A 198,889-nucleotide genomic window follows, 5' to 3' on the forward strand; every position below is an offset into this window, starting at 1 on the left:
AGCGCACGCGGCGGATTTATGCTCTCAAGCAGGTGCGAATATCATCAGCATGAGCTTAGGTGGCGGTGGTTCAAATAGCACCGAATCTAACGCGTTTTCTAATTTCACAAATGCTGGCGGCTTAGTTGTTGCTGCTGCTGGTAACGATGGCAATAGTGTCCGTTCATACCCTGCAGGCTACCCTTCAGTAATGATGGTTGGTGCCAATGATGCAAACAATCAAATTGCCGACTTTTCACAGTTCCCTAGCTGCACTTCAGGTCGCGGTAAACGCGCAACAACAGACGAAACTATCTGTGTAGAAGTAACAGCAGGTGGTGTTGATACACTTTCTACTTACCCTGCAGGTATGGCTACATCAGCTAGCTTAGCAGCTGATGGCGCAGGCTTTGCTACTTCATCAATGGAAAACTCAGGGAATGCATCAGGCACCGCTTATTACATGGGTACTGCTGAAAGTATTGATACTGGCGCAGCGGGCAAAATTTGTATGATTGACCGCGGTAATATCTCGTTCTATGACAAGGTAAGTAACTGCGAGAACTCAGGTGGTATCGGTGCTGTTATCATCAATAACGAAGCGGGTATGTTATACGCTACATTAGGCGATACAAATGATACAACGATTCCAGCTGTAGGTGCTGCACTTGAAGACCGTTCAGCGCTTCTTTCAAGTACCACAATTGATATTGCAATTGGTACCAGTGATTATGGTTTCATGAGCGGTACATCAATGGCAACACCTGCTGTTTCAGGTATTGCAGCACTAGTTTGGTCTAATCACACTGAATGTACGGGTACAGAAATCCGTGATGCCCTCAAAGCAACAGCAGAAGATCAAGGTGCTGCAGGTCACGACGTGTACTTTGGACACGGTATCGTTAAAGCGGCTGCAGCAGATGCATATCTCACAGCAAATGGTTGTGCAGGCGGCAATGATGGTGGCGGCACAACACCTGGCAGCGATGCTATCAACCTTTCAACATCAGGTTATAAATCAAAAGGCACGGCCTATGTTGATTTAAGCTGGAATGGTGCAGCAACAAGTACTGTTGATATCTATCGTAATGGCAGCAAACTGGGCTCTATGGCAAACACCAATAGCTACACAGATACCATTACAACTAAAGGCGGTGGCTCTTACACTTACCAAGTATGTGAAGCGCAAAGTACAACTATTTGTTCAAATAACAGCACTGCTAATTTCTAATCTCCTACCCTACGAGATAAGCGGGCCATGATGCCCGCTTTTTCTTTTTCTGTAAGCTTGTTAGAATCAGCTATCCATCTTTTTTATCTTATGCCAATGATTAATCCCGAATTTTTGTTCTCGTTTCTCGGCGCCAGTTTTTTGATTGCCGTAGCTCCTGGGCCTTCTAACGCATTTTTAATGGCACAAACCTTTGCCAATGGCAGAGCTGCGGGCCTGCAAAGCGCATTCGGATTTGCACTTGGCGGCGTTGTGCACACCTTTTTTGCCGTCATTGGGTTAACAGCCATATTAAAGGCATCTGCAGTCGCTTATACCACGGTACAATACTTAGGTGCTGCATACCTTTGCTATTTAGGGTTAATGACCTTAAAAAGTACTTTTAACCAGCCTGAACCACACTGCGACGAAAAACCTCATGTCAGCACCAGTAAAAAGCAAAATGTGATGTTTCAAGCCATGATGACCGAAGTACTCAACCCTAAAGTGGCTTTGTTTTTCATTGCCTTTATTCCACAGTTCGTCGATCCGAGCTTATCATCAACGACATTTCAACTCGCATTTTTTGGCCTACTCTACCCACTTTTTGCTTTTCCAATCGACTGCACGTATATTTATTTCGGCGATAAAATTGCCAGTTACTTTCGTGAGCACCCACAAACCCAAATTTGGATTGATAGAATCACGGGGCTGGTCTTTATAGCCTTAGCAATTAACCTACTAATTTAAGAGCACTTATGGAACAAAAACAACAAGCCCTACCTGCCAAGAAAAATATCGCCCTTGTTGCCCACGATGGCAAAAAAGCGGCACTGCAAGCGTGGTGTGAAAAGCATCAAGGTATTTTAAGCAAGCACACACTTTATGGTACAGGTACAACAGGCCATTTGATCGAGCGCACAACAGGGCTTGAAGTCATTAAATTATTAAGTGGTCCAATGGGTGGCGATCAGCAGTTAGGTGCTAAAATTGCTGAGCATGAAGTGCATATGTTGGTCTTTTTCTGGGATCCACTCGCATCACAGCCGCATGATCCAGATGTAAAAGCACTCCTACGTTTAGCCGCCGTGTGGAATATTCCTGTAGCCTGTAATGAGGTCAGTGCCGATATGCTTTTAAGCTCACCCATGATGGAGAGCGAGCTTAATCGAACACTACCTGATTACGAGAAATACTTAGCAACACGCCAAGTTACGTTGTAGTCTTTATAAATGAGCACATTTAGCGATAAAGCTTATGTGCCCATTTAGTTAAGCCAGCAGTTACACTGCCAAAGTGGTCCCCATTGAGCATCTCAATTCCACCTAAATGAGCTTTTAACGCCGCTTTAATTAATGGCGACTGAGCACTGCCTCCGGTTAAATAAATAACGTCAGGTGTTGTACCGGCATCCGCTATGGCTTGTTTAGCTAGCCTTACTATCTGGCTTATAGAGTCATCTACCGCTAAAGATAGATCATTTAACGTCAAGCACTGACTTAACTCTGGGTCTAAAAACCCTAAATCAGCGGTAAATTCGTTACTTGACGATAGTGCAATTTTTGCCGCTTCCCCCTGCTGTACTAATTGGTGACCTTGCTTATTTTGCTGTAAATGAATTAAGCGCTTAAATAACTCAGGCTGTTGCACTTCACGTAGTTGTGTAACAAGCTCTCGATGGTGTGCATCACTGTAAAACAAGCTCTGTAGATTAACATCATTGATTTTACAGGCTTGCCAAAACGGTTGATTAGGCAGCACAAGACCCGATTTAAACTCAGTGCCTAAACCAAGCAACGGCATTAAACCATGAAAGCTCAGCGCGATATCTAAGTCATTACCGCCAACACGCTTTCCGCTGTGAGCTAAAAAATCGTTATCACGACACTCACTTTGTCGAAAGCTCGGCCCCATTTGTACAAATGAACAATCGCTAGTGCCTCCGCCAATATCTACAACCAATACTTTTTGGTCTTCCTGCAATGAAGTTTCATAATCAATCCCTGCCGCTAGCGGCTCATATAAAAACGACACCTCCTTGAATCCAGCACGCTTTGCTGCTCGCTCCAAAATGCCTAGTGCTTGTTGATTAGATTCTTCACCACCGACTGATTGAAAGTTTACCGGTCGTCCAATGACCGTTTCTGTTAGTGACTCTTGCAGTGATTGCTCGGCGCGCTGTTTAATTTTTAAAATCATCGCCGTTGCAATGTCTTCAAAAAAGTTAATTTGTCCTTGTTTCAAGCCCACAGCACCAAAGAATGATTTAGGTGACTTTACAAAGTAACCTTCTTCAGGAAATTGCACATACTCGCTAATTGCTTCACGACCTATAAATAAGGTCTCATCGCCTGCTTGAATATCTAAGTCGGATTTAACGCGAGGTAAAGTATTAAGGAGCGCTTGACGCTGAGTTTTAAAGTCGTGCTCAAATTGGCTACCAGCTAAATGCTTTGCTACAAAATCAACAACCAACGCGCTGTGATGAGTATAAAGTGTTGAAGGTAAATAGTGTTTGCCTTGCTCAAGTGGCACTAAAGAGACTTGTTGCTCATTATTCATTACACCGATTGCGCAATTAGAGCTACCATAATCAAAGCCTGCAAACATCGTATTACCTATACATCAATAAAAAGGCCGCGAAATTTACCATAATTACAGCTGTTTTTGAATGTCTAAAGTTTATAAGGCATTTCGCTCACGTAAAAAGCTGGCGAAACGTGGTAGCCCATGTTTGGTAAAACCATGGTATTTGTAGGTAACGGTACTGCCTATTGCCGGAGGAAATTGCCGCTGATGGTCTGAAAACCCCGAGCCAATTTTAAACTCTACGCCTTCAGCGCTGCGCACCTTAAGTGCACCTAACATATTCTTATACTTACCTTTTCCCGGCAAATGCGCAATAACAATCGCCTCGGCATCAAGATAGGGTTTAAGTTTTAATAAAGCGTCACTGCGTCCAGAGCGATGCACCGCAGACGCTAAATGTAGCATGACTCCTTCAGCACCATTTGCTATTAAATCATCCATGTACAAACTAAGTTGATGATTACTTTCGAAGCGTTTTTGTTCTACTGCTACTATGTGTTTAGCGTTTAACTGCGCTACCAATCCTAGATAATTTTTATAACGCTCGCTAAAAGGGATGCTAGAGTCTGGCATATCAAAAACCATATAACTTACATTCTGCCAGTCGTTATCAACGGGAAGCTGTGTTCGAATAATGCCGCTCAGGTTAGCGAAGTCTTGACGTTTGCTCCAAAGTTCGCCGTCTAGCCAAACCTTAGGTAAAGGAGCAGTAAACCAAGCAGGCGCATTAATCGTATTTCCTGCTCGGGTTAGAAACTGAGTGCCAGTCCAGATTGCACGTACACCATCGTACTTTTCACTCACGAGGTAATCACTGACAATAACACTATCAGCGTCATATACTTTAGCGAGTTGAACTTTTGGTGTTGCCACAGCGATTGCTGTAAATAGGCTACAGCACAATAAAGTAACGAGTCTGCGAAATAGAAAGATCATAAATGCATCCCTGCAAAAAATCATTTTCTAAACTATAGCTTACTTTGTACCCATTTTAGAAGATCTTTTAGATTCTCGAACTTTCCTGCCGCTTTACTAAAGTCATGCTCTAATGTGAAGTGATTTGGTACAGCAAACACAGGCACGTTTGCGTTACTTGCAGCGCTTACACCAGTGAATGTATCTTCAACTGCAATTGCTTCATCTGCCTTAATCTGTAAAGTATCAAGAGCGAGTTGATATGGATCGCCTGCAGGCTTGGGGTTTATCACATCATCTTTCGTGACCACACAATCAAACCAATCAAAAATGCCATAGCCTTTTAAAATAGGATACGCTTCATCTTTAGCACTACCCGTTACTAACGCCATTTTTAAACCGCTCGCTTTAATTTCTTCTAAGACTTCTTTTGCGTAAGGCATAAACGCTGGCAAATTCGAGCTCACGAAGCGACCAAATGCAGCATACTTATCATTTGTTAATTGTTCAGGGCTAATCGTAAGCTGATATTTTTCAACCACTTCTTTTGCGGCTTCAAGAGTCGGTCTGCCTGAAAAGCGTTGGCAAAATGTAGCCTCATCATATTGCACGCCAAAAGGCGCGAGTAAATCATTCCAAATATTAAAATGCACACTTTCAGAATCAACCAGCGTGCCATCCATATCAAATAATACTGCTTTTAAAGTCATCCTCATTCCTTCAAAGTTAAAGTAAAAAGGTGCCATTGGCACCTTTAATTAATTCAGCGTGATTATTCAGTTAAGCCCGCAGGTGGCTCAGCAAAGGCGTCTTCGCCTGTTTCTACGTCGACTAACTCGTAGCCACGTTGCTTTCTAACCACTTTTAAAACTGGCTTAGAAAACGCCGTTTTTAAACGATCAGCGTCAGCTTCTAGCTCTTCAACTGTATTGCCAAAAGGCGCTGCTCCAGTTTCTGACCAGTTAGTCACTTTACCATTTAAGTTATATTCAACTTCATGAATTTGATATTGTGCCGCTTCATCTTTTGTTGCTTCACAAAAAATCACACGGTAGTTCCAAAATCCAGCCATAGGTATTCTCTTTCTCTTAAATTAATCCTGCCACTTTAGCAGTTACCAACGCGATTATAAACGAAAAAACCCGCTATACAGCGGGTTTTAATAGGACTTATTATTTCAGCTTAGAAGAAGCTTACTTTGAACTCAGCACCGATGTAACGCTCTTCGTTCACCATTGCTGTGTTGTTATTGAAGTCGATAGCACCAATTGATTGTTGCTCGTCAAACATGTTACGAACGAATGCTGATACTTCATATTCGTTGTCGCCTTCAGCCCAAGCATAACCTGCACGTAAACCAACTTCTGTTAATGGCTTGCCTTCAAACTCAACTGACTCGTATAAGAAGTAGTTGATTTCGCTACGGTAAGACACGTCAGCGTAAGTGAAGAATTCACCGTCAGCAACTTCACGGCTATAACGTAATGTGACGTTAGATATCCACTCAGGTGCGTGTGGTAGGCTGTTACCATCTAAGATAGCACGGTCTTCAGGACCAAATGCACCAGGTACTTGGAATGTTGGATCTGTCACAGTACATTGTGCACAAACAGCAACGGCTAAATCTTTATCTTTAAGCTCAGTGTTGTTGTAGCTTAAGTTAAACGTCGCATTTAGGTTATCAGTTAATACCCACTCAGTGTCTAACTCAAAACCATAACCAGTTGTCTTATCAGCGTTAACTAGACGGTTAAAGTTTGCACCACCACCTACTGCTGTTAATTGTTGGTCATCCATTGTGTAGTAGAACACAGTCGCATTTACACGACCACGGCCATCAAGTACGTCTGATTTAATACCTGTTTCGAAAGATGTTACAGTTTCAGACTCTGCAACAGTTACTTCATCACCGAATAAGATACGACCTTGAATACTTGGAGCACGGAAGCTATTAGCAACACGCGCGTACCAGTTTACGTCGTCGTTGATCTTGTAGTTAGCAGATAAATCCCAGCTAACGTGATCGTCACTTGGGTTTTCTGTTAAGAATAACGCACCGCCACCAGCAGGGCTTAAAGTACGGTTTGCTGAGAATTCTTTTTCGTCATCAGAGTAACGAAGACCCGCTGTTACTTTTAAGTCATCAGTGATTGTGTAATCTAATGAACCGAATACCGCCCATGCTTTGGTATCTTGCTGCTGGATAACATAACCGTTTAACTCACCAGGTGTTGCACCATATGTGTCGTAGCTGAAGTTTTCGATTGTTAGCGCTTCGTCAAAGTAGAACACACCTACTTGGAAGTTTACGTCGCCAGCATAGTTGCTTGATAAACGAAGTTCTTGCGTGTATTGATCTTGATCTGGAATACCGTCAGCACTTTCAGAAGTGAACGGAATAAAACCTGGGCCCATAGGTGCTGTTGGGTCGTCTGCATTAAAGAAACCGTAACCACCGTCGATGTCAGCGCGTGAATAGATTTCAGCACTTTCCCATGCAGAGATTGACGTCAGTGTTAAATCGTTGATGTCCCACTCAAGCTTTAAGCTTGCGCCTTGTGATTCAACTTGCTGTGTAGCACGAGAAGCTGCATCGTGGAAAACCACATCGTGTTCAAAGCCGTCTACTAAATCGTTTGTACCTGCTTTGATTGCGTTACCACGGAATGCAATTGGCTTACCGTCCATATCACGCGTGTGGTAGTTGAATAAACCTGTGAAATCATCACCTTCATATAAGAATTGAACACGAGCCGCTTTCTCAGTGTAACCACCTAATACGTCGTCTTGCTCAAACCCTGGTGCGCGATTATCAATATAATCGTCTTTTTCTTGCCAAAGTACAGAAACACGTGTTGATAAACGGTCTGTTAGGCCACCGCCAACAGCACCTTCGAAATCAACTGCGCCACGGCTACCGTAAGATACTGAACCATAGCCTTCAAATTCTTGTGATGGTTTAACTGTATCAAATTTAACAAGGCCAGCCGGCGTGTTACGACCGAATAATGTACCCTGTGGGCCACGTAAAACTTCTACGCGTGCAACGTCAAATACAGGGAAACCTTTTAAGATTGCGTTTTCTTGAACGACTTCATCAACCACTAAAGAAACAGGTTGAGAAGCATTCAAATCAAAGTCTGTGTTACCTAGACCACGAACATAAAAGCGTGGGAATGAACGACCAAACGAAGATTCGATTGATAAACTTGGGATTTTCGCATTCATAAAGCGAATATCCATACCAGCTGAGCTGTAAGCATCTAAGTTATCACCTTGCAGCGCAGATACTGCAACAGGTACTTCCTGAGCATTTTCTACACGCTTACGAGCAGTGATTTGGATAACTTCTAGTTGGTTGTTTTTTGCTGCTGGTGCTTCGTCTGCAGCAAGAGTTGAAAATGAAGTACCTGCTACGGCAGAGAACAACGTTGCATTGATTAGGGTTGCTAACGTAGATCTTTTCATTGCTTTCATGTCGGGTTTTAACCTTTTTTATGCACTCTTATTCAACGGTGATGATGTTGCGTCAAATCATTTGACGGGCTCGGCCAATTTTTCGCGCCTTATAATAAGCTGCGCGGACCTCTAAATCGAGAGTGCAAAACGAGGTAAAGAGGCTGAACGAACGCTGACGATTATAACACTTTATGACACTTTTACTGCATTAAAAATTATAAATATACAATTTTTTTACAACAATTAGCGGCAACATCAAAGCATTTAGAAGAAATTATGCAACTATTTTACACTTTAGCGGACATATGTCCTGTTCAATATACAGCAACAATGTATAGAGAATATGTACAACTGAGAACTACTTTCATTTGCGACAGTTTTCATTACGACCCCACTACACGAGCAAATTCTGGCTTGGCTAATTCACAATTATGTTCGTTCAGCAAGCCTAAAATCGCCATATTTAACTCTTCAATTATTTCCATATAAAACGCAAAATCGACTGTCTCTACATAGCTTAGTACATCGATTTGTAAAGCCCAAGGCGTAAAACCTTTAAATCGCACTCGACAAGGCTCATCGGCAATATGTTCATGCTCTTTCAGTAGTACACGAACAGACGCCATAAAAGCATGTAAGTTTTGCTGCTCTGTTTTCGCGCTGAGCATTAACTTAGGTCGATATGAAATGCGTTCTCGCTCAGAAATATTTTCAAGCTGCATATCCACAAACTTAGCATTCGCTACATAAATTACCGAGCGGTCAAGTGTGCGTATACGTGTTGCCCTTAAACCTATCTCTTCAATTGTTCCGAGGTGATTGTCAAACTTACACAAATTACCAATTCGTACAGGTGCTGATGTATAAAGCGTGATTGCTGCAATGATATTTTCAACCGTTTTTTGTGCAGCAAGTGCGATAGCAAGCCCACCGATACCCAGACCAGCAAGTAAGGTCGTCGCGTTAAAGCCCAAATTCTCAAACCAGACAAATAACATAATAATAACGATACTGGTTTTTATGACGTTACTCACAGGCCTTAGCAAGAAAACAGCATGAGGTTTATCTTGGCGGATAAAGCGCTGGCTCAAGCGATGTTTCGCAATATCAACAATACGTATAAACACCCAAGTCCATGCTAAAAGCAACACCGTGGCGCCATGAATTACGGCCAAAAAAGCAATGGTTACATTAGACTCATCACTTAACGAACGCGACATTATTACTGCTATTAATAAACAGATTGGTCCATTGATAAAATCAACAATGTCTTGCTGTATGGGAAACTTTAAATGTACTAAAACAAAAGAAACAAGCCGTGTTAACACAATTGCGACAAGTACAAAGAAAACAAAAGAACATGCAAAGTAGACCCATTGCCACAACATTACACCTAAAAACTCAAAACTTGGTAAAGACTGATATAGCCACTCTCCTATGCGGTTATACCCATACTCTTCAATTAATAAGGGTATTTTGCTCACTGTCGCATTGGAAATTTTCCAAATCGTTTGCGTTCCTTCTTTATTAGGAACACGCTGTAATAAGATTTGCACTTTTCCTTGAGAAGTGGAAATTTCACCGACAAGATCGCGATAACTTGGTACCGCCTCATTTTTTTTGCCGTCAGGATTATTACTCAGGTTATCAATATCAACCCATAAAGTTCTATCTAAAATTAAAGATAGATTTTCAGCCAGTTTCATCTGACCAATGGCAGCAACCTCTTGCGGTAAGTTACGATAATCGAGGTAGTGACTAGCTAATTCAAAGTCGCGTGCCCGTGCAGCTGTTAAAAAGCCATACATTGTATTTCGCGGAGTAATTCGATTAAATTCATCGAAAAATGAAGTCTCATCAATTTGCAGACTAGTAAGTGAGCTCCCTACCTCTGCACTGGTCACTTCTTTTTTTTCATCAGCCTTTTCTTTATCATCTTTATCAATAAGTGACTTTATAGTGACCTCTGGCGAACTCATAGCGTATGCCTTCCCCCCTACTCCAGCCAAACAGATAACCAATAGGTAACACGTGACGCACAAAAAAGTTGTGGCTAAATTTTTCACTCTCTCATCCTTGTAGCAAGATAATAAATGGACTCAAATTCATAATATTAGATTAGAGCATGCTTTTTTAACTGTACAAATATTAATTAAATTCCTTTGCTTTAAGTAGCTTAAATGTTAGATCTATTAAAACGTGTTAGCCCCTCTAACCTAGGCAAAGGAACTTTTTATGCATATTTCAAATTCGTTGATTCCACATTGGTCATCACTATTTATTCATGGCGTGATTGCGATAATATTCGGGCTTTGTGGCTGGCTTGCACCCGAGGCATCACTTGCTGTTTTGATGTTTATTTTTGCTGCTTATTTCTTTGTAGATGGCGCAATTCGCGCATGGCTAGCTTTTGCTTCTAAAAAAGACAACCCATTATGGTGGATGCTACTTATTGGCGGCCTTATCTCGATTGCTGCGGCATTAGTCACTTTGTTTGCGCCCAATGTCACTGCTATTTTAATGTTATATTTTATTGCTGCATGGGCTATCGCAATGGGGGTAATTGAAATCATTATCGCCAGTAAGCTTCGCAAAGAAATCAGTAATGAGTGGATTTTAATTGCCAGTGGTGTCATATCCATCATTTTTGGTGCTTACTTAATGTTTAACCCTGGAGCAGGTATCCTAACCTTACTTTGGTTAGTAGCTACTTACGCCATTGTGTTTGGCACTATGATGGTACTGCTCGCATTTAAGCTTAAAAAACTAAATGAACAAGCGTAAAAAAAGCGGCTAAGCCGCTTTTTTATTTTTACTTTTGTGCACTTCGACGTTTTAAGGCAATTTCGCCATCGATATGAATATCGCGCTGCGGGAATGCGATGGTAACATCGTGCTCAGCAAACACTTTATATATACTGAAACGTAACTCACTTCGTACCTGTCGAAGAGGTGCTTCTGACTCCGCACATACCCAAAAGATAGCACTAAACGTTAATGAACTATCTGCAAAGTCATCAAATAAGACTGATGAGGCGGGTGTTTTTAAAATAGCCGGATGCTCATCTAAAATTTGCTTAATCAACTTTTCAACCAATACCACATCTGAACCATAAGCAACACCAACATTAACGGATGAGCGCGCATTACGATCAATCAGAGTCCAGTTAGTTACGGTATTTTCAAGCAGTTGGCTATTAGGTACTAACATATGCACACCATCATTACGACGAATGCGTGTAGAGCGTGTGTTAATTGTTTCAACAACCCCTTTTGCCGTCCCTACTTCTAGAAAATCACCAATACGTATTGGTCGCTCCCACATGAGTATCCAACCACTAATAAAGTTATTAATAATGTTTTGTGCACCAAAACCGACGCCGATAGCAATTGCACCAGAGACAAAAGCAAACGCTGTTAATGGAATATTGAGTACCTCAAGTGAGGTAAACACAAGCACCGCTATCGTAACGACAAGATATATACGGGTGAATAAATGAACAGCATCAGGACCTAGATTTTTTGCAAGTAATGCTTTTTTAATTAATCGACCAATCCACGTAACCACAAACCACATTAAAAAAAGCACCAAAGGCACTTGAATAATTTTTAGCACAGTAATTTGCACATCGTTATAAGTAAACAATACAAACGATAATGCAGATTGCAGATCAGCAAGGGTCATAAATTAACATTCCTAGTAAAAAAATGAATTTGGTTCAGTTGTGACTAAGTTTAACACGGCATAATAAGTGAAAACTTGGTAAATACTAAGTTCTTTATGCACGAAAAGCGCTAATTATTAACTATTATTGAACATAGATGCTATATAAATAGTGAGAACTATGAATAGCAAGAGGAGAGCACAATGTCACAAATGACACTTACACAGAAGCTAGCAACACTTCAGCCAATGGTTGATTTAAACTTATTTGAGTCGAGCCTAGATTACAGAAATCGTATTTTAAACTTACTTGCAGAACAAGAAAACACGTTAGCACTGATCAACAAAGAATTCGGAAATACGATGCCTGGAAATTTTGGCTCTGAGAAAAAGTTTGTACTGGGTTATAATTGATTCATGCATAACCATCGATGTATAAATCACACCAATTTATCTCATTATTACTTTACTAAATATTAAAGCCGTCCCATTTATAGTAAGACGGCTTTTTTGTGCACTTTTACCACGTTACTTCCTTTTTTGCGCTCAACCATCCTAATAAACCGATAGATTTAATTGTTTCTGGTCTAAAATTTGGTAACTTAAAAAAGCTCTCATCATTGGTGTAATCCCTCATATTTGGAAAATACCAAGCACATTTTTATATTGGAGTTCTCATGCATAAGACCCTAATAGCAACAACGATTGCTAGTGCACTTTTACTTTCAGCTTGTAGTTCACAGCAAGCTGACACACAAACTCAAGTTGACACTGCTGCTGAAACACAAACAGCTAATGTTACCAACGTTCTTTTCAAGCCAAGCCCTTTACAATACATGGCTCCTGAGTTTGATAAAATTTCAACCAAAGACTACGAGCCAGCATTTGAAGCGGGTATTGCACAGCAAAAAGCTGAAATTGCAAAGATCGCAAACAACCCTGAGCCTGCAACATTTGAAAATACCCTTGTTGCAATGGAACTATCTGGTGAGCTACTAGACCGCACTTCTGCGGCATTTTTTAATTTATCAGGTTTGATCTCTGACAGTGAGTATCAACGAATCGCCGCTAAAATGGCGCCTATTATGTCTGCTCATACTGATGATATTTACCTAAACAAAGCCTTATTCGCTCGTGTGCAAAGTATCTACGACGACAAATCATCTTTAAATGCTGAAGATCAACGCCTTGTCGATTTTTACTATAAAAAGTTTGTTAACGCGGGTGCAAAACTTAACGAAACTGAAAAAGCAAAAATGCGTGAAATCAACGCAGAACTTGCCAAACTTTCAACAGAGTTTTCACAAAATATCTTAAAATCATTCAAAGAAGATGTGATTTTAGTAAAAGATAAAAGCGAGCTGGCTGGTTTGTCTGAAGGTGAAATAGCAAGCCTTGCAGCTGCGGCACAAAAAGCTGGTAAAGAAGGTTACATGATCACGCTTGTCAACACGACTCGCCAGCCTATCTTACAAAGCCTTGAAAACCGTAAGCTACGTGAAAAAGTATGGACCACTTCTGCAACTCGCGCACAAACAACTAATGGCCCAATCATCATTAAAGAGACTAAACTACGCGCAGAAAAAGCAGCATTACTGGGTTACAAAGACTGGGCTTCGTATGTGATGACAACACGTATGGCGCAAACAACAGAAAACGTTTACGGCATTCTTGATGACTTAGCACCAAAAGCGGTTGCCAAAGCAGAAGCTGAAGCAGAACAAATCCAGCAAGTAATTAAAAAGTCTGGCAAAAACTTTGCTCTGCAACCGTGGGATTGGGCATTCTATGCTGAAAAAGTACGTCAGGAAAAATACGACTTAGACCCAGCATTAGTTAAGCCTTACTTTGAAATGCAATCAGTGATCCACGACGGCCTATTCTTTGCGATGAATAAACTGTACGGCATTACCTTTAAAGAGCGTACAGACTTACCTGTTTATCATGAAGACGTAATGGTATTTGAAGTATTTAACGAAGATGGCAGCGCTATCGGCCTATTCTACATGGACCCTTACGCACGTGAAGGCAAACGCGGCGGTGCATGGATGAGCTCTTATGTCAGCCAAAGCGGTCTAAAAGACACCATGCCGGTAATCTACAATGCACAAAACATTCCTAAACCAGCTGACGGCCAACCTACACTCATGACCTTCTCTGAAGTAACAACGATGTTCCATGAGTTTGGTCACGCTGTACATGGTTTATTCTCTGACGTTAAATACCCAAGTTTAGCAGGTACAGCAACTGCTCGTGACTTTGTTGAATTCCCTTCACAAGCAAATGAAGACTGGAACATCGAACCGACCGTACTGGCAAACTATGCCAAGCATTACAAAACAGGTGAGCCAATTCCAAAAGCATTACTTGCAAAAGTACTTGAATCACAAAAGTTCAACCAAGGTTTTGATACAACAGAGTATTTAGCCGCGGCACTGCTTGATATGGAATGGCATTCATTTGGTGTTGATGCTGATATTACAGATGTGCAAAAGTTTGAACATGATGCGTTAGACAAGCACGGTATTGCCTACTACCCAGTACCACCTCGTTATAAGTCTTGCTACTTCAGCCACACATTCGCCGGTGGTTACTCAGCAGGTTATTATGCGTACCTTTGGACTGAAGTATTCGCAGCAGATGCGTTTGCACACATGACAGAAGAAGGTGGCTTAACCCGTGAAAATGGTGATAACTTCCGTAAAGAAGTTTTATCAAAAGGTAACAGCCGCGACTTAATGCAAAGCTACATTGAATTCCGTGGTCAAAAACCAACAACAGACGCACTATTAAAGCGCCGTGGTTTAGTTGAGTAATCACAATGTTGTTTAAAGTATGAGGGGTAATCCTCATACTTTTTAACCACCAATCAAACTTTCACCCTGCTTTTATTCCTATTCATCTCAAAGCAATTGTCAGTTAACTCGTTTTTGCTAATCTCAAAGAAAAACACGAGTTCACACATGAAAAACGCTTTACTTTTAGGACTTTGCTCAGCTTTAGTTGCATGTTCATCAACCTCGGATGAGCGCGCTGACATCGTAATAGAAAACGCCCAAATTATTGATATGCAAACTGGCACTATCACAGCAAAGCAATCTCTTGCCATTCGCGATGGAATCATCATTAAACGTAGCGATAAACCTTTAAGCAGCCAATATCAAAGCTCTACATTTATTGATGCAAAAGATCAGTATGTAATGCCAGGCCTTTGGGATATGCATGTACACTTTGGCGGTGGTGAGGAGCTTATTGAAGAGAATAAACAGCTATTGCCACTGTATTTAGCCTACGGCATAACAACCGTCCGTGATGCTGCGGCTGATCTGAGTGAGTCTGTGCTCAGCTGGCGTGAACAAGTAAAACAAGGTCAGTTAGTTGGTCCAACTATTTTTACTTCAGGCCCGAAATTAGAAGGTAAAGGATCTATTTGGCCCGGTGATTTAGAGGTAGAAACAATTGAAGAAATGCATGCTGCAATGGATCAGTTAGACAGCATGGACGTTGATTTTATCAAAATTACTGACAGCGCTTTAACGCCTGAGCTATACCTAAAAGCCGTGCATGAGGTAAAAAAACGGGGTTATCAAATTTCAGGCCATATTCCATTTTCGCTGTCTGTGACTGATGTCTCTAAGGCAGGTCTTGATGCTATTGAGCATATGACTTATATGCTTAAAGCAGCGGCTAAAAACGAAGCGGATATTTCTGCAAAGGTTGCCTCAAAAGAGCTGAATTATCGCACTGCGCTGCCCATTATCACCGCGCAGTTTGATGAACCAACAGCCATTGAGAAGTTTACAGTTCTTGCTAACAACGACACCGCAGTGGTGCCCACCTTGATTGGTGGCAAAATAACAGCTTACATTGATGAAGACAATCATCAAGACGATGCCTTTTTAGATTATTTAGGTAAAGGATTAAAAGCAACTTACCAGTGGCGAGTCGATAGAGCTAACAAAGACACGCCTGCACAAATCAAACAGAGAAAAGAGCGTTTTGTTAAAACCGCACAGTTACTCCCTATCGCACAACAAACAGGTGTTAGCATTATTGCAGGCACAGATGCGGGCTTTTTAAATTCGTATATTTATCCGGGGCTTTCTTTACACCAAGAACTGAGTATTTTTACTGAATATGGCCTAACACCACTGCAAACGCTGCAAGCTGCGACACTTGCTGGGCCTAAGTTTTTAAATAAACAACAGCAATACGGTGCGCTTAGTGAAGGGAAAGTAGCCGATCTCATTTTGCTTTCAGAAAACCCGCTTATTGATATTCGTAATACACAAACGCTAAAGGGTGTTGTCTCTCATAGCACGTTTTATGATAGCAACGCACTTGAACTATTAAAGCAACAAGCAAAAGCCTTTGTTGCCAACCAGCCCTAACCCCCCCCCTATTGCCCATGACCGCGTATTATCCGTCATGGGCAATTTTAATTTTCAGCCATCTCATATACACTGCCCTTTTTTGAATATAACTCGAATAATATGACCTACTTATTTGCTGTTACCCTGCTTTGGGCCTTTTCGTTTAGTCTTATTGGTGTTTATTTAGCAGGACAAGTCGATGCATGGTTCAGTGTGTTGATGCGTATTGGCTTAGCCACCTGCGTATTTTTACCTTTTCTGCACTGGCGTAAAACCCCTAAAGCTTTAGCACTTAAACTGATGGCAATAGGTGCGGTGCAGCTGGGTGTAATGTACAGTTTTTATTACCATTCGTTTTTGTACCTCAGTGTGCCTGAAGTGCTGTTATTCACGGTTATGACACCGCTTTACATCACCTTATTAAACGATATTCTTGAAAAACGCTTCAATGCTAAATTCTTGCTTGCCGCCATGCTGGCTATCGTGGGAGCAGTCGCTATTCGTTACGAAGGCATTGATGAAAACTACCTGTTTGGAATGCTACTTGTGCAGGCTGCCAATATTTGCTTTGCAACAGGACAAGTGACCTATAAACGATTAATGCAACACGAACACATTGCGCATTCTCGTGTGTTCGCATGGTTTTTCATTGGTGCACTCATCGTCGCATTAGTTTGCTATGGTTTATTTGGTGATACCAGTAAGCTCCCTACCACAGCCACACAATGGGGTGTCCTGATTTACCTTGGAACAATTGCCTCTGGACTTGGTTATTTTGCATGGAATAAAGGCGCGACTATTGTCAATGTGGGTGCGCTGGCAGTCATGAATAACCTACTGATCCCTGCGGGGATTATTGTCAATATTGTTATTTGGAACCGTGATGCCGACATTCTCAGATTAAGTATTGGCGCAGCCGTTATACTGTTAGCTTTAATTGTGAACCAAGCCATTGTGAAAAAATAAATTAAGCTTACTGTCGTTTTATTGTCATTAATGATGATTAAGGTGATGCACTCATTTATTTTAAAAGGATACGAAAATAGTGAAATACATACCCTTACTGACTAGTTGCTTATTTATAAGCGTTCTTGCTGGTTGTGATGATGATGTAGAAGTTGTCGAAAAAGAAGTTGTTGTCACAAATACTGATGTTCAAGTTGTTGAAGTTCCAACCCCCATTGTCGTAGAAGTGGCGCAAGGCACCAATATTCAGCTTGGCACTCGCCCAGACTACCTCATTGATGACATGGCAGACAGTACACTAAAAACAAAACTAGAATCGTGTAAAGAAGGCCCCTTTTACCGTACTGATTTTTCAATCGGTCATCGAGGAGCGCCTATGCAATACCCTGAGCACACTAAGGAGTCTTATATCGCTGCGGCTCGCATGGGGGCTGGCATTGTCGAGTGTGATGTCACGTTTACAAACGATAAAGAATTAGTATGTCGCCATTCGCAGTGTGACTTACATACCACCACAAATATTTTAGCTATTCCAGAATTAGCTGCAAAATGCAGTGAACCTTTTACTCCAGCAGATCCTAACAGTGGTACGCCTGCTTCTGCTAAATGTTGTACTAGCGATATTAGCCTCGCAGAGTTTTTAACCCTTGAAGGCAAAATGGATGGTGCAAACCCCAACGCAACTAATGTAGCTGACTATATGAAAGGAACGCCTAGTTGGCGAACTGATTTATATGCAAATACAGGCACCCTAATGACACATAAACAAAGTATCGCCTTGTTTAAAGAGTTAGGCGTAAAAATGACTCCTGAACTTAAGTCGCCAGCTGTTAGCATGCCTTTTGATGGTATGAGCCAAGAGCAGTACGCACAAAAAATGCTCGATGAGTACATACAAATGGATGTGCCCGCGAATCATGTTTTTCCACAGTCATTTAACTTAGATGATGTAAAATATTGGATAAATAACAATCCTGACTTTGCAGCTCAAAGTGTTTACTTGGATGGCCGTGATAGTGATGCAGGCTTTGACCCTAATAATCCTGACACTTGGCAACCCAGTATGGCTGCACTTTACAGTGACGGTGTTAAGATTATTGCACCACCAATCTGGATGCTATTAACCATCGATAACGACAGTAACATAGTGCCTTCACAATACGCAGTCGATGCCAAAGCGGCGGGCCTTAAAATCATAGCGTGGAGCTTTGAACGCTCAGGCCCGTTAAATAATGGTGGCGGCTATTATTATCAATCGGTTGCCGATGTTATTGATAATGATGGCGATATGATGACTGTGCTTGATGTATTAGCCAAAGATGTTGGTGTTATAGGTATCTTCTCTGATTGGCCTGCAACGGTTAGTTATTACGCAAGTTGTAATAACATGCCTGCCAGTATTTAAAAGTTTTACGGCTACAGTCGTTTATTTAATCGTGCTCGGTTAACATAGAGTTTTATTTAGCCGAGCATTTTATGATCATTCAACACCATAGCCACGATATAGCCACCCCAACAGGGCCAATGCGCACCAGTGTTTATCGCCCAGTAGATGAAGGGAAGTTCCCTTGCATTGTTTTCTATTCAGAGATTTTTCAAGAAACTGCGCCAATCGCACGCTCTGCTGCAATACTGGCAGGTCATGGTTTTGTGGTATTAGTGCCCGAAGTGTTTCATGAGTTAAACCCTATCGGTACTGTACTTGCCTACGATGATGCGGGTAAGGATAAAGGCAATGCCGACAAGTGGGCAAAACCACTTGAGAGCCACGACAGTGATACTGAAGCCTTAATTGCATTTGCACGCACTCAAGATTACTGCACAGGCCACATCGGTGCGATGGGTGTCTGTATTGGTGGTCACCTTGCATATCGCGCAGCATTAAACTCTAACATTAAAGCTGCATTTTGTTTATATGCAACAGATATACACAGCGATACCTTAATGGCGCAAGCAGGTAATAACTCATTTGAGCGCATGGCTGATATCAAAGGTGAGATTCACTTTGTCTGGGGTAAGCAAGACCCACATGTACCAAAAGAAGGCCGCCTTAAAATTTACCAACAAGCGGTGGCAACAGGAATTAATTACCAGTGGCAAGAAGTTAATGCCCAACACGCCTTTATGCGCGATGAAGGCGACCGTTACGACCCTGCCCTTGCAATCAGCATTTATCAACAAGCCGTTGCTTTATTTAATCGAACGCTTGTTTAAATCGCTAGCGTTGCCACTTGATTAGCGAAATAGTCCTTTAGGTAATCAAGTAAAACACGCAATTTTTTGCTTCCCGCCGCCCCTGGCGGGAACACACCATAAAGCTCAATATCCGCGGTTTTGTAATCTTCTAATACTGTTCGCAACAAACCGGCCTTAATCTTAGGAAGCGCATCATAAACAGGGATTTTAGCTAAACCATGTCCCGCTTCAACAAAAGCTGTACGTGCTGCGGCATTGTTAGTACTAATGCCACCACTAACAGCTATATCAAAGCGGCGTTTGTCTTTTTCAAGAGTTACAGTCGCACTGCTTGGCTGGTACACGACCCAAGTATGCACTGCTAAATCAGCAATGCTCTTTGGTATAGGATGTTTTGTAAAGTAATCAACTGAACCGCATAAACATGTAGCCATACTTGCCAGCTTAGTCGCTTGCAAGTTTGAACTCTCAAGCGCAATCCCTCGAATAGCCAAATCATAGCCTTCTTTGATAATATCAACCACATCATCACTCAGTTGTAAGTCTATATCGATTTTAGGATACAAACGTTTAAACTGAGCCAGCGCAGGCACCACAAGTTGCAAGCCGACATTCACCGGACAACTCAGTTTAATTACCCCTACGGGTTCACTTTTTAAGCTTTCAAGATGCAGGTTAGCTGCCTCAGCGTGCTCTGTAATGGCCTGACAGCGTTCGTAATAAGCCATACCCGCTTCTGTTAGCGTCATAGTGCGAGTTGAACGGTTTAATAAAGTGAGCTGCAATTGCTGCTCTAGCTTTTTTAAGTGATAACTCACCACAGCTCGCGACAAGCCTAGTTGTTGAGCCGCTTTGGTTAAACTACCTTGCTGCACAATATGGGCAAACACCACCATGCTTTTTAATTGCTCGAACGATACTTTCATATGGATTCCTAATATGACCTGAATAATTGTATCAATTATTAAACCAATGAAGTCAAGTTTATCTGCGTTGTTTAACTAAGTTTTCACCCCTATAGTGTTATCAACGATGTTTAATACACAAAAAAGGATTCACTATGTCAGCTAAGAAAATTTTAATGGTACTTACTTCACACGATGAATTAGGTGATACCGGTCATAAAACAGGTTTTTGGGTAGAAGAGTTTGCAGCCCCCTACTACGCCTTTGTTGATGCTGGTGCAGATGTAACCCTTGCATCAGTAAAAGGCGGCCAACCTCCAGTCGATCCAAATAGCGCGGCACCTGACGCTGCCACAGATGCAACCAAACGCTTTGAAGAAGACAGCGCAGCAAAAACCTTAATGGCAAACACTAAACCATTGAGCGAGATTAATGCAGAGGAATTTGACGCAGTATTTTACCCAGGCGGCCATGGTCCATTATGGGACTTAGTTGATAACCAGGATTCTATTAGTTTGATTGAACAATTTTTAAATTCAAACAAGCCTGTTGGCGCGGTATGTCATGCAAGTGCTGTCTTACTCAATGCGAAAAATGCAGCAGGTAAATCAGTCGTATTTGATAAAAAAGTTACTGGCTTTAGTAACTCTGAAGAAGATGCCGTACAGCTTACCAATGTGGTACCGCTGCTCGTAGAAGATGAGCTAATCAAACAAGGCGGTCACTATCAAAAAACCGATGACTGGGGCGTACTTGCCATTGAAGACGGTTTATTAATCACAGGGCAAAACCCTGCAAGTTCAGAACTTGCAGCGAAAAAACTACTGACCAAATTAGGTTAAAAATCACAATTCATTACTCAGTAAACACCTTGTGCATCAAGGTGTTTACCTTCACTATTAATAAGTTATACTGATTCGGTCGAATTGATTTAAGAGCCTTCAACCATGACTGAAAAATCAGCTGCTAAACTTCCCCCTATCAGTAGCAAACGGTTTGCTATTTTGGGCATCATGTTACTTTGTGTGGTGCTGCAAATTGCCAACTCACTCCCCGGTGTAAACCTTAACGGTTTTGGCATATTACCTCGTCAAATATCTGGTGTGTCAGGCGTGTTCTTTGCCCCATTTTTACATGGCGGCTGGGCGCATTTGGTCAGTAATTTAGTGCCTTTTGCTATTCTTGCGTGGCTGGTATGCCAATACAGCGTAAAACGTTTTTGGCTAGTGTTTACTGGCACTGCACTGCTTGGTGGACTACTCGTTTGGTTATTCGGCCGCAGTAATATTCATGTAGGTTTGAGTGGCGTAATTTATGGTTTATGGGGTTATCTAATCTGCTATGGCATCATACACCGCTCATTCAAAGCAATTTTAATCAGCATTGCCGTCGTTGTACTTTACAGCGGCTTAATTTGGGGTGTATTTCCGCAGCGTATTCATATCTCTTTCGAGAGCCATTTATTTGGTGCCATAAGTGGTGCTTTTATGGGTTACCTGATGGCAAAGCGTGATAAAAAATACAATAACCTATGATTAAAAAGCGCTTTCGCTTTGAAAAAGGTCGGCAACTTTCGGCTTAACATTGTGCTCAAAAAAGCGCGAACTGGTGGCGGGTTTATTTGTGCACAACCAATTTACGAAAGTGCTCGCATCAAATTATTTCGGCCCGATATCTGTGAACATCAAGTCACTAAAGTCATTTCTGGTAACCGATATCTACTTAGTATTGGCTGGATCAAAAACAATTAACTCCTAAGTGCCATGGTGATCATCACAACACCATGGTCGGTACTTTGATCATCATAAGCAAACTGTGGGTTGATCAAGTGCTGATCATAGGTGTGATAATCAACAACTTCAAAAAAACTGCTTTGAAACCCTGCATCAAATTCCCTGGAAAGCAAAATATAGTCAAACACTGAACTACTACTGCCAAAGTAATGGGTTGCTTCTCTGTCGCTTTCGGTCACTACATGACGCTGATAAAGCTGCCAACTATCCTGTAAGGTAAAATGTGAGCGATACACACTGTTTTGTCGATTTCCTGTGAGGTGTAAATGCTCGGTAATTAAATGATTGAGTACACCGTCATGCAACTCATTATTAAAATCCCCCATGACAATAACAGGGTTATTAGTTTGCGCTCTGCGATTGATGACTTCTATCAATAATAGTGCAGCTTCACTGCCACGCTGTATGCTTGATGCCCAGCGCCCTGCTATCTGCTCTTTTAACTGCTTAAGTAAGTTTTGTTGCTCAGTGCTGGTGTCATCGTATTCGTTATCAATCATGCTACGCTTTGATTTAAAGTGCAGTACATAGCAATCAACAACGCCAATATGTGGCACATCTATCGTAGCGCGAATAATATCGCGACTAAAACGAAACCCTTTAAGCCCCATTTGCGCTGCGTAATCTGTATCATACTCCACCTTGGCAACAGCCACTATTTTAAAGCGTGAAGCAATCGCAACAACAGGATCACGATAAATAAACTCATCAATAACAGTGGGTTCATCAACGACAGCAAAGTAAGGATAACCTTGTTCGTTTACTTGCTGTTTTAGAGCATCAATACTAAACACTTCTTGGAAACCAATGATATCAGGCTGTTGGTTTTCAAGATAATCAGCTAACCAGCGCTGTTTTTTTGCCCATTGCTGTGCACTATAAATACGCTGGAAATCATAAAATGCATTCGGTGGCGCTAAATAATTATAAAGGTTAAATGTCGCCACCTTTATTTGGTTATGCTTTATCACAGGCCACCTTATTCATGTAACCATTCACGTGCAATGTTCGCATCCTCAAAATACTTCACTTCACCACTGGTAAACCAATTACCCACCTTGCTAGCCACTTGTTGCCATTTCGCATTTCCTAATAAAGCAATGCGGCAAAACTCCTTGTTATGCTTAAGCCCCAACTTTAAGTCATCCCAAGCTGCTTGAAGCTCCCATCCCTCTAACTCTGTAATATCAACATAGGCTCTGATTTTTGCGTGAGGGACTGACGCTAGCGCATTTTCAATTAAGGGAGTGAGTTTTGTATAGTCATCATGAGTGAGTTTTCCAACGACTTTAAAAGTTAAATAAAATGTACTACCAACGCGCTCTAAGCCAATCGTTAAACCATGTTTTTTCATACTATCCTCCTTAATATTTATAATTTGATTACTCTACTTCCCTTGCTCACGTTGATCAACTAGGATGGTAGTCTCGTAGTGACATTCACAAAAGCACAAATAAAGGAGTTTCAATGAGTAATAACGACAGTTATACGCCGCCTAAAGTGTGGCAGTGGGATGCCGAAAATGGTGGCGAATGGGCTAAGACAAATCGCCCAATTTCAGGTGCTACCCACCAGCAAGATCTACCTGTGGGTGAGCATGCATTACAACTCTATTCACTTGCTACACCAAACGGTCAAAAAGTCACTATTATGCTTGAAGAGCTACTTGAGCTTGGCATCGATGACGCTGACTATGATGCGTTTTTGATCAAAATTGCTGATGGTGACCAATTCTCGTCGGGTTTTGTTAGCGTAAACCCTAACTCAAAGATCCCCGCATTGATGGATCACAGCACCAAGCCTGTTACCCGTGTTTTTGAATCGGGTGCGATTTTACAGTACTTGGCCGAAAAATTTGATGCACTTATTCCAAGCGACCACACAAGTAAAACCGAGTGTCGCAACTGGCTATTTTGGCAAATGGGTTCTGCGCCCTATTTAGGTGGTGGTTTTGGCCACTTTTATAGTTATGCACCGTTTAAAATGCAGTATCCAATAGACCGCTTTACTATGGAAGTTAAACGCCAACTCGACGTACTCAACCGCCATTTAAGCGATCATGACTACATGGCAGGCAGTGAGTATTCAATTGCTGACATTGCGATTTGGCCTTGGTACGGAAGCCTTGTACTTGGCTATTTATATGACGCAGCAGAGTTTTTAGATGTTGAGTCTTATACCCATGTTGTACGCTGGGCAAAACAAGTTGAACGCCGCCCTGCAGTGCAACGTGGTCGCCGTGTTAACCGTACATGGGGTGATGAAGCAGAGCAACTTGCCGAGCGACACAGCAAAAACGACTTTTAACTATCGGGCTGCCATGCAGCCCATTGCGACAACCAACCCCCTCATTAACTTTGAAACATGAAAAAGCTCAGTAAAGAAGAGATTTACCAACGCCTTAGTAACACCGAGGATGCGCGCGCATGTAAAGCCATAGATGAAGCGGCCTGCAAAGTCGTGCCAGGTAACTTTATCACCCTTTTAGTGAGTCAGTTATTTAGCAAGTTTGCCGATGCCCTTTTAAATCCTAAAGTGACGCTTCCTTGGTTATTACAAAGTATTAATGTGCCTAGTAGCTTTATAGCGTGGCTTGTGCCAATACGTGAGTCGGGTTCTATGCTACCGCAGCTTGCTATTGCTCACTTAATTCGCCAGCTTGCGGTTAGAAAATGGGTGTGGGTGGTTGGGGCTATCATTCAGGCAGTGTGTATTATCGCTATGCTTAGTTGCGCCCTCACTCTACAAGGCACGAGTGCAGGCTTTGCGATTATAGGTATTTTGATTATCTTTAGCCTTGCCCGCGGTTTTAATTCAATTGCAGCAAAAGATGTGTTGGGTAAGGTTATTCCAAAACAGCAAAGAGGGAGCATTAGTGGTCTTGCAGCCAGTTTTGCAGGCTTTGCGACTCTTACCTTTGGCCTTGGGTTATGGTATTTACAACATTTAGGTTATGACAATGGGGTTTATGTTGCTCTCATATTGGCTGCGCTCATGTGGCTTTTTGCAGCACTGAGTTACAGCCAAATAAAGGAATATAAAGGTGCAACCGAAGGCGCTGAAAACGGCTTGTTGCATGCTCTAAAAAAGTTAAAACTTCTCTATCAAGATAAACAATTTGCCCACTTTATTATTACCCGTGCATTGTTACTTTGCTCAGCTTTAAGCGCTCCCTTTTATATTGTACTTGCCAGTGAACAAGCCTTTGATTTTTCACTACTAGCCACGTTTATGGCTCTTTCTGGCCTTGCCAGTCTGGTTTCAGCACCAATTTGGGGTAGATTAAGCGACTTATCGAGTCGCCGAGTGCTAGTTTTCGCAGCCGTACTTGTCACACTTAATGGCTTAGCCGTGTATTTAGTTGCGTATTTTAGCCCCACAACACTCAATGAATTTTGGTTACTACCACTGTGTTATTTTTTACTCACAGTTGCCCATCAAGGCGTTCGCCTCGGCCGAAAAACCTACTTAGTTGATATGGCTGAAGGGAATAAACGTACTGATTATGTGTCAGTCAGTAATACTGTGATAGGGCTAATACTGCTGCTATTGGGTAGCGTAGGCTTGCTAAATAGCTATTTAAGCACCGCTGAGCTGATCTTATTTTATAGTGTGCTTGGATTTGCTGGTGCAGTAAGTGCTTGGTTTTTAAAAGATACCTAGACCAAATTATTAAAAAAGCGCATAATCACGCTGATTTAATTCCAAAAAGGACTTACCATGAAAAAGATAGTATTTGCACTTTTTACACTGCTGACTTTGTCCGCATGTAGCACGAGTGTACCTATTCGTAACTTTGACTCTAACCCTATACCTACAGTTGCCAATAAAAGCCATGACCTTAAAAGTATCGAGAACGATATACTCAAGGCATGTATGAAGCTTGGATGGACATGTCGTGCAAATCAAGAAGGTAAGGTTTTAGGCACGTTAGATATTCGTAAACATCAATTACGAGTTGAAATTAGCTTTAATGAAAAAGAATATTCTATTGATTACAAAGACTCTATCAACCTAGATTACGATGGTAAGAAGATTCACCGTCAATACATCAACTGGGTAACAAACTTGATGCGTAATATTGATGCTGAATTAGCATATCAATAAAAAAGGCGGCTTAGGTCGCCCTTTCTTTATCGTATGTACCGTCTTAAATAACAATGCTGCTTCCCTTCCCCGCAGACAAACATTCGCTTAAAACGAACAAATTGCTCGATTAATAGCATTATTATTTTGTTTTGTACTTTTTTATACTTAGAACAACTTCCTAATTCGCAGGTGTCACAATGAAAAAAGTACTTGTTTTAAATTCTTCACTCAATGGTGAAAACGGTAACTCAACTAAATTAACAAACACATTTGTAAGTCAACTGACAGAAAAAGACCAAGTAACGATCACCCAGCGCGACTTAAGCAGCAACGCAATTGCTCACCTAACGCAAACAGAAATGGCTGCGTGGATGACTGATGCAAACGAGCGTAGCGATGAGCAAAAAGCACTTGCAGCCATCTCTGACGAGTTAATTGGCGAACTTAACGACAACGATCTGATCGTTATCGGTATGCCAATGTATAACTTTGGTATTCCATCAACGTTTAAAGCATGGATTGACCGTATAGCACGTGCTGGTATTACGTTTAAATACACAGAACAAGGCGCAGTTGGTTTAGTTGAAAACAAAAAAGTCGTGGTACTGGCTGCCCGTGGTGGTGTATACCAAGGTAGTGATATCGACACTCAAACTAAATACTTAAAAGATGTGCTTGGTTTTGTTGGTATGACTGATGTTGATTTTATCTACGCAGAAGGGTTAGCAATGCCTGGGGCTGAACAAAGCTTAGAAGCTGCACAAGAGAATATTAAAAAATTCGTTGCGGCATTATAAAACGCAACGATTAGAGCGGTCATTCTGGCCGCTTCTTTTTACATAAAACACCTCAGATATAAAGTAATCTAAACCTCTACTCTCTTCGTATTGCTGCATACATAATTAACACAGACCGATAGCAATGCCTAACGCAGTAAAACAAGCAATCAATATTGTTTGGTTCAAACGAGATTTGCGACTTTCAGATCATCAACCTCTGGCAGAAGCTGCTGCTTCATCTATTCCGTGTCTGCTATTATTTAATTTCGAACCTTTATTACTAAATGATCCTCATTACAGTCATCGTCATTGGCGATTTGTTTATCAATCGCTGTGTGACTTAAATGCGCAGTTAAAAAAACAAGATGCTGAAATTGCGATTTATAATCAAGATATGCTCTCTGTGTTTGAATCGCTAGAAAAAGAGTTTAATATTAGAGCCGTTTTTAGCCACCAAGAAATCGGCCTTAAAAATACCTTCGAGCGTGATAAAGCAATAAAAAATTGGCTTTTCACTAAATCTATTCCATGGCATGAAACCCCGCTTGGTGCTGTTATAAGAGCGCGACCAAAACAATTTGATTGGCAAGCTCATTGGCACAGCGTGATGAACCAACCGCTTGTAACGCCAGATTGGCACAACTTTAAAACCGTTTTACCTAAAAATTATCAAGTTGCTAAATACACTGAGCGCTTTTCAGAACAAGATGAAAAGTTTCAACATGGCGGCCCTCATGCTGCCAGAGCCTGTTTACAAAGCTTTATTGAACAACGTGCTAGGGGCTATCAAAGCGGTATCTCAAGCCCATCAAAAAGTAGAGAATCTTGCTCTCGCCTTTCACCCTATTTAGCTTGGGGGAACCTAAGCCTTCGGCAAGTTTATCAGACCCTAAAGTACTATTTAGCAAAGCAGCCTCTAAGCTGGCGTCGCTCATTACATGCATTTGAATCAAGGCTGCATTGGCATTGCCACTTTATGCAAAAGTTTGAAAGCCAGTGCAGTATGGAGTTTTCACCTCAAAACCCTGCTTACCTGCATTATCCTTACCGAGATGATGAACTTGTTACAGAGCACTTAAAACGCTTTGAACAAGGTCAAACTGGTATCCCTATTATCGATGCATGTATGCGTTGCTTGGCAGCAACAGGCTATATAAACTTTCGAATGCGTGCCATGTTAGTGAGTTTTATGACACATCATATGAACATTCATTGGCACCCTGTCAGTTTAATTCTATCGCGTTATTTTTTAGATTTTGAACCTGGAATTCATTACCCACAAATCCAAATGCAAGCGTCAGTTACAGGGACCAACACCATTCGCTTGTATAACCCAATAAAACAATCTGAAGACAAAGACGCAGAGGGTATGTTTATTAAAACCTGGTGTCCTGAACTTAAAAGTTTACCCATAGAAGATCTTCATCAGCCATGGCTACAGCCACCGATAGAAGCCCTCTTTAATGACCTTAAACTCGGCGAAGACTACCCAGAGCCCATGGTCGATTTAGAGCAAGCAGCAAAACAAGCTCGGGACCGATTATGGTCTTTTAGAGAACGCGATGATGTGAAACAGGGTGCAAAAGTTGTGCTTCAAAAACATGTTAAAAGTCTTAAAAGGCAACGCCATGGCTCATAAAAAGCTTAACTTACCGAGCAAAATTTGCCCTATCTGCAAGCGGCCTTTTATGTGGCGTAAAAAATGGCAGCGAGATTGGGAAAATGTAAAATATTGTTCAGAGCGCTGCAAGCGTGAAGCTAAGCGAAAAATTGGCGTTTAAGTTGCAACTTCTTTACTGAATCATACTTTTCGGCCTAATACTCTGAAATCATTTCACACTAGCCGAAATTATTTACAAAGGAGATGACGATGACGATTAAAAAAACGGCTCATACAAGCTGGTCTGGCGATATCAAATCAGGCAAGGGTAAAATCAGTACACAAAGTGGCGCATTAGATAACCAACCTTTTGGTTTCAACACCCGCTTTGAAGACAAGCCAGGCACCAATCCAGAAGAACTCATTGCTGCGGCACATAGCAGCTGCTTTAGCATGGCATTATCACTGGCGTTAACCGACGCTGATTTTGTAGCTGATGATATTACAACCAAAGCAATCGTTAGCCTTGACGAAGTAGATGATGGCTTTGAAGTAAGCCACATTACACTTGATGTTAGTGCCAAAATTGAAGGCATCTCAGAGGAAAAATTTAACCAGTTGTGCCAGCAAACCAAGCAAGGTTGCCCTATTTCTAAATTAATGAATGCAGAAATATCGCTAACAACTCAGCTTAACTAAAATAAAATAGCCACCTTCTAACCAAGGTGGCTTTTGTTAATAAATAACGCGACATAAAGTCGCGACTACGATTTGTTTTGAGCCTTTTTATATCTACTTCGAAATTAACTCTACTCGTGTACTTTTAACACTTTATTACAATACATTAACCAACTTGTTGTACTATGTACCTGAAAGTCAAAGTACTTGAAAATCAAAATACAACAAGGATCTGTATGTTTAAACAACTAGCCCCCATTGCACTTGCAACACTCGCCTATTCAAGCTGCTCATTAGCAACAGAGCAACAAGTGAGTAAGCAGTGGTTCAACAGTATTGATTACACTTACCTCGAGCATGACGATTATAACTCTGATGGCTACCAATTAGTAAGCCATTACTACTTTGAAGAGCAGCAAAGCTCTGGAGTACTCGATGATTATGGCTACCTCGATACAGACTCAAACATACGAGTAAATTACTTTAATGCTGATAACAATGATTACCTGGGTATGTTTGGTGAAGGGTTTTACAAAAACTGGTTTGTTACAGGTGAAATTTACGATGTTGATGATGCAGATAACTATACAGTCGGTGTAGGCTACTTATTTGCAGATGCATTAAAAGTCTCTGTAAATAAAAATGAGCGTGAGTATGGTGATGATTATTGGCGTCTAAAAGCCCAGTATAACCACCAAATCAATGAGAAAGATTACCTAGGCTTTACAGCTGAAACAGATGATGAACTCGACTATTGGAACATCTCTGCCAGATACTTTAATCATTTAAGCGGTAGTCAATATATTACTGTTGATGTCGGTCACCAAGACAGTGTTTATGACTCTGCAAGCAATGCCATGTTAAGCTACTATTTTGGTAATCACTATGCCATAGGTGCAGGTATTGATGATTCTGAGTTAGTTTTACAAGGTAAGTACTTTTTTAACGACCAATACTATGTAACTGCTAATTACACTGAAAGAGGCTCTGGAGAGCTTTATAACATTAGGTTTGTTGCTCAGTTCTAGTCAAAAACTCTAAATGTAAAACGCCACTTTAAAAGTGGCGTTTTACATTTTAAACATTGCTATTACATATTACCAAGCTGCATCATCATCGCTGTATACATTTTTAAGTTAAGCGCAAGCTGCTCTTCGGTAATAAACTCATGCTCTGAATGGCCAGTGTATTTTTTACCTGGCATTGATGGACCAAACGAAACCGCATTATCAAATAGCTTTGCATTTGTGCCGCCACCGATTGACACAAACCCTGCGTCTTGGTCACCACTAAAGTGCTTGAAGATATCAAGTAGTGCTTGTGCATGCGGAGCGCCATCTAACAACATTGGTGTGCCAATCACGATATCCGTGTCTTTTAAAGTCACATTATTACGTGACTGCCATTTACTCAATGCTTCATTAATTTGCTGCTTGAGCACAGCTTCTTCTTTACCTACAGGGCGGCGCATATTAACAGACAATTTAATATCATTACCTTGGCGAGTAAGCACTGTTGGCGATACAGTCATTGGGCCCATAAAATCATGCTCGTAACCAATATCACCAAATTGTGCGCCATATAAATCAAGGCCAATTAACTGGTTAATAAACTCAATTGCTTGACCATCACTGTTGTTTTCAAGATCAACCCCTTTAAACACCTCAGCTAAGTGGGCAATGGCATTTTCACCTGACTCAGGCTCAGAGGAATGTGCTGAAGTACCCTTAACTTGCACTAATAAACCGCTTGCTTGCTCTTTAATCGCTACTTTTACGTTTTTAAGTTTCGCTACATTGTCGTGTAATTTAGCCACTGTTGCCGCGTCTGCATTATGTACGAGCACACTCGCATCTTCAGGGATTTGACTAACAAAAGCTCCCCCTTTTAAATCACTCACATATAAACCTGTTTGCGCTGACGTTGCAGAAAAAGTCGGCGCAATTAAGCTCCAGCCTTTTTCTGCCACAACCACTGGGTATGACGCATCAATGGTTACAGCATATTTTGGTTGCTGGTAAGTTTTCATAAACTCTTGTAATGGTGCCCAATCAGACTCTTCCGCAAGGTAAACCATAAGCTCAATACGGTTATTTAAAGTAATACCGTTATCTTTAATCGCCTTCATCGCATGAAGCGCAGTCGCAATCGCTCCTTTGTCGTCTTCAGTACCGCGAGCGATAAGCTTGCCAGGCTCTGAGGTTTTATCCATTTTAAATGGGCTTTGTTGCCATTTACTGGCATCAGCAGGTTGTACATCTCCATGAGTGACAATCGTTACTTTGTCTTTTTGATCACCCATACCTATCAGGACGGTGTAACCTAAATCTTGATAGTCAAAGCCAAACTGCGCCGCTTTCATTTTTAAAAACGACTTAAAACCAATAAAGTCTGGGTTATCTGGTGTTGCAAGGCCTTCTTTGTTTACCGTAGGATAAGAGACTAAATTTCCAAGGGTATGTATTTGCGCTTGTTGATACTGTTCTACCGCATAATTAGCCAGTTTTTCACTTTGCTCAGACACGGCTGCCTGACTAGAAAATGCACTTAATAAAAGTGCTGCAAGTAATGAATGTTTCAAGATAAGCTCCAGAGTTTTAAAGGTTTTTAGAGAGTACGTTTTAATTGTAACGGTTATAGCCCTGACATGAAATCTCTTATTTATGCAAAATGTGTCGGCTTAAAATTAATTACAAGGTACAATGTCTACTCACCCCATTTTATTGTTTGTTGACCCCATGAATCGTAGAAAAAAGATCTTCACTAAACTTAAACAAAAAGATAAACGCGCCAATGAGAAACTGCATAAAAGCAATAAACCTGCTTATATCTCAAAAGCAGAGCGCGAAAAGCGAGCACAGCAAGAAGCTGAACAAGAAAGTTAAAAAGTTATCGTAGGCGCGATTTTACATCGCGCAATATACGAAATAAATTTCCCCATATCATACGTAGGCGTCACGCTTGCTTGGCGCGTTTTAAAGATCACACAAAACATGAACCTTCGCGCGAAATAAATTTCACGCCTACATCACCCGTAGGCGTCACGCTTGCTTGGCGCGTTTTAAAAGCCAAACAAAATATAAACCTTCGTGCGAAATAAATTTCACGCCTACATCACCCGTAGGCGTCACGCTTGCTTGGCGCGTTTTAAAGATCACACAAAACATGAACCTTCGCGCGAAATAAATTTCACGCCTACAATTGGTGAATGTTAAACAAAATGCGCAATTTCAATCAGGTAGGTACTTTTAAGTGATGGCACACTGGCCTCACTTCTGAAAAGCATTAAAGAATAACCATGAAAACGAAGCAACAACAACGTATTGAGCTGGCCTGTGATTATATAAGCCAACATCTCGATGAGCCCCTATCACTGGAAAAGTTAAGTGAGGTGGCGTGTTGCTCAAAATATCATTTTCATCGTTTATTTGTTGCTGGTGTAGGCATAAGCATCACAAAGTACACGCAACTTGCTCGCTTAAAACGCGCCTCATTTCGGCTCGCGTTTGAGCAGCAAATAAAAATTATCGACATCGCTCTAGAGGCACAATTCGATAGCCCTGAAGCATTTAGCCGTGCTTTTAAGCGCACTTTTACGCAGTCGCCCAGCGAGTTCAGAAGCAAACCAAACTGGCCTAATTGGCACACACAGTTTGAATTTTCATTACCTGACAAAAAGGTTTGCCCTATGAATGTAAACATTGTTGATTTTAAAGCACAACCGGTGGCGTTACTTACTCACCAAGGTTCTGCGAATACACTTATGAATACCGCCGCAAAATTTATTGAGTGGCGTAAAGAATCTGGTTTTTCACCCGTTAAAACCAGTCGCACTTACGGGATCCCGTATAGCGACCCTGCCACGACTGAAGATCATGCATTTCGTTTTGACTTTGCCGGCAGTATCACACACCCTATAACAGAAAACCCGCAAGGTGTGCGAAATGGTGAAATTCCAGCAGGTCGCTGCGCAGTAGTGCGCCACAAGGGTTCTCACGATACTATTAGCGATACGGTTTACTACTTGTATCGTGAGTGGCTAGTGCAAAGTGGTGAAGAAGTCCGTGATTTCCCGTGTTTCTTTCATTACCTCAACCTCATCCATGAAGTTGATGAATGCGACTTGCAAACAGATATTTATTTGCCGATTAAGTAACACGAGGCGTGTAAGCAAGTTGTAGGCGCGATTTTACATCGCGCAACACGCGCAATAAATTTCACACCTACAAATACAAAGCCTCTTCCCTAAAACCGATAACTAATGCTGGCATTATACGAACGGCCTTGCCCTGCAAGCTGTTCAAAACCTGCGCTCATATCTTGCTTATAATTAGCAATACTCACCCCACCGAGTGGCTGTTGGTAGTATTCATTAAGTAAGTTAGTAATTGCCAACTTAAAGGTTAAATTTTGCCATGTTTTCTGGCTTGAGATAGCCAATAATTGATAGCTGTCGGTTTTATTTTCTAAACGACGCTCATCAACATTGGTTTTACTATCAACCCACTGCCAGCTCAATGCGTTTTGCCAACCTTTGTATTCGTGCTCCAAACTCAGCTTAGTGTTTAGTGGCATGATTTGGTATAAGTCTTCATTACTATCATCACGTTCGCCATGACTACTGGTTAATGAGCCCTTTAATTGCCACTTTCCTGCTTGCTTTGAATTATGAAGCTCAACTAATCCAGCAAGTTTAGCGCCATAAAGTGTGGCATCTAGATTCGTAAACGTCAGAATATTGCGTTTTGTATGCGCCATGTCAGTGCGGTTAAAGCTTTTAGTCACCTCAGCATCAATGTAATCACTTACTTGTGTGTACCAGATATTTGCTGTTATTTGCCAGCTATCGTCTTTAGCGAGCTTAGTGTAGCTAGCGCTCAAAGTATGAGCCGTTTCGGCTTCTAAATCTGGGTTACCAATATAGCCGTTACCATCACCAAACCAACCGATCATGGTGGTTGCCATCGTACCAACACCCCAGCTATAACGCTCATATAAATTGGGCGCACGGTTTTTGCGTGCAAGGCCAAATTGCAGCTCATCGTTGTTAGTTAATTGGTAGCGCGCAAGTAGGCTCATATCAACTAAGGTGTCGTCACGTTTACGGTCTAATTGGTTAAATTCCATCGCCGCTTGCGCATCCGTTTTCGACATATTCATCATCGAGCCCATATGACCCATGCCGCCTTCGTTATAAGCTTGTACTTCGCCAGTATCTGTAGTTACTTGCTCAACACGCACACCTGCCGATAACCACCAAGCTTGATTTACTTGATTTTGATACTCAGCAAATGCCCCTAGGCGATCGCGTTTTCCTTCATTGATATTAATGTATTCGTTCGGGCCCATCATCATTGACCCTGCAACCGCAGGCCACCAATCATCAATACGGTAATTATAATATTCGTGCCCTAGCATTAATGATGATTGCTTTGATAAGTCAGTGCGCCAATGTACTTGATAACTGTAGTCTTTGGCATCTGTATTCATTGGCATCATGCCTGTTTTTTCTGCACTAAAAAAACCCATTTCGTGCTTCACATCATGATAGTTCACTTGCACATGTAAATGACTGTCTGCGAGTTCGCGCTGATACTGAGCAACTAATCCGTAACTGGTGTTATCGGTCATATCCATGTATTGATTGGGAAAGCCTTGGTAGGGAATTTTTTGATGACTTAATTTAACGACAAGTTGCTGTTTATTGTCACGAATAGCACCCGTTAAGGCATGATTTTGCACACGGTATAAAGTATCGAGTACGCGATCACCATGACCATCATCATAGCTATTGGCATCTTCAAAGCTGCCTTGATAAGACAAGCTAAACTGTTTACTTGCAAGGCTTGCACCTAGGCCATACGCTTGGCTGTCGTTAACACTTTTGTACTGAGCGGTAACATAACCTGTACGCCAATTGAGTGAATCTGTATCACTAAACTCGGGGGCAATCGTATTTACCCTAATAACACCAGCAATATTATCGCCACCACTGCTCACCGGCGACACACCAGCAACCACGCTGTAAGACGAAATTTGATTCGCCGACACATAAGATAATGGCGGGTTCATTTGATTAGCACACGCCGCAGTGACATCAGCACCATCAACGAGTACTTTAACTCTATCGCCCATCATGCCATTCATAACAGGTAAGTTAGATACCCCACCTGCCGCTGAAAAATCAACGCCTAAATCAGATAACAATGAATCGGCAGAGCCAACGAGTTGATGATTATTTTGGGCATGACCTTGTACTTCGATTACTTCAATCGAATCATCAGCAAAAACAGAGATACTTAAAACACAGCTAAGTGCTGCTGCAATTTTAGAAAATGAAAAACCTGGACGAGAGAATTGCGTGTTCATAACTCTTTAAAAATAAGATAGTTAATTAATGAGTGGATTATAAAACTCATTAATTAGTCTGAACACGCGACATATTGTCGCACCCAGTGCGCTGGGGTCAAATATTAGCGCAGCACCACCAAAGGGATCCGGCTATCTTCAAGCATTTTTAGTGTCGTGCTGCCTAAAAAGAATTGTCGCCATTTAGAGTGCCCAAATGCGCCCATCACCATTAAGTCAACGGCGTGATCACTTTTATAACGCCATAACGCCTCGTATACATCACCATCAAGCATACGGGTTCTAACATTAAAACCATGCTCAACCAGCCTTGCCGAGGCTGTATCTAGCTTGTCTTGGCATTGACCGTCTTGTTTATCAACCATCACTAAATGACAATCTAAACCTGTTAAAATCCTCCCGTTAATAATCTGTGTTATTGCTTTGTCTGTATGTTCGCTACCATCATAAGCAAGCATAAAATTAGTTGGCTCATGGAAGTGTGGCGGCACTATCGCAACGGGTGTATGCACTTGGCGAATTAAAGTTTCGATATGTGAGCCTAATACTTTAAAGTCATCATAGTGGCCCTTGCCAGAACGGCCAATAATCATCACCCTTGCATCGTCTTCATTATCAAGTAAAGCGTCCACTAAACTCATAGAAAACTGCTGATGCTCAACCGCAGTCATTCCTGCATGTTGTGCTTTTTTTACCGCTTCTTCAAGCAGCAACTTGCCATGCTCAGAAGCCATTTTGTTGCGTTCAACTTCCAGTTTTGTCAATTGCTTAAGTAAGGACGTTTGCGACCCTAAGCCAATAATCGCGGTTAGATCATCACGGCCTTGTGGCAAAGGGGGCTCTAAAGCATGTAAAAAGTTAACTGGGTAATCAGTACGCTTGGCTATCCAAATAGCAGCTTCTGTCACTGCATTGGTCATACATGAACCATCGATACAAGCAAATATCTTTTTCATTATGCTCTCCTTCAAAACCAAGCCAGTAAAACCAAGTATAGTCGGCTTTTTATATGTATTTATTTTGAACAGCAAAGACTTAAGAAGTTCAGCTTAATTTCTTATAACAAACAAATGTAGAACGTTCCAAAAAATACTATATCAGTGTGGTTGATTTGTATTACAATAGCAATGGGCACACATCTCATACCAGAACAGCCTGCCTGTTTCTGGCATTTTCAAAATCAATTTTTAAAGGATCTCCATGACTACCGTAGCCAATAATCAAGGCAACGTAAGCACGTTTACCATTCTGATAGTACTGGCTTTGGGCACGTTTATTTTAGGCTTGTCTGAATTTTCTATGATGCCAATGCTGCCCCTTATCAGCGAAACATTTTCATCAACGCCCGCACAAAGCGGGTATGCCATTAGTGCCTATGCAATTGGTGTCGTTGTGGGTGCACCGCTTTTTATGATCACCACAGCAAATATGCGTAAACGTAATGCGCTCTTGATGTTTGTCAGTATGATGTTTTTATTTAATGGCTTAAGCGCTTTTGCAAACTCACTCGAACAGTTGATTTTATTTCGTTTTTTGAGTGGCTTACCACATGGTGCATACTTTGCCGCGGCTATTTTACTCGCCGCCGACATTGCCCCTGCCGACAAACGCGCAAGCTTTATGTCAAAAGTATTTATGGGCTTAACCATTGCAACAATTGTCGGTGTGCCTATGGTTACCCTGGTTGGGCAAAACTTTAGTTGGCGTTATTGCCTAGCAGGTACTGCGGTACTCGCTTTAGTGGCTTTGGTACTTATAGTTAAGTACGTACCTAACGTAAAAAATACGACACCCACGTCGATTTTAGATGAACTCAGTGTGCTTAAAAACAAGCTGGTGTGGACGATTCTGGGTATCATTATTATTGGTTTTGGTGGCGTATTTTGTGTTTACACCTACATAGCCGACACTATTTTAGTGGTGACTCACACACCAGCTTACACGATTTCTATTGCCATGATTATGTTTGGAATTGGCTGTACTTTAGGGAACTATATACTGGGTAAAGCCGCCGACCGCTCGCCATTAAAAACCACCGGGGCAGCGCTAATTGGTGCTGTTGTATTTGCAGCCAGTTATGTAAGCGCCAGCCACAATATTTGGCTGTTATATGCGGTTATTTTCTTTATTGGCTTTAGCGTTGGTTTAGGTACTGTGATCCAATCACTGTTAATGGATGTATCACCACAAGGCCATGCAATGATAGGCGCACTTGTGCAATGTGCGTTTAATACAGCCAATGCCATTGGTCCTTGGCTTGGTGGTATGGCGATTGCCGAAGGCGCACTGCCAAGCCAAACAGGCTATGTATCTGCAGCACTCTTTTTGGGTGGCTTTTTAATGTGGTCATTAAGCGCGATACAAATGAAAAAGCTACGAGTCGAAAGTTAGCAAAAATGTAGCTGCGATTTTATATCGCCCAGAGAAATGGCGTTTAACAAGAATGCTTTAACATTCGCTGTTAAACGCCACCTACTGCTTGCAACACCTTTATTCATCCTGAAATATTTCTTCGATACTCAAGTTAAACAAACGTGCGGCTTTAAATGCCAGTGGCAAACTTGGGTCAAATTTACCTTTTTCGATGGCATTCACTGTTTGCCTTGATACATCAAGTAACTCAGCTAATTTTGCTTGGGTGTAGTTATGCTCAGCACGCAGCACTTTCAAGCGGTTTTTCATGCTTCATCCTCGTCATTCAACTGCTTATTCATAACTAAAATGCACACTAAATAGGTCATGCCCATAAACAAAACTAAATGTGAGATATCTTCGTTAAAATGCACTAATCCGCTCGATTGTAACAACGAATAGGCTAACCCAAATACCAAGCTTGCACCTAGTGTGATCCCCATGGCATTGAGTTGTACCCGTTGCTGTAATTCATCCATGCCCTGAAGCTGTCGCTTGTTGGCTAAAATCATCATCACGCCAACAAGTATATTTATAACGATTGCGGCAACAGTTATCACCGTTTGATCTTGCCATAAAAAGTGCGGCCCAAACGAAGCAATAGCAAGCGTTAGCAACCACACTACCGTCCACTTAGCAAGGTTTAAGGTATTTTGCTTATTGCGCTGTTTAAATGTTAATCCTGTTTGATTCATTATTCTCACCTTAAAAGTAAAGTTAACTTGACTAAAGATTAAACTACAAAAACAAAAAGTCAAACAAACTTTACAAAAAGTTTTATAAACACGACATATAAAGAATTTTTTAGTTTCAAAAAAGACAACAGACTTGCTGTTAAACTCATAATATTGTATTAATCTAGAATTACCTGAACAGAATCTGAATCTGTCCATCCGATAATAATAAAAAGAAGATAAACTATGAGTACGGCGCTGTTTTTTGTTGGCGAATGGCAAGTTACCCCAAGCACAAATTCAATACGACGTGGTGAACAAGTCAAACATCTTGAACCAAAAGCGATGGATGTATTATTGCTGTTGTGCGAAAAACAGGGTGAACTGTTAGCCAGCGAAGAAATTATCAGCCACTGCTGGCCAAATGTAGCGCTTGGCGATAACCCGCTACACAAGGTAATAACGCAGCTTCGTAAAGCATTTGACGATAAAGCCAGTAGCCCGCAGTACATCGAAACCATTCGTAAGCGTGGTTACCGCGTAATTGCCAATATAAACTTCCCCCTTGATGAAGAGCAAAAAGCCAGCCAAACAGCTTGGCAAGGTGACTCGCCTTTTGTCGGGTTAAGTGCTTTTTCGCCTGATCAAGCAGGAGTATTTTTTGGTCGCAACAAGCAAATAGAAACCTTATTACAGCGAGTATCTGCACAGATTCAATTTGGCCGTGCCTTTTGTTTAATTTTAGGTTCGAGTGGTTCAGGAAAGTCATCCCTTGTAAACGCGGGTGTATTACCTGCCTTAATGAATACCAGTGGCTATGATGGCATACGTGTTCATAGTTACTGCCAACTAGACTTTGCCGACGTAAATAAAGACCGCTTATTGCTCGATTTAGCCTCTACCCTACTCGATTTAGAAATAAACGATGCCCCCGTGCTCAGTGATATGAGTGCTGAAACACTCTGCGAGTTATTAACCTCACAGCCAGAGCATATTATTAGTCGCTGCAAAGCTGCACTGGCTGAGCTTAATAATGAACACACCAAACCCTACTTATTTTTATTTATTGACCGCTTAGAAGTCTTATTATCGTCACCTTTATTCACAAATGACGAACGCAGTCAGTTTTTAAAACTCATAGAATGCTTAGCAACCAGTGACTGTATAATCATTTTTAGCGCTTGTCGTAATGATTTTTACCCGCAAGTGGTGAGTCAACCAAGTTTAATGGCAGGTAAAGCCAATGGCGCACATTTTGATTTATTAGCGCCCACACGCTCAGAGCTAAAGCAAATGATCCGCTTGCCTGCGCTTGCAGCGGGTTTAAGTTGGCAAACACACCCAGAACATCACACCCCCCTTGATGAGCAGCTGTGTAACGACACCGCCAATAACCCTGATGCACTGCCTATGCTGCAATACACTTTACAGCAGCTGTATTTGCAGCGCAGCCCAGACAATGAACTGCTATTTTCAGAATACCAAGCCCTAGGCACTATTGAAGGAGCGATTGGCCAAAAAGCCGAGCAAGTATTTTGCCAATTACCCAATGAGCAACAAGCAGAACTTGCCGTTGTGCTTTCAAGGCTGATCACGCTAAACCCAGACGGCGAAACACTCACCAGCCGCGCTGCACGTTGGAACGAGCTTACAAACCCCGCACAAACTAAGCTTGTGCAAGCCATGGTCGACAGCCGTTTGTTTGTATCGCACCTTAAAAATGAACAAGCCTGTTTTAGCCTTGCCCACGAAGCGCTGCTGCGCCACTGGCAGCGCGCTATCGATTGGGTAGCTGTGCATCAACAAAGCTTAGCGATAAAAAGCCGCGTACAACTTGCCACCGAGCGATGGCTGCTTGAGCACAAACACACCGACTTTCTACTAGCGCAAGGTAAACCCTTACAAGAAGCACATAGCCTTGTTAATAACCCTATGTTTAGCTTGTCGAACGATGAACTTGCTTTAATAAAAGCCTCGAATAAAAAAGCAAAACGTAAAAAACGTGTATTACAAATCACGGCAGCAACACTTGTGTGCTTAACCTTTATTGCCACATTTATGAGCGTGCGCAGCTACCATGCAGAACAAGTAGCAAAACAAAAACGCCAAGAAGCTGAGAGTTTACTGGGTTTTATGGTCGGTGAATTTGCCGACAAACTCAGAAGCGTTAAGCGCATGGATTTACTGGATGGTATTAGCAATAAGGCTCTTGAGTATTTTTCCAATCAAGACGAAGAAGCAGCGTCATTGTTTGATTTTAGTGATAAACAAGCTCAGTTTAATAACCGCTTTCAGTACGCTCAAACCTTAGAGGCCATGGGCGAAGTGGCCTACTCGCGCGGCAAAACCGACGAAGCCTTCACCGCCTTTGAAAATGCCCGTGTTCGACTAGAGTCTTTACTAAAAATTCAACCCAATAACCTTGATTTACTAATGCTCGCAGGGGCCAATGCTTTTTGGCTGGGGCAATTGCACTATGACAACAGCGACTATAAAGCCGCTGAACCTTGGCTAAAACGATACCAAGAATACAGCGAGCAAATGTACAAATTAGCACCCAACGATTTTAACTCAATTATGGAGCTATCTTATTCTTATAACTCGTTAGGTTCATTGTATTTGAAACAATTTAACTACATGCAAGCAAAACAGAGTTTTACCCAATCCCTTGAACTTAAAAACAGAGCACTAGAGCTTAAGCCTAATAATAAAAATTTATTAAGAGACAAGGCTGATACTATTAGTTGGATTGCAAGCACAGAAGAAAGACTTGGTAACTTTAAGGAAGCACTCACTCTGCTTAATCAGGCTGTTGTACAACACCAAAGTATGCTCAAAGAAACACCTGATGACGCGAGCTTGCAAAGTAACTTATCATATCTCTATATGCAGCAGAGTTATCTATTGAGTTATTTCCCAGTCAAAACCGACGCTTATTTAAAAGCTAAAAAAGCTGCTGAGATAATGGATCAATCTAGAAGTCAAGATCCTAAAAACAAAGCATTTCAGAAACAATATTATCGTTCATACGCATATCAATTAATGCTGTCAAATAAAGAAGCAGCTAACAACGACTTAAAAGAAGTAATAGATTTCGTCAATCAGCAAGACCTCACTGATGCGACCATCATAAAAATAAAAATAACTCTAATACAATATTTAATAAATTTTAAAAAGTTGAAAGGTGCTGAAGAACTATTAAAAAAGCTTGAAGACGACACAAATTTAAAGGAAAAACTTTCTGAAACTGATAAAGTTGAAAATAACTCGATCTTTATTAAGTTACATTTAATAAAAGCAAAACTAGCTAAAAATGAGATGGTTAGGATAGAAGCTTGCCAAACGGTAATCAATAGTATAGAGAGGAATAATATAGGCAGCAAAAGTATTAAAATCACCTACCCACTTGTACAAGCTTATACCTGCTTAAATAAATCAAGAGATGTCAGCACAATAAAAAATGAACTAATGAAGTTAGGTATCACTAACTTTGAACTATAAAAAAACAACTAGAAGGTAATAACATGAGCGAAAATAAAACCTACAACTTTACTGTCAATATTGCACTCAATAGTAATAATGAGGCGATATTTACATATTTCCAAAACGGTCAAGAAGTTTCTGGAGGTGGTACTGTTAAAGAAAGAAACAGCCTTGGAATTTACACACTAAATGAAGCAACTGCTGCGAAAGGCTTTAAATTTACTGGCGCTAAATTTACAAACCTTGAGGGCAATTGCGCGCAAGATTTTACTCCTACAGTTATTGACAACGGTCTGGCCATTCATATAACAGACTCGGATGAGAATAAAGGTATAGTTTGTATGGTTTTCACCGTACATTACAATGGTAATAACTATGAAAGTGCTGATCCACAAATAATTAATAAAGAAGAAGACTAAAGCACTTTTTGAAGGTTCCATCAAGGAGCCTTTTACCAAGCCCCACAACCTATAAAACTTTCAGCTAAATACATACAAAAGATTGTCACCAGAACAGAAAAGTGACACTATTGTATTATTAAAATAACTTTAATAATCATAACACTACATATTAAAAGGATTGTGTAATAAATGTATGTAAAACACGCGCTATTAAGTTTTTGCCTCCTCGGTACTTTTAGTACGATTGCGGTTGAAAATCTTAACAACAATGACCCACTGACTTCTCACCAATGGCATTTAAATGCCAACGATTCTGCTAGTACAGGTCTTAACCTCGTAGGCTCTGATTTAGTGGGTATAAAAGGTCAAGGTGTAACCGTTACAATTATCGACGGTGGTGTAGAGTTAACCCACCCTGATTTGTGGTCAAATGTGACCTATGGATCAATAAACTTACGTGATAGCAATCAGCCCCTTACTGATAGCGAAGGCCATGGCACAGCTGTTGCTGGCATTATTGCAGCGACTGAAAACAACAACTTAGGTGGCCGAGGCGTTGCTCCTTCAGCAAAAATTATTGGTTTTAACTACTTAGAATCGCAATCAATCAGTAACTGGCTGCTTTCTCATGGCTTTTCAGGTGATGAGCTTGCCAGCTCGCGCGTGTTTAATCAAAGCTATAGCAGCAAACCAACATTGTTCACTAATGTCGACGCATCACTAGCCATGAGCTTAAAAGAACACGCAATGAAGCAAGTTGTTTTAGACAGCAATGACGGTTTAGGTGCATTGTTTATAAAATCCGCTGGTAATGCTTATCAACAATACAATACATTTATTGGCGATACTGAATTCCAAGTTATGCCTTATGAGAACCAAGAGCATTTTAACAATTTTGGCCTTCCATTTCACAATGCCAATATTAGCGCTGACAATGCGAGCTTTTGGAACTTAGTGGTTTCTGCATACAATGCAGAAGGAAAATTAGCATCTTATTCTTCTGTTGGTGCGAATGTCTTTTTAACTGCACCAGGCGGAGAATATAGCCAAGATGGTGTGGGTATCACAACCACAGATTTAACAGGTTGTGACTTAGGGTATAACAGAGGCCATGACAATACACTAAATAACTTAGGTATTGATCCTTCTTGTGATGCGACCACAACAATGTATGGTACATCGGCCGCAGCGGCTAACACCTCGGGTGCTGTTGCACTGGTAATGTCTGCAAATCCACAACTGGATGCGCGCACCGTCAAACATGTGTTAGCAAAGACAGCTCGTAAAATTGATCAATCAAACCAAGGAGTCGCCCTTACTTTTACCAATAACAGCGATAATATTGTGAGCTATTCAGCTATTGATGGCTGGCAACAAAACAATGCAGGCTACCACTATCATTATTTTTACGGTTTAGGTGCGATTGATGTAGATGCAGCGGTTACCTTAGCGAAAGAAACAACCAGCAACTTACCCCCTTTAAAAACAACTGCATGGCAAACGCATAATAATCACACCATCATTCCTGATGCGAGCTTAAATGGCGCGCAAGATAATATGTCTAGCAATGAGGCGTTAACGATTGAAGCTGTACAGTTAAAAGTGTCGATTGATCATGCTCGTTTTAGAGATCTCGCTATTGAATTAATTTCTCCAGCAGGTACGCGTAGCGTTTTATTAAGCCCTCGTACTGGCCTTATTAACATTAATAACGATAGCATCGAGAATGCTGTTTTATTAAGTCAGCATTTTTATGGCGAATCATCTTTTGGTGATTGGAAAATTCGTTTAATCGATACTGACAAAGGTAATAGCCAAACGCTTTTACATAATGAAAAAACAGGTTTATTAAGTATGAATGACGAAAATAATAGCCTTGATGGAGTATTAAAATCATGGTCGCTGCGTTTCTATGGTCATTAATAAAGGAATTATGATGAAAACTAACAACTATTTTGTTTCTGCTATATTAATTTTTTCTATTCTTTTTTCTGTCAATGTAAGTGCGGCAGATATTACCTCAGGCAAAGCTCTTTTGACTCAATTAGCAAGTTCTAATAATACTAATTTAGCGGTGGGTGACATTATCACTGACCAACAAAATGGAGCAGGTTTACAGCTAACGGGCGATTTAGTGTTAAAACTTACAGAGTCAGTTTATTTTGCTGACATTGCAACTCGCCATCAGTTAACACTCAAACATCAGCTCAGTGATTTTTTTGTTGTGAGCGCCGATTCAGCTAACCTCAGCCAATTATTAGCTCAATTAGCGAATGAACAAGCGATAATTCAAGTACAAATGGATACGCGAAAACTGGATCAAAGTGCTGATCCACAAATAAAGAATGATAGAGAAAACTAAAATCATGTTGTTAAAGGCTCTTTAGAATGAGCCTTTTATTATTTTAAAACAATAACTTAAAACCAGAAGGTTACCAGAAGGTTTATTTGCACTTTTTTAAGTAACTTTATAGACACCAAAAACGTTTGCATTGGCAAAAAGGAACGAGAGTGTCTATTTCCAACAACAAAAATAAACAAACAAGCAAAATCACAAACCACGCTGAGGGTACGTTACCTAACTCTATAAACTCAGATCAGCTCGCGTTAATTGCACAGATGTTTCAGCACATGGCTGAGGGTGTTTTTATCATCAATGGTCAAGGCACGTTTGAATTTGCCAACCCGATGGCTGCGCAACTTTTTGGTGATAACCAAGAGGCCTTAATTGGTCAAAACCTATTACATTATCTGCACGATACCGACCGCGATAAATACATGTATACACTACTCAGTTGGTTAGATCATAAAGACTCACCAATTAGTTTAGGGCCGAATGAGGTTAAAATTAATCGTGCCGACAATAAAACCCTTGATGCTGATTTATGTATATCAAGCTTACCTAAAAATATCGCTATTGCAGATAACTTATTTATTTGCGTTTTACATGATTTGTCATCACATAAAGAGCAGTATAATCGCTTAATAAAACAAGCCACAACCGATCACTTAACAGGCCTTGCAAACCGCCTTACTTTGGAAGAGTCATTAAAAAAACATTGGCAAGAAAGTGTGCAAACAAATCAAGCTATTAGCACTATATTAATTGATATTGATTATTTTAAACTATTTAACGATCGGTTCGGCCATGTTAAAGGTGATAAGTGCTTACAAAAAGTAGCGAGTATAATTGCAGAGTCACTGCCCTCTCATGACTGTTTAGCAGCGCGTTATGGTGGTGAAGAATTTGCCGTTATATTACCAAGGTGTCAAAAAGACACAGCCGCAGCAATTGCAAAACATATTCAAATTAAAATCAATACAATGTCATTTACAGATATAGGTTTGCCCAGTGATTTCAGAATAAGTGTAAGCCAAGGCATTGCGTGTGAATTTAATAACCAATACCGTACATCAGAGGCGTTAATTTGCGCAGCCGATACCGCGTTGTACCGTGCCAAAACAGAGGGGCGCAACAAGATCAGCATTAGCGCGTAAACACATAATTAACAACATAAAAAACTAATTAACAAGTCGCGTTAGTTACACATATACTATACTTTTATGTTATTTGTTTGTTCCCATTATGCGTTTTACACTGCGCTAAAATAGATAAGTCAGATGGGAATCAATAATGGCATTATTCAACAAATTACCTTTGCAACTTGCAATCGCAAGTACGCTTGCTGCATCAGTGACTGCAATCGCTGCTGAGCAACCTGCTGAAAATACAGCAAAAGATATTGAAGTTATTTCAGTGACGGGCACACGTCGTAGTTTACGTAGCTTGTCAGAAAGTACTGTTCCGGTTGATTTATTAACAAGCCGCGACTTAGCAAGCACAGGTCAGCTTGAAATTAGCCAAGTACTTGCCTCTCAGTTACCTAGTTTTAACTACCCAAGTGCAACCCTTGCCGATGGCACTGACCACGCAAAACCTGCTGTATTACGTGGCCTTGCACCGGATCACACACTGGTATTAGTCAACGGTAAACGCCGCCATGCGGGTGCCCTATTAAATTTAGGTGGTACCGTAGGTCGTGGTTCAACGGCGGTTGATTTAAATAATATTCCTACCTCAGCAATTAAACGCGTAGAAGTACTGCGTGATGGCGCTGCCGCGCAATATGGTTCAGACGCCATTGCTGGTGTAATTAACATTGTACTAAAAGATGCCGACGAAGGCGGTAGTGTAAGCTACACCTATGGTGAGTACGACACACAAATGGCAGGCTCGCCACAATTATTAGGCACAAGCGCAGATAGCGAAGGCAACTTAAGCTTTGCAAAAGGTGCTGACCGCAAATTAAACGACGGTATTTCGCGCACCGCAAGCGCTAATGCGGGTTTCTCATTTGCAGATAATGGCTTTATTAATATTTCAATTGAATCGCGTAATAACGAGCCAACTAACCGCTCAGGTATTGACCAGCGTGAACAATATAGCCGCGATGCAAACGGTAACCTAGACCCACGTGAATTCGACTTTGACCGCTATAATCACCGTTTTGGTAAAGCCGATATTGAAGATATCGCCCTATTCTATAACCTAGGTTATGAGTTTAACGACACGTTATCGCTGTATTCATTTGCTAGTTACTCAAACCGTAAAGGTAATTCAGCTGGTTTTTATCGCCGTGCAAAAGACTCTCGTAACTTACCTGAAGTATATCCTGACGGTTTCTTACCACAAATTGATACCGACGTAGATGACTACTCATTTGCTATTGGCCTGAACGGCGAAACCAATGAGTGGACATGGGATCTAAGCAGCAACTATGGTCGTAATGACTTTGGTTTAGGTGTTAGCAACAGTTTAAACACGTCAATGGGCGTAAATAGCCCAACTGAGTTTGATAACGGTGCGCTTGTGTACGAGCAATACTTAGTTAACATGGATGCCAGCAACACGCTTGATTTAGGCTTACCTGACGATGTTTTTGTTACCATTGGTGCTGAGTATCGCCACGAAAACTACCAAATTAAAGCAGGTGAAACAGCCTCTTATATCACGGTACTTGATGATGCAGGCAACCCTGTTGCTGCCGGTGGTGCACAAGTTTTAGCAGGCTTTTCACCTGACAGTGCAACTGATGAAAGCCGCCATAATGTCGCTGTATTTGCTGAGTTTGATACCTACCTCACAAGCGACTGGAATGTGGTTCTTGCTGGCCGCTTTGAAGATTACAGTGACTTTGGTAGTACTTTTACATCAAAACTGGCTTCTCGTTACAGCGTAAGTGAATCATTGTCTCTGCGTGGTGCAATTAGTACTGGGTTTAGAGCACCATCACTTGCACAAACGTCTTACAAATCGGTAAGCACGGTATTTGAAAATGGTATTCCAAGTGAAGTTGGTTTGTTCCCTGTTGATGAACCTGCGGCGCGCGCACTGGGTGCTCGTGACCTTGATGCAGAAGAATCAGTCAACATGACTGCGGGCTTTATTTTTACGCAAGGTAACTTTAGCTTAACGCTTGATGCATATCGCATCGACATTGATGACCGTATTGTGTTGTCTGAAAACTTAAGTGGCCCTGCCGTAGAAGCTATTTTAGCCGGGGCCGGTGAGCAAAATACTCAAAGCGTTCGCTACTTTACCAATGCCATTGATTCACGTACGCAAGGTGTTGATATTGTTGCAACCTATTCATTAGGGCTTGAGAACTACGGTGACTTACGCTTAAGTGCAGCCGTTAACTTTAATGACACCGAAGTCACTCATGTTAAAGAAAATCCTGCTGAGCTTGAAGCCCTTGGTGATAGCTACGAATACTTTGCGCGTCGTGAAATTACTCGCTTCGAAGAAGGCACGCCAGCAAATAAGTGGAACTTATCTGCAACATGGGACGTTGAAAACTTCCAAACAACACTTCGCGCCACGCGTTACGGCGAAGTGGTGGATACATCAAGCACACCAGAAGGTGATGAAGTCATTGATGCAAAATGGATCACTGATTTAGAGGTGGCATACCGCCCATCTGCACAATGGAAATTTGCTGTTGGCGCAAACAACTTATTTGATCAGTACCCACAAGATACTGTAAGCAACATAGGTTACAGCGACTTTAATCAAATTTTCACTTATAGTGCGTTTACACCTTATAGTTTAGATGGCCGTTTCATCTACGGTAACATCACTTATAACTTCTAAAAATAATCGGTGCTGGCTTAGGCTAGCACCGCTTCCTTATAAAAATATAACTCATTTAACCAACTTTTTTCACACTTGCTGCGACTAACTTAATAACGCAACCCATTAAGGACAGCATTATGAATTTAGTACGCATCACAGCATCAGCTCTATTAGCCGCAGCCACCACTGCCTGTATTGGTCTTTCTAACGCAAGCACGACTATTGACGATAACAACTACCGTGTTATCACCTTTAAGGACTGTAAAAAAGTGCATGAAGGCACGTTAAACAACGAGCAAATCGCCGCCTATCAACAATTAAAGCGTGAGCAAGAAAAGCTTGAATCACTGGAGCTGCCCCTCACTGATATGGAGCAGCAAGTCACAGAATATTCACAGCAAATAGAAGCAATTACAGAAAAGGCCGTGGTAGAAGATGAAAACCACCTAAGAATCAACAAAGATTTATTAAAAGAGCAAGATGCATTAACTCATAAACTTGATTCGCTCATTGCTTCTCATGATGCCGACTTTAAAGCGTTAAATGAGCAAGCTAAACAGATGGAAAAAGCGGCTAAGTTATTTGATGAGGCTATGAAACCTATGATGCAGCAGGGTGAATCGACTCATTTGCAAATTTTAGCGCCAGGCGAAGCTGAAAAATCAGGCTGCTTTTACTCTATCTAAAGCGCACTTTTAAGCTGTGTATAAAGAGCGGTATGCGTTTGACGAATATCGTCTTTATGCACTTGCTTAAACCACTTAACAGCTTGCTCATGATTACCTGCTTGCCAGTTTAGCTCAGCTAAACGTAACTTATAGATAGCGAGAATAAGTTGATCAGTCGATTCACTCATATGCTCAAGTGCTTGTTGATAATAATGCGCCGCTTTTGAGTAATGCTCTAATAATTGATGAGTACGTGCCAAGTTCCCTAGTGCAAGGGTTATTTTACGAGCATGACTGGTCTTTAAAATCCAGTCAACTGCGGCCTCTCTACTGATCAAAGCACTCTCTAAATCACCCAAAGAATGAAATACATGGGCTTTGTTTGATGACAACTCAAAATGAAAAATAGGGTCTTTGCTCTTACCAAATCGACGCTCGGCTTTATCAAGAATTTGTAAAGCCGTTTCTTTATTACCAAATACATGCTGTAAATTTGCCAATTCAACCATGCGCATTGGATTACCAAACGAGTCAAAAATAGCCTGTAGCTTTTCAAACGCTTTAGTTGCGTACTTTTGAGCGACATCATGCTCCCCGAGGTAGTGCATTGATTTAGCATAATAAAAGTACACCTGAACTTGAAATACTTGAGGCAGTTCAGTTAGTTGAATGAAAGGTTCGGTATGTTCTTTTAAGGTAAGAAAGTCCATTTGATCATAATAATAATCAAACTGATACGACTTAATTTCATACCAACGGTCTGAATGATGTTCACTGTTTTTGAGTTGTAGGCTGATATAGTCTAGGCAACTTAATTGCTTTTGCTGCGCGCAATAAACCTCATGGTCACTGAAGTTTTCAGAAGCACAGCTCTGAAAAGGCAACAAACCGAGTAATAACAGCATTAATCTATTTTTCATTCACTACTTTCTCAGTGATCACACACATAAAAAGTAACAAAAAAGAATTAATTTTGACAGTGGTTTTTTAATTTATTGTTACAAATGTAATTAAACAAGAAGCCTTTATAAAGGCTTCTTGTTTATTTTTGACGCTAAAGTAGCAGTAAGCTACCCAAACCAAGGAAAGTGACAAAGCCGACAATATCAGTAACTGTAGTCAAAATAACTGAGCCCGAAAGTGCGGGATCTATTTTAAGTTTATCCAAAATAGACGGGATCACTACACCTGATAGTGATGCAGCAACTAAGTTTAATAGTATGGCAATCGTAATTGTTAAACTCAGCATGCCGTCGTTAAACCAGAAGTAAGTGAGCACACCAATTACAAACGCCCATACACACCCATTTAATGCCCCCACTCTAAGTTCTTTTTTCAATAGTGCTCTGCGGTTAGAGTCTGTCACCTGACCTAGTGCTAAACCGCGCACAATAACCGTTAACGTTTGGCTTCCTGCAATTCCGCCCATCGACGCAACCACAGGCATCAATACCGCAAGTGCTACAACCTGCTCAATGGTCGCGCCAAATAAGCCGATAAACCAAGAGGCTAAAAACGCAGTAGCCAAGTTAATACCCAACCAAATACCGCGGTTTTTTGCAGACTTTGTTACACTTGAGAACAGATCTTCGTCTTCACGAAGACCACCGGCTTTAGCAGCGGCTTCGTCGGTTACTTCTTGGCGCAATTCATACGCCGATGACACTGATAAGCGGCCTAGCAGTTTGTTGTCGGCATTCACCACCGGCATGGCCATTTTTTCGCTATGAATAACCACTTCAGCAGCTTCGTATAGGTCATCATCCGCATGCAAAGCCGACACATCAAGGTTCGCGTAATCAAGTAAGCTGTCGTTATCGTTGGCTTTAAATAGAGTATTGATTGCCACTTCACCGATCAATGTCCCCTTGCGGCTCACTAAATAAATAACTTCGGTATATTGCGGTAATCCTTTTTGAAAAATCTTACGGGCACCTGCTACGGTGAGCTTTTCCGACACTTTTAAGGCATCAAAATCTAACCAGTGACCTAATTGTTCTGGATTATATTGTTGTGCTAACTCATATTGTTTTGTTTGAACTTCGTCGAGTTGGCGACGGGCATAATCAACAAACCGCTCAGGAATGATTTCTTCAAGTTCAAGTAACTCTTCAACACTGACTTCATCAAGTAACTTGAAACCCTCAGCTTCATCTAAGCTTTGTAATAGCCAACGACAACTATCGCCACCTAAATTAATAAAAATTTCGTGTTGTGTATCTTCATCAAGTAGCTGCCATATCTCTAAACGTTGCTCTTTAGGTAAGGCTTCAAATAAAAGCGAAAGATGCTCTGTAGAGAGTTTTTCTTTGGCATCAGCAAGTAACTTGTTTTTACGCGTGGTGGTATCACACTGTAATAGCTCATCAATGAGCTGCGGAAGTTGGTCAACAGGGTATTCAATCATCTGCAAACTCGGTTAAATACATCAATAACAACAGTCTAACCTAGCTTTATAAAAATAACTGCTACTCAATAAATTTATTTTTAAACTAAATTTTTAATTGGCTTGGGGTGATCCCCGTCCAGCGTTTAAACGCACGCCTAAAGTTTGCTATATCGTAAAACGATAAGCGCATAGCCACTTGCTCATTGCATTGCTTACGCATGGCAAGTAGGTAAATCGCTTTGCGCTTACTTTGCTCATCATACAATGCTGAAAAACGCACATTATGCGCTTTGAGTTTGCGTTTGAAGGTTGCTGAACTCATGGCAAAAACATGAGCCACTTGATCTAAGTTAAGAGCTGGAGTTTGATAAATTAATCGCCCTACAGCCTCGACAAACGTTGTATTGGCATAATTGTATGCTGCAAGCTGTGAGTTAATTTGCGAAAAACGAAAACTACTAAAAGCAGGGTTTTCCATTCGCAATACTTCTTTATTAAATATCCATTGTGTTATTGGCTTTTCAAACGCGACTTTTAATCCTAGATGTTGCTCGTATTCTTGGCTATGTCTGGCACGTTTATAAGCAAAATCAAAGTGGCAATGAATGCGCTCGCCCGCTACTTTTTTAAGGGTTTGATAAAACGCTGCACTGTAAATTTCCATAACATATTGACTCATTTCATCATCAAGGCCGACAGCGTTTTGCAGCACAATATGATATTGCTCATTGTGTAGATAACTATAACTAAACAATAACGGAGCCAATTGCATACGCAGCGCGTGCAATTGCTTAAGTGCCTGACCAATACTTGGGCTTTGCAGTACGCCTTGGGCGGCAACGGAGGTATCGTTAGCAAGCTGGCTGCCCAGCAAAAACCCACTGTCCGCGGATTTCATCAAGACCTTAAATTGAGCCAGCAAACGTACTTGCTGTGAAATACTAAACTGATGTTGCACACTCATTAAATCTTGCTCAAACACCCCTGTGCCTCTAAGTAATTTATGAAGCTCCACTCCACGACTCAAAGCAAGCTCTACTAGCGTGGTAATAAGCCCCTGTGCAGTTAGGTATTTGTCATCTTGATTAAGATACGGCTTCACTATGACTCACTCTTTGTTGTTTTTGTTGTTGTAGCTGGGTATGCAAGCGAGCGCTCAAACTGTGCGCTGAATCATCTTGTTTTCGGCTCACCAAAGCAGACGAAACATGTTGAAACTTAGCCTGTTTAGCGCCTTCAACTTTAAAAGCACAATGTGTCAGCGCGGCGACTATTTGCGTTACCAGCTCTTTGCCTTGTTGCTCAGTTGTATTTGGCATCAACACCATAAAACAGTCGCCTGCATAGCGGCATACAACATCACTCAAGCGACAGTTCATTAACACCAGTTCACTTACCTCGCTCAATAAGCGATCGCCTTCCATAAAGCCAAATTCAGCATTAAAGTTTGAAAAGTCTCGGATATCAATTGCCGCCAACTGCAAAGGTTGTGGCACAGTTAATTGGTCTTTCAGTACGTTTTGCAAATAATTGGCTTTGTAAAGTCCTGTGATCGAGCACACTAATTCATGCTCGCGATGCATTGCTTCACGACGCTTTAGTTGGCGATTTAATACATATTGCTCCTTGTGCCATTGATATAGCCCAATGCTTGTAAAAATCATCCCTATGGGGGCAGGTAAAGATTCAATCCATGTTAGCCAAGTGTTAGTTGGTTGATGTAACCACTCATCAAATAAATCCAAAGAGGCTGAAAACATAAAAAGCCCAAGCCCTAAAACTAAAAAAGTGGTGACTTTACTGGGAGGCCTTGAAATAAGCAGTGCTGCAATCCATGTCAGTGTCATCAACACAATGCCACCTTCACCTAAAATATCTAACCATGCAATATCGGCAAGTGGTTTTAACTCCCCTGCTTGTGCGCTTAGCAAAAATGCAATTACAAACAGAGCAATCACAACATTGGTTAACAATCGATGATGAGTAAAAGGGTTAAATCGCATTCTCTATACCTAACAATAAATCACACTGCCATGCTAACCCGTTAGCATTTAAAGCAGCAGGGTCATATTAGCTCAATGATGTGACAGCAAAACGACAATACTCCCTTTTTAAACCCTTTAAGCGTTGTATTTACTTTAATTGAATGGGGTGATTGCAGCTCAAAATGCTTTTAAAACACCTCTAATTGCTTGTTTTTACTGGTTGTTAGCGGTTTTTTGTCACATTTGCGTCATTTAAGCTGGGTAGTTTGCTCTCAAAACCAAGGACAATCAGGAGTAACCCATGAAACAATTTAAAACGAAGGCGTTAGTCAGCGCCCTCGCCTTATGTCAATTCGGTGCCTATGCACAAGATGCACAAACGACAGATGAGAAAAAAGTAAAAGTCTCTGAAGAGCTTGTTGTGTATGGTGAAATTGGTTATCGCAACCGTTCACAAGAACTTGCCCCCACACTTGAGTATTCGCAAGAATACTTCCAGCGCTTTGAACCACTTACCGCAGGGGATGCATTGAAGCGTGTACCGAGTGTGACGTTTTTGTCTGACGTTTTAGAGTCAGACGGAGCACGTATGCGAGGCCTGAGCCCTGCTTATACGAAGGTGCTTATTAATGGCGAAGAAGTGCCAGGCGCAGGTGCAGACCGCTCATTTTTTGTTGACCGCATTCCTGCTGAGCTAATTGAGCGTGTAGAAATTATTCGTGCATCAAGTGCAAACCGCTCAGCCGATGCGATTGCAGGTACACTTAACATCGTTCTTCGTGATGGCTACAGTTTAGATGGCGGTTATTTGCGTGCGGGTGGCCTACGTTATGACGATGGCGAATTAAAAGAAAGCTTTGCAGGCGTTTACGGTACTGAGTTTGCAGGTGGCCGCTTATTACTTGGTGCAAACTTACAAGGCCGTTATAACCCAAAACAAAAATCAAGCCGACGCTATGGCGACAGCCCTGAAAATAACGCCAATTATCAAATGGAAGAGTTTGATAACCGCGAAGATCAAACCGACACCCGCGACGGTGACGATACATCACTCAATGCCAGCTACGAAATCGCCTTTGATAATGGTAGTAAATTCGATATAAGCGCTATTTGGGTTGATACAGACCGAACAGAAGATGAACGTTCATTTGAATACGATGACCCAACTGCCACCAGCAATTCGATTGTTGAAGGGGGCAATCTTGAAACCGACAATGCCAATGTGTCTTATATTGATCAAACCAACTACAACATCAACTCAGGCTATGAGCTACCACTCTTTGGTGGCACCAGTAAATTCAAGTTAGGCTTTGCACGCTTTGAAGAGTCTGTATACGAGCAAGAAGTAGAAATTGATACCTCTGAACTTCCTATGGTATTCGAAGAAGAGGAAGAAACCGTTGATATTGACGATAAAGAGTGGTCATTGCAATGGCAACACAGCCTATTTGCAGGTGAAAATAAAACCATTCAATTTGGTGCATTTTTACAAGGTAAAGAGCGTGATACGGCGGTTTATCAAGCCGAAGGGGAAAGCGAACAAAACTTTGCAAGCTGGGATCAGTTCAGCAAAACACCACTGTCACTGGCAGGCTTTAACAACGAGTTTGAAGCAGCGGCTGGCGGTGTAAATACACTAAAAGAAGACCGCTTAGATGTGTTTGCACTGATAAAACACGAAGATCAAGATTTCTCGTGGGAAATGGGTGTGCGTTATGAGTCAACCGACTCAAACATTACCGATAAAACTGAAGGTGTAACAGCAGACAATGACTACGACTTTTTCTTACCGTCGGCCCATTTACGCTACAACGTTTCTGAAAACGGCCGTATAAGTGCGTCTGTTGCACGCAGCTTACGCCGCCCAGACTTTGATTACATCACCCCTGCTCTACTTGAAAAAGAATTAGGCGATAACGACTTTTTAGGTAACCCAGACCTTCAGCCAGAATCATCGTGGGGTATGGACCTAGGATATGAGTATCGCTTAGGCAAAAGCGGCGTAGTGGGTATCAATGTTTTCTACCGTGATGTTTCTGACCTTATTGAAATTGCGAATACTGGCGTAGAAGGTTCAGAAGGCGAAGGCACCTATATATTACAACCACGTAACACAGGTGATGGTACTGTGAAAGGGGTTGAACTTGACTTATCAACGCCTCTTTCGGCCCTTAGCATGCCAAACACTGGGGTGTTTTTTAACTACTCATGGCTTGATTCAGAAGTAGATGACGCCTTTGGTAGCCGTAAATTTAACGACCAATCTGACTACGTATTTAACGTTGGCTTTATTCAAGACCTACCTGATTTAGGCGCTTCATTCGGTGCAACTTACCGTAAACAAGGTGATGCTTATGGTCGTATCGTGGGTGAAGAAGTGACTACACACTACGGCGCAGACCTTGAAGTATTCGTAGAAAAACGCTGGCAAGACGTCACGCTTCGTTTAGTGGGTTCAAACCTACTAGATGCAAGCAAAGACGAGAGCTTTAACAAGTTCGACACCGTTGATGACCAAATCAACCGCGACTTTGACGAGTATGAACTGGAATCTGAAGAAGCAGGCCCAGTCATTCAGTTAATGCTGCGCTACGCGTTTTAATACACAAAGAGTTATTAAGGCAGCTCACTGCTGCCTTGTTTTATAATTGGGGATCCCATGAATTTTACAAAACCACTAAACCTTGCTGCCAGTGCAATATTGCTAAGCACCCTCGCAGCCTGTAGCCAAACAACGGCAACCGAGGCACCAGTTAAAAACCAATTAACTGCCTTTGGCACAACTGAAAATATGCAAGGCTCACAAGCAGCAGCCATTGCTGATGACGCTTGGCTATTAAGTTCACAAAGCCAAGGTTTACAACTGATAGATGCGAAAGGCGCTACGCATATTCTTAAAAAAGGGAATTTTGAAGCCTTATCTGTTAAATCAATCAATAATAATAACTACCTCGTTGCAAGTATTGATAACGAAGCCGACCAAGCGGTTATTTTTAGCTTACAAAAAACACCGAAATGGCAGTTAACTGAAATTAGCCGTATTACACCACCAAAAGCAAAACCAGAGGCAGTGTGCTTATTTGCAAACCCAACGACTCAAGCTGTGTCGGCGTTTGTAGCAGACGCTCGTGGTCTTATTCGTGAAACCTTAGTATTTGATATTGAAAATAAGCGCTCATTAAATATTGAATTGCGCGAATTTGCAGGGGTTAGTGAAACATCAGGCTGTGCGGTTGATGATAACAGTAAAACCCTTTATGTAAGTGAAGGCGAAGTAGGCATTTGGCAAATTAACGCTGATGCCGAATCTCGTGCCGATAAAAAACCCCTTGCTATGATGGCACCATTCGGCACTTTAGCCCCTGAGGTCGGCGGTTTAACAACAACAAGTGACGGTAGCTTATGGTTCACGACCTCAGAAAATAACCAATTGCACCGCCTTGAGAGCAAAACAACGCGCTTTAACAACTGGCAATTTGCAGATGAACTTGCAATTGAATCTGCTGCAATACGCTTTAACAGCAATCAAGCCGATATCGTGCTTTACGATGATGAATCAGGTCATTATCTTAAGGGGCAAATCGACGCCCTGCCAGAGCAGCAAAACAAGGCTAAAACAACGGCTATTACTTATATCCATGCACAAGCACAAACCGATGCAGTGCGTGCTTTTGGTGATGCCGCCGATGATCCTGCTATTTGGGTTAACCCTAATAATGCAGCTAACAGCTTAATTCTGGGTACTGATAAACGTCGTGGCTTGATGGTGTACGATCTTGCAGGAAAAGAATTACAAGCATTGGAAACAGGCCGATTAAATAATGTAGATGTACGCCAACATTCAAGCATTGATAACTCTACAAATACGTGGATCACAGGCAGTAATCGTACTTATAACAGCATTAGTGTGTATACCGTTGATAAACGAAATAAAGTACAACACTTAGCTGAGCTGCCAACTACTCTAAAAGAAATTTACGGTATGTGTATGTATTCATCAAACACAGGCAACTATGTGTTTATGAATGATAAATCGGGGCTTTTTCAACAATATAAACTAACTGGTAATAATGAGGGTGTATCAGCACAACTAGTACGTGAATTTAGTGTTCCAAGCCAACCTGAGGGGTGTAGTGCTGATGATACAACCGCAGAGCTATTCTTAGGCGAAGAAGATGAAGGTATTTGGTTTATAGGTGCTGAGCCAAACGCTGGTAGTGAACCTGTTATGCTACAAACCGTAAACGATATACTGGTGGATGATATCGAAGGCATGGAAATCTACCACGCTAAAGATGCCCGTTATTTAGTGGTTTCTAGCCAAGGTGACTATACATATGTGCTCTATAAAATAATTGATGGTAGTACACCTAGCCTTGAATTTTCGGGTAAATTTGCAATAAGCAATAACCTTGAACAAACCATTGACGGTGTATCAGAAACTGATGGCTTAACCGTTACACCTGCATCTTTACCTGGTTACCCTGAAGGTGTACTCATAGTGCAAGATGGGTATAACCGAATGCCACAAGCGCCACAAAACTTTAAAATTATTGACTGGCGTGAAGTAAAAAAAGCGCTTAAATAATGAAGTTGCTGAACTTAGTGATGGTGCTGAGGTAACTCAGCACCTTTTTTATTTCTATAACCCATAGCAAATCAGGCGCTAAGGATTAAATCAGTGTACTTAACCACCAAAGCAGCAAGACCAGAATAGAGATACCTACAAGCGCCTTGGTTTTATGCTTTTGAATAATACGTTCAGCTTGATTACCCGCATAATATACTACGGCAGCTAAAGCAAAATACCGTATTGATCGGGCAATAACCGTCGCTAATAAAAACAATACAATGGAGTATTTCGTGGCTCCAGCAGCGAGCATCGCAATCTGAAACGGAATGGGCACAATACCTAACGTTAAAACAAACCAAAAACCTTGTGACTGCATTTTTTGCTTCACTTGTTCGAACTGCTCTGGATTCGAAAAGGTATTTATGACCCAATCGCCAACAATATCAAACAAATAATAACCCAAGGCATAGCCAAATACTGCACCAATAATACAACCAACAGTCGCCATTAGCGCAATAAGCCAGAGTTTTTCACGGCGCGCTTGCATTAAAGGAACAAGCACCGCTTCTAACGGGATGGGCACTATGGTTGACTCTAAAAAGGATGCCACCGTAATCGATTTAAGCATATGTTTAGAATCAACAAACTGCCGTGTTTTTTGCTTAAGCTTTTTTCCTATTGCCATCATCTATCCTTAAGAGTCGTATTCATTTTAGCGTACAGCAAAAATCCTTAACCGTCCCTTACGGAGTGTGGTTATAGCGTCCTCGCCCTTCATTTTTAGCCTTATATAACGCTTGGTCGGCACGCTTCATCGTACAGCCAAAAGTCTCTGCATGACGCTTGATTGCGGAGCCTACACTTACACTTAATGCTTTATTAGGTGTAACCATCACATTACTTGCTAAGCACAGCAATTGTTCACATATTTTCCTTAGCTGTAGCACATCATCTGTTGGTATATAGAGGGCAAACTCCTCACCACCGATACGAGCAAACAGAATCGCAGGATCCAGCTTCTGCTGGCATCTATCAACAAAATCAATTAACACTTGATCGCCCACATCATGCCCGTATTGATCGTTAATTGCTTTAAAGTGGTCAATATCCACTATTGCTAGACTATGCTTTTTTATTTGATTTTGCTGCATAAAATGGTAGAAATAGCGGCGGTTATAAGCCTTGGTTAGTACATCTGTTTTTAGTTCATCAGCTAACTTTTTATGTGCTTTAGATAAATCTGATAGCGCCAAAAAAAGCCCTGCTCCCGTAATAAGCATGCCGATTGTTCTAAACATGTCTTCAACGTAAATACCTATCCACTTAGGCTGATAAACAAACTCATCTAAAAAATCAAACGTTAACCCGATACTCCATAGAAATATACCACTGCTTAAAAATAGATAGCTGACTTTGACAACTGCCGAGGTTTGCACAAAAGAAAAGATAAAAATCAGGATGAATAAATTGATGACATCAGACAGTACGCCATTTATGTAAATATCTGCCTCTAGATGATTGTAAATCGACAAATAACCAACAACAATACCCAACAGAGTAATAATGAATAGGCTAATAAAGCATTGTTTTAATCGTTTTGAAGCCGGTGGTGAATTAACACCGCCCTCTACAGGTATCATTGTTTTTTTCATCAAGCACAACCACCATGACGGCAAGTGAGTAAAACAGTAACAAAGAGCCAAAATAAGTACAGAAAATTGCAATAATCTTCAGAGAAAAACAGTATTTGGAATGGAGTAATTAATCTAAAAGCAATCCTTCAGGATGATTTAAATTACCTAAAGCAGAACCAATGAACTTAAAGGGATGTGCTTAGCTCTTATAGGATATTGCTTATGGCACAGCTGTCTTGCATGCTCGATTTCTAACGAACATAATCTCATTGTTATTGATAAACAATGCTGCTAATTTGTTTAAGTGAGTGCTAATACTTGCTGTTTTAAATACTCATCTCGGTGTATCGACGTGTGCAAGATTTAGCAAAATTACAAAACAAGCAAAAACTAGATCTATAACGAGCACACCGAGAACGTTTGTCAACTAACAAAATCGATAGGACACATAAAAGTACAGCAGTTTTAAGGCTAGTCATCAATCATTAAAAAAGGGAAGAAAATGACCAATATTAGATTGGATGTTCAGGGAAAAAGAGATGCGCAAATATTTGTTGAGAATCTACAAAAGGCTGACCCAAAAGAGGTTGAGAGATTAATTAACTCGTACAAGTATGGAAATGAGCCAGCTTGGCATAGATTTATCAAAGGTGCCTATAATCACCCAATCACTTGGTGGATTGGGTTGTTACAAATCCAAATGCAATTGGGTATATTGGGCCATTCTAGAAAAGTGCAAGCACAAATAGCGGCAAATCAACTAGCTCAAATACTAAACCTAGCAAAAGATAGTGTGAGCAAAGACATTCTTTATGACGTATTGGTTTATAACCTGAAAAATCGCAAAGCGGATATATTAGGTCGTTTTGCTGGCGGTACTTTTACTAACTATGCAAGTACAGGAGGGCGAATTGGTAATAAAAAGTTACCTAAAAATGCAAACCGAGTAATCAGCTTATCGAATTTTACATTAGCGAGTTATGGAGCTGCTATAAAGTCAGTGGTCACGGGTCACAAAAAAATAGAGCACGTAATCCAGTCAATTCTCACTGGGCGACCGAATGGACCAACACCATATCCAAGTATATCAGGCTATAAACTATCAAAGGAGGAGTTGGAGCTACTAAAAAAAGCAGAAAATTCACTAATCGAAATGAATGCTTTAACAGATCTTTCCCCCGCACCAGTGCCTGTATCAGAGTTTTGTCTTCGTCCTGAAAACATTGATCTAAAGGGGCTTTGTAAATGAAAGTTTTTTTTCAAAATACATTAAAAGTGTTTTACGCATTTGTAGAGCAATTTGTATTTTATATTGCGGCTATAATTGCACTCCTATGTTGGGTATATTTTGAAAATATATACTTAGCAATTTCACTTTTTATTTTAATTTGTATACTTTTTTGGGCAATCCCGTCTGTTGTGAAGCGAAATAAGTAGAGCTTAAATGTTTATCATCAGGACATTTTTCGCTTTACTCTGGTTTGCGGTTAGTTCACCACTTTACCGCAAACGTCACTAAGTGAAAAACACCTGTAAAAACAATTTTAAGCATTTTTTTTAACATAATTATAGATAGTCTATAGTTATTTTAACTCACAGCAGATACCTAGCTATCAGACTCCGACAACCCAAATTAAGCCCTATTCAGTTTAAAATATCGCATTTACGTGATTATTTTTTTATGATGCCAAGCATATTTAATAACACGCTATTTAGTAATGACGAACGCTCGCTTTATTCCTTTTCGTAAATACGACATCATCACCCTGTGCCAAGCCTATCTAAATGAAGAGGATCATCAGTCATTCGCTGAATTTTCGACTATTTTGCAAAGTGTTATTCATTACCAATACCATGACTTATTAGAGTCATTAAAAAATAACTATGCCCCGTTTGATCCCAATGCAGACACACGTTTGTTAAACCCGATTGACGATAAAACACGTAAAACGCACCAAGCTAAATTCGCGCAACAGTTTGCCACTGTGCTTAATGCAGCAAATTATGAAACCATCACCAATCAGGACTTACAAGAAGCACTTAATGAAGAATCGCTTTTTAAAGTACGTTTAGCTGTGGAGTTTGATGACTTTGCCGAAGTGGTGTTTTATCGCCGTGGAGAATCTCAAAAAACAGAAACGCTACGTACTTGGTGGGGCTTAAGAAAAAAGCAAGTTCAATTTACTAATTACGATCGTGTTGCCATATTCATTCGCTTTAAAGATGAACAGTATTTTTTAGAGAAGGGCAAAAAGCCTATGGGTTTTGAGCCTAGCTCAACCATTGTTAAGCTATTTCAGAATGTTCCTAAAGCTGACTTGGAAATGCTATTTCCAAATAGCGAAGTGAAAATGCGCCCTATCGATAAACTTATTATTGGCTCTTCAGCTTTGGTAGGCGGAACTGTGGTATTGGTTACTAAATTAGGTGCATCTATTTTACTGTTAATTGCCATGATTGCTTTTTGGGGAGGCTGGCGCAGCGAAGAAGTCCACATGAGCCAACAGCACTTTATTACTTTTGCCATTGGTATGGGTGTATTTGGCAGCTTTATTTTTAAAGAATGGAGCAAGTTTAAAAACCGTAAAATTCGCTTTATGAAAGCCTTGGCAGATAACTTATATTTTAAAAATCTCGATAATAATGCGGGCGTCTTTCATACCTTAGTAGATGCAGCCGAAGAGGAAGATGTAAAAGAAGCCCTGCTCGCTTATACGTTTTTACTCAAAGCAGATGAAGCAATTAGCTCAGCCCAATTAGATCAGCGCATTGAAGCATGGTTTTACAGCACTCAGCAATGCCAACTCGACTTTGAAATTGACGATGCACTTAGCAAACTCGTCAAGCTCAACCTTGTTGAAGAAACTCAAGGTTTATATCAAGCGGTTGATTTAAAAACAGCAAAGCAACGTTTAGATGCGCGCTGGGATGGATTTTTCACCTTTGGTTAATGCTACTTTATCTCATTGAGCTTGCGTGAATAAAGGTCTACTTCTAGGATGAAATTTTCCAAATAAAAAAGACCATACCATGCAATTTAAAAAAACAATGATAATCGGGGTCAGCTTGCTATGTGCTGCGAATACGGCCCATGTTTATGCAAATGACAAGTTTGTTTCTGAGGATATCTTTCAATTAGAGTACGCTGGCGACCCACAAATTAGTCCTGACGGGAAGAAAATTGTCTACGTACGCAGCGGCTACGACATCATGAAAGATGGTAATAAACGTAGCTTTTGGCTATACGATCTAAAATCAGGTCAGCACACACCTCTTTTCGCCGATGAACACAGTTACAGCCAACCGACTTGGTCACCGGATAGCAAAAAAATTGCTTTTACCAGCAATGTAAGTGGTTCTAATCAATTACATGTTTATTGGTTAGCGCAAGACAAACAAGCCCTCTTAACTCAGCTTCCAAAATCAGTTGGCAATTTAACTTGGTCTCATGACTCAGAGCAAATCGCCTTTACGATGAACATCCCCGAAGGCAAAACAGCCTTTGCTAAATCGGTCAAACTCCCTAAAAAACCAAAAGGCGCAGACTGGTCAAAACCTGTAAAAGTAATCGAGAAAGCACGTTATCAAGCGGATGGTGCAGGTATGCTTGAGCCTGCCTACCGTCATGTATTTGTTATCCCTGTATCGGGCGGCACACCTCGTCAATTAACCTCTGGCGACTATCAACATCGAGGTCCACTCGCATGGAGCCCTGATAATACAAAACTCGCGTTTTCTGCAGATCGAAATAGTGAATGGGAATACCGCACCACCGAGTCTGATCTTTACGAAATTAATATCAAAACAGCTGAATTAACTCAGCTAACCGACCAACCAGGGCGAGAAACCAATCCTCATTATAGTGAAGATGGCGACGAGCTTGCATTTATCGCTCGCGACAATGCCCCTGTGCCTTACATTAACTCAACCCTTGCAATGCTTGATTTAGACGATAAGTCTGTTAATCATATTACCAAAGAGCTAGACCGCTCAGTTGCAGACTATAAGTGGTCTGGAAATGGCGATTTTGTCATTCAGTATGATGACTTTGGTAAGCGTAAATTGGCTAAGGTTTCTACTCGCGGCAAAGTCACTGACTTAACAGACACGCTCTCGGGTACATCAATTGGCCGCCCATATATTAGTGGTAGTTTTAGCATGGCAAATAATGGGGCCGTTGCTTTTACAACAGGCAGTGAATACCGCCCTGCTGATCTAGGTTACCTTTACAAAGGTAAAAGCAAAACTCTTACGTCATTAAATGAAGATGTATTAGGCCATAAAAAGCTCGGTAAAGTACACGAGTTGAATGTTAAGTCTCAGTTCGATGGCCAAGCAATCCAAGGTTGGTATATCACCCCTCCTGATTTTGATGAAAACAAACAATACCCACTAATGGTTGAAATTCACGGCGGCCCACACCTTGCGTATGGCCCAAGTTTTACTGCTGAGTTACAACGCTATGCCGCAGAAGGTTACGTAGTTGTGTATGTAAACTACCGTGGCTCAACAAGTTATGGTAAAGACTTTGCGCTATTACTTGATGGTAAATACAGCTCAGAGGAAGACTTTGCCGATCATAACTCAGCGGTTGATGCGATGATTGAAAAGGGCTTTATTGATAAAAATAACCTGTTTATTGCTGGTGGTTCAGCGGGTGGTATTGCAACGGCTTATGCAGTTGGTTTAACAAACCGCTTTAATGCTGCGGCGATTACTAAACCGGTGATCAACTGGTTAAGTAAAACCCTGACTGCCGACAGCTATATTGGCCAAATTCGCAACCAATTTCCGGGTATGCCTTGGGACAATGTTGAGCACTATTGGAAACGTTCACCGCTTTCATTAGTGGGTAACGTGACCACGCCATCACTTATCATGACAGGTGAAGAAGACCGCCGCACACCTATTTCAGAATCAGAGCAATTCTATCAAGCACTAAAACTACAAAAAGTAGATACCGTGCTTATTCGTGTACCAGGTTCTCCTCACGGTATTGCAGGTCGCCCTTCACGTATGATTTCAAAAATTGAATACACGCTTGCGTGGTTCAAGCAATATCATAAGTAATCATTTAAGCAGGCGCGTTGCTCTCGCGCCTGCTTAAAAATAATCACGGCTAAGCGCAAGTTGAGCACTGCCAATTGACTGCGCTTTTTCACCACATGCTCCTAAACTCACTTCACACGGCCTCAAGCCACGACTATCAAGCCTTGCAAATGCTTCTACTGATAATCGCTTAAGCAGATGCAATGCGTCAGTTGGTAATGGTGAATCAATAATAACAGCCTGCATATCTAATAAGCTTAAACTATTATGCATTGCCATACTTATAGCCTTTGCAGCTTGTTCAAGCCAAGGCAGCACAAGCGATTTATGAGCAATAAACTGGCTGTTTGTCAGTTCGTACACTGATAGCTCAAGTTGTTGTTGATCAAATATTGTTTGCAGTGTGAGTAATGAGCACTTGCTAAGTAACTGCTCGCGCTCAGTATTAAGCATTGAGCCTATCGCACCTGCATTACCACTTTTACCTTCAAGAAGCTGATTATTAATCACTACTGCTCCCCCTAAAAAAGCCCCCAAATAAACATATAAAAAATCTCGGTAATTATTTGGGTTGCCAAGACTTAATTCAGCGCAACAGGCTGCATTATTATCGTTACTGATATAAACAGCTAAATTAAACTGTTTTTCTAAATAACTTTTTAAATCGAAACCTTGCCATTGGCTTAATGAGCTCTCTAATGAACCCGAGACAGCTTGCCACTGCCAAATATCAAATGGCATCGCGACACCTAAACCACACACACGCGTGCGAAGTTCTGGCTCTAATCGATTGATTAGTTTTGTAATATGAGTGTCTAAAAATGATTTCAGTTCATCAACCGACGGTTCACTTACCTCAACTGACACTGAAGCTCTCTGCTCACTTTGTAAGTCAATCAAAATGAGGTCAAAACGACGTCGTCCAACTTTTAACCCTAAGCTAAACGCCCCATTTGGGTTAAGTCTAAATGGGATACTTGGCTGCCCCACCCGCCCTTTAACGGGTGCATCACGAAGCAAAAGTTTATCTTCTTCTAGTTTATTAATATTCACCGTTGCAGCTTGAGCAGACAAAGATAACGCCTTGGCTATTTGCGCTTTAGGCATGCTTTCGTGCAGCCTGATTAAGCTCAAGATAGCTCGTTCGTTATTGCTTCTTGGTAAACGCGATAAACTGCTCTTCATAACATCCTTCTTGATATAACTTTCATAAGCGGCTATTAGACCTGTTTGGCGTACTATCTACTAGTCAAAATAATAAATCAACTAGGTTGATTTATTATTTATAGTCGTGAATACTGTCGGCCACAACAATTTGAACACATTAATCTGGTGAATTATGCAAACACAGTCTGCTATTGTATCGCGCCAAATGCTTTGGCCATTTATTTTGCTTATAGTTTGCTTTGCTGCTTGGGGTGCTGCGGCCAATATGACAGACCCATTAGTTAAAGTTTTCAGTAAAACCTTTTCGATGAGTGCGTTGCAATCGGCATTAGTGCAGTTTAGTTATTATGGTGCTTATTTTTGCTTAGCTTTGCCTGCGGCAATGATCAATAGACGCTTTAATTATAAAGCCGGTCTATTGGTTGGTTTAGCAATGGCAGCCTGTGGAGCCCTACTGTTTTATCCTGCAAGCCAAACCATGATCTATAGTCACTTTTTATTGGCCTTGTTTATTCTTGCAGGTGGTTTATCTATTTTAGAGACCTCTGCAAACCCTTATGTAATGCAGTTAGGATGTGAAAAAACAGCCACACGACGCCTTAATTTAGCACAAGCATTTAATCCTGTGGGTACCAATATTGGTGTATTTTTAGCCGCCACTTTAATTTTACCAAATTTAAATCAGGCCGACAGTGCAAGCCGCGCCCTAATGACTGAAACACAATTAAAAACGGTTGTAAGTAGCGAGCTAAACGCAGTCATGGTGCCGTACGTTGGCATGGCATGCTGTTTAATCTTTTTGTGGTTATGTATCTTCTTTAGTCGCTCACCTATTGCTGTTACAAAAGCGACGACACAACCTCGTAAACTTAAAATTACCTTCAAGAATTTATATCAAAATAAGCACTATCGACTTGGTGTACTTGCACAATTTTTTAATGTTGGTGCGCAAACCTGTGTCTGGACTTACACTATTGGCTATACCATGGAAGCGCTGGGTAGTAATGAAGTGACTGGCGGACAAGTACTACAATACTCAATGCTTGTATTTTTAGTATCAAGGTTTCTAATGACATGGTTAATGCGCTTTATAAGTGGTACTAAATTACTTTATATGATGGCGTTAGCCGCTGCGATTTTATGTGCGTTTGTTATCACCCAAGTCAATTTATTCGGGGTACTTGCCTTGATTGCTATTTCAAGCTGTTTATCTTTAATGTTTCCAACTATTTATGGCACAGCGCTCGATGGGTTAGGTGATGACGCTAAAGTAGGTGCTGCGGGGCTGGTCATGGCTATTTTAGGGGGCGCATTTTTACCACTCATACAGGCATCAATCATTGATCTTTCAAATACGGCAAGCTCATTCATTGTCCCGCTATGCTGCTTTCTAGTTGTTGCTTTATATGCTCGCATTTGCAGAAAATCTGCACGTTAGCTTCACCTTAAATTAACTCTGAGTATATGAAGTAACAAAACAGTATGTAATAAAAGGCTTCAGCGGCAGTTTTGAAGCCTTTTCACATTGTACTTTATGAGTATAAAATGTGAAAATTAACGCCTTTGTAACTACCTAAAAGTAAGTATGAAACCGCTCAAGCCGCACTTTCGACAATCCTCTAAACTTTATATTCATACCTTGTCCTCTCATTTTAGTTTTTTTTTAGTTAAGTATGTTTGTTTCTTTTGTGGCTGCTTTTTAAGCTTTATATTGCACGACAAGTTTAACGTGCCGATTGTTGTTGCAGCGGCAGGGGCTGGTTTACTGGGTACCTTTATTCCTTTTCCAAGGTATTTTAAATCCCACCCTTACTCAGCTATTTATGCGGGTAGTTTCGCGGGTATGTGCTCTTCAAGCTTAATTGCGAATTATTGGGAGCTTGGGCTTATTTCATTTTTAGGTGCATGCTTATACATTTTAACCATGAACCTATTTGCTGGCTTTGGTGGGCGATTAGGTAGTATAGCGTTTGCCAGTGTTGCGCTTTACATGTTAGCTAAAGGAGTTGTTGCATGAACTTAGTCATTATATTACTTGTTGTGCTGGCGGCATTTGCAACCTACTTGTTAGCTCATCATAATCGCTTTGACGGTATTAGAGCGTCTGCATCATTATCAATTATTGCATATTGTGTACTGTACTTTATTACACCAGATGTTGAGCTGTATAGCATTGCTTTTTTTGGCGGTACGTTTATTGGTATGAGTGCCCCAAAACGCTTTGGAATTTTTACACTCGCTATCTCAGCATTGCTTTTTTCAATATTATTTGAGTATTTAGTGCCACTATTAGATGGCTATGGTGGAGCATTAGGGTTAAGTGCGTTTTTGTCCGTATGTATTTGTCACATCGGGATTTTACTTGGCGCACCACGCAGTAAAGCCTCAGCGAAAGAGTAGTATTTAATACTCTGCGTTGAATTACTGCCGACCAAGGTCGCATATTATTTAATCAAAAACCGCCCTATATTTTTAACATGTTGTAAACATCTCTCACTAAAAATATAGGAGCCTCATCATGGCGGGCGAATATAAACAACACTATACACAATTTCAGCGCGACCCTGGCCAATTTTGGCTTGAGCAAAGTAAACGGATCCCATGGTTTAATGCACCCACTGAACCGTATCAATATGACAAAAACGATTTTTATCATTGGTTTGCCGACGGCAAGCTGAATACCTGTTACTTAGCCCTTGACCAGCACGTCGAGGCTGGATTTGCAGAGCAAACTGCGCTTATTTACGACTCCCCTGTTACCAACACTAAACAACAATACAGTTATGGCGAGTTACAAACTCAAGTAGCTCAATTTGCGGGTCTCATGCAATCTCTTGGCGTGACAAAAGGCGATCGAGTCGTTATTTATATGCCCATGATCCCGCAGGCAGTGATTGGTATGCTAGCTTGTGCACGACTTGGTGCAATACATTCTGTGGTATTTGGCGGCTTTGCTCCGCATGAACTTGCTGTACGTATTGACGACGCGAAGCCAAAGCTGGTGCTTACAGCCTCTTGCGGCGTTGAAATTAATCACATTATTGAATACAAACCTCTGCTCGATGAAGCATTAGACAATGCAAAACACCCAGTCGAACACTGCATTGTGTTTCAACGTGAACAAGCTATTGCGACAATGCAAGATGGCCGTGATATTGATTGGCAATCGGCAAGTGAAAATGCACCACAAGCTCAACCTGTTGCAGTGAATGGGGACGATCCCCTTTATATTCTTTATACCTCTGGCACAACAGGTACACCAAAAGGCGTTGTTAGAGAAAATGGCGGTCATGCGGTAGCTATGCATTACAGCATGGAAACTGTGTATGGCATGAAGCCTGGTGAGGTTTTTTGGGCTGCATCAGATATCGGCTGGGTAGTCGGTCATTCATATATAGTCTATGCCCCATTAATTTATCGCTGTACAACCGTGTTGTACGAAGGTAAACCCATTAGAACACCTGACGCCAGTGCCTTTTGGCGAGTTGTTGCCGAATATAATGTCACAGCACTTTTTAGTGCCCCAACAGCATTTAGAGCAATAAAAAAAGAAGATCCTAACGCAGAAGGCTTTAAAAAGTACGACACGTCGTCATTGAAGCGTTTATTTCTAGCGGGTGAACGGCTCGATCCACCCACCTACGAATGGCTTCAAGAACACACCAGATTACCGGTACTTGATCACTGGTGGCAAACTGAAACGGGCTGGGCTATTGCTTGTAACCCTATTGGTATAGAACAGCTTGCTACAAAGCCTGGAAGCTCGACGGTGCCTACCCTGGGCTTTGATGTACAAATTTTAGATATGAATGGCGAGCGTTGTGCGCCGAACGAAAATGGGGCTGTAGTGATAAAGCTGCCTTTACCCCCTGGCTGCTTACCCACTATTTGGCAAAATAATGAGCGCTTTAAAGCGGGTTATTTAAGTGAGTACCCAGGCTATTACTTATCTGGTGATGGCGGCTACATTGATGATGACGGTTACTTATTCATTATGGGGCGCACGGACGATGTTATTAACGTGGCAGGGCATCGTTTATCAACCGGAGAAATGGAAGAGATTGTTGCAGCCCATCCAGCTGTAGCCGAGTGTGCCGTTTTTGGCGTTAACGATACATTAAAAGGCCAACTGCCAATGGCAATGATTGTGCTAAAAGATGACTATTTGGGCGACAGCAAAGAGGTGGAACAAGCGCTTATTCATTCGGTTAGGCATCAAATAGGAGCCATTGCTTGTTTAAAGAATATTTTGCACGTTGAACGCCTGCCGAAAACCCGCTCTGGAAAAATACTCAGAAAGAACTTGCGCCAATTGGTCGATGGTGAAGAGCTGCAAATTCCCTCAACCATTGATGATGCGAGCATTTTTGATGAAATCAACCAACAACTACGCAATCGCTGATTTGCTTTTGTAATGTTACCCAAAGGCCTTGTAGTGAAAGGCCTTTCTTCCTTGTGCTATTCTAAACATATTATACTTTATGTTGCTGTTTCATTTTATACATCATTTCATCCGCATGCTGAAGCAAAGTTTTAATACTATTACCATTAATTGGATATAGCGAAATACCATAACTTACACTCACAGGGTAAGGCGTGTGATATTTTTTAGCTGCCCGCTTAACAGCTTCTGTACAGCGCATTGCGACTTCATTACATAGCTTCAAAGAAGAGAGTGATGGCAGTATAACCACAAATTCATCTCCGCCAATACGGGCTAAAGTATCTTGTTCTCGCAGCTGAAGTAATAGCTGTTCACTAATCGTAATAAGTAAGTTGTCTCCTTGCTCGTGACCAAATGTATCATTAACGAGTTTAAAGTTATCCAAATCAATATAGATAATCGCAAAGGGCTGTGTGCCTTGCTTATCTTGCATAAAAGCATGTAACTGAATATCTAAGCCTCGCCGGTTCAACAATTTTGTCAGTGGATCCTGATTTACAAGTTCTGTCAAAAACTGACGTTTTTCGACGATCGAAGAAATATCATCAAACGCACCAATATAATGACTAACACAGCCCGCTTCATCGTAAAGTGCATCAATCGACAACATTTCAGGAAACACCTCGCCCGATTTACGCTTGTTCCATACTTCTCCTTGCCAGCGACCTGACAACAGCAACTCTTTCCACATAGCTGCATAAAACTCTGCGGGTTGTTGTTTTGCTGAAAGAATTGCGGGACTTTTACCAACAACATCTTCTTTTTTATAACCCGTTATACGCTCAAATGCAGGGTTTACATCAACAATTTTAGGCTCGGGAGTGGTAATTAAAATACCCCGACTTGTGGTCGAGAAAACCGCCGTAAGTAATTTTATTTTTTCATTACACTTAACCTCATCTGTCACATCCTCTAAATAGCCATTCCACTCAATACTGCCATCACTTTGAGCAATTGGTGATGACTTTCCTTCAACCCAAATAACCCCTTTTATTGGATGATTTATACGATACACTTGATGCCATTGAGTGAGGTTTGTTTTTGAATCTGCAATACTTTGCTCAACGCGTTGCAGATCATCAGGATGGACAGCTTGCATGGCCAACTCAGCGCTTTGAAGAATTTGCTCAGCAGAGCAGCCGTAAATGTCCTTCACTTTAGAAGAGGCAAAAGGAAATGATTCGTTATCATGTTTATCTATAACGTGCTGATACACAAAGCCAGGTAAGTTATCTGTAAACCTTTGTAATTTATTATGTAAGGATTCTACTTCACACTCTTTTTGCCATTGCTCGGTTATATCAATGTGTACACCAAACATCCACTCAGGTTTGCCATGTTCATCCCAGCTTTTTACTTGACCTTTATCGAGAACTTTTACCCAATGCCCGTTTTTATGTTTCATCCTAGCTTCGCAGATATAGCGTTCTGAAAGGCCGTTAAAATGCGCTTCTAATAATGCTTGTGAACGGGGTAAATCATCAGGATGAGCGTGGTTTAACCACGTTTCAATTGAAACAGGTTGTAAATCAGCTAAACAAAAACCAATAATTTTTGCCCATTTTTCATTAAAAACGGTTTCACCTGTTTGTACGTTCCACAGCCAAATGCCTGCGTCACCACACTCTAATATTGACTCTGCTATATCAAAGCCTAATTGGGACTTTATTTTTTCATAACCATCACTGAATGTCATAGCATGCCTTGTTATCTGGCTAGCACGAAAAAGCAAGCCTTATTTATTATTTTAGATAACAAAGGTTAAAAACTCTAAAAATGAAAATTGAATGTTTGATTTAGCGCAAATCAAGGATTAAATGGGCCAATCAACCACATCGGTATTATCAATACTCGGTGTAATTTGCCTTTCTCCGTCCCATTTCCGAATGTAACATCCCGTAGGGTCATATAAGGCTGTTTGCTTATTTATATGGAAATGGCGACCGCCCCGAGGGTCAACACCCACACCTGCGATATATTGCCAATTCCCCCAATTCGCAGCTACGTCGTAATCAATAAGTTGTTGCTCAAAATAAGCTGCCCCATATCGCCAATCCACTGCAAATTCGTTGACTAAACAACTTGCAGCTATTTGCCGTGCACGATTAGAAATATAGCCTGTCGAATTGAGTTCGTTCATGATTGCATTCACTAGTGGAAATGGCGTCCTGCCTTGGCACCAGGCTAAAAATCGATGACTGTTAAATGTATGTAAGGGAGGTGACTCTTTTTGCCCTTTAAAACGAAACAGCTTTGCACCAAACAACTTCGCATGCCATTTAAAATACTCACGCCAAAGTAGCTCAAACTTAATCCAATAGGTTGACTCATTCGCACCATTTTCTTGTTCGTATTTGGCAACCTCGTGGTAAAGTTGCTTAACACTTATTGTACCGCTGGCAAGCCAAACACTGAATTTTGTACTATTGCTAAAGCCGTCTAACTCGTTACGTGTTTCTTTATAACTACTGGGTGCTTTAGATGAGAAGTAGTCATTACAATGCTGCTGGGCTGCAATTAAACCACCACAAAAACTCCCAGACTGAGCTGAACTTTCAGGGATCACGTTTTCTGGACATAGCTGTACAGGATGTGGCAGTTGAGATACCGCCTCAAGCGAAGCTGCAACGAATGTTGGCTCAGACTCTACTTTTTTGCGAAAGGCAGTAAAGTTTTTAGGCAAATTATGAAGCTGAAATGGTAAGTCTCGTTCTGTAAACAAGGTATCTTGCTGGTAGGTTTTTATAATAACATCAGGGCATAACTCGCTGATTTTACTTAGCTGCTTTTGCTCGTAATAACCCACTTGCTCTGTGCAAACTAATTTACTGATAGCGTATTGTTTTAACCGCTGACTAATAACAGTTTCAGGCTCACCGGTAATCACATGTAAGGTTTGCCCAATTGCTTCAAGCGCATCAGCGAGAGCATGCAGACTCTCAATTAAAAACCGATACTTTTGCTCGCCATAGGGTTTTAATTGATAATTACTCTGCTTGAACCAACGCGGCTCGACAACAAACACTAAATCAAGTTCACCTTGAAACGTCGCTAAGTCAGACAAGATGACATTATCAATCAGCCTTAAATCATTTTGTAGCCAGTATAAAACACGCTTTTTCATGGTTTCGCTCACATCATTTTAATAATGATACGCATAAATGAGCTATTTAGTTTTATCTACCAAGAAATTTAAGCATCTTGCTCTTTACTCATCAACTCACTCATACGCTGCATAAGCTCTTGCTCAGTAAGATCTTCTTTGTGTGTGCCGATAGTCCAAATATGACCAAACGGGTCTTCTAACGTCCCTGATCTGTCGCCATAGAATTGATCGTGCACTGGGCGCAGCTCTTTTGCCCCTAGCGATAAGGCTTTTGCGAATACCGCATCAACATCTTCAACATACAGCATAAGACTCACTGGAGAGCCCCCTAATTGCTGTGGAGACTTAAATTCTATATCAGGGCAATTATCAGATAGCATGATATGAGAGTCGGCAATTTTTATTTCGCCGTGAGCGACACCGCCATCAGGCAAGGGCATTTGCATTATAAGTTCGGCATCAAATGCTTGTTTGTAAAACTCTATCGCCTTAGTGGCACCGTCTATAACCAAATACGGGGTTACCGCATGGAAACCTTTAGGAATTGCAGAAACAGCCATGTTACACCTCAACGTTAAATGTGTGATTTATAAAGGTAGCAGCTGTTGTGCAATTTCACGTTATAAATTTACTTTGCTAATGGCTTTGCAAAGTTGGGCCTAGGTAGCTTTTCGAGTATGGCGTATAAATATAGGCTAAACACCGCCGTTATTTATAACGCATTACCTGTAATCATTTAATATTTCATTTGATTTTAAACTCATACAAACGAATTAACTATTATTAAAAAGCGTTAATTTAAATCATAACTACTCCAAAAAAGACTAATCTAAATAGAAATTATTATTGATTGTATTCGCCATTTCTGTACTATACGCACGTCCAATAAATGGATAACTTATAAAAAGAACTGGAACCTACAATGAAATCAATCAAACCAAGCTTACTAACACTGGCTATTGCAGCTCAGTTTTCAGCGTTTGCTGACGATGCTAAGCCTAAGCAAGATATGGAACGCTTAGTAATCACTGCAACGGGCTTCGAACAGAAAGTAACTGAAGCGCCCGCAAGTATCTCTATCATTACTAACGAAGATATAAAATCTCACTCATTTACATCAGTGCTAGATGCTGTGCAGTATTTAGAAGGTATCGACATTGGCACGACACGAGATAAAACGGGCCAAGGCAGTGTGAGTATGCGTGGTTTAACAGGCGAGTACACCCTGTTATTGATTGATGGTAAACGCCAAAATAACCATGGCGATATTTACCCAAACAATTTTGGTGGCAACGCGTTTAACCACGTACCACCGGTCGATGCCATTGAACGTGTTGAAGTTATTCGCGGTCCTGCATCAACGCTTTATGGTGCTGATGCACTTGGCGGTGTAATTAATATCATCACTAAAAAGCACACTGATAGCTGGAGCGGTGCTGTTTCATTTAGCCGTTCATTACAGCAAAACGATGATTTTGGTGATGACATTACCACTGACTTTAGTGTGATGGGTCCGCTTATCAAAGACGTATTAAGTTTAGGTGTACGCGGCAGTGTATACGAACAACAAGCATCATCGCCAACATTCGAACCTGCAACTGATCCTAATGGTGTTGTACATAACCGCTCACTCGGCTTTGGTAGTGGTGGTCGTACGGTTGATAACACAAACGAGCAGTATGGTTTTACTTTAACTTATACCCCGTTTGAGTCTCATCATTTACGTTTTGATTATGATAACTCAAGCCAAGTGTATGACAACACGCCAAGCTACGACATTGAATCGGGCACGATTACCTACCCGCTTGGCACAAAAGACAATATTGAATCAATTTGGCAAGACCGCCGTGGTCAAGTTAACCCGCGCGCAGGTTATGCAGCTGATCAAGAGTTTGATCGTGAATGGTGGTCACTCAGTTACGATGGTGAGCTTGAATGGGCAACTGTTAAGGCCTCTGTTTCTTATGTTGATACACAAAATAACGGCCGTACTTTACCACTTAGTGTAAGCGAGCGTTTAGAGCTGCAAGCTATGTACGATGGCACTGGCGAATACGAAGGGTTGGATGAGCAAGCACGTAAAGACTTAGCAGAAGAAACCTTCTTACCACGCCCTGCTCGTCCACTTGAAAGCAGCCAATACACCTATGACTTACGTTTTGATATTCCAATTACAGGGCGTTTTGGTAGCCATAACCTAGCAATTGGTGGCCAACTTATCGACGGCGAGTTAAAAGACGGTGTATTCGGCCTTGAAAGCGATCAAGCAGGTCAAGTACAAGAGCAAAACATGTACTCAGTATTTGCCGAAGATAACTGGATGGCAACTGACAACTTTACCTTCACATTAGGTGCTCGTTACGATGACCATGATGTATTTGGCAGCCAAGTATCACCACGCGTTTACGGTGTGTACAACTTATCAGATACTTGGACGTTAAAAGGGGGTGTGAGTACAGGTTATAAAACACCACAAACAACCGATCTTTACGACGGTATCACAGGGTTTGGTGGTCAGGGCACAAGCCCATTTGCAGGTAACCCAGACCTAGAGCCAGAAACCAGTGTGAATTCAGAAATCGCACTTTACTGGAACTCTTTAGACGGCGATCACAATATCAATGTGACTTACTACAACACCAAGTTTGAAGACAAAATTGCCCGCGGCGATACTATTTTAAGCTGTGAGCAAACGAACAATGTTCGCCCTTGTGTAAACTTAGGTCAGTACGATCAACTTGGCTACGATAGCTACAGCCAAAAAATCAATATCGATGAAGTAGATCTACAAGGTGTTGAAATTGCAGGTCAATACACTATCACTAAAACGGTATCGATTAACGGTAACTACACGTGGACTGATAGCGAACAAAAGAGCGGTCCTGAAGAAGGTCAGCCATTAACTAACTCAGCTGAGCACATGGCAAACCTTACCCTAAACTGGGAAGCCACTGATTTTATGAATCTGTACCTTCAAGGTGTGTATCGTTCTGACCGTTACCGCGGCTGGGATAACGTGCACGACAAAGCGCTTTACTATAAAAACTACAACCTACTTAATTTAGGTGCGCAGTTTTATGTAAATGAGTACGTGCAAATCAATGCCCGTGTAAACAACCTATTAGACGAAGATTTCACATCTTATAGCACAAGCTATACCGACTTAAATGGTGATGGTGAATATGAGTACCTAACAGGTCGCGGTGTAGTTAGCGAAGTAACATTCACAGACGACTACAACGTGAAAGATAAAGGTCGTAACTTCTGGATTGGTGTTACCGCTTACTTCTAAGTTTTAACTCCCTGAAAATAGACAGCATGCAGTCATGTGCTGTCTATTTTTCTTACTGACTCTATTCTTATTACTGTCACTAAACTGCCAACTTCACACACTAAGCTAATGATACCTGCGTAAGCTTATTTGTCAGTCTATGGAACATATCCTTACAGCCAGCGGCATATCTATTAGTTATCAAGATGAAGGCGATAAACATGCGCCTGTTATTATCTTGATCATTGGTTTAGGGGCGCAATACACGGTGTGGCCAGATAGCCTTTATTATGGACTCGTTGAAAAAGGTTTTAGGGTCATCCGTTTTGATAATCGTGATGCGGGTTTGTCATCAAAACTAGATGAGTTTGGCAAACCGAGCTTGCTAAAACATTGGCTAAGTCGACGCTTTCCTATTCGCACTAATTTACCTTACTCGTTAGATGACATGGCTCGTGATGTAAAGCAATTCATGAACGCTTTAGACATAAAAAAAGCCCATTTAGTGGGGGCTTCTATGGGCGGCATGATTGCGCAAATTGCCGCCGCGAAGTATAAAAAACGTATACTGAGCTTAACCTCTATTATGTCGAGCAGCTCGCCTTTGTCGTTTTCAAGTTCAAATATTAACCTGCTGGTAAAGCTTGCTAAAATAAGACCTCGCAGCAGCAATAAAGAAGCCGCTATTGAATATAATGTTCGGCTAAACCAACTCATTGGCAGCCCTGCTTACCCGCAAGATGAACACACTTTATATGCCAACGCCGAACGCTATATTACACGCGCTCACAATAACCAAAGGGGTTTTAAACGTCAGCTTGCGGCCATTGCCGCAACGCCATATCGTGAGCAACTTTTAAAGAAAATTAAAGCCCCTACTTTAGTGATCCATGGCAGTGCAGATCCTGTTATGCCATTATCTGGTGGGATTCATACGGCGCAACTTATAAAGCGTAGCAAGCTCAAAGTTATACCAGGGATGGGTCACGATTTTCCGCCAGCCTTAATGAAAAAGATAACCAAATGGATTAGCAAACACGCCCATAAAGCGTCACAAAAAAGTATACCTAAAACAAAGCATGCCCATAGCCACTTTAAAAAATGACTATGAGAGCGAATAACTTAAGCACTAAATTGATGCCAAGGACCTCTAATAGCCAATGTTTTAGCTGGAGAGTAAACATTCACAAACAAAGTACTACCATCTGGTGAAAAACAGGCTCCCGCCAGCTCGGTTTGCGCAACTAAACGAGCAAAATTATAAACTTGGCCCTGTGGTGTTACACCACGCAAGTGATTATCAACTACATCGGTATATTGGTCTTCACACACAATTAAATGACCATTAGGTGACACGGTTAGGTTATCGCCAAAGTTATAAAGGGTTTTGCTGCTACTTTCGACAAACAAGGAGATTTTACCAGGTTGCTCAGCTTCTTTATCCGTGCCTTCAAACGCTGATGGCTGATATTTCATAACCTGACCCAGTTGTTTTTTACCGCCGTTGGTACAACAAAAATACAGTTCTTTATCACCCCAATGAATACCTTCACCACGGGCAAATAATGCTGCTCCTTGTTTATATCCACGCAGGCGTAAGTCGTCTTTTGGGCTTTCAGGGTTATCTAGATTTACCCACTCAACCTCAAATTCTTGATGTAACCCCATGGTTTTTTTATTCCAGTTACGGCTATCGAATTGTGGCTTACCTTTTACCACCATAGCTTGTAATTGCCCGCCTTTATGCAGCTTACCATATTCATTAGGAATAAAACGATAAAAGACACTGTCGCCTTTGTCTTCCGTTAAATAAACAATGCCCGTACGCGGGTCAACCGCTGCAGCTTCATGGTTGAATCGCCCCATTGCTGTTAATGGCTCTGGTTTAATTAGGCCTTTACTATTTGCTGGCACTTCAAAAATATAACCATGATCTTGATTGAATCCATCGGCTTTTGTATCGGTAGTTTCTTCACAAGTTAGCCATGTTCCCCAAGGGGTAATCCCCCCTGAACAATTACGAATAGTCCCTACTAACGACAAATACTCTTGCTCTTTTTGATGTGTTTTTAAGTTATAAATGATGTGGCTAGTTCCACCTGGTAACGCAACACCGTCACTGTTAGTATCGAATGCGAGAGGGGTTTTATGGTTTGCAATACTCGCTTCAGCTTTTGCTAAATCTTTTGGCTTGAGTTCATGGTTACGCACTAAAGCAACGTGATCATTACCAAGTGCGATACAGCCCATACCATCGGCTTTATCAGGGACCGTAAATCCATCAGACATTTTTTCACCAAGCCTAGAAATAACTTGATAACTAAACCCAGCTGGTAGATCTAACAATTTATTAGGATCTGAAAGTAATGGGCCAAAACCACTTATTGATGTTTTAAGATCACTTAATGAAACATTTCCCATGGCACTTTTAGACAATCCTAAAAAAGCTAAAGTACCCGCCCCGACTAAAAATTCTCGACGTGAAACCATGCTAACTCCAAGCTGAAAGCAGCTTTATCATACAAATAAAAAAGCATTATAAAGCAATAAACCACCAAAAAGTTACATTATCACAATATTCACGAAAATGTCATAAATCACTGTTGTAGCTACTCTTTAGTTGTGATCAAGATTCATTTTCTTTCTTACTTCTCAAAACGATAATTTACAAAAACGGCCAACTGCTGCTTAACACTGTCTCCCACTAACGGGCTTTTTTTGATTGTTGAGTCTAACGTTTCAATACGGTAAGTCGCTTGGATGGACCAATGTTCGTTAAAAATATAAGCAAGATTCAACGCAGTAAATGGATTAATAGCAGAGCGAGTTTGATAAGCATATCGACCGTATTCTGGGGCAATGTTCTTCTTAGAGATGCCATAGAGATATTGGGTGTACTTTTCATCTTGCCAGTAGAGACCAAGATCAGCACTGAGCTGTAAACCCAAACCTTTACCATAAATAGGTAGGTGATACCTCGCAAGTAAAGTAAGTCCTTCTGAGTGGTTAGAAATATCTTGCGCTAAACGTAAAAACAACTGTTTATACTGTAACTGAGTTCTAAAAGTAAGCTCCCCTTTACCATCTTTATAATTTGTAAATACCTCGTCGTCTGACAACTCATCACTAAAAATTAAGCTACTATCGTAGGTCTCATCACGAAAACTTAGCCCCATGGTGGCTTCAAATTCTGCACCATACAAAAAAGCATATTGCACTAGGCCGTATTTAGGACCAATACGCCACGCACCTTTACGCGCATTAAAATATGGAAGCGACATCGTTTGTATATCGTAACCATGCCAAGGAGTATCGATTGCAAGCTGCCCTGCCCCCACATCCATTTGCCATTTATCTGTTTGCTCTTTTGCTTGAGCACCGTTGATAAATAATGATGCAAAGCAATAAGCAAGGATGAACGGATAAGAAAATAAACTATTTCGCAGAATTTCATGTTTGGTCATGATAATGTCCCTATATTGATGTTTAATAACAATATAACGCTCATCTGATGGGCAAACATGCTGCAAATGTCACAAGTTTAAACGTGACATTTGTCATATACATAAACAGATAAATGCGGATTAAAATAAAGACATGAACAAATTTTTACGTCTTTTTGTACAGCGCAGCGACTTTCTGCTTTCAGCAGTCACTTGGCTATTTGTATTTATTTACACCTCGCATGCATGGTCACTCAACACACAAACACTGGCACTCGATTACACACCAATGCATGTTGCAATAGTCAGCTGTTTATTTATTAGCTTTTTCGCATTTTTAATTTACTTTGAGTTTTTTAGGCGTCGTTTGAAAAGTTATCAAACAGTTATTTTAAACGTCACTATCATCAATGTATTACTACTAATGTGGCTATTTAATATTGGCTTTGTGGCAATTTTATTGATCATCTTCTTAGTCAAATTCAGTGATTACGAACCAAGAAAATCAGTACTTTACCTCCTTATATGCTTGCCCTTTTTTATGGCGTTGGTTCTTCATTATGGTTTCGAAAAAGAGTTTGTTTTGTTAAATGGTCTGGCATTTACCTTGTACAATAGCTTTGCATATCGTTTTGCAACACGGCTTATTTCTGAACGTAAAGCGAAAGAGCAAGCTGCGCATTTGTTACGCGAATTAAGAGCAACTCAATCACTTTTAAACGACACTGCAACTCGCGATGAGCGTATTCGTATAGCCCGTGATTTACATGACACGCTTGGCCATCATTTAACAGGGCTGAGCATTCATTTAGAAGTAGCCAGTCACTGCGCAAGTGCTCAAGCACCTAAGCATGTTGCTAAAGCCCAGCAGATAACACGCTTATTACTCAGTGACGTGCGTGATTCAGTGTCATCAATGCGTGAAAACCAAACTATCGACTTATACGCATCATTGAACTCTTTATGCAGTGATGTCGCAGGCTTAAATGTCACACTTGAGTATGATCCGGCAATCAAAATCAGTGATGCACTCTTAGCGCAAACCTTATTTCATGCAATTCAAGAAGCAATAACAAATACAATAAAGCACAGTGATGCCGATGAGCTTAACATTACTTTACGGCTCGAAAATCAAACGGTGCAATTGCATATAAAAGATAATGGCAATAAAAGCGCTGAACTTAATTTAGGTAATGGTTTAAAAGGCATGCAAGAGCGATTGGCTTTAGTGAAAGGAGCCATTGAGTTCAAGCACAGTGATAACGGCTTTGCGATTAATGCAACCCTACCCCATAAACTTAATCCACATACATTGGCGTAACATTATGATTAATGTGCTATTGGTTGATGACCAAACTTTACTAAGAGAAGGGCTCAAAAGCTTATTAGCGTTAAAAGACAACATTCATGTTGTCGCTGAAGCAGATAATGGTCGTTCCGCTTTGGCTGTACTTAATCAATGCGCTGTGGACGTTGTGCTTTTAGATATTCGTATGCCTATTTTAGATGGTATTGGCGTGCTCAAAACAATGCAGAAACAGGGATTAACTCAACCCGTATTAGTGCTTACAACTTTCGATGATAGTGAGCAAGTACTTGAATGTATTCGCTATGGTGCAAAAGGTTATGCATTAAAGGATATTAATTTAGAACGACTAGTGTCTGCCATCGAAACACTGGCTAGTGGCGGCTCTGCACTTTCACCGGCAATTACGCAGAGAATACTTAACAACCCAATTAAGTCTCACAGTGAGCCAACCTTATTACCTGATAAGTTAAGTAAAAGTGAGCTTAGGGTACTTAATTTAATTGCTGCGGGCTACTCAAATTCAGAAATAGCCCAAGCATTATATAAATCAGAAGGTACAATTCGTAATCAAGTATCGTTTATTTTACGAAAGCTAGATGTGCGCGATAGAACACGAGCCGCTCTGAAGGCTATTGATTTAGGCTTAATTTAGACCAAGCTAGTGCTAAGCTTCGGCTAAATCACCATAACTAGTGACTAAATTACGTCCATCATGTTTAGAGCGATAAAGGGCATCATCCGCACGTTTTAAAACATCTTCCCAAGAGGTTTCTTGATTTTTTGATATTGCAACACCCGCACTAATGGTTAAATGCACTGCTTCACCTTCAATATACAAGGGTGTTCTCGCGACTTTTTTACGAATACGCTGTGCAAGTAATTCGACATCTTGAGGCTTTAAGTGACTGACTAAAACAGCAAACTCTTCACCGCCTAAACGAAAATTATGGTCATATCCTCTTAACTGCTGCTTTGCAATCTTAGTTACATGTTTCAAGGCTTTATCACCTTGTATATGACCAAACCTATCATTCACTGATTTAAAGTAATCAATATCAAACACGATAAATGCAAGGCGAAAATTATTTCTAGAACAGCGTTTAATTTCATTGCTAGCGACCTTTTCAAGTGCTTTTCGGTTATACCACCCCGTTAAATGGTCAGTAAAAGAATACTCTCGAAGGGCTAGCTCTTTTCGCCATGTTACGACCACTGAAAAGGAAATGGTTAATAAAAATACAAATGCGATAACAGCTAAACTGCCAACATCTAATAAAAGGCCTTTATCTAACCACGGATAATTCTCTACACCTGCTAATAAAAAATAACCACGTATTAAAAGTTGCGCAGCGAATATAAATAAAATGCCTATTAATAAATAATACCCTCTGCCAACTTCTTCTTTACGGTGTTTCCAAAGTGCCATAGTTGCTGAAATATCAAGTGCTGCAACCACCGGATACAAGGCTACAATTCTTAACTCAACAGACTCAACCATCGGAGGAAGCAGATTAATCAAGTAAGTACTCACAAATACTATAGCGACTAATAGCCAAGTAGAGCGGTCATACAAACAACGTGATACACCACTAAATAAGGCGGCATGCGCGCCAAGGTAACAAGCATTAGCAAACGAGGGATGAAAAATCCAAGAAAGGGAAACTTGCGTCGCTACAATTCCGACTAAGTTAGAGACAAAAAATAGGACTCCACATACAAGCCAATCAAGCAAGTATTTTTCATTACGACTAACGATGAAAAGCGCAGCCATTGTAAGCATCATAATAAAGCTAACCAAGGCTGTGCAAATGAGCAATGTGTGAAGATCCATTCTTATTATTGTCCCTGCATGTGAAATTTTAGGCGTGGATAATAAACCAACAGAAATTATTAGTCCAACAGCCTGCATCAGAACATAAGCACTATAAATATTATTATATTTAACGGTATACGTCTTTTATCGGGACATTCTGTCAACACAAGAATTAACTTTGGCTTAACAGAGGTAATGTTATTATTTGTATTTTTGTTATTTATATTAATTTGAGATTCATTTTTTATTAATAAGATATTAAGTAGTATAAAACTACTTAATATCTTTATTGAGTAACTATTTTATCCTATCAGGCTCGCTCATCCTTTGGGGAGTCCATAACGACATGTGAAGTAATTGTCCTTACCTGAGGTATTGAGCCCAATACATCAGCGTGAAATGATTTATACGCTTTAAGATCGACTGTTTCGACTCTTAGCAAGTATTCGTACGAGCCTGTCACATTATGGCACTCTTTAACCTCAGCTATAAACTCAAGGGCTTGCTCAAATGCTAGCTGTGATCGTGTTGAGTGTTCATTCAAACCAACCCCCACATAGGCTATAAACCCTAGACCCACTGCTTGGTTATTAATAATGGCCCGATAACCAGAAATAACACCAGAACGCTCAAGTTCCTGTACTCTGCGCAGGCAGGCTGATGGTGATAATCCAACTTTCTCTGCAAGTTCAGCATTAGCAATTCGGCCATTGCGCCTTAGCTCATGCAATATTCTCTCATTTATACTATCTCTTTTCATTTATTGTTGCTCTATGTCATCCATATAAACAATATTAAGCGGTAAAATTGCATCAACCTCAAGCTATAATTGCATTTCTAAAAATATGGAGAAGTGATAATGACTTTTGAGATCCTTACTGCACTAGCGCTATTTGCCTTAGTTTCATCAATTACACCAGGTCCTAATAATTTGATGTTAATGAGCTCTGGCGCGAATTTTGGTTTTCGTAGAACAATGCCACACTTACTTGGCGTAACACTTGGATTCATGTTAATGCTAATACTTGTTGGACTAGGTGTTATGCAAGTGTTTGACTTATTTCCATCAAGCTACCTCATTCTCAAAGTATTTTGTGTTGCTTACCTGTTCTATCTTGCGTTTAAGATTGCCACCAGCAATGGGCAACAAGCCTCTAACCACAACAGTGATCCTTTTACTTTTACCCAAGCTGCATTATTTCAATGGGTTAATCCAAAAGCATGGGCAATGGCACTAAGTGCTATTGGTCTTTACGCACCTGATAAAAATCTACTCTCTGTTTTTATTGTTAGTATCGTTTTTGGCGTCGTTAACTTACCATGCGTGTGCTCTTGGACTTTGCTCGGACAAAAACTTCAGCACTATCTTGGGAACCCGATACGCTTAAAAGTATTTAATTATATTATGGCAGGGCTATTAATCGTTTCTGTATTGTTTAGCTTATTTTGAACTTGTCGCAGCACAAAAGGCTAGCGTCACAACAGAGTAGATTTTAGTGTAAAAATCTTTCTATGCTAAGCTTTTAACTATTGCTCGTTTTTCTATGTGAGTTATGGCTATTAACCTTGACAGTTATTTTTATCACGGCTTCTTTGTTTTTTTGCTGATCACTGTAATAACCTGTTCGGTCATTGCTACTCGGCTCATGATTAGCCGTTTTAAAAGTAAGTCAATTGTCTTCTTTAACTTCTTTTTCTATCTAGGCGTTATTGGCTTTGCTTGGCTGTGGATACAAAATATTTTCGGACTTCCCAGTGATTTTCGGCCCAGTGTTATTATTTATATCCTATCAATGGTACTACTTCAGCTCTCGATTTATAACCACGATGAAAAGTGCCGCTTTAATAGGTTAATGATTGGTCACGGCGCTATTTTTTCAGTTTTCGTATTATTTACAAACGATATTAACCAACTTGCTTTAGTTGAGGCATGCTTTACGCTAACTGTGTTACCTGCCCTTATTTACTTTACTTTTACCCGAGCACTACACAAGAGCAATATAGGCAATACAGTACTTTTGGCAGCGCAATGTATTTTACTTTTAGTGCCTATTACTCAGTTAACTATTATCACTCATTCACATAACCTACTGACACTTTACTCATTAACAGTGATTGCTCATGCCACAGTGTTTGTCATGACAGGGCTTGGCCTTATCACTACTCTGCTAATCGATGAAAAACGACGCTATGCTGAACTATCACTCAAAGATCCTCTAACCAATTTATACAATCGTCGAGGTCTTCAGTATATTTTGGAAAAACGGCAGTTATTGACTAATCAGCATGCAGCTTTTCTTTATGCAAGCGCTTTAGACATCGACTTTTTTAAAAGCATAAATGATAACTACGGGCATGAAGCAGGAGACTTAGTACTAGAAGTATTTGCCGAACTTTTGCAACACCATCTACACCACGAAGATCTTTGCTGCCGCTTAGGGGGCGAGGAGTTTCTCATTCTCAGTGTTGAAAAATCCCCAGAGCAAGCCTACCAAAAGCTTGAAGAGCTCCGCCAAATTATCGAATCAAGTCAAATTGAATATAAGGGACAAATCATTGCATTCACAGCCAGTTTTGGCCTAACTCATTGGCAACAGGCAGATACATTTGACGACTTAATTAACCGAGCAGATAAAGCCCTCTATTCGGCTAAAAACAATGGCCGTAACCGAATTGAAACCATACTTTAATCATTTGCACAGTTTAACTTTAATTCCTTTTCATTAAAAAATTTAAGTAATTAATCATAAACTTTGATCTAGGTGAAGTGCACTCAATCATATTCAGACTACACTGATACCAACGTGATTAAATTACTAGGACTTTACCATGACACACCTTGTTTCAGACCTGATGACGCCCGATCCGCTGGCTATCACCGCAGAAAACTCATTGCATGATGCTCATAACTTAATGAAAGAAAAAAACATTCGGCACATTCCTGTTATTAATGAGCATGGTGGTTTAGTTGGCATGCTGACACAAAAGATCATGATCGCTCAAGTCATGAGTATTATGGCGAACTTCAGTGCCAGTGCACTTGAACGCAAAGAAAAGCAAACTAAAGTGCAAGATATTATGGCCACTGATTTCACAAGTATTTCACCTAATCAACCACTACACGAAGTAGCTAAGTTTTTCGTTGAAAATCGTCACGGCTGTATGCCCGTTGTCGATGATGATAATAACTTAGTTGGCATTTTAACCTCTTCTGACTTTGTTCGTTTAGCAGCGGCCCTGCTCTCTTAGCGATTTCTGTTCCTCGCTTCTGCACACTGAATTTTTTACATAGAGTGTGCAGACTTTTCATATTCATTCAGTATCATGTTGGGCGCCATCAAAACAAAAACAAAAATAAACCATTTAAAAACAAAAACTTAAAATCATTTCAGATATCGGCATAACGATTGCTTCTACTCTAATAACTTCGCTTTTTAAGTAACGACTAAGTAACTTAAAAGCTTTATGGAAATACAATTTTAGAGAATCTCGGAGGAGTAATGAGTAATACATCATCAAAAGTCGCTGAATTCACGGCACCAGGCGTTAATAACGAATCAGCAGCCGATACAATTGCTATTTTAGACAAGCGCATGGTCGCTTTAATCGATTTACACCTTACTCTTAAGCATATCCACTGGAATGTTGTAGGTCCAAATTTTATTGGCGTGCATGAAATGCTTGATCCACAAGTGAGTGCCGTTCAAGAAATGACCGACACTATTGCCGAGCGCATTGCAACTATGGGCGGTGTTCCGGTTGGCACACCACAGTCAATTGTTGATCGCCGCGAGTGGAAAGATTACTCGCTAGGCAAAGGGCTAGTGTCTGATCACTTAACCGCTCTTGATAAAGTTTATAACGGCGTTAATAAAGATCACCGCAAGGCGCTCGATCAGCTTGCTGAGTTAGACCCTGTTTCTGAAGATATGATCACAGGTCAACTTGCAGAGCTTGAACAGTTCCAATGGTTTGTTCGTGCACATATTGAATCGTCTACAGGCGAATTAAAAAATTAACACTTCTATCCGAAGACCCCTTGCCCAGCTAGCGCTGGGCTTTTTTATGCCCTTACAGCCAACCTTTATGTTTAAAAAATAAATAAGGCGCGAAGCCGGACAGTAGCATAATGGCAATAGCAAACGGGTAGCCCCAAGCCCACTCAAGCTCTGGCATACTATTAAAATTCATACCATAAATGCTCGCAACAACTGTGGGAGGTAAAAAAACCACCGACGCAATCGAGAAAGTTTTAATGATTTGGTTTTGCTCAATATTAATAAAACCCTGGGTTGAATCCATCAAGAAATTTACTTTATCAAACAAAAAAGTACAGTGAGACATCAGGGTATCGATATCAAGTACAATCTCGCGAAGTGACTCACGATCTTCTGTGGGTGCGCCAAGGTAACGCAGTAAAAACGAAATGTTGCGACGGGTATCCATTAAACATAAACGTACTTTACCGTTGTTGTCCTCAAGCCGTGCAATTCGACTTACTGCTTGTTCTAAGTCTGAATCATCTTCTTCAAGTACATAGGCACTGAGGTTTTCTAATTGATGATGCATGTCTTCAAGCATATCCGCATGATTTTCGACCTTTTGATCGAATAAAGTCACCAGTAATTGTTTAGGGTTATCACATGCCACTTGCCCTTTACGAGCACGAAGTCTTAATAAACGAAAATCAGCTAATTCATCATCACGAATCGTCAATAAACAATTATCTTGTAATAAACACGCAACTGTCACCGTATTAAAACGTCCTTCATTTGGCGACATAAACAGAGCATGTACATGAAGCCCTTCATGATCAATAAAGCAACGCGACGATGCTTCGATTTCTTCAACATCATCAGCCGCAGGCAAAGTAATGTTTAAGGTACTAGCAAGGGCGCGACGCTCTTCGTCTGTTGGGTTAATCGTATCAATCCAATGGGCATTTTTAATGGATGTGGCCAATGGCGTGTCGGGGGCAGGTTCTATTTGTGTTATTACGCCTTGGTTGATTGAAAAAAATCTTAACATATGCCCCACTCTTTTTTACCCACGTGACAAAATAGTACCAGTAACTATCACGCTAAATACACTGGTTTTTCAAATAAATTTCTGGGCGCAACACAATAAATTAACCATAAGAGCAAAGCGTAATCTTCCTAATCATTTTTAAAAGTAAAAACACAAAAACCAATTAGTTATGATAATTATTTTCATTTGCGAATGAATGTATATAATGAAACAAACAAAATTGGAGTTCGCGTATGAAATACCTAAGTGTCGTGTTATTACTACTTTCTCAAACTGTGTTTGCCGAGCAACGTATTGTCAGCGCAGGTGGCACGTTAACTGAGATTATTTATGCACTAGAAAAACAACAAAGCTTAGTCGGAGTTGACCAGTCGAGTGTGTACCCTGAAGCAGCAGCTGAACTACCCCAAGTCGGTTATTACAGGGATCTAGCCGCTGAAGGCGTCCTTTCACTTAAACCTACTGCTGTATTTGCATTAGAAGGTGCAGGCCGCCCTGAAGTTTTAGAGCAAATTGCATCAACAGGTGTTAATTTACGCGTGTACAAAAAACCAGACACCGTGGATGACCTTCAACACTTGATTACTACATTAGGTAATCACCTAAACGCTAGCAAAAAAGCCCAAGCTTTAAACCAAAAAATTCAACAAACCTTACCTAAAAAAGCGGTAAAAACTGAGCTCAAAGCGCTTTTTCTTTTATCTGCGAATGACCGTGGGTTAGTCGCTGCTGGTACTGATACAGTACCAAACATGCTCTTTGATTATGCAGGCATTAAAAACTTGGCTAAAACACATCGCGGCTTTAAACCATTAAACAGCGAAATTCTCGCAATTAATCAGCCTGATTTTATTGTTGCTCCTGCACATGTAGTCTATTCACTTGGTGGCAAAGAAGCATTTTGTAAACAACCGAGTTTAACGCTATTAAAAGCAGCGCAAAGTTGTCAGTTGTTAGTGATGGACAGCTTATTATCATTAGGTTTAACACCACGCATTGCACAGGCCATTAATCAAGTTAGCAATTATAAAAATAACCTATGAGTACATTCGCTTCGATACCCTTGCAGGTGACTGCTCGGCTTTTTCCTAATAAGTGGGTTATTGCATGCGTGTTATGTATTGCTGTTTTATCTCTAGTAAGCATAGGCTTTGGCCCTGCTGGCTGGGATTGGCAATTAGCAATCGCATGGCTTGCACCTGAGTACTTTACCCAGTTTGATACACTACAAATTAACGTGGTAACACAAATACGCCTGCCACGTTTCATGCTTGCTGTAATGATAGGTTTAGTCTTAGCGCAAACAGGCACTGCAACACAAGCACTGTGCCGTAATCCCCTTGCTGATCCGTCAATTATCGGCATTAGCTCGGGAGCTGCAGTTGTTGCTGTTGCATTTATTGCGTTAGGTACTCAATTTGATTTTCAAGCTAATAAATACTTACCCTATGCAGCATTTATTGGCGCATTCGTTGTCACCCTATTTGTTTACTTAGTTGCTAAACAAGCAGGGCAAGTAAATGTAACAACATTGATTTTAGTTGGCGTTGCAATTAATGCTTTAGCCTTTGCACTCATTGGTTTATTGAGTTTTTATGCCGACGATAGTGCTTTAAGACTAATCAACTATTGGACTATGGGCTCGTTAGGTGGTGCAAACTGGGCCAATCTAAGCCAAGCAATGCCTTTATTATTGATGAGTGCTATCGGTCTTTGGTACTTAAAAGAACCCATGAATTGTTTATTACTTGGCGAATCGCAAGCACAGTATTTGGGGATCAATACGCACACGCTTAAATTCCAAATCATTATCTTAGTTGCCCTTGGTGTTGGCGCAAGTGTTGCTCTAACCGGTTTAATTGGCTTTGTAGGTTTAGTCGTACCCCATATTGCAAGACTCATGGTTGGCCCGCATTTACGAATAATGATGCCCTTATCTATGCTGCTCGGGATTATTGTTTTACTGCTCTCTGATTGGCTTGCACGTACGCTCGTTATGCCAGCGGAGCTGCCCATTGGTATTATCACAGCCCTGCTTGGTGCACCTTTATTTATCTACCTCATCCTTAAAAGTAAACACGGAGGCCTAGGTGCTTAGTTTTAGAAATCTTAATGTCAGCTACGGCAAAACACGCATCTTGCAAAATATCACCGGCGAGGTAAAGGTAGGTCAATGTGTTGGTTTGATAGGCGAAAACGGCGCCGGTAAATCAACTCTTATACATACTCTCGCAGGAACTATCCCCTATCAAGGAGATGTGACATTACACAATCAACCTTTAGCGCACTATAGTCAAATAGAATTGGCACATAAACGCGCTGTTGTCATGCAGTCTCAGCAATTGGGTTTTGCTTTTACAGTACAAGAACTGGTTGCAATGGGTCGTTATTCATACAAAGAGTCAGCTAAACAAAGTGCCAAAAAAGTAGCTCAATATATCGACTTTATGGAACTTAGTCATTTGAAGGAGCGTCGCACAACTGCGCTATCGGGTGGAGAATTACAACGGGTCAGTATGGCCCGTTGTTTAGCGCAACTTGATGCTTTTAGTGATAATAGCGAGCCTAAGCTGATGCTTCTTGATGAGCCAACATCTGCCCTTGATATGCGCCATCAACATACTCTGCTGAGTTGCGTAAAGCACTTCGTAGACATGGGAAATGCAGCTATCATCGCGATTCATGACCTAAACTTAGCCGGCCTGTATACCAGCGACATTATCATGTTGCATCAAAAACAGATTTTAGCATCCGGTGCTACACCCGATGTCCTTACAGAACAAAATTTAAATCATATTTATGCCATGCCATTGCATGTTAAGCCTCATCCATTGCATGACGCCCCTATGATCTATTCTCAACGTCAGGAGTTTTTATGAGAACACAAGCAGTCCATCATGCCAAACAATTGGTATATAAAAAAAATAGCGGTGTTATGTCGACCCTTTCATATAATTTACGTGGTTATCCATTTGGTTCTGTCACGCCTTATATGTGCGATGAGCAAGGCAAGCTTTATTTTTTTATTAGCGATATTGCACAACACACCAAAAACCTAACTCACGACAAGCGCATGAGCCTCACCGTTTTTGATGCTGCCGATACAGGGGATCAAAACGAACATGGCCGAGTAACAATTGTGGGTGACGGCTCTAAAGTACCTCAAGCATTCGCTGATGAATTGCTGAATAAATACATTGCCCTTTACCCTGAAGCTGATACATACCGTAGTGCCCATGACTTTAATTTATGGCAACTTGAGCCTGTGCGTATTCGCTATATTGGTGGATTTGGCAAAATTTTCTGGATAGAAAAAGACGAATGGCAATCAGCGAAAAAAGTGTGGGATAACACCCAAGAACAACAGATGATCGATCATATGAACGAAGATCATCAAGACGCTATGGGATTGATCTTAAAACACCATTACAAGGTAGATGCCCATGCACCTGTCATGAATGGCTTATTACCACAAGGCTGTTATATCAGAAGCCACAAGAGAAACTACTACATTCCTTTTAGTGAGGAATGTGATAGCCCACAAGCAGTACGTGTTGCACTTGTTCAGCTTACTAAAGAAGCAAGAAGTACTGTTTAACCTTTCTAATGCGAACTATAAACCCAAGGAGAAATCCATGAAGATCACACAACTAACCATAGGCTCACTTTTATTCGTATTGGCTGCATCAGCAAATGCCAACGAGTGTGAATTAACAATTGAGTCAAATGATATGATGCAATTTTCAACTAAGTCATTATCAGCCCCAAAAAGCTGTGAAGAGGTCACTGTAACGTTAAAGCACACAGGAACACTTCCTGCCAATGCGATGGGTCATAATTGGGTGTTATCGAAACAAGCTAATATTCCTGATATTGCCAGTGACGGTATGAGTGCAGGGCTTGATAAAAACTACCTTAAACCGGGTGATGAGCGTGTTCTCGCTGCAACCAAAATCATCGGTGGAGGTGAACAAACAAGTGTCACATTTAAAACAAGCCTATTAAAAGAAGGTGAAAGCTATGCATTCTTCTGCTCATACCCTGGTCACTACGCAATAATGCAAGGAACATTCTCGCTCAGCTAAAAATGCCTATGCTACTGGTATGTTCCAGTAGCATAATCTTATTAATTGTTACACAACCTCGACTAACTCTGGTTTTTTTATAAAGAAGATCATTAAAACAATTAACGCAACAGGGAATAAAACTAGGTTCATATATGCAAATATCACGGTAAGTTGGAAAATACACATAATCAATAAAAGTACTGAAAAAACCGTCAATAAAGTGGGCGTACCATGACGTTTTGTTAATAATAAAGCTGCGGTTATTAACCCAACTAAGGCATACAACCCAAGACTGCCAGCGGATACTATCATGGCGATACCTGCCACCGTTTCAGCAGTAGCAGCCGAAACAGTTTCACTACTCACAGCAAGGAAAACATCACACAAAACTGTTGCATGAAACGATAAAACCAATACAGCTAATATACATAACATAATACGTACAATTTCGACATCAAACATATCTTTAAGTGCTTTACGTAAGCTTAGATACACATATATTTCTAATGCACCTAGTAGCACAAATACAGCATCAGAGAAGCTCAAGCTTTGTAGATCAAGCTTCAGTGCTTCACCTAATCCTTCGAGTGTGTTGCCAAAAATTGAAATCCAATACATAGGAAATATAACAGCTAACACCCCCGCCGCTATTCCTGGTAGTAAAAAATCACGATTAAGCATTTGCGCTCCTAAGTTCTGCTTTATTTATCATCTTCGTCGCTATCCTTTTGGTACTCTAAAATATCGCCTGGTTGGCAATTTAATGCCTCACAAATAGCCGCAAGTGTACTAAAGCGAATAGCCTTCACTTTTGAGTTTTTGAGCAAAGAGAGGTTGGTCATAGAAATACCAATACGTTGCGACAACTCTTTGAGCTGCATTTTGTTCTTTGCTAATTCAACATCTAAATTAATACGTATTTTCATAGTTCAAAAACTACACAACCAGTTTATGACTGTCAAACTTTATTTTATGATTATCATAAAATAAAGAATGTTTAACATTGTTTTTTATGAACTTAAGAAGTCAAAAAAATACGAGCTATCATGCTTTGTAACATTAAACATATTTAATTTTGTTTCTAAAAACTCTACTCTGAGCAGTAGATGATAAGGAGACAACAATGAAAGACTTGCAAAAACTGGTAGGTAACTTAAACAAATCTGGTGCGCTGAGTGGCTTGCTAGGTGGTGTGGCTGGTAGTGGACTTACAAGCATGATGGGAGGAAAAAGCAAGAAAACAGGTAAAAAGGCTATAAAATATGGCGCGCTTGCTGCCATTGGTGGCCTAGCTTGGAAAGCATATAAACAATATTCAGAGCAAAAACCAACAACAGCTAAACCCACCTCCTCGCGCACTTTTGACTTTACTCCAGCAGTAATGCCAGAGCATTCATTTAATGAAGTCATTGATGATAACCACACCGACGGGCAACTCTTATTAATGCGAGCAATGATCGCTGCCGCCTATGCAGATGGGCATATCGATGACACAGAGAGACAAAAGATTTTTGCACAAGTCGATACCCTAGAACTGAGTGCACAAGAAAAAGCGATGTTGTTCGATGAACTAAGAAAACCCATGCAATTATCAGAACTTGTTAATGCTGTACCCAACGCTCAAATGGGCATTGAAGTGTATGTTGCAAGCGCTAGTGCCATTGACTTAAATCAGAGTATCTCTAAACATTATTTAGAAGCGTTAGCAAATCAATTATGTATTCCAAATGAACTGGTTGATAACATCCACCAACAACTCCCTCAGTAATGCTTTAAAAATCTACCGTGCTCCCTAATAAGTGGAGCACGCTAACCTGTCCTAAAGTAAAACATTTTTAAATAAAGCTAGATTAAATAGTGAATCTATCATTTGAACCTCATTCAGATACAAAGTAAAATAGATACATTATAACATAGCAAAGAGTAAATAATGAGATTCAAATCCCCTATCCTCTGCATAGGATTATCGGCTCCGCTGTATGCACAAGACATTGAACACATTGAAGTGAATAGCTATGTAAAAGACTACTCTCCCGTGAGTCAAATTGTTGTGGGCAAATCGGTTCTATCTGGCGAGCAATTAGCGCAACAAAAAGCATCGACCTTAGGTGATACTCTATCGCAAACTCCAAGTGTAAGTAGCAGTTTTTTTGGCTCTTCTGCGGGTCGACCGCAAATTAGGGGGCAAGGTGGGCAACGCGTGTTAATCACAAGCAATGGTATGCCAATTCGTGATATGTCAGCGATCAGCGATGACCAACTCATTCCCATAGAACCCTTTTTTGCTGAGTCTATTACTGTTCTAAAAGGGGCACGTGCAACAATTCCTTTTGGCGGTGAAGCTATGGCGGGTATTGTTGATGTTAATGATGGTCGCATACCTTTACAACAAGAAGCCGAAAAAGAAGACGAAGTAGAAATTCAAACGGGTTATAATGCTGCAACCTCTTTACTTAGTACGCTAGGTGGTCAGCAAAATGACTTTGCGTATAACGTAAACCTGCTCTACCGAGAACACAGTGACTATAAAATTCCTAATACAGCAAAGGCTGCTGATTGCTCCAACTGGGGGAAACTAGTTTTAAATAGCCAACTGACGAGCCAATGTCAGGTTTCTCTCGCAAGACCCACTTGGGAACATGACGGCACCAAATTTGTTGATGTGACACCCATTGATGAGCAAATTATTACTCACCAGCTTGCCAACTCCGCAAACAAAGTGGTCAATTCAAGTTATTACCAAACCAATTTAACGTTTGGGGGGAGTCAACGTTTTGAACATGAGCAGCTTTTCGGTTTATCTGTGAATTATAATGCCGCCAACCGTGCAATACCTGGGTTTATTCACCCGATACGCGAACGAGAACACTCACATGACACACAACAGAGTAACCAGTCAGGAAATATTCGGATTTACTCATCGCAATATCGAATTGATGCGCTTTACCAAAAACAATTTTCAGCTAATTTATACTTGAACCAGTTTAATGTAAAAGCAGCCTACTCAAAACAATCAGATGACGAAAACCTTGATCACCGTAGAGTAAATAAATTCATTTTGAAAAACTGGCAAATTAGCCCAACTTTAAACTACCAATTCAGTGAACAATTCACCGGTACATTTGGCCTGTTTATAGACCAAAGTGAAAAGCAAGGCAGTGGTAACAATAACTATTTGCCAGATATTAAAGCCAAACGCGAAGCTGCCTATATGATGCAAAACGCAGCGTTTGGATCTCTTTCACTTCAACTTGGCGCACGCTACGAAGAAGTAAAGTACACACCCACTATTAATAGTCACTATCAACCAGGCCGAGGCCTTGGAGCACTGGTTCAAAATAATAAATATGACCTATTCAACCACTCGGTTTCTTTAAATTGGGACATCACTTCATTTTGGTATGTTGCTGCAAGCCTCACTCACGCTGAGCGTGCACCTGGCATGAATGAGCTTTATGCAAGCAATCCTCACTACGCACTTTTAATTGAAGAGCAAGGCAACTCAAATCTCAAAAAAGAGAGCAATAAAGCAGAAGAGTTTGGCACAGGTTTGCAATTTAAAAACCTAAGTATTACCGCCAATTGGTACGAAAATAACTACGATGACTATATTTATCTTGGCAGCACAGGGGTCAACAGAGGAGGTGTTTATGTCAAAGAGTGGCGTCAAGCGGATACACTCAACAAAGGCTTTGAGGTTGAGCTTAATTACACACTCAATACGCAAAACATGGGCGATTTTAGCTTTAGCGCTTATGTAGATGAAACAAAAAACACCCCAGTCTATCAATTTGATGGAAGCTATAACCCCTTCACACCTGAGGCTTTTTTTAATCCAGACGAAGCGCAAATAGCTGAGTACTTTCGTCGTCGACTGGAAGGAGACAGTATTCCTCGCACGCCAGCCGACAGCTATGGGGCTGCAGTGCATTGGCAATTTGAAAGTTTTAAGGCGTCAGTTAATTACCAACACAACAAAGCGCAACAACAACTTGCAAAGTTTGAACACGCATCACCAAGTTACTATAGCTTAGGCGCTAATTTTAGTTATAGTCGTTCACTTTTTGGCTTTGAGAATGAATTTTTTATAAATATCAATAATCTTACAAACCAAGAAATTCGCCCTCACCAAAGTTATCTACGCTATCTAGCGCCACAACCAGGGCGCAGTATCGCTGTAGGTATACGCGCAAAGATATAAACAAAATGGCCGCGCTTTTAATGAGTGCGGCCATTTTTTGTACTATAGAAATGTTCAGTACTTGTACTAATTCATTCTTACTGTATTTGTACTGTTTCGCTGAATATCACGAATACCTTGTTTACTTTCCTTTTCCATCGCAGCAATTTGCTCAGGAGTACGGCATACACGTGTTGGTATGTTACTGCCTGTTGGTTTTTCCCTTTTACAAATTAAGCCATCATTGCTTGCTTGCTCGTCGCTTGAACTTGCACAGCCACTCATTAAAACGGCTAATAAAATAACACTTAAAAATTTCATAGACTTCCCTTTTTTATATTGATTCAGTGTTTATTAAGAACATACTATTATATCGCCACCCTAAAATAAAATTTTTTAGGTACAAAATAGTACTTAATGCGGTTTTTTAGTGCCGTATCTCACCATATCTTTACCATTTTCATACACGTCACTACTCACATAACGTCCCAATAAAAGCTGATGATTATCATCCAGCACAGCGACAAATGGACGACCATCACTGTTATTTGTAGCAAGCGCAACACCCGTAACATTTTCTAGCCCCAAGCCACCATTTTCAACAAGGCGTAAAAACGTTTCTAATTCGTCTAAAGTTTCGATTACATCGTTATCGTTAATCATCTTAAATACTCAGTGATTGCTAATCGGCCTAGCATAACAGGATTGAAATTTTGGTGCGAACTAGGTAAACCGAATTTCCCCATATAAACGTCGTTTTTTTGCAATCCTCGACTTTGCAATCGGCCTAAACTAAATACTCATTTAATTTTAAAAGGCTAATTTACGATGAAACGTGGTGACTATTACAACCTTCAACCTGCCTTAATCAAACACCTTGTTGAGCAAGAGCAATTAATTAAAAAAGCGGTTGAAACAAGTTTTGGTCTAACAATATGGGAGCTGATCAAACTAAGAGCATCACAAATAAATCAATGTGCTTTTTGCATTGCAATGCATACCAAACAAGCAAGAGAATACGGTGAAACGACCAACCGTATTATTGGTTTAAGTGCATGGCAAGACATGCCAATTTATACAAAACAAGAACGTCTGGCTTTAAAATTATGTGAAAAGTTGACACTTGCCCAACCTATTGATGATACTTTCTATCAATCTCTTAGTGATACATTTTCTGAACAGGGGTTAGTTGCACTGACGATTGCTATTAACGCAATCAACAGCTGGAATCGCATTGTGAAAATTTTTAAACCTGACGTTGAGTTTAATGAGTAACCATTTAACTTTAGAACTAAAAACACCTGAGGGTGATATAGCTAATTATATTCAGGCTATCTGGTATGCGACGGCGCATTCACACGGTGAGCAATGGCTTGCTTGCGATGGTGCGACTGGGGTTATTTTTCCTCTTGCAGGGGCGCTTTTACTTGATGATAAAGCGCTTTCTCCACCTTATGCATTTCAAGAAACGTCTACTCACGCAGCAAAGATCACATTTTCAGAAAATGCACAATTTTGTGGTATTCGCTTTAATCCAACTGTTTTAGCTGAGTTCAAACAGCATAATCACCCACTTATTTGTGAGCAATCATTAATGGCTATTGCCAAAGGTCTTCAAAAAAACGCCAATCTGCAGGCTTTTGAGGCGCTCATAAGCACGCATTTTAACTACCAACCTAGCATTGGTCACACATATGCAAAGCAATTAATTAGTAAACTGATTGAGTTGACACCACTGCAAACCGCCTATCAACTGGCTCCGTTAAGTAAGAGACAGCTCGAACGGCAAATAAAAAGCCAGTGCGGCGTTACACCTAAATATTTCGAACGAATTTACCGCGTAAAAATGGCCAAACAAACAATAAAAGATAACCCGACGATGAGCTTTGCAGATATTGCTCAACAGTGTGGCTTTACTGATCAGCCACATTTTATTAAAGAGTTCAAAGCGATAATGCATATTACACCGGCAAGATACCGCAAACTATTGAATAATACGCATACTAAAAAAACCAAACTCATTATGCGTTGAAATCGGTATTTTAAATTCATCAAATAAAAGTTCTATACCAATTATCAAACTCACTTAAATAGCATGAACTTACTTGCCAACGAGCGATTTTATTTGCGATCAGCTTTTATCCATAGGATAGTTAACAAAAGCCTAAAAACTTGCTGTTACACAATAGGATAATCATGAAAAAAGTTTTACTTGCCACCAGCTTCATCGCCTCGTCATTTACGGCGTTTGCAGCCAATTTAACTGTTGAAGAACTGCGTATTGAAAAAGCGACAGAGGCAATGCCAAAGGTCTTAAACGCTTTCAGTGATGACATAAGTCATTTTAAAAATGCTTGGCAAGCAACCACAAGCTACCAGCAAGCAAGTGATCTTATTGATGACTACTCAAAACAATTATGGCGTGATGCAAAAGCACAGATCAAAAAAAACAACAGCTACGACGACCGTGAACTTTATTGGGCACGCTTACTTTCAAGTAAAGTTATTCGTACCAACAAGCCACAGTTTGCAATAACTGACAGCGAGCAAGCTGCGCTGTTAACCATGCTAGAAAATGGCAGCCGTGGTCGTACCGACCTTGATTTCAGTAAAAAAACCGACAAACGTATATTAATTACCGGCTTTGATCCTTTTTTACTTGATAGAAATATCAACCAAAGTAACCCATCTGGCGTTGCCGCATTATTACTCGACGGGCAAGTAATTAGCTATCAGGGTATTACTGCTGAGATCAACACAGTGATGGTGCCTGTGCGCTATGAAGACTTTGATCAAGGTATTATTGAATCATTACTTGCGCCGTATTATGCACTGAACAATGTAGATATGATTGCCACTATCAGTATGGGTAGTAAAGACTTTGACTTAGAACGCTTCCCAGGTAAACGTCGCAGCGTAACAGCACCCGATAACGCCAATATTGTTTATGGTGGAACAGAGACTAATCCAAAAATATCAAGCTTGCATAACCGCCCCTTACCAGGCAATGAGTTTGTGACGTTTAGCCTACCCGTAGAGCAAATGCAAAAAGCGAAAGGCCCCTTCCCAATTAACGATAACCATAAGGTCGTTACACTTGAAAAGGCTTTTGAGCCAAAATCACTCAAAGAACTTGAAGGTGCCATCGCAGTCAAAGGTGGTGGCGGTGGCTACTTATCAAACGAAATTTCGTACCGTAGTATTCGCCTTCGTGATGAACTTAACTCAGATATTCCAACAGGGCATATTCATACCCCTCGTATTGCGCAATTTGAGCCAGAAACAGAAGCAAAAATCGTTAAACAAATCAAAGCGATGCTCGAACACAGCCTTGTAGCACTCTAGTTAAGTAGCTCAGCGAGTGTTTAATGCATTCGCTGAGCAATAAAACCTACGGCCTATTGCGGGCCCGTTCCTCCATCTACTTGGCTCCCCAAAGTATTTGCATTATCTAATCTATACGGGTAAAGCTGAACATCACTAAACACTGTTGCACCATTATCACGATATTGATCTGTCGCTGAGCGCCCTGTGTAAATGTTTCCTGATGCACTGAAGTAACCCGAACCTTGATTCCAATGTGGCTTCGCTGAGTTTTCAAAATAGTTATTCTCAACAAGTACTTCTGCACCATCACTGGCACTAATTGCAAAATAGGTAATGTTTTTCCAGTAATTATTAAACATATGAACTCGTGAGTTGTAACCATCTATTTTAGGGTTTCGCCCTGCCGCAGTATCCCAAAAATTGTGATGAGCTGTGACTTGTGAGTTTCTGAATAAATGCGTGTACCAATGCTGATTAGCGCAAACTTGAGTGTTATACCCATAAAAACGATTCCAACTTAGGGTAATATTCTGACTATTATCAACATCAATATAACCATCACTGATCTTATTAAACGCCATATGATCAACCCAAACATGGCTACTATCATCAATTGAAATTCCATCGCCCGCTTCGACGAGTGCAGGGTTAATATTTTCCAGCATGACATTTTTAATAATAATATTACGTTGCTTGCTGATGACTAAGCTAGCACCAACAATTTTTGAGTTCTTACCCAAACCTTGTAACGTTTTATTAGACTGAACAATAATACGACGGTCATTGCGCGTTACATTAACGGGTGAATTGGAAGAGCTGCCCAGCTCACTACAGCTTTGATTCCCTACAGGCACTCGATACCATGTTTTACCGTAATCATTCCATTGGCCGCAATCTAAAGGACATGCTTGCACTGTTCTATTGTTAGTGTGACAGTTAATCGTCGTATTATCGGGTATGTGGATCACCTTGGCAGAAGGCGAGCTTAAAGCGTCACTTAAAGCACTGCAACTTGTAACCCTAACAGGTGTTGCATTACCGCCACCGGTTGTTGTCGTTAGGCCATCTTGACCTGGTTGTGCAGCAAACCCAACTAAATCACTTGGCGTTGGCTGACTGCCTCCGTCACTGCCACATGTTGCATCAACAGGGTTTATAAACCATCTTTGAGAACTTATTCCTGCGTCATCATTTTGATACACATTAGCCACATTGTTTGAGCCTGCCACAGTCAGTGATTTATTGGTTAACTTATTAATAATATTAAACCCACCTGATGACGATGCTTTAAGCTGCCAACGTTGATTGGCTCCTTGCCAATCATCATAAACAATAACATTAGCACCATTTGATTGAGATGAGTTAAGTACATCCAATACTTTATTGTTGTACTTAGATCGGATAACCCAATATCCATCGCTTTCTTTAATGAACTGAAACTTTTGATTGTTTCCCCCCCAATAGTCATAAGTTATGACATTAGGTGCTGCACTTGTATCACTTGTATTGATATCTAACGCTAAGCCAGACCCACGGTTAATAACGGAATACAACTGACCTGATTCTGGCATTGCAGTACAATCTTCCGCTTGTAGTGGTAAAGATGTCAAACAGCTCAGAAGTAGACTAGCCAAGCCAATTTGTTTAATGACGTTTATTGTTTTCAAAACTATCCCTCTTAAATTTGTAATATAAAAATACTTAAGAGGTAAAGTCTAAACCATTCGTTCCCAAAATAAAGTATTTTGTTTACTTTATGTAAATAAATTTAACTTTAAGAAAACAGGCTGGGGACAGAAATAAAAAGCCACCTAGAGGTGGCTTGAATTGCAGCTAACATTAATTAATACAATTCGAATAATGGTCGACCATTTTCATCATACTTTACTTCCATTATGCGGGCATGTCGGTTTGGATCGTAAAGCGGATCTTTTACAATTTCCTCAAGCGGACGTGTATCCGTTTTTGGCACCACACTTGGCTCACCGACTGCATGCTCATAGTCACGGGCATGATAAATACATAATGGTGTTTCGCCATCTTCAGCAACCGTAAAACAGTTATGACCAGGCCCGAAAATTTTCTTTTCAACGCTTGTTTCAAGTACTGGCATGCGTGTTTTAGTCCACGAATTTCGATCAAGTAAATCGCTGTTTTCATCGGCTTCCATATAGCCCATGCAGTAACATGCACCTGTTGCGCTTGCAGAAAAAGCGATAAAAATTTTGCCGTTATTCTTAAGCACTGCAGGGCCTTCGTTTACCCAAAAGTCCACACGCTCCCAGTCGTAATCAGGTGTAGTCAGCATAAACTGTGCTGTTTTTAACTTAATTGGTGATTCCATCTCAGCTAAATACAGGTTTGATGCAGCAAATTGGCCGCCGGTTTTCTCTGCCCAACAGAAATAACGTTTGCCATTGTTCTCAAAAATAGTCGCATCCAGTGAAAAGTCTGTGAACGACTTTTCATCACCCTCAGCCGCTTGCATCATACCAAGCTCAACCCATTCATCATTTAGCGGATCTTGACCTTGACACTCAAGCACATACGGGCGTAATGCCCAAATATCGTCTTCTTGGCTGGCTGCAAAATAGATATACCACTTACCATCCAGATAATGAATTTCAGGTGCCCAAATATGGCGACTCATTGGGCCATTGTCATGCTTAAACCAAATATCAAAGGTCTCAGCGTCTTTTAAGCCTTCTAATGTCGCAGATTTACGAAGTTCAATGCGATCATACGTTGGTACAGAACCTGTAAAATAATAAAAACCATCGCTGTGCTTATGCACAAACGGGTCGGCACGCTGTTCGACTAACGGGCTGTTTGTTTGTAATGTCATGTTTAAACCTGATCGTTAATTTTAATTTGTATTATTTTATTACTTTTAGATAAGAACACAAATATAACATCATTTTTAGCAGACAGTTAGGATAAATGTAAGTTGAATACTAAGGGTTGAGTCAGGCTTTATGCACTCTAAAAAATGCGCTGTACCAATCCAGTCGACACAGCACATATCTAAAGCGTAATTACAGAATACTAAAGTAAACCACTTACATTTGGTATTTTCTTCTTCGTAAAATAGAGAGCACTAACAAAGGTATTAAATAATACATACTACCACCGGAGCCTGAATCTGAACTATTTCCTTTACCAACAACGTTAATCGTCACTGTTTTAGTTTCTGATGTGGCAAACTTATCTGTTACTAGATAACTAAAGTTAACTGAGTGAGAAGACTCACCGACTGGCTTGTACACAAATAGACCTGTATCTTTATCAAAGCTAAGCTCGCCAGAACTAGGATTCGATATGACCTCAAATTCCAACCTATCTGCGTCAGCATCTGTACCAATTAAGCGACCATTAACAACTGTTGAGTAATACGTTTCATAACTTAGATTTGTGGCGATTGGTGATGTATTCGTTAATTCAATAACAACATTCGCAAGCGCAGTCTCTTCAAGCGTATCTTTGGCAGTAAAAGTAATAGAAACTGGCTGCAAAGATTCACCACTCGGGGTATATCTTATTTCACCTGAGTTTTGATCAAGCAACTCGACCTGCCCATGCTGAGGCGCATTCTTCACAGTGAAAATAAGTTGCTCACTATCTGCATCTGAGGCTGGCAAGTTAAGTACCAACGGTGTATTCCAGTGAGTTTTAATCGTCGAATTTTCAACCATTGGAGCTTGGTTAGTTAAGTAAACAGTAAACGTTGCTAGCTCAGAACGTGAACGACCTTTTACTGTATAAAAAGCTAACTCATCTACGCCTACATCACCGTTTGGTGTATAAGTAAACTGTCCTGTTTGACGGTCAGTAAACGTTAATTGTCCAAGACTTGGGCTACTTTCGAATACTACGAAATCAATATCAGCTAACGAAAGATTAACCTCTACAGGCATCAATACGTGTGATGTAGCTTGACTATCATCAGGTTTAACTAACGTCGTTGCTGCTTCATTCGAGAACACTTCTATAGACTTTCCAGAAAGTAATGAATAGTCCACACCTTTATAAGTTGCACTAACGATAGAACTTTGCTGGTTTGCACGCGCTACTTCATATACCAGTTCATTATTATTTAAGTCATATTCTCCAAACTTATCTTCACAACTGAATTGAATAAAGCCTGCACGTGTAGAAACAACATTGTTTAATGAATTGTCACATAGTTTCGCAACTTCTGACATTTCTCCTGATTCTGTCAAAGAGAATAAAAGGCCGTATTCATTTGCTGCATAAAGCGACTTCTCACCATTAATAACAATCCCCTCTAGCGCCTTAAAACTGCTACCTAATGAGTAATTAGTTATACTATTATCAACGTAGCTATATTTAACTAATTGGTTACCGATTAAAGCAAATAGCTCTTTGTTATTTACTTGGGTATCTATGCCTACGACTATGCCAGATACCCCACTCCCAAAATCCTGTAAACGAGGTGATCGCTTAATTAGTTCACCCGTTTGTCCGTTAAAAACTCGTATATATGAGCCTTCGCTTCCGCTGTGAGATGCGCCGTTACCAACAATTAGCTCTAAGAGACCATCTTGGTTAATGTCATAGGCTTCAATCGTTGAAATTTGGTCACCACTTTTAAAAGGAACTGTGTACAGTAAATTTCCATTATCTGGTGAAAATACTTGTATGTTTCCTGTGTAAGTTTCTGAACCAGCGACGATTAAATAGTTTTTACCATCATTGAATAAATCAGCTGTAACCATATACTGGTAGTCATTCCAGCCATCGGTTAAATCGATATTGGTTAGTAATTGCTCTTTTGTTTCTATATCAATAACTTGAAGTTTATTTGTGCCATTTTCAGAAAAAATAACATCAATCCCACCTTTACCGTCAATATCTGCAAGTCCTAATAAAGACTGCGAATAGGTAAAGATCTTTTGAGACCATTGCTTAGACTTATCTTCAACAGTATGAATGTGGAACCCATCATGACCTGAAGACGTATAACCAGCCCCCCACGCGATATCTGTTTTACCATCAAGATTAAAATCGTCCACCAAAATACTTGAAACACTGTGTTCAGGATTATTGATCTGCCAAAACTCCTGACCAGTACTTAAAGATAAAGCATGAATTTGTCCCCATTGACCATCGCCATATACTAGGTCTTGGACACCATCATTATTAACATCTGCAACTATAATTCTTGAAATGTCTAAATCGCTATTAGCTGTCCACATGATACTGTCTGTGTTTGGACTAATTAGTTCAATCGAATACCAACTATTTCCATTGATAACTTCATCTAAGCCATCTTGGTTTGTATCAACACTCTGTAAATGGATACCTGTTAGTTGAGTATTTAATGTTTTTATATAATCTATTGTATTTTCAGAGATACGATACAACTGGCCATCTTCAAGCATTAATTCGTGAACATTTTGTTCTGTAAACGAGCCAACAACAAACTTGTTACCGTTATACTCAAGCTCTGAAATAACTGAAAGGTCTGATTGGTCTAGTATTAGAATCTGGCTATTGGCAACAGCAATAAGCTCGTCCTGACCGTCATTATTAATATCTCTCGCCAACACTGATTGGCTAGAAAATACTTCCTTCGTACTTTCCGTTTTCATTGTTAGTAAGTTAATTTTTACTATCTGATTCCTCATCACAAGAATTAAATAATATGTATCATCAGCAATGCTTCTTACCAATTCACTATCAATGATGTAATCCTGATAATCGAAATCTTCAACAACTGAATATTGATTATCTTTATACTCAATAATATTAATATTGTTTCGTTGCACCGAAATAATTTGCTTATTACCGTTACCGTACAAATCAACAGAATAAAGACCTTTAAGACCTGTTGAGTTACCCAAAGAGTAACGACGGTATATAGATGTTAACTCTAAGCTTTCATCTGCAAGGACATTAGATAAGTTTAGCCCAGAAGTTCTATCTAAATTTGGTTGTGAATTCTTTTCATCGCGGCTAGTAAAATAAGTTTTTTCATAGTTAATCTGTTGCGAACTCAAAAGTGTCGCATCACCATATTGGTTATAATGCGTAGTATTTTCTGTGGCTAAAAGTGATTGCGAGCAAAACAGCAACGCAAGATATGGTAGCTTGGTCATTTCCCTATCCTAAACAGTATAAAATTATTGTTATGTTCCCGTACTCATATCAAGAGCAAAAAAGAAATTCCCTCTTGTTGAGAAGTGTTCAAAATTAAGTTGCTTAATTGAACAAATTTGAGCGCGCGATTTTCCTTTACTAGGGAATCTAGGTCAATAGCAGGTTTAAAACTATTTATACTTATATCGTTTAATTTACTCTAAATAATTAACCTCCTTATAGATAAAGTAACTTTACCGCTAATTTGGAGGAGTTAACTAAACTAGCGCAGCCATACCTAAACCATCGTATTGACACGATGCTTATTATCTTTATGACGACGCATTATGAGTTATTGGGTTTTACTTCAAGCTTTGGTATCTATAGCTTTATTGCACTGTTCATCATTTAAAACAACGCAGCTGTTACTGCGCTAAAAAAAGTAGTAAGCCACGTTCATGCCGGCTCAAGTATTTTGTTTTACGAGGTAACTTAAGTTGTTGTCTTGTACGTACCTGTGTGGCTTCACTTTCTTTGCACAAATCAATCAGTGCAGGATGAACATAAGAATTACGGGCTATCGTTGGCGTATTACCCAAATGGCTCGATACCGTTTCTAGCATGTCGCACAAAGGGAGCTTTTTCTTAGCATTATAAAAAGCTTCGAATGCTAAAACACTGGCGCGCCACGTTCTAAAATGTTTAGCGCTAAACTCTTCTCCCATCACTTGCTGAATAAACTGATTAACCTCACGGGAGGTCACGGGAATACATTCACCACCCTCTTTATATTGAAATAGATTTTGCCCTGGTAAATCTTGCAACTCTTTAATAATGCTGCTTAAAACACGATCTGTAAGATTAACCTCTCTCACTTTGCCAGATTTAGCTTTATATTCTAAGCGAATATTTTTACCCGTTAATTTAGCGTGGCGATTACGTAACGTTGTTGCACCAAAACTGTTATTTTCTTTCGCGTTTCGTTTTGAGCCTACGCGTAATGAACCTAAGTCCATTAACCGGACAACCGCAGCTAATGTCCGTTGATAATCCAGCTCATTACCTTGTAAGTATTCAGATAATTTAGCTCGCAATAAAGGAAGTTTGGTGCCAAAAAGCTCACAGGCCTCAAACTTTTTTAGTTCCTGCTGCTCTCTAAAATCTGGATGATAAAGGTATTGTTTTCTGCCTTTTGTATCATACCCTGTCGCTAAAATATGCCCATTTTCTTCAGGACAAAGCCAAACATCTCTGTAAGCAGGAGGGAATGCCAGCGCATTTAAACGCTTAATTTCCTTTTTTGCTGTAATTCGTTTGCCGGTAGGGTCGTAGTAAAGCCAGCACTTTGAATGCCGTTTTCGAGTAATTCCAGGCAAATTATCATCAACATAAATCAGTTTCATCACACTTACTCACTACCTTAAATAATACAGCCTTTCAAGGCGAGCTAAGCCCGCCTTGAGGTGTGTTTCTATCGTTTCCAATAGCGAAGGTTTTTTAATGTATTTAAAAACTCATCTACCTGACAGGTGCCTAAATCAATGACGCCATCATCTTGGTTTTCAGCAAGCCCAACCGCTTTTAGCAGCTCAACTGAATCCTTGGTATAACCAATAAATTTGTTATGCGAAAACGCATCTGAAACAAAGTCTTTTGCCTCAGGAATATGACTCAGTTGTTCGGCCCCTTCTTTTGTTGTCAGTAGCGCCACCGCATCATACAAAACCGAAGGACCACCATTAATAACTTGATCGGCACTTAGATGCTCACCAGTCGAGCTTTTCGCACCACCAACTTGAGCGGCAATAACTTCAAAATTTGCACCTTGCTCTTTAAGCGCACAACGCAATGAATCAAATAACTGAGCATCAAAGCCATCACTCACAAGAATACCCAGCTTACGCCCTTTGAATGTATTTAACGCACTTTTTTGAATACTTAGAGCATCAGACACTGGAAGGTCTTGGCGTGTTTCGAGTGCTGCTTCGGCAGGTTCTGGCATTGTTTGTAAGCCCAAGCCAGAGGCCACTAATTTAGCTAATTCGCTATCAATATTAAGTAAATGAGACACGACACGCTCCCTTATCGCTAAATGCTCAACTTTTGAAAGCTCAAAAACCAGCGCATCTTGAATATGTGATTGTTCTACTTGAGTTTGACTTAAATAAAACTGCCTTGCTTGGCTGTAATGGTCGCTAAAGGTGTCTGAGCGGTATCTCAGCTTGCCACCTTGTGTGTCTTCGTCTGTACTTTTGAAACCATGTGCAGGGTATGCGCGAGGGTTGTTTTCATCACCTTGCCAAGAGTTGGGTTCGTAATTTACTCGCCCTTTAGGATTATGCATCGCCATATGACCATCTTGATGAAAATGATGCATTGGACATTTAGGTGCATTAACAGGAATATGGGTAAAGTTTGGCCCGCCTAAACGCTTTGTTTGCGTATCCAAATAGGAAAAGTTACGACCCTGCAATAGTGGATCAGGGGTAAAATCAATGCCAGGTACTATGTTTTGAGTACAAAAAGCAACTTGCTCTGTCTCTGCAAAAAAGTTATCGACAACTCTATCGAGCACCATGCGACCAATAATTTTTACTGGCACCTGTTCTTCAGGTATGAGTTTTGTAGCATCAAAAACATCAAATTCAAATTTATCTGCAAAAGCTTGGTCAAATACTTGTACACCTAGCTCCCATTCAGGAAAGTCGCCATTTTGAATTGATTCCCACATATCACGACGGTGAAAATCAGGATCTGCACCATTAAGTTTTAATGCTTCATTCCACACCACAGACTGCATTCCTGCTTTTGGTTTCCAGTGAAATTTAACGTACTTCTGTTCACCTTTCGCATTAACAAACTTAAATGTATGCACACCAAAGCCTTCCATAAAACGTAATGAGCGTGGAATCGCTCTGTCTGACATTGCCCACATGACCATGTGCATAGACTCAGGCGATAAACTCACAAAATCCCAAAAGTTATCATGCGCCGTTTGTGCTTGCGGAAAACCACGATCAGGCTCGGCTTTGGCACTGTGGATTAAGTCTGGGAATTTCATTGCGTCTTGAATGAAAAAAACAGGGATATTATTGCCAACTAAATCCCAATTACCTTCTTTGGTGTAAAATTTTACTGCAAACCCACGCACATCTCGTGCTAAATCGGGTGAGCCCTTATTACCTGCTACAGTCGAAAAACGTGTGAAAACAGGTGTTTTTTCTCCCTTGCGTTGAAAAATATCCGCACACGTAAGATCTTCAAGTGTATCGTATGTTTCAAAGTAACCATGTGCACCATAGCCTCTTGCGTGCACAACTCGCTCTGGAATACGTTCATGATCAAAATGAAACATCTTTTCACGGAAGACGTGATCTTCCATTAATGTTGGACCACGTTTGCCTGCGGTTAAGGAGTTTTGATTATCGCTAACAGGACAACCTTGTGCTGTTGTCATGGTGGGGTGTTGATTGTTCGCAGTTTGGTGAAGCTCGCCACCATGCCCTTTTTGACCTGAATATTTAAATGACTCTGCCATGAGTTTCCCTTTCTTATTTACTCGTTTATATAACATCGCGTAATACACGTGAAAGACTAGTCAGCAAAAAAGAAGCCAACAAAAAATTGACTTATAAACAATAAGTTAAGAAAGGTCGTTACGATATAAAGTAAATAGATTACATAACGTTTGTAATCTTTTCTGACTTGATTTTAATGAGTTAAAACCAAGTCAAAGTCCTACATTTTTGTATTAGCGCTTATTTAATAGCTCATGCGCAGATGTAAGTTCATTGGTTGTTTGTGATAATCCGACAGCCTTTGCGCCGCCTATGAGCCAAATTTGATTATTTAAAGTAACAGCACCTAAGCCATGGCGAGGGGCTAACCACGTGGTCACTTTATGCCATTGCTTTTTAAGTACATCATATTTAAAGATTTCACTATCGACAGTTTGATTATGCTCCCCTCCAAAAATGTAGATCATGTTGTCGATTGCTGCCGCAGCGTGCCCTGCCCTACCTTTTGGCAAGGCTGGATGAGTTAGCCACTGATCTTGCTCAGGCACGTATTCAAGTACATCTTTTAAAGGTTCGCCACCAACGGTTCTGCCGCCAAGCACAAACCAACGGCCATTCACCTGCACACTTGCCGCACTATTACGTGCAAAGGGTAACGGTGCTGCTTTAGCAAACTCATAGTTATTTGGGTTGAACACAAGGTGTTCTGCTTTATCTAAACTATGTTGCCACTGCCCATTTTGTTCATTACTTGGACTGCGGCCACCCACTAAATGCACCTTTCCATCAAGCACTGCACCTACTGTTTCACTTAACGCAAAAGGTAAGCGCGCCACCTTTTGCCATGCTTTGGCGCCCTTATCTAGCATTAAAACATTACGACTATTCGTCCACTGGCCTTGGGTATTAACAAAACCACCAAAGGCAAATAATTTGTTTTCTACTGCAATTAAATAGGTGTGGTGGCGTCCTTCAGGCAAGCTTGGAGCTGATTGCCAAGTTGCATAATCAGGTGACCAAAAGTGAACTTTTTCCGTCATTTTACCCGTTGATGCTGGCAGTTCAGTAGAGATACCGCCAGCAACCCAAATTTGTTTATTCATTACTGTTGGGTAAATTTCTTGTATAGCCTCGGGAAGCTCAGGTGCGAACTCCTCATTTGCCGATAAAGTGTAAGGTAAACAAGTAATAAAAAGCGGTAAGAACAGTTTGGTTAAGCGCATATAAATCCTTATTAAGCAATCGATTATAAAGCTTAAGTGAGCTGTACCTATAAGTACACTGCCAAATAGTCTAACGAGATCAGGTATAGCTATTTCTAAACGACACAAAGCTGATATATTATAACAAAACATTTAGCGTTATTTTTTAATCTATTTAAGGGTCACTAACATGAGCAAACTCCCCGTCACCGTGCTCTCTGGCTTTTTGGGTGCAGGTAAAACCACTGTACTCAGCCATATTTTGAATAACCGTCAAGACAAAAAAGTAGCTGTCATCGTCAATGATATGAGCGAAATAAACATAGATGCAGCGACAGTTAAAAACGATGTGTCGCTTAATCGCGGCGAAGAAAAACTGGTTGAAATGAGTAATGGCTGCATCTGTTGCACTCTGCGTGAAGACCTACTCATAGAAGTACGCACTTTAGCAGAGACGGGGCAATTTGATTATCTGGTTATCGAATCAACCGGTATTTCAGAACCTCTTCCGGTCGCCGAAACATTTACCTTTGCCGATGAAGATGGCGTATCACTTTCAGATGTGGCTAGACTTGATACCATGGTCACAGTAGTTGATGCCGTAAACTTTCTAAAAGACTTTAACGAAGCCAAGTTTTTGCAAGAAACCGGTGAACACTTAGGTGACGAAGATGAGCGCAGCGTTGCCGACTTACTGATTGATCAAGTTGAATTTGCCGATGTAATTTTGATTAGTAAAACCGATTTAATTAACGCAGATGAGCTTGAAAGTTTAAAAGCCATTTTAAGCTCATTAAATACCTCCGCAGAGCTTATTGCCATTGAAAATGGCCAAATTGATATCAATGAAATTTTAGGCACGGGCTTGTTTAATTTTGAAAAAGCACAACAAGCACCAGGCTGGTTAAAAGAGCTGCGCGGTGAGCATATCCCAGAAACCGAAGAATACGGTATTAGTAGCTTTACCTATGAGGCTAGGCGTCCTTTTCACCCCGAGAAATTTTATAACTTTATTCATAATAGTCAACGCGAAGGCAAACTACTCCGTTCAAAAGGCTATTTCTGGCTAGCCTCTCGACCACAGTTTGCTTGTCAATGGAACCAAGCTGGCGGTATTGCACGTTATGGTTTTGGCGGGATATTTTGGAAGGCCTTACCAAAAGATCAGTGGCCAACCGACAACGACTACTTAAATTCAATTAACCAAGTTTGGCAAGAGCCCTTTGGCGATATGCGTCAAGAGCTGGTTTTTATTGGTCAAAACCTCAATCAAGTAGAAATCACTCGCGCACTCGACAACTGCTTGCTTAGCGATGATGAACTGCTAGCGGGAAAAGAGCTTTGGCAAACACTACCCGATCCATTTCCAATTTGGGAGGAAGCATAAATGACAGCCCACGCATTTGAACATAATCCTGATAACCTACCGGCAGAGGCAGCAACAGCATTGAGCCCAGTAGTATTTTCACAAATCTATAAACCCGAGCATAACATCGCGATTTGGCAGCGTAGCTTATCACAGCAACTGCAAACTGAAGTAATCGAGACTGTTGCAACATTTGCAGATCTCAGTATTAACGCTGTAATCAATCAAAACGCGATTGCGGCAGACATTGATAAAGCACTCGAAAAACTACCTCAAGCAGAAGCGCTTAAAGCCGATCTTGCTCAGCTGGTTGATATGTTTTGCTATTTATTTGAGCTTAATCGTGTGGGTTTAAGACTAAAAGTACTTGAGCGGGCTATGTGTCCACGCTTTCATGTGGATCGTGTACCTTGTCGATTAGTGAGTACCTATAGCGGTAGTGGCTCTGAATGGCTACAGAATAGCGGACTCGACCGCAGTAAACTTGGCGCAGGAAACCAAGGTTTAAGTGATCAGGAGTCTGGTTTAATTGCCCCACACACTAAAGTGCAATCATTAACTGTCGGTGATGTTGCCTTATTAAAAGGAGAAACATGGCAAGGCAATGAAGGTTTAGGCCTTGTACATCGCTCGCCACAGGTTGCAACTGGGGAAAAGCGCTTACTACTCACATTAGATTTTATTGCCTAATTAAACCTCAAACTAAACACAATAATGCGCCTGTATTGATATAGGCGCTAAAAATAACGCCTTTAATTCCAAACATAAAAAGTTAATTAAACGCTTATCAAGCTGCTTGTTATTCACATTAAATTCACATCAAGAGAGATAACTTAACACTGAATATTGTACCTAATAAGGGTTCAACATTCAGTTTAATCAACTAAACGCACGTATGCTTTTAGTAGGAAAGTAACTTTTTATGAAAGGAATTAAACAACATGATCAGAATAACCCAAAACCTGTTTGCAATGACTGCAATAAGCGTATCTGTACTCTCAATACTCCCAGCAAATGCAAATGATGGTAACCTAATGGTCAATCAACAAAGTGGCGTTGTCGTCGGTTATTGGCACAATTGGTGTGATGGTGCAGGCTATAAAGGCGGTAAGGCACCTTGTGTTAGTTTAAAACAAGTTAATAGCCAATATAACGTGGTTAATGTCTCATTTATGAAAGTATTTGATGTAGCAGAAGACCGCATTCCCACTTTTCGCTTAGATCCAAACATAGGTTTATTAAAGCTCACAGAACATCTGTAATGTGAGCTTTAACAAACACTCTATTTTAAATTAAAAAAAAGCATACTAAGTGAACTCGCAATTGCCGAAAGAGCAAACATACGAAGCAGTAAAATTGAAACATTGCCTGCTCCACCCGCTAGCGTCCCCCTAAAACTAAGCGGGTAATCATGGAAAACCATTAAGTATAAAACGTTAAATAGCCCTACCCGCATCCCGTCAATTTCAAACGTATCGCCATTTTTTAAGTGGATTTCACAAACATGCAAACTTGGTAGCCTCCTGTGTGCTTCACCAAACTTCCGCCTGTGCTTAAGATCCATTGTATAATTAAATATCACCTCTGCAATGTCGTCTCTAGCAATTGTGACTGTACGATTTGTGTGCTTTTTAAACGTCAATTTATCAATTTTAAGCTCATTTTTGCTTATGGTCATTGCCCATTTAAAGCCAAAACCATACTTTTTGTAAGTCATGATGCGTTTTGTGATAAACACAGCTAAAAAACTGCCAAGACAAATCAAAAAAGCCAACCAAGGGGGCACTGCATCTTTTAAATAAAAGGCCGAAAGCGAAATAGCGAATACCATAAATGCAAACAGAACTTCTGCCCTGCCAGATAAAACCGCAAGGCCTGGTAATGTCTCTAACTCAGTTATTGAGTCCTCGGTTAATGACGACTTCCCTTTAAAAGCGGCGTATCGAAACCAGTTTTTGTCATTTAAATCTAATTCAAGTGAGTGCTTGGCCATCGACCCCATAAAAATTCCTTTTTATATTAAAACTTGTAATAAGTAACTTATTGCTATTTAAAGATTTTATACCTGAACCAGCACTATGAGTAAACATAAAACGAACCTCGCTCAAAACTAAAATGCCATCAAATAAAAAATCTATGGTAAATTGCACGCAATCATTAGAAGTGGCTACTTTTAATGATTTAAATTTTGTTGATGAATACAAGGCACCCAATGAAAACACTCTCGAAAGTACAACAAAAGCAACAGGCACTGGTTCTTAATGTTGCCGACGCCCTTGAAGAGCAAGGCCTCGCTGAACTTGAAGGCATGCTGCAATGCTGGTTTGATGTTGAATATCACTTATTCCCAGGCTCTTTACTTTTGTGCTTTCAATTTGAAAACCAGCAAACATTAGATGCAGCAAGTCCTGAGCTGTTGAAATGGCAGAAACGCTTGAGTGCAGCAATGCTGAAAAAAGGCGTGATTCTAAAAGACATGCGCAGGCACTTAGTGTTTACCTTAAAAGGCCCTGATGATTAACTTTGTCTATCGACAAATAGCGGTTTTAATACCATACATGGTATAACTTGAGCCTATAATTAAAAAGGTGTGAACTTAAGTAAAGCTCACACCTTTAAATAAACGATTTAACCACACCAGTAGATAAAATTTTATTTTTAATACGTCATTTCATTTATCAACAGTGTTAACCCTTTTTATTACAACATCAGCTAGTTAAAACGAGCTTAAAAATAGAGATGTTCTACAATTTCACCGGCAATTTTAACTTCGCATTTATCGCCACTTTTTGACGTTGCGCTCTGTACTGCACTGGCAACAATACCGAAAACACCGCCATCACGACTTAACACTGAACCAAAGTAGCAATAACTTGAAATATCAAGCTCTTGATAATCTGCGTTTAAGTTTAATGTTGGTGTGTAAGGAGGAAAACGCCCTTTCATCACAGGATCGCCGTTTACAGTCAGCGCTAATTCATTACGACTTTTATCATACTGACCGCCAAAAGTAAGTGTTTTTCCTTGATAAGAAACTGTTTTATCTTGCGCTTGAATTGGTGGAGTCGAGCCACAGCCTACTAAAACCGATGTCGAAATTGCAATTAACGCAACAGTTACTTTTTTAAACATTATTAAATTCCTTGTTAAATATATTACGAAAAAACAATACTAAATAAGGCTTAAGGCTTCAACTGTATTAATTTAAATCGCACATGAAATATATAGAATCAAATAATTATCAAACATCAAACCGAGCGAAAGAATAAAATAAGTAAAAATTAAACTTAGCTTAAAATATATTATAAATAGTACAAAGAAAAACACAGCGCATTAATTATTCTATTTTTATAAATAAAGTACCAATACTTGCTTAGTTAAACAGTAAAGGCATATCACTATTTATTACAACTTTTCACCTTTCAAGATTGTGTATCTTCACGTGCTCAACTAGCTCTGGAAAAAATGCTAAAAAAACGGCATCTAATTCATGGTAATGACGGGTAATATCCTCAGCAGCCCCTGAAAAGTTATTGCTAAAACGAATACGCCTTGCGATATTATCAAGCGCAAGCCCTACTCCAGCGACCGTTTCATATTCTTTGAACCAGTCATTATTGGTCATACTCGTGACCACTTGTTGCATACGTGAGGGCATCAATGCTTGGCGTGCATTTAACAGCCCGTAACTTTGGTGTTTGAAATCTGCTAATGGCTGGTCGTTAAAACGATGCCAATGCTGAATAAGAAAGTGATCAAAAACCACATCAATGGCAACACTGGCAAAACGCTTACGCTGTGGTGAAAAGAAGTGCTTAGCTTCTTTTACTAAAGGATGTACATCGGTAAATCGGTCTACTAAATAGTGATTTTCAAGCGCATTTTTGACTGTTACGGGCAAACCGTTTACATGTCTACGCCCGCCAAAATCCCCCAGCAAATTACCAAAATGTGAATCTGCTGTCGGTTTTGCAAAATAAAGGTGAGCTAAGTAGTTCAAAGTCCTCTCATTTACGTGAGAATATTTAAGATGTATTTAACACCTATAAAAATATAATACTATACACATCATTTAATTAAAAAGTTACCTTAATCACAGCGCCAGTTATTTAACTGATTTACAAGAAACTCATCAATGTGTTTAGAAACAGGGATATGGGTGTTTTCCAAATCAAACGTTAATACAATATCATCCACTTTCAATTGCCTTGTACAGCTATAGCCCTCTTTCTTTTCTCCACGGCCATCAAGCATACAGTGTCCCCAAAATTGATAGGTCTTATCTAGTTTAAGAAATGCATTCCAGTCATACTCACTCAGTTTTTCGAAGTATATATCTTTGATACCACTAGCTTCTAAAGTATCTTTATTAGTGGGAGGTATTGTGATTTCGGTTTCTGATAAATTAACCTGAATATTATGATGGTACTGACCAAACAGTGGATCTGTAGAGTATGTTTTATAGTCATCAATTTTTTCAGAAATTGACTGAGCCGAAAAGAACAGTGTTGGGCCATAATTAGACGCACTATCAAAGCCTTCTTCGGCTTTAGATGAAACGGCTAAACTTGCAGGCGATAATTTTTCGTATGGTAAACAATAGCCATTCCACTCTAATGTATTTTTATTACAACCAGTGAGAAATAAAGCTATAAAAATAAAAACTAAAAATTTAATCATTGAGCAGGCCTTTGATAATTACTAGCACTATCACAGTCATGACAATATAAGTCACCATAGAGTTTGAATTCGGTATCATTAGGTACATTATCAAGCCAAGTACCCCCATAAAAACTTGATGGGATATTAAACTTTCGAAATGCGTCATGATGATAATCGGCCATTTGTTTTAAACTTAGTAGCCCTCTAACTTGACCAATATTACCTGCTTGATAATCATGGTGTACATATTTAATGTGTTGTTTAGCAACCTCTAGACCGACTTTTTTTATCATTTTTCTCATTTCTGCAAATGAACCTTTAAAACCTCCCTGTTCTAATCCTACAGCTAAATTTACGACTGTCGAACGGGCCATAAACTCCCAATACACAAAACCCTTGTTATTCCAAAATTCGGGGTTTCCTTGTCTTATTTCTTTTTTTAAATTTTCAACATCTGAAACCCATAAGGCATAACCTATTCGAGCAACTGGATCTCGCTTGCGTAATCGACTAAGCCAAAAATTTTCTAAATCTTCAGCCAAAAAGAAAGCCCTTTCTTGGGGAGTTATTGATAAGTTTGAGCTTGTCATTAATTAGTTCCTTTAACTTATAACCTTTTTCCATCTCTTAAAAATGTACCTATAGCAACTCCTAATGTCAATTAGCCATGAGTTATGACTCTTTCCTTTTCAGCAGCAACCGTACAACCCACAAGTTTTATGTTATAAATTACCAGCAAACTGACTTTTAAAAATGGAATTTAATCTTGAACGTTCAAAATATCCTTTCTTATTACCGAGATTGCTATAAAGAAGATAGCGCAGACCTTAATTTATGGAATCTCAATAAGTTAAAAAAGGAAGATAGTTTCGTTCTCGAAGGAAAAGATGAACTGGGCTCAGGCTTTTTACCTCGGCTTCCATTGCCTAGCGAATTTGCCGAGCAAATGGTTAAACGTGTTGAAATATATCAACGTGAGCGGGTTTTGCTTTATGTCAGGTTTATTGTCGTTGGTAAATTAGAAATAAAAGGTGAAATGAAATCGGTTGTTTCCCCTATTTTATTCAACGAAGCAAGCATAGAAAAAGACGGTGAGGATTATTACTTTTCAACTAATAACCCAGTGCCTGAAGTCAATGAACCGTTGATTCAGCTACTTATGCCTGAGGAAGACTCAGTTCATCACATTACCAACTCTGTAGATATTCAATCACCTCATTATTGGACTTCACTACTCAAAGGCAGCCCTATTGAGCTTAACCTACTTGAGTTACTTAACTATCCCGAGCTTACAGATGTAGACGCCATTCAGCGTGCTTTAAAAAGAAAAACAGCCTCGTTATTACCGGTATCTATGCTTACCTTTGTTGAGCGCTCAAGAAGCTCTCGCGGTATACTCCATGAGTTAGAAGAAATTACAGCTTCAAACACATTGCCTGCCCCATTGGCAAGTCTGTTTACCCATACAAATACAACAGATAACGCAGCACAACTAAAATTTAATTACTTGCCAGGATTACTCTCTTCTTCGCAGAAAAAAGTGATTGAAATTGCTGCTAATAGCTCACTAGGGTGTGTATCTGGCCCGCCAGGTACAGGAAAAAGCTACACTATAGCCGCTGTTGCTGCTGAGCATATAGCAAGGGGTCAGTCAGTGCTTGTTGTCGCGAATAATGATGCGGCTTTAGATGTCATTGCCAGTAAACTCGATGATAACTTCAACTTAAGTGATATCTCAATAAGAGCCGGTCAAAACGCGTTTTTATCGAAGCTAAAAGATTACTTAGAATCTTTACTTGCAGGCTATTTTTCAAATGAATTAAATAAAGAGCCCAATGAGTGTGAGCAAGAGCTTACACAGCTCAACAGCCAATTAAATACGCTAGAACTACGCTTCCTTAAGTTTTGTGAAAAAGCGATTATCAGAGGGCAGCGGTTAAAAAATATTGAAGACAAATCACCTCAATGGCTAAAGCGCCTTTACTTAACTTTAGTGAAAAGCAAAATTCAACAACTAACAAAGCAGTGGTCAGCCTTAGATGAAATAAACACGCAACATATGCAAAGAGAGTTACTCGCGAGTAACTATTTAAATGCACTGAAACTCAAAAACCTTAAAACACTTGTAGAAACACAGCGCCAATCTCTGCAGGCCTTTAATAAAGCAATACGTAGCCGCACATCAAAACGACAGTTCGAGTTATTTGATAATATTGAATACAGTGCGCTTTTGTCTGCATTTCCGGTGTGGTTAGTGAGCTTAAATACCTTACACCGTGTTCTGCCACTAAAAGCAGAAATGTTTGATCTTGTTATTATTGATGAAGCAACCCAATGTAATATTAGTAGCTGTATTCCTGCCCTTTATCGCGCTAAAAGAGCACTTATCGTAGGCGATACTAAACAATTAAGACACTACTCTTTTTTGGCAAAACATAAAGAAGCACAATTTAAAACACAGCATAACTTATCTCATAATAGCCAAGGTGTTGTAAGTTATCGTGATAACTCAATTTTAGATTTAGCACTGAACTCAATTAATAGCCAAGCAAACATTGCGTTTCTTGATGAACACTTTAGAAGTAAGCCAGAGCTTATTCACTTTAGTAACCAGCACTTTTATCAAAATAAATTAAAAGTAATGCAACATAAGCCCTGTACCAGCAGTGGCTATTTACATGTAAAACGCATTAACGGCACCAGAAATAAAACAGGGGTAAATCATCAAGAAACCTTGAGTGTTATTGAGTTTATAAAAACACAAATACAGGAAGATGAAAAAACGGGGGTTAACCATAGCATAGGGGTAATTTCACCGTTTAGGCAACAAGCGGACGACATAGCTAAAGAAATAGCCACAACCTTTAGTGAATCGGAGACAACAAAACATAAAATACGTGCCGCTACCCCGTTTGGCTTTCAGGGCGAAGAAAGAGATATAATGTTGATCTCTTTTTCACTCGACAATGAATCTAAACGAGCCGCAGCCTATTTAAATAAAGCTGATGTCTTTAACGTCACAATCACCCGAGCACGCCAACTACAAGTGCTATTTTTATCGGTTGATGAAACCCAACTTCCCAAACAAAATTTATTACAAAAATACCTTACAAGCATCAGTGAATTTGAAGCTAAACACTCTGTTCAAAACCAGCTTGATCAATTTCAGCATGAGGTGATCAATGAACTGAATAAACGAGCTATTGAAACATGGCCAGGTTACACAATAGCAGGTACAGAAGTTGATATTTTATGTCGTCACAATGGCCGCTACTTAGCGGTTGATCTCATTGGTTTTCCTGGCCCTTGGGCCACCTTTTTTGAGCTAAACACCTACAAACGATTCAAACGTGCCAGCATTGAGATGCTACCCATAAGTTACGGACTGTGGGTTGTAGACAAACACGCATGTATTGAAAAAATAGTAAACACAATAACAGAAATACCCGTTTTGGCGAATAACGAATAAATCCATTACCACCTTATTCATACTCGCTAAATAACTCCCTAAAGCGGCTAAAAATAATCCCTAAAAAGTCGGAGGTTGTTCTACAACCTCCAACCCATTGCATATTGCTTGGCCTTTATTCTCCTGCAAACTTTAACATGCGCGTTTGATCGGTAAGTTCAATATCCACCAACTCAAATGGTGCTTTGGCAGCTTTAGCCACAGAAAACGGCATCATAAAGTTATCTTGACCATTAATCTGCTTTGCAACCTCAACCGTCGCAAGTTTTACACGTTTACCTTTATCGCCCATGCCTGTTAACGTTGCACGAATCGCGTAGCGGCCAGCATCGGTTACTTGCACAGGTACCTGAGCTTGGTATTGATTATTACCAAGTACTGTCACTTTCGCGTTATCCATAGTGATGGTTTGCGAACTGTGCACAAACGGCATTTTTATAGAGCGTTTCACTATTTGCCCATTTACCACCGCTTTAACACTTGCCTCAAGTTCATAGTAACCATTTACGGAACCTAGGGTTTCAAGTGGGTATTTAAGCACCGCTTCACCATTTTCATAACGCACATCAAGCTGCTCGCCTTCAGGGCTGTATAAACTTAGTTTCACCTGCTTATCTTTAAAGCGCTTTTGACCCATACTTAGCTGTATACCTAAACGTTGCTGCTGATCCTTCACTTTAAACTGTGTTTTAGCATGTAAGGCGTTACGTGAGCCTTTTTCAATTACATGTACTAAATAAGTGTCGCTGTCGTTTAAGGCTTGGCTTGTTTTTAACATTGCCTTAGCACCTACCTGACCAAGCCTAAGCCCTACACTACCGTCATTAAATCCAGCATTTTGCATTTTTTGTTGTGACGCAACAGCTTGTATTGATAACGGCTGCGAGTTTGCATCTCTAATTGATAGCTTATCGAGCTGTAAATCATCAGGTTTAAACACCTCACCACTATCAAAGCGTGCTTTTGGGGCGATACGAATAAAATTATCTACTTGGTTTACATACAGTGGCACACCGCGCTTAAGCTCTTTGCCCGAAACCTTCTGCCAATACTCAACGCTATCTTTTTCAAGCATTTGCAACTGCACCGCAGATGAAGATTGCACCTGAGGAAATTGATAAACCGTTTGCTCATTAGCATACGTCGAAGTGCTTACAAGCATCATTGCAGCACAAAGTGTGGTTAACTTATTAATCATGGCTTAGCTCCTAAATTCGATTTTTAAGTATGTTTGGTAAGCCAAAACAATTGCGACGACTTTGCTGATGGCTCAAAGGCTCGCTACCTTGAGTTCGCGACTTATCGGTAAACCACACCACCCCAGCTAACGACTGAGAACTGCAATTTAAAAAGCCATCTGAGCAGCTGTCTAACCAGTTTTGTGTTACTTCAAGACCCACTTGATTTTGATAACCGCCGCAATAACTGTCGCTGTCCCATACCGCTGATTCAACGTCACTGCCTACTACAGTTTCGAATCGAGACGGTAAGCTTGGGCGGTTCGGTGTGCCGTATAGCCACTGTGCGTTATACGACGCCATCCAAGACACCTGTTGTTGCTTAACCGCATCGTTGCCATAACCTAACAGCCAACCCAAGCTTTGCTCGAACGAATTACCTGCAATAACCGCATCAGCCAAAGGCGTGCCACCACTTGAAGGAGCCAGTGCAATGGTACGCGTGACTTTACTAATAATATTTGGATAACGGCTATCCCATGTTGGGTTAGATAAAATCCAACGCACCACATTACCGCCGTTAGAATGAGTGATCAGAGTTAAATCGGTGATGTTTTTATTATTAATAAATGTAGTAAGCTGCCCCGCTAAACAACCAGATGCCGCATCAGCCCACATATACTGCTCAAAATCACAATTAATGACTGTGTAATTACTGCTATTGGGTAAACCTTGACGAACCGTGTCGACAAAGCTACCTGTCCAATAGTCATTATACGCATCGCTTTGCTGGCCTGTACCGTGCACAAACGCGACTCCTTGTGCAGCAAAAGCACTGTGGCTGATACTCGCTGCCAACACTAAAGCTGGCACTAGTGAGAGTGTTTTTATTTTCATGTGTGTTCCTGTTGATTGTAATTTTATCTATCAGGTTGGAGGAGTGACCTCCGACCAAAAACATAGACCAAACAGGTACGAAAGCAAGAAAATATTTACATAAATTTAACTTTTATGTGTTTTTTAAGTACAAATTATTAGGTTTTAGGAGGGAAAAACTGTTAAATGAATATGTGAAACTTGCCTACTAGGTAGGTTTTAAAGCTAATCATTAGACAAAAGCCCTCAGAATTAACTTTTATTTATAAATCTTCTTAATCCATATCTCTAAATTGACACACAGGGTCTTTTGCTGATTTATTTATAAGGATAATTTGGCAATCTAAGTAATAGCTAAATAGATCTAAAGTCACTGTGAAGGCACTTTCAGAAAAGGCGGGTGATAAATAGTCAACTCCAGCAACGCATCACTTTCCTTTTTAGTTGTGGCAACACTAGAGCAACTAACCAAAACAACCAGAGAAATAAAAATTGCTTTTATTTTCAACATTACGGTGCTTCCCAAAATAAAACTTTGTTTGATTGGCTATTTTTAAAGCTCACATAATGATACATCACTTTTAGGTTTGGCTACTTTTCTGCTTTGTAGCGTTTCCCCTGTTTCGAGATCAATAGAAACTACACTCCAACTTTTGTTAGTTGTTATTAATACTTTTAAGTTTCCATCGCACAGTTTTGGTGGAGTACCTATATGAGTCCAAGATAAATCAATATCCCAAACCCCATCTAACCTGTAACAACTACCAGTATTTACAGAGCTAAGCTTGGCCCAACCTCTGGGATGACAAGCAATTAAATAAGGTTCCTCAACGATTAAAGTCGATTTTGGTTTCACCTTGTAACTAGTTGCAACAAGCCTGTCTTTCTCTATTTTTAAAGCCTCACCGGCAGAACTTAGAACATAAAAGCTATCATTAACCTTAAAAAACTGAGAAACATATCCTGTGTCCAAAGACCAGTATTTTATTGCACTTTCATCGTTAGGAAGAAAAACTACAACAGCTGCATTACTCTCATCTATTATTTTATAACCGCCAATAAACCAGCCATCATTTGACTCAAAAGTTGTGTTAATACTATCGAGATCATTAGGTACTTTAATGTCATTCGGTAACAAATGCGAAGCCGAGGCAAAAAGGTAAGAGCTAAAAAAGCAAGTACTCAAAAGTATTAATAAAGTGCGGATATTTCTACTAATTAGGTTTATAACGTTCATGATATTTATGTACCGTAAAAGATGTGCCTCGTTTAAAAGCGCCTAGGGTGAACAAGCGATCTCTATCGTTGGGTTTTAGATGAATACAACCGTGTGAAGGTACTAACCGAATTGTTGAACCTGTCGCTTCCTCTGCTTCATTTTCTGGCGTTGTATGAAACATCTGCCCTGAAAGACGCTCATTCCCATCAAGTACTTTATTACCATTAAGATCTTTAAACCAACGAATAGCGGTGGGGCCAAAATCATTAAAAACCCAACTTTCAGGCACAATAGCTTTACCATATAGCTCTTTATGCATTTCCATTATGGCGCTTCGAACAGGCGTATTATATAACTGATTTAAGCTTCCCCACTTACCGCTAGGTAAGGCGTACCAGATGTCTCCTTTTGACGGCATATCTCTGAGCTTTGTCCCCCACGATAATTTTGACATAGGCCACGTTGGCGTTCGATAAGCTTCAGTTTTATCGATAATAAAATGCCCAGCAGTAGTTGGCTCTTCGGCCATATAAGGGTCATTACCAACTTTTGAAGGACCCCCCATTGCTTCGAATTCGGCAAATTTAATGCCATTCTTCTTAACAATTAAAAGGTGTTGACCAGGATAGAAATGAACTTCCATATAAAATAAACTCCATTTAATTATAATTGTACTTTCCTGAACTAAATTAAAATAGACCTGAAAAAACTAGGTATTTAAAATTTATATAAACACAGGTAATGAGTGATAGCAACTTCATTGTCGCGCTCAAAGAATTCTAAGTTTTATCAATTACTATAAATCAGTTTAGTTTTTCCTATTAGCTGCCCTGCCATTAATACAGTTAATTTCACCAACAATAAAGCTACCAACTCATTGCTTAAAGTTAAAAATACATATTGAACCTAAGAGCACACAATGATGAAATTAAAGGAATTGCAATTGGTACATGAGAGCTTAAAAAGTGAAAGCTGAAGATCTCCCCTTAAGTGACTCCATCCCTAAGTTAAAATATATTTTAACTTGCGCTATCTCTATAGTTGCTAGCGTTGTTAGCTACTCATCGGTTGCATTTTTAGTATTAATGGTTCTTTGGCCTTATGAATCTATTAAGGATTTAACTCCTAGAGTAATAGCTTTCTTCACTGGAACATTTGCATGTATAACACTAGGTGTACTTTTATCTATCGGAAAAACATGGGTCATAAAAGTTTTTAAAGGGCTGGTTATTACAGCGATTTTAATCTCACTTTACACATTGTTTATGACTTTATTCGCTGACCTTCATGCTCAATCTATTAATGGCTTAAAAGTATCAAGCTTTTTTCTTTTGCTTAATTTATTACTAGCGGTGTTATTTTTTAGTAAGCAGCTTAAAACAAGTGCGCTTGTTATAAAAAGGCATAAAAGACGCCACAAAAAACAATTGCAGTATATGAAAGATCAGTTGTAGGTGCTAGGTGCTAATAGCATAGTATTGGTTTTGACTTGGTGAAAAGGTCAGACAAAAGAAAGGCCTGACCCCATGGCGTTCCAAAAAGCGGCACTTGCACTACTCTGCCTCTCACCAATGCATCAACAGGGCTTATATCATCTACAGATTCAATAAAACAATTGTCTTTCTCAAACTCACTGATATCGTCGAAATATACATCAGGCGAAAAACAATATAACTCAAGCGACTTAACTACCACGTTATTGTTGTTTGATAGTTTTTCCCCTAAAACGATGGGAGTAGGCTTTTTTTACCCAAATGGAGATTGAGCAAAAGCGTTTTTATCAAATCCATGTGCTTACTATATACCCAATAAAATAGTGACATGTTTTATCGTGCATTATTAGGTACATTAAAACAATAGTTACTTTTATGGACTACAAGCATTTGTTTTTCAAACTATTGGTCAATTAATTTAATCCACTCAATTGGATTCGACACAATGAATTGATATTTATTACCATCTTCTAATACGATTTCAATTGCATCACGTGTATAAGACAAAATACCCGCAACTTTACCAGTGCACTTACTCACTTTTACAATTTCACGCCGTGCAAACGTATAAGGTCCTAACCCAAATTGTGCATTAAACGGTGCAAAATGAATATCGGTGTTGGTTAGCCAAAACCTGCCGTCAGCTTTGATTGCACCTTGTTGAATCGTGGCGATTGTCGATTTGATTGTTATTGCATGCATAATAGTATCCCTTGATGTAGCTCTTAATGTGTCAGCTTTGCTGATTTTAAGTCATTACCTCGTGACGATATTTAAGCTGACTGTATTATCTTTCTCTTGGTTTGCCTACCGTTAAGCAGTGCGCCCAACCATGTATTTCTAATTAATAATAAATAACTTATTTGACCTATAAGTAATGTAACAACCACGCTAACTATAAACTTTACTAAAACTGGTAAATTAGTATTAATCAATGGCATCTGAATATAAATCAGCACTGGCACATGTATTAAATAAATCCAATATGATGCATTTGATATGCTGCGACTGAGCTTACTTTTGTGATTTAAAAAGCGATGCCCAAGTAAAAACGTTATGGCGGTTAACAAAATAACACTCAATCCTTGTGATAAAACATGCAATACATATAGCTCTCCCGCCGCGGCAAAATAACCCGTAGTTGCGGCAGCAATCACTTCATCTAAGCTTGGTGCGGCTGGTAATAGAGAAAAATAACCAGTCAGTGATATTGCAGCACCCAAAATTAGAGGCCATAAGTACCTATGATATAACGAAATGAGTTGTTGTTTTTTATAAAGCCCCACTCCTAAGCAATAAAAACTGCCGTAAAAACCATACGACCACAACTGTGGCGTGAGTTTATCGGGAGCAGGAAATGGAATAGATTGCCCCATCAAAGAAAGTGTTAACACGATGGGAAGCACAACCCACATAAATAAAGGGTGAACGCTAAGCCCATCGAATTTATTACCAAATAAGTTAGTTGCTTTCAACAACCAATGAATTAAGCAAAACTGATATAAATTCCACAAAAACCATAAGTGCATAGTGCTAACAACAGGCTCTTTAATGACTTGAAACACAGCAAAAATTGGCGGTGTTGGATTGGCTATATCGGCACCAAAACTCAATGCGTGGTAGTAAATAGCAAAGCTTAACGGTAAAAATACAATAAAAGGCAGTAATATATGTTGACTGCGATGGCGTAAAAATCGCGTGTTGCTCGATTTAACTATTAATAACGCACTGCAAAACCCTGCAATAATAAAAAATAAAGGCATCCGAAATAAGTGCAGCGTATGCGTTATATAATCAAAAAGGCCATGTGTGCTTGGGTCTGCCGTAAACCAAATATTACTAAAAAACGGGCTATAGGCTAAAGCGGCATGAAATACAATGCCGAGCAATAGCGCGAGGCTGCGTAAATTATCAATGTAATGTAATCGACTATCTTTATTCATTAATGTGCCCAACTAATTTTTATTAATAAAGCATAAATGAATGAGGCTTAATGACACTAGTCACAAAGCTCATAGCTTGGGCTATGACAGATGTCACTGTTTTTACAACGCGAGTTCTGCAATAATTACTAAAAAAATATGGCCGCAGTAATGGAATCAACTATACGACATACAACCGATTGGCATTTCTCAACATTGGCATCGTGGCTTGGGGTGACATCGGCGTGTGCCTATTATGCAAACTCAGAATTAGCACTATATTTGCAAATCATAGTAAGTGGTTCCATTTTAGCCATTTTGCTGTATGTGTTAAAACAGCCCAACAAATTTGTTCATGGCGTAGCGCTTGGCTACTTCCTGCTTATTTTGGCCATGATACAACTGAGTTCAACGTCCTTAGTTTTTATCCACCTAGTGATGTTCACAGCGGTTTTTAGTCCTCATTTTTCGCTTCCTAAAATACTGGCTTGTGTTGTGGCCGCCATGCTGGTGTATGGTTTAACGCATTATTCACGCTGGGAAAATGGCATTCCTTGGATCACGTTTACAATTTGGTTCTTCTTTTGCTTGATGAATTGGTTTGTTAGCCGGCGTATTGTCGAAAGTTTAAATACACATTACCAATCCCGCCAAAACTACAAAGAGTTAAAAGCCACCCAACACATGATGGGGGCGATGCATGCAGCGCAAGAGCGACAAAGTATATCACGCGAGCTCCATGACTCACTCGGCCATAAGCTTACCGCACTCAGCATTAATTTAGATTTTGCTAAAAGGGCAGCAAATGAAGCCACCGTTGAAACTCTGTCTCTTTGCCACCAACTTAGCCAAGAAATATTGGCAGAAGTACGCGAAATCGTTTCCACTCAACGCAATGACAAAACGATACTTAAGCAGGCTCTTGAGGCTATTTGCGAGCTAACACCTAATTTACACTGTGATCTCCAACTAAGTGAGGAGACAGAGCAGCTCTCTCAAGACTACACCCTGTGTGTATTACGGTTTACCCAAGAGATGATCAGCAACACCCTTAAACATACCCAAGCAAACCATTTTACTTTGCATGTGAATGTCACCCACATTAGCCAACACCCGCTGTTAATTGCAAAAGCGTATCACAATCAACCAGAGACCCATTTACCAAAGCAAGGGAACGGATTAGCAGGATTAAATGAGCGAATGGCACAATTTGACGGTGAATTTTCACAACATCTTGAACAAGAAACACTGATCAATACCATGACATTACCACTAAATTTAGAAGACAAAAGCCATGATAAAGTGCCTACTAGTTGAAGATCAGACCTTAGTTCGTTTAGGCCTCGCTAATTTACTTAACCTCGATAGTGCCATTAATATAGAAGCCCAAGCTGAAGATGGCTTGCAAGCGCTTGCACTATTAGCTGAGCATAGTTTTGACATTGCTTTACTCGATATGAGAATACCGAATTTAGACGGGCTCGGCGTGCTGCAAAAAATGCGCGAGAAGGGTGATAAAACCCCCGTGCTGATCATTACCACATTTGAAGATTGTGATGTATTAGTCAAAGCCCTTAATCTAGGTGCACGTGGGTATGTGCTTAAAAACATTGAACTTGAAGAACTCATTCGCGCTATAAAGCAGGTCGTTGCAGGTGAGCGAGTATTGCAGAGTGCGGTGACTGATTTTTTACTCAAAAAGCAACTAAGCCCTCAGCTCTACTTAACGGACAAAGAACAAACTGTATTGCAGTGTTTGTCTTTAGGTATGTCGAACAAAGTGATTGCCGAAAAATTAGATAACTCTGAGGGAACTATTCGTAATCATGTGTCACAAATCCTTGCTAAATTAGACGTAAAAGACCGTACTCAGGCCGTTATAAAAGCCATTAATCAAAACCTAATTTAACACGCGAACAGCACCAAATTACTATTTTTGATTAGGGTATGTTGATGAACAAAGAGCGCTTTCTAAGCGCCACTATTTGTCATTATGCCTAAGTGGTGCAATCAAGATAAAGTAAGAGTAAAAGAAATCTAGGGGTCAGATCTTGAATTTTATCAAGACCAAACACCAATCTCACGTTTAACACCCTCCCCTATCATCACGCCCTGAAAATAAGCAATTGATGAGTAATACCGCGCATAGATGCGCGATTAGGCGAAACTAGGCTATGGATGGCCTATCTTCACAGTTTATGTTCATATCAATTGTGTTTTGAAGGAAATAGCGTGATGCTCGGGTGACTGGGAGAGTCCAGTTAGGAGTCTGCGGCAACCCCTCTTTGGCTACCGTCGCCAGCGCGACAAACCTTGAATAAGGTTTTTAATGTCGAAATAGTCACGGCAAAAGCCAACTCCTACAAACAACATTGCGCGCGAAATGAATTTCACGCCTACAGTATCGGGTTTAACCGTTGCAATGTGAAGGCAAAATCTAACTTAAAACTTATGGCTTAAAGCTTCTTTACTCTTTCCCCCTTGCAACTAGCTAACTTTCTCCAAAACACAAAAAAGCCGTTGCATTGCTGCAACGGCTTTTTGGCATTTGAATTTAATCATGTGATTAAGTATTCTAAAAATAGACATTTAAAAAATTAAGTTACTGATTTTTAAGCTTTTTTCAAATTACTATTCAAAGCAAAATAGTATTTAAATTTAAGACATTTTAACTAATTGAAAAATAAGCAAATTATTTCTTGGATTTTCTAGGCCAATAAATGGCTTTTACTCGTTTAGGAAGTAGCTGGTACAACAACTCTTTTTCATGCTTATACAGCCAATAATAGCTCGATTTGACTTTTTTTCTAATATCATTACGAGTAGCGTCTGGGTGTTCATCTATAAAATCCGAGACTCGTTTCGCATGAAACTTTTGCTTTTCAAAATACCAGATGCGCTTTCTTAGCTCTGGAAGCCAAACATGTTTAGTTAAAACTTTCTCAACTGCTCCTACTGACACATTGAACTCATCGGCTATATCCTGTGTTTTTACACCAACAACTAACTTGCGCCAAATGGCTCTCTCAATGAGTTCAGTGATTTTTGATGGCCTTAAATCAATGGCTAAGTTATTCTGCTGAGCTTTTATCTTTATGGTGCTTACTGTTGTTCCTAGAAAAAGGGCAGTAGTTCTTAAACTTTTTCCTTCTGAAATCATTTTTAGCCCTTCGTACCAATTAACACTTTGTAGATGGTGTTGTTGTTCGGTAACTGGAGAGTCTTCTTTAATTTCTTCAATATTTGCACTTTGCTTAAAGTCATCCCAAGAATCAAAAAGTGCAGAGATAAAAACAAAGTGTTTTATTGGTTGATGGTTGCAAGCTGCTCTGTAGAACATACTTTCAGACAGTTTTCCATCCAATGCAGCATCGAAAACCTGAGGGTATGGATAGTCAAATTCAGACATACCATCCAAGTGTTGTATTAAATATTCCTTCAGTTGCTTTTGCTTTATTCTCCCTGATTGAGTTAATAATTCCATCTCACCGAGTCTATTAAAATAAGCTTGGTAAGTATCAACTTTGGACCACTGTGCATCATTATCAAATATCTCGCTTTTTATTAACTTGCATAGCCTTATTTCAAGCAAGGAGGATGGATGAATGCATCCAGATAAAGGCGGCAATTGTGGTGTTTTAGTATTACGTTTAACACTTAGTAAATGTATACCGTGTGTTTCACATGCGGTAACACCCACAAGCTGATGACTTCTGTGCCAGTATGAAGTCCCAAACTGTTGAGCATCCTTTTCGGCACAAAGTGGACAATATTTTAGTAATTGACCGGGAGTTATTCTGTTGGCAACAGCGCCAATGCGGCTCTGTAAACTTGAAGTATCGCCTCTCTTAAGCTTTTCACAAATCTCACCGTACATGATTTGATCCATGAATGGTTGAAAGTAATGAGCGTTAGTGAAACAAAAAATAAGTTGATCCAAATTCACCCCAGATAGCTCGGATAACTTTTTTAAGTAAGGGGGGAATTCGTTAGCGGGGCGATTGTCCCTGATACCTAATTTTCTTAATGTATCTCTTTTAAAGTCAGCATGGGCTGCAAAAAAATGGAAGCGACAAACCCAGCTATAAACAGTCTCATCTGGAAATGGAGCAGGAAATAGCTGGTTCGTCATTTGAGGTTACGCCTGTTAAGTTGTTAGTTCATCAGGAAAAAGCCAATAACCAAGCAATATCCAGTGTATCGGAGATCTAATTTTGTATGGATTGTTGATCCCTCTATACAAGTTTCCTATTACCTTGGGAGTGCCTTTGTTTGAAGCTCTCGTATAATCGGTATACAAATAGGCCAGCAATTCCATATTTAACTCACGTTCAAACTTAAGAGTTAATTCATCAGTGTGTTTACTACATTGATGATTCGAAATACTATCCATGCCCAAAGCAGTCGTAATTCGATTTTTAATTTCAATAAAAGGTAACGAGTTTTCCATCAATTTTTCTTGAACGGAATATAAAAAGTTTTGCCATTTACCTAGCTCTGGTGTTTCCGCCTCTAGCAACTTACACCACTTTTTCACTTGGTGCGGCAGAACCCCTGTTTTCAAATCTACAACTGGATACTTTGCCTTTTCTAACATTGTATCGTGCTTGTAACACTTATACATGCTAGGTATTTGATGCTGTGTATGCCAATAGCTAGTGCCAAAACTACCTATATCTTCCTTTCTACACATCGGACAGCTATGCCAACTTCGATCAAACTGAAATAACGTTTTTTCTCCGTTACTGTGGTGTAAGTCCAGAAACCTATTCTGTAGTAGCTCTTCATGGTCAAGCTCGTGAGCTACAGATATTTGCCATAAAGGAAATAAAGTGTGCTCTCGTAACAGGCTATCGGTTTGACCAAAACACTTTAAAAAATTGCTAACCGAAGGATGGATGACTTCATAAGCTTTAAACGTTTCAGAATCGATCCGATTGCTAAATAAGTAATGTTTAAATTCAGGATAAGCACTAAATTGTGAATTCCTTACAAACCATGAAATATAGTGCTCATTTGGGAAGATATTTAACGAGGCAAAACTCATGTTGGCACCCTCAAATATCCATCATCTTCGAGTAGATCAGATGCTTCTAACTCGGCCTTCTTGAATAGCTTATCCAGAATTTTTTCTTCTGCCTTAGTCGGTTTATATTCCGGCAAGTACTTTTCTACGTGTTCATAAAGAGATTTTGCTTCAGCCTTACTTAAATTTAAGTTGTCACCAATTTTTATAAGTTTTTTAACCAGCTTTTCTACTTCTTTATCAATATATTTACCAGCACTCATCAAATCATCGAATGCGGCAACATTCCCATGCCTCAACGCTATTATTCCTGTTTTCATAATTGAAAAGCGTTTTTCAAACACTGTATCTAAAAGATCAAAAGAAAATTTAGCTTTACCACTTCTCAATCCCAAAATATTAGCCTGCTCAATGAGGAAAAATAAGCAGTGTGGTATCCCTCTCGTCAATTCATAAATTTTCTTTTTATATCGAACTGTTAACTTCTCGAACTCTGGCAACAGTTGATAACTCCACGCATATTCCACTAATGTCTCCCAGTCAGGATCATCTATTGGGTAATTTTTCCAATCGTAAGGAATGCCTAGGCGTCTCGCATTTGAAAACTCACTGTCAGTTAGTTTATTTGCTTTTGATGTGCCAATTTTTAAGGTAGGTATTTTGGCTTCGTTTGTCAGTTTGTCGAAAAACTTAAAAATTAGGGTTTTCTCATTTGCAACGGATGTGCATATATTTTGCATTTCATCAAAAATAATCATCCCAACCAAAAGCGAAGTACAAACTGTTGCCAACCCTTTAATACATGTGCTTCTAGTTTTGTTACGATACATTAAGTGATAGCTATCTTCCCCTTCCAATCCTAAAATCCCATCAATTTGCTCGAACAAATCCAGACAAATATCTTTGGTATTAGAATCACCGGGAATATTAACCTTAAGATATACAATCTGGACTCTTTCTTCATTCATTGGACCATCAGCAGGATGAATAAGGACTTGATCGATTAAACCTAAAACTGAATCAACTAGAGTCGTTTTACCTAAGCCTGAATAACCAGTGAACTTGAGAGATGGTGCGGTAGTACGAGTTCTTTTATAACTGGCTGTCGCAATTTTTTGTTGCCACTTTTTAACATCATCATTTAAAGGGTTTCTGTTTTTGTAACCAACCTTAATAGTCCCTAATAAATCACAGTACACGTCATAATATATGGACGTAGTACAAACCGAATCCATGATATTTGACGCTATCCCCTCTAGTGTCTCTATGCTAAATTTAGATAAATCTTCAGGAGCATAAGCTTCGTCTTGGACTCTTTCCCAAAAATCATCAGGATTAAGCCTTAACGGCAAACACTCAATAAATGGATTACCTTTATAGTCTGGGTTGTCCGAAGGTGTATATTTTGCAATTTTGTATGTCATATCTTTATCCTCTTCTCCGTCTATTCATTCTTGCTTTCTCGGCAAATAAACTTGCCCTTTGATTAGTTAAGCTATCTTTTATCTGAACTTTCTCTGGAGAAGATTCGTCAATATCTTGTTCCTCTTGATAGTTCTGGTTAGTGAATTTATTTAACTGTTCTTTCGACCCTACAATTTCTCTGTCAATTGCCTGCGCACGATTAAGTGACATGTCTTGGGTATTTGCCGCATTAACAGTTATTTGGTCTTGCTCTTTTTTTGCATCATTGACTTTGGCCTTTGCATTTGCCACTGTTTTACTTTGCTCTTGATGGTACTGATCCATTTGCACTTCATTTTCTGTAGCTTCTTCGATCTTTTTGTCTTGAATACACTCAGCACTCCACCATTCAAAACTAGCGTCATTTGGATGTAAAACGGCTTCCTGAAAACCAAAGTCAGTAACAATCCATATCCGACTCATTGAATAACGCATAAACTTACAGTCGTATGTCTTACCTATTTCCTTCTCATAAACGAAATTTCTCAAAGCCCAGTCACAGGTGTAATGCAACCCCTGAGATGTTCTGCGCTTTTTAAAAGTTCTAATATATCGCCCCTGTAGGAATAGACCGTCTCGCTTAACTGTTACTTGAGCACTTTCAAGTAGTTGCATGAATAGTTCATCTTCATCCACTGATTGTAAGTCACCAGCCCTATGAACTAAGCCCCAAAGCCATTTTTGGTTAGGAACATTCTTTACACCGTCTTCTTTCATCTCTTTACTTAGAGGTAACGTTCTTAGCGGGTAAAATTTATTAAAGCGAGTTATAAAATCGATTAGTATTTGATATAGCTCTCTTATGTTGAGAACAGCGTTGCGTCTGACTCTTCTTGCTAGATAACTCCTTACATACTTTTTACTAATAGCTCCGGGAATTCGTCCAAATAAAAACTCTTCCAAGGTTTTATGTCTGCGCTCTACTAGCCCTTTTTCCTGTGAATTACCTTCTTTGTTAAATAACACTTCGATATTTGCATCTGCGCTAAAAGCATCTGTTAAAGCAGAAGCAAACTCAGCATTATCTACTATGATCCTTGCAGGCTTGCCCTCAGGTAACCAAGGTTCATTTAGCTTTACACCAATTTCTTTGCAGAACACTTCTTTGTTTCTACAAGATATGAAAATTATTTCTCTTGCTGTATGAGCCGATGGCTTCGCAAATGTCAGCAACAAACCAACCCATGCTCGTGAGAACATATCAATTACTGAGTAACAAGTAGGTCTACCTAACCTTCTATTTCTGTCAAACTCATCAACAAGCTCTATAGCTAAAGGAGTTTCATCAACTTGATAATCCCCCGGCGCATCACCAAATATGTCGTGAATTTCACCACTAAGTCCTTTAATATTTTTGTTATATTCATCAAAAAGACCTTGTGCTTTCAGTACTCGATGACGATTATCACTAGTCAAACTATATGCAAATTCAAAGAACTGATATTTACTTATAAATAGCTCACCTTTTCTTTCCTCATATTTCAAAAACTCCCCCGTAAACTGATCATAAACAGGGTCACATTGATGCTTATTGCGGTATTCAGTCCAACAATCAGTGATTGGAATGGGTGAGTCACATTCGTGAAATTCTCGTACAATGGATTTAATGTGCTTTTCATCGAGTTCCTCTCTCATCCTACCGTTACAGACATTACCCTCTTGACGCTTAGGCCCTGTTTTATTCGAGTATTTTTTATCCTTGCCTTTTCCTGTTCCCGGTTTTCTAAGAAAACAGTTTTTATTACTTCTGCACTTTAAATAACGATAGAGCCACTGATATACTTGATACCTAGTCGTTTTTTTTAAACCATTTTCTTTCGCAAATTCGAGACAGTTTTTGACCAAACCTTTTCCATAACTCCCCTTACGTAAAAACGGGCTTAAATTTTCGACAAGTGGTTTTATAACCTCAAATTTTAAATCTCTCTTGGCACGCGCTTCATCATCAAGTGACTCCTCAACCTTTTTCCAATACTCTGTTTTTTCGAAAGTTCCCTTTTTAATCTTCCCTTCAATTAGCTCTTCTAACAGCAGTCTATAAGACATTGCTTTTGGTTTAGTTTTATCACCTAGGCCAATGACAAATACTTCATCTTCCTTGGAATCAATCAAGATAACGATAGAAGCTTCCGTTAATTCAGAGTCTTGCTCAGGAACAAGCAGATCTTTCACCATTAAATTTTGAGTAAATTCAGTCATGAGCAACCACCTTAATGTCAAAGTCAGACACCAAGTTCTCAAACCTAAGGGGGATATTTAAATCTGCTTTAATCAATTTATGCCAAAGGCAATGATTGAATAACTTAACACTTTGATAGTACTCAATCCCCATAGATTCTGAGGTTGCGTTGAGCAAAAAGCTTAATCGTCTTTCACGAGTATTTCTAAGATTAATTGAAAATGATTTCAGCCAGCGTTTTCGAATTAGCTCTAGTTCAAATGAAATTTTTAAACTCTTAGCAAGCTTTACCAAATTCCTTACAAAGATAGATTTTTTGTAAGTTGAGCTATGAATTAAGTGATATTTGATCCCTTTTGATTCCCAGAAAGCTCTCTGGATCTTTTCTTTATTTTCTAGATTCTTTTTTTCGCGTTCTGTTAATGATTTAATTTTCTCATCATCTTTAATCGAGTAAACAACTTCATTGCCATCGAATTTTCCACAGTAAAAATCAGATGTCATAACGACATCAACGTTTGTGCCGGGATACTTGGGATGCCGAATCTTCAACCGCTTAGCAATCGCAACAGATCTTTCGATAGGTAAAAGCGGATATTGCTCTTTCGACCATAGGATTCGGTCATCAAACATTAAAATATAAGCATACAACCTCTCATTGGTTGAGAGAACACGTTTGTCTTGGCCTTTATTTTCATAGTCAGGGACTCGACCTTTACTCCCATCCGACCTGATATCTCTGGGGTCAATAAAGGGGATGTACTTCGAGCCTTTTGCGTTGGCTGCTTCCCATTCCTTAATTCTTTTATTGCGCTTTGCAACAGTAATGTTTTTGGTGGATTTTCCTCGTGCCATATTAATAAACCATATAAATGAAAACTGCGTACAGTTTTCGCCTCTCGACACCTCTCACCCCCGCAGTGAGTTAATGCAAGATCAATTCTTGATCAATTTCGACACTTTGTCAAATTCTCACTGCAAAAGTGAGTTTAAACTGGTAGCATATAAATATTAATTAAAGGCGCGTGTCGATGACTGAAGAAAAATCAATAATAAAAGTTAGAACGGGTTGGACTTTTAGCAAGGCAATAGAGAGTAGTGACAAGGGTGAATATCAAGTCATACAGCTTAGAGATGTTCAAGATCTTACGCTTGCGGGATTAGACTGGGCAAATATTACTAGAACCAATATCGATTCAAGTCGCACAATAAAAACATTGCAAGAGAATGAGATTTTACTTGTTGCCAAAGGCCACACCAAAACTGCACTTCTGTTGAAAAACTTACCCGACAATGTTGTAGCAAATCAGCACTTTTTGATTATTACAGTTAATGACTCTTCAAAACTGTCGCCTGAGTATTTAGAAGTATTTTTAAACAGTGCGTCTGTTCAAAACTGGTTTACGGTCAATAGCAGCGGGAGTTATCAGAGTACGCTTACCAAAAAAAGGCTTCTCGAACTAAAATTGCCAACTGAACTGCCAATTGAGCACCAGCAGATGCTAGTTGATTTAGACACCAGTATTAAGAAAGAAAAGCATTTACAACAGTTACTGATAAAACAAAGAGAACAGGAGCTGGAGAAATTTTCAGAAGCTATCTGGAGTTCACTAAAATGAATAATGATGTAATCGAAAGCCTTGTATCTACCGTCATTCAGTCCTACAAGTATGTTGGGTTTACCAACGATACAATCCATGAGCGAGATCTTTATCTTACGCTTCTCACTTGTGTATTAGTAAAATCTCCAAACTTGGATAACTTAATAACCGAATTCAAGCAGAAAAAGTCGAACCATGAGTTTTTGGCAACAGTTAGAAAGTATTCAACCAATGAGTTACTAACTCCTGCTCTAAGAGCTTTTTTAAATGAACTTGTAGAGTTAACCAATAACAGCGATGGAGCACTTGTATTTCACGAAGTTTTTCAATTAAGTGATAATTCAGACATCCAAAAGTTATCTCGGCAGGATAGTGTCACGCTTTACACTAGAGTTCTTCAACGACTTCAAGCGATGAACTTACCAGATCATTTTGCAGCGGACTTCTCATATCAAGCACTGCCTTTTAGTTTCGCCGAGTTATATTCCAAGCTATTGCAACCACAACCCAAAAGCCGTGTTTATGATCCATATGCAGTAACTGGAGAATCTATAGTTGATTTTGCCCTGCAAAACCAGAGCGTATGTATAACTACAGAAAGCGTGAATCAATCTTCACGTTATATCAGGCATCAACTACTTATAGCGGGAGTTTCAGAACTAAACACCATGAACTCGTTTGCTCTTGATCCAGCAACTAATGTCAAAAAAGGTGAATTTGATTATGCAATTACGTTGCTTCAGCCAAGCATTTATTCCGAAATAGAAGATATTAGGGGTGATAACAGCAAAGCCCTAAAAGGAAACTATGAAGAAAACCGAATTCCTAAAGCTGTTTTGAAGTCTCGCTTTTGGGAGCACGCGTTAATTCATCACATGCTTTATTCGCTAAATGACTCTGGTAAGGCCGTTATTATCACAGGCAAAGGACCACTAAGCAGGCATTCTGACTTTCATTCTAGAAAACAATTAGTCGATAACAATCAAATTGATGCTATTATTCAACTTCCACCTAAACTGCTTGATGCTCGAACAGTTCCTTTATTCGCTATTGTCCTTAATAAGAAAAGGTCTAACAAGGACAAAATTACCTTCATTGACGCTAGAAATTGCTATACCCCAGATGCAGGGATAAACATTCTGACATCCATTGACGACATCGCCGAAGCCTACCGAAACCAGAACAGTCAATCAATAAAACTTGAATTAGTGACACCAGATAAAGTTATCAAACATGGTTATTCTCTTAACGTTGATACCTATGTAGCTCATGACAAACGCGATTATGAAGATATTGATGTTGACGCTGTGCAGCAAGCGCTGTTGAAACAACAGCGACATACCGATCTGATCATCCGAAAACTAAACTCCATCTTTGCAATTGGCTAAATCATTTTGCAAAGACGCAACTAGTTCAACTGCCAGAAGAATAGAGGAATACACCATTTGAAGGCTTATATTTTCACCTTCTTGATGCTGACCAAAGTCTCCAAATGGATAAAGAGCATTTATTGCTACATAGGTTGATTTGGAAACTACTTTTGCAAGTGGGTTTGAACGCTCTGGTGTAGTAAGAGCTTTTAATAGTTTTAAGCGCTTAGCTCCTTGGGGAAAGCTAGTTTTAAACTCTTGCAGACTTTCATGTTCTTTATGGTAATTCCAAGTATCAAAATGACCATCGGGGACGACCTTCCCTCCAAATTCAGCATTCCAGATAATGTCAAAGCACTTATCTAAAATCCCCCTAATACCACTTAAACAAACGCTTGGATGGTTTGGTAAATCTTCCAAGCTTCTTTGTAAATATCTATTTAATTCATGATCGATGTTCGATATTTGTAAAAGTCGCTTAGATAAAACATGATTAAAGTTTTGGGCAAACGCTTCTTCACTGCTGAATAGACGGTCAATCGCCCCTTTTTCATTTGCTAAGCCATCTAGATAACTCTGCAATAAACGACTCGGCTTAATCAATTTGCTACCACTAGCCCTTGCAAATCCTTTTTCCACTATGCTCGTTTTATCTGATTGACAGGCTCCTTGAATTTCTGATTCTTCGACTAGTAACCTAATAAGGTCTTGTGTACTTGGCGAACAATCATGCCAAAGGTCATCTATAAAATTTTGATTTGATTCAAATGAACATGACACAGCTTCTTGTACTAATGCGTTAGTAATCTTATTTCCATCATGTTCATGTAACAAATAATTCAATACTTCTAGCAATACAACAGGGGTTCCATTTGTAGCGTTATATAATTCAGTTAACGCCCCCTTCTCAAACTCAACCTGACAGTAATTGGTTAATATTTCAGCAACCTCATTTTCATCAAAGCAATCTACACGAATTGGTGTCGATAGGAATATATTCCAAAAGTCACTCGTTTGTGCATCAGGGTTTCGAATCAACTCCCTAAGAGACTTTCTGCTAGCCGTGATTAGTGTTAATGATTTATTCTGCGCTAACTCTCGTAATTGGTCCCACAAGTTCCTTGTTAATTTGTCACTAGATAGAGCTTTATCAAACCCATCAAAAATCACTAGAATTTTTGCTTCATCGTTTAATGCATCTAAAACTTCAGCGATATCTTGCTGAAAAGTGTCTTTCGATGATTTTAAATGTTCTGAATAATCAGGAAATTTATCCTTTATAGCTTCAGATAAGTTGGTAGCAAACTGACTTAAAAACTCTAAGTCGTTTTTCGGTGTACTATGACCAAGATCCCATAAAAGTACACACGAATACTCAGTGCTATCTTCTGATAAAACAATTTCCTTTAGTTTTTCCAAAACCACTGTTTTACCTGAGTATCTTGGACCAACAACTTGAATGTGATCTGGCACAAGTTTATTAATTGCGGTTAATATTTCATCAAGAATATTTAAACGACCAATCAGCCTAGATTCATTACCTGTGACTGGAAACTTTCTACTTATCATTGTTAGATCCCTCTTCATTAAGCGCATTTTTTAATACTACTTCGCTATCTTGATGATAACTAATCCACTTAGCCATCAGCGGCACTTCAATCGCGTAATAGCCAGTTCCATCTTCACCAAAAAAATTAACTAATTCTAATTCTCTTAAGTAAGCAATATCAGCTTCTAACTCATCGTCTTTCACATCAACGCCGTTTTGCACTAAATATTCTTGCAGCATCCCAAACGTGCACAAAGGTTTGTTATCAAAATTACTAGATAATGTGCATAACAAAACTTGCCTTCTATATCCACCGTTAACAGGCCCAAGGCGTGCGTAATCCCATAAGCTTGCAAAGTGTTCGTCAGCTACAATTAGCTCATCTGCAATAAAGTTTACATCATTGGTTTTGATTGAATGTGCGGTATTCCTAACAGCATAATCAAAAATACGATTACATATTTTTTGAATAAGATAAGGTTGTTTCGCAGTTAAACTCAGAATCAATTCTACCGCTTCACCAGAATATGCTATGTATTCTTTAACTGGCTCAATAACAACTTTTTCAGCGCTAGTCTGATCCAGAGCACTTACCGTTAGATTCGTGCCTAGGCCATATAATGCTGACCAATACTCTTCGCGAAGTCTCTTCAATCTTCGTGAACCTGTTAAAATAGCCGAAAACCTTGAGTAGTTTTGAATTAGATACCGAATATTTTCAGGAAGTTGAGGAGAAGTAACACCATTATCTATACCTTCTTGAAGCTTATCGAATTCATCTAGCATTAAAACTATACCGAGTTGTTTCTCTTCTAATACAGATAGTAGAACCTCCAAATAGTCTCTGAAATCAATAAATGGGGCATCTTCACCTATACCAGCTTTGCATGACCTTGCAATTCCGAGTGCTGGCTTTCCTGCTAATATTATTTTTCCATCCGGTAATGGAACATCAACGCCCGTTTTTGTAATAGCAGAAGCGATTGACCGCGCCATTTCACGAAAAACTTCTACGGTAGGAACACCTACTTTGTCTGTTGCACCTTCTGCTCCCTGTAGGCTTGAATATACAACCAACCAATTTGGTATAGTTTTACTTCCTTCTAAATGTTTTAAAATTGACGTTTTACCAGCTCTACGGTTGCCTTCTAATAAAATGACGTTTCCATTACTTTCAATTTGACGAACCACCTGCTGAATAAATGTTTCTCTACCGTAAAAGACTAATGCGCCATTCTCAGGCTCTAGAGGACTACCAGTTACATATGGGTTACTAGCAGTTTCAAATGACTTAAACTCTTCATTAAGTTGCGTCAATTTTATTGCAAGCTCAGAGCTGCCACTTACCTGTTTCCCGGAAAGAGTTTCTGCTCGCCACATTACAGTAAAGCTAACCCTGTCAGCATCTGTAGTCTTACATGACAGTGAAACTTCCATCGAAGTGTGGTCTGCCAAATAATAATTATCACCACTGCCAAAATTAGGAGATGTTTCTACCACTACATTCTTTAAAGGAAGAAAACCTTGGTTATCTAGTGAAATAGAAAACTCCACATCGGAATTCTTCTCTAACTCCCCAACTGAAGACGACACTACAATGCTGACATTAGCGAATATAATGTCGATGCATCTATCTATCCGTCCTCGAATATAAGCAAAACTGCGGAGCAACCTTTCCTCTAAATTGTAATTCCCAGCCGTTACCTCACATAATTGAGCTACTTGTTCACTTGCATCTTGTAATATATTTAATAGAACAGGCCCCGGAGGAATTTTGTTGATGTCCTTTAATACACGTAATATTTTTAAGACTCTTAAATACCAATCTTTTTGCTGTGAATTTAGTTCATCAACTACTCTGTCAATGCTCAACGCTTTTAAAGAGATCTCACTCAACAAGTGGGCAGACTTTTCAATACTTGTATCATTTCCAACTATTTTCTTAGCAACCTCCGTTTCCATCACATCGACTAGGTGCTCCACAGCCTTTTCGTCAGACTGTTGACTGTTTTCTTTTAAAAACGCAATTACATCTGTTCCATGCTGTTCATACTGTGCGACAGCACGCTTCTGCATTTCTATTGACGGTAGTAAGATGGGTAACGTTTTTATTACGTCGGTATTTATGTGTTGCTGAACCGCACCTCTTTTTCTGCTATCTAGCCAATCCTGACAAAATGAGGTCGATAAATAGTAAAGTAAGTATTCAGGTGAAACTTTCGCTGAGTTTACTCGTAAAACGTAAAAATTATTACCTGCAAAAGCTCCATCGCCATTATCATCAACTAGCGCAAGCTTCCCTATAGTGCCCGTTTTCGATATTAAAATATTGCCTTTATTTAATCGATTGCCTGAGTACGCGCGAGCTAAATCCTCCTGTAGCCAAGTAGTGATCTTCTGTATTTTAAAATTTTCAATATCTCGAATACGGATATAACCATATGGATTTTCTATATCAGTTTGTTCCGAACTTCTAACTGACTTGCCTGTATTTATTTGTGCAACTTTGGATAAGTTTTCAACTTTAACTTCATCCCCCACCAACTTTCTAAAGTCAGTCAACAAAACAGTTAATGCGTCATCTTCCTTACGAACAGGATTTAAGTCCCAATTATTGGTTGCGATTTCTTCGACAGATACATCCCAAAACGCACGAGTCGAACCCCCTGTTCCAACCGTTCCTTCTTTAACTCCCGGAGGTAGAGGAATAGCTTCAGGCAATTCTTCACAAAACAAACGTTCCAATATTTGCTCTAGAATAATCTTGGGAAGACCCATAGAGGATTTGTAACTATTTCGGTGAAAATACGACGACAGATCTGCAAACCGAACTTTTCGAGTTCTCTTTTTACTAGAACTCAGTAGAAGTAAAGCTCCGCGGATTCCAGAGTCTTCAATTAATGTCTTTGGTGGAATTCTTACTACAGCTTCTATGTAGCCGTGTTCAACCAAAAATCTTCTTAATTCTATTTGAGATTTATTTTTACCGAATAACAACCCTTCAGGTATGGCTATTATTGCTCTGCCACCCAGCTTCAATGAAAATACAGCCTGCTGTATAAACACTCCTACAATATCATTTGTAAGAACAGGGAACTGTTTTTCATAACATAAGTGGCGGTAATCTTCTCTTTTAATCCCTACTGGAGGCTGCGCTAAAACAACATCATATTTAGGGTGTCTGTCACGTCCATAGGAATCATATAAACCACTTCTTCTGCTTAAATGAAAGTTAAACGTACCAGATAAAAAGAATCGCACCATCGCAATGAGAATGGCGTCTTCTGACAAGTCGTATCCGGTAAAAGAAGTATGCGACAAAAAGTCCGTGTCTGCGGCTTCAATTGCGTTGTGAGCAGCTATAAGGAAGTTACCTTCACCAGCGCAAGGATCTAAGATGGTTTCTCCGCTTTTAGGGTCAGCGATAGCCACGACCAGTTGTGAAAGTAACTTACTTGAGGAGAATTGTGTTGTTTGAGGGGTTCTAGTTTCCTGTAATAATATCTCAAACAATTGTGAAATATCTTTTCTACGGTCTAAACGAAGCCCTCCCCATTGGTTAAACCAATAAAGGGCCTCCATGACTACTCTTTTGTCTTTGAATAAGTGGTACTTTGACGTGAAATCGAGTTCACTTAACCCTTCAACTTTTACAGAGTGTCTAAGTAAACTTAAGCTTTCATCAATATGTTGATCGATTTCACGGAACCTGATGTCTGAAGAAAATAACCTGTTCAACCTATCGGCAAGCTTCAAACTTTCGCTTTCACCATTGTATTCAGCAAAACTACTCATCTCATCACGCAACCATCTCAAAAGAAATAGAAGCACTAATAAATTGCGTACATCTTCTCTGCTAACACCAAAAGAATGAAGGTGTGCTAAGATGCTTTTAACTGAACCAATTAATTCTTTATTATCCAAAACTTATACTCTTTCTGTTTTCTACTCTATTAATTGCACATCCAATGCCAATTAAAAGAACAGGCTACAACCCTTTAATTTCAATAGGTTAATAAAACCAACCACTATCAAGATATAACATTTAATACATATGTGTAATTTTATTTATTTTTATAATCTTCAAAACTAACAACATTTGTTTTAGCACCATCACCTAAAACAAGTCTCTGGCAATACGCCAGCAGCTTTTCCACCGGGATGACTTTCTCTTTACGCTTAGTTTCTTTATTTGTTATCCGTTTTACCGAAGTGTTTAGGTAAGTTGCTAATTCAGTCGCTTGCTGAACTGATAACTCAGATACGCCTTGTTCCCTTAAGATTTGTTCAACCCAAAGTCCGGCATCACTAATATGCCCATTTATACTTAAATCAGTGTTTTTAACCCACTCAACGTTAAATGCTGTATCTGATAAATCACTCAATAACATGGCTATTTCACTTCTAGGGATAAGTTGATAGCTTTCCAATGTTTCCGCCAACATTGCCTGCCACTCCATAGTGAGTAAGTTAGTTAACTCATCAAGAGTTAAGCGTGTAGTAACTGGGATGAAGAAATTGAAGCGACTATTGGCTTCACAAACAATAATGGTCTTTTCATAGGACTTATATTGGTTATCAATAATATGAGCTTGCCAGCACATAGTTGTGCTATCTGACTTCAATGTATTAACACCAGCTTGTTTACCTGCAAGTGTAGGCAATCTCGGCAGGTCTACTTTTAGCCACTTTGCTAGAGAGTTTGACGCACCAAACAACAAAGATATTTTTCTACCCATTCGAAATTCCTAACAACTCTAATTTAACTCTTTCCTTACTCTTGTAGCCCACATCAAATGGCACGACTCTTAACTTCAATTTTCGTTCTTCGTCGTAATAAAAGTCATTCGTTAAAGCTTGTTCAAAGATATCTGTTTTAGGATAAATCAGTACTAGGTCACCTTGACCTTTCAAGTATTTGTAGCCGTAACCAAGCATTTGATAGAAGTCATCTTGAGATAAACCAAACTTGTCTTTGCCCGATTTTTTATTTTGATTAATTAACTTCCACTTGGTATCTAATACCGTATCCATGCCGATGAAATCTTTAAGATATAGATCTGGTTTGAGGCGGAAATAGCTCTTATCACCATAAGTTACCAGTGATTTACTTTGTACTTGAGAAGATAGCTTTTGAGGGTTTGTCACACGTTGCTTTAGGTATTTAGCGACAAAATTTTCAAATACAGCTTCCATTGGAAACAACAACGAGTAAGCATTGTAATCTCCTAACATTGACTGAGGCGAGTAGCCCTCCAATATAAGCCTTGCCCAACTTAACGGCACATCGTAGTGCTGCATGCCTCGTTGCAGTTTTACACTAGAAAAGTCGTTCTTGTAGTTTGTACATAGAGGCACCTCATCAAAAGCAAACAGCAGCTCCTGAGATAGTTTTTTACTCTTATTCACATTGGTATATGAGGCGACAGATTTTAGTGCTGAATGAATAAGTCGATTTTCCGCTCTATCCATCAAATAAGCATCGTATTCAACATAAAACTTGTGGCGATTAATAAAATTGTGTTTCAGTTGCTGACTGTGCAGGAGCTTGCCTTTTAGATAAGCGCTGTTACTTTGCTCACGAACATAGTCACTTCTAACGCCTTTCTTAACAAGAACATTTACCGCATTTAAAAACTGCTCGATAAAAATTTCCATCAAGGGCATTTTTTGCTTCTTAATGCTCGCAACCTCAGTCTCTATGTGGCGAAACTGCTTTAATGATTTAAGCATCATTAACAAGGACTCTTGCGCTTCTGTAGCTGCACGTTCTTGATTATTTGCTTTAGCGATTTTGGGGAGTATTTCTATTTGTGTTCCATCAGGGCAAAGAACTACACCAGCGTAATTCTGCACTTGCAGTACTTCCATGCCATGCGCAATTTTCAGCTTTAAAAAACGTGATTCCGACTCATCACATAAACAACACTTTTTAAGATATTCAAAAGCACCTTCCGATATTGTTTCAACATTATCTTTTTCCACCGCCTTAGAACTAGCACTTAAGAGTCCATACTCAAATACGGTAACGTTTGTCGCTTTTTGTCGTTTTAATCCCTTAATCATGCTTAGTAAGTTAACCTTCATCCTTTGGTAAACTGCCAAAGCTATATATGCCTATATAGGTCAAAGGATCAGTCCAAAGTTCAGAGTCAGCTTCAATCAACTTATAATCTTGAACGTCATCGGCAATGTCACCAACATCCTCAGTATCACCAAAGAGCACTTCGTAATCGACATCTGACTGTTTAATAAGTTGATAAGCTTCGGGCTTTTGATTATCACCTAGAACTAAGCGAATTTTTTGCCAGTCTTCAAAAAAGTATTCAGCGAGTAGTGGAACAATTTTATTCTGGAAGCAGTTTTTCAATTCATGAAGAGCTTTCTCGTCCTCACCAACAGCAATGGCTTTCACAACAGGCATTAAAAACGCATGGCCTAGCTGATGTTCTCTGTCATATAACGCGGCAATTCGCTTATTCATTGTTTCAAGTAAACGCGCTAAATCGATTTCAAAACCGTCACTTTCAACTTTGAATGACGAGCCTTCTTCGTTATGTAGAACATTGTAATCAGGCATCATCTCAATAAAGTTAAAGCGGCGACGAAGCGCTGTATCCATCAGTGCTAAAGATCTATCAGCGGTATTCATCGTACCAATAATGTAGAGGTTATCCGGCACTGAAAACTTATCGCCGGAATACGGTAAGGTCACTTCAATAGCTTCGGACTGTCCCAAACGCTTTGATGGTTCAATCAATGTAATTAGCTCACCAAATATTTTTGATATATTGCCTCTATTGATTTCATCGATGATTAATACAAAGTTTTTACGCTCTTTTTTAGAAGCATCATTTTGTGTTTTGAATTTATTAAGGTACTCAATCACAGCGCCATAATAAGGTTGCAATCCACCTTTAATTTCTTTTTCACCGTTATGAACCGCTCGTAATGTCTTAACACTCAACGAATGAACTGACGCTCCTTTACTTTTATCAAATCGAATTGTGTTATTAGTTATATCTGTAACGGTAAAGTATGTTTTCTTACTTAAAGTATCTATTTTTATTCCGTCATCAGCCTCAGCTAATTCTTCAGAAAACCCCTGCCATTTGTCTTCAAAGGTACTTGCTACCGTTTTTGTTTTTGGTATTTGGTGCTCTTTTGCATCTGAACATAACGACTTAAACACACCATCTTTTTCAAAGTAACTAAGTTGATCACCTTCAGTTTTAGCGCTTAAACCCTCAACGAACTCCTCATAACCATAACTTTGATGAAAAGTAACAAACCTTATGCGACCTGAATTATAAAGGTCCTTGTAAAGACGAGTTAATTCGACTCGCTGTTCAGGTGTTGTACCTATGCGTTCATCGATACCAAGTGCACTAAACATTTCAGGTTCAGCCGCTTTAACCGCCGCTTGAATTGAGTGATAAGTTTTCCCGGTTCCCGGTGGACCATATAAAATCTGGTTAAGAGAAACTGTATTCATTATTTCCACCGAAGAGCTGAGGTTAGTAGGTTTACTTATTTGGCTTGAATCAAAGCCTAAATCTTTAAGTGTAAGCCCATAATATGGTTTAAGAATCTGTTCTTCGAACATCCAGTACTCATTTTCCGGCACTTCCCATGATGTTCCCGGATACCTTGGTGACCATCGTTTATTTTCACCCGTATATTTCACCGATTTATCTAAACCTTTAATGATCTCATATCTTCTCATTAACCATTCTGTGCTCAGCGATGAACCCTCTATATATTCAATATCGGATATAACCCTTACAATACGGAATACTGTATTGCCAAGCCCAAGTGATACGATGTCACCCTTTTTCATCTTTTCAAAAGCGTTAACACTACCGTTACCTGTGCTTTCATGAATCGCTAGTACATTATTATTTTTCAGCCACTCAAGTGCTGTAGCATTAAATGCTTCAACTTTAGGACTGTGCGATACCTTCCAAATTTTAGGCATCTCAACCGAGCCTGAAACAGCATCAATAACCAAGCCTAGATTTCGAGCCTGTTTAATCAAACTATCAATATTACCAACTCCCCACTCAGTACAAACAAGTATGTTTTGCCCATCCACACATAATTTCTCATCTTGTTTGGTAAAAAAACGCTCTTTCTGATCGTTAGAGTTTTCTTTGCGAGCCAAGTATTCTTGCTCTGTGCAGAAAACACCAATACTACCTTGAAGAGGCTTTGGAAAAGCTTCTCGCAACTGGTCTAATGTAGGTTGGTTAATATTTATGAAGTTTTTTACAACTGCCAGTACCAAACGTCCTTTTGGGTACTCATTACCATTAAATAAGTATTTGCTATTGTCTTTAGGCATAACTTCAACCCTTCTCATTTGTCAGTTTCTTACACACCACATAGTGGAAATTAAACGTAACGTAGGTATAAACAGAACTCATTAATCACTCCAGAGCGAGTTCAGGTCAACATCGCCACTATCAGGTTGGGATTCTTTTTCTAAGCGCTCAAATTGCACAACCATTGGAATATCAAATGACGTCCCTGTTATTACCGCACAGCCTTTTGATAAATTTGGGATCATCGACCGTGACAATGAATCAAGTGTACTAATGGTGTTATCAAGCAGCATTAAGTCTCTGTCGTTTACAAGCCGATGAATAAAGAAATTATGAATTTGCGACATTATCGTTGGAGATATATCGGCTGGGCGCTGACTAGATAGAGTTAAATAAAAGCCAAATTTACGGCCTTCTTTAATTATCTCTTCAAATAATTCAAGTCTGTAGTCTTTCCAGCTTTCACTTTCACGATTTGATTGCATTGATAAGATATTGTGAGCTTCATCAATGATCATATGGAATGTATGGCTTGGTGGGCTGTCGTTAATAACCTCATCCTTATGACTTCCGTAGTAATATTTAGCCAACAAGAGAGGTATGACTTTTTTAATTTCCTGATTGGATTTTCGAAGCGAAACCACGGTTAAAAGCTTATTTACTGGGTTCTCGCCTATTGCAAATACTCTTTCCAACGATGCCAGTGAGGATTGGATTCTCTTTAACAACGGTTGAATGTGATCAAATTGCACAAAACCAGTAATTAAATCAGATAATAATTGAAGGTTCACTCTTAACTTAAGCTCATCAAAATGGCTTAATTCTTCGATTTGGATACCATTTACCAAATGTTCGAAGTGCTGATTATATGTAGCTCTGTCCCCACCATTCAAAGCTACGCGAGTACTAAAATAATAGAAATTACCATTTGTACCATTCCAACTAAGTTCCCTTATTCGTTCCTTCAATTGTTCAGCACCTGTAAGAGTTGAGATATCACTAATAAGCTGAGCAAACTCCTTTTTCGGTGATGTGCTAGTAAGTGCCTTTTCGATTGTTTTTCTTGCATAAACACCAAGACTATCAGCGGTATCTTTAAATCGTTCTCGACCAGAAACAACTCGCCTCAAGAAAGGTTTCTGAGTGTTCTCTGTTGCTTTGAATAAAATACCAAAGACTTCTTCATCCCAAAAAACAGATTCACTTAGCGGAAACTTACTGCCACCGCCACCTCTAGTATCCAAGTCATAAACTTGCTTAAAATCTCGATCATTTATAAGTTGCTTACCTGTGTACTCACCATTGAAATCAACAACAACAAAGTGACTTTTGCCATTCAGTGCCTGTAGTTTATTAGTAAATAAGGTGGTATATAAATTTGTAAGCGTATTAGATTTACCGCTGCCTGTGTTACCAAACACGCCTATGTGTGTGTTAAACAAGCTTGCCCAAGGAAGGGAAACCGGCAGCTCTTCTTTTAAAATTTCACCAATAACAAAACTATCATCGGCTTCTCCGTATATTTGCCTGACTTGCTGTTCATTCATCAAGTAAGCAACGTCGCGGATCATCGGTAAGTGCTTAATTCCCTCATAAAACTCACCTTGGTCATAATAGCCGATTGGTTTTAGCTCAATCTTCCTTACGTAACTTTTTCCGTCTTCTTGCTCAAACCTTTCATCTAAATATTCACCTTGAACCAAAGCCACAATGTCTTTGAAGCCTCGTTTGATGAGAATGTGCTCTTGTATTGATACTCCTTTAAACTTTTCGCCTTGATAAAAAAGCGTTTCTTTATTGGATTCCTCATACAATTCAACAAGAATATTTACGCCTTTAACGGCAATAACCTCTCCAATAGCAATGCTCATTTACTCATCACCTTTTTTGAGAGTAAATACTCGTTTATTAAAGCGGGCAAAAGTTAAATCATCGTCAATCGCGATAAATTTAACATTTGAATAGCCCTTAAATTTCTTTTTCATTTCTTGTTTTTCAGCATCGTTATAACAAGAAACAAATACGGTCAGGCTAGGATTAGATAGTGAGCGTTGAATTAAATGTAAAATGTGCTCATCGGCAAACGAAAAACCAAAGGTGATCAAAACCGAATTAGGTCGCTCTAATTCAAAACTCAAGTGCCTTAAAATTTGGTAATAAGCTTCTTCAAAAACAGTTTCGTGAAACTTCCATTTAGTAGGGTTTACAATAGGAATATCATTGTACTCATCCCAAAACTCTTCTGCGTTTAATTTATCCCAGTCTTCAAATTCATTTTCACCAAATTCGATGAGTTCAACTAGCTGCTTAGTACCATCATTAACTAGCTGTTCAAACTCGGTAATCAATCGAGCTTGTTCGTCGTCGAATGAAATTGCATAGTCTGATTCTTGATAGTTTACCGTAATCCCCTCATTTATTTTTTTCCAATACACAGAGCCATGAGGATGAAGTATATTTATCTGAGGAATGCATTCAGCATGTTTATCAAATATGCCCTTTTGAACAACACGATTATTAAAGTTTTTAGTGTGAAACCTGCGAGTTTGAAACCCTGCACTACCATCATTGACAACACAACTAACTTCCTGTTTCGAAATTAATGAATCAGATGCTACTTCAAGACAGTTATCATAATTAGTTGTGTAAACATTACACTTTTTATCATTTCGTCCTTGTTTTTCTAGAACGCTTATCAGCGTTTTCAAAAACACTTTATACTGGCCTAAAACCTGTAAACGATTTCTCCTGCGTGGATTATGCTTTTTAGGAAGCCCCGGTTCTATGCAGCTCTTGTAATAGTACATAAACAACAAAGCATATAGGTGCTTATTTTTGTTATCTTTCCCCAGCTCTTTAGCCAATGTTTCAAATGTATAAGGTTGTCCGTCAGCATCTTTGATTTTCAATGCTAAGGTTGGTAAAAAGCCAAATGATGCACCAGCACCAAACAGAAAATTTAGATTCTGCTCATAAACATCGTATAAATTAAATTTATCTGACATCTCAACGTCCTTGTTATTTCTACATCTCACTTAGTTAAATTTTTCTATATTGCCTTTCGAATACTATCTACAACATTGATTCTATTCGATTTAGCTCTGGCTAAAGACTCTTCTAGAATATTAATTTCATTCGAAACATCAAAGTAGCTATTAACAATTTCCTCTTGTCGTTTAACATCAATTATCGGTATTTTTATCTTTAATATCCTCTCTACTGTTAAACTCACATTTGCAGCTCCCTTCATATAGGGAACCAAAACATCATCCTTATGTGTTAGTAAATATACAAATGCATATTTGACAAATAGCGGTGATGTTTCTTTCAAAGGCCGTAACACTGCAAGTATTGTCGCAGCTTCAAACTTTCCGTCATAATAATGAATATTATTAATACTTGCATGACCGTGCCCCGTTGAGGAAACCAACGGAATACAAATAGATTGACCTTGAAAACTTGCTTGATCGGATCTTTTAAAGTTTAAAGAAGTTGTTATAAATTCATACTTACCCGAGTCAGAAGCCTCACTTGCGGGAAGCATTCCTTTTTTACCAGTAAAATACTTCCCTAATTTTTCTAGCTTCACACCTTTTGGATACTGATATCTTCTTAAGTAAATTCTCGGGCATAAATCATAGTCGTTATCCTTGATCTCGTTGATAGAAACAAATCTATGTTTTGCAGTGTCATGCACATATGTTGGCGAATTTCTCTCTTTATACAATTTAATAAGATTAGGTAATTCACTACCTTCAATCGGCAATTTGTTTGCTCCATCTGAAAAGCCATCATTTTCCAATTGATAAAACCATACTTTGTCTGTACTTCCACCTTTAGAGAAAATTAATATGGCTGTTGCAACACTCGCATAAGGTTTAAAAATCCAATGGGGCAACGCAATTACAGCTTCTAACTGATTATTATCTAAAATTCTCTTTCTTAAAGTTTTATGTGCATTACTTTCCCCTTCAACTACCCCTAATGGTACTATTGTTGCGGCCCTCCCTCCTACACGTAACATACGCTCAATTAGCGCAACAAAAAGTAGCTCAGTCTTTTTCGTTTTGACTTTGCGTAAGATTTCTGGACAAACGTCTTCCTCATCTAACGAGCCTTTGAACGGCGGATTGGCGAGAATAATTTCTAAGCCTTCTTTAGCTTCATTCGGGAACTTTTCTAAGAAAGATTGGCTTAAGGTATCTTGATAGTGGATATCTGGTTGCTTAATACCGTGCATCACTAGGTTCATTGCTGCAACACGTAACATAGTGGCATCAAAATCAAATCCGTGAAACATATCGGTATCGATGTGCTTGCGAGCGTCTTCGTCAATTAAATCGCCTGAATACAAAATATTTTCGAGCTGTTTACCGTTACTGTCTAACAATGGCTTGCCATCGATATCAAATAGCGGCTCGCGTTCAACACCTTCTGGTGATGTGTATTTCTCAAGTAAGTACTCATAAGAGACCGATAAGAAACCACCTGTACCCGCCGAAGGGTCACAAATACGGCTATTCAGACTTGGATCCATCATTTCCACCATTGCACGAATAATGTGGCGTGGCGTTCTAAACTGACCGTTAATACCTGCCGTGGTTAACTTACTTAATAGATATTCGTATAAATCACCTTTAATATCAGCGTTGTCTAGAGGTAAATCGTTAACCATCTCGACTGCTTTCACCAATAGCGACTGCTTTTGGATCATTAGCTGCGCATCTTTCATAAACTCAGCAAATAACGAACCTTCATTTTGTTCGTTAGAGCTGGCGGCAAAATAAGGGAACAGTTCATCTTTAACTACTTTATAAAGCTCTTCTGCCCCTAAATGTCGAACGTTTTGCCAGCGTAGATGTTGCTGCTCATCACTAAAACGGCGGTTAAACGGTTTTTTGGTACGTGCAGAGCGCTTTTCATCAGCTTGCTCATTCATATCCAGCATACGGGCGTACATTAAAAAGGTAATTTGCTCGATTACCGTTAGCGGGTTGGTGATGCCACCCGTCCAAAATTCTTCCCAAAGTTTGTCTATTTTGCTTTTAAGCTGACCTGTGATCATTTTCTCTTTTCCTCTTGTCGAACTGTTTAATTAAATGCTCGACCTACAACTGAATTTCTTTATCTACTGATGTGGATTTTTGTCCAAGCTCCACATCAAACTGTTTAATAAACTGCTCTATCACATCGGCTTGCGCTTCACTAAACACGCCATCAAGGCCCATATCATGTACTTGGGTAAATGGTGCATCGTAAAGCTGATCAATCTTGATAACGCCATAGCGCACTAGGTGATTTTTTAATAAACCAATAAAACGCTGTTGTTTGGCATTCATATGGGTATGGGTTTGCTGTACGAATTTAGTAAAGCTTTGCTCGATTGCCTCTTTATCCATGCCAACAATGGTACGAAGAATTTTGTCTAAGCTTGCCGTTGAATCTGGGTAAAACTCTTTCAAAGTATTTAAATCAACATTCGGGTTTTGAATGTGAACCAAAGCATTTAAGCGAGCAATGTCGTCTTCTGTAACTGGGCTACCTGCACGGATTTTTTGTAACACACTATCGGTTTCAAATAATGGTGCTAAGGTTTTTTCCACCTCTTGGCGGAAGATTTGATAATCAATCGACACTATCTTGGTCGGACGTTCCGTAACCTGATAGTCAGCTTCATCTTCTCTGATGTCTAAGATGACTTCTTGTGAAGGCGGTTGAATACCTTTTTCTCTTAGGTGAATAACGCTACGCAATGCCTTACGACTGGTTTCCAGTGTTTCAAAACCGTCTATTGATGCTGTTAGGTTCTGCCAGTATTCCTCTTTTTGAATATCTGCAATAAAACTTGCCTTAGCACGCACCTCATTTAAGTGCATTTGTAGTTTTTCTATCTTCACCATCAAAGCCTGTCTGGCTAAGTCGATTTGGCTTGGGTCGTTGTATAGCAAAGTTTGGATAATGGCGATTTCATTATCAAATTTATATGCTTCTGACTGGCCCATAATATTGCGCCATTGCATAAGTGGTGCAATATGCTCATAGAGACTTGCTTTGGTTTCTGGGGCAAATTGGTTGAGGTATTTTTCGTCTTTGCATGCTTCAACTACCTGCCAATTGTCACGCACCGCTATGGTATTCATATCAAGTGAACATATGTCCTGATGGATGAGTTTTATCACTTCATCAAACGTTGCGACATCAGCTTTTTTAAGTGAGGTTTCAGCCAACAACAACCGTGATTCAAATAGCTTTTGAGTTAGCGACTTAGACTGCTTAACATCCTCTTCTTCTGGGTCCATATCGAAGTATTCGAAGTTTTCCCAGTGATCGAAAATCAAGAAGTGAGTTTTGTCTTTGCCAGCACCATAAAGATCTTTACACAAACGCGTACCACGACCAATCATTTGCCAGAACTTAACTTTCGATTTAATCGGCTTAGCAAATACGAGGTTTACACATTCAGGCACATCAATACCTGTGTCGAGCATATCAACCGAGACAGCAATACGAATACTGTTCTCTTCCGTCGATTTGAAATCGTCAATTAGCTCTTCAGCACGTTCATATTTCGAATGAATAACTCGGCAAAAGTTATTACCCAACTGCGGATACATTTCTGCAAATAGATTAGCCATTAGTTCGGCATGAGCAATATTTCGCGCAAAGACAATAGTTTTACCCGGTAATTGACCATCAACATCACGTAAACCTTTTTCCATCAGGTTTCTAATAATTGCTTCATTAGTTCCTGTTATTTTCACCGCATCATCAATTTCTTTGGCGTCGAAATCCAACTCATTAGGATCAATTCCTTGCTCCTCAAGTTGAGCAATTTGCTCATCACTAAGGTTGTCCTTGCTAATGCCTTCGCGCTGGAATTTAGTGGTAAAGCTTACGATTTTGTAGGGCACTAAGTTACCGTCTTCTATCGCTTGTTCTAGCGGATAATTCGCCGTCGGCATTTTAAAGTCACAACCAAATAGCTGACAGGTAGAACGAGACACCATTTCAACTGGGGTTGCAGTTAAGCCAACTTCTAATGCATCAAAGTATTTAAATATATCACCGTAAATATTGTAAATAGAACGGTGAGATTCATCAGCAACAATCAGATCAAAATAACCGACATCATATTTTTGGAATATGCGCATCATGCCCGGATAGGTTGCAATAAAGACACGAGCACTACTTGCTGCTTCTTTTTTACTTTTACCAACCACATAAAGCGGCTCTTTGGTAAATTCGTTAAAGGCATTCCCCGCTTGTTTACGTAACTCTTTACGGTCACATAGGAATAAAACACGCTTTGCCCAACCAGCATCCAACAGGCGTTTCGCCAGCGCGATAGATACTCGCGTTTTTCCCGTCCCCGTTGCTTGTACGATAAGAGATTTACGGTGTTTGTTGGTGAAACGCTCACAGACTCGCGATATGGTTTCCATTTGGTACAGTCGACCAGCTACATCGGTATCAATCGGCGTTTGGTTGAGATCTTTTTTCAACGTTCGTTGCTTAATAAGGTATTGCAACGAGTCTTTTGAGTAATACCCGTAAAGCTTGCGGCTGTTATAGCCTTGGGCATCGTCTAAAATACGAATATCGTAACCATTTGAATAGAATATTACAGGGCGCTGACCATATTCCTTTTCTAGTGCATCAGCATAGATTTTTGCTTGCTCGCGACCCTTTTCAACTGATTCACGAGTACGCTTAGCTTCAATAACCGCCAATGGCTTACCATCATCATCCCACAGAACGTAATCAGCTCTTCCGTTTCCACTATTCGTTGGCTGATGTGGCAAATCTACTTCTTTGCCAACTTCGTCGGTGCTAGATTCGTCCAGTGAGACATTCCAGCCCGCTGCACGTAAATCCATATCAATAATACGGGCGCGAGTTTCAGCCTCGTCAAACTTAAAGCTTGATGTGATTTTCTTATTCAGAGACTGCACTTGGCTGACTTTTTCAGAGTCAATTGCTTGTTTAAGCTTGGATGCTTCAATTTGTGCAAGTTTTTGCGCTTTTTCAGACGCTTCCAGTTCCTCTAGTGCTTTCTTTAATCGCGCTTCATTTTCAGCTAGCTGTTTTTCAAGTTGCTTGTTCTTTTTAACAAATTCTGCACCAGATTGGTCTGTTGGTTTTGTTTGCTTGGGGATCGTGAACTCAGGACAATCTTCTTGCTGGCCTCCCGCATAAGCCATCAAGAGGTAACTAGCGACAAAGTAACTTTCTTTTAATATCCAGATAGCTTGCTGTTGATCGACTTTGCCTTCATGCGCAGCTTGGTTGCCGCTTTTACGGATCGCATGAAGTTTATCCGTTATTAAACTAGGTACGACACTTGTGAAGTCGTCTGAGGTTAACTTGTCATAGATGTTAGAATTGGGGAATACAGGTAGGCGAAGCTCCTTGTACAAATAGCCAACCACTTTTTCAGCAAAACAGCGTAGTTTTACTAAAGCACTTTGTGGGTCACTTATTACATAGTCTTCTGCAAATGCAGCAAGCTGATGTAAGTCAGGCCATTTATTTTGGATGTGTTCAAAATTCATTGATTGCTTCATTCCTGATTATTCCTTGTGTCCTATATCGCAAGCGCAATGCCAAATTCGAAATTATTGTTGATTATCTGCTTTATCATTTTCAATTCCCAAACGCTTCATCCAATTTGTTAGCGTTTGATGGTCTTTTAAGCCCAACATTTGGGTAGCGTGTTTCTTAACATTACCGCTTGCCTTCAATGCAGCCTCAACATACTTTTTTTGATAATTTTCAGTTAGTTGAACTATATCCACTTTGTCATTAAAAGACAGCCTAACATAATTACTTTGCGCACCAACTCTTCTATTTATGATCGCGTGAGACAGTTCCTTTTCACCTACCAATTTTGCATCTGTCCAGAGAAAAGCCCTGTTCAATGTGCTCCATAATTCACGAATATTGCCTAGCCATGACTGCGATAAAATAAACTTAATTCCATTTTCGGAAACTTTTTTACTTATATAGTCTGGGTGTTTGGATCCCGACTCATTAATTTGGTCTGTCAGTTGTTCAGCTATGACTGGAATATCTTCAAGCCGGTCTCTTAGTGGTGGCATATTGATAATACCCACTGCTAATCGATAAAAAAGATCTTCACGAAAATCCCCTTGTTCAATCAAAGAGGTCAAATCTTGGTGGGTGGCAGCAATAACGCGCACATCGACATTAATGGTTTTTGTATCACCAAGTCTGGTAATTTCACCTTGCTGTAATGCCCTTAGAAGCTTAACTTGTATATCAGGCTTTAATTCACCAACTTCATCTAAAAATAAGGTTCCACCGTTAGCTTGCTCAAATAGACCTGCATAATCTTTATCTGCGCCAGTAAACGCCCCTTTTTTATGACCAAACAGTGTTGAATCAACTAGATTTTCAGCAAGCGCACCACAGTTTACGACTCTTATAGGCTTATTGCCTCTCAGGCTACCTTTGTGGATAGCATGTGCCATTAGCTCTTTACCAGTACCTGTTTCACCTAAGATAAGTGCTGGAACTTCAGACGCAGCTATTCTTTTGGCTTTTTCAACCACACCTGTCATTATTTTTGACTTGGCAGTTAACTCTGAAAACGCCTTTTGTACCTTAGGTAATGAGGTCGCTATATGAGCAATGTTCTTTGAGGCAGACTTTACGTATTCTTTACCGAAATCCAGTGGTATTTCGACTTCTTCAATAACGTTTTTTGGGGACGATTGCACAAAACGTGTATTGGACTTTCCCTTTCCATGAAGCACAGAAAGCGTTGTCATTGCGGGCGTACCAGAAGTTAGGTTAATTGAGAGAATGTCAGACTCTTCAGATAACTTTGTGATCCACTTTTCTGTTTCGATTGAAATAGATTGGTAGTCAATTGGACTTTGGATTTGCGCTAAGTGGATTTTAATATCTTCAGATGGTCGGCTTATCATCGCCATCCGCTTTTTCAGAAAGCGCTCAAACGAATCCCACTTATCTTCATCTTTGTTGGAAAGAATAACTATTTTATCAAATGGAATTTCAGATTTTGTCGCAAGTGAAACAATAGCAGCGTTCTGCTCCTGTTCCATGTTTTCAATATCGCGATTACCAAGCCACGTAAAAAGTGTATGCACTATCCAATTGCTTATTTTTATTCATTTGTAAATCATCTTACATGAAATAAAAATTTTTACCTAGCCGATAATCCCTTAATTTAAACTCGTTTAACTCAAACTTAACAGGTGCTTTGTCCATTCGGATCTTTTTGAGCGATTACAGTTGTAAAGATCTTCTAAATTTTTGAAGTACTCACTGAATACTTTCTTGTTATTATACCAAATATCAATCATATAGCTTCTAGATCCCGGTAACGACTCCGCCCCAGAAAAAGGCGTCGTATAAACAATCAAAAAATCTCCTTTTTCCATTGTTTGAGCAATCCCCGGCATGTTTTCAACAACTAAATTCTCACCGTACATCTCAATCAGCTCGATAGCTTTTAACCCTAAATCTCGCACCTTTACCATATAAAGCTCTCTTTATTTTTTTCAAAAAATCTTAAGATAAGAAGTATGTCATCCCTGAACTCATATCTAGTTTTCTATACGGCGTAATATAGACAATGGAATTTTACTAGCTTCGGCCTTGTTTAGTTGCTTTTCAAACGTGATTTTGACTTTCAACTCAGTAAGCAAAGTCAAAATTTCATGAATATATCTGCTAGAAATCGCTTCATTAGGGATAATTACCGTATCAACCTGATTTGCCGTCAGCACTTTACTCAACTTATCGACTAATTTCCCAAGAGGTAAAAAGTCAGGGTCAACACACTGAGCGGACAAGTTAACTTGTAATTGCTTGTTGGTAAGAACGTCTTTACTAAATTGTTTGATACTTGAGAATGATTGAGTTTTGAATTCCAATGTTTTCATTTTATTCACCTATTAGTTTTATCACTTTAAAAGTAATAGAAGTTAAAATCTCAAAAATCAAGCAACAACATCAATTAACTCATTGTTTTTATTTGAATTTAATAAACATAAAAATAATTATATATTTTGATATTTATTAAATATCAATATTACTAACCCATTAATTCCAATGATTAATCTCATAATAACGAAGCAGTTAAACTTGGCAGATTTTTACGAAAAAACAGCGGTTTTAAGCGATTTTTTAGTAATAACAAAGTCAATGGGAATTACTTACCCCAGAGTTTTCAGGGAAAAAATGTTCAATCTCTTTTAGTGCAGCTAATACATTAGTGCTGCCAAAATACTCTGCTATACGCCAGCAATCGACACTCTGTTTCGTGTTTTTGCAGAAGTAAGTTTTTCGTGGGTCGCCGCCATTGCTAAGCATTTTGTTGAACAAACCAACTTCATCCAGTTCTGCCGCCAGCATCAGTGGGGTATAACCTGTGACAGGAGCAATGTGTTCAGCATTAACATTTGCACCAGCTTCAATTAACTGACTCGCAATCAATCTCATATTTACAATGTCAATTCTCTCGTCCAGCTTCTCGGACATTAAGTTAGTTAACGAGCGTGATATTTGTCGAAACCTTGGATCTGAGTTTTGAGCTAACAGAAACTGTAGCTGATCTTCCAGAGTGAAACCCGTCATGCCTGAGTTCGCCCTTCTAATCGAATCTAACACTTCAGGAGTTAACTGCATTTGAAGAACACTGTCCCAATAACGCTTTGGGTCCTTAGCTATACCAATCATCTTTATACAGGCATTCAATGCGGTTTGATTGTCAGTTAAACCTCTATTATTAACGTTTGCCCCCATAGCTAAAACTTTATCAACAATATCAGGTCTACCAGATTGAACCGCCGATATAAGAGGCTGTAGACGCTTTTTGTCAGTACAACGGTTCATAGTTTCTTTACTGTGAGGATATTCTGATAGTAGATAAAATAGAGTGTCGTCTAAAGACCTTAATGGCACCTCCCTTAAGTTTAATGTCTCTAAAGCCATTAAAATTGCGGTATCTCCAGAGCTACTAGTCAGATTAACATCGGCACCTTGCTTTAAAAGCTTTTCAACTACTTCAGTTTTTTCCAACTCAGTAAACCAAACTAATTGAGGATATATTTTCTTCCAAATTTCTCCTATTTTCAGCTTTCTATTCGGGTGTCGATAATCTGGTTTTATCTCATCAATATCTGTAACAACATTAATTCCAATTTTAGCCGCAATTTCTGGAGTATTCGCTTCGGGAAACATTCCGGCTTTGGGGAAAACTTTATAAAACGAAGATCTCCAGATTTGTACTTCCCAATCTTCAATGATGTCAGAAAATTTATTCGATGATTCGCAACTTTGAACTGAAGGAATATCATAGTTGAACATCAGCAATGCGTTCTTTAAGTGTTTTAAAAAGACTTTATCCGGCTTTTCTTGGCTTGCCGCGACAACTATTGCCTCTTCAATTATATACTTTTGATTAATACCAGCTCTGTATAAACACTCATCAAACCCAAACTTATAAAGCGCATTAGCTTCTTCAAGCTGACCATTCAAGCTATACATCCTAGCTTTGTGCCACTGTACCCAATATGCAAAGTGAGATTTATGCTCTTTGGGAGATAGTTGTTGTTCAAGTTTATCTATTGCGGCTTTAAAATATTCAAATTGCCCTTCGTTTTTAACAATAGTTCGCTTCAACCCCTGTTGAATTTCTCCGACCAATGGCAGCAAATAACTAATCCTATCCTTATAGGCTTGTTGATGTGATTGAATTAGTTGACTAAATTCATAGGTAGGCTTTGCTCCCCACGACAACAATCGGCACTCATCTATCAACAAAGAGCTGCCTTCTTCCTTAACTGTACGATCAATAATTGACGCAATAAAAAGTAGTACTCTCACTTTTTGCCAGTCAATATGTTCAGGCCAAGGACCTTGTGACCATGATTGTAGGAAGACTAATGATTGAATGTCTGGTTTATGTTCACCATCCTTCCAAGCTTTAACTTTTGCTTTGTTTTCTTTTTCCAGAGAATTGTAATAGTGTTTCCAGCCTCCCTCATTTTCTTCTAACCAAGCAAGTATTTGTGATGTACAGGTTTCTTGAAATGAAAAGAAGGCTACGCTTAATGGCTTTTTGCTTGAAACTAATCCCAACGCACTATCGATTGTATTTACGACGTGTTTGCTTAGTAACGTCTTACAAAGAGCTATTCCTATTTCTGTTCGAGATAGTCCGTCAGCGTAAATATTTGATACATGAGTCATGTATTCCGTTAAATATGCATGAAACCCTTGTTTGAGTATTGCACCAATATCATTACCAAATGTTTTTGATAAGTAATCGAAAACCTCCTTGGAAAATTCATTTATCAAACGATAATCAGCGGTTTTATCTTTGGCTTTATCATCAAGATATTTATTACCAGCTTTTACACCTAAAACCTTGGCAAATGTTCTCAAAGTCTCTATATGAGTTGGATACGGAAAATCAGACATAGTTGCGCTCCCTGCAAATAATGGTTCTAATGTCGTTGGAAAAATTTTTAAATGCTCTTCTATCACTTGGTGATGAAGGTACTGTTATTTTCTTTCCATTTGGGGTTATCAAAGCCCCGTGCTTTTTTCTATTAATAAATCGCCAGCCTATTTTACACATTCTGGTAACTAATTTATTGATATCTTTATCGCTACTGTATTTTTTCATAAACAAATAGAGGGCGTCTAACACGCCCTAGCTTCCTTCTTATTTACCACCTTTTGCTGGCGCATTGCCGCGACCACCACCAGACTTACCGCCTGTTGTACTGGGCCAGTTGCCACCCGGTCCCGGATGTGAAGAAGAACCACGACCATTACCAGAGCTTTGATTTGAGTTATTTGATACTGTTACTAATGACATTGTTAATCACCTTATGTTTTCCGTCCGACATTGGACGGTCTCAACTTTAACTAACAACTCAGATATTCGCGGTAATCCATGTGGCGGAAAAATTTCATTTTTTACAACTCAAACAAAAACAATTAGTTATACACTTTTGGGATTAAGTAATATAAAAACTCAGGATTACCTCCACGATTTCGCCAAAGTTTTAAATTTTGTTCAGCTATCATTACCCCATCAATTCAAAGACATGTGAGCTTTCAATGAACACAATAGTAAAAGACTGGCACATCGTTTCTATTTTTGACGGTGAAGAACCGATTGGAAAAATTTTGTGGGGGATCTGTGTTGATGACATGACATACCGATTCGCAACCAACGATTACATTAGTACGTCAAAAATAGTAGAAATCTCACCTCACAATCAATTAATCAAAACTGCTAGTGGCAGTATTTACCAAGTCATAGGTGTAGGCCGAAAAGCTCAAGTGCAAATGAAAGATTTTGAACTACTTCGCCACGGCTTCAGTCCAGAGCAGATTAACCTCTTAAACACCGCAGTTTGTAATTAAGCGCCATTAGAACTTATCAATTTAGTTCGTAAAAGCATATCTGCACTTTATTGAGGGCAAAAAAATAGACAAACCGAAGTTTGTCTATTTTTAAATACAAATGTCTAATTTTTAAATACTAGACTACAATCAAACCTTAGTCACGGTATGTCTCAACCGCTGGGCATGAACAAACTAGGTTACGGTCGCCGTATACGTCATCGATACGGGTTACTGTAGGCCAGAATTTGTCTTTTGCTACGCTTGGTACTGGGAATGCTGCGTAGAAACGGTCGTATGCACGATCCCACTCATTGCCTAGTACATCTGCTTGTGTGTGCGGTGCAAACACGAGCGGGTTGTTTTCAATTGACCACTCGCCAGATGCGATACGGTCGATTTCTGACTTGATTGATACCATTGCTTCGATGAAACGGTCGATCTCAACTTTAGACTCAGACTCAGTTGGCTCAATCATGAGTGTGCCAGCTACTGGGAATGACATAGTTGGTGAATGGAAGCCGTAGTCTTGTAGACGTTTAGCTACGTCCATTTCTGTTACGCCTGTTTGCTCTTTAAGTGGGCGTAGGTCAACGATACACTCGTGCGCAACGCGGTTGTTACGGCCACGGTATAAAATTGGGTAGTGCTCGCTTAACTTCTCAGATAAGTAGTTAGCGTTCACGATAGCCATTTCTGTTGCTTGTTTTAAGCCTTCAGAGCCCATCATGGCAATATATGCCCACGAGATTGGTAAAATAGCTGCTGAGCCGTAAGGGGCAGCAGAAACCGCACCGTTACCGATGTTTGTGCCAGCAACATTAATCACGCTGTGATTAGGCATAAATGGCGCTAGGTGAGATTTAACACCGATTGGGCCAACACCTGGACCACCACCACCGTGTGGAATACAGAATGTTTTGTGTAGGTTAAGGTGCGATACGTCAGAACCAATTGAACCTGGGCTTGTAACACCTACTTGCGCGTTCATGTTTGCGCCATCCATGTACACTTGACCGCCGTGCTGGTGCACGATGTCACAGATTTCACGAATTGTTTCTTCGTAAACACCGTGTGTAGATGGGTAAGTGATCATGATACAAGATAGGTTTTCAGATACCTCTTCGGCTTTCGCTTTAAGGTCTGCCATATCAACGTTACCGTTTTTATCACAGTCAACAACCACGATTTTCATGCTTGCCATTTGTGCAGACGCTGGGTTTGTACCGTGCGCTGAACTTGGGATCAAACATACGTTACGGTGACCTTCACCGCGTGACTCGTGGTATTTACGGATCGCGATTAAGCCTGCGTATTCACCTTGTGCACCTGAGTTAGGTTGTAGTGAAACTGCATCGTAACCTGTGATGTTTACTAACCAATCATGTAATTCTGTCATCATGATTTGGTAACCCGCTGCCTGATCAAGTGGGCAGAATGGGTGTAAGTTTGCAAACTCAGGCCAAGTGATTGGGATCATCTCAGCTGTCGCATTAAGTTTCATGGTACATGAACCTAATGAGATCATTGAGTGGTTAAGCGCTAAATCTTTGTTTTCTAGACGCTTGATGTAACGCAGCATTTCAGTCTCGCTGTGGTACGAGTTGAAGTTAGGGTGCGTTAAAATTTCGTCATCGCGTACTAGGCTTGCAGGAATAGAGTTGCTGCCGTTTACTTCGATTTCGTTTGCAAGTGCGTCAACGCTTAGGCCGTGGTCTTCACCTAAGATGATGTCGAATAGCTCAGCTACGTCTGCACGCGTTGTTGTTTCTGATACAGAAATTGAATATTCACCTGCGCGGTTAGAGGCAAAGTTAACGCCGTGCTCTACTGCACGTGCAACGATTTCGTCTTTGTTATCTGCAACAACCGTCAGTGTATCGAACCATGTGTCGTGCTTAAGGTTTACGCCTTTCGCTTTTAAGCCTGCCGCTAAGATGTCTGCAAAACGGTGGATACGCTCAGCAATCGTTTTAAGGCCTTGTGGACCGTGGTAAACCGCGTAGAACGCTGCCATGTTCGCTAGTAGTACTTGCGCTGTACAGATGTTTGAGTTGGCTTTTTCACGACGAATGTGTTGTTCACGTGTTTGCATTGCCATACGTAGTGCGTCGTTACCTAAACGGTCTTTAGAAACACCGATAATACGACCTGGTAGTGAACGTTTGTACTTGTCGCGTGTTGCGAAGAATGCAGCGTGTGGACCACCGTAACCCATAGGTACACCAAAACGCTGTGCTGAACCAAGCACTACGTCTGCACCTAGTTTACCTGGTGCTTTAAGCAGTAATAAGCTCATGATGTCTGCAGCAACACAGGCAATCGCTTTTTTGCTTTGTACGCCAGCGATTAAATCGGTTACGTCAGTGATTTCACCCGTTGTTGATGGGTATTGGAACAATGCACCAAAAATGTCGTGGTCTAGTGCTTCAGCTGCTTTACCAACGATAACGTCAAAACCGAACTGCTCTGCACGTGTTGCAACAACGTCGATTGTTTGAGTGTGTACGTCATCAGCAATGAAGAATGCATTCGCTTTAGACTTTGCAACACGCTTTGCAAGGCCCATTGCTTCTGCCGCAGCCGTTGACTCGTCAAGTAATGACGCGCTTGCTAGGTCAAGACCCGTTAGGTCTAGGGTCATAGTCTGGAAGTTTAATAATGATTCTAAACGACCTTGTGCAATCTCTGGTTGGTATGGTGTATACGCAGTGTACCAGCCTGGGTTCTCAAGTACGTTACGTAAAATTACGTGTGGTACGTGAGTTGGGTGGTAGCCTTGACCGATGTATGATTTGAACACTTTATTTTTGCTTGCTACTGATTTTAAGTAGCTTAGTGTTTCAACTTCAGTGCGGCTTTCGCCAATTGATAAACCTTGCTCTAAGCGAATGCTTGCAGGTACCGTTTGACCGATCAGCTCTTCAACACTCGATACTCCAAGAGCGCTCAGCATGTCGCTTACTTGCGCTGGGCTTGGCCCAATGTGACGGCGAATAAAATCTTGCTTTTGCTCTAATTGTTCAAGAGATTTGGCGTTTGACATTTGTCCAGATTCCTATGATCCAAAAAAAAGTGGTTACTGCCAATGGGTAACTGGCAATAACTTAAAAACGTGTTGATTTAGTAACTTACAGCGTATGGAAAAGTAAGCTATAAAATCATAAAAGCCCCAACTGGATACCCAAACCGCTTGATAATACTTTATTCAGGGCGATGTGAGCATTTTCAATTCAAGGCATATTGATGCAGGAATGGCATTCCCTTTTAAATCAATATAACGATGAAGTGATATTGCTCACACGCCCCGGAACGGTGGGTTTTAAATTGCTTTATTCTGCGTTAACTGATTTCGATTTAGCCCACTAGATCTTCAATCAGTCGCCTTGCCAAAAGCAATTTAAATTCCCACTGAATTTTGTATATTCAAGTGGTTTGGGTATCTCTGGGGCTTTTAGTCGGCGTGACTAATTAATTAATCTTCGTCGATTGTGTTAGCGTAGCCTTCAGCGTCTAACAGGTTATCAAGCTCTGATGTGTCAGACGCTTTGATACGGAATAACCAACCATCAGTGTACGGGTCGTTATTTACTGTTTCAGGCGAATCTTCAAGCTCTTCGTTGATTGCAACGATTTCACCGCCGATTGGTGCGTAGATGTCTGATGCTGCTTTTACAGACTCAGCTACTGCGCAGTCTTCACCCGCGTCAACTTCATCACCAACTTCTGGTAATTCAACGAATACCATGTCGCCAAGAAGTTCTTGTGCGTGCTCAGTGATACCTACAGTAAACGTACCGTCACCTTCGTCGCGAACCCACTCGTGTGAAGTAGCATATTTTAATTCGCTTGGGATATTGCTCATCTTTTTGTTCCTTTGGTTCTGTTACCAATCATGCTAACAACTCAACATGATTGGCATTATTAGGTGATAACACCAAATTTTTTATAGTTTAGATAGCTGATTTGCCGTTACGTACAAAGCAAGGTTTAACAACCTTAACGTTAACCAGTTTTTTACGCATCTCTACTTGGGCTGTTTCGCCAGTTGAACGCGGAACGCGTGCTAGCGCAACACTGTGACCAAGCGTTGGTGAGAATGTACCAGAGGTAATCACCCCTTCACCACCTTCAACGATGACTTTTAAACCGCTACGCAATACGCCTTTTTCTTCAAGCACTAAACCAACTAGTTTGTCTGTGCTCTTATCAGCGCGTTGCTGCTCTAATACTTCACGACCGATAAACTTACGATCTTCTGGCTCCCATGCGATTGTCCACGCCATGTTTGCAGCAAGTGGAGAAACGCTTTCGTCCATATCTAGGCCGTAAAGGTTCATACCTGCTTCAAGGCGTAATGTATCACGCGCACCTAGACCTGCTGGCGCGACGCCTGCGTCTAGAAGTTGTTGCCATAAATCAGCAGCTTGATCGTTAGGTACTACGATTTCATAACCATCTTCGCCAGTATAGCCTGTTGTCGCAATAAATAAATCACCTGCTTGCACACCAAAGAAAGGCTTCATACCTTCAACAGCAGCTTGTTGCTCTGCGTTAAGTAAAGTTGCTGTTTTAGCGCGTGCGTTAGGACCTTGAACGGCAATCATTGCAAACTCAGGACGCTCAGTAACCGTTACGGCAAAATCAGCCGACACTTTAGCTAAATGTGCTAAATCTTTTTCACGTGTTGCTGAGTTAACTACTAAACGATAGTCAGTTTCTGAGAAGAAGTAGATGATTAGGTCGTCGATTACGCCGCCTTCTTCATTAAGCATACCTGTGTAAAGTGCTTTACCTGGTACAGTTAACTTAGCAACGTCGTTTGCAACAAGCTTACGTAAGAATGCTTGCGCTTGCTCGCCTTGAATATCGACAATAGTCATGTGAGATACGTCAAACATACCTGCATCTGTGCGAACCGCATTATGCTCTTCGATTTGTGAGCCGTAGTTGATTGGCATTTCCCAGCCGTGAAAATCAACCATTTTTGCGCCAGCTTCTAGGTGCTTAGCATGTAAAACTGTTTTAGAAGTCATAATATTCCTTCACTTTTAAATTAACCCACTAGTTGTGGGGCGTGGCCTCAATTTAATGAGGGGGAATAACATGGGCGGCGATTATACATTAGTTGCACAGTTGTCACACCCAAATTGCGATTTTGTAACTAAAAAACAGCTAAACACCCAAGTGTATAGCTGTTTTAAAACTTTCTATTTTAAGCAACGTTGGCTAAGGCTAAATCAAAGCCGAGCTGTTGTAAGTACGTTTGCCATTTATCAAGCTCTGCTTGGCGCGCCACCAGCTGAAATTGCTGTGTTGCTTGGTTGTCTATAGCGGTTATAAACACTTCACCACTTTGTGCACCATAGCAACTACGCATGTCTGATAAACGTAGACCTGGCGTTAGTTTAAAGCTGTCGACCAAGGCATCAAACGCTTGCTCACCACTTAAGGTTAACGCGCTTAAGTCGTCACGCATTACATAATCAATGTCGTAACGTAGTTGTTGCTCATTAATAAGCGACTGTAATTGCACGCTGGCATCTTTACCTAGCACAAAACGAAATGCGGTTTCATTAAAGTAGTACAGGGCATAAGCGTAGCTGCTTGTTAGGTCATCGTCTAATGAACTACGTAAGCCTAAACCGCTAGCGGTTAGCTTATTAATATCAAGACCTAAAATAGCCGTTAAAAATGGGATTGCTTCAGTGCCACTAAAGTCCATAATGGCAGTATCGTTATTTGCTTGTAGCACGTTGTCTGCTGGGGTCTCAGCTTGGCTGTGGCGAGCAAACATTATTGGCGTAAAAGTCATATGTGACACCTATCAATCGTTAATGCTTGAAGTATATTGCGCCGTGCATACAACAACAAATTGTAATTATTTATCAATTGATAAATAATGCTTATATATATAGCCCTATAAATAGATTTTTTTTATGAAAAATATTTCTACCGACAGTTTACGTACCCTAGTCACCGTTGTTGAAGTAGGCGGCTTTGCCAAAGCGGGTGAGTTATTAGGGCTATCACAACCAGCTGTGAGCTTACAAATAAAGCGCCTAGAAGACATGCTTGGCCACAAGCTGTTTAAAAAGCAAGGACAGCGCCAAGTGCTTAACCAGTATGGCGAATTGCTCATGCCATTAGCTAAGCAAATGCTGCAACAAAACGATGCCATTTTACAGCAGTTCACCAGCGAAAACGTCACCGGTAAAGTGCGCTTAGGGATCCCAAGTGAATTTGCTGCACGTATTCTCCCCTCGATCATTGGTGACTTTGTTGCCCTCTACCCTGACGTATCGCTCGAAGTGCGCTCGCGATTGAGTAAGCATTTATTGTCGGTCTCGCGCCAAGATCAATTCGATTTAGTACTGGCATTAAACGAAGAGCTCGAATCAGCCAAGTTCCCTATTTTTATGCGAGACCAACTAGTTTGGGTAGGTGATTTAAACCTTGCGCAAAATGATGTGGTAACGCTTGTAACCGCCCCTGAAGGCTGTATTTATCGCCGCCGTGCAATCGAAGCACTACAAAGTGCAGGTATTAAATACCGCATAGCCTACAGTAATGCCGACTTAACTGGCCTGACTGCCGCTTTAAAAGAAGGCTTAGGCATTACGGTGCTCGCAAAAAGTACCGTACCCAATGAGCTAAGCTACCAACTGCAAACCAAAGACCTCCCTGAACTGGGTCAAATCGGTATTAGTTTAATAAAACGTGCTGATGAAGCTGGTAACGCAGTAGATAAACTCGCTGAGTTTATAGCCTTGCGCTTAACCTAAGGTTGAATCAGGATAAAAACAGTATTTGCGACACAAAAAAAGCCAAAATATCGTGCATGGTTAAAACTATATATTGATATCAACCATTAAGTTATTGCACTTTCCTGTACAAAAAACTTAAAAGCCACCTGTAAAACCACCCTAAAACACTAGCTAAAGTATAGTATTACAATACTACCATAAAGCCATTTTACTCTTTTATATCAAAAACTTAATCATTAGTACCTATTTTAGTACAAATAGGATTGATTCGTATTATTTTCCATGTTTAAATTACAGCGTTTCAAAACCAAGCACAGACAGGACACACAATGACATCTAAGTTTATTGTTTCAGCACTTTCGACTGCAATCGCGTTATCATTAAGCGCTAATGCACTTGCAAAAGATGCAACAAAAGAAGAAAAAAGCTTTGAGCAAATTACTGTAATTGGCTCAGCTGCGGCTATTAATGATATTCCAGGTTCGGCAACGTTTATTAGCGAGCAAGAGCTAGAAAAGTTTGAATACACAGACATCTCACGTGTATTAAGCTCAGTACCTGGCGTTTATGTACAAGAGGAAGATGGCTATGGCCTTCGCCCAAATATTGGCATGCGCGGCACGGGCACTTCTCGTAATGATAAAATATCTGTAATGGAAGACGGCGTACTTGTAGCCCCTGCTCCATATTCTGCCCCTTCAGCTTATTACTTCCCTACTATGGGTCGTATGGAGTCTATCGAAGTACTGAAAGGTGCAGCCTCTGTTAAATATGGTCCTCGTACAACAGGTGGTGTTTTAAACTTAGTTTCTCGTAGTTTACCAACAGAAGACTCTAAAGGATTGTTTAATGCTGAGCTTGGTAGTGATGGTTTTTATAAAGGCCACGCTTACTACGGTAAAAAGAAAAACAATGCCGCTGGCTTAGTTGAAGTTTTCTCTTATGGTGCTGATGGCTTTAAAGATCTACCTGTTGGCAGTGACAACACTGGCTTTGAGAAAAATGACTTACTATTAAAATTTGGTTTTGATTTTGGCGACAACGAAGCCCATAGCCTAGAAATGAAACTAAAGTATTCTGATGAGCGCTCTGATGAAACATATATGGGCTTAACAGATGCAGATTACAAAGAAAGTCCATACCGTCGTTATGCAGCATCACAAAACGATGAAATGAATACACGCCACAATGCGTATCAACTAAACTATGCATATCGTTTTGGTGACGGTTACGAACTACTGGCTACGGCTTATGTAAACGACTTTCACCGTAACTGGTATAAAGCAAGTAAAGTGGGTACAAGCTACCTTGAGCAATACAGCGAGTTTGAAGCAAACCCAACCAGCGAAGGGATCGAAGGTATTGGCGTAAAAGCGAATAACCGTGACTACCAAGCAAAAGGCTTACAAACTGAATTCCACATTCCAGCAGGTAACCACTACATTACTGTTGGCGCTCGTTACCATGAAGACGAGATGGACCGCTTTCAGTGGCAAGACACATACACGCTAAATCAAGACCTTTCAATGACGCTAACTGAAAGAGGCGTACGTGGTTCTGATAGTAACCGCGTAGATAGCGCTGAGGCGACAACATTCTTTATCCAAGATCAATGGACTCTTGACGCATTAATCATTAATGCTGGCCTACGCTACGAAGATATTACGATTACACGTGAAGAGTGGTCTAAGTCTGATCCAACACGCTCTAATGGCCTAACAAAAGATATCAGCAACGACAGCGATATTTTAGTGCCTTCACTTGGCGCAACTTATACATTAAACGACAACCTTACGCTGCTTGCTGGTATTCAAAAAGGCTACGCTCCAGCAGCGCCAGGTAACGCTGACCAAGAAGAAGAAGAGAGTGTAAATATTGAACTTGGTGGCCGTTATGATTACGCAGGTATTACTGGTGAAGTCATTTACTTTAACTCTGACTACAGCAACATGCATGGTAACTGTACTGCAGCTGTAGGTTGTAGCGATGACAACATTGGCGACCAATACAACTATGGTGAAGTATCAGTATCTGGTTTTGAGCTAAGCGCGGGTAAAGTATTTACAAGCAATGCAGCATCATTCCCTGTTCGCTTAACATACACATACACAGACTCTGAGTTCGAAAACGATTTTGAATCTGACCTATGGGGAAGTGTATCAAGTGGTGATGAAATGCCATACGTGCCTGAAAACCAGCTAGCCCTTTCTGTTGGTGCTGCATTCTCAAGCTTCGTATTCGATACGCAAATGCGCTATGTTTCAGATGCGCATGCAGACCTATCAGACTCAGGCCGCAATGCAATCGACAGCCGTGTAGTATGGGATTTAGCAGCTAAATACCTTATCGACGACAACCAAAATGTATATCTAACTGTAGATAACTTGTTTGATAAGACTTACGTTGCAAACCGCGCTCATGGTGGTATTCAAACAGGTAAACCACGTACCCTACAACTAGGTTACAGCTACTCGTTCTAATAAAACGACTTAGCGAAAGTTTAAAAGCCGTGTGATGAAAATCCCACGGCTTTTTTGTGGAATAAATTCGCGCGAAATAAATTTCACGCCTACGGTGGCGCTTCTACCATTGCGTAGGCGTTATGCTTGCATGGCGCGTTTATATGAACAAAATTTATGAGATAAATCGCGCGAAATAAATTTCACGCCTACGGTGGCGCTTCTACGATTGAGTAGGCGTTATGCTTGCATGGCGCGTTTATATGAACAAAATTTATGAGATAAATCGCGCGAAATAAATTTCACGCCTACGGTGGCGCTTCTACGATTGCGTAAGCCTTATGCTTGCATGGCGCGTTTATATGAACAAAATTTATAAGATAAATCGCGCGAAATAAATTTTACGCCTACAACGGCATTTCTACCATTGCGTAGGCGTTATGCTTGCATGGCGCGTTTATAAAAGCATAACCATACGATAATCTATACGAAATAAAAAAGTCGCGGTGATGGGCGTACCGCGGCTTTGCCTAACTTGAATTATTACACCAAGTTATTTCCAACTTCTCATCTTATGACCTTTTAAGGCATAGAATAAGATAAATACATAGCTTGGGATCATCACAATGTATGCGCCTTGTGCACCAAGACCTGCCACGTTCCCAAGGCCAATTAATAAAGGACCTAATGCACCACCAGCAATACCCATGATCAATAATCCTGAGGCTGTGCCAGTTAAACGGCCCAAGCCTGCAAGCGCTAAAGGCCAAATTGCAGGCCACACCATAGCATTAGCAAAACCGAGTAAAGCAATACATAAAAGAGGATCTGGAAGCTCTGGGCCACCAAATGGCACTAATAAAAAGTTTGAGATGATGAATGAGTCGTTGCTACCCATAACCACTAACAAGACTGTGATAATACCCGCAATACCCGACATTAATAACGCAGTTTGCTGGCTCATAAAGCGTGGGATAGTTAAAATACCAATTGCATAGCCAATTAACATACACGCCATGGTATATGAGGTCATCACTGAGTAGTCAGCTACACCAATTTGCAATGCGTACGAACCGATAGTATCTGCAGCAATCACTTCAACAGCAACGTATAGCGCAATACCAACAACACCTAAAACTAAGTGAGGGTGTGCTAGGGTTTCTTTAATTTCGCCTTTGCCATTTGATGATTCATCTTCATCGAACACTAAATCAGGTAATGGGGAAAATTTAGCAAATGCCGCAAATAGCATGATTAAACCAGCAATCAACACATAAGGCATGATAAGGCTGTTCGCCATCATGTCTTTTTGTTCTTGCGATAGTTTACCCGCACCATCCACTACACCACTTACAACCACAGCGGCAAAAATAACAGGCACGATCACACCCGCAAACTTATTTAATAAGCCCATAATACAAACACGCACTGCGGCTGACTTTTCAGAGCCCATTTTAACCACATACGGGTTAACAGCAGTTTGTAAAACAGTTTGTCCAACCCCAATCATTAACTGAGCAAACAAAAAGATCTCGATCATTTGCAATTTAGCGGCAGGAATATACATTAACGCCGACAAGGCCATAATAGCGCAACCAATCGCCATACCGTTTTTATAGCCAACTCGTTTTATAAGCATTGCAGATGGAATACCGGCAACGGTTACAGCAATATAAAATGAGGAGATAATAAACGAAGCTTGTAACGGCGATAGCTCAAGCATTTGTTGTAAAAATGGTGTAATTGCGCCATTAAGCCAGGTTATACACCCTAGAATAAAAAACATCGAGCCGGCCAATACCATTGGCAGCCAGATGCTTTGTTTTGTGTTGTTGTCACACTCAACCGTTGCTTCCATAATTGTTCTCTTGGTTAATTATTTTTATTTGGCGGGTCATAATAGCAGCTTTCTGCCGTTTAATTTCCATACCAATCACAAAAATTTAATCATACACTAACAAAAATGACAGCGCTATCATTTTACTATGTGTACAACATGAAAAAGCCGCAATCAGCAGGCTAATTGCGGCTTTAAAAATCGACAGTGCTTTGATTTAATTAGTTAGTTTTAAAGCACGGCCAGCCCTGTCATTATTGATACTCTTCGCTCTTACTTTGACAGCTTGCAAAGGTTTATTATGGCTATCGTAACGATGCCAATTTCCTAACTTATCTTGATACTCGATAGCAATATTTGGATAGGGAACAAACGCATCAATGCCACTGTCCGTCTTTTTGGCTGCGACTGTGGGAATACGATAAAAGCGCCCTGCTTGCTCAAGCTTGGCAAGCTCTTTAAACCCAACAAGGGCTGCAAAGTGTTGCCAGTCTTGCTCTTTTTGTTGCTGCATGGCTAGAGTGAACTGTTGAGTTTTATGACTATAAATAGCGCCTTCCTTTTTATAATCAAGTTCCCACTCAGCTTTGTGCCATGCTCGCTCGGCAAGAGCAAACAAACGAGGGTACATCATGTACTCAGCTTGTTGATCGCTTCGTAATAGTTCAGACCATAAATGTCCTTGAATGCCGTATGCATCCGCCGTTCTTGCTGATTGGCTATCATCGGCGACGTAGGTTTGATGCTTCACAGAGCGCCAAATTTGCGCGTGTGCGGGTAAGTTATCCGGCATAAAAGAGAAGACTTTTTTACTGTCTATAGCACGACTTGCCCAATGATTTCCTCTTTCTTGTGGGTGTGACTGATAAGGAAAGTCAAAATAGGTAACATCAGGGCTGGTCACAACGACTTTCCAACCATTGTTTATGTGGTTATGCGCGACTTTGTGACCTTCGTCACTTAATGTTGCCCACGCGTAGGAATGCACATTACTGGGCATATTGTTTACATTCACATCACTTAAACCATCGCTCCACCCCGCCACATTTAAGCCTTTATCAGCAACAAGCTTAGCGATTCTTTCAATAAAGTAACCATTAAACGAGTGTATCTTGGTTTTTTGCTGTAATGCGATACAACTTGGTGATTGTAGCCAAGCTCCTGCTGTTTCATCGGCACCAATATGGTATGTATTTAAAGGCACACCCGCTTCTTTATGAAGTGTAATAACCTCGTCTAATATTTTATCGATAAAGTCATAGGTGGTATCAAGGCATACATTCAGCGTGTTATCTTTGTAATGTTGGATAGAGCTATATGCGGTAGTGTCTTCAGGCTCAGTAAGTCGATATTGCTTTGCAAGGGCTGGTTTATTTAATGCCATAAAATGATTAAAACGCGCCTCCATTGCAACAACTGCTGCTCGAGAGTGCCCTGGCATATCAAATGAGGGGATCACTTCAACAAAATGTTTTTTAGCGTGCTGTAAAATTTCAATATAGTCAGCGCGACTATAGTAGCCATTTATGCCAGAGTTAGCGTTTATGCCAGCACCAAGCTGAGGTAGCAGGCAAGTTTGCTCTGTTAAATCAAAACACCTATTTGCTCCTACAGAGGTTAGCTCAGGAAGAGCCGCAATCTGCAAACGCCAGCCTTCGTCATCAGCTAGATGTAAATGAAGCTTATTTAATTTATACGCAGCCATTTGCTCTATCGTATTTAAAATAAAAGCCTTTGATCTAAAATTACGGGCCACATCGATATGCATGCCTCTGTACTCATACCTAGCGCCGTCTGTAATTCTCAACTCAGGTAAGGTTAAATCATCTAAGCTTATTAAGGCTGCAAGACTTTGTAAGGCATAAAAAGCACCACTTGTATTGTTTGCATTTATAGTTATAGCGTTATTACGTAAGGTAAGTTCATACGCATCAGGTAACTGAGACGTTAATTGCTGCGATACATTAATCACAACCCCCTCTTTCGATTGTGGTACTCCTAACTTGGCTAATCGCTCTAATGCCGGTATGAGAGCAATATAATGCGACTTTTTAGCTACGACCTTTATGCCTTTGCTCAAATCAATACGCGAGCTTGAAAGCTGTTCAAGTTTTATAGGTGAAGGGATTAACCCTAACGGAGCTGTTTTAAATGTCGGTTTTGTGTAGCTATCATAAAGATAACTTGCGCCCATCCAAGGCGTTTCATCGTCATCGCTCACTTGTAGTTGTGCATCAGTGATGAAAGGTTGCAAGTACGGCTGTAGCTCAAGTTGTGTTTCATTATCGACAGATGTTTTAGTACTGGCAATAACCTTACTATCAAGCCCTGGTGCAGCGAGTATAAAGTTAGGTAAAAATTCTGAACGAGTAATTTGCGACTCTTGGCTATAAAACTGTACTGCAAATGCGGTATTTGCCGGCATATCTTTAAATGCTTGTTTAGCCGAAATACGATGAATATCGCCATTGATATGTTCAATATCAAACCACTTCGAATCGACCTTATAAACAGGCATTAATTGGCTAAAGTAAATGTACCACTGTTGTGGGTCAATATCAGTGCTAGAGGTAAATGTAAGCGCTGACAAATAACACTGCTTTTCATGTGGAGCTGGGCAGTTTACGGGGTTTGCATCTACCAACTGATAGTTTACTTGTAGACTCTCTGCTAAATGGTTTAACTCTGCTTGAGTCGCACTTTGGGCTGAATGAGTCAACAATAGCAACCCTGCTATAACCGATAAAATAACCTTGTTCATGATGCTTGTTCCAATAAATTCGTTTCAGATGCAGCAAGTTGAAATAACTCATAACCACCGAGTAATGGCGCATTGTCGCCAAGCTCACTAATGGTAATTTGCAGCGACTGCATAATAATGGGCTGCACCAGTAAGGCGAGTTCCGATTTAAGCGCAGGCATAAATAGCGCGTGGGATTGAGCAACAGACCCACCCAACACAACTTTATCTGGGTTAAAGGCAAGTATTACCTGATTAATGGCATGCGCAAGGTGCTGCCCTAGCTGCGTAAATAAACGCAATGATTGAGTGTCACCGTTAAGTGCGTTGTTATAAGCTGCCCGACCTGTGGTTTGTTGATTTTTAAAAAACTGCCCAGATGTGTAGTCTTCGATAATACCATCTAAATAGGGAAAACTACCAAACTCGCCTGCCGCAGAATGCTTACCTGTGTATAGTTGCTCATTTAAAATAAGCCCTGCCCCCAGCCCTGTGCCAATGCAGACACCAACAAGATTATCGTCTGGGTTTACCTGAGAATATTTATACTCCCCCATCGCAAAGCAATTTGCATCGTTATGGATCAGAACTGGTAAGTTAAAACGATTCTCTAATAATGTTTTTAAAGGAACATCATACCAATGGGGAATATTGATCGTTTCAATAACCACACCTGTCGGCTGTAACACCATACTTGGCACGCCGACAACGATGCCTTTGCAATGTTTATCTATCACGTGATCAATTATGCGATACAAAAATTGATTCATCTGCTGCTTAGTTAAATGGCTATCAACGTCAAAGTAATGTTTTTCCTTGATCCCTTGCTCATCAACTTGAGCAACCAGTGCTTTAGTTCCACCTAAATCTACGCATAAAATGGTGTCTGACATCTCAGCCTCTACTCTAAATTTATTTAAATCGACGTTTGCGCGTTACGCTTAAAAATATTAATGGTGTGATTATTAACAAGTGGCTTGGCCCATATTCCCACACTGAATAAGTAAACCAGTGGAATAAGTACAACCAATAGAGCCAACTGCAAGCTATTAGTCAGGTCGCTAATCAAACCGATGGTTGGCGATGCAAGCGCTCCACCGATAATCCCTGTACATAAAACACCTGATACAGCTCCATGCCCATATGACACTGAGTTCAGGGCAAGAGAAAATATTACGGACCACATAATAGATAAGAAAAATCCAACCGCAGGAAAAGCCATCACTGCAACCTCTTTACTACCGAATATTGCGGCAATAAAGCAGGCACTAGCAGCAACACTAAAACCTTGTAATACACGCTTAGCGTTGAACAGTTTCAATAATACAATCCCCAATAAACAGCCTAATGTGAGTGCTAACCAAAAATGGCTGACGACTTGTGCGCCTTGAGTTTGTGGATCGATTTGATGATATCTTTCTAGAAAAACTGAAATTGAATTCGCAACGCCTTGTTCAATAGCCACATAAGCAGCAATAGCAAAAAAGAACTTAATCACAGTGCGGTCTTTTAAAAGCGCTAAGCTGTCTGTGAGATGTAACGTTTCGCTGTTGTCGTCGGCCTTTTTCGCCATAGGTACAAGTGATACAGCAACCAACATCACGGCACATACCAATGCAAAGATTAAATACATGCTGAGCCAACTCATATTCTCTGGCACCCACTGTAGTAACCAACTCTTCTCACCTCTGTTGGCAGAGCCCGCTATGTGGCTATACACTAATGGAGAAATGCTCGCAGCGAGGCCAAACATTAGTTGAGCGGCAACCGATAACACCGCAAAGTTATGTGCACCGCCACTGGCTCTGAGTAACGGGTTAATAGCAACTTGCAGCATCGCCATTGCACAACCAATCAAAAATAGCGCGAGCATAGCAACAAAAAAGGTCGGCATAGTTACAAAAATAACACTGCCAATCAGCGCTAATAAAAACGCTAGCTGCATGATTTTCTTTTCACCAAATTGCTGCACCAATAAGCCCGCGGGAATTGACATCACGCCGTACGCAATAAAAAAAGCAAATGCAAAGAAACCAGCTAGTGCCAAGCCTATGTCATAGCTTTCTATTAATGCCGGAAACAAAGGTGCCAGCAAGTTAGTGATAAAAGAGATAGTAAAAAATGTAAAAAGTAACAAAGTTACTAATAAGTAATTAATTTTCATTGTTATATACCTAAATTAAGCAGAGTGGTGATTGCATTTGCTTGTGGGCGGACAAACAAAATGATCCAAGGGGTGGTAATCACCACTCTTAATTCTTAGTGTGCTTAAAAAATTAAAGCCATGTGACATTTATCAAGCGATTACTAATACTATTCAAAGTTGTTTTGCTGCATTGCCTTAAGCTGCATTATGTGCCGTTCGAAGTACTTGCTACATAACGACTCTAAATAGGCATGAGCGGCTAAATCGATCTCTTGTTGAGCGCTTTCAGTGGGGGCATTTAACGCGCTATCTCTATAGTCCATACCTGCCAGTAAGCTGTACCAACTCGGCCTTGAGTAAACGCTTTCTGGGTATTGATGATATAAATAAGCATCAAAATCATCGCCGTTTCGCCATGCTGCTAACAATGGCTCTAACCTAGTTGGTATCTCGGTAGTCTGTGTTACAGCACGCCAATAAGCGCTATCACGACGCTTGGATGTCGTATAATGCGCACAAATATAATCTTTAATCCCATTCACTAAATAATGGAGTTGCTGATTGGTATGTAGTCTTAGCTTTTCAGTTTGTGTAGGACTTGTTTGAATTTTTGATATAGCCTTACTAAGCCACAAAATAGATTGCTGGGTAACCATCAGTGATGTCGCCTCAAGAGGTTCGATAAAGCTCTGTGCTAAGCCTATTGCCATGACATTTTTTTGCCATGCAGACGAGCGTGCCCCTACTTTCATGGACACATGTCTGAACTCAACGTCATTCACTGAAATATTAAGCGTTGCTGCAAGCTCTTGCTCTGCCTGTTGTTTTGAGAGAAAAGCCGAGCTATAAACATAGCCTGTGCCAACTCGTGAGGCTAAAGGTATTTGCCAAAGCCAACCTGCACTCAACGCAGTTGAATGTGTCGCAGCTTGTAGCGGCTGATTCATATTTTGTGGGCACGCTACAGTTACAGCGCTGTCATTTAATAGCTGATCTGTAAAAGGTTGAAACCTACAGCCGAGTGTTTCACCAATTAAGAGCGCGTTAAAACCACTTGCATCAATATAAAAATCAGCATTAACCGGTGCTGAGTGTTTTAGCTTCAGCTCGCTTATTTCACCTTGAGCATTTGTTATTGCTGCAACAAATTCATCATCAATATGTGTAACACCACGCTCGATTGCATAGCCCTTTAGAATATGAGCTAACTTTTTGGCATCAAAGTGATAACCATAGTGCTGCTCACGCACCATTGGGCTTTTGGCTTTCGGGCTTAACGCGTTTTTTGCAAGATGTCCTGTTAAAAAATAACTATCGGGACCACACCACTGCTCATGACCGCGACGTCTTGCATTGGCATTTACAAAAAATACCTCCGCGGTGTTGATATCCATCTCACTATAAAAGGGATGAAAATAAGCACGGTGATCACCATTCCAATTTTTAAAGTAAATACCCGCTTTAAATGTCGCATCGCAATAAGGCATCCACTGCTGCTCAGCAATCCCCAACTGTTGCATAAACTGTTTTAAATGAGGTGTAGATCCTTCTCCGACACCGATAGCGCCGATTTTACTCGACTCAATCAGGGTAATATCCAGATCAGTGTGGAATTTGCTTAGGTAAGCAGCACACATCCAACCGGCTGTACCACCCCCTAAAATTGCTAACTTTTTAATTTCTTTCATAGGGTGTTTAGGCCGTATTACACGGCCTAACTCCATTAAAATTTATAGCTAACACTTAGATAGTAACGAGAACCAAATTCAATGGTATTTTGTGTAAGACCATAGTTGGTGTCGTATGATTGGATAACCTCGTTGGTAAGGTTTACACCTTCAAGGCTGACATCAAGATTTTCCATCGCATGCCAAATGATTGAAGCATCAATTTGCTGATAATCATCGTTTTTCACAGCTTGGGCCGCACCAACACCAATCCACTCGCTGCGCCAGTTGTACGCAATTCGAGTGCTGATGTAAGCATTTTCATAAAACAATGACGCATTGAAGCTATTTTCCGACACCCCTGGCACCATTTCTTTGGTGTTATCAGGGGTATTGGTTTCGCTATCAACGTAAGTGTAATTGGTTATAAAGCCAATCCCATTATCAAAGCTATGCTGAAGCTGTAGCTCTAAACCTGTTACTTCACCGTCACCATTACTACGCGGTCTGGTCACACGGCATTGATCATAAAGATCTGGGCTCGCACCACAGCCTTCAACGGTTTCAACCGCTTCTGTTGAGAAAACAACATTCTCAATCTGTTTAGTAAATAACGCTGCTGAAAACATTGATGCATCAGTAAAGTAATACTCTATACCTAAATCAGCTTGATCAGCCTCATACGGTTTTAAATCTGGATTACCACCTGTTGCATTACCAAAGTTTTCATTAATAGCTAAACCAGGTTTTAAATCACTGTAGTTGGTACGCGCCATTACCTGCGATGCTGCCGCACGAATAATAGTGTTATCTGTTAAATCATAGGCAAAGTTAATGCTTGGTAAGAAGTTATCGTAATCGATGGTTTCTTCAAACTGTTGACCTGCTGCAAAACCTTGTGATGTTTGCTCTGTTTCAACATAGCGCACGCCCATATTACCGCGATAGTTTTCACCACTGAAATCGGCTTTTACGTACACAGCAATCATATCTTCATCAACCGAGAAGGTATTACCTAGATTTGCAACTTCAGTGAGCGCACCGGCTTTATACTTATCTGAAATAAACCCCCACCATTTGTCGGTATCAAGATAGGCATATGAATCAAGTGTGTGGCCTGAAGATTGTGAGTGTAGGCCTGTAAAAACACCGCCACTCCAGTTTGCAAAATTACCGTCAGGCACAAAACCAATTATTTCATCGGGATTACGATTAAACGCGACCCGAGAAAATTCACTGCGATTAAATTTAATACCGGTTTCAAGCGCAGTAAAAAATTGGCCGTCTAGGATAAATTCAAGATCTAATTGCGCATAGCTCACTTCATGCTCTTGAACTGTGGTTTCATAGTTAGCTTCTTGTGCATGCTTAAGCTGCGAAGCATCTGTCGCATCAAGTGATGTTAACCATACTTGGTAGGGTCCTGTTGCATCATAGGTAAAACCTCCATCGGTACTATTTTGTCCATCAGGAAATGCCGGATCGCCAATTTTATCGCCTTCATCTGTTGCGGGGATCCACCAAGAAGATGCACCAAACTGAGTACCGCCATCGGATGTCGACTGACCAATAACCCCTGATAAAGTAAAGCTATCGCCTACATATTTACCCGATAGGTTTAATACATCAGCCTTCATGTTAACGGCATTACGCACCACAGGGTTGTATATAATAGATGCATACCCAGGCTCGATTGTTGCCTGCTCTGTTCCCCCTAATGAATTATTAACAACATTAGATGAGCCCATACCACGCGCACTGACTGTTAAAAAGTTATGGTTTACATGCGGGTTATCGAATTCAAAACGAAAATAATCAACGACAAACTCTGTATTATCGGTTGGTGTAAATTGTGCCGTGAGTTGCGCACTTGTTCTCTCACGCTCTGCTTTAAATGCTTGCGAGCCAATACTCCATGCACCTACCGTTGATTGTTGATTTGTACTTTGATCTTCTGCGAAGTACTCGTAATAGCCACCTATGGACTCTAATACATGACGACCAGATGTTAACTGTTCATATGAATAGGCTGCTAGCACACCAAATTTTTCGTTATCATCTTTCCAACTGAATAGCACAGAACCGCCAGGATCCGTTTCATCGTACAGCGAGCTTCTTGCCAGCTCAGCCGACACCATGAGCGTATTTGTATCAAGGTCCAAAGGCTTACGCGTTGTTAAGTTAACCGTGCCGCCTAGAGCACCTTCTTCAATATTTGCTTCCGGCGTTTTGAACACTTCAACAGCAGATACTTGCTCAGCCGATAATAGCTCCATATTGAAAGTACGTGTGGCAGGGCCTAAGTCATACCAAGATGTACTTGCCACTGTTTGTCCATTTAATAACACACGTGACTGCTCTGGTGCTGTACCACGAATTGTCACGCCACTTACTTCGCCGTATTGACGGTCAACAGTTACCCCTGAAATACGTTGCAGTGCATCACCAATATTTTTATCTGGAAACTTACCAATATCTTCTGCGGTGATAGCATCGACAACACCGTCGGCAAATCGTTTGGTATTCATGGATGCTTCTAATGAGCGGCGAATGCCTCTTACTTCGATGGTTTCGATGTCGTCTTTAGCATCAACTTCCTGAGCATAACTTGTTGTTGGTGCGCTAAATAATGTTGAAGTACATATTGCCAATATGCTTAGTCGAAATGGTGCTTTGGTGTGTTTAATCTTCATTCCTAGTCCCTATTTATTGTTATAAAAGCGGCACTAGGTTATCCCGTTAACCTTACGTTAAGAGGTACAATTCTTACCTGTTCTAGTATTTTTCTATCAATTAATGCCTATTTATGACGAAAATTTAAACCATGATAATAAATAAGAATAAGCTTGGAGTAGGTTAATACCAAAAGGTAATAGAATAGTATCACTATCAATCTTAACATTTGCTCAAATAAGGAAATTAAAAATAATAATAGGCTGATTCAATGCGTGCAATGTGCGAAAAAGTGATCCCCAATACAAACTCATCGTGGCGATACTGTAAATATCAGCTTGATTACATTCCATTTAATTGGCATTACCATCCAGAATTTGAAGTCTGTTTAACACTGAATAGCCAAGGTGTATGTCATATTGGTGATTATATTGCGCCTTACGACGAGTTAGATTTAGTTTTACTCGGCCCTGATTTGCCCCACACATGGCAATCAACACCCAATCAGGATCAGAGCAACCAAGTTGTTCATGTTGCACAAATCCCCAAGCAATGGTTATTTCAACTGATTGATAGCCACCCAGAGCTACACTCCCTAGAAGGGTTACTCCTAGACTCTTACCAAGGACTCAAATTTTCAAAAGCATGTGCTCGACATGCTAAATCATACTTTGAAGAAATTGAACACAGTGAACCGTTTGAGCAATATTTAGGACTATTAAAATTACTAAGACTTATGAGCCAAGATAACAGTGCCTTGTCGTTATCAAGCTCTGGGTTTCGATATACCGACAGAACAGATCCTAGCAAAGATAAGTTTGATAAAGTAATTGAATATATTTACCAATGCTACACAGAGCCGCTATACGCAGAGCAACTCGCTAAAATGGCACATATGAGTACAAACCATTTTCATCGTTTTTTTAAAAAACGAATGGAGCGAACGCTCACTGAGTTTATTAATCAGCTTAGAATTGGTAAGGCATGCAAGTTACTGATTAATACAAATCGTTCTATCACAGCAATTAGCGATCAGTGCGGATTTAAAAACGCATCAAACTTTAATCGACGGTTTTTAACATTAAAAGGCTCGACACCGAGCCAATTTAGAAAACGTTTGAAACAAAAATCGCTAATATAGCTATTTACCAATGGCCTCTTTGGCAAATAAGTGCTTAATTGGCCCAAGGTTATCTACAAGGCTTAAGCCAACGCCACGGACAAGTTTTTTCAGTGGGTTAGCGCCTGCAAATAGCTCTTTTAAGCCTTGCATCATGGCGATATGTTTTTGTGCATCAAGCTTACGAGTACGTTCATAATCACGCAGCGTACGTGCACTTGCAAACTCGCCTTGCTCATTACTTAATAGCTCAATTAAATACGCGGCGTCTTTAAGACCAAGGTTCATACCTAAACCGGCTAATGGGTGAATGGTATGCGCTGCATCGCCCATTAATACCACTTTGCCCGACACCCACTGCTGGGCATAACGCATCTTAAGTGGAAACGCCATGCGCTCACTTTGCACTTCACATAAACCACATTGGCCATCAAGGGCTGCCATGACCGCTTTATTAAAGTGGCTATCATCAAACGCTAAAAGTGTGTCGCAATGCTCTGGGCTTGTTGACCAGACAATTGAGTGCATGTGTTTATCTGGCAAGGGTAAAAACGCCAGCGGCCCGGTTGGCAAAAACACTTGGCGTGCGGTGTTGTTATGCTCTTCAGCAGTTTTCACCGTGGCAACAATGGCGTGATGGTCATAGTCTTTAAAGGTAATTGGCATGTTGAACTGTTTGCGAATAGCCGAGTTAGCACCATCAGCCGCTACTAAAAGTTTAGCAATCACAGGCTCACCACTTTCAAGAGTAATAAACACATCAGAGTCGGTTTGATGAATTTGCTGATAGCGGGTTTCGAACAATAAAGTGGCATTACTTTGCTTTTCAAGTTCGCCAATTAAAGCGTAGCGAATAATGTCGTTTTCGACGATATGACCTAGCTGCGGTAAGTCGAGGTCGTTATGATCAAAATGAATTTTACCAAAGCTGTCTTGATCGCGTACATCCATCGACGTATAAGGTGTAGCACGTTGTTTAATGATCTCTGGCCATACATTTAATGACTCAAATAAACCCTGACTAGCCAAGCTTAACGCGCTCACGCGAAGTGCGTAATCATCACCCGGTAAGGTTTGATTTTTACTTGCGTCAATCACCACTACGCTGATATCTGCTTTTGCTAAACCTAGTGCTAGCGTAAGGCCAACACAGCCACCACCGACAATACAAACTTGAGCTTGTTTCATATCCGTTTACCTTGCTTAACCTGACCCATAAGCTGTTTTGCCAGCGGGGTTTTTAACGAGGAGAATAAATCCATTGAGAAAAGGCCAATGCTGCGACCCAGCGCGAGCAATCGTGATGAGTTTGAGAACAAACGCACAAGGCTGTCTGTGAGTGTCATCACGGTCGTAATATCTTTACTGCGAGTTTGACTGTAATAACGGGTAAAGGCGTAATCACCAAGGTCACTTCTATTTGCCATATCACACAATAATTGCACATCACGCAGGCCTAAATTAAAGCCCTGCCCTGCAATTGGGTGAATAGCATGCCCTGCATTACCAATTAATACTGTACGGTGGCTGCTCAGTGATTCTGCTTTACCATACACAAGCGGATAACTTGCACGCATACCCACTTTGCTAAATGCGCCGCCGCAGTAACCAAATGCTTTTTGCAACTCAGCCAAAAAGGCATCGTCTTTAAGCGCCATAGTGTGCTCAATTTGCTCAGGCTCCATACACCACACCAGTGAGTATCGGTTATTACTCATTGGCAACAGTGCCATTGGGCCGTGCTCAGTAAAACGCTCAAAGGCATGATTATGATGACCACCAGCCACTTCGATGTTAGCGATAATCGCCGCTTGATGATAAGCGCGAGTATTAAACTCAATATTAGCCAGTTTACGGCTTTGCGAATGAGCGCCATCGGCAATCACCACAAGCTTTGCGCTCAACAGCTCACCGGAGCTCAGCGTGATATTGGCACAATCGCTTTGATATTCAAGCTTGGCAACCGTATCAGGACAAAACAAACTAACATCAGTACGCGTAAGTTGCTGATGAAGGCTGCGCCCAAATGGGTTCACTTCGACCACATAACCAAGGGCATCATGACCATATTCTTGGCAATCAATATGTGTTTTACCAAAATGGCCACGGTCAGATACAGTTACTTTTTTAATCGCTGCTGCAAATGGCGCTTGGCAATCAAACGCATTGATTGATTTTAAGTACTGAACAGACTGCTGAGCCAGCGCAATGCTTCTATCATCAAAGCTTGGGTGATAGTCTGCGCTTACTTCATTTGCTTCAATTACAGCGATTGATAACTGCTTATTGCTCTGTTTTAGGCCTAGGGCACAACTTGCACCCGCCATTCCACCGCCGATAATGACAACATCAAACTGCTTTGCCACGCTTGCTCCTAGCCTTTGTTTGCTTGCATCACTGCTTCAATGTCACTAACGGTTTTAGGAACCGAAATGGTCAGGTTTTCATGGCCATCTTGAGTGACAAGTAAGTTATCTTCGATACGAATACCGATGCCTTTATATTGCTCTGGTGCTTTTGCATCTTCGCTAATATATAAACCCGGTTCGATTGTGAGCACCATGCCCAGCTCAAATACGCGCTCTTTTTCATCAAGCTTATATTCGCCAACATCGTGTACGTCTAACCCTAGCCAGTGACCAAGGCCATGCATGTAAAATGCTTTGCAGGCTTGGTTTGCCATTAGTTCATTAAGCTCACCAGTTAAAATGCCTAAATCAATAAGCCCTTGCGTTAATACCGTTGAGGCCAGTTCATTCGCTTTCGATAAACTACCGCCCGGCTTTACTTGGCTGAATGCTGCTTCTTGAGCTGCTAATACAATGTTGTAAAGCGCCGCTTGTGGTTCGCTAAACTTGCCATTGATTGGGAAAGTACGTGTGATATCTGCCGCGTAACCTTCAAGTTCACAGCCAGAATCAATTAACACTAAATCGCCATCTTTTAGCTCAGCATCATTTTGTGTGTAGTGTAAAATGTTGGCGTTGTCGCCACTGCCGACAATCGTGCCATAAGCAGGATGACGGGCACCATTCATTGCATAATGGTGGTGAAGCTCTGCCTCTAATTGGTATTCAGTTGCGCCAGGTTTGGCAAACTGCATAGCGCGAATATGGCCTTGCGCACTAATTTCGCAAGCTGTGCGCATAATGTTTAATTCTGCGTCAGATTTAAACAACCGCATTTCATGCACTAAACCACGAATATCTTTAATGGTATGCGGTGCTTTATAGCCCTTTTTAGGTGCGCCGCGAAGTGTGTTTAATAAGTCCCAAACCTTTGCATCGAAATTTGCGTAAGTGCCTTGAGCATAAAATAAAATCTGCTGGCCGTTCACCAAATCTAATAATTGTTCATCTAGTTCACTAAGTGGGCAAGTTGCGTCGAATAAGTACTCAGATTTAGCTTTTTCGAAGCCAATTCTTCGGCCATGCCAAATTTCAGCTAGCTTGTCTTTGTTACGGCAAATAAGCGTACTTGGTGTATCGCTTGACGGGCAAAGCACTAAAACTGCATCTGGTTCGTTAAACCCAGTTAGATAGAAAAAGTCACTGTCTTGACGAAATGCATATTCAGTATCACGGCTACGTGTTACTTCTCCTGCCGCAGGAATAATAGCCACGCTATTTTTATCCATCATCGCAAGCAAGCGCTCACGACGGGCTTTAAATTCAGCTTTATCGATTGCAATAGACGACATGCTAAACCTCTGTAATTTGATTAGTGAAGGGTCTTTTTAGGGTTTTTATCTGCGGGCTCTTTGCCTAGTTCAGCAAAACATAACAGCGCAGAAACACGCACATACTCAATCACTTCGTGCAGTGCTTGGCTGTCTTCTTCGGTCTCTTCAAATAGGGTGTCTAGGCGGGTAATTTCACTAAAATCGCTGATCACTTCTTTCACATCAGCAGATAACTTGCCGTAATCTTTTTGCTTTAAACCAAAACCAAGCATAAAACCCGATACCCAAGATACTAAGCCATTAGCTAAATCGATCAGAGTTTCGTCGTCGCTTGGTAGGAATAGGTCAAATTGAAACTCTTCATCGCTAAAGCTGGCAACAACCTGAGAATACACATCAGCAAAAAATGCTTTTAAATCTTTATTAAAGGCTAAGCCATCGTTGAATACATCGCTTAATAAACCTAAGTATTCGTCGGCTTCGATATTGATGCCACAGGCTAATAAACCACTGATCACACCATGAGCTTCGGCTGGTGCGACAAAAATTTCATTCTTTTCTAATAACAATTGGGCTTGTTGGTAATCAGGTAACGTGCTCATAACTTTTTCTTTGTTCGGCTAAGTAACACCATGCTACCACTCGATAAATCGCAACTCCAATTAATTGTATGATTGAGGTCAAAAAGCAATCTAAAAAGTAAATAAGCAGTTAAAGGTGGGGAAAAACTACCCGAACGATCCGCTTTTTTTACTTCTATGGTTTAAGGATTGAAACTTGTCTTATATACTGAAGGTGTTCCCTAGGGTGCAGGAGCTTGGTTAAGTCCCTGAGCCGATAAATTTTATGTTAGGGTTTCTGTTCGTCTACTATTGTGCAAGCTCGGCATGTACCGAGAAGCCTACGGTAAACCGCAGATTCCCGCCCTGAAACCTCAAGGTTTCAGGACTGACACCGGGCACCGCATACTTGGGGAACACCTTTTCTTTTTATCTATCAGATATCGAAATCTTCTCTGTAGTTTTTCGCTTTTACAATAACTGACTTATTCGCGCGAAATAAATTTCACGCCTACGGGTGAGAATTTCACTTTAACTGTGTGCAGGCACAATCTAACTTCTGACGACTGATATCTAATAACTCTTATATTTTTCGATGGGATAAATCCGCCGCCACATCGTTACCTGTAGCTGCGGGTTTACCCCACGTCCTAGCGCCTAGTCCCAACCAAGCGCCAATTTTTAACTTCACACCTTATTTAAACCATCCCTGAAAGCGCTCCATTAATAGGTAATTAACTGGCACTAATAGTAAGGTGATAAGCGTTGCGAAGATGATTCCAAAGCCCAGGCTTACGGCCATTGGAATAAGGAATTGTGCTTGCGTTGCTTTTTCAAATAACAGCGGCATTAAACCAATAAAGGTGGTTAAACTAGTTAGCATTACTGGGCGAAAACGTGCAGCCCCTGCAAGCTTAACGGTTTCAAGTAAATCACCGCCCTCTTCACGCTTCTTATTGATAAAATCGACCAATACTAGTGAGTCATTCACTACAACACCTATCAAGGCTAGCATGCCAAGTAGGCTCATAATGGTTAACTCCATGCCCATTACCCAGTGACCCATTACCGCACCTATCATGCCAAACGGAATAACACTCATCACAATTAATGGCTGCATATATGATTTAAACGGTATCGCTAATAACGCATAAATAATAAAGAATACAAACACCAGACCCCAAGCGAGTGAACCAAATGATTCACGCTGCTCTTTGGCTTCACCTTCGAGCGAGTAATCAACACCTGGGTATTGCACCATTAGCTCATCTAAGTAAGTTTTTAAGTCTGCTTGCAGTACCGTCATATTGGTATTTGATTTTTCAACATCGGCTGTTACATTCAACGTACGATAGCGATCAATACGATAAATAGACGATGGACTTTGCCCCGGTACTAAGGTCGCCACATGCGACAATGGTACTGTGCCACCCGTTGGGGTTTTAATTAAAATATCAGTTAAATCAGCAACTGAACGACGTTCTTCAATTGGCAAACGCACCATTACACGCACATCATCACGACCACGTTGAATACGTTGAACTTGCGCACCAAAGAACGAATTACGCACTTGCTGCGATACATCAACACGGTTTAAACCAAGCGCTAAACCTTGCTCTGTTAGCTCAATTTGCAGCTCGTCTTTGCCATCTGACATGCTATCAGCAATTTCGTACACAGTTGGGTAAGTTGCTAAACGCTCTTTAACTTTTTCTGCCACAGCTTCAAGGGTGTCGATTGAGCTGCCACTTAGCTGTACATCAATAGGATCTGAACTGCGACCAAATTCAGCACGGAAAGTTACACTCTCAGCTCCTGGTATAATACCGATGAGGTCACGCCATTCACTGGCAAGCTCTCGAGAGCCAATATCTGATTCACGTTTTTCGGCTGGTGTGATTTCAAAGCGCACACTACCTGTATTTGACGAACCACCTCGGCCACCTGTGGTTGCCAAAATATTTAAAATCACGCTTTGGCCATCTTCATCACGATACTTGTCTTGTAGCTCTTTGGCCTTATCTGACATATCGATGATGTACTTGTTGGTCACTTCAAACGGTGTTCCAGCAGGGAATGTTAGCTCTGCACGAACGGTTTCACTTGGAATACGCGGGAAGAATATAAACTTTGTCCAACCGCTGGTGATCAGGGTCAAAATGATAAAGAAAATACCGACGAACAAGCTGACCGTTGCTAATTTATTCTTTAGCGCAACATTTAGTAGCGGCTGATAGTACTTCATTATGGCGTGTTCAAAGCCATCGGCAAAACGCTGCTGAAACTGCTGCAGTTTTGACGGATTTGCTTTTTCACTACGTAGTTTTAAGTACTTTAAGTGAGCCGGCAGAACAAATTTAGACTCAATTAAAGAGAACAGCAATACCGGAATAACGACAACAGGAATTTGCGCAAATAAGGCACCACGGTTACCTTCGATAAAAGCTAATGGTAAAAATGCGGCAACCGTTGTTAGTACACCAAAGGTAACGGGTGTCGCAACTTCTTGCGTACCACGAATAGCAGCTTGTTCACCATTTTCGGCTGTTTTTAGGTGGGTGTAGACGTTTTCACCGGTCACAATGGCATCATCAACAACAATACCGAGTACCAAAATAAAGCCGAATAAACTCATTACATTAAGCGTAATACCAAAAATTGGCATGGCTAAAAACGCGCCCATGAACGACACAGGAATACCAATAAACACCCAAAAGGCAATAGCAGGACGCAAGAACAAGGTCAGTAACGCAAGAACTAAAATACCACCCTGAATAGCATTGGTTGTTAGCGTCGCAATACGGCTTTTCACGATTTCAGAGTCGTCATCCCAAAAGCTTAACTCAAACCCTTCAGGCAGCTGACTTTGATGCTCGGTAATGTAATTTTTTACCGCATCAGCAACTTCAATCGCACTTTGTGGACCAATGCGATACACATCAATAAACGCCGCTTGCTTACCATTGAAGCGAGTGCGAACTGGGGTTTCTTCGAAGTCATCGGTAATACGGGCAATGTCGCCTAAGCGAATAATGGTACCATCAGCTTGGTACTTCACCACAACTTGGGCAAACTCATCTTTACGATAGGCTTGGCCTTTTGAGCGAATGAGTACATCACCCCCTTCGGTTTTTAAGTTACCCGCTGAAACATCGGTACTTGAATTACTAATTGCTGAAGAAATGTCCGATAAGCGTAAATCGTATTGGCGTAATGTATCTTGACTTACTTCAATGGCAATTTCGTAATCACGCACCCCACTTAGCTCTACCTGAGTGATTTCTGGCAAGCGTAATAAGTCATCACGTACATGCTCGGCATATTCTAGGGTTTCTTTTTCGCCATATTCACTCGACACAGTTACCGCTATTACTTCACGAGTGCGCTGCGCGAGTGCCACAACTGGTTTTTCTGCATCGACCGGAAACGTGTTAATGGCATCAACCCGACTTTTAATATCAGCTAATAGCTCCCTTGGGTCATAGCCAGTATCGACTTCAATTGATACCGAGGCAGACCCTTCTGATGAGCGGCTAGTAATACGCTTGATCCCTTCTAGATCTTGCACCGCTTCTTCAATACGGATAGCGACACCTTTTTCAACATCTTCAGGTGTTGAGCCACGTAGGGTAACACTTACACTAATGCGGTCTGCTTCAAATGAGGGGAACACTTCGAGTGGTATTTGCGTCGATACGCTAAATAGCCCCGCTAGTAAAATACTGATCAGCAATAAGTTTGCTGCAACATGATTCTTTGTAAACCAAGCTATCATTATTGCGCTCCTTGCTCTTTAGGAGGCTCTTGATTGTTTGGTCGCTTAGCATTTCCTCTGGTCGCCTGATACGCTGCGCTACCCATTACCGTCACTTGTGTACCTGAGCTTACTTGACCTAGCGGCGTAATCACTAAGTGATCCCCTGCTGATAAGCCTTCGGCTACCATGGCATGATTAGCGTTTTGCCAAGCTAGTGAGATATTTTTACGACGCAGTACACCTTGCTCTTCAACATACACATAAGTGCCTTGGTAAATTGCGCTGTTTGGGATCACAATGGCATTTTCCACCGCCTTGCCGGTAATTTGCGCTTTGATGTACTGACCAATTTTAATTGGGTATTGATTCGCAGAAGTGGCTTTGTAAGGGTCATTAATTTGTGCAACCACGTAAAGCTGCTGTGCGCTTTCATCAATGGCCCCTTCGGTGCGAATAACTTGACCTTGCCATTGCTGCTTACCTACGAGATCTGAGCTGAAGTTAACGAGTGAACCGGCGCTATTTTTAGCACCATCACGAAATTGTTCTGGTAAGTTAATGAACGGCAGATCTTTATTTTTAATTGGTAAGCGTATTTCAACACGGTCAATGGCATAAATGCTGGCAAGTTCCATGTTATTACTCACCACTTGACCTAAATCTACGCTGCGGCTTAAAACTCGCCCCGCGTATGGTGCCGTGATTTTTGTACGCTCTAAATCAAGTTTTGCTTTTTCAAGCGTCGCTTGAGCAGACAACACACTTGCTTCGGCCGCTGCAAGTTGTGGCTTACGAAGTACCAGGCTACTTGCTTGTTCACCTTTACCTAAGCGTTCCCAATCGGTAACTGCTTGGCGACCACGCGCTTGCTCTTCGAGTAGGCTTTGCTCAGCGGTTAATAAAGCCGCTTGTGCTGATTTTACTTCGGCGCGGTGATCTCTATCATCTAGTTGCAACAACACATCGCCTTTTTCAAAAAAGCCACCTTCACGAAATTGCTCACTAATTTCGATAATTTGCCCTGAAGCCTGCGCGACTAGCATACTTTGCGTACGTGGTTTTACGGTGCCAAAACTATCAATCATCACCTGATAGGTTTCTGGTGTTAAGGTTTTAACAGCCACATTCACTTTTGCTTTTGGCGGTGAAGAAAAGCGGTTAGCCTTTGGCGGGTTGCCTTTTATAAACATGACAAGCAGTACCGTTACAACGATCACTACCAATGGAATTAAAATTTTACGTGTCTTGCTATTCATGATTATTGCTCTGCTACTTCGCTGTTTGCTTCACTAAAATCACCACCAAGGGCAATATGTAAGTTGATTCTGTTGATAATTAACTGGTTTTTAATTTCGATTACCGAACTTTGCGCATTGAACGAACGGTCTTGCGCATCAAGTACCGTGGTGTAGGTAACCAAACCACTTTGATATTGTTCAAAAGACAAACGTTCTGCAGCAATAGCGTTTTCTTGCGCTTCTAAGGTTTTTTCGTAGCGTACTTTAAGCGCTTGTTCTTGGCTAATCGCTGTTTCAACATCGTTAAAGGCATCATAAAGTGTGGCAAGATACGCCTGCTCTTGGCGCTTAACGTTTAACCTTGCTTGTTCTTCATTGGCTTTTAAGCGGCCACCTTCAAAAAGCGGCATCGAAATACTACCAATCAACGACCACGCTAAGCTTGAAGGTGAAAATAAGTCGCTCACTCTATCTGTGCTATCACTGATTGATGCAGAAAGGTTTAAGCTCGGAAAACGCTGTTTATGCGCATAAGCAAGCCCAGCATCGGTACTAAGTAATTGATACCAGCTTGCCATTAACTCAGGTTTGCGAGTAATAAGCTCTGAAGGTAAACCAAGTGGAATGGCACTATCGAGTAGTGGTAAATCTGCGCTAACGCTTAACGCGCCAGTTGGGTATTGGCCTGTTAAACGCTCTAAATCACGGATCGATTTAATTAACGTTGCTTGCTGCGCGGCAATGTTCGAGCGCTCAGTATTTAGCTCATTACGAGCAAGATAGACGTCGAGCGCTTCATTTAAACCTTGGCGATAACCCGACTCAATGATCGATAGATTCTGTTCGGCATTTTGTTCGCGCTGTTTATAAAGTTCGAGCAGTTTTTGATTTGTGATTACATCAAACCAACCTGATACTACATCAGCCACTAATTGTTGTTTGCTTTGCGCAAATGTGGCTTTTTCAGCTAGGTATTCAAGGTTTGCTTGTCGTTCTGAAGCCGATAATTTACCCCATAAATCAACTTCGTAGCTTAACTCTAATGATGCTGAGCTGGCGTTGTTGTAGCTAACAGGACGATTATCTTTACTTCGGCTAGCACGTGTTGATAAATCAAGGCTGGGCCATAAATCAGCCCCAGCAGCAATAAGCTGCTGCTCTTTAATCGCTACATCGTAACCCGCTTGCAAAATCGTTTGGTTATGGGCTAATGCTTGCTCAACTAAAGTAAAAACTTGAGGATCGTGTAATTGCTGCAACCAGTTATCTTCAACAGCAAGCACCTTGTCACTCGCTGGTAATTGCTGCCATGCACTTGGCACAGTCTCAAGCTCAGCAACTCGCTCATTGTGAGTCGGCTGGCTCGCACATGCACTTAGCAAAATTACACTTAAAGCCAATAAACTCGGCTTATATTGCCAATTCATTCTAAAAACCTGAAAAACATCAATTTATGAATGTTATTCAAGCACCACGTTAAGTTTTGCTCAACTGACTTTACATAAAATTACACTGCCTGACATAGGCATACGATAAGAGGCTAAACTCTAGAGATAAAAAACGAAAACATTAAACTAGGAAATCCGATAACCAGACGTATCTGCTAACTCAAGAAGCTCTGTATCGCCAGAGCTATCGCCATAAGCATAAATATGTTCAAATTCAGAGAGAGTATAAGCAGTTTTAATTCTCGAAACTTTTTCAGGTCCAAAGCAATTTTTTGTTGCACACTCTCCTGAAACTATCACTACACGGTGACCTTGCTCCTTATGCCAAGTGAGCGCTAAAGCTTTAGTGGTAATGTTTAAAAAGGATAACCTAATACTTGAAGCACTCTCCCTAGTTACAGGGAGAGTACGCATTTTAACATCTAGTAAAAACTCAATCTAAAATTAACATGTCTTCATATGAATTAAAAAAGCTGGTATTACCTATTAATATCGAAATTTGATATTCACCTTTACTAATAGAAGTGTTCCACAAGACTTTAGCACTGTTATTTTGTGTATCGAGAGCCACTTCACATTCCCCTCCACTCACAATACAATCCAGCTTTATTTTACCGTCAAAATCCCAAGTTACATCATAAGTTAAATTCGAACCTGCAGTTGCTCTTGCTTTACCACCAGTCACGTTGAGTAACTTATCAAAATCAAAAACAGAGTATCCATTCTTAGGCAAAGAGTAGTTGTAATAATAAGCAGTCGGATCCCTACTCCACTCCATATTAAAGATCTTATCTCCTTGAATCGCTATATCTGTAACATAATCACTTGTTATGTAACTACTTAACAATTTTGGACTGCTGGGTGCTTTTATAGAGTACTTTGAAATGCCAGTTTCTGGATCAACCACATACAGCTCATTACCAATTAACTTTAAACTCGTTCCAGAAATATTCAGTAGGCGTGCTTCTTCAATAATGTTTTCGGGTTCTGAAATGTTCAGTATCCTTAGTCCATAATATTTACTCAACAAATATACGTAATCTTTATAGGAAACAATTGAGACATAGTGCCAGCTATCATCTCCAAACCAATCTTTAAAAAAATACCCTTGTTTGTTGAGCTCATTATTTTCATTAATATTGATAATCGCAGCTTCATTTTCAGCAGCAACGTGAACTGTATTTCCAGAGATGGATATATCAGAAATTGCCCCACCTCTAGATGCTAAACCATGTAATACTGACTTATCTACTGGTTCACTAGGTTCACTTATATCATATAAAACTAGGTTTGAATTAGCTGTATTAATTAGAAGTTTATCACCCTTCACAGCCAAAGCATTTACTGGGTTAGCCGATGGGATATTACCCACTGAAAAAGGAGCTCTCTTATCACTAACATTAAGGATATGTAAACCTTCGCTCTGGGTACCAACAAACAATAAATCTTCACTAATTAGAAGTTTATTCGCTTTAGAAACTGTAACTTCACTTAATACTTCTGGCTGTTCATAATTAGAGGCATCTTTAATAATTAATCTATTATCTTTGCTAGATAAGTATAAAACCTCATCTTCAACGACCAGTGAATTTAACTGAAAATTTTGATCAACTTGATATTCTTTTGTTAGAGGAGCTGAAAGAGAAGAAATGTCAAAACTTTCTAGGCTTGAACTAAAATAGTCTACTAAAAGCAAAGTGTCTTCATGAAAAGTTAGCCATTTTGAGGCTATAGTGTTTGGTAACTTACCTATCCATTTAGGAAAATTAGGATCAGATATATCTAAAAAACGGACACTTTCGGAGCTATCACCAACCGCAATAACGTTTTTAGCAAAAGCCATAGCAATATTCTGGGATGATACGCTTGTTTCTGAAATGACGCTCAATTGTGTAGGTAATGAAATATCAACGAGCAGCAAGCTTTGTTTTGAACCAGTTAATGCTGCTATATTCTCATTTATTTCGATTTGTTTGAAAGAGCAATCACAAGGTAACTCAGCCACTAAAATAGACTCAAGTGGCGTTGATACATTAAATACCTTCAACCCCTCACTTTCAGTTGCAACATATAAAAAATCTCCTTTGATTTTTAAGTCATTTACTCCAGAAAGACTCTCATTTAAGGTATTACTATCTATATAGCGAGGCGATGTTAAATTAGAAATATCAATCGCTTCAATCCCAAACTCACTTGAAGATACATAAACTATATTTTTATACCTAGCAAATTTTTTGTTTTGGAAAGCATTTTCAATAGAACTTACAAGATTTATATTTGAAATGTCGCTTATATCATAGAACCAAAGTCCAGTTCTTCCCTCAGCAATCAATAGATCATCAAAAATTACACTCGCCTGATAACCATTTTGAGCACTCTCCCAACCGAACGCTCGAATATTGTAAGGGTCAGATATATCTAAAGCTTTTAATCGACTGTTATCCGAGGTAAAAGCGATGCCTTTTTCTACACTTGCAGAAAAAGAGTAGGTTGAGTCACTAGAGTACTCATCACGAAAAATTAAACTTTCTTTATTAAAGCTATTTACTGTACCCGAATACTCCTTACCAACAATGCTCACTAAGTCAGAAGAGGTGGTTTTATCCTCATCTTCTACTGTCAACTTAAAACTTAGCTGACTTGCCCCTTGAGGCAATTCAAATGAGGGGTTACAGGTATCTGCACTAAGTACTTTAACCTGAGGTCCCTCTACTTGTTCCCAGCTATAGCTTATAGCAGAACCATCTGGATCGTAGCTTTCATCACAACTTAAGCTTACTAATTCATTTTCTAGGAAAGTCTTATTATCTCCAGCTTCAGCAACAGGAACGTTGTTAGTAGGGATAACTTTAACATTCACTTCTGCTTCAGCGAATGCAGCTTGATCATCCGTAACAACTAACTTAAAAGTAAACGACTTTTCAACTTCATAAGCTAAGACTTTTGGTGATGTGAACGAAAGTATCAACTTATCAGTATCACTTAAAGAGACTGGCTCTCCTGAAATTTGTTCCCACTTTATTGAAGTAATTGTTCCATCGGAATCTGTTGCCTCTGCATTAATTATAACCTCAGTTAATTCATTAACTTCTACTTCGGGACTCAAACTTAAAGTGGGTAAAGTATTCGCCACTGGGGTATCAGTAGGCGCTTCTGGAATGCTTTGTGGAGGGTTGTCTTCACCACTACCACCACCACAACCAACTAAAAATAAAAAACTAAATGTGATAGATAGTGCGATATTTTTAATATCCATATTAAATATTCCTTTCCATTTAAATATGCTAACCATAACGTTTAACTATATGACTATTTAATTTAAAATCATATAACTAAACCAATATAAAATTTAGGCCTAACCTTCTTAGTTAAGTGCGTTATTTTGAAAACAACCTTTGTTATTTAGGCACTTTCGACAATTTTGCTATATCTTTTCTTTTCGCATAATTTGATCATGACAATGATTTTTATGATAAGTAGCACCTAATCAAGTTCCTAAAAATGACAAAACACTATCACATGTTGGCATAACTCAACTAAAAAGCATAATCTTTGAGCAATAATTTATTGAATAAAACTCTAACTCTTGGAATTAGGAAAACAAACAGTTAAAAAACAGGTAGTTATTTTTTTAAATAACTAAATTAATTAGGAATTTTTAATATATGGAAATAGTTTGAAGTAGTAAAGGATGGTGCCCAGAGGCGGAATCGAACCACCGACACGAGGATTTTCAATCCTCTGCT

General features: G+C 40.2%; 160 protein-coding genes, 1 other RNA gene and 1 pseudogene (1 of these 162 only partly in view). 74 read left to right on the forward strand and 88 right to left on the reverse strand.

The genetic code is table 11. The annotated features are described in order from the left end of the window. From NYF15_RS09935 to NYF15_RS09945, 3 genes are all read left to right on the forward strand, one after another. Positions 1-1,210, forward strand: the 3' portion of a protein-coding gene (locus NYF15_RS09935; protein WP_371353445.1) for a S8 family serine peptidase. The gene continues 629 nt to the left of window position 1, outside the view; 1,210 of the gene's 1,839 nt are visible here — the last part of the coding sequence; the start codon falls outside the window, past its left edge; the stop codon is at positions 1,208-1,210. A gap of 96 nt (positions 1,211-1,306) precedes the next feature. Next, on the forward strand, positions 1,307-1,939 hold the full coding sequence (locus NYF15_RS09940) for a LysE family translocator (protein ID WP_371353446.1): 633 nt from the start codon (positions 1,307-1,309) through the stop codon (positions 1,937-1,939). Positions 1,940-1,947: 8 nt separating this feature from the next. Then, a complete protein-coding gene (locus NYF15_RS09945; protein WP_062570485.1) occupies positions 1,948-2,412 on the forward strand; it encodes a methylglyoxal synthase in 465 nt (154 codons plus the stop codon). A gap of 19 nt (positions 2,413-2,431) precedes the next feature. Here the strand turns inward: NYF15_RS09945 and yegD are convergent, their stop codons facing one another. The 6 genes from yegD to NYF15_RS09975 all read right to left on the reverse strand — a co-directional run bounded on the left by yegD (position 2,432) and on the right by NYF15_RS09975 (position 10,131). Then, positions 2,432-3,799 (reverse strand): molecular chaperone, encoded by a 1,368-nt coding sequence (yegD, locus tag NYF15_RS09950; RefSeq protein WP_371353447.1) that lies wholly within the window; start codon positions 3,797-3,799, stop codon positions 2,432-2,434. 72 nt (positions 3,800-3,871) lie between these two features. Beyond that, positions 3,872-4,714, reverse strand: a complete 843-nt coding sequence (locus NYF15_RS09955) for a DNA ligase (RefSeq protein WP_371353448.1) — start codon at positions 4,712-4,714, stop codon at positions 3,872-3,874. A 32-nt stretch (positions 4,715-4,746) separates the two neighbouring features. Further along, on the reverse strand, positions 4,747-5,403 hold the full coding sequence (locus NYF15_RS09960) for an HAD family hydrolase (RefSeq protein ID WP_371353449.1): 657 nt from the start codon (positions 5,401-5,403) through the stop codon (positions 4,747-4,749). 62 nt (positions 5,404-5,465) lie between these two features. After that, positions 5,466-5,765 (reverse strand): hypothetical protein, encoded by a 300-nt coding sequence (locus NYF15_RS09965; RefSeq protein ID WP_062570481.1) that lies wholly within the window; start codon positions 5,763-5,765, stop codon positions 5,466-5,468. 110 nt (positions 5,766-5,875) lie between these two features. After that, a complete protein-coding gene (locus NYF15_RS09970; protein WP_371353450.1) occupies positions 5,876-8,170 on the reverse strand; it encodes a TonB-dependent receptor in 2,295 nt (764 codons plus the stop codon). Between the two features lie 365 nt (positions 8,171-8,535). Further along, positions 8,536-10,131, reverse strand: coding sequence for a mechanosensitive ion channel family protein (locus NYF15_RS09975; RefSeq protein ID WP_371353451.1), 1,596 nt, complete (start codon positions 10,129-10,131; stop codon positions 8,536-8,538). Between the two features lie 256 nt (positions 10,132-10,387). Between NYF15_RS09975 and NYF15_RS09980 the strand changes: the two genes are divergently transcribed. Then, positions 10,388-10,936, forward strand: a complete 549-nt coding sequence (locus NYF15_RS09980) for an HdeD family acid-resistance protein (RefSeq protein WP_130151215.1) — start codon at positions 10,388-10,390, stop codon at positions 10,934-10,936. 28 nt (positions 10,937-10,964) lie between these two features. Here the strand turns inward: NYF15_RS09980 and NYF15_RS09985 are convergent, their stop codons facing one another. After that, entirely contained in the window at positions 10,965-11,837 is an 873-nt protein-coding gene (locus tag NYF15_RS09985; RefSeq protein WP_130151214.1) for a mechanosensitive ion channel family protein, read from the reverse strand. Between the two features lie 183 nt (positions 11,838-12,020). Between NYF15_RS09985 and NYF15_RS09990 the strand changes: the two genes are divergently transcribed. The 6 genes from NYF15_RS09990 to NYF15_RS10015 all read left to right on the forward strand — a co-directional run bounded on the left by NYF15_RS09990 (position 12,021) and on the right by NYF15_RS10015 (position 19,369). Next, on the forward strand, positions 12,021-12,230 hold the full coding sequence (locus NYF15_RS09990) for a hypothetical protein (protein WP_130151213.1): 210 nt from the start codon (positions 12,021-12,023) through the stop codon (positions 12,228-12,230). A gap of 263 nt (positions 12,231-12,493) precedes the next feature. After that, positions 12,494-14,632, forward strand: a complete 2,139-nt coding sequence (locus NYF15_RS09995; RefSeq protein ID WP_371353452.1) for a M3 family metallopeptidase — start codon at positions 12,494-12,496, stop codon at positions 14,630-14,632. 147 nt (positions 14,633-14,779) lie between these two features. Next, complete coding sequence (locus NYF15_RS10000) at positions 14,780-16,207, forward strand: amidohydrolase family protein (protein ID WP_371353453.1); 1,428 nt, start codon at positions 14,780-14,782, stop codon at positions 16,205-16,207. Positions 16,208-16,309: 102 nt separating this feature from the next. Continuing rightward, positions 16,310-17,155, forward strand: coding sequence for a carboxylate/amino acid/amine transporter (locus tag NYF15_RS10005; RefSeq protein WP_371353454.1), 846 nt, complete (start codon positions 16,310-16,312; stop codon positions 17,153-17,155). Between the two features lie 79 nt (positions 17,156-17,234). Continuing rightward, positions 17,235-18,560: a glycerophosphodiester phosphodiesterase family protein gene (locus tag NYF15_RS10010; RefSeq protein ID WP_237119491.1), complete on the forward strand. Its 1,326-nt coding sequence runs from the start codon at positions 17,235-17,237 to the stop codon at positions 18,558-18,560. 71 nt (positions 18,561-18,631) lie between these two features. Further along, positions 18,632-19,369, forward strand: a complete 738-nt coding sequence (locus tag NYF15_RS10015) for a dienelactone hydrolase family protein (RefSeq protein ID WP_371353455.1) — start codon at positions 18,632-18,634, stop codon at positions 19,367-19,369. On the opposite strand, the gene NYF15_RS10020 is transcribed toward NYF15_RS10015, so the two are convergent. After that, complete coding sequence (locus NYF15_RS10020) at positions 19,366-20,277, reverse strand: LysR family transcriptional regulator (protein ID WP_371353456.1); 912 nt, start codon at positions 20,275-20,277, stop codon at positions 19,366-19,368. The genes NYF15_RS10015 and NYF15_RS10020 overlap by 4 nt on opposite strands. 134 nt (positions 20,278-20,411) lie before the next feature. Between NYF15_RS10020 and NYF15_RS10025 the strand changes: the two genes are divergently transcribed. From NYF15_RS10025 to NYF15_RS10035, 3 genes and pseudogenes are all read left to right on the forward strand, one after another. Continuing rightward, positions 20,412-21,098, forward strand: a complete 687-nt coding sequence (locus NYF15_RS10025) for a type 1 glutamine amidotransferase domain-containing protein (RefSeq protein ID WP_193988546.1) — start codon at positions 20,412-20,414, stop codon at positions 21,096-21,098. 105 nt (positions 21,099-21,203) lie between these two features. Beyond that, positions 21,204-21,791 (forward strand): rhomboid family intramembrane serine protease, encoded by a 588-nt coding sequence (locus NYF15_RS10030; RefSeq protein WP_371353457.1) that lies wholly within the window; start codon positions 21,204-21,206, stop codon positions 21,789-21,791. 33 nt (positions 21,792-21,824) lie between these two features. Next, positions 21,825-22,007, forward strand: a pseudogene (locus tag NYF15_RS10035) (2OG-Fe(II) oxygenase); the annotation flags it as partial. On the opposite strand, the gene NYF15_RS10040 reads toward NYF15_RS10035, so the two are convergent. Together NYF15_RS10040 and NYF15_RS10045 are read right to left on the reverse strand one after the other, a co-directional pair. Beyond that, positions 22,004-23,020, reverse strand: coding sequence for an endonuclease/exonuclease/phosphatase family protein (locus NYF15_RS10040; protein WP_371353458.1), 1,017 nt, complete (start codon positions 23,018-23,020; stop codon positions 22,004-22,006). The pseudogene NYF15_RS10035 and the gene NYF15_RS10040 sit on opposite strands and share 4 nt — an antisense overlap. A gap of 8 nt (positions 23,021-23,028) precedes the next feature. Beyond that, complete coding sequence (locus tag NYF15_RS10045; RefSeq protein ID WP_341804054.1) at positions 23,029-23,403, reverse strand: STAS/SEC14 domain-containing protein; 375 nt, start codon at positions 23,401-23,403, stop codon at positions 23,029-23,031. 113 nt (positions 23,404-23,516) lie between these two features. Here NYF15_RS10045 and yghU point away from each other — a divergent pair, with 113 nt between their 5' ends. The 8 genes from yghU (at position 23,517) to NYF15_RS10085 (ending at position 30,223) form a co-directional block, all read left to right on the forward strand. Further along, positions 23,517-24,356: a glutathione-dependent disulfide-bond oxidoreductase gene (yghU, locus tag NYF15_RS10050; RefSeq protein ID WP_130151203.1), complete on the forward strand. Its 840-nt coding sequence runs from the start codon at positions 23,517-23,519 to the stop codon at positions 24,354-24,356. 57 nt (positions 24,357-24,413) lie between these two features. Then, the gene (locus NYF15_RS10055) at positions 24,414-25,712 is read left to right on the forward strand and encodes an MFS transporter (protein ID WP_371353459.1); all 1,299 of its coding nucleotides are present in this window, start codon (positions 24,414-24,416) and stop codon (positions 25,710-25,712) included. A gap of 57 nt (positions 25,713-25,769) precedes the next feature. Next, a complete protein-coding gene (locus NYF15_RS10060; protein ID WP_130151201.1) occupies positions 25,770-26,156 on the forward strand; it encodes a membrane lipoprotein lipid attachment site-containing protein in 387 nt (128 codons plus the stop codon). 179 nt (positions 26,157-26,335) lie between these two features. Next, entirely contained in the window at positions 26,336-26,935 is a 600-nt protein-coding gene (locus tag NYF15_RS10065) for an FMN-dependent NADH-azoreductase (RefSeq protein WP_371353460.1), read from the forward strand. A gap of 124 nt (positions 26,936-27,059) precedes the next feature. Beyond that, the gene (locus tag NYF15_RS10070; protein WP_371353461.1) at positions 27,060-28,556 is read left to right on the forward strand and encodes a deoxyribodipyrimidine photo-lyase/cryptochrome family protein; all 1,497 of its coding nucleotides are present in this window, start codon (positions 27,060-27,062) and stop codon (positions 28,554-28,556) included. Further along, positions 28,546-28,698: a DUF2256 domain-containing protein gene (locus NYF15_RS10075; protein ID WP_371353462.1), complete on the forward strand. Its 153-nt coding sequence runs from the start codon at positions 28,546-28,548 to the stop codon at positions 28,696-28,698. The genes NYF15_RS10070 and NYF15_RS10075 overlap by 11 nt, the downstream gene beginning before the upstream one ends. A gap of 89 nt (positions 28,699-28,787) precedes the next feature. Further along, positions 28,788-29,216: an OsmC family protein gene (locus NYF15_RS10080; RefSeq protein WP_371353463.1), complete on the forward strand. Its 429-nt coding sequence runs from the start codon at positions 28,788-28,790 to the stop codon at positions 29,214-29,216. A 215-nt stretch (positions 29,217-29,431) separates the two neighbouring features. Continuing rightward, positions 29,432-30,223, forward strand: coding sequence for a putative porin (locus NYF15_RS10085; protein WP_130151194.1), 792 nt, complete (start codon positions 29,432-29,434; stop codon positions 30,221-30,223). Between the two features lie 62 nt (positions 30,224-30,285). Here the strand turns inward: NYF15_RS10085 and NYF15_RS10090 are convergent, their stop codons facing one another. Continuing rightward, positions 30,286-31,776 (reverse strand): dipeptidase, encoded by a 1,491-nt coding sequence (locus NYF15_RS10090; protein ID WP_371353464.1) that lies wholly within the window; start codon positions 31,774-31,776, stop codon positions 30,286-30,288. 157 nt (positions 31,777-31,933) lie between these two features. On the opposite strand from NYF15_RS10090, the gene NYF15_RS10095 reads away from it, so the two are divergent. Both NYF15_RS10095 and NYF15_RS10100 read left to right on the forward strand, forming a co-directional pair. Then, positions 31,934-32,080, forward strand: coding sequence for a DUF2986 domain-containing protein (locus NYF15_RS10095; protein WP_130151192.1), 147 nt, complete (start codon positions 31,934-31,936; stop codon positions 32,078-32,080). Positions 32,081-32,493: 413 nt separating this feature from the next. Continuing rightward, entirely contained in the window at positions 32,494-33,351 is an 858-nt protein-coding gene (locus NYF15_RS10100) for an AraC family transcriptional regulator (protein WP_237119504.1), read from the forward strand. 89 nt (positions 33,352-33,440) lie between these two features. On the opposite strand, the gene NYF15_RS10105 is transcribed toward NYF15_RS10100, so the two are convergent. Continuing rightward, the gene (locus NYF15_RS10105) at positions 33,441-35,564 is read right to left on the reverse strand and encodes a TonB-dependent receptor (RefSeq protein WP_371353465.1); all 2,124 of its coding nucleotides are present in this window, start codon (positions 35,562-35,564) and stop codon (positions 33,441-33,443) included. Between the two features lie 104 nt (positions 35,565-35,668). Then, on the reverse strand, positions 35,669-36,520 hold the full coding sequence (locus NYF15_RS10110) for a universal stress protein (protein WP_371353466.1): 852 nt from the start codon (positions 36,518-36,520) through the stop codon (positions 35,669-35,671). A 244-nt stretch (positions 36,521-36,764) separates the two neighbouring features. Between NYF15_RS10110 and NYF15_RS10115 the strand changes: the two genes are divergently transcribed. Beyond that, positions 36,765-37,955 (forward strand): MFS transporter, encoded by a 1,191-nt coding sequence (locus NYF15_RS10115; RefSeq protein ID WP_371353467.1) that lies wholly within the window; start codon positions 36,765-36,767, stop codon positions 37,953-37,955. Between the two features lie 99 nt (positions 37,956-38,054). Here NYF15_RS10115 and NYF15_RS10120 read toward each other — a convergent pair whose 3' ends face one another. Together NYF15_RS10120 and NYF15_RS10125 are read right to left on the reverse strand one after the other, a co-directional pair. Then, on the reverse strand, positions 38,055-38,246 hold the full coding sequence (locus NYF15_RS10120; protein ID WP_062570454.1) for a helix-turn-helix transcriptional regulator: 192 nt from the start codon (positions 38,244-38,246) through the stop codon (positions 38,055-38,057). Further along, positions 38,243-38,671, reverse strand: a complete 429-nt coding sequence (locus NYF15_RS10125) for a hypothetical protein (RefSeq protein ID WP_371353468.1) — start codon at positions 38,669-38,671, stop codon at positions 38,243-38,245. Before NYF15_RS10125 ends, NYF15_RS10120 begins: the two co-directional genes overlap by 4 nt. Positions 38,672-38,896: 225 nt before the next feature. Here NYF15_RS10125 and NYF15_RS10130 point away from each other — a divergent pair, with 225 nt between their 5' ends. The 7 genes from NYF15_RS10130 to NYF15_RS10160 all read left to right on the forward strand — a co-directional run bounded on the left by NYF15_RS10130 (position 38,897) and on the right by NYF15_RS10160 (position 49,356). Continuing rightward, positions 38,897-42,151 (forward strand): winged helix-turn-helix domain-containing protein, encoded by a 3,255-nt coding sequence (locus tag NYF15_RS10130; protein WP_371353469.1) that lies wholly within the window; start codon positions 38,897-38,899, stop codon positions 42,149-42,151. Positions 42,152-42,174: 23 nt separating this feature from the next. Continuing rightward, complete coding sequence (locus NYF15_RS10135) at positions 42,175-42,552, forward strand: DP-EP family protein (RefSeq protein WP_371353470.1); 378 nt, start codon at positions 42,175-42,177, stop codon at positions 42,550-42,552. Positions 42,553-42,723: 171 nt separating this feature from the next. Then, on the forward strand, positions 42,724-44,457 hold the full coding sequence (locus NYF15_RS10140) for a S8 family serine peptidase (RefSeq protein WP_371353471.1): 1,734 nt from the start codon (positions 42,724-42,726) through the stop codon (positions 44,455-44,457). Then, complete coding sequence (locus NYF15_RS10145) at positions 44,447-44,896, forward strand: hypothetical protein (protein ID WP_371353472.1); 450 nt, start codon at positions 44,447-44,449, stop codon at positions 44,894-44,896. The genes NYF15_RS10140 and NYF15_RS10145 overlap by 11 nt, the downstream gene beginning before the upstream one ends. Positions 44,897-45,051: 155 nt before the next feature. Continuing rightward, positions 45,052-46,032, forward strand: a complete 981-nt coding sequence (locus NYF15_RS10150; protein ID WP_371353619.1) for a GGDEF domain-containing protein — start codon at positions 45,052-45,054, stop codon at positions 46,030-46,032. Positions 46,033-46,168: 136 nt separating this feature from the next. Beyond that, on the forward strand, positions 46,169-48,688 hold the full coding sequence (locus tag NYF15_RS10155; RefSeq protein ID WP_371353473.1) for a TonB-dependent receptor plug domain-containing protein: 2,520 nt from the start codon (positions 46,169-46,171) through the stop codon (positions 48,686-48,688). 119 nt (positions 48,689-48,807) lie between these two features. Continuing rightward, a complete protein-coding gene (locus tag NYF15_RS10160) occupies positions 48,808-49,356 on the forward strand; it encodes a hypothetical protein (RefSeq protein WP_371353474.1) in 549 nt (182 codons plus the stop codon). Here the strand turns inward: NYF15_RS10160 and NYF15_RS10165 are convergent. From NYF15_RS10165 to NYF15_RS10180, 4 genes are all read right to left on the reverse strand, one after another. Then, a complete protein-coding gene (locus NYF15_RS10165) occupies positions 49,353-50,258 on the reverse strand; it encodes a hypothetical protein (RefSeq protein ID WP_371353475.1) in 906 nt (301 codons plus the stop codon). The two genes, NYF15_RS10160 and NYF15_RS10165, sit on opposite strands and share 4 nt — an antisense overlap. 134 nt (positions 50,259-50,392) lie before the next feature. After that, a complete protein-coding gene (locus NYF15_RS10170) occupies positions 50,393-51,745 on the reverse strand; it encodes a magnesium transporter (protein WP_237119516.1) in 1,353 nt (450 codons plus the stop codon). Positions 51,746-51,830: 85 nt separating this feature from the next. Beyond that, a complete protein-coding gene (locus NYF15_RS10175; RefSeq protein ID WP_371353476.1) occupies positions 51,831-52,829 on the reverse strand; it encodes an AraC family transcriptional regulator ligand-binding domain-containing protein in 999 nt (332 codons plus the stop codon). Next, on the reverse strand, positions 52,813-53,730 hold the full coding sequence (locus NYF15_RS10180; protein ID WP_341804040.1) for a GGDEF domain-containing protein: 918 nt from the start codon (positions 53,728-53,730) through the stop codon (positions 52,813-52,815). The genes NYF15_RS10175 and NYF15_RS10180 overlap by 17 nt, the downstream gene beginning before the upstream one ends. A gap of 283 nt (positions 53,731-54,013) precedes the next feature. Between NYF15_RS10180 and NYF15_RS10185 the strand changes: the two genes are divergently transcribed. Continuing rightward, entirely contained in the window at positions 54,014-56,314 is a 2,301-nt protein-coding gene (locus NYF15_RS10185) for a TonB-dependent receptor plug domain-containing protein (RefSeq protein WP_371353477.1), read from the forward strand. Positions 56,315-56,371: 57 nt separating this feature from the next. Beyond that, complete coding sequence (locus NYF15_RS10190) at positions 56,372-58,300, forward strand: phytase (protein WP_371353478.1); 1,929 nt, start codon at positions 56,372-56,374, stop codon at positions 58,298-58,300. 85 nt (positions 58,301-58,385) lie between these two features. On the opposite strand, the gene NYF15_RS10195 is transcribed toward NYF15_RS10190, so the two are convergent. Beyond that, on the reverse strand, positions 58,386-58,970 hold the full coding sequence (locus NYF15_RS10195) for a YqaA family protein (protein WP_130151173.1): 585 nt from the start codon (positions 58,968-58,970) through the stop codon (positions 58,386-58,388). 58 nt (positions 58,971-59,028) lie between these two features. After that, positions 59,029-59,937, reverse strand: coding sequence for a GGDEF domain-containing protein (locus tag NYF15_RS10200; RefSeq protein ID WP_371353479.1), 909 nt, complete (start codon positions 59,935-59,937; stop codon positions 59,029-59,031). A gap of 484 nt (positions 59,938-60,421) precedes the next feature. On the opposite strand from NYF15_RS10200, the gene NYF15_RS10205 reads away from it, so the two are divergent. From NYF15_RS10205 to NYF15_RS10215, 3 genes are all read left to right on the forward strand, one after another. Further along, positions 60,422-61,168, forward strand: a complete 747-nt coding sequence (locus tag NYF15_RS10205) for a hypothetical protein (RefSeq protein WP_371353480.1) — start codon at positions 60,422-60,424, stop codon at positions 61,166-61,168. 469 nt (positions 61,169-61,637) lie between these two features. Further along, on the forward strand, positions 61,638-62,870 hold the full coding sequence (locus NYF15_RS10210) for a TMEM143 family protein (protein ID WP_371353481.1): 1,233 nt from the start codon (positions 61,638-61,640) through the stop codon (positions 62,868-62,870). A gap of 79 nt (positions 62,871-62,949) precedes the next feature. Beyond that, positions 62,950-64,989, forward strand: coding sequence for a prolyl oligopeptidase family serine peptidase (locus NYF15_RS10215; RefSeq protein WP_371353482.1), 2,040 nt, complete (start codon positions 62,950-62,952; stop codon positions 64,987-64,989). Between the two features lie 33 nt (positions 64,990-65,022). On the opposite strand, the gene NYF15_RS10220 is transcribed toward NYF15_RS10215, so the two are convergent. Beyond that, positions 65,023-66,153 (reverse strand): ROK family protein, encoded by a 1,131-nt coding sequence (locus tag NYF15_RS10220; RefSeq protein ID WP_371353483.1) that lies wholly within the window; start codon positions 66,151-66,153, stop codon positions 65,023-65,025. A 154-nt stretch (positions 66,154-66,307) separates the two neighbouring features. Between NYF15_RS10220 and fucP the strand changes: the two genes are divergently transcribed. The 4 genes from fucP to NYF15_RS10240 all read left to right on the forward strand — a co-directional run bounded on the left by fucP (position 66,308) and on the right by NYF15_RS10240 (position 70,537). Next, positions 66,308-67,573: an L-fucose:H+ symporter permease gene (gene fucP / locus NYF15_RS10225; RefSeq protein ID WP_371353484.1), complete on the forward strand. Its 1,266-nt coding sequence runs from the start codon at positions 66,308-66,310 to the stop codon at positions 67,571-67,573. Between the two features lie 273 nt (positions 67,574-67,846). After that, positions 67,847-68,152, forward strand: a complete 306-nt coding sequence (locus NYF15_RS10230) for a hypothetical protein (RefSeq protein ID WP_371353485.1) — start codon at positions 67,847-67,849, stop codon at positions 68,150-68,152. Continuing rightward, on the forward strand, positions 68,149-68,535 hold the full coding sequence (locus NYF15_RS10235; RefSeq protein WP_237119526.1) for a hypothetical protein: 387 nt from the start codon (positions 68,149-68,151) through the stop codon (positions 68,533-68,535). Before NYF15_RS10230 ends, NYF15_RS10235 begins: the two co-directional genes overlap by 4 nt. A 118-nt stretch (positions 68,536-68,653) precedes the next feature. Next, a complete protein-coding gene (locus NYF15_RS10240; protein ID WP_371353486.1) occupies positions 68,654-70,537 on the forward strand; it encodes a propionyl-CoA synthetase in 1,884 nt (627 codons plus the stop codon). A 70-nt stretch (positions 70,538-70,607) separates the two neighbouring features. On the opposite strand, the gene NYF15_RS10245 is transcribed toward NYF15_RS10240, so the two are convergent. The 3 genes from NYF15_RS10245 to NYF15_RS10255 all read right to left on the reverse strand — a co-directional run bounded on the left by NYF15_RS10245 (position 70,608) and on the right by NYF15_RS10255 (position 74,245). Further along, positions 70,608-72,275 (reverse strand): diguanylate cyclase domain-containing protein, encoded by a 1,668-nt coding sequence (locus NYF15_RS10245; protein ID WP_371353487.1) that lies wholly within the window; start codon positions 72,273-72,275, stop codon positions 70,608-70,610. A 117-nt stretch (positions 72,276-72,392) separates the two neighbouring features. Next, entirely contained in the window at positions 72,393-73,703 is a 1,311-nt protein-coding gene (locus tag NYF15_RS10250) for a DASH family cryptochrome (RefSeq protein ID WP_371353488.1), read from the reverse strand. A 68-nt stretch (positions 73,704-73,771) separates the two neighbouring features. After that, entirely contained in the window at positions 73,772-74,245 is a 474-nt protein-coding gene (locus tag NYF15_RS10255) for a VOC family protein (protein WP_062570431.1), read from the reverse strand. 362 nt (positions 74,246-74,607) lie between these two features. Between NYF15_RS10255 and NYF15_RS10260 the strand changes: the two genes are divergently transcribed. After that, positions 74,608-76,977 carry a TonB-dependent receptor domain-containing protein gene (locus tag NYF15_RS10260; RefSeq protein ID WP_130151161.1) on the forward strand — a complete coding sequence of 790 codons (2,370 nt, stop codon included), beginning with the start codon at positions 74,608-74,610 and terminating at the stop codon, positions 76,975-76,977. A gap of 139 nt (positions 76,978-77,116) precedes the next feature. Next, complete coding sequence (locus NYF15_RS10265) at positions 77,117-78,061, forward strand: alpha/beta fold hydrolase (protein WP_371353489.1); 945 nt, start codon at positions 77,117-77,119, stop codon at positions 78,059-78,061. 17 nt (positions 78,062-78,078) lie between these two features. On the opposite strand, the gene NYF15_RS10270 is transcribed toward NYF15_RS10265, so the two are convergent. Continuing rightward, the gene (locus tag NYF15_RS10270) at positions 78,079-79,446 is read right to left on the reverse strand and encodes an alkaline phosphatase PhoX (RefSeq protein ID WP_341804025.1); all 1,368 of its coding nucleotides are present in this window, start codon (positions 79,444-79,446) and stop codon (positions 78,079-78,081) included. Positions 79,447-79,601: 155 nt separating this feature from the next. Then, a complete protein-coding gene (locus tag NYF15_RS10275) occupies positions 79,602-80,420 on the reverse strand; it encodes a MipA/OmpV family protein (RefSeq protein WP_237119536.1) in 819 nt (272 codons plus the stop codon). Positions 80,421-80,553: 133 nt separating this feature from the next. Here NYF15_RS10275 and NYF15_RS10280 point away from each other — a divergent pair, with 133 nt between their 5' ends. Both NYF15_RS10280 and NYF15_RS10285 read left to right on the forward strand, forming a co-directional pair. Continuing rightward, complete coding sequence (locus NYF15_RS10280; RefSeq protein WP_371353490.1) at positions 80,554-81,720, forward strand: sensor histidine kinase; 1,167 nt, start codon at positions 80,554-80,556, stop codon at positions 81,718-81,720. A gap of 4 nt (positions 81,721-81,724) precedes the next feature. Next, on the forward strand, positions 81,725-82,360 hold the full coding sequence (locus tag NYF15_RS10285; RefSeq protein WP_237119538.1) for a response regulator transcription factor: 636 nt from the start codon (positions 81,725-81,727) through the stop codon (positions 82,358-82,360). 12 nt (positions 82,361-82,372) lie between these two features. On the opposite strand, the gene NYF15_RS10290 is transcribed toward NYF15_RS10285, so the two are convergent. Next, a complete protein-coding gene (locus NYF15_RS10290; RefSeq protein WP_371353491.1) occupies positions 82,373-83,539 on the reverse strand; it encodes a GGDEF domain-containing protein in 1,167 nt (388 codons plus the stop codon). Between the two features lie 292 nt (positions 83,540-83,831). Next, positions 83,832-84,281 carry an Lrp/AsnC family transcriptional regulator gene (locus NYF15_RS10295; RefSeq protein WP_371353492.1) on the reverse strand — a complete coding sequence of 150 codons (450 nt, stop codon included), beginning with the start codon at positions 84,279-84,281 and terminating at the stop codon, positions 83,832-83,834. 99 nt (positions 84,282-84,380) lie between these two features. Between NYF15_RS10295 and NYF15_RS10300 the strand changes: the two genes are divergently transcribed. From NYF15_RS10300 to dps, 4 genes are all read left to right on the forward strand, one after another. Further along, positions 84,381-84,971 (forward strand): LysE family translocator, encoded by a 591-nt coding sequence (locus NYF15_RS10300; RefSeq protein ID WP_237119539.1) that lies wholly within the window; start codon positions 84,381-84,383, stop codon positions 84,969-84,971. Between the two features lie 103 nt (positions 84,972-85,074). Next, positions 85,075-86,211, forward strand: coding sequence for a GGDEF domain-containing protein (locus NYF15_RS10305; protein WP_371353493.1), 1,137 nt, complete (start codon positions 85,075-85,077; stop codon positions 86,209-86,211). 139 nt (positions 86,212-86,350) lie between these two features. Then, positions 86,351-86,770 carry an HPP family protein gene (locus tag NYF15_RS10310; protein ID WP_130151151.1) on the forward strand — a complete coding sequence of 140 codons (420 nt, stop codon included), beginning with the start codon at positions 86,351-86,353 and terminating at the stop codon, positions 86,768-86,770. A 251-nt stretch (positions 86,771-87,021) separates the two neighbouring features. Further along, entirely contained in the window at positions 87,022-87,540 is a 519-nt protein-coding gene (gene dps / locus NYF15_RS10315; RefSeq protein WP_371353494.1) for a DNA starvation/stationary phase protection protein Dps, read from the forward strand. A 52-nt stretch (positions 87,541-87,592) separates the two neighbouring features. Here the strand turns inward: dps and corA are convergent, their stop codons facing one another. Then, the gene (gene corA / locus NYF15_RS10320) at positions 87,593-88,549 is read right to left on the reverse strand and encodes a magnesium/cobalt transporter CorA (protein ID WP_371353495.1); all 957 of its coding nucleotides are present in this window, start codon (positions 88,547-88,549) and stop codon (positions 87,593-87,595) included. A gap of 233 nt (positions 88,550-88,782) precedes the next feature. Here corA and NYF15_RS10325 point away from each other — a divergent pair, with 233 nt between their 5' ends. The 5 genes from NYF15_RS10325 to azu are packed head-to-tail and all read left to right on the forward strand — an operon-like array spanning position 88,783 to position 92,634. Next, positions 88,783-89,592, forward strand: a complete 810-nt coding sequence (locus NYF15_RS10325) for a hemin ABC transporter substrate-binding protein (protein WP_371353496.1) — start codon at positions 88,783-88,785, stop codon at positions 89,590-89,592. Next, positions 89,589-90,647 carry a FecCD family ABC transporter permease gene (locus NYF15_RS10330; RefSeq protein WP_371353497.1) on the forward strand — a complete coding sequence of 353 codons (1,059 nt, stop codon included), beginning with the start codon at positions 89,589-89,591 and terminating at the stop codon, positions 90,645-90,647. The genes NYF15_RS10325 and NYF15_RS10330 overlap by 4 nt, the downstream gene beginning before the upstream one ends. Beyond that, positions 90,640-91,428 (forward strand): heme ABC transporter ATP-binding protein, encoded by a 789-nt coding sequence (locus NYF15_RS10335; protein WP_371353498.1) that lies wholly within the window; start codon positions 90,640-90,642, stop codon positions 91,426-91,428. Before NYF15_RS10330 ends, NYF15_RS10335 begins: the two co-directional genes overlap by 8 nt. Then, the gene (locus NYF15_RS10340; RefSeq protein WP_371353499.1) at positions 91,425-92,147 is read left to right on the forward strand and encodes a HugZ family protein; all 723 of its coding nucleotides are present in this window, start codon (positions 91,425-91,427) and stop codon (positions 92,145-92,147) included. The genes NYF15_RS10335 and NYF15_RS10340 overlap by 4 nt, the downstream gene beginning before the upstream one ends. Before the next feature lie 37 nt (positions 92,148-92,184). Next, positions 92,185-92,634, forward strand: a complete 450-nt coding sequence (azu, locus tag NYF15_RS10345; protein ID WP_130151145.1) for an azurin — start codon at positions 92,185-92,187, stop codon at positions 92,632-92,634. Positions 92,635-92,682: 48 nt separating this feature from the next. Here the strand turns inward: azu and NYF15_RS10350 are convergent, their stop codons facing one another. Both NYF15_RS10350 and NYF15_RS10355 read right to left on the reverse strand, forming a co-directional pair. Then, the gene (locus NYF15_RS10350; RefSeq protein ID WP_130151144.1) at positions 92,683-93,297 is read right to left on the reverse strand and encodes a hypothetical protein; all 615 of its coding nucleotides are present in this window, start codon (positions 93,295-93,297) and stop codon (positions 92,683-92,685) included. A 20-nt stretch (positions 93,298-93,317) separates the two neighbouring features. Next, complete coding sequence (locus NYF15_RS10355) at positions 93,318-93,542, reverse strand: helix-turn-helix domain-containing protein (protein WP_371353500.1); 225 nt, start codon at positions 93,540-93,542, stop codon at positions 93,318-93,320. Between the two features lie 197 nt (positions 93,543-93,739). Between NYF15_RS10355 and NYF15_RS10360 the strand changes: the two genes are divergently transcribed. After that, the gene (locus tag NYF15_RS10360) at positions 93,740-94,384 is read left to right on the forward strand and encodes a tellurite resistance TerB family protein (protein WP_341804015.1); all 645 of its coding nucleotides are present in this window, start codon (positions 93,740-93,742) and stop codon (positions 94,382-94,384) included. 162 nt (positions 94,385-94,546) lie between these two features. Continuing rightward, positions 94,547-96,817 carry a TonB-dependent receptor gene (locus tag NYF15_RS10365; RefSeq protein ID WP_371353501.1) on the forward strand — a complete coding sequence of 757 codons (2,271 nt, stop codon included), beginning with the start codon at positions 94,547-94,549 and terminating at the stop codon, positions 96,815-96,817. A gap of 66 nt (positions 96,818-96,883) precedes the next feature. On the opposite strand, the gene NYF15_RS10370 is transcribed toward NYF15_RS10365, so the two are convergent. Together NYF15_RS10370 and NYF15_RS10375 are read right to left on the reverse strand one after the other, a co-directional pair. Next, on the reverse strand, positions 96,884-97,117 hold the full coding sequence (locus NYF15_RS10370) for a hypothetical protein (protein WP_130151140.1): 234 nt from the start codon (positions 97,115-97,117) through the stop codon (positions 96,884-96,886). Positions 97,118-97,210: 93 nt separating this feature from the next. Next, positions 97,211-97,459, reverse strand: coding sequence for a hypothetical protein (locus NYF15_RS10375; protein ID WP_371353502.1), 249 nt, complete (start codon positions 97,457-97,459; stop codon positions 97,211-97,213). Between the two features lie 165 nt (positions 97,460-97,624). Between NYF15_RS10375 and NYF15_RS10380 the strand changes: the two genes are divergently transcribed. From NYF15_RS10380 to NYF15_RS10390, 3 genes are all read left to right on the forward strand, one after another. Beyond that, positions 97,625-98,071, forward strand: coding sequence for a carboxymuconolactone decarboxylase family protein (locus tag NYF15_RS10380; protein ID WP_371353503.1), 447 nt, complete (start codon positions 97,625-97,627; stop codon positions 98,069-98,071). After that, positions 98,064-98,828, forward strand: coding sequence for a helix-turn-helix domain-containing protein (locus NYF15_RS10385; RefSeq protein WP_371353504.1), 765 nt, complete (start codon positions 98,064-98,066; stop codon positions 98,826-98,828). Before NYF15_RS10380 ends, NYF15_RS10385 begins: the two co-directional genes overlap by 8 nt. A 164-nt stretch (positions 98,829-98,992) precedes the next feature. Further along, entirely contained in the window at positions 98,993-100,141 is a 1,149-nt protein-coding gene (locus NYF15_RS10390) for a hypothetical protein (protein WP_371353505.1), read from the forward strand. Positions 100,142-100,194: 53 nt separating this feature from the next. Here NYF15_RS10390 and NYF15_RS10395 read toward each other — a convergent pair whose 3' ends face one another. The 6 genes from NYF15_RS10395 to NYF15_RS10420 all read right to left on the reverse strand — a co-directional run bounded on the left by NYF15_RS10395 (position 100,195) and on the right by NYF15_RS10420 (position 110,963). Beyond that, a complete protein-coding gene (locus tag NYF15_RS10395) occupies positions 100,195-101,790 on the reverse strand; it encodes an RICIN domain-containing protein (protein ID WP_371353506.1) in 1,596 nt (531 codons plus the stop codon). 176 nt (positions 101,791-101,966) lie between these two features. Then, complete coding sequence (locus tag NYF15_RS10400) at positions 101,967-102,968, reverse strand: family 43 glycosylhydrolase (RefSeq protein ID WP_341804009.1); 1,002 nt, start codon at positions 102,966-102,968, stop codon at positions 101,967-101,969. A gap of 214 nt (positions 102,969-103,182) precedes the next feature. Next, on the reverse strand, positions 103,183-106,242 hold the full coding sequence (locus NYF15_RS10405) for an Ig-like domain-containing protein (RefSeq protein ID WP_371353507.1): 3,060 nt from the start codon (positions 106,240-106,242) through the stop codon (positions 103,183-103,185). A gap of 405 nt (positions 106,243-106,647) precedes the next feature. After that, the gene (locus NYF15_RS10410; RefSeq protein ID WP_371353620.1) at positions 106,648-107,625 is read right to left on the reverse strand and encodes a DNA topoisomerase IB; all 978 of its coding nucleotides are present in this window, start codon (positions 107,623-107,625) and stop codon (positions 106,648-106,650) included. A gap of 68 nt (positions 107,626-107,693) precedes the next feature. Continuing rightward, positions 107,694-109,760 (reverse strand): catalase, encoded by a 2,067-nt coding sequence (locus NYF15_RS10415; protein WP_371353508.1) that lies wholly within the window; start codon positions 109,758-109,760, stop codon positions 107,694-107,696. A 213-nt stretch (positions 109,761-109,973) separates the two neighbouring features. Next, complete coding sequence (locus tag NYF15_RS10420) at positions 109,974-110,963, reverse strand: Kelch repeat-containing protein (protein WP_371353509.1); 990 nt, start codon at positions 110,961-110,963, stop codon at positions 109,974-109,976. Positions 110,964-111,132: 169 nt separating this feature from the next. On the opposite strand from NYF15_RS10420, the gene zigA reads away from it, so the two are divergent. The 3 genes from zigA to NYF15_RS10435 all read left to right on the forward strand — a co-directional run bounded on the left by zigA (position 111,133) and on the right by NYF15_RS10435 (position 113,570). Next, a complete protein-coding gene (gene zigA / locus NYF15_RS10425) occupies positions 111,133-112,329 on the forward strand; it encodes a zinc metallochaperone GTPase ZigA (RefSeq protein WP_371353510.1) in 1,197 nt (398 codons plus the stop codon). Beyond that, positions 112,330-112,998, forward strand: a complete 669-nt coding sequence (locus NYF15_RS10430; protein ID WP_371353511.1) for a DUF1826 domain-containing protein — start codon at positions 112,330-112,332, stop codon at positions 112,996-112,998. A gap of 251 nt (positions 112,999-113,249) precedes the next feature. Continuing rightward, positions 113,250-113,570: a hypothetical protein gene (locus NYF15_RS10435; protein ID WP_371353512.1), complete on the forward strand. Its 321-nt coding sequence runs from the start codon at positions 113,250-113,252 to the stop codon at positions 113,568-113,570. Between the two features lie 20 nt (positions 113,571-113,590). Here the strand turns inward: NYF15_RS10435 and NYF15_RS10440 are convergent, their stop codons facing one another. Then, entirely contained in the window at positions 113,591-114,310 is a 720-nt protein-coding gene (locus NYF15_RS10440) for a hypothetical protein (protein WP_371353513.1), read from the reverse strand. 210 nt (positions 114,311-114,520) lie between these two features. Between NYF15_RS10440 and NYF15_RS10445 the strand changes: the two genes are divergently transcribed. Continuing rightward, the gene (locus tag NYF15_RS10445) at positions 114,521-114,829 is read left to right on the forward strand and encodes a hypothetical protein (RefSeq protein ID WP_371353514.1); all 309 of its coding nucleotides are present in this window, start codon (positions 114,521-114,523) and stop codon (positions 114,827-114,829) included. Positions 114,830-115,035: 206 nt separating this feature from the next. Here NYF15_RS10445 and NYF15_RS10450 read toward each other — a convergent pair whose 3' ends face one another. From NYF15_RS10450 to NYF15_RS10465, 4 genes are all read right to left on the reverse strand, one after another. Further along, a complete protein-coding gene (locus NYF15_RS10450; protein WP_371353515.1) occupies positions 115,036-115,440 on the reverse strand; it encodes a hypothetical protein in 405 nt (134 codons plus the stop codon). Between the two features lie 283 nt (positions 115,441-115,723). After that, positions 115,724-116,308, reverse strand: a complete 585-nt coding sequence (locus tag NYF15_RS10455; protein ID WP_371353516.1) for an ACP phosphodiesterase — start codon at positions 116,306-116,308, stop codon at positions 115,724-115,726. A gap of 89 nt (positions 116,309-116,397) precedes the next feature. Further along, on the reverse strand, positions 116,398-116,988 hold the full coding sequence (locus tag NYF15_RS10460) for a hypothetical protein (protein ID WP_371353517.1): 591 nt from the start codon (positions 116,986-116,988) through the stop codon (positions 116,398-116,400). After that, positions 116,985-117,560 carry a hypothetical protein gene (locus NYF15_RS10465; protein WP_371353518.1) on the reverse strand — a complete coding sequence of 192 codons (576 nt, stop codon included), beginning with the start codon at positions 117,558-117,560 and terminating at the stop codon, positions 116,985-116,987. The genes NYF15_RS10460 and NYF15_RS10465 overlap by 4 nt, the downstream gene beginning before the upstream one ends. A 176-nt stretch (positions 117,561-117,736) precedes the next feature. Here NYF15_RS10465 and NYF15_RS10470 point away from each other — a divergent pair, with 176 nt between their 5' ends. Next, complete coding sequence (locus NYF15_RS10470) at positions 117,737-120,439, forward strand: AAA domain-containing protein (RefSeq protein ID WP_371353519.1); 2,703 nt, start codon at positions 117,737-117,739, stop codon at positions 120,437-120,439. Between the two features lie 115 nt (positions 120,440-120,554). Here NYF15_RS10470 and NYF15_RS10475 read toward each other — a convergent pair whose 3' ends face one another. The 4 genes from NYF15_RS10475 to NYF15_RS10490 all read right to left on the reverse strand — a co-directional run bounded on the left by NYF15_RS10475 (position 120,555) and on the right by NYF15_RS10490 (position 124,355). Further along, positions 120,555-121,637, reverse strand: coding sequence for a DUF4785 domain-containing protein (locus tag NYF15_RS10475; protein ID WP_371353520.1), 1,083 nt, complete (start codon positions 121,635-121,637; stop codon positions 120,555-120,557). Between the two features lie 10 nt (positions 121,638-121,647). After that, positions 121,648-122,514: a hypothetical protein gene (locus tag NYF15_RS10480; protein ID WP_371353521.1), complete on the reverse strand. Its 867-nt coding sequence runs from the start codon at positions 122,512-122,514 to the stop codon at positions 121,648-121,650. 532 nt (positions 122,515-123,046) lie between these two features. Further along, entirely contained in the window at positions 123,047-123,730 is a 684-nt protein-coding gene (locus NYF15_RS10485) for a hypothetical protein (RefSeq protein ID WP_371353522.1), read from the reverse strand. After that, positions 123,708-124,355, reverse strand: coding sequence for a L,D-transpeptidase family protein (locus NYF15_RS10490; RefSeq protein ID WP_341803991.1), 648 nt, complete (start codon positions 124,353-124,355; stop codon positions 123,708-123,710). The genes NYF15_RS10485 and NYF15_RS10490 overlap by 23 nt, the downstream gene beginning before the upstream one ends. Before the next feature lie 322 nt (positions 124,356-124,677). On the opposite strand from NYF15_RS10490, the gene NYF15_RS10495 reads away from it, so the two are divergent. Continuing rightward, positions 124,678-125,166 (forward strand): hypothetical protein, encoded by a 489-nt coding sequence (locus NYF15_RS10495; protein ID WP_371353523.1) that lies wholly within the window; start codon positions 124,678-124,680, stop codon positions 125,164-125,166. A gap of 441 nt (positions 125,167-125,607) precedes the next feature. Here the strand turns inward: NYF15_RS10495 and NYF15_RS10500 are convergent, their stop codons facing one another. Further along, the gene (locus NYF15_RS10500; RefSeq protein WP_130151117.1) at positions 125,608-125,907 is read right to left on the reverse strand and encodes a hypothetical protein; all 300 of its coding nucleotides are present in this window, start codon (positions 125,905-125,907) and stop codon (positions 125,608-125,610) included. A 71-nt stretch (positions 125,908-125,978) separates the two neighbouring features. After that, positions 125,979-127,148, reverse strand: a complete 1,170-nt coding sequence (locus NYF15_RS10505) for an acyltransferase family protein (protein WP_130151116.1) — start codon at positions 127,146-127,148, stop codon at positions 125,979-125,981. Positions 127,149-127,298: 150 nt separating this feature from the next. Between NYF15_RS10505 and NYF15_RS10510 the strand changes: the two genes are divergently transcribed. Together NYF15_RS10510 and NYF15_RS10515 are read left to right on the forward strand one after the other, a co-directional pair. Beyond that, positions 127,299-128,444 (forward strand): sensor histidine kinase, encoded by a 1,146-nt coding sequence (locus NYF15_RS10510; protein WP_130151115.1) that lies wholly within the window; start codon positions 127,299-127,301, stop codon positions 128,442-128,444. Next, positions 128,422-129,036, forward strand: coding sequence for a response regulator (locus NYF15_RS10515; protein WP_371353524.1), 615 nt, complete (start codon positions 128,422-128,424; stop codon positions 129,034-129,036). The genes NYF15_RS10510 and NYF15_RS10515 overlap by 23 nt, the downstream gene beginning before the upstream one ends. Before the next feature lie 783 nt (positions 129,037-129,819). Here NYF15_RS10515 and NYF15_RS10520 read toward each other — a convergent pair. Genes NYF15_RS10520 through NYF15_RS10540 form a run of 5 tightly spaced genes read right to left on the reverse strand, consistent with a single transcriptional unit; the run spans position 129,820 to position 136,651 of the window. Continuing rightward, positions 129,820-131,259, reverse strand: coding sequence for a TnsD family Tn7-like transposition protein (locus tag NYF15_RS10520; RefSeq protein WP_371353525.1), 1,440 nt, complete (start codon positions 131,257-131,259; stop codon positions 129,820-129,822). A gap of 15 nt (positions 131,260-131,274) precedes the next feature. Further along, complete coding sequence (locus NYF15_RS10525; protein ID WP_371353526.1) at positions 131,275-132,174, reverse strand: TniQ family protein; 900 nt, start codon at positions 132,172-132,174, stop codon at positions 131,275-131,277. Continuing rightward, on the reverse strand, positions 132,171-133,577 hold the full coding sequence (locus NYF15_RS10530; protein ID WP_371353527.1) for an ATP-binding protein: 1,407 nt from the start codon (positions 133,575-133,577) through the stop codon (positions 132,171-132,173). Before NYF15_RS10530 ends, NYF15_RS10525 begins: the two co-directional genes overlap by 4 nt. Before the next feature lie 4 nt (positions 133,578-133,581). Then, on the reverse strand, positions 133,582-135,816 hold the full coding sequence (locus NYF15_RS10535; RefSeq protein ID WP_371353528.1) for a transposase: 2,235 nt from the start codon (positions 135,814-135,816) through the stop codon (positions 133,582-133,584). Further along, a complete protein-coding gene (locus NYF15_RS10540) occupies positions 135,809-136,651 on the reverse strand; it encodes a TnsA endonuclease N-terminal domain-containing protein (RefSeq protein ID WP_371353529.1) in 843 nt (280 codons plus the stop codon). Before NYF15_RS10540 ends, NYF15_RS10535 begins: the two co-directional genes overlap by 8 nt. 176 nt (positions 136,652-136,827) lie before the next feature. On the opposite strand from NYF15_RS10540, the gene NYF15_RS10545 reads away from it, so the two are divergent. Both NYF15_RS10545 and NYF15_RS10550 read left to right on the forward strand, forming a co-directional pair. Continuing rightward, positions 136,828-137,415: a restriction endonuclease subunit S gene (locus NYF15_RS10545; protein WP_371353530.1), complete on the forward strand. Its 588-nt coding sequence runs from the start codon at positions 136,828-136,830 to the stop codon at positions 137,413-137,415. Then, on the forward strand, positions 137,412-138,785 hold the full coding sequence (locus NYF15_RS10550; RefSeq protein ID WP_371353531.1) for an N-6 DNA methylase: 1,374 nt from the start codon (positions 137,412-137,414) through the stop codon (positions 138,783-138,785). The genes NYF15_RS10545 and NYF15_RS10550 overlap by 4 nt, the downstream gene beginning before the upstream one ends. On the opposite strand, the gene NYF15_RS10555 is transcribed toward NYF15_RS10550, so the two are convergent. From NYF15_RS10555 to NYF15_RS10580, 6 genes are all read right to left on the reverse strand, one after another. After that, the gene (locus tag NYF15_RS10555; protein WP_371353532.1) at positions 138,759-140,336 is read right to left on the reverse strand and encodes a hypothetical protein; all 1,578 of its coding nucleotides are present in this window, start codon (positions 140,334-140,336) and stop codon (positions 138,759-138,761) included. The two genes, NYF15_RS10550 and NYF15_RS10555, sit on opposite strands and share 27 nt — an antisense overlap. After that, positions 140,326-144,240, reverse strand: a complete 3,915-nt coding sequence (locus tag NYF15_RS10560; protein WP_371353533.1) for an N-6 DNA methylase — start codon at positions 144,238-144,240, stop codon at positions 140,326-140,328. Before NYF15_RS10560 ends, NYF15_RS10555 begins: the two co-directional genes overlap by 11 nt. A 140-nt stretch (positions 144,241-144,380) precedes the next feature. Then, positions 144,381-145,055 carry an amino acid adenylation gene (locus NYF15_RS10565; protein ID WP_371353534.1) on the reverse strand — a complete coding sequence of 225 codons (675 nt, stop codon included), beginning with the start codon at positions 145,053-145,055 and terminating at the stop codon, positions 144,381-144,383. Then, entirely contained in the window at positions 145,048-146,382 is a 1,335-nt protein-coding gene (locus NYF15_RS10570) for an McrC family protein (protein WP_371353535.1), read from the reverse strand. Before NYF15_RS10570 ends, NYF15_RS10565 begins: the two co-directional genes overlap by 8 nt. A 10-nt stretch (positions 146,383-146,392) precedes the next feature. Beyond that, positions 146,393-148,660 (reverse strand): McrB family protein, encoded by a 2,268-nt coding sequence (locus NYF15_RS10575; protein ID WP_371353536.1) that lies wholly within the window; start codon positions 148,658-148,660, stop codon positions 146,393-146,395. 81 nt (positions 148,661-148,741) lie between these two features. Beyond that, positions 148,742-150,511 carry an ATP-binding protein gene (locus NYF15_RS10580; RefSeq protein ID WP_371353537.1) on the reverse strand — a complete coding sequence of 590 codons (1,770 nt, stop codon included), beginning with the start codon at positions 150,509-150,511 and terminating at the stop codon, positions 148,742-148,744. Positions 150,512-150,628: 117 nt separating this feature from the next. Here NYF15_RS10580 and NYF15_RS10585 point away from each other — a divergent pair, with 117 nt between their 5' ends. Beyond that, positions 150,629-150,685: a hypothetical protein gene (locus NYF15_RS10585; RefSeq protein WP_371353621.1), complete on the forward strand. Its 57-nt coding sequence runs from the start codon at positions 150,629-150,631 to the stop codon at positions 150,683-150,685. A gap of 1,004 nt (positions 150,686-151,689) precedes the next feature. Here NYF15_RS10585 and NYF15_RS10590 read toward each other — a convergent pair. The 7 genes from NYF15_RS10590 to NYF15_RS10620 all read right to left on the reverse strand — a co-directional run bounded on the left by NYF15_RS10590 (position 151,690) and on the right by NYF15_RS10620 (position 162,516). Next, complete coding sequence (locus NYF15_RS10590; protein WP_371353538.1) at positions 151,690-153,705, reverse strand: N-6 DNA methylase; 2,016 nt, start codon at positions 153,703-153,705, stop codon at positions 151,690-151,692. Positions 153,706-153,748: 43 nt separating this feature from the next. After that, complete coding sequence (locus NYF15_RS10595; protein ID WP_371353539.1) at positions 153,749-157,204, reverse strand: DEAD/DEAH box helicase family protein; 3,456 nt, start codon at positions 157,202-157,204, stop codon at positions 153,749-153,751. Positions 157,205-157,255: 51 nt separating this feature from the next. Continuing rightward, complete coding sequence (locus NYF15_RS10600) at positions 157,256-158,773, reverse strand: sigma-54 interaction domain-containing protein (protein ID WP_371353540.1); 1,518 nt, start codon at positions 158,771-158,773, stop codon at positions 157,256-157,258. A gap of 90 nt (positions 158,774-158,863) precedes the next feature. Then, positions 158,864-159,166 (reverse strand): hypothetical protein, encoded by a 303-nt coding sequence (locus NYF15_RS10605; RefSeq protein WP_371353541.1) that lies wholly within the window; start codon positions 159,164-159,166, stop codon positions 158,864-158,866. Positions 159,167-159,232: 66 nt separating this feature from the next. Next, the gene (locus NYF15_RS10610; protein ID WP_371353542.1) at positions 159,233-159,571 is read right to left on the reverse strand and encodes a hypothetical protein; all 339 of its coding nucleotides are present in this window, start codon (positions 159,569-159,571) and stop codon (positions 159,233-159,235) included. Between the two features lie 259 nt (positions 159,572-159,830). After that, positions 159,831-162,113: a hypothetical protein gene (locus NYF15_RS10615; protein ID WP_371353543.1), complete on the reverse strand. Its 2,283-nt coding sequence runs from the start codon at positions 162,111-162,113 to the stop codon at positions 159,831-159,833. A gap of 247 nt (positions 162,114-162,360) precedes the next feature. Further along, positions 162,361-162,516 (reverse strand): hypothetical protein, encoded by a 156-nt coding sequence (locus NYF15_RS10620; protein ID WP_371353544.1) that lies wholly within the window; start codon positions 162,514-162,516, stop codon positions 162,361-162,363. A 245-nt stretch (positions 162,517-162,761) separates the two neighbouring features. On the opposite strand from NYF15_RS10620, the gene NYF15_RS10625 reads away from it, so the two are divergent. Continuing rightward, positions 162,762-163,070 carry a hypothetical protein gene (locus tag NYF15_RS10625; protein ID WP_371353545.1) on the forward strand — a complete coding sequence of 103 codons (309 nt, stop codon included), beginning with the start codon at positions 162,762-162,764 and terminating at the stop codon, positions 163,068-163,070. A gap of 136 nt (positions 163,071-163,206) precedes the next feature. Here the strand turns inward: NYF15_RS10625 and gcvP are convergent, their stop codons facing one another. From gcvP to NYF15_RS10645, 4 genes are all read right to left on the reverse strand, one after another. Beyond that, positions 163,207-166,095, reverse strand: coding sequence for an aminomethyl-transferring glycine dehydrogenase (gene gcvP / locus NYF15_RS10630; protein WP_371353546.1), 2,889 nt, complete (start codon positions 166,093-166,095; stop codon positions 163,207-163,209). A 429-nt stretch (positions 166,096-166,524) separates the two neighbouring features. Further along, complete coding sequence (gene gcvH, locus NYF15_RS10635; RefSeq protein ID WP_054551324.1) at positions 166,525-166,914, reverse strand: glycine cleavage system protein GcvH; 390 nt, start codon at positions 166,912-166,914, stop codon at positions 166,525-166,527. An 88-nt stretch (positions 166,915-167,002) separates the two neighbouring features. Then, positions 167,003-168,085, reverse strand: a complete 1,083-nt coding sequence (gene gcvT, locus NYF15_RS10640) for a glycine cleavage system aminomethyltransferase GcvT (protein WP_371353547.1) — start codon at positions 168,083-168,085, stop codon at positions 167,003-167,005. 179 nt (positions 168,086-168,264) lie between these two features. Beyond that, entirely contained in the window at positions 168,265-168,864 is a 600-nt protein-coding gene (locus NYF15_RS10645) for a hypothetical protein (RefSeq protein ID WP_371353548.1), read from the reverse strand. 124 nt (positions 168,865-168,988) lie between these two features. On the opposite strand from NYF15_RS10645, the gene NYF15_RS10650 reads away from it, so the two are divergent. Further along, entirely contained in the window at positions 168,989-169,834 is an 846-nt protein-coding gene (locus tag NYF15_RS10650; RefSeq protein WP_130151110.1) for a LysR family transcriptional regulator, read from the forward strand. 311 nt (positions 169,835-170,145) lie between these two features. After that, positions 170,146-172,296: a TonB-dependent receptor family protein gene (locus NYF15_RS10655; RefSeq protein WP_371353549.1), complete on the forward strand. Its 2,151-nt coding sequence runs from the start codon at positions 170,146-170,148 to the stop codon at positions 172,294-172,296. Positions 172,297-172,828: 532 nt separating this feature from the next. Here the strand turns inward: NYF15_RS10655 and nagP are convergent. From nagP to NYF15_RS10685, 6 genes are all read right to left on the reverse strand, one after another. Further along, complete coding sequence (gene nagP, locus NYF15_RS10660; RefSeq protein ID WP_371353550.1) at positions 172,829-174,133, reverse strand: N-acetylglucosamine MFS transporter NagP; 1,305 nt, start codon at positions 174,131-174,133, stop codon at positions 172,829-172,831. Between the two features lie 196 nt (positions 174,134-174,329). Further along, positions 174,330-176,873 carry a family 20 glycosylhydrolase gene (locus tag NYF15_RS10665; RefSeq protein ID WP_371353551.1) on the reverse strand — a complete coding sequence of 848 codons (2,544 nt, stop codon included), beginning with the start codon at positions 176,871-176,873 and terminating at the stop codon, positions 174,330-174,332. After that, positions 176,870-177,745 carry an ROK family protein gene (locus NYF15_RS10670; RefSeq protein WP_130151106.1) on the reverse strand — a complete coding sequence of 292 codons (876 nt, stop codon included), beginning with the start codon at positions 177,743-177,745 and terminating at the stop codon, positions 176,870-176,872. Before NYF15_RS10670 ends, NYF15_RS10665 begins: the two co-directional genes overlap by 4 nt. A 23-nt stretch (positions 177,746-177,768) precedes the next feature. Next, on the reverse strand, positions 177,769-179,016 hold the full coding sequence (locus NYF15_RS10675) for an MFS transporter (RefSeq protein ID WP_371353552.1): 1,248 nt from the start codon (positions 179,014-179,016) through the stop codon (positions 177,769-177,771). Positions 179,017-179,165: 149 nt separating this feature from the next. Then, positions 179,166-180,686: a tryptophan halogenase family protein gene (locus NYF15_RS10680; RefSeq protein WP_371353553.1), complete on the reverse strand. Its 1,521-nt coding sequence runs from the start codon at positions 180,684-180,686 to the stop codon at positions 179,166-179,168. Positions 180,687-180,721: 35 nt separating this feature from the next. Beyond that, on the reverse strand, positions 180,722-183,358 hold the full coding sequence (locus NYF15_RS10685; RefSeq protein ID WP_371353554.1) for a TonB-dependent receptor: 2,637 nt from the start codon (positions 183,356-183,358) through the stop codon (positions 180,722-180,724). Positions 183,359-183,609: 251 nt separating this feature from the next. On the opposite strand from NYF15_RS10685, the gene NYF15_RS10690 reads away from it, so the two are divergent. After that, a complete protein-coding gene (locus NYF15_RS10690; protein ID WP_237119580.1) occupies positions 183,610-184,479 on the forward strand; it encodes an AraC family transcriptional regulator in 870 nt (289 codons plus the stop codon). Here the strand turns inward: NYF15_RS10690 and NYF15_RS10695 are convergent, their stop codons facing one another. From NYF15_RS10695 to NYF15_RS10710, 4 genes are read right to left on the reverse strand one after another with little or no spacing between them, the layout of a single operon-like run. Then, a complete protein-coding gene (locus tag NYF15_RS10695) occupies positions 184,480-185,646 on the reverse strand; it encodes an FAD-dependent monooxygenase (RefSeq protein WP_371353555.1) in 1,167 nt (388 codons plus the stop codon). Further along, positions 185,643-186,824 carry a 2-octaprenyl-6-methoxyphenyl hydroxylase gene (ubiH, locus tag NYF15_RS10700; protein WP_371353556.1) on the reverse strand — a complete coding sequence of 394 codons (1,182 nt, stop codon included), beginning with the start codon at positions 186,822-186,824 and terminating at the stop codon, positions 185,643-185,645. Before ubiH ends, NYF15_RS10695 begins: the two co-directional genes overlap by 4 nt. A gap of 8 nt (positions 186,825-186,832) precedes the next feature. Then, on the reverse strand, positions 186,833-188,158 hold the full coding sequence (gene pepP / locus NYF15_RS10705; protein ID WP_371353557.1) for a Xaa-Pro aminopeptidase: 1,326 nt from the start codon (positions 188,156-188,158) through the stop codon (positions 186,833-186,835). Between the two features lie 20 nt (positions 188,159-188,178). Beyond that, on the reverse strand, positions 188,179-188,742 hold the full coding sequence (locus NYF15_RS10710) for a UPF0149 family protein (RefSeq protein ID WP_062570351.1): 564 nt from the start codon (positions 188,740-188,742) through the stop codon (positions 188,179-188,181). A gap of 194 nt (positions 188,743-188,936) precedes the next feature. Between NYF15_RS10710 and ssrS the strand changes: the two genes are divergently transcribed. Further along, positions 188,937-189,120, forward strand: a non-coding RNA gene (ssrS, locus tag NYF15_RS10715) — 6S RNA. Between the two features lie 274 nt (positions 189,121-189,394). Here the strand turns inward: ssrS and NYF15_RS10720 are convergent. The 5 genes from NYF15_RS10720 to NYF15_RS10740 form a co-directional block, all read right to left on the reverse strand. Continuing rightward, positions 189,395-192,475, reverse strand: a complete 3,081-nt coding sequence (locus NYF15_RS10720) for an efflux RND transporter permease subunit (protein ID WP_105181204.1) — start codon at positions 192,473-192,475, stop codon at positions 189,395-189,397. After that, on the reverse strand, positions 192,475-193,713 hold the full coding sequence (locus NYF15_RS10725) for an efflux RND transporter periplasmic adaptor subunit (RefSeq protein WP_371353558.1): 1,239 nt from the start codon (positions 193,711-193,713) through the stop codon (positions 192,475-192,477). The genes NYF15_RS10720 and NYF15_RS10725 overlap by 1 nt, the downstream gene beginning before the upstream one ends. A 2-nt stretch (positions 193,714-193,715) precedes the next feature. Beyond that, positions 193,716-195,122 carry an efflux transporter outer membrane subunit gene (locus tag NYF15_RS10730; RefSeq protein WP_371353559.1) on the reverse strand — a complete coding sequence of 469 codons (1,407 nt, stop codon included), beginning with the start codon at positions 195,120-195,122 and terminating at the stop codon, positions 193,716-193,718. Positions 195,123-195,269: 147 nt separating this feature from the next. Further along, the gene (locus NYF15_RS10735; protein WP_371353560.1) at positions 195,270-195,557 is read right to left on the reverse strand and encodes a hypothetical protein; all 288 of its coding nucleotides are present in this window, start codon (positions 195,555-195,557) and stop codon (positions 195,270-195,272) included. 19 nt (positions 195,558-195,576) lie between these two features. Further along, on the reverse strand, positions 195,577-198,399 hold the full coding sequence (locus NYF15_RS10740) for a hypothetical protein (RefSeq protein WP_371353561.1): 2,823 nt from the start codon (positions 198,397-198,399) through the stop codon (positions 195,577-195,579). Positions 198,400-198,889: the final 490 nt, after the last annotated feature.

It is taken from the genome of Pseudoalteromonas sp. 68 DY56-GL68 (assembly GCF_041414825.1).
Classification (GTDB): domain Bacteria; phylum Pseudomonadota; class Gammaproteobacteria; order Enterobacterales; family Alteromonadaceae; genus Pseudoalteromonas.

Coding starts and splice junctions, on each gene's coding strand:
- NYF15_RS10300 (WP_237119539.1), top strand. CDS start 84,381: ATGACTTTTGAGATCCTTACTGCACTAGCGCTATTTGCCTTAGTTTCA.
- NYF15_RS10160 (WP_371353474.1), top strand. CDS start 48,808: ATGAATTTAGTACGCATCACAGCATCAGCTCTATTAGCCGCAGCCACC.
- NYF15_RS10525 (WP_371353526.1), bottom strand. CDS start 132,174: ATGAGTTTTGCCTCGTTAAATATCTTCCCAAATGAGCACTATATTTCA.
- NYF15_RS10000 (WP_371353453.1), top strand. CDS start 14,780: ATGAAAAACGCTTTACTTTTAGGACTTTGCTCAGCTTTAGTTGCATGT.
- NYF15_RS09960 (WP_371353449.1), bottom strand. CDS start 5,403: ATGACTTTAAAAGCAGTATTATTTGATATGGATGGCACGCTGGTTGAT.
- NYF15_RS10085 (WP_130151194.1), top strand. CDS start 29,432: ATGTTTAAACAACTAGCCCCCATTGCACTTGCAACACTCGCCTATTCA.
- NYF15_RS10595 (WP_371353539.1), bottom strand. CDS start 157,204: ATGAAGCAATCAATGAATTTTGAACACATCCAAAATAAATGGCCTGAC.
- NYF15_RS10215 (WP_371353482.1), top strand. CDS start 62,950: ATGCAATTTAAAAAAACAATGATAATCGGGGTCAGCTTGCTATGTGCT.
- NYF15_RS10195 (WP_130151173.1), bottom strand. CDS start 58,970: ATGGCAATAGGAAAAAAGCTTAAGCAAAAAACACGGCAGTTTGTTGAT.
- NYF15_RS09995 (WP_371353452.1), top strand. CDS start 12,494: ATGCATAAGACCCTAATAGCAACAACGATTGCTAGTGCACTTTTACTT.
- nagP (WP_371353550.1), bottom strand. CDS start 174,133: ATGGAAGCAACGGTTGAGTGTGACAACAACACAAAACAAAGCATCTGG.
- NYF15_RS10250 (WP_371353488.1), bottom strand. CDS start 73,703: ATGAAAAAGCGTGTTTTATACTGGCTACAAAATGATTTAAGGCTGATT.
- NYF15_RS10540 (WP_371353529.1), bottom strand. CDS start 136,651: ATGGCACGAGGAAAATCCACCAAAAACATTACTGTTGCAAAGCGCAAT.
- NYF15_RS10430 (WP_371353511.1), top strand. CDS start 112,330: ATGACAGCCCACGCATTTGAACATAATCCTGATAACCTACCGGCAGAG.
- NYF15_RS10480 (WP_371353521.1), bottom strand. CDS start 122,514: ATGAAAATAAAAACACTCTCACTAGTGCCAGCTTTAGTGTTGGCAGCG.
- NYF15_RS10360 (WP_341804015.1), top strand. CDS start 93,740: ATGAAAGACTTGCAAAAACTGGTAGGTAACTTAAACAAATCTGGTGCG.
- NYF15_RS10710 (WP_062570351.1), bottom strand. CDS start 188,742: ATGAGCACGTTACCTGATTACCAACAAGCCCAATTGTTATTAGAAAAG.
- NYF15_RS10245 (WP_371353487.1), bottom strand. CDS start 72,275: ATGACATTCAGTGATGGTTATGAAAAAATAAAGTCCCAATTAGGCTTT.
- NYF15_RS10675 (WP_371353552.1), bottom strand. CDS start 179,016: ATGAAAATTAATTACTTATTAGTAACTTTGTTACTTTTTACATTTTTT.
- NYF15_RS10610 (WP_371353542.1), bottom strand. CDS start 159,571: ATGAAAACATTGGAATTCAAAACTCAATCATTCTCAAGTATCAAACAA.
- NYF15_RS10015 (WP_371353455.1), top strand. CDS start 18,632: ATGATCATTCAACACCATAGCCACGATATAGCCACCCCAACAGGGCCA.
- NYF15_RS10535 (WP_371353528.1), bottom strand. CDS start 135,816: ATGACTGAATTTACTCAAAATTTAATGGTGAAAGATCTGCTTGTTCCT.
- NYF15_RS10380 (WP_371353503.1), top strand. CDS start 97,625: ATGAAACGTGGTGACTATTACAACCTTCAACCTGCCTTAATCAAACAC.
- NYF15_RS10505 (WP_130151116.1), bottom strand. CDS start 127,148: ATGAATAAAGATAGTCGATTACATTACATTGATAATTTACGCAGCCTC.
- NYF15_RS10105 (WP_371353465.1), bottom strand. CDS start 35,564: ATGAACACGCAATTCTCTCGTCCAGGTTTTTCATTTTCTAAAATTGCA.
- NYF15_RS10200 (WP_371353479.1), bottom strand. CDS start 59,937: ATGAAAAAAACAATGATACCTGTAGAGGGCGGTGTTAATTCACCACCG.
- NYF15_RS10165 (WP_371353475.1), bottom strand. CDS start 50,258: ATGAAAAATAGATTAATGCTGTTATTACTCGGTTTGTTGCCTTTTCAG.
- NYF15_RS09980 (WP_130151215.1), top strand. CDS start 10,388: ATGCATATTTCAAATTCGTTGATTCCACATTGGTCATCACTATTTATT.
- NYF15_RS10565 (WP_371353534.1), bottom strand. CDS start 145,055: ATGGGTAGAAAAATATCTTTGTTGTTTGGTGCGTCAAACTCTCTAGCA.
- gcvH (WP_054551324.1), bottom strand. CDS start 166,914: ATGAGCAATATCCCAAGCGAATTAAAATATGCTACTTCACACGAGTGG.
- NYF15_RS10515 (WP_371353524.1), top strand. CDS start 128,422: ATGATAAAGTGCCTACTAGTTGAAGATCAGACCTTAGTTCGTTTAGGC.
- NYF15_RS10485 (WP_371353522.1), bottom strand. CDS start 123,730: ATGAACGTTATAAACCTAATTAGTAGAAATATCCGCACTTTATTAATA.
- NYF15_RS09985 (WP_130151214.1), bottom strand. CDS start 11,837: ATGACCCTTGCTGATCTGCAATCTGCATTATCGTTTGTATTGTTTACT.
- NYF15_RS10550 (WP_371353531.1), top strand. CDS start 137,412: ATGAATAATGATGTAATCGAAAGCCTTGTATCTACCGTCATTCAGTCC.
- NYF15_RS10730 (WP_371353559.1), bottom strand. CDS start 195,122: ATGAATTGGCAATATAAGCCGAGTTTATTGGCTTTAAGTGTAATTTTG.
- azu (WP_130151145.1), top strand. CDS start 92,185: ATGAAGATCACACAACTAACCATAGGCTCACTTTTATTCGTATTGGCT.
- NYF15_RS09940 (WP_371353446.1), top strand. CDS start 1,307: ATGATTAATCCCGAATTTTTGTTCTCGTTTCTCGGCGCCAGTTTTTTG.
- NYF15_RS10725 (WP_371353558.1), bottom strand. CDS start 193,713: ATGAATAGCAAGACACGTAAAATTTTAATTCCATTGGTAGTGATCGTT.
- NYF15_RS10695 (WP_371353555.1), bottom strand. CDS start 185,646: ATGAAACAAGCTCAAGTTTGTATTGTCGGTGGTGGCTGTGTTGGCCTT.
- NYF15_RS10115 (WP_371353467.1), top strand. CDS start 36,765: ATGACTACCGTAGCCAATAATCAAGGCAACGTAAGCACGTTTACCATT.
- NYF15_RS10375 (WP_371353502.1), bottom strand. CDS start 97,459: ATGATTAACGATAACGATGTAATCGAAACTTTAGACGAATTAGAAACG.
- NYF15_RS10005 (WP_371353454.1), top strand. CDS start 16,310: ATGACCTACTTATTTGCTGTTACCCTGCTTTGGGCCTTTTCGTTTAGT.
- NYF15_RS09975 (WP_371353451.1), bottom strand. CDS start 10,131: ATGAGTTCGCCAGAGGTCACTATAAAGTCACTTATTGATAAAGATGAT.
- NYF15_RS10440 (WP_371353513.1), bottom strand. CDS start 114,310: ATGGGGTCGATGGCCAAGCACTCACTTGAATTAGATTTAAATGACAAA.
- NYF15_RS10045 (WP_341804054.1), bottom strand. CDS start 23,403: ATGAAAAAACATGGTTTAACGATTGGCTTAGAGCGCGTTGGTAGTACA.
- NYF15_RS10665 (WP_371353551.1), bottom strand. CDS start 176,873: ATGAACAAGGTTATTTTATCGGTTATAGCAGGGTTGCTATTGTTGACT.
- NYF15_RS10450 (WP_371353515.1), bottom strand. CDS start 115,440: ATGTTTAAAAAAGTAACTGTTGCGTTAATTGCAATTTCGACATCGGTT.
- NYF15_RS10435 (WP_371353512.1), top strand. CDS start 113,250: ATGATCAGAATAACCCAAAACCTGTTTGCAATGACTGCAATAAGCGTA.
- gcvP (WP_371353546.1), bottom strand. CDS start 166,095: ATGTCAAACGCCAAATCTCTTGAACAATTAGAGCAAAAGCAAGATTTT.
- NYF15_RS10510 (WP_130151115.1), top strand. CDS start 127,299: ATGGAATCAACTATACGACATACAACCGATTGGCATTTCTCAACATTG.
- NYF15_RS10685 (WP_371353554.1), bottom strand. CDS start 183,358: ATGAAGATTAAACACACCAAAGCACCATTTCGACTAAGCATATTGGCA.
- NYF15_RS10180 (WP_341804040.1), bottom strand. CDS start 53,730: ATGCGATTTAACCCTTTTACTCATCATCGATTGTTAACCAATGTTGTG.
- NYF15_RS10155 (WP_371353473.1), top strand. CDS start 46,169: ATGGCATTATTCAACAAATTACCTTTGCAACTTGCAATCGCAAGTACG.
- NYF15_RS10070 (WP_371353461.1), top strand. CDS start 27,060: ATGCCTAACGCAGTAAAACAAGCAATCAATATTGTTTGGTTCAAACGA.
- NYF15_RS10620 (WP_371353544.1), bottom strand. CDS start 162,516: ATGTCATTAGTAACAGTATCAAATAACTCAAATCAAAGCTCTGGTAAT.
- NYF15_RS10170 (WP_237119516.1), bottom strand. CDS start 51,745: ATGATTGAATACCCTGTTGACCAACTTCCGCAGCTCATTGATGAGCTA.
- NYF15_RS10210 (WP_371353481.1), top strand. CDS start 61,638: ATGACGAACGCTCGCTTTATTCCTTTTCGTAAATACGACATCATCACC.
- NYF15_RS10575 (WP_371353536.1), bottom strand. CDS start 148,660: ATGCCTAAAGACAATAGCAAATACTTATTTAATGGTAATGAGTACCCA.
- NYF15_RS10500 (WP_130151117.1), bottom strand. CDS start 125,907: ATGCATGCAATAACAATCAAATCGACAATCGCCACGATTCAACAAGGT.
- NYF15_RS10370 (WP_130151140.1), bottom strand. CDS start 97,117: ATGAAATTTTTAAGTGTTATTTTATTAGCCGTTTTAATGAGTGGCTGT.
- NYF15_RS09990 (WP_130151213.1), top strand. CDS start 12,021: ATGTCACAAATGACACTTACACAGAAGCTAGCAACACTTCAGCCAATG.
- NYF15_RS10285 (WP_237119538.1), top strand. CDS start 81,725: ATGATTAATGTGCTATTGGTTGATGACCAAACTTTACTAAGAGAAGGG.
- NYF15_RS10655 (WP_371353549.1), top strand. CDS start 170,146: ATGACATCTAAGTTTATTGTTTCAGCACTTTCGACTGCAATCGCGTTA.
- NYF15_RS10190 (WP_371353478.1), top strand. CDS start 56,372: ATGAATTTTACAAAACCACTAAACCTTGCTGCCAGTGCAATATTGCTA.
- NYF15_RS10625 (WP_371353545.1), top strand. CDS start 162,762: ATGAACACAATAGTAAAAGACTGGCACATCGTTTCTATTTTTGACGGT.
- NYF15_RS10520 (WP_371353525.1), bottom strand. CDS start 131,259: ATGACGAACCAGCTATTTCCTGCTCCATTTCCAGATGAGACTGTTTAT.
- NYF15_RS10385 (WP_371353504.1), top strand. CDS start 98,064: ATGAGTAACCATTTAACTTTAGAACTAAAAACACCTGAGGGTGATATA.
- NYF15_RS10720 (WP_105181204.1), bottom strand. CDS start 192,475: ATGATAGCTTGGTTTACAAAGAATCATGTTGCAGCAAACTTATTGCTG.
- NYF15_RS09970 (WP_371353450.1), bottom strand. CDS start 8,170: ATGAAAGCAATGAAAAGATCTACGTTAGCAACCCTAATCAATGCAACG.
- NYF15_RS09955 (WP_371353448.1), bottom strand. CDS start 4,714: ATGATCTTTCTATTTCGCAGACTCGTTACTTTATTGTGCTGTAGCCTA.
- NYF15_RS10125 (WP_371353468.1), bottom strand. CDS start 38,671: ATGAATCAAACAGGATTAACATTTAAACAGCGCAATAAGCAAAATACC.
- NYF15_RS10680 (WP_371353553.1), bottom strand. CDS start 180,686: ATGAAAGAAATTAAAAAGTTAGCAATTTTAGGGGGTGGTACAGCCGGT.
- dps (WP_371353494.1), top strand. CDS start 87,022: ATGAGTAATACATCATCAAAAGTCGCTGAATTCACGGCACCAGGCGTT.
- NYF15_RS10310 (WP_130151151.1), top strand. CDS start 86,351: ATGACACACCTTGTTTCAGACCTGATGACGCCCGATCCGCTGGCTATC.
- fucP (WP_371353484.1), top strand. CDS start 66,308: ATGCAAACACAGTCTGCTATTGTATCGCGCCAAATGCTTTGGCCATTT.
- NYF15_RS10615 (WP_371353543.1), bottom strand. CDS start 162,113: ATGTCTGATTTTCCGTATCCAACTCATATAGAGACTTTGAGAACATTT.
- NYF15_RS10390 (WP_371353505.1), top strand. CDS start 98,993: ATGAAAAAAGTTTTACTTGCCACCAGCTTCATCGCCTCGTCATTTACG.
- NYF15_RS10340 (WP_371353499.1), top strand. CDS start 91,425: ATGAGAACACAAGCAGTCCATCATGCCAAACAATTGGTATATAAAAAA.
- zigA (WP_371353510.1), top strand. CDS start 111,133: ATGAGCAAACTCCCCGTCACCGTGCTCTCTGGCTTTTTGGGTGCAGGT.
- NYF15_RS10365 (WP_371353501.1), top strand. CDS start 94,547: ATGAGATTCAAATCCCCTATCCTCTGCATAGGATTATCGGCTCCGCTG.
- NYF15_RS10265 (WP_371353489.1), top strand. CDS start 77,117: ATGGAACATATCCTTACAGCCAGCGGCATATCTATTAGTTATCAAGAT.
- NYF15_RS10280 (WP_371353490.1), top strand. CDS start 80,554: ATGAACAAATTTTTACGTCTTTTTGTACAGCGCAGCGACTTTCTGCTT.
- NYF15_RS10290 (WP_371353491.1), bottom strand. CDS start 83,539: ATGGATCTTCACACATTGCTCATTTGCACAGCCTTGGTTAGCTTTATT.
- corA (WP_371353495.1), bottom strand. CDS start 88,549: ATGTTAAGATTTTTTTCAATCAACCAAGGCGTAATAACACAAATAGAA.
- NYF15_RS10735 (WP_371353560.1), bottom strand. CDS start 195,557: ATGCGTACTCTCCCTGTAACTAGGGAGAGTGCTTCAAGTATTAGGTTA.
- NYF15_RS10475 (WP_371353520.1), bottom strand. CDS start 121,637: ATGATTAATAAGTTAACCACACTTTGTGCTGCAATGATGCTTGTAAGC.
- NYF15_RS10305 (WP_371353493.1), top strand. CDS start 85,075: ATGGCTATTAACCTTGACAGTTATTTTTATCACGGCTTCTTTGTTTTT.
- NYF15_RS10205 (WP_371353480.1), top strand. CDS start 60,422: ATGACCAATATTAGATTGGATGTTCAGGGAAAAAGAGATGCGCAAATA.
- NYF15_RS10415 (WP_371353508.1), bottom strand. CDS start 109,760: ATGGCAGAGTCATTTAAATATTCAGGTCAAAAAGGGCATGGTGGCGAG.
- NYF15_RS10580 (WP_371353537.1), bottom strand. CDS start 150,511: ATGAGCATTGCTATTGGAGAGGTTATTGCCGTTAAAGGCGTAAATATT.
- NYF15_RS10140 (WP_371353471.1), top strand. CDS start 42,724: ATGTATGTAAAACACGCGCTATTAAGTTTTTGCCTCCTCGGTACTTTT.
- NYF15_RS10185 (WP_371353477.1), top strand. CDS start 54,014: ATGAAACAATTTAAAACGAAGGCGTTAGTCAGCGCCCTCGCCTTATGT.
- NYF15_RS10135 (WP_371353470.1), top strand. CDS start 42,175: ATGAGCGAAAATAAAACCTACAACTTTACTGTCAATATTGCACTCAAT.
- NYF15_RS10075 (WP_371353462.1), top strand. CDS start 28,546: ATGGCTCATAAAAAGCTTAACTTACCGAGCAAAATTTGCCCTATCTGC.
- NYF15_RS10325 (WP_371353496.1), top strand. CDS start 88,783: ATGAAATACCTAAGTGTCGTGTTATTACTACTTTCTCAAACTGTGTTT.
- NYF15_RS10465 (WP_371353518.1), bottom strand. CDS start 117,560: ATGACAAGCTCAAACTTATCAATAACTCCCCAAGAAAGGGCTTTCTTT.
- NYF15_RS10460 (WP_371353517.1), bottom strand. CDS start 116,988: ATGATTAAATTTTTAGTTTTTATTTTTATAGCTTTATTTCTCACTGGT.
- NYF15_RS10590 (WP_371353538.1), bottom strand. CDS start 153,705: ATGATCACAGGTCAGCTTAAAAGCAAAATAGACAAACTTTGGGAAGAA.
- NYF15_RS09945 (WP_062570485.1), top strand. CDS start 1,948: ATGGAACAAAAACAACAAGCCCTACCTGCCAAGAAAAATATCGCCCTT.
- NYF15_RS10095 (WP_130151192.1), top strand. CDS start 31,934: ATGAATCGTAGAAAAAAGATCTTCACTAAACTTAAACAAAAAGATAAA.
- NYF15_RS10605 (WP_371353541.1), bottom strand. CDS start 159,166: ATGGTAAAGGTGCGAGATTTAGGGTTAAAAGCTATCGAGCTGATTGAG.
- NYF15_RS10645 (WP_371353548.1), bottom strand. CDS start 168,864: ATGACTTTTACGCCAATAATGTTTGCTCGCCACAGCCAAGCTGAGACC.
- NYF15_RS10020 (WP_371353456.1), bottom strand. CDS start 20,277: ATGAAAGTATCGTTCGAGCAATTAAAAAGCATGGTGGTGTTTGCCCAT.
- NYF15_RS10145 (WP_371353472.1), top strand. CDS start 44,447: ATGGTCATTAATAAAGGAATTATGATGAAAACTAACAACTATTTTGTT.
- NYF15_RS09965 (WP_062570481.1), bottom strand. CDS start 5,765: ATGGCTGGATTTTGGAACTACCGTGTGATTTTTTGTGAAGCAACAAAA.
- NYF15_RS10130 (WP_371353469.1), top strand. CDS start 38,897: ATGAGTACGGCGCTGTTTTTTGTTGGCGAATGGCAAGTTACCCCAAGC.
- NYF15_RS10275 (WP_237119536.1), bottom strand. CDS start 80,420: ATGACCAAACATGAAATTCTGCGAAATAGTTTATTTTCTTATCCGTTC.
- NYF15_RS10065 (WP_371353460.1), top strand. CDS start 26,336: ATGAAAAAAGTACTTGTTTTAAATTCTTCACTCAATGGTGAAAACGGT.
- NYF15_RS10220 (WP_371353483.1), bottom strand. CDS start 66,153: ATGAAGAGCAGTTTATCGCGTTTACCAAGAAGCAATAACGAACGAGCT.
- NYF15_RS10355 (WP_371353500.1), bottom strand. CDS start 93,542: ATGAAAATACGTATTAATTTAGATGTTGAATTAGCAAAGAACAAAATG.
- NYF15_RS10405 (WP_371353507.1), bottom strand. CDS start 106,242: ATGACCAAGCTACCATATCTTGCGTTGCTGTTTTGCTCGCAATCACTT.
- NYF15_RS10400 (WP_341804009.1), bottom strand. CDS start 102,968: ATGACATTACAAACAAACAGCCCGTTAGTCGAACAGCGTGCCGACCCG.
- NYF15_RS10555 (WP_371353532.1), bottom strand. CDS start 140,336: ATGATAAGTAGAAAGTTTCCAGTCACAGGTAATGAATCTAGGCTGATT.
- NYF15_RS10060 (WP_130151201.1), top strand. CDS start 25,770: ATGAAAAAGATAGTATTTGCACTTTTTACACTGCTGACTTTGTCCGCA.
- NYF15_RS10545 (WP_371353530.1), top strand. CDS start 136,828: ATGACTGAAGAAAAATCAATAATAAAAGTTAGAACGGGTTGGACTTTT.
- gcvT (WP_371353547.1), bottom strand. CDS start 168,085: ATGACTTCTAAAACAGTTTTACATGCTAAGCACCTAGAAGCTGGCGCA.
- yghU (WP_130151203.1), top strand. CDS start 23,517: ATGAGTAATAACGACAGTTATACGCCGCCTAAAGTGTGGCAGTGGGAT.
- NYF15_RS10295 (WP_371353492.1), bottom strand. CDS start 84,281: ATGAAAAGAGATAGTATAAATGAGAGAATATTGCATGAGCTAAGGCGC.
- NYF15_RS10255 (WP_062570431.1), bottom strand. CDS start 74,245: ATGGCTGTTTCTGCAATTCCTAAAGGTTTCCATGCGGTAACCCCGTAT.
- NYF15_RS10490 (WP_341803991.1), bottom strand. CDS start 124,355: ATGGAAGTTCATTTCTATCCTGGTCAACACCTTTTAATTGTTAAGAAG.
- NYF15_RS10235 (WP_237119526.1), top strand. CDS start 68,149: ATGAACTTAGTCATTATATTACTTGTTGTGCTGGCGGCATTTGCAACC.
- NYF15_RS10110 (WP_371353466.1), bottom strand. CDS start 36,520: ATGAAAAAGATATTTGCTTGTATCGATGGTTCATGTATGACCAATGCA.
- NYF15_RS10570 (WP_371353535.1), bottom strand. CDS start 146,382: ATGATTAAGGGATTAAAACGACAAAAAGCGACAAACGTTACCGTATTT.
- NYF15_RS10030 (WP_371353457.1), top strand. CDS start 21,204: ATGACTGAAAAATCAGCTGCTAAACTTCCCCCTATCAGTAGCAAACGG.
- NYF15_RS10650 (WP_130151110.1), top strand. CDS start 168,989: ATGAAAAATATTTCTACCGACAGTTTACGTACCCTAGTCACCGTTGTT.
- NYF15_RS10055 (WP_371353459.1), top strand. CDS start 24,414: ATGAAAAAGCTCAGTAAAGAAGAGATTTACCAACGCCTTAGTAACACC.
- NYF15_RS10270 (WP_341804025.1), bottom strand. CDS start 79,446: ATGGTTTCACGTCGAGAATTTTTAGTCGGGGCGGGTACTTTAGCTTTT.
- NYF15_RS10080 (WP_371353463.1), top strand. CDS start 28,788: ATGACGATTAAAAAAACGGCTCATACAAGCTGGTCTGGCGATATCAAA.
- NYF15_RS10740 (WP_371353561.1), bottom strand. CDS start 198,399: ATGGATATTAAAAATATCGCACTATCTATCACATTTAGTTTTTTATTT.
- NYF15_RS10330 (WP_371353497.1), top strand. CDS start 89,589: ATGAGTACATTCGCTTCGATACCCTTGCAGGTGACTGCTCGGCTTTTT.
- NYF15_RS10670 (WP_130151106.1), bottom strand. CDS start 177,745: ATGTCAGACACCATTTTATGCGTAGATTTAGGTGGAACTAAAGCACTG.
- NYF15_RS10690 (WP_237119580.1), top strand. CDS start 183,610: ATGCGTGCAATGTGCGAAAAAGTGATCCCCAATACAAACTCATCGTGG.
- NYF15_RS10410 (WP_371353620.1), bottom strand. CDS start 107,625: ATGAAACTGATTTATGTTGATGATAATTTGCCTGGAATTACTCGAAAA.
- pepP (WP_371353557.1), bottom strand. CDS start 188,158: ATGTCGTCTATTGCAATCGATAAAGCTGAATTTAAAGCCCGTCGTGAG.
- NYF15_RS10240 (WP_371353486.1), top strand. CDS start 68,654: ATGGCGGGCGAATATAAACAACACTATACACAATTTCAGCGCGACCCT.
- yegD (WP_371353447.1), bottom strand. CDS start 3,799: ATGTTTGCAGGCTTTGATTATGGTAGCTCTAATTGCGCAATCGGTGTA.
- NYF15_RS10100 (WP_237119504.1), top strand. CDS start 32,494: ATGAAAACGAAGCAACAACAACGTATTGAGCTGGCCTGTGATTATATA.
- NYF15_RS10120 (WP_062570454.1), bottom strand. CDS start 38,246: ATGAAAAACCGCTTGAAAGTGCTGCGTGCTGAGCATAACTACACCCAA.
- NYF15_RS10025 (WP_193988546.1), top strand. CDS start 20,412: ATGTCAGCTAAGAAAATTTTAATGGTACTTACTTCACACGATGAATTA.
- NYF15_RS10445 (WP_371353514.1), top strand. CDS start 114,521: ATGAAAACACTCTCGAAAGTACAACAAAAGCAACAGGCACTGGTTCTT.
- NYF15_RS10420 (WP_371353509.1), bottom strand. CDS start 110,963: ATGCGCTTAACCAAACTGTTCTTACCGCTTTTTATTACTTGTTTACCT.
- NYF15_RS10260 (WP_130151161.1), top strand. CDS start 74,608: ATGAAATCAATCAAACCAAGCTTACTAACACTGGCTATTGCAGCTCAG.
- NYF15_RS10350 (WP_130151144.1), bottom strand. CDS start 93,297: ATGCTTAATCGTGATTTTTTACTACCAGGAATAGCGGCGGGGGTGTTA.
- NYF15_RS10530 (WP_371353527.1), bottom strand. CDS start 133,577: ATGACATACAAAATTGCAAAATATACACCTTCGGACAACCCAGACTAT.